At 72.7% G+C, this 225,840-nt stretch carries 216 protein-coding genes and 3 pseudogenes (1 of these 219 only partly in view); 121 read left to right on the forward strand and 98 right to left on the reverse strand.

Going from position 1 to position 225,840, the window contains the following annotated elements; all coding sequences use genetic code 11:
- Positions 1-134: 134 nt before the first annotated feature.
- The 11 genes and pseudogenes from ASC64_RS23055 to katG form a co-directional block, all read left to right on the forward strand.
- Positions 135-308 (forward strand): annotated as a pseudogene (locus ASC64_RS23055) (molybdopterin cofactor-binding domain-containing protein); the annotation flags it as partial.
- A 3-nt stretch (positions 309-311) separates the two neighbouring features.
- Entirely contained in the window at positions 312-1,286 is a 975-nt protein-coding gene (locus ASC64_RS23060; RefSeq protein ID WP_308195209.1) for a xanthine dehydrogenase family protein molybdopterin-binding subunit, read from the forward strand.
- Between the two features lie 106 nt (positions 1,287-1,392).
- A complete protein-coding gene (locus ASC64_RS00010; RefSeq protein WP_056905483.1) occupies positions 1,393-1,839 on the forward strand; it encodes a BLUF domain-containing protein in 447 nt (148 codons plus the stop codon).
- A 104-nt stretch (positions 1,840-1,943) separates the two neighbouring features.
- Positions 1,944-2,543, forward strand: a complete 600-nt coding sequence (locus ASC64_RS00015; protein ID WP_056905484.1) for a hypothetical protein — start codon at positions 1,944-1,946, stop codon at positions 2,541-2,543.
- A gap of 16 nt (positions 2,544-2,559) precedes the next feature.
- Positions 2,560-3,843 (forward strand): sensor histidine kinase, encoded by a 1,284-nt coding sequence (locus ASC64_RS00020; protein ID WP_056905485.1) that lies wholly within the window; start codon positions 2,560-2,562, stop codon positions 3,841-3,843.
- Entirely contained in the window at positions 3,840-4,475 is a 636-nt protein-coding gene (locus ASC64_RS00025; protein WP_056905486.1) for a response regulator, read from the forward strand. Before ASC64_RS00020 ends, ASC64_RS00025 begins: the two co-directional genes overlap by 4 nt.
- A 31-nt stretch (positions 4,476-4,506) precedes the next feature.
- On the forward strand, positions 4,507-5,376 hold the full coding sequence (locus tag ASC64_RS00030; protein ID WP_056905487.1) for an aldo/keto reductase: 870 nt from the start codon (positions 4,507-4,509) through the stop codon (positions 5,374-5,376).
- Positions 5,377-5,406: 30 nt separating this feature from the next.
- Positions 5,407-6,351, forward strand: coding sequence for an SDR family NAD(P)-dependent oxidoreductase (locus tag ASC64_RS00035; RefSeq protein WP_200937420.1), 945 nt, complete (start codon positions 5,407-5,409; stop codon positions 6,349-6,351).
- Between the two features lie 26 nt (positions 6,352-6,377).
- Positions 6,378-6,929 carry a GNAT family N-acetyltransferase gene (locus ASC64_RS00040; RefSeq protein ID WP_056905489.1) on the forward strand — a complete coding sequence of 184 codons (552 nt, stop codon included), beginning with the start codon at positions 6,378-6,380 and terminating at the stop codon, positions 6,927-6,929.
- Between the two features lie 133 nt (positions 6,930-7,062).
- Positions 7,063-7,506, forward strand: coding sequence for a Fur family transcriptional regulator (locus tag ASC64_RS00045; RefSeq protein WP_056905490.1), 444 nt, complete (start codon positions 7,063-7,065; stop codon positions 7,504-7,506).
- A 28-nt stretch (positions 7,507-7,534) separates the two neighbouring features.
- Entirely contained in the window at positions 7,535-9,817 is a 2,283-nt protein-coding gene (gene katG, locus ASC64_RS00050; RefSeq protein ID WP_056905491.1) for a catalase/peroxidase HPI, read from the forward strand.
- Positions 9,818-9,895: 78 nt separating this feature from the next.
- Here the strand turns inward: katG and ASC64_RS00055 are convergent, their stop codons facing one another.
- Positions 9,896-10,360, reverse strand: a complete 465-nt coding sequence (locus tag ASC64_RS00055; RefSeq protein ID WP_056905492.1) for an MOSC domain-containing protein — start codon at positions 10,358-10,360, stop codon at positions 9,896-9,898.
- Between the two features lie 38 nt (positions 10,361-10,398).
- Between ASC64_RS00055 and ASC64_RS00060 the strand changes: the two genes are divergently transcribed.
- A complete protein-coding gene (locus ASC64_RS00060) occupies positions 10,399-10,989 on the forward strand; it encodes a DinB family protein (RefSeq protein ID WP_056906211.1) in 591 nt (196 codons plus the stop codon).
- 15 nt (positions 10,990-11,004) lie between these two features.
- On the opposite strand, the gene ASC64_RS00065 is transcribed toward ASC64_RS00060, so the two are convergent.
- Entirely contained in the window at positions 11,005-11,607 is a 603-nt protein-coding gene (locus tag ASC64_RS00065; protein WP_056905493.1) for a TetR/AcrR family transcriptional regulator, read from the reverse strand.
- 101 nt (positions 11,608-11,708) lie between these two features.
- Here ASC64_RS00065 and ASC64_RS00070 point away from each other — a divergent pair, with 101 nt between their 5' ends.
- On the forward strand, positions 11,709-12,683 hold the full coding sequence (locus ASC64_RS00070; RefSeq protein ID WP_056905494.1) for a homocysteine S-methyltransferase family protein: 975 nt from the start codon (positions 11,709-11,711) through the stop codon (positions 12,681-12,683).
- Positions 12,684-12,717: 34 nt separating this feature from the next.
- Here the strand turns inward: ASC64_RS00070 and ASC64_RS00075 are convergent, their stop codons facing one another.
- Positions 12,718-13,812, reverse strand: a complete 1,095-nt coding sequence (locus ASC64_RS00075; protein ID WP_082550073.1) for a prolyl oligopeptidase family serine peptidase — start codon at positions 13,810-13,812, stop codon at positions 12,718-12,720.
- Positions 13,813-13,919: 107 nt separating this feature from the next.
- Between ASC64_RS00075 and ASC64_RS00080 the strand changes: the two genes are divergently transcribed.
- Complete coding sequence (locus ASC64_RS00080; protein WP_056905495.1) at positions 13,920-14,783, forward strand: sigma-70 family RNA polymerase sigma factor; 864 nt, start codon at positions 13,920-13,922, stop codon at positions 14,781-14,783.
- A gap of 65 nt (positions 14,784-14,848) precedes the next feature.
- Positions 14,849-15,085 (forward strand): DUF1059 domain-containing protein, encoded by a 237-nt coding sequence (locus tag ASC64_RS00085; RefSeq protein WP_056905496.1) that lies wholly within the window; start codon positions 14,849-14,851, stop codon positions 15,083-15,085.
- 12 nt (positions 15,086-15,097) lie between these two features.
- Here ASC64_RS00085 and ASC64_RS00090 read toward each other — a convergent pair whose 3' ends face one another.
- Together ASC64_RS00090 and ASC64_RS00095 are read right to left on the reverse strand one after the other, a co-directional pair.
- Positions 15,098-15,412 (reverse strand): hypothetical protein, encoded by a 315-nt coding sequence (locus ASC64_RS00090; protein WP_056905497.1) that lies wholly within the window; start codon positions 15,410-15,412, stop codon positions 15,098-15,100.
- A gap of 52 nt (positions 15,413-15,464) precedes the next feature.
- Entirely contained in the window at positions 15,465-16,562 is a 1,098-nt protein-coding gene (locus ASC64_RS00095) for a hypothetical protein (protein ID WP_082550178.1), read from the reverse strand.
- 97 nt (positions 16,563-16,659) lie between these two features.
- Between ASC64_RS00095 and ASC64_RS00100 the strand changes: the two genes are divergently transcribed.
- Complete coding sequence (locus tag ASC64_RS00100; RefSeq protein ID WP_056905498.1) at positions 16,660-17,253, forward strand: mycothiol transferase; 594 nt, start codon at positions 16,660-16,662, stop codon at positions 17,251-17,253.
- 7 nt (positions 17,254-17,260) lie between these two features.
- Here ASC64_RS00100 and ASC64_RS00105 read toward each other — a convergent pair whose 3' ends face one another.
- Positions 17,261-17,470, reverse strand: coding sequence for a hypothetical protein (locus ASC64_RS00105; protein ID WP_056905499.1), 210 nt, complete (start codon positions 17,468-17,470; stop codon positions 17,261-17,263).
- 106 nt (positions 17,471-17,576) lie between these two features.
- On the opposite strand from ASC64_RS00105, the gene ASC64_RS00110 reads away from it, so the two are divergent.
- Complete coding sequence (locus ASC64_RS00110; RefSeq protein ID WP_056905500.1) at positions 17,577-17,954, forward strand: DUF1304 domain-containing protein; 378 nt, start codon at positions 17,577-17,579, stop codon at positions 17,952-17,954.
- A gap of 14 nt (positions 17,955-17,968) precedes the next feature.
- Here the strand turns inward: ASC64_RS00110 and ASC64_RS00115 are convergent, their stop codons facing one another.
- The 4 genes from ASC64_RS00115 to ASC64_RS00130 all read right to left on the reverse strand — a co-directional run bounded on the left by ASC64_RS00115 (position 17,969) and on the right by ASC64_RS00130 (position 22,450).
- Positions 17,969-19,654, reverse strand: coding sequence for an FAD-dependent oxidoreductase (locus ASC64_RS00115; protein ID WP_056905501.1), 1,686 nt, complete (start codon positions 19,652-19,654; stop codon positions 17,969-17,971).
- 26 nt (positions 19,655-19,680) lie between these two features.
- Positions 19,681-21,519 (reverse strand): Na+/H+ antiporter, encoded by a 1,839-nt coding sequence (locus ASC64_RS00120; RefSeq protein WP_056905502.1) that lies wholly within the window; start codon positions 21,517-21,519, stop codon positions 19,681-19,683.
- A gap of 61 nt (positions 21,520-21,580) precedes the next feature.
- The gene (locus ASC64_RS00125) at positions 21,581-22,069 is read right to left on the reverse strand and encodes an SRPBCC family protein (protein WP_056905503.1); all 489 of its coding nucleotides are present in this window, start codon (positions 22,067-22,069) and stop codon (positions 21,581-21,583) included.
- A gap of 3 nt (positions 22,070-22,072) precedes the next feature.
- The gene (locus tag ASC64_RS00130; RefSeq protein ID WP_056905504.1) at positions 22,073-22,450 is read right to left on the reverse strand and encodes an ArsR/SmtB family transcription factor; all 378 of its coding nucleotides are present in this window, start codon (positions 22,448-22,450) and stop codon (positions 22,073-22,075) included.
- Between the two features lie 203 nt (positions 22,451-22,653).
- On the opposite strand from ASC64_RS00130, the gene ASC64_RS00135 reads away from it, so the two are divergent.
- Positions 22,654-23,592 carry a serine/threonine-protein kinase gene (locus ASC64_RS00135; RefSeq protein WP_200937421.1) on the forward strand — a complete coding sequence of 313 codons (939 nt, stop codon included), beginning with the start codon at positions 22,654-22,656 and terminating at the stop codon, positions 23,590-23,592.
- 8 nt (positions 23,593-23,600) lie between these two features.
- Here ASC64_RS00135 and ASC64_RS00140 read toward each other — a convergent pair whose 3' ends face one another.
- A complete protein-coding gene (locus ASC64_RS00140) occupies positions 23,601-24,284 on the reverse strand; it encodes an alpha/beta fold hydrolase (RefSeq protein ID WP_056905506.1) in 684 nt (227 codons plus the stop codon).
- Between the two features lie 93 nt (positions 24,285-24,377).
- Here ASC64_RS00140 and ASC64_RS00145 point away from each other — a divergent pair, with 93 nt between their 5' ends.
- Positions 24,378-25,331 carry a helix-turn-helix transcriptional regulator gene (locus ASC64_RS00145; RefSeq protein WP_056905507.1) on the forward strand — a complete coding sequence of 318 codons (954 nt, stop codon included), beginning with the start codon at positions 24,378-24,380 and terminating at the stop codon, positions 25,329-25,331.
- Between the two features lie 55 nt (positions 25,332-25,386).
- Here the strand turns inward: ASC64_RS00145 and ASC64_RS00150 are convergent, their stop codons facing one another.
- Positions 25,387-26,019 (reverse strand): hypothetical protein, encoded by a 633-nt coding sequence (locus ASC64_RS00150; RefSeq protein ID WP_056905508.1) that lies wholly within the window; start codon positions 26,017-26,019, stop codon positions 25,387-25,389.
- Between the two features lie 48 nt (positions 26,020-26,067).
- Between ASC64_RS00150 and ASC64_RS22425 the strand changes: the two genes are divergently transcribed.
- A complete protein-coding gene (locus tag ASC64_RS22425) occupies positions 26,068-26,244 on the forward strand; it encodes a hypothetical protein (RefSeq protein ID WP_200937422.1) in 177 nt (58 codons plus the stop codon).
- A 152-nt stretch (positions 26,245-26,396) separates the two neighbouring features.
- On the opposite strand, the gene ASC64_RS00155 is transcribed toward ASC64_RS22425, so the two are convergent.
- Positions 26,397-26,999 carry a LysE/ArgO family amino acid transporter gene (locus tag ASC64_RS00155; RefSeq protein WP_056905509.1) on the reverse strand — a complete coding sequence of 201 codons (603 nt, stop codon included), beginning with the start codon at positions 26,997-26,999 and terminating at the stop codon, positions 26,397-26,399.
- 112 nt (positions 27,000-27,111) lie between these two features.
- Between ASC64_RS00155 and ASC64_RS00160 the strand changes: the two genes are divergently transcribed.
- The 4 genes from ASC64_RS00160 to ASC64_RS00175 all read left to right on the forward strand — a co-directional run bounded on the left by ASC64_RS00160 (position 27,112) and on the right by ASC64_RS00175 (position 32,702).
- A complete protein-coding gene (locus ASC64_RS00160) occupies positions 27,112-27,891 on the forward strand; it encodes an ABC transporter ATP-binding protein (RefSeq protein ID WP_056905510.1) in 780 nt (259 codons plus the stop codon).
- Between the two features lies 1 nt (position 27,892).
- Positions 27,893-30,451: an ABC transporter permease gene (locus tag ASC64_RS00165; protein ID WP_056905511.1), complete on the forward strand. Its 2,559-nt coding sequence runs from the start codon at positions 27,893-27,895 to the stop codon at positions 30,449-30,451.
- Positions 30,452-30,526: 75 nt separating this feature from the next.
- Positions 30,527-31,993, forward strand: a complete 1,467-nt coding sequence (locus ASC64_RS00170) for a peptide MFS transporter (protein WP_056905512.1) — start codon at positions 30,527-30,529, stop codon at positions 31,991-31,993.
- A 1-nt stretch (position 31,994) separates the two neighbouring features.
- On the forward strand, positions 31,995-32,702 hold the full coding sequence (locus ASC64_RS00175) for a ZIP family metal transporter (RefSeq protein ID WP_056905513.1): 708 nt from the start codon (positions 31,995-31,997) through the stop codon (positions 32,700-32,702).
- Here the strand turns inward: ASC64_RS00175 and ASC64_RS00180 are convergent.
- Positions 32,699-33,742, reverse strand: a complete 1,044-nt coding sequence (locus ASC64_RS00180; RefSeq protein ID WP_235563453.1) for a DNA polymerase IV — start codon at positions 33,740-33,742, stop codon at positions 32,699-32,701. The genes ASC64_RS00175 and ASC64_RS00180 overlap by 4 nt on opposite strands.
- Before the next feature lie 45 nt (positions 33,743-33,787).
- Complete coding sequence (locus ASC64_RS00185; RefSeq protein WP_056905515.1) at positions 33,788-34,612, reverse strand: GNAT family N-acetyltransferase; 825 nt, start codon at positions 34,610-34,612, stop codon at positions 33,788-33,790.
- 120 nt (positions 34,613-34,732) lie between these two features.
- Here ASC64_RS00185 and ASC64_RS00190 point away from each other — a divergent pair, with 120 nt between their 5' ends.
- A complete protein-coding gene (locus tag ASC64_RS00190; protein WP_056905516.1) occupies positions 34,733-34,963 on the forward strand; it encodes a hypothetical protein in 231 nt (76 codons plus the stop codon).
- A 62-nt stretch (positions 34,964-35,025) separates the two neighbouring features.
- Positions 35,026-35,877, forward strand: coding sequence for a hypothetical protein (locus ASC64_RS00195; protein WP_056905517.1), 852 nt, complete (start codon positions 35,026-35,028; stop codon positions 35,875-35,877).
- Between the two features lie 9 nt (positions 35,878-35,886).
- Here the strand turns inward: ASC64_RS00195 and ASC64_RS00200 are convergent, their stop codons facing one another.
- From ASC64_RS00200 to ASC64_RS00215, 4 genes are read right to left on the reverse strand one after another with little or no spacing between them, the layout of a single operon-like run.
- Entirely contained in the window at positions 35,887-36,918 is a 1,032-nt protein-coding gene (locus ASC64_RS00200; RefSeq protein ID WP_056905518.1) for a hypothetical protein, read from the reverse strand.
- Positions 36,911-37,258: a PadR family transcriptional regulator gene (locus ASC64_RS00205; protein WP_056905519.1), complete on the reverse strand. Its 348-nt coding sequence runs from the start codon at positions 37,256-37,258 to the stop codon at positions 36,911-36,913. The genes ASC64_RS00200 and ASC64_RS00205 overlap by 8 nt, the downstream gene beginning before the upstream one ends.
- Before the next feature lie 37 nt (positions 37,259-37,295).
- A complete protein-coding gene (locus tag ASC64_RS00210; RefSeq protein ID WP_056905520.1) occupies positions 37,296-38,507 on the reverse strand; it encodes a cysteine desulfurase-like protein in 1,212 nt (403 codons plus the stop codon).
- A 33-nt stretch (positions 38,508-38,540) separates the two neighbouring features.
- On the reverse strand, positions 38,541-39,488 hold the full coding sequence (locus ASC64_RS00215; protein ID WP_056905521.1) for a succinylglutamate desuccinylase/aspartoacylase family protein: 948 nt from the start codon (positions 39,486-39,488) through the stop codon (positions 38,541-38,543).
- 233 nt (positions 39,489-39,721) lie between these two features.
- On the opposite strand from ASC64_RS00215, the gene ASC64_RS00220 reads away from it, so the two are divergent.
- Entirely contained in the window at positions 39,722-41,062 is a 1,341-nt protein-coding gene (locus ASC64_RS00220; protein ID WP_056905522.1) for a hypothetical protein, read from the forward strand.
- 1 nt (position 41,063) lies between these two features.
- On the opposite strand, the gene ASC64_RS00225 is transcribed toward ASC64_RS00220, so the two are convergent.
- Positions 41,064-41,570, reverse strand: coding sequence for an ATP-dependent zinc protease family protein (locus ASC64_RS00225; protein ID WP_056905523.1), 507 nt, complete (start codon positions 41,568-41,570; stop codon positions 41,064-41,066).
- A 49-nt stretch (positions 41,571-41,619) separates the two neighbouring features.
- On the opposite strand from ASC64_RS00225, the gene ASC64_RS00230 reads away from it, so the two are divergent.
- The 5 genes and pseudogenes from ASC64_RS00230 (at position 41,620) to ASC64_RS00245 (ending at position 45,788) form a co-directional block, all read left to right on the forward strand.
- Entirely contained in the window at positions 41,620-42,810 is a 1,191-nt protein-coding gene (locus ASC64_RS00230; RefSeq protein ID WP_056905524.1) for a RimK family alpha-L-glutamate ligase, read from the forward strand.
- A gap of 172 nt (positions 42,811-42,982) precedes the next feature.
- Positions 42,983-43,096, forward strand: a pseudogene (locus ASC64_RS23115) (rhodanese-like domain-containing protein); the annotation flags it as partial.
- Between the two features lie 232 nt (positions 43,097-43,328).
- Entirely contained in the window at positions 43,329-43,913 is a 585-nt protein-coding gene (locus ASC64_RS00235; protein ID WP_200937423.1) for an OsmC family protein, read from the forward strand.
- A gap of 619 nt (positions 43,914-44,532) precedes the next feature.
- A complete protein-coding gene (locus tag ASC64_RS22260; RefSeq protein ID WP_056905525.1) occupies positions 44,533-44,787 on the forward strand; it encodes a hypothetical protein in 255 nt (84 codons plus the stop codon).
- Positions 44,670-45,788, forward strand: a complete 1,119-nt coding sequence (locus ASC64_RS00245) for an HNH endonuclease signature motif containing protein (protein WP_162245751.1) — start codon at positions 44,670-44,672, stop codon at positions 45,786-45,788. Before ASC64_RS22260 ends, ASC64_RS00245 begins: the two co-directional genes overlap by 118 nt.
- Before the next feature lie 33 nt (positions 45,789-45,821).
- On the opposite strand, the gene ASC64_RS00250 is transcribed toward ASC64_RS00245, so the two are convergent.
- Genes ASC64_RS00250 through ASC64_RS00260 form a run of 3 tightly spaced genes read right to left on the reverse strand, consistent with a single transcriptional unit; the run spans position 45,822 to position 47,417 of the window.
- Complete coding sequence (locus ASC64_RS00250; RefSeq protein ID WP_056905527.1) at positions 45,822-46,208, reverse strand: cupin domain-containing protein; 387 nt, start codon at positions 46,206-46,208, stop codon at positions 45,822-45,824.
- Positions 46,209-46,212: 4 nt separating this feature from the next.
- Complete coding sequence (locus ASC64_RS00255) at positions 46,213-46,686, reverse strand: SRPBCC family protein (protein WP_056905528.1); 474 nt, start codon at positions 46,684-46,686, stop codon at positions 46,213-46,215.
- Positions 46,683-47,417 carry a DsbA family protein gene (locus ASC64_RS00260; protein ID WP_056905529.1) on the reverse strand — a complete coding sequence of 245 codons (735 nt, stop codon included), beginning with the start codon at positions 47,415-47,417 and terminating at the stop codon, positions 46,683-46,685. Before ASC64_RS00260 ends, ASC64_RS00255 begins: the two co-directional genes overlap by 4 nt.
- A 140-nt stretch (positions 47,418-47,557) precedes the next feature.
- Between ASC64_RS00260 and ASC64_RS00265 the strand changes: the two genes are divergently transcribed.
- From ASC64_RS00265 to ASC64_RS00270, 4 genes are all read left to right on the forward strand, one after another.
- Positions 47,558-48,478: a haloalkane dehalogenase gene (locus ASC64_RS00265; protein ID WP_056905530.1), complete on the forward strand. Its 921-nt coding sequence runs from the start codon at positions 47,558-47,560 to the stop codon at positions 48,476-48,478.
- A 102-nt stretch (positions 48,479-48,580) separates the two neighbouring features.
- Positions 48,581-48,754 carry a hypothetical protein gene (locus ASC64_RS22430; RefSeq protein WP_200937424.1) on the forward strand — a complete coding sequence of 58 codons (174 nt, stop codon included), beginning with the start codon at positions 48,581-48,583 and terminating at the stop codon, positions 48,752-48,754.
- Between the two features lie 179 nt (positions 48,755-48,933).
- On the forward strand, positions 48,934-49,197 hold the full coding sequence (locus ASC64_RS21850; protein ID WP_156384930.1) for a hypothetical protein: 264 nt from the start codon (positions 48,934-48,936) through the stop codon (positions 49,195-49,197).
- Positions 49,198-49,288: 91 nt separating this feature from the next.
- A complete protein-coding gene (locus ASC64_RS00270) occupies positions 49,289-49,777 on the forward strand; it encodes a hypothetical protein (protein ID WP_156384931.1) in 489 nt (162 codons plus the stop codon).
- Here ASC64_RS00270 and ASC64_RS00275 read toward each other — a convergent pair.
- The 7 genes from ASC64_RS00275 to ASC64_RS00305 are packed head-to-tail and all read right to left on the reverse strand — an operon-like array spanning position 49,767 to position 55,134.
- Complete coding sequence (locus ASC64_RS00275) at positions 49,767-50,162, reverse strand: hypothetical protein (RefSeq protein WP_235563454.1); 396 nt, start codon at positions 50,160-50,162, stop codon at positions 49,767-49,769. The two genes, ASC64_RS00270 and ASC64_RS00275, sit on opposite strands and share 11 nt — an antisense overlap.
- Positions 50,159-50,518, reverse strand: coding sequence for a hypothetical protein (locus ASC64_RS00280; RefSeq protein WP_056905533.1), 360 nt, complete (start codon positions 50,516-50,518; stop codon positions 50,159-50,161). Before ASC64_RS00280 ends, ASC64_RS00275 begins: the two co-directional genes overlap by 4 nt.
- A gap of 58 nt (positions 50,519-50,576) precedes the next feature.
- Positions 50,577-51,293, reverse strand: a complete 717-nt coding sequence (locus ASC64_RS00285) for an EcsC family protein (protein WP_082550075.1) — start codon at positions 51,291-51,293, stop codon at positions 50,577-50,579.
- Between the two features lie 50 nt (positions 51,294-51,343).
- Positions 51,344-53,611 carry a heavy metal translocating P-type ATPase gene (locus tag ASC64_RS00290; protein ID WP_056905534.1) on the reverse strand — a complete coding sequence of 756 codons (2,268 nt, stop codon included), beginning with the start codon at positions 53,609-53,611 and terminating at the stop codon, positions 51,344-51,346.
- Positions 53,601-54,572: a hypothetical protein gene (locus ASC64_RS00295; protein ID WP_082550076.1), complete on the reverse strand. Its 972-nt coding sequence runs from the start codon at positions 54,570-54,572 to the stop codon at positions 53,601-53,603. Before ASC64_RS00295 ends, ASC64_RS00290 begins: the two co-directional genes overlap by 11 nt.
- A 16-nt stretch (positions 54,573-54,588) precedes the next feature.
- Positions 54,589-54,795, reverse strand: coding sequence for a cation transporter (locus tag ASC64_RS00300; RefSeq protein ID WP_056905535.1), 207 nt, complete (start codon positions 54,793-54,795; stop codon positions 54,589-54,591).
- A gap of 36 nt (positions 54,796-54,831) precedes the next feature.
- Positions 54,832-55,134 (reverse strand): metal-sensitive transcriptional regulator, encoded by a 303-nt coding sequence (locus ASC64_RS00305; protein ID WP_082550077.1) that lies wholly within the window; start codon positions 55,132-55,134, stop codon positions 54,832-54,834.
- A 201-nt stretch (positions 55,135-55,335) separates the two neighbouring features.
- Between ASC64_RS00305 and ASC64_RS00310 the strand changes: the two genes are divergently transcribed.
- Positions 55,336-55,956 (forward strand): helix-turn-helix transcriptional regulator, encoded by a 621-nt coding sequence (locus tag ASC64_RS00310; protein ID WP_056905537.1) that lies wholly within the window; start codon positions 55,336-55,338, stop codon positions 55,954-55,956.
- Here the strand turns inward: ASC64_RS00310 and ASC64_RS00315 are convergent.
- Both ASC64_RS00315 and ASC64_RS00320 read right to left on the reverse strand, forming a co-directional pair.
- Positions 55,925-56,746: a glycerophosphodiester phosphodiesterase family protein gene (locus ASC64_RS00315; RefSeq protein WP_056905538.1), complete on the reverse strand. Its 822-nt coding sequence runs from the start codon at positions 56,744-56,746 to the stop codon at positions 55,925-55,927. The two genes, ASC64_RS00310 and ASC64_RS00315, sit on opposite strands and share 32 nt — an antisense overlap.
- 170 nt (positions 56,747-56,916) lie before the next feature.
- Positions 56,917-57,303 (reverse strand): tetratricopeptide repeat protein, encoded by a 387-nt coding sequence (locus tag ASC64_RS00320; protein WP_082550078.1) that lies wholly within the window; start codon positions 57,301-57,303, stop codon positions 56,917-56,919.
- A 169-nt stretch (positions 57,304-57,472) separates the two neighbouring features.
- Here ASC64_RS00320 and ASC64_RS00325 point away from each other — a divergent pair, with 169 nt between their 5' ends.
- The 9 genes from ASC64_RS00325 (at position 57,473) to ASC64_RS00365 (ending at position 67,840) form a co-directional block, all read left to right on the forward strand.
- Complete coding sequence (locus ASC64_RS00325) at positions 57,473-58,645, forward strand: CE1758 family FMN-dependent luciferase-like monooxygenase (RefSeq protein ID WP_056905539.1); 1,173 nt, start codon at positions 57,473-57,475, stop codon at positions 58,643-58,645.
- Positions 58,642-59,304, forward strand: a complete 663-nt coding sequence (locus ASC64_RS00330) for an FMN reductase (RefSeq protein WP_056905540.1) — start codon at positions 58,642-58,644, stop codon at positions 59,302-59,304. The genes ASC64_RS00325 and ASC64_RS00330 overlap by 4 nt, the downstream gene beginning before the upstream one ends.
- An 85-nt stretch (positions 59,305-59,389) precedes the next feature.
- Positions 59,390-59,746, forward strand: a complete 357-nt coding sequence (locus ASC64_RS00335; protein ID WP_056905541.1) for a hypothetical protein — start codon at positions 59,390-59,392, stop codon at positions 59,744-59,746.
- Between the two features lie 205 nt (positions 59,747-59,951).
- Positions 59,952-61,262: an SWIM zinc finger family protein gene (locus ASC64_RS00340; RefSeq protein ID WP_056905542.1), complete on the forward strand. Its 1,311-nt coding sequence runs from the start codon at positions 59,952-59,954 to the stop codon at positions 61,260-61,262.
- The gene (locus ASC64_RS00345; RefSeq protein WP_056905543.1) at positions 61,259-62,761 is read left to right on the forward strand and encodes a DUF5691 domain-containing protein; all 1,503 of its coding nucleotides are present in this window, start codon (positions 61,259-61,261) and stop codon (positions 62,759-62,761) included. Before ASC64_RS00340 ends, ASC64_RS00345 begins: the two co-directional genes overlap by 4 nt.
- Positions 62,758-63,855 carry an ATP-binding protein gene (locus ASC64_RS00350; protein ID WP_056905544.1) on the forward strand — a complete coding sequence of 366 codons (1,098 nt, stop codon included), beginning with the start codon at positions 62,758-62,760 and terminating at the stop codon, positions 63,853-63,855. The genes ASC64_RS00345 and ASC64_RS00350 overlap by 4 nt, the downstream gene beginning before the upstream one ends.
- A gap of 10 nt (positions 63,856-63,865) precedes the next feature.
- Entirely contained in the window at positions 63,866-66,235 is a 2,370-nt protein-coding gene (locus ASC64_RS00355; RefSeq protein ID WP_056905545.1) for a DUF5682 family protein, read from the forward strand.
- A complete protein-coding gene (locus ASC64_RS00360) occupies positions 66,219-67,424 on the forward strand; it encodes a VWA domain-containing protein (RefSeq protein ID WP_056905546.1) in 1,206 nt (401 codons plus the stop codon). The genes ASC64_RS00355 and ASC64_RS00360 overlap by 17 nt, the downstream gene beginning before the upstream one ends.
- A gap of 74 nt (positions 67,425-67,498) precedes the next feature.
- Positions 67,499-67,840, forward strand: coding sequence for a hypothetical protein (locus ASC64_RS00365; protein ID WP_056905547.1), 342 nt, complete (start codon positions 67,499-67,501; stop codon positions 67,838-67,840).
- A 33-nt stretch (positions 67,841-67,873) separates the two neighbouring features.
- Here the strand turns inward: ASC64_RS00365 and ASC64_RS00370 are convergent, their stop codons facing one another.
- On the reverse strand, positions 67,874-68,518 hold the full coding sequence (locus ASC64_RS00370) for a hypothetical protein (protein WP_082550079.1): 645 nt from the start codon (positions 68,516-68,518) through the stop codon (positions 67,874-67,876).
- A 106-nt stretch (positions 68,519-68,624) separates the two neighbouring features.
- Positions 68,625-70,775, reverse strand: coding sequence for an MMPL family transporter (locus tag ASC64_RS00375; protein ID WP_082550080.1), 2,151 nt, complete (start codon positions 70,773-70,775; stop codon positions 68,625-68,627).
- Between the two features lie 160 nt (positions 70,776-70,935).
- Here ASC64_RS00375 and ASC64_RS00380 point away from each other — a divergent pair, with 160 nt between their 5' ends.
- Both ASC64_RS00380 and ASC64_RS00385 read left to right on the forward strand, forming a co-directional pair.
- A complete protein-coding gene (locus tag ASC64_RS00380; RefSeq protein ID WP_056905548.1) occupies positions 70,936-72,084 on the forward strand; it encodes a sensor histidine kinase in 1,149 nt (382 codons plus the stop codon).
- Complete coding sequence (locus ASC64_RS00385; protein ID WP_056905549.1) at positions 72,036-72,677, forward strand: response regulator transcription factor; 642 nt, start codon at positions 72,036-72,038, stop codon at positions 72,675-72,677. The genes ASC64_RS00380 and ASC64_RS00385 overlap by 49 nt, the downstream gene beginning before the upstream one ends.
- 23 nt (positions 72,678-72,700) lie before the next feature.
- Here the strand turns inward: ASC64_RS00385 and ASC64_RS00390 are convergent, their stop codons facing one another.
- From ASC64_RS00390 to ASC64_RS00400, 3 genes are all read right to left on the reverse strand, one after another.
- Positions 72,701-74,230 (reverse strand): SDR family NAD(P)-dependent oxidoreductase, encoded by a 1,530-nt coding sequence (locus tag ASC64_RS00390; RefSeq protein WP_056905550.1) that lies wholly within the window; start codon positions 74,228-74,230, stop codon positions 72,701-72,703.
- A gap of 25 nt (positions 74,231-74,255) precedes the next feature.
- On the reverse strand, positions 74,256-76,547 hold the full coding sequence (locus ASC64_RS00395; RefSeq protein WP_056905551.1) for a DUF6351 family protein: 2,292 nt from the start codon (positions 76,545-76,547) through the stop codon (positions 74,256-74,258).
- 118 nt (positions 76,548-76,665) lie between these two features.
- Positions 76,666-77,316: a response regulator transcription factor gene (locus tag ASC64_RS00400; RefSeq protein WP_056905552.1), complete on the reverse strand. Its 651-nt coding sequence runs from the start codon at positions 77,314-77,316 to the stop codon at positions 76,666-76,668.
- Between the two features lie 61 nt (positions 77,317-77,377).
- Here ASC64_RS00400 and ASC64_RS00405 point away from each other — a divergent pair, with 61 nt between their 5' ends.
- The 4 genes from ASC64_RS00405 (at position 77,378) to ASC64_RS00420 (ending at position 84,405) form a co-directional block, all read left to right on the forward strand.
- Entirely contained in the window at positions 77,378-78,265 is an 888-nt protein-coding gene (locus ASC64_RS00405) for an ABC transporter ATP-binding protein (protein ID WP_056905553.1), read from the forward strand.
- Positions 78,262-78,945 carry an ABC transporter ATP-binding protein gene (locus ASC64_RS00410; RefSeq protein ID WP_200937425.1) on the forward strand — a complete coding sequence of 228 codons (684 nt, stop codon included), beginning with the start codon at positions 78,262-78,264 and terminating at the stop codon, positions 78,943-78,945. The genes ASC64_RS00405 and ASC64_RS00410 overlap by 4 nt, the downstream gene beginning before the upstream one ends.
- Before the next feature lie 97 nt (positions 78,946-79,042).
- Complete coding sequence (locus ASC64_RS00415) at positions 79,043-81,337, forward strand: ABC transporter permease (RefSeq protein WP_156384932.1); 2,295 nt, start codon at positions 79,043-79,045, stop codon at positions 81,335-81,337.
- Positions 81,334-84,405 (forward strand): FtsX-like permease family protein, encoded by a 3,072-nt coding sequence (locus tag ASC64_RS00420; protein WP_056905555.1) that lies wholly within the window; start codon positions 81,334-81,336, stop codon positions 84,403-84,405. Before ASC64_RS00415 ends, ASC64_RS00420 begins: the two co-directional genes overlap by 4 nt.
- A 9-nt stretch (positions 84,406-84,414) precedes the next feature.
- Here ASC64_RS00420 and ASC64_RS00425 read toward each other — a convergent pair whose 3' ends face one another.
- The 3 genes from ASC64_RS00425 to ASC64_RS00435 form a co-directional block, all read right to left on the reverse strand.
- Entirely contained in the window at positions 84,415-85,185 is a 771-nt protein-coding gene (locus ASC64_RS00425) for a response regulator transcription factor (RefSeq protein WP_056905556.1), read from the reverse strand.
- 167 nt (positions 85,186-85,352) lie between these two features.
- Entirely contained in the window at positions 85,353-86,186 is an 834-nt protein-coding gene (locus ASC64_RS00430; protein ID WP_082550083.1) for a response regulator transcription factor, read from the reverse strand.
- A 170-nt stretch (positions 86,187-86,356) separates the two neighbouring features.
- Positions 86,357-87,298 (reverse strand): GNAT family N-acetyltransferase, encoded by a 942-nt coding sequence (locus ASC64_RS00435; RefSeq protein WP_056905557.1) that lies wholly within the window; start codon positions 87,296-87,298, stop codon positions 86,357-86,359.
- A 95-nt stretch (positions 87,299-87,393) separates the two neighbouring features.
- Between ASC64_RS00435 and ASC64_RS00440 the strand changes: the two genes are divergently transcribed.
- The gene (locus tag ASC64_RS00440) at positions 87,394-89,124 is read left to right on the forward strand and encodes a DEAD/DEAH box helicase (protein WP_056905558.1); all 1,731 of its coding nucleotides are present in this window, start codon (positions 87,394-87,396) and stop codon (positions 89,122-89,124) included.
- Positions 89,125-89,258: 134 nt separating this feature from the next.
- Here the strand turns inward: ASC64_RS00440 and ASC64_RS00445 are convergent, their stop codons facing one another.
- Both ASC64_RS00445 and ASC64_RS22935 read right to left on the reverse strand, forming a co-directional pair.
- A complete protein-coding gene (locus ASC64_RS00445; protein WP_056905559.1) occupies positions 89,259-89,828 on the reverse strand; it encodes a YceI family protein in 570 nt (189 codons plus the stop codon).
- Between the two features lie 165 nt (positions 89,829-89,993).
- Positions 89,994-90,119, reverse strand: a complete 126-nt coding sequence (locus tag ASC64_RS22935; RefSeq protein ID WP_268788216.1) for a hypothetical protein — start codon at positions 90,117-90,119, stop codon at positions 89,994-89,996.
- A 247-nt stretch (positions 90,120-90,366) separates the two neighbouring features.
- Between ASC64_RS22935 and ASC64_RS00450 the strand changes: the two genes are divergently transcribed.
- Both ASC64_RS00450 and glmS read left to right on the forward strand, forming a co-directional pair.
- Positions 90,367-90,627: a hypothetical protein gene (locus ASC64_RS00450; protein ID WP_056905560.1), complete on the forward strand. Its 261-nt coding sequence runs from the start codon at positions 90,367-90,369 to the stop codon at positions 90,625-90,627.
- Positions 90,628-90,692: 65 nt separating this feature from the next.
- A complete protein-coding gene (gene glmS / locus ASC64_RS00455) occupies positions 90,693-92,516 on the forward strand; it encodes a glutamine--fructose-6-phosphate transaminase (isomerizing) (RefSeq protein WP_056905561.1) in 1,824 nt (607 codons plus the stop codon).
- Positions 92,517-93,091: 575 nt separating this feature from the next.
- On the opposite strand, the gene ASC64_RS00460 is transcribed toward glmS, so the two are convergent.
- A complete protein-coding gene (locus ASC64_RS00460) occupies positions 93,092-94,648 on the reverse strand; it encodes a glycerol-3-phosphate dehydrogenase/oxidase (protein WP_056905562.1) in 1,557 nt (518 codons plus the stop codon).
- On the reverse strand, positions 94,645-95,238 hold the full coding sequence (locus ASC64_RS22435) for a TetR/AcrR family transcriptional regulator (protein ID WP_056905563.1): 594 nt from the start codon (positions 95,236-95,238) through the stop codon (positions 94,645-94,647). Before ASC64_RS22435 ends, ASC64_RS00460 begins: the two co-directional genes overlap by 4 nt.
- A 17-nt stretch (positions 95,239-95,255) precedes the next feature.
- On the opposite strand from ASC64_RS22435, the gene ASC64_RS00470 reads away from it, so the two are divergent.
- Entirely contained in the window at positions 95,256-96,839 is a 1,584-nt protein-coding gene (locus ASC64_RS00470) for an FAD-binding oxidoreductase (protein ID WP_235563455.1), read from the forward strand.
- Between the two features lie 211 nt (positions 96,840-97,050).
- Here the strand turns inward: ASC64_RS00470 and ASC64_RS00475 are convergent, their stop codons facing one another.
- Entirely contained in the window at positions 97,051-97,734 is a 684-nt protein-coding gene (locus ASC64_RS00475) for a pirin family protein (RefSeq protein ID WP_056905564.1), read from the reverse strand.
- An 18-nt stretch (positions 97,735-97,752) separates the two neighbouring features.
- Between ASC64_RS00475 and ASC64_RS00480 the strand changes: the two genes are divergently transcribed.
- From ASC64_RS00480 to ASC64_RS00500, 5 genes are all read left to right on the forward strand, one after another.
- Complete coding sequence (locus ASC64_RS00480) at positions 97,753-99,102, forward strand: GH1 family beta-glucosidase (RefSeq protein ID WP_308195203.1); 1,350 nt, start codon at positions 97,753-97,755, stop codon at positions 99,100-99,102.
- Between the two features lie 82 nt (positions 99,103-99,184).
- On the forward strand, positions 99,185-100,249 hold the full coding sequence (locus ASC64_RS00485; protein ID WP_056905566.1) for a sulfotransferase family protein: 1,065 nt from the start codon (positions 99,185-99,187) through the stop codon (positions 100,247-100,249).
- Positions 100,249-101,214 carry a glycosyltransferase family 2 protein gene (locus ASC64_RS00490; protein ID WP_200937426.1) on the forward strand — a complete coding sequence of 322 codons (966 nt, stop codon included), beginning with the start codon at positions 100,249-100,251 and terminating at the stop codon, positions 101,212-101,214. Before ASC64_RS00485 ends, ASC64_RS00490 begins: the two co-directional genes overlap by 1 nt.
- Positions 101,211-102,980, forward strand: a complete 1,770-nt coding sequence (locus ASC64_RS00495) for a glycosyltransferase family A protein (protein WP_056905567.1) — start codon at positions 101,211-101,213, stop codon at positions 102,978-102,980. The genes ASC64_RS00490 and ASC64_RS00495 overlap by 4 nt, the downstream gene beginning before the upstream one ends.
- Positions 102,981-104,534, forward strand: coding sequence for a glycosyltransferase family 2 protein (locus ASC64_RS00500; RefSeq protein WP_056905568.1), 1,554 nt, complete (start codon positions 102,981-102,983; stop codon positions 104,532-104,534).
- Positions 104,535-104,740: 206 nt separating this feature from the next.
- On the opposite strand, the gene ASC64_RS00505 is transcribed toward ASC64_RS00500, so the two are convergent.
- The gene (locus ASC64_RS00505; protein WP_268788217.1) at positions 104,741-105,913 is read right to left on the reverse strand and encodes a nucleotide sugar dehydrogenase; all 1,173 of its coding nucleotides are present in this window, start codon (positions 105,911-105,913) and stop codon (positions 104,741-104,743) included.
- A gap of 87 nt (positions 105,914-106,000) precedes the next feature.
- On the opposite strand from ASC64_RS00505, the gene ASC64_RS21855 reads away from it, so the two are divergent.
- Positions 106,001-106,141: a hypothetical protein gene (locus ASC64_RS21855; RefSeq protein ID WP_156384933.1), complete on the forward strand. Its 141-nt coding sequence runs from the start codon at positions 106,001-106,003 to the stop codon at positions 106,139-106,141.
- A gap of 6 nt (positions 106,142-106,147) precedes the next feature.
- Here ASC64_RS21855 and ASC64_RS00510 read toward each other — a convergent pair whose 3' ends face one another.
- The 3 genes from ASC64_RS00510 to ASC64_RS00520 are packed head-to-tail and all read right to left on the reverse strand — an operon-like array spanning position 106,148 to position 108,895.
- Entirely contained in the window at positions 106,148-107,164 is a 1,017-nt protein-coding gene (locus ASC64_RS00510) for a hypothetical protein (protein ID WP_056905570.1), read from the reverse strand.
- Positions 107,137-108,627: a WXG100-like domain-containing protein gene (locus ASC64_RS00515; RefSeq protein WP_056905571.1), complete on the reverse strand. Its 1,491-nt coding sequence runs from the start codon at positions 108,625-108,627 to the stop codon at positions 107,137-107,139. The genes ASC64_RS00510 and ASC64_RS00515 overlap by 28 nt, the downstream gene beginning before the upstream one ends.
- A complete protein-coding gene (locus ASC64_RS00520; protein WP_056905572.1) occupies positions 108,611-108,895 on the reverse strand; it encodes a hypothetical protein in 285 nt (94 codons plus the stop codon). Before ASC64_RS00520 ends, ASC64_RS00515 begins: the two co-directional genes overlap by 17 nt.
- A 199-nt stretch (positions 108,896-109,094) precedes the next feature.
- On the opposite strand from ASC64_RS00520, the gene ASC64_RS22940 reads away from it, so the two are divergent.
- Together ASC64_RS22940 and ASC64_RS00525 are read left to right on the forward strand one after the other, a co-directional pair.
- Complete coding sequence (locus ASC64_RS22940; protein WP_268788218.1) at positions 109,095-109,226, forward strand: hypothetical protein; 132 nt, start codon at positions 109,095-109,097, stop codon at positions 109,224-109,226.
- 104 nt (positions 109,227-109,330) lie between these two features.
- A complete protein-coding gene (locus ASC64_RS00525) occupies positions 109,331-110,329 on the forward strand; it encodes a hypothetical protein (RefSeq protein ID WP_056905573.1) in 999 nt (332 codons plus the stop codon).
- Here ASC64_RS00525 and ASC64_RS00530 read toward each other — a convergent pair.
- Genes ASC64_RS00530 through ASC64_RS00560 form a run of 7 tightly spaced genes read right to left on the reverse strand, consistent with a single transcriptional unit; the run spans position 110,326 to position 118,929 of the window.
- Positions 110,326-112,467, reverse strand: coding sequence for a peptidoglycan recognition protein family protein (locus tag ASC64_RS00530; protein WP_056905574.1), 2,142 nt, complete (start codon positions 112,465-112,467; stop codon positions 110,326-110,328). The two genes, ASC64_RS00525 and ASC64_RS00530, sit on opposite strands and share 4 nt — an antisense overlap.
- Before the next feature lie 25 nt (positions 112,468-112,492).
- Positions 112,493-113,341 (reverse strand): trypsin-like serine peptidase, encoded by an 849-nt coding sequence (locus ASC64_RS00535; RefSeq protein ID WP_056905575.1) that lies wholly within the window; start codon positions 113,339-113,341, stop codon positions 112,493-112,495.
- A 9-nt stretch (positions 113,342-113,350) separates the two neighbouring features.
- Positions 113,351-114,664, reverse strand: coding sequence for a hypothetical protein (locus ASC64_RS00540; protein ID WP_056905576.1), 1,314 nt, complete (start codon positions 114,662-114,664; stop codon positions 113,351-113,353).
- Between the two features lie 22 nt (positions 114,665-114,686).
- Complete coding sequence (locus ASC64_RS00545; RefSeq protein ID WP_056905577.1) at positions 114,687-115,181, reverse strand: hypothetical protein; 495 nt, start codon at positions 115,179-115,181, stop codon at positions 114,687-114,689.
- A gap of 21 nt (positions 115,182-115,202) precedes the next feature.
- A complete protein-coding gene (locus ASC64_RS00550; RefSeq protein WP_056905578.1) occupies positions 115,203-116,450 on the reverse strand; it encodes a hypothetical protein in 1,248 nt (415 codons plus the stop codon).
- Positions 116,443-118,593, reverse strand: a complete 2,151-nt coding sequence (locus ASC64_RS00555; protein ID WP_056905579.1) for a hypothetical protein — start codon at positions 118,591-118,593, stop codon at positions 116,443-116,445. Before ASC64_RS00555 ends, ASC64_RS00550 begins: the two co-directional genes overlap by 8 nt.
- A gap of 48 nt (positions 118,594-118,641) precedes the next feature.
- Positions 118,642-118,929 (reverse strand): hypothetical protein, encoded by a 288-nt coding sequence (locus tag ASC64_RS00560; RefSeq protein WP_056905580.1) that lies wholly within the window; start codon positions 118,927-118,929, stop codon positions 118,642-118,644.
- A gap of 159 nt (positions 118,930-119,088) precedes the next feature.
- On the opposite strand from ASC64_RS00560, the gene ASC64_RS00565 reads away from it, so the two are divergent.
- The 6 genes and pseudogenes from ASC64_RS00565 to ASC64_RS22600 all read left to right on the forward strand — a co-directional run bounded on the left by ASC64_RS00565 (position 119,089) and on the right by ASC64_RS22600 (position 124,065).
- Positions 119,089-119,844: an AfsR/SARP family transcriptional regulator gene (locus ASC64_RS00565; RefSeq protein WP_082550085.1), complete on the forward strand. Its 756-nt coding sequence runs from the start codon at positions 119,089-119,091 to the stop codon at positions 119,842-119,844.
- Between the two features lie 20 nt (positions 119,845-119,864).
- A complete protein-coding gene (locus ASC64_RS00570) occupies positions 119,865-120,866 on the forward strand; it encodes a beta-ketoacyl-ACP synthase III (RefSeq protein ID WP_056905582.1) in 1,002 nt (333 codons plus the stop codon).
- Between the two features lie 5 nt (positions 120,867-120,871).
- On the forward strand, positions 120,872-121,387 hold the full coding sequence (locus ASC64_RS00575) for a GNAT family N-acetyltransferase (RefSeq protein WP_056905583.1): 516 nt from the start codon (positions 120,872-120,874) through the stop codon (positions 121,385-121,387).
- A 226-nt stretch (positions 121,388-121,613) separates the two neighbouring features.
- Positions 121,614-122,063, forward strand: a complete 450-nt coding sequence (locus tag ASC64_RS00580; RefSeq protein ID WP_056905584.1) for a TadE/TadG family type IV pilus assembly protein — start codon at positions 121,614-121,616, stop codon at positions 122,061-122,063.
- Entirely contained in the window at positions 122,060-123,295 is a 1,236-nt protein-coding gene (locus tag ASC64_RS00585; RefSeq protein WP_162245752.1) for a pilus assembly protein TadG-related protein, read from the forward strand. The genes ASC64_RS00580 and ASC64_RS00585 overlap by 4 nt, the downstream gene beginning before the upstream one ends.
- Positions 123,296-123,538: 243 nt before the next feature.
- Positions 123,539-124,065, forward strand: a pseudogene (locus ASC64_RS22600) (SOUL family heme-binding protein).
- A gap of 223 nt (positions 124,066-124,288) precedes the next feature.
- Here the strand turns inward: ASC64_RS22600 and ASC64_RS00595 are convergent.
- Entirely contained in the window at positions 124,289-125,095 is an 807-nt protein-coding gene (locus ASC64_RS00595; RefSeq protein WP_056905586.1) for an alpha/beta fold hydrolase, read from the reverse strand.
- Positions 125,096-125,135: 40 nt separating this feature from the next.
- Positions 125,136-126,821: a long-chain-fatty-acid--CoA ligase gene (locus tag ASC64_RS00600; protein WP_056905587.1), complete on the reverse strand. Its 1,686-nt coding sequence runs from the start codon at positions 126,819-126,821 to the stop codon at positions 125,136-125,138.
- Positions 126,822-126,971: 150 nt separating this feature from the next.
- Between ASC64_RS00600 and ASC64_RS00605 the strand changes: the two genes are divergently transcribed.
- Positions 126,972-127,454, forward strand: a complete 483-nt coding sequence (locus ASC64_RS00605; RefSeq protein ID WP_056905588.1) for a CBS domain-containing protein — start codon at positions 126,972-126,974, stop codon at positions 127,452-127,454.
- A 15-nt stretch (positions 127,455-127,469) separates the two neighbouring features.
- Here the strand turns inward: ASC64_RS00605 and ASC64_RS00610 are convergent, their stop codons facing one another.
- Genes ASC64_RS00610 through ASC64_RS00620 form a run of 3 tightly spaced genes read right to left on the reverse strand, consistent with a single transcriptional unit; the run spans position 127,470 to position 130,618 of the window.
- Complete coding sequence (locus tag ASC64_RS00610) at positions 127,470-129,482, reverse strand: NADPH-dependent 2,4-dienoyl-CoA reductase (protein ID WP_056906220.1); 2,013 nt, start codon at positions 129,480-129,482, stop codon at positions 127,470-127,472.
- On the reverse strand, positions 129,482-130,087 hold the full coding sequence (locus ASC64_RS00615; RefSeq protein ID WP_056905589.1) for a PadR family transcriptional regulator: 606 nt from the start codon (positions 130,085-130,087) through the stop codon (positions 129,482-129,484). The genes ASC64_RS00610 and ASC64_RS00615 overlap by 1 nt, the downstream gene beginning before the upstream one ends.
- Positions 130,088-130,135: 48 nt before the next feature.
- Positions 130,136-130,618: an Lrp/AsnC family transcriptional regulator gene (locus ASC64_RS00620; RefSeq protein WP_056905590.1), complete on the reverse strand. Its 483-nt coding sequence runs from the start codon at positions 130,616-130,618 to the stop codon at positions 130,136-130,138.
- A 95-nt stretch (positions 130,619-130,713) separates the two neighbouring features.
- On the opposite strand from ASC64_RS00620, the gene ASC64_RS00625 reads away from it, so the two are divergent.
- The 12 genes from ASC64_RS00625 (at position 130,714) to ASC64_RS00680 (ending at position 143,432) form a co-directional block, all read left to right on the forward strand.
- Positions 130,714-131,886: a trans-sulfuration enzyme family protein gene (locus ASC64_RS00625; protein WP_056905591.1), complete on the forward strand. Its 1,173-nt coding sequence runs from the start codon at positions 130,714-130,716 to the stop codon at positions 131,884-131,886.
- Positions 131,887-131,911: 25 nt separating this feature from the next.
- Positions 131,912-133,060 (forward strand): CaiB/BaiF CoA transferase family protein, encoded by a 1,149-nt coding sequence (locus ASC64_RS00630; protein WP_056905592.1) that lies wholly within the window; start codon positions 131,912-131,914, stop codon positions 133,058-133,060.
- A 4-nt stretch (positions 133,061-133,064) separates the two neighbouring features.
- The gene (locus ASC64_RS00635; RefSeq protein ID WP_056905593.1) at positions 133,065-133,799 is read left to right on the forward strand and encodes a glutamine amidotransferase; all 735 of its coding nucleotides are present in this window, start codon (positions 133,065-133,067) and stop codon (positions 133,797-133,799) included.
- Positions 133,800-133,852: 53 nt separating this feature from the next.
- Positions 133,853-134,290, forward strand: a complete 438-nt coding sequence (locus ASC64_RS00640) for a pyridoxamine 5'-phosphate oxidase family protein (protein ID WP_056905594.1) — start codon at positions 133,853-133,855, stop codon at positions 134,288-134,290.
- Positions 134,291-134,339: 49 nt separating this feature from the next.
- Complete coding sequence (locus ASC64_RS00645; RefSeq protein WP_056905595.1) at positions 134,340-135,782, forward strand: flavin-containing monooxygenase; 1,443 nt, start codon at positions 134,340-134,342, stop codon at positions 135,780-135,782.
- A gap of 58 nt (positions 135,783-135,840) precedes the next feature.
- A complete protein-coding gene (locus ASC64_RS00650) occupies positions 135,841-136,503 on the forward strand; it encodes an alpha/beta hydrolase (RefSeq protein WP_056905596.1) in 663 nt (220 codons plus the stop codon).
- Positions 136,504-136,517: 14 nt separating this feature from the next.
- Positions 136,518-137,585, forward strand: coding sequence for an LLM class flavin-dependent oxidoreductase (locus tag ASC64_RS00655; RefSeq protein ID WP_056905597.1), 1,068 nt, complete (start codon positions 136,518-136,520; stop codon positions 137,583-137,585).
- 198 nt (positions 137,586-137,783) lie between these two features.
- Entirely contained in the window at positions 137,784-139,061 is a 1,278-nt protein-coding gene (locus ASC64_RS00660; RefSeq protein WP_056906221.1) for an ABC transporter substrate-binding protein, read from the forward strand.
- Between the two features lie 34 nt (positions 139,062-139,095).
- Positions 139,096-140,100, forward strand: coding sequence for a carbohydrate ABC transporter permease (locus tag ASC64_RS00665; RefSeq protein ID WP_235563456.1), 1,005 nt, complete (start codon positions 139,096-139,098; stop codon positions 140,098-140,100).
- Positions 140,097-140,915, forward strand: a complete 819-nt coding sequence (locus ASC64_RS00670; RefSeq protein WP_056905599.1) for a carbohydrate ABC transporter permease — start codon at positions 140,097-140,099, stop codon at positions 140,913-140,915. Before ASC64_RS00665 ends, ASC64_RS00670 begins: the two co-directional genes overlap by 4 nt.
- A complete protein-coding gene (locus ASC64_RS00675; protein ID WP_056905600.1) occupies positions 140,912-142,387 on the forward strand; it encodes a GH1 family beta-glucosidase in 1,476 nt (491 codons plus the stop codon). The genes ASC64_RS00670 and ASC64_RS00675 overlap by 4 nt, the downstream gene beginning before the upstream one ends.
- A 10-nt stretch (positions 142,388-142,397) precedes the next feature.
- Positions 142,398-143,432 (forward strand): LacI family DNA-binding transcriptional regulator, encoded by a 1,035-nt coding sequence (locus tag ASC64_RS00680; protein WP_056906222.1) that lies wholly within the window; start codon positions 142,398-142,400, stop codon positions 143,430-143,432.
- Between the two features lie 30 nt (positions 143,433-143,462).
- Here the strand turns inward: ASC64_RS00680 and ASC64_RS00685 are convergent, their stop codons facing one another.
- The 3 genes from ASC64_RS00685 to ASC64_RS00695 are packed head-to-tail and all read right to left on the reverse strand — an operon-like array spanning position 143,463 to position 145,290.
- The gene (locus ASC64_RS00685) at positions 143,463-143,858 is read right to left on the reverse strand and encodes an arsenate reductase ArsC (RefSeq protein WP_056905601.1); all 396 of its coding nucleotides are present in this window, start codon (positions 143,856-143,858) and stop codon (positions 143,463-143,465) included.
- Positions 143,858-144,937 carry an ACR3 family arsenite efflux transporter gene (gene arsB, locus ASC64_RS00690; protein ID WP_056905602.1) on the reverse strand — a complete coding sequence of 360 codons (1,080 nt, stop codon included), beginning with the start codon at positions 144,935-144,937 and terminating at the stop codon, positions 143,858-143,860. The genes ASC64_RS00685 and arsB overlap by 1 nt, the downstream gene beginning before the upstream one ends.
- Positions 144,934-145,290, reverse strand: coding sequence for an ArsR/SmtB family transcription factor (locus ASC64_RS00695; RefSeq protein WP_056905603.1), 357 nt, complete (start codon positions 145,288-145,290; stop codon positions 144,934-144,936). The genes arsB and ASC64_RS00695 overlap by 4 nt, the downstream gene beginning before the upstream one ends.
- A gap of 76 nt (positions 145,291-145,366) precedes the next feature.
- Here ASC64_RS00695 and ASC64_RS00700 point away from each other — a divergent pair, with 76 nt between their 5' ends.
- The 3 genes from ASC64_RS00700 to ASC64_RS00710 all read left to right on the forward strand — a co-directional run bounded on the left by ASC64_RS00700 (position 145,367) and on the right by ASC64_RS00710 (position 148,396).
- A complete protein-coding gene (locus tag ASC64_RS00700; RefSeq protein WP_056905604.1) occupies positions 145,367-145,780 on the forward strand; it encodes an ArsI/CadI family heavy metal resistance metalloenzyme in 414 nt (137 codons plus the stop codon).
- A 322-nt stretch (positions 145,781-146,102) separates the two neighbouring features.
- Positions 146,103-147,584: a DEAD/DEAH box helicase gene (locus ASC64_RS00705; RefSeq protein ID WP_056905605.1), complete on the forward strand. Its 1,482-nt coding sequence runs from the start codon at positions 146,103-146,105 to the stop codon at positions 147,582-147,584.
- A 122-nt stretch (positions 147,585-147,706) separates the two neighbouring features.
- Complete coding sequence (locus ASC64_RS00710) at positions 147,707-148,396, forward strand: CPBP family intramembrane glutamic endopeptidase (protein ID WP_056906223.1); 690 nt, start codon at positions 147,707-147,709, stop codon at positions 148,394-148,396.
- Here ASC64_RS00710 and ASC64_RS00715 read toward each other — a convergent pair.
- The 3 genes from ASC64_RS00715 to ASC64_RS00725 all read right to left on the reverse strand — a co-directional run bounded on the left by ASC64_RS00715 (position 148,376) and on the right by ASC64_RS00725 (position 151,295).
- Entirely contained in the window at positions 148,376-149,284 is a 909-nt protein-coding gene (locus tag ASC64_RS00715) for an NAD(P)H-binding protein (protein ID WP_056905606.1), read from the reverse strand. The two genes, ASC64_RS00710 and ASC64_RS00715, sit on opposite strands and share 21 nt — an antisense overlap.
- 35 nt (positions 149,285-149,319) lie before the next feature.
- On the reverse strand, positions 149,320-150,642 hold the full coding sequence (locus ASC64_RS00720) for a cation:proton antiporter (RefSeq protein ID WP_056905607.1): 1,323 nt from the start codon (positions 150,640-150,642) through the stop codon (positions 149,320-149,322).
- Between the two features lie 77 nt (positions 150,643-150,719).
- Positions 150,720-151,295 carry a helix-turn-helix domain-containing protein gene (locus ASC64_RS00725; RefSeq protein ID WP_056905608.1) on the reverse strand — a complete coding sequence of 192 codons (576 nt, stop codon included), beginning with the start codon at positions 151,293-151,295 and terminating at the stop codon, positions 150,720-150,722.
- Positions 151,296-151,386: 91 nt separating this feature from the next.
- Here ASC64_RS00725 and ASC64_RS00730 point away from each other — a divergent pair, with 91 nt between their 5' ends.
- The 7 genes from ASC64_RS00730 to ASC64_RS00760 all read left to right on the forward strand — a co-directional run bounded on the left by ASC64_RS00730 (position 151,387) and on the right by ASC64_RS00760 (position 161,461).
- Positions 151,387-152,598 carry an acetyl-CoA C-acetyltransferase gene (locus ASC64_RS00730; RefSeq protein WP_056905609.1) on the forward strand — a complete coding sequence of 404 codons (1,212 nt, stop codon included), beginning with the start codon at positions 151,387-151,389 and terminating at the stop codon, positions 152,596-152,598.
- A 19-nt stretch (positions 152,599-152,617) separates the two neighbouring features.
- Positions 152,618-154,840, forward strand: a complete 2,223-nt coding sequence (locus tag ASC64_RS00735; RefSeq protein ID WP_056905610.1) for a 3-hydroxyacyl-CoA dehydrogenase NAD-binding domain-containing protein — start codon at positions 152,618-152,620, stop codon at positions 154,838-154,840.
- Positions 154,841-155,029: 189 nt separating this feature from the next.
- Positions 155,030-155,728 (forward strand): ABC transporter ATP-binding protein, encoded by a 699-nt coding sequence (locus tag ASC64_RS00740; protein WP_056905611.1) that lies wholly within the window; start codon positions 155,030-155,032, stop codon positions 155,726-155,728.
- Positions 155,712-157,247, forward strand: a complete 1,536-nt coding sequence (locus ASC64_RS00745; RefSeq protein WP_056905612.1) for a hypothetical protein — start codon at positions 155,712-155,714, stop codon at positions 157,245-157,247. The genes ASC64_RS00740 and ASC64_RS00745 overlap by 17 nt, the downstream gene beginning before the upstream one ends.
- A gap of 122 nt (positions 157,248-157,369) precedes the next feature.
- Positions 157,370-157,987 (forward strand): PadR family transcriptional regulator, encoded by a 618-nt coding sequence (locus ASC64_RS00750; protein ID WP_056905613.1) that lies wholly within the window; start codon positions 157,370-157,372, stop codon positions 157,985-157,987.
- A complete protein-coding gene (locus tag ASC64_RS00755; protein WP_056905614.1) occupies positions 157,984-158,706 on the forward strand; it encodes an ABC transporter ATP-binding protein in 723 nt (240 codons plus the stop codon). The genes ASC64_RS00750 and ASC64_RS00755 overlap by 4 nt, the downstream gene beginning before the upstream one ends.
- A 130-nt stretch (positions 158,707-158,836) precedes the next feature.
- Positions 158,837-161,461, forward strand: coding sequence for an ABC transporter permease (locus ASC64_RS00760; protein WP_056905615.1), 2,625 nt, complete (start codon positions 158,837-158,839; stop codon positions 161,459-161,461).
- 24 nt (positions 161,462-161,485) lie between these two features.
- On the opposite strand, the gene ASC64_RS00765 is transcribed toward ASC64_RS00760, so the two are convergent.
- The 4 genes from ASC64_RS00765 to ASC64_RS00780 all read right to left on the reverse strand — a co-directional run bounded on the left by ASC64_RS00765 (position 161,486) and on the right by ASC64_RS00780 (position 165,231).
- Complete coding sequence (locus ASC64_RS00765; RefSeq protein ID WP_056905616.1) at positions 161,486-162,331, reverse strand: hypothetical protein; 846 nt, start codon at positions 162,329-162,331, stop codon at positions 161,486-161,488.
- A complete protein-coding gene (locus ASC64_RS00770) occupies positions 162,328-164,649 on the reverse strand; it encodes a MinD/ParA family ATP-binding protein (protein WP_056905617.1) in 2,322 nt (773 codons plus the stop codon). The genes ASC64_RS00765 and ASC64_RS00770 overlap by 4 nt, the downstream gene beginning before the upstream one ends.
- Before the next feature lie 74 nt (positions 164,650-164,723).
- Positions 164,724-164,936, reverse strand: coding sequence for a hypothetical protein (locus ASC64_RS00775; protein WP_156384934.1), 213 nt, complete (start codon positions 164,934-164,936; stop codon positions 164,724-164,726).
- Positions 164,937-165,027: 91 nt separating this feature from the next.
- Complete coding sequence (locus ASC64_RS00780) at positions 165,028-165,231, reverse strand: hypothetical protein (protein ID WP_056905619.1); 204 nt, start codon at positions 165,229-165,231, stop codon at positions 165,028-165,030.
- A 271-nt stretch (positions 165,232-165,502) separates the two neighbouring features.
- Between ASC64_RS00780 and ASC64_RS00785 the strand changes: the two genes are divergently transcribed.
- From ASC64_RS00785 to ASC64_RS00830, 10 genes are all read left to right on the forward strand, one after another.
- Positions 165,503-167,113, forward strand: a complete 1,611-nt coding sequence (locus tag ASC64_RS00785) for an AfsR/SARP family transcriptional regulator (RefSeq protein ID WP_056905620.1) — start codon at positions 165,503-165,505, stop codon at positions 167,111-167,113.
- 10 nt (positions 167,114-167,123) lie between these two features.
- Positions 167,124-168,665, forward strand: coding sequence for a hypothetical protein (locus ASC64_RS00790; RefSeq protein WP_056905621.1), 1,542 nt, complete (start codon positions 167,124-167,126; stop codon positions 168,663-168,665).
- Between the two features lie 44 nt (positions 168,666-168,709).
- The gene (locus ASC64_RS00795; RefSeq protein ID WP_056905622.1) at positions 168,710-169,384 is read left to right on the forward strand and encodes a TetR/AcrR family transcriptional regulator; all 675 of its coding nucleotides are present in this window, start codon (positions 168,710-168,712) and stop codon (positions 169,382-169,384) included.
- Entirely contained in the window at positions 169,381-170,160 is a 780-nt protein-coding gene (locus ASC64_RS00800) for a TIGR03084 family metal-binding protein (protein WP_056905623.1), read from the forward strand. The genes ASC64_RS00795 and ASC64_RS00800 overlap by 4 nt, the downstream gene beginning before the upstream one ends.
- Positions 170,157-171,890: an acyclic terpene utilization AtuA family protein gene (locus tag ASC64_RS00805; RefSeq protein ID WP_056905624.1), complete on the forward strand. Its 1,734-nt coding sequence runs from the start codon at positions 170,157-170,159 to the stop codon at positions 171,888-171,890. Before ASC64_RS00800 ends, ASC64_RS00805 begins: the two co-directional genes overlap by 4 nt.
- A gap of 143 nt (positions 171,891-172,033) precedes the next feature.
- Positions 172,034-173,122, forward strand: coding sequence for an acyl-CoA dehydrogenase family protein (locus tag ASC64_RS00810; RefSeq protein ID WP_235563457.1), 1,089 nt, complete (start codon positions 172,034-172,036; stop codon positions 173,120-173,122).
- Between the two features lie 49 nt (positions 173,123-173,171).
- A complete protein-coding gene (locus ASC64_RS00815; protein WP_082550089.1) occupies positions 173,172-173,642 on the forward strand; it encodes an SRPBCC family protein in 471 nt (156 codons plus the stop codon).
- Positions 173,639-175,285, forward strand: coding sequence for an acyl-CoA carboxylase subunit beta (locus tag ASC64_RS00820; RefSeq protein WP_056905625.1), 1,647 nt, complete (start codon positions 173,639-173,641; stop codon positions 175,283-175,285). Before ASC64_RS00815 ends, ASC64_RS00820 begins: the two co-directional genes overlap by 4 nt.
- A 118-nt stretch (positions 175,286-175,403) precedes the next feature.
- A complete protein-coding gene (locus ASC64_RS00825) occupies positions 175,404-177,371 on the forward strand; it encodes an ATP-binding protein (RefSeq protein ID WP_056905626.1) in 1,968 nt (655 codons plus the stop codon).
- 44 nt (positions 177,372-177,415) lie between these two features.
- The gene (locus ASC64_RS00830; protein WP_056905627.1) at positions 177,416-178,576 is read left to right on the forward strand and encodes an acyl-CoA dehydrogenase family protein; all 1,161 of its coding nucleotides are present in this window, start codon (positions 177,416-177,418) and stop codon (positions 178,574-178,576) included.
- 172 nt (positions 178,577-178,748) lie between these two features.
- Here the strand turns inward: ASC64_RS00830 and ASC64_RS00835 are convergent, their stop codons facing one another.
- The 4 genes from ASC64_RS00835 to ASC64_RS00850 all read right to left on the reverse strand — a co-directional run bounded on the left by ASC64_RS00835 (position 178,749) and on the right by ASC64_RS00850 (position 180,594).
- Positions 178,749-179,087, reverse strand: coding sequence for a hypothetical protein (locus ASC64_RS00835; protein ID WP_156384936.1), 339 nt, complete (start codon positions 179,085-179,087; stop codon positions 178,749-178,751).
- A gap of 79 nt (positions 179,088-179,166) precedes the next feature.
- Entirely contained in the window at positions 179,167-179,628 is a 462-nt protein-coding gene (locus tag ASC64_RS00840) for a VOC family protein (protein WP_056905629.1), read from the reverse strand.
- Between the two features lie 10 nt (positions 179,629-179,638).
- Entirely contained in the window at positions 179,639-180,118 is a 480-nt protein-coding gene (locus ASC64_RS00845; RefSeq protein WP_235563458.1) for a helix-turn-helix domain-containing protein, read from the reverse strand.
- A complete protein-coding gene (locus ASC64_RS00850; protein ID WP_056905630.1) occupies positions 180,115-180,594 on the reverse strand; it encodes a cupin domain-containing protein in 480 nt (159 codons plus the stop codon). Before ASC64_RS00850 ends, ASC64_RS00845 begins: the two co-directional genes overlap by 4 nt.
- 47 nt (positions 180,595-180,641) lie before the next feature.
- Here ASC64_RS00850 and ASC64_RS00855 point away from each other — a divergent pair, with 47 nt between their 5' ends.
- The gene (locus tag ASC64_RS00855; protein ID WP_056905631.1) at positions 180,642-181,019 is read left to right on the forward strand and encodes an MmcQ/YjbR family DNA-binding protein; all 378 of its coding nucleotides are present in this window, start codon (positions 180,642-180,644) and stop codon (positions 181,017-181,019) included.
- Between the two features lie 3 nt (positions 181,020-181,022).
- On the opposite strand, the gene ASC64_RS00860 is transcribed toward ASC64_RS00855, so the two are convergent.
- The 11 genes from ASC64_RS00860 to ASC64_RS00910 form a co-directional block, all read right to left on the reverse strand.
- Positions 181,023-181,574 carry a protein-L-isoaspartate O-methyltransferase family protein gene (locus ASC64_RS00860; RefSeq protein ID WP_056905632.1) on the reverse strand — a complete coding sequence of 184 codons (552 nt, stop codon included), beginning with the start codon at positions 181,572-181,574 and terminating at the stop codon, positions 181,023-181,025.
- A 146-nt stretch (positions 181,575-181,720) separates the two neighbouring features.
- A complete protein-coding gene (locus ASC64_RS22605) occupies positions 181,721-182,668 on the reverse strand; it encodes a hypothetical protein (protein ID WP_056905633.1) in 948 nt (315 codons plus the stop codon).
- A gap of 33 nt (positions 182,669-182,701) precedes the next feature.
- Positions 182,702-183,253, reverse strand: a complete 552-nt coding sequence (locus ASC64_RS00870) for an RNA polymerase sigma factor (RefSeq protein WP_056905634.1) — start codon at positions 183,251-183,253, stop codon at positions 182,702-182,704.
- A gap of 46 nt (positions 183,254-183,299) precedes the next feature.
- On the reverse strand, positions 183,300-184,082 hold the full coding sequence (locus tag ASC64_RS00875) for a DUF1295 domain-containing protein (RefSeq protein WP_235563459.1): 783 nt from the start codon (positions 184,080-184,082) through the stop codon (positions 183,300-183,302).
- Positions 184,079-185,389, reverse strand: coding sequence for an SAM-dependent methyltransferase (locus ASC64_RS00880; protein ID WP_056905635.1), 1,311 nt, complete (start codon positions 185,387-185,389; stop codon positions 184,079-184,081). Before ASC64_RS00880 ends, ASC64_RS00875 begins: the two co-directional genes overlap by 4 nt.
- Complete coding sequence (locus ASC64_RS00885) at positions 185,386-186,735, reverse strand: SAM-dependent methyltransferase (RefSeq protein WP_082550092.1); 1,350 nt, start codon at positions 186,733-186,735, stop codon at positions 185,386-185,388. Before ASC64_RS00885 ends, ASC64_RS00880 begins: the two co-directional genes overlap by 4 nt.
- Entirely contained in the window at positions 186,732-188,894 is a 2,163-nt protein-coding gene (locus tag ASC64_RS00890) for an FAD-dependent oxidoreductase (protein ID WP_056905636.1), read from the reverse strand. Before ASC64_RS00890 ends, ASC64_RS00885 begins: the two co-directional genes overlap by 4 nt.
- Entirely contained in the window at positions 188,891-189,616 is a 726-nt protein-coding gene (locus ASC64_RS00895; RefSeq protein ID WP_056905637.1) for an anti-sigma factor, read from the reverse strand. Before ASC64_RS00895 ends, ASC64_RS00890 begins: the two co-directional genes overlap by 4 nt.
- Positions 189,613-190,227 carry an ECF RNA polymerase sigma factor SigK gene (gene sigK, locus ASC64_RS00900; RefSeq protein ID WP_056905638.1) on the reverse strand — a complete coding sequence of 205 codons (615 nt, stop codon included), beginning with the start codon at positions 190,225-190,227 and terminating at the stop codon, positions 189,613-189,615. Before sigK ends, ASC64_RS00895 begins: the two co-directional genes overlap by 4 nt.
- 28 nt (positions 190,228-190,255) lie before the next feature.
- Positions 190,256-190,924: a fasciclin domain-containing protein gene (locus ASC64_RS00905; protein WP_056905639.1), complete on the reverse strand. Its 669-nt coding sequence runs from the start codon at positions 190,922-190,924 to the stop codon at positions 190,256-190,258.
- A gap of 103 nt (positions 190,925-191,027) precedes the next feature.
- Positions 191,028-192,569 (reverse strand): molybdopterin-dependent oxidoreductase, encoded by a 1,542-nt coding sequence (locus tag ASC64_RS00910; RefSeq protein ID WP_056905640.1) that lies wholly within the window; start codon positions 192,567-192,569, stop codon positions 191,028-191,030.
- Positions 192,570-192,900: 331 nt separating this feature from the next.
- Between ASC64_RS00910 and ASC64_RS00915 the strand changes: the two genes are divergently transcribed.
- On the forward strand, positions 192,901-193,659 hold the full coding sequence (locus ASC64_RS00915; protein ID WP_056905641.1) for an enoyl-CoA hydratase-related protein: 759 nt from the start codon (positions 192,901-192,903) through the stop codon (positions 193,657-193,659).
- A 10-nt stretch (positions 193,660-193,669) separates the two neighbouring features.
- Here the strand turns inward: ASC64_RS00915 and ASC64_RS00920 are convergent, their stop codons facing one another.
- The gene (locus ASC64_RS00920; RefSeq protein WP_056905642.1) at positions 193,670-194,653 is read right to left on the reverse strand and encodes a hypothetical protein; all 984 of its coding nucleotides are present in this window, start codon (positions 194,651-194,653) and stop codon (positions 193,670-193,672) included.
- A gap of 143 nt (positions 194,654-194,796) precedes the next feature.
- On the opposite strand from ASC64_RS00920, the gene ASC64_RS00925 reads away from it, so the two are divergent.
- Together ASC64_RS00925 and ASC64_RS00930 are read left to right on the forward strand one after the other, a co-directional pair.
- Positions 194,797-196,974, forward strand: a complete 2,178-nt coding sequence (locus ASC64_RS00925) for a HelD family protein (protein ID WP_056905643.1) — start codon at positions 194,797-194,799, stop codon at positions 196,972-196,974.
- A gap of 85 nt (positions 196,975-197,059) precedes the next feature.
- On the forward strand, positions 197,060-197,893 hold the full coding sequence (locus ASC64_RS00930; protein WP_056905644.1) for a hypothetical protein: 834 nt from the start codon (positions 197,060-197,062) through the stop codon (positions 197,891-197,893).
- Positions 197,894-198,057: 164 nt separating this feature from the next.
- Here the strand turns inward: ASC64_RS00930 and ASC64_RS00935 are convergent, their stop codons facing one another.
- On the reverse strand, positions 198,058-198,543 hold the full coding sequence (locus ASC64_RS00935) for an NUDIX domain-containing protein (RefSeq protein ID WP_056905645.1): 486 nt from the start codon (positions 198,541-198,543) through the stop codon (positions 198,058-198,060).
- Positions 198,544-198,588: 45 nt separating this feature from the next.
- The gene (locus ASC64_RS00940; protein ID WP_056905646.1) at positions 198,589-199,542 is read right to left on the reverse strand and encodes a DMT family transporter; all 954 of its coding nucleotides are present in this window, start codon (positions 199,540-199,542) and stop codon (positions 198,589-198,591) included.
- A 273-nt stretch (positions 199,543-199,815) separates the two neighbouring features.
- Between ASC64_RS00940 and ASC64_RS00945 the strand changes: the two genes are divergently transcribed.
- The 6 genes from ASC64_RS00945 (at position 199,816) to ASC64_RS00970 (ending at position 207,906) form a co-directional block, all read left to right on the forward strand.
- Entirely contained in the window at positions 199,816-200,898 is a 1,083-nt protein-coding gene (locus ASC64_RS00945) for an NAD-dependent epimerase/dehydratase family protein (RefSeq protein ID WP_082550093.1), read from the forward strand.
- On the forward strand, positions 200,898-202,106 hold the full coding sequence (locus tag ASC64_RS00950) for an acyltransferase family protein (protein ID WP_056905648.1): 1,209 nt from the start codon (positions 200,898-200,900) through the stop codon (positions 202,104-202,106). The genes ASC64_RS00945 and ASC64_RS00950 overlap by 1 nt, the downstream gene beginning before the upstream one ends.
- A gap of 10 nt (positions 202,107-202,116) precedes the next feature.
- Positions 202,117-204,009 (forward strand): anthranilate synthase family protein, encoded by a 1,893-nt coding sequence (locus ASC64_RS00955; protein WP_056905649.1) that lies wholly within the window; start codon positions 202,117-202,119, stop codon positions 204,007-204,009.
- 320 nt (positions 204,010-204,329) lie between these two features.
- Positions 204,330-206,021 carry a sulfatase-like hydrolase/transferase gene (locus ASC64_RS00960; protein WP_156384937.1) on the forward strand — a complete coding sequence of 564 codons (1,692 nt, stop codon included), beginning with the start codon at positions 204,330-204,332 and terminating at the stop codon, positions 206,019-206,021.
- 39 nt (positions 206,022-206,060) lie between these two features.
- The gene (locus ASC64_RS00965; RefSeq protein ID WP_056905651.1) at positions 206,061-206,624 is read left to right on the forward strand and encodes an anthranilate synthase component II; all 564 of its coding nucleotides are present in this window, start codon (positions 206,061-206,063) and stop codon (positions 206,622-206,624) included.
- Positions 206,617-207,906 carry an anthranilate synthase component I family protein gene (locus tag ASC64_RS00970; RefSeq protein WP_056905652.1) on the forward strand — a complete coding sequence of 430 codons (1,290 nt, stop codon included), beginning with the start codon at positions 206,617-206,619 and terminating at the stop codon, positions 207,904-207,906. The genes ASC64_RS00965 and ASC64_RS00970 overlap by 8 nt, the downstream gene beginning before the upstream one ends.
- 24 nt (positions 207,907-207,930) lie before the next feature.
- Here ASC64_RS00970 and ASC64_RS00975 read toward each other — a convergent pair whose 3' ends face one another.
- Genes ASC64_RS00975 through ASC64_RS00995 form a run of 5 tightly spaced genes read right to left on the reverse strand, consistent with a single transcriptional unit; the run spans position 207,931 to position 211,859 of the window.
- Entirely contained in the window at positions 207,931-209,349 is a 1,419-nt protein-coding gene (locus ASC64_RS00975; RefSeq protein ID WP_235563461.1) for a sensor histidine kinase, read from the reverse strand.
- 19 nt (positions 209,350-209,368) lie between these two features.
- Entirely contained in the window at positions 209,369-210,064 is a 696-nt protein-coding gene (locus tag ASC64_RS00980; RefSeq protein ID WP_056905654.1) for a response regulator transcription factor, read from the reverse strand.
- 39 nt (positions 210,065-210,103) lie between these two features.
- Positions 210,104-210,967, reverse strand: a complete 864-nt coding sequence (locus ASC64_RS00985; protein WP_056905655.1) for a fructosamine kinase family protein — start codon at positions 210,965-210,967, stop codon at positions 210,104-210,106.
- Positions 210,967-211,464 (reverse strand): low molecular weight protein-tyrosine-phosphatase, encoded by a 498-nt coding sequence (locus tag ASC64_RS00990; protein ID WP_056905656.1) that lies wholly within the window; start codon positions 211,462-211,464, stop codon positions 210,967-210,969. Before ASC64_RS00990 ends, ASC64_RS00985 begins: the two co-directional genes overlap by 1 nt.
- Before the next feature lie 5 nt (positions 211,465-211,469).
- The gene (locus ASC64_RS00995; protein ID WP_056905657.1) at positions 211,470-211,859 is read right to left on the reverse strand and encodes a phage holin family protein; all 390 of its coding nucleotides are present in this window, start codon (positions 211,857-211,859) and stop codon (positions 211,470-211,472) included.
- A 103-nt stretch (positions 211,860-211,962) separates the two neighbouring features.
- Here ASC64_RS00995 and ASC64_RS01000 point away from each other — a divergent pair, with 103 nt between their 5' ends.
- Together ASC64_RS01000 and hisC are read left to right on the forward strand one after the other, a co-directional pair.
- Positions 211,963-212,523 carry a VanZ family protein gene (locus ASC64_RS01000; protein ID WP_056905658.1) on the forward strand — a complete coding sequence of 187 codons (561 nt, stop codon included), beginning with the start codon at positions 211,963-211,965 and terminating at the stop codon, positions 212,521-212,523.
- Between the two features lie 10 nt (positions 212,524-212,533).
- Entirely contained in the window at positions 212,534-213,610 is a 1,077-nt protein-coding gene (hisC, locus tag ASC64_RS01005; protein WP_056905659.1) for a histidinol-phosphate transaminase, read from the forward strand.
- 31 nt (positions 213,611-213,641) lie between these two features.
- Here the strand turns inward: hisC and ASC64_RS01010 are convergent, their stop codons facing one another.
- Positions 213,642-214,898 carry an MFS transporter gene (locus tag ASC64_RS01010; protein WP_056906229.1) on the reverse strand — a complete coding sequence of 419 codons (1,257 nt, stop codon included), beginning with the start codon at positions 214,896-214,898 and terminating at the stop codon, positions 213,642-213,644.
- On the reverse strand, positions 214,895-215,455 hold the full coding sequence (locus ASC64_RS01015) for an ArsR/SmtB family transcription factor (protein WP_056905660.1): 561 nt from the start codon (positions 215,453-215,455) through the stop codon (positions 214,895-214,897). Before ASC64_RS01015 ends, ASC64_RS01010 begins: the two co-directional genes overlap by 4 nt.
- Positions 215,456-215,606: 151 nt before the next feature.
- Between ASC64_RS01015 and ASC64_RS01020 the strand changes: the two genes are divergently transcribed.
- On the forward strand, positions 215,607-216,596 hold the full coding sequence (locus ASC64_RS01020) for a glutathione S-transferase family protein (RefSeq protein ID WP_056905661.1): 990 nt from the start codon (positions 215,607-215,609) through the stop codon (positions 216,594-216,596).
- Positions 216,597-216,610: 14 nt separating this feature from the next.
- Here the strand turns inward: ASC64_RS01020 and ASC64_RS01025 are convergent, their stop codons facing one another.
- Complete coding sequence (locus ASC64_RS01025; protein ID WP_056905662.1) at positions 216,611-217,819, reverse strand: family 43 glycosylhydrolase; 1,209 nt, start codon at positions 217,817-217,819, stop codon at positions 216,611-216,613.
- A 593-nt stretch (positions 217,820-218,412) separates the two neighbouring features.
- On the opposite strand from ASC64_RS01025, the gene pdhA reads away from it, so the two are divergent.
- The 5 genes from pdhA to ASC64_RS01050 all read left to right on the forward strand — a co-directional run bounded on the left by pdhA (position 218,413) and on the right by ASC64_RS01050 (position 224,867).
- Positions 218,413-219,567, forward strand: a complete 1,155-nt coding sequence (gene pdhA / locus ASC64_RS01030) for a pyruvate dehydrogenase (acetyl-transferring) E1 component subunit alpha (RefSeq protein WP_235563462.1) — start codon at positions 218,413-218,415, stop codon at positions 219,565-219,567.
- A gap of 1 nt (position 219,568) precedes the next feature.
- Complete coding sequence (locus ASC64_RS01035; protein WP_056905663.1) at positions 219,569-220,552, forward strand: alpha-ketoacid dehydrogenase subunit beta; 984 nt, start codon at positions 219,569-219,571, stop codon at positions 220,550-220,552.
- Between the two features lie 115 nt (positions 220,553-220,667).
- Entirely contained in the window at positions 220,668-222,209 is a 1,542-nt protein-coding gene (locus ASC64_RS01040) for a dihydrolipoamide acetyltransferase family protein (RefSeq protein WP_056905664.1), read from the forward strand.
- Positions 222,210-222,337: 128 nt separating this feature from the next.
- Positions 222,338-223,807, forward strand: coding sequence for a hypothetical protein (locus ASC64_RS01045; RefSeq protein ID WP_056905665.1), 1,470 nt, complete (start codon positions 222,338-222,340; stop codon positions 223,805-223,807).
- On the forward strand, positions 223,800-224,867 hold the full coding sequence (locus ASC64_RS01050) for a hypothetical protein (RefSeq protein WP_156384938.1): 1,068 nt from the start codon (positions 223,800-223,802) through the stop codon (positions 224,865-224,867). The genes ASC64_RS01045 and ASC64_RS01050 overlap by 8 nt, the downstream gene beginning before the upstream one ends.
- A gap of 31 nt (positions 224,868-224,898) precedes the next feature.
- Here ASC64_RS01050 and ASC64_RS01055 read toward each other — a convergent pair whose 3' ends face one another.
- On the reverse strand, positions 224,899-225,840 hold the 3' portion of the coding sequence (locus ASC64_RS01055) for a carboxyl transferase domain-containing protein (RefSeq protein WP_056905667.1). Its footprint extends 534 nt past the window's final position; only the last 942 of its 1,476 coding nucleotides appear in the window; its start codon lies beyond the right edge, outside the window — the gene reads right to left on this strand; the stop codon is at positions 224,899-224,901.

Below are 225,840 nucleotides of genomic sequence, written 5' to 3' on the forward strand. Positions count from 1 at the left end.
GCTCTTCCGATCGATGGCCCGCCAGAACCGACGTTCATGCTCACGCGGCAGATCGGGCTTGGTGAACTTCCTCATCACAACTCCTCAGACGAGGTGTTGCGTCACTACCTAGAACTCGCCACCAGACCGTCTCCGCGACCCGCATGCTCTACGACGTCCCGCACCTGCGCACGGTCCACCACGCGGTCCACCAGGACGCGGCGCCCGGCATGTTCATGCGCGCCCCCGGCGAGTTCACCGGCATGTTCGCCCTCGAGACCGCGCTCGACGAGCTCGCGGTGGCCGCCGGCATCGACCCGGTCGAGCTGCGCGTGCGCAACGAGCCGGAGTGGGACCCCGAGACCGGCAAGCCCTTCAGCACCCGCAACCTCGTCGCCTGCCTGCGCGAGGGTGCCGACCTCTTCGGGTGGGGCGACCGCACGCCTCCGGGCGAGCACCGCGACGGCGAGTGGTGCATCGGGCTCGGCGTCGCCAGCGCGACGTACCCCAACCAGCACTTCGTGCCGAACCGGGCCGGGATCCGCTACTCCGGCGGCCGCTGGACGGTGGAGCTGCAGGCCAGCGACATCGGCACGGGTGCGTGGACGATCCTGCCGCAGATCGCGGCCGACACCCTGGGCGTGCCCGTCGACCTCGTCGACGCCGAGATCGGCCGCACCGGGCTGCCCTGGGCGATCATGGCGGGCGGGTCCGTCGGCACCTACGACTGGGGCGACGCCATCGTCGCCGCCGCCACGAAGTTCCGACGCAAGCACGGCGACTCGCCGGAGGACGGGGTACACGAGACCGCCGCGGGCCGGCTGCCCCGGGGTGCGCGCGGCTACTCCCGGCACTCCTTCGGCGCGCACTTCGCCCAGGTGCGGGTCAGCACGGTCACCGGAGAGGTGCGGGTCGACCGGATGCTCGGCGTCTTCGCCGCCGGTCGGATCATCAATCCGCGCACGGCACGCAGCCAGCTGATCGGCGGCATGACGATGGGGCTCTCGGCGGCCCTGCACGAGGAGGGCCACCTCGACGAGCGGTTCGGCCACGTGGTCAACGGCGACCTCGCCGGCTACCACGTCGCCGCGCACGCCGACGTCGTCGGGCTGGAGGCCGTCACCCTCGAGGAGCACGACCCGTGGTTCGGCCGGACCGGCGCCAAGGGCATCGGTGAGCTCGGCATCGTCGGGGCGCCCGCGGCCATCGGCAACGCCGTCTTCAACGCCAGCGGCACGCGCCTGCGCGACCTCCCGTTCACCCCCGACCGGTTGTTCGCCGCCTGGGAGGGGCCCTCGTCCGGTTGAGGTGTCGCGGCTCCGACGCGCCTGTGCGGTTTCCTGACCGGTCGGTCAGGAAGCGGCCTTCGGGGTGAGGCGGAACCCGTGGCGCCTGACTACCGTCCGAAGGACGATGACCGCCACCACCGCCACGACGGCGCCCGTGCTGACGCTGACCTACACCAGCACCGCGCGCGAGCTCTTCACCATCGACCAGCTCGTCGAGCTGGTCGAGCACACGCGCCGCAACAACGAGCGGCTCGGGATCTCCGGGCTGCTGCTCTACAGCGGCGGCAACGTGATCCAGACGCTCGAGGGCGCGCCCGAGACCGTCGACTCGCTCTTCTGGACCATCGCCGACGACCCGCGGCACACCGGCGTACGCCTCCTGGAGCGGCGCGGTCGCACCGACCGGGCCTTCGCCAGCTGGTCGATGGGCTTCCGCCACCTGACCGTGCGCGAGGTCGCCGACACCGCGGGCTACACCGCCTTCGTGCGGCACTCCGTGGGCCGCGACCTCGACACCCACCCGGAGTCGGCCTTCGAGCTGCTCGAGAGGTTCCGCGCGACCGCTGTGTGAGGGTGCGAGCGGGCGGTCGCGCCGGTGGGTACTAGCACCATCGGACAGGTCGCGGGGCCACTCGGTCCCGGGTGAGGCTGGAGCCCTCATCCGAGGAGGACCCCATGAACACCACCCTGAACACCACCCCGCACACCACCCCGCACACCACCCTGAGCACCCACGCGCTCACCCGAGTCGTCGCCGTCGTCGCGGCCACCTCCGTCCTGGGCCTTGCGCCCCTCGCCGTCGCGGCAACCCCCGCCCACGCCGGAGGAGCCGCCCCCACGCTCCGCTCCGGCGGCGACGACGACCCGCCCGGTGACGACCACGGTGGCCGCGGCGGCGACGACAGCACCCACGACAGCACCGACGACAACGGCACCCACGACAACGGTGACGACAACGGCGGCCTCCGCGGCGGCGACGACCGCGTCATCACCACCGGCTCGTGCTCCGCGGGCGCGGACTGGAAGCTCAAGGTCAAGACCGACGACGGCCGCCTCGAGGTCGAGGTCGAGGTCGACAGCAACCGGGCCGGCCAGACCTGGGCCTGGACGCTGCGCCACAACGGGTCGGTCAGCGCCCGGGGCACCTCGACCACGACCGCCCGCAGCGGCTCCTTCGACGTCGAGCGCAAGATCGTGAACCTCGCCGGGACCGATCGCGTCGTGTTCCGCGCGACGTACGCCGGTCAGACCTGCCGAGGTGTGGTCAACTTCTGACATCGGAGGAGGTCCCATGCGCTGGCTGACGAATCCCGTGGTCCAGTTCCTGGCCGCGGGATTCGTCGCGCTGGTGATCGTGGTCCTGGCGACGAGCGCGCTGAGCCGCGACGCCGCCGACGAGGAGGCCATCCACGACGCCCGGACGCTGACCACGGTGCTCGGGCGCTCGGTCGCGCAGCCCGCCGTCCCGCGCGGGCTGGTCGACGGCGACGCGGCGGCGATCGACCGGATGGACTGGCACGTGCTCGACCGGCTCCTGGTCGGCGACGTGCGCCGGATCAAGATCTGGGCCGCCGACGGAACCGTGCTCTACAGCGACCGCACCGAGCTGATCGGGGCGACCTACCCGCTCGACGAGGAGGAGCTCGACGCGCTCGAGACCGGTGGCACCGACGCCGAGCTCTCCGACCTGGACAAGCCGGAGAACCGCTTCGAGCGCGAGATCGGCGGCGACCTGCTCGAGGTCTACACCCGGATCAGGTCACCCGAGGGTGAGCCACTGCTCTTCGAGGCCTACTTCACCAGCGACCAGATCGAGCGCCAGCGCGAGGAGGTCCTCGGCCGCTTCCTGCCCATCACGCTGGTGGCCCTCATCGGCCTGATGCTGCTGACCACGCCGCTCGTCCTGCTGCTCACCCGGCGGCTGGACCGCGCGGCCCGCGAGCGGGAAGGATTGCTCCAGGCCGCGGTCCGTGCCTCCGACGAGGAGCGGCTGCGCATCGCCCGCGACCTGCACGACGGCGTGGTGCAGGACCTCGCCGGGTCGTCGTACGCCCTCTCGACCGTCGCGTCCCGCCCCACCGTGGACGACGGCGTACGTCGCGAGCTCGACGGTGTCGGTCGCTCGCTCCGCACCAGCATGCGGTCGCTGCGCTCCCTGCTGGTCGAGATCTACCCACCAGACCTGCACACCGGCGGGCTGGCGGCCGCGCTCCACGACGTCGTCGCACCGCTGGCCGCGAGTGGCGCCGCGGTCGACGTCGACGTCAGCGGTGAGGAGTCCGCGAGCGACGCCGCGGTGGCCCTCGTGTGGCGGGTCGCCCAGGAGGGGATCCGCAACGTCGTGCACCACGCCGAGGCCTCGCGCGTCTCGCTGACCGTGCACCGCGAGGACGACCAGCTGGTGCTGGAGATCGTCGATGACGGCCGCGGCTTCGACCCGGCCACGGGTGCCGCGGAGGGTCACTTCGGCCTGCGCACCCTGGACGGACTGGTCCGGCAGTCGGGCGGGACACTGGAGGTCGAGTCAGCTCCCGGTGAGGGGACCACCCTGCGGATGGAGGTGCCGGCCGGATGATCCGGGTGGTGGTGGCCGACGACCACGCTGTCGTGCGCAGCGGGCTGACCGGCCTGATCGAGGGCACCGACGACCTCGAGGTCGTCGCCGTCGCGGCCGACGGCCGTGAGGCCGTCGAGCAGGTACGCTGGCACCGTCCGGACGTCGCGCTGATGGACCTCCAGATGCCCGGGATCGACGGCGTGGAGGCCACCCGCACGATCGTCGCCGAGGGCCTCGGCGCCGAGGTGCTGGTGCTCACCTCCTTCTCCGACCAGGCCCGCATCCACGCCGCCATCGACGCCGGCGCGGTCGGCTACCTCCTCAAGGACGCCGAGCCTGCCGTGCTGCTGGACGGGATCCGCGCCGTCGCGCGGGGGGAGTCGCCGATCGACCCACGCGCCGCGCGGCACCTGCTGGCCGCGCGTCCCTCTGACGGGAGCGAGGCGGTCGGTGAGCTCTCGCCCCGTGAGACAGAGGTGCTGCGCCTGGTGGTCGAGGGCCTGCTGAACAAGCAGATCGCCCAACGGCTCGGGGTCACCGAGCGCACGGTCAAGGCGCACCTCACCTCCGTCTACCAGCGCATCGGGGTCGCCGACCGCACGCAGGCCGCGCTCTGGGCGCAGCGGCACGGGTTGGTCGACCCCTCGTGACGGCTTCACCGGCCTGTCTAGTGTCGGTCGTATGAAGACACGCACTCTCGGAACCACCCAGGTCGGCGCGATCGGTCTCGGCCTGATGACCTTCGACCAGTCGGGCACCCAGCCCCGCCAGCAGCTCCTCGACACCGTCACGGCCGCGCTCGACGCGGGTGTCACGCTCTTCGACACCGCCGACGCCTATGGTCCGGGCGACGAGAAGGGCGCCGGCGCCCAGGGCGAGAACGAGCGCCTGATCGCCTCCATCCTCGACGAGCTCGGGGTCCGCGACCGGGTGTTCCTCGCGACCAAGGGCGGCCACGTCCGCACCGACGGCGGCCGGTGGGAGACCGACAGCTCGGCCGAGCACCTGCGCCGGTCCGTCGACGACAGCCTGCAGCGTCTCGGCGTCGAGCAGCTGTCCCTCTGGCAGCACCACCGCCCCGACCCGAACGTCCCCTACGACGAGGTGATCGGCACCGTCAAGGAGATCGCCGACAGCGGCAAGGTCGCCCACGTCGGGCTCTCCAACGCAGACCCCGAGCAGATCCGGGCGGCGCACGCCGTGCTCGGCGACCGGTTGATCAGCGTGCAGAACCAGTTCTCCCCGGCCTTCCGCAGCTCGCGCCCCGAGATCGACGTGTGCGAGGAGCTCGGCCTGGCGTTCCTGCCGTGGAGCCCGCTCGGCGGCCTGTCCGATGCCAAGGAGCTCGCCGACAAGCACCCGGCCTTCGCCCGGATCGCCCAGTCGCGGGGCGTCAGCGCTCAGCAGGTCGCGCTGGCCTGGGAGCTCGCGCAGTCCCCGGTCGTCATCCCGATCCCCGGAGCCAAGCGGCCATCGTCGATCAGCGACTCGGCCGCCGCGGCCGACCTGGAGCTGACCGCCGACGAGCTCGCCGCCCTCGACGCGGGCTGAGCGATGACGCGCCCCCTGCTCGTCCGCGCGGTGGACACCGTATTGGACCGATCGCTGGTGCTGGGCTACACCACGATCGGGCTGGCGGTCCGCCGGGCTCTGCCGGGTTGGCCGGCCGACCCGCCCGCCGGGGCGTTGGTCGGCCGGCACGTGCTGGTCACGGGCGCGAGCTCCGGGCTCGGCGCAGCCACGGCCGAGGGGCTCGCGGGCCTCGGCGCTGTCGTCCACATGGTCGTGCGCGACGAGGCCAAGGGGGCGGCGGTCGCCGACCGGATCCGGGCGACGCACCCCGGTGCCGAGCTCCGGCTCTGGCGGTGCGACGTCGCCGACCTCGACGACGTGCGACGCTTCGCGGAGGCCTTCGCAGCCGAGGTCGGGGAGCTGCACGCCGTCGTCCACAACGCCGGCGTCATGCCGCCGACGCGCACGGAGTCGCCGCAGGGGCACGAGCTGAGCATGGCCGTTCACCTGATCGGCCCGGTCGTGATGACCGAGGCGCTGCGCGGTCCCCTCGCCGCCGGCGGAGGTGGTCGCGTGGTCCTGGTGAGCAGCGGCGGGATGTACGGCCAGCCGCTCCGGGCCGACGACCCGGGCTTCCAGCGCGGTGACTACTCGCCCACCACGTCGTACGCCCGCTCCAAGCGCTGGCAGGTCGAGATGGCCCCGCTGCTCGCCGAGCGCTGGGCGGCGGACGGCATCATCGTGGCGACCATGCACCCGGGCTGGGCGGACACGCCCGGCGTGCAGGAGTCGCTGCCGCGCTTCCGGGCGATCACCCGGCCGGTGCTGCGCGACGACGCGCAGGGCGCCGACACCAGCGTCTGGCTGACCGCGGTCGAGCCGCCGCCGCCGACCGGGCGCTTCTGGCACGACCGGGTCGAGCGCCCGACCAGCCTGCTGCCCTCGACCCGACCCGACGGCCCGACCCGTGACCGGGCGTGGGCCTGGCTGCGGGACGCTGCTGCCCTCACCTGACGTCGTACGACGTCTAGGGTGGCGCGGTGCTGAGCCTGCAGATCGACAACGCCCGCATCGCCGACCTCGAGCCCTGGCACGCCGAGCAGCTCGCCGCGCTGATGCGCACGCACGGTGCCGACTTCTACGACTGGCTGCCGTGGGAGGGGTTCGAGCAGGTCGAGGCCGCGCGCGGCTTCCTCGAGGGCTTCGCGAAGTCGCGCGGCGAGACCGGCCGCCGCATCTACGGCATCTGGATCGATGACGACCTCGTCGGCGCGACCCTGTTCCCCAGCTTCAACGCCCGCTCGGGCACGGCCGAGGTCGGCGTCCTCATCGCCTCGGTCGCACGGGGTCGCGGCATCGTGACCCGGGTCGTCGCGGCGATGCTCGACTGGGCGTTCGCCGAGCGCGGCGTGCACCGGGTGGAGTGGAAGTGCGCGCCCGGCAACGAGCCGAGCCGCCGGATGGCGCGGCGCCTGGGGTTCACGCACGAGGGCACCCTGCGCGAGGCGTTCCCGGTGCGCGAGGAGCGCCAGGACCTCGAGGTCTGGGCCCTGCTGGCACGCGAGTGGCACGGCCTGCCGACGCGCACCTGACGTCGTACGCCTTGGGTAGTCCAGTGACCTCTGGCTGTGGATCGGCCGTCCAGGCGACCATTCGCCACTGGACTACCCGGACCGGCCGCCAAAAAACTTGACTCGTTCAAGAAAAGGGGGCAGGGTGGCGGTGATGGACGACACCACCGACGCTGACTACGAGCACCTGCTCCGCGGGGCCGACCTGCGGGTCACCCGGCCGCGCCTGGCCGTGCTCCGCGCCGTACGTCGTCAGCCGCACGCCGACACGGGCAGCGTCCTGACCGCTGTCCGGGCCGAGGAGCCGACGGTCTCCCACCAGGCGGTCTACGACGTGCTCGGCGCGCTCACCGACGCCGGGCTCGTGCGCCGGATCCAGCCGGCCGGGTCGGTGGCCCGCTACGAGCTCCGCGTCGGCGACAACCACCACCACGTCGTGTGCCGCTCCTGCGGTGCGGTCGCCGACGTCGACTGCGCCGTCGGCCACACGCCGTGCCTCACCGCCTCCGACTCCCACGGCTTCGTCGTCGACGAGGCCGAGGTGACCTACTGGGGCACCTGCTCCGACTGCACCACCCGTCCGTCCAGCCCCTCGTGACACCGATCGCCCGCCCGGAAGGAAAGCCATGACCGACAACCAGGACAGCAGCGCACCCGAGAGCCCCCAGGGGGTGGACCGCAAGGCCGAGTCCGGGTGCCCCGTGATGCACGACTCCGCGACCGCCCAGGGCAGCGAGAGCGAGAACCCGGCGATCGACTCGCCCGAGCCGAAGACCGGTGGCCGCCCGCACGGCCTCAAGGACTGGTGGCCCAACATGCTGGACCTGTCGGTCCTGCACGCCCACTCCCCGAAGGGCAACCCGCTCGGCGCCGACTTCGACTACGCGAAGGCCTTCGAGGGCCTCGACGTCGAGGCCCTCAAGCGCGACCTCGTCGAGGTCATGCACACCTCCCAGGACTGGTGGCCCGCCGACTTCGGCCACTACGGCGGCCTGTTCGTGCGGATGAGCTGGCACGCGGCCGGGACCTACCGGATCTACGACGGTCGCGGTGGCGCCGGTGACGGCGGACAGCGCTTCGCGCCGCTCAACAGCTGGCCCGACAACGCCAACCTCGACAAGGCGCGCCGCCTGCTGTGGCCGGTGAAGCAGAAGTACGGCCAGAAGATCTCGTGGGCCGACCTGCTCGTACTCGCCGGCACCGTGGCGATGGAGGACATGGGCTTCGAGAACTTCGGCTTCGCCTTCGGCCGCCAGGACGTGTGGGAGCCCGAGGAGATCTTCTGGGGTCCTGAGGACACCTGGCTCGGCGACGAGCGCTACACCGACGAGCGCACCCTCGAGGAGTCCCTCGGCGCGGTCCAGATGGGCCTGATCTACGTCAACCCCGAGGGCCCCAACGGCAACCCCGACCCGGTCGCCTCGGCCCGCGACATCCGCGACACGTTCGCCCGGATGGCGATGAACGACGAGGAGACGGTCGCGCTGATCGCCGGCGGCCACACCTTCGGCAAGACGCACGGCGCCGGCGACGCCGACCTCGTCGGCCCCGAGCCCGAGGGCGCGCCCCTCGAGAACCAGGGCCTGGGCTGGAAGAGCGAGTACGGCAGTGGCAAGGCCGGTGATACCATCACGTCCGGCCTCGAGGTGACGTGGACCTACCACCCGACCCGCTGGGACAACGAGTTCTTCCACATCCTCTACGCCTACGACTGGGAGCTCATGGAGTCCCCGGCCGGCGCGCACCAGTGGCGACCGAAGAACGGCGCCGGCTCCGACATGGTCCCGGGCGCCCACGAGGGCGACCCGCGTCGCGAGCCCCGCATGCTCACCTCCGACCTCGCGCTGCGCTTCGACCCGGAGTACGACAAGATCTCGCGGCGGTTCAAGGAGAACCCCGAAGAGTTCCGCCTCGCCTTCGCCAAGGCCTGGTACAAGCTCCTCCACCGCGACATGGGGCCGGTCTCGCGCTACCTCGGTCCGTGGGTCCCCGAGGCCCAGCTGTGGCAGGACCCGGTCCCGGCCGTCGAGGGCGAGCTCGTCTCCGACGCCGACGTCGCAACCCTCAAGGACGCGGTCCTCGGCTCCGGCCTCTCGGTCGCCGACCTCGTCTCGACCGCCTGGGCCTCCGCGGCGACGTTCCGCACCACCGACAAGCGCGGTGGCGCCAACGGCGCCCGGATCCGCCTGGAGCCGCAGCGCGGCTGGGCGGTCAACCAGCCCGAGCAGCTCGAGCGCGTCCTTGCGGCCCTCGAGTCCGTGCGTGACGACTTCAACGGTCGCGGCGGCGCCCAGGTGTCCCTGGCCGACCTCATCGTGCTGGGCGGTTCGGCAGCGATCGAGAAGGCCGCCCGCGACGCCGGCGTCGAGGTCACCGTGCCGTTCCACCCCGGACGCACGGACGCCACGCAGGAGCAGACCGACGTGGACTCCTTCCGCGTCCTCGAGCCCCGCGCCGACGGCTTCCGCAACTACGTGCGCCCCGGCGAGAAGCTCCAGCCCGAGAAGCTCCTGGTCGACCGCGCCTACATGCTCGGCCTCTCCGCGCCGCAGATGACGGCGCTCGTCGGCGGCCTGCGGGCGATCGGCACCAACCACGGCGGCACCGCCCACGGTGTGCTGACCGACCGGCCGGGCGTGCTGAGCAACGACTTCTTCGTCAACCTGCTCTCGCCCGGCACGCAGTGGAAGGTCTCCCAGCAGGAGGAGAACGTCTACGAGATCCAGGACCTCGACGGCACGGTGAAGTGGACCGCCACGCCGGTCGACCTCGTCTTCGGCTCCAACTCCCAGCTCCGCGCGCTGGCCGAGGTCTACGCCAGCGACGACGCCACCGAGAAGTTCGTCCACGACTTCGTGGCGGCGTGGACCCACGTCATGGACAACGACAGGTTCGACCTGCACGCCTGATGCACTGAGCGCGCAGCCCGGGTCTCGTGACGGGACCCGGGCTGCTGCGCTCCCGGACGTCGTACGACGCGGGGTCGGTCAGGTCCCGTGACCCCCGTCGGCGACGGCCTCGTCGCCGACCCGGATCGTGCCCGAGGAGAGCAGCCGGAAGACGGTGCCGCCGCGCGGTGACCTCAGCGCCTGCATGGCTCCCGGTCCGAGGTCGTCGTCGAGGAGCCGGCACGGGGCGGCGATGCGGACGACCTCGAGCTCGACGTCGCCGATCCGCAGGCGCTCGCCGGGACGGGTGGGGAGCGGGCCGTGGGTGAGGGTGAGGTTGCGCCTGGTCAGGCCCGGGTCGACCGGCCGGCCCAGTGCCTCGGCAGCCGCGGCCAGGTCGTCGAGCGCCTGCACGGTGACGTGGCGGTGCCGGGTCCCGTGGTAGCGGTCGCCGACCAGTCCCACGCCGGCCTCTGCCTGCACCGAGTCGACCGACCTCGTCGGCAGCCGCCGGCCGGGCGCGACGTGGATGGCGTGGACGAGGGGCGGAGCCGGGGAAACCACGCTGCGACCGTACGTCGTGGGCGGGCATGATCACGACCATGACGACGGACCCGAAGGCCGACCTCCAGCGCTACCTCCGCACCGCCCGGGAGGCGCTGCTGTGGAAGCTCGACGGCGTGGCGGAGCGCGACCTGCGCCTGCCCCGCACGCCGACCGGCACCAACCTCCTCGGCATCGTGCGCCACGTGGCCAACGTGGAGATCGGCTACTTCGGACCGACGTTCGGTCGCGCGTGGCCCGACCCCGACCACCCGCTCGTCGTGGACGACGCGGACTACGAGGCCGACCCGCAGGCGGACTGGTGGGTCCCGGCGGAGGTCTCGGCGGTCGAGGTCGTCGACTTCTACCGCCGGGTGATGGACTTCGCGGACGCCACCATCGAGGCGTTGCCGCTCGATGCGGCGGGCTCGGTGTCGTGGTGGGGCGACGAGGAGGTCTCCCTCCATCTCGTCGTCACGCACGTCATCGCCGACATCACCCGCCATGCCGGGCACGCCGACATCCTGCGCGAGGAGATCGACGGCTCCGCAGGCCTGCGCTCCGACGTCTCGAACCTGCCCGACGACGTGGACTGGGCGGCGTACGTCACCCGGCTGCGGCAGGTCGCGGAGCAGTTCCCGGCCTCGTGACCCCGGGCGCGCGACTCAGCCCGCGGTGTCGACCAGGGCTTCGACGAGCACCCGCAGCGCCGCGAGCTGGCGGCGCATGTGGGAGGGGTCGCCCGTGGAGCGGCACAGGATGAAGGCGCCCTCGAAGGTGACGAAGACGTGGTCGGCCAGGGCGGCGAGGTCGTGGCCGGTGTCGCCGAGGGCGTCGCGCAGGAGAGTGGCGATCGCCTCGCGCCAGGCGACGACAGCGCCGAGGATGGCGCCGGTCGACTCGGGGCCGGCGAGCTGGCGCTCCGTCAGCACCGAGACGTAGAGGCAGTTGGACTGCGCCGACATGATCTCGTCGCCGCGGCCCTCGAAGTGGCGCACGAACTCCACGATCCGCGCCCGGGGGTCGTCGAGGTGGGCGACGGCGTCGAGGCCGTCGTGCAGCGTCTGGACGTCGTGCGACGCGTAGCGCTCGACGAGCTGCTCGCCGAGGTCGGCCTTGGAGGTGAAGTGGTGGAAGAAGGCACCCTTCGACGACCCGGCCTCGGCGATGACCTGGTCGACCGACGTCGCGGCGAAGCCGTTGTCGGTGACCAGGCGCTCGGCGGCGTCGAGCAACCGGATGCGGGTGGCGGTTCCGTCGCGTGGCATGACACCACTTGTACCAGACCGGACGGTCTGCTAAAACAGACCAATCAGTCTGAAACCTTCGGGAGGGTCCGATGACCACAGGTTCGATGGGTGCAGGTTCGATGGGTGCAGGTTCGACGGCGGCGGCCTGGCGGCTGCCGGAGGTCGCCGTGGGGTGGGTGACCGACGCGGGCCTGGAGACCGACCTGATCTTCCACCGGGGGATCGACCTGCCGGACTTCGCCGCCTTCCCGCTGGTCGAGGACGAGCACGGCCGCCGGGAGCTGGACAACTACTACCGCGGCTTCGTCGACGTGGCGGCCCGGGCCCGCGCGGGACTGATGCTCGAGACACCGACATGGCGGGCCAGCCCCGACTGGGGCACCCGGCTCGGTTATGACGCCGAGGCGTTGCACAGGGTGAACCGACGTGCCGTGGAGGACCTGCGCGATCTCGCCGACGAGGTGCGCGACACCGTCGCCGCCGCCGTCGTGGGCGGCTCGGTCGGACCACGAGGCGACGCCTACCGCGCCGCCGAGATGGAGGCCGACGAGGCGGCCGACTACCACCGACCGCAGCTGGCCGCCTTCGCCGACGCGGGCGCGGACCTCGCGACGGCGTACACCCTGACGACCGTCGCCGAGGCGGTCGGGATCGTGCGCGCCGCCGCCGACGTCGCCCTGCCGGTCGCCATCGCGTTCACCGTCGAGACCGACGGCCGGCTGCCCGACGGCACGCTGCTCGGCGCCGCGGTCACCGAGCTGGACGAGGCCACCGGCTCCGCCGCCGCGCACCTGCTCGTCAACTGCGCCCACCCCGACCACGTCGCTGCCGGACTCGACGGGGACGCGTCCTGGACCGGTCGGGTCGCCGGGTTGCGGGTGAATTCCTCGCGCCTGAGCCACGCCGAGCTCGACGACGCGGAGGAGCTCGACGAGGGCGACCTCGCCGACCTGGCCGCCATCACGCGGGGCCTGGCCGCCCGGCTGCCGTCCATCCGGATCATCGGCGGGTGCTGCGGGACCGACGTACGCCACGTCGCGGCGATGTGGGCGGACGGGTCGCCCGTCGCCGCCGGTCGGACGGGCACGCAGTAGGCCGGCCGACACCGACCGGGCACTTGGTCCCCGGTCAGGCCGGCATGCGGGCGCGCAGGAACCGCACGGTGCGCTCCATGGCGGCGACGAAGGCCGGCCCGAACGCGTGCCCGTCGTCGTACCACTCGAGCGTCGAGTCGACGCCCGCCTCGGTCAGCGCCCGCTGGGTCGCGCGGGTCCACGCCGGCGGACAGGTGTCGTCGAACCGGCCGTGCGCCAGGAGCACCGGCTCGGTGATCCGGTCGAGCTCGGGCCGCGAGGAGATGCCTTGCCAGAACTCCGGATCGTCGTCGGGCAGGCCGTGGCGGCCGCGGAAGCCCGCCCGCAGCTCGGTGACGGGTGCGTCGGGACGCTGGAAGTGGTCGAAGTTCTGCCCCTCCAGGCTCGAGACCGACGCCCAGGCCACGCCGGCCGCGACCAGCCCGGGCTCGGCCTCCAGCGCCTTGAGCACCACGCCACTGCCCATCGACCGGCCGAACAGCGCGATCCGGGCCGGGTCGACCCGGACGTCGTGCGAGTCGCGCAACGCGTGGACGGCGGCGACGACGTCCGCGCTGTAGCCGAGCCGGACGGCGGTCTCGATGCGTGGGTCGTCGGTGGACTCGGCGTGGTTGCGGTAGTCGACGTGGAGCGCGACGTAGCCGCGATCGGCGAGGAAGCCGCGCTCGCGCGTCATGCCCTGGCCGCGGACGTAGAAGGCCGGGTCGATGTAGCCGTGGGCGAGCACCACGGCGGGGAAGGGTCCCCGCCCCCGCGGCACGTTGAGCACCCCGCTGATCCGCAGCGGTGGCGAGCCGGCGCCCGAGGTCGTCGAGGCGAACGTGACGTCGTACGACGTGTAGGTGGGGGTGCGCTCGCGGACCGCGCCCAGCCGCAGGTCGCCGCCGGTGAGGTCCGCGTCACCGAGCGCCGCCACCGAGATCGGGTGCGGTGGCACCGTCGGCTGGGAGGTCGGCCGGGAGGTCGGCCGGGAGGTCGGCGCCGTGCTCGGCGACCCGGTCGAGGGCCTTGTCGACGGCGAGGCCGGGGAGCCCGTGGGCTCCGGGTCCGCCGAGCAGGCGCCCAGCAGCGGCGCGGCCAGCACGGCCGCCGTGGCCAGCCGGGCGGCTCGCCGCCGGGGAGCGTCCATGCCACCAGTGTGCGGGACCCGACCCAGTCGGACTCGGACCGTCCGGTCACACCTCGCGCCGCCCGATCGTCAGGACGGGTGAGGACCGGACACGAGAGGGTGATCCCATGGACCAGACGGAGATCTTCGAGGCGGAGCGACCGCGCCTCGTCGGCATCGCGACCCGGGTGCTGGCCGACCACGCCGAGGCCGAGGACGTGGTGCAGCAGGCATGGCTCCGGCTCGACCGCGCGGTCAGCCGCGACGACACCGAGATCGACAGCCTGCCCGCCTGGCTGACCACCGTCACCACGCGGCTGTGCCTGGACCGGCTCCGCGCGCGTACGCCGGTCCCGGTCGAGGACGTCGAGCTCGGCGACCGCCCCGACCTCGCGGGCACCGCGCCCGACCCGGCGGAGGACGTCGCGCTCGCCGACACCGTCGGCATCGCGCTGCAGGCGGTCATCGACCGGCTGTCACCGCGCGAGCGGGTCGCCTTCGTGCTGCACGACAGCTTCGGCTTCGAGTTCACCACCATCGCCGCGGTCCTGGACACGACACCCGCGGCGGCCCGCAAGCTAGCCTCGCGGGCCCGTGCGAAGGTCGCCCAGCCGTCGTCCTCCGACGCGCTCGCCGACTGGGAGGTGGTGGACGCCTTCATGGACGCCGCCCGCGGCGGTGACGTCGAGCGGCTGCTCCAGCTGCTGGCGCCCGACGCCGTGGTCGGCGCGGACGAGGCCGCGATCCTCATCGGCACGCCGGCCAGCATCCAGGGCCGAGACGAGGTCGCCAGCTTCTTCAACGGCAGCGCCCAGACCGCGCTCGCGGTGTTCGTCGGCGACCGGCCCGCGTCGGCGTGGTACCTCAAGGGCGAGGCGAAGGTCGTCTTCGACTTCGACGTCGCCGACGGTCAGGTCCGCGGCATCACGTTCCGGGCCGCGCCCGACGTGCTCGCCGAGGTCGTCCGCCGCGACGGCGCCGACCCGCGCTGAGCCGACCGGTCACACCGCCGCCGCCCCGATCGTCAGAAGCGTAGACACCGACCGAGGAGATCCCCATGAAGACCATGACCTGCCGCCAGCTCGGTGGCCCGTGCGACCTCGCCCACCGCGGCAAGACCCACGACGACGTGATCAACGCGCAGGACCAGCACCTCAAGCAGGCCGAGAAGGACGGCGACGCCGCCCACCAGCCCGCCCGCGACGAGATGAAGGGCCGCTGGCGTCACCCGAAGAAGTCGCTGGGCTGGTACCGCGACATGAAGCAGGCCTTCGCCGCCCTCCCCGAGGACTGACGCGGCGGCGGGTCAGCGGGAGCGGCGGTCCGACAGCACCCAGGCGGCGCCGGCGGCTGCCGCGGTGACCCCGAGGACCGAGGGCCAGGTGCCGACCTTCTTGGCGAGCGGGTGCGAGACGCCCATCGCGGTCCAGTACGCCGCGGTGAGGCCGGCCGTGAGCGGCGCGCCGCCGACGGCGTACCACTGGCGCGCGGCCACGACGTTGGCGCCGAGCATCGCGACGCCGCCGAGAGGGCGTACGCCGGTCCGCTGGGCGAGCGCGAAGCCGCCGACGAGGCCGCCGGCGAGCAGGGGGGCGGTGGGGACACGGGTCAGGTCGAGCACTCCTCGAGCCTAGCCAGCGCCCCCACCGCCGTCCCGGCGGAGGTGGCTGCGATCAGTTGTGGCCGACGCGGCCCTTGCTGCCGGCGCCCCAGCAGACCTTCCCCACGCAGTCGATCGCGTGGTAGCCCAGGTCGCTGACCCGCTGCCAGGTGGCACCGCCGTCGCTGGTGATGCTGGACCCGACCGAGCCGTCGTAGTCGCCGGTCGCGACGGCGTGCCGCCAGCCGTGGAGCACGGTGACGTCCTCGCCGACGTGCGTCAGGTCGCCGCCGGTCGTCCAGGTGCGCCCGTTGCGGGTGTACGCCGTGGTGTCGGCGGTGTCCTTGGCATCGGCGAAGTCGCCGCCGACCGCGATGCCCCGGTGCGGGGACGCGAAGGCGCCTGCGAAGCCGCCGGCCGCGTCACCCGCGGGGATGCCGGACTCGACGGCGGTCCAGGTCAGGCCGCGGTCGACCGACTTCAGCACCCGGGACTTCGCACCGCCCGTGATGATGAAGGCCGCGCGCCCGGCCGTGACCAGGCAGTCGCCGCTGGCGGCGAAGCCGAACTCCGCGTCGGAGGCGGGCATGCCCTTCGAGGGCAGCACCTCCCACGTGCGGCCGCGGTCGTCCGTCGACAGGATCCGCAGCTTGCCGTCGACCGGGTCGCTGACGGCGAGGCCGCGACGGCCGCTGCCGTAGAAGGCCATGCAGTCGTAGAACGCCTTCTCGTCGGTGTTGCGGAACGACTCGGTCCACGAGGCGCCGCCGTCGGTCGAGCGGTAGATTCGCGAGGCCTCGCCCGGCCCGATGGCCAGCACGTGGGCGACCTTGCCGTGGACCTCGACGTCGCGGAACGACAGGCCCGCGGTGTCGGCGGGGCTGACGTCGGTCCACGTCTCGCCGCGGTCGGTGGTGCGGAAGACCCGCGCCGGACCGCCATCGGTGAGGCTCTCGCCGGTGACCCAGGCCTCCTTGCGGCTGACCGCCTCCAGGCCGCGGAAGTTCTGGTCGGCGTCGAGGACCGTCTCGGTCCAGCCGTCCTTGAACGGGTCGTGCTTCGCGGGCTTGGCGCCGGCGTGGCCGGGTGCGGCCGAGGTGCTGGCGGGGAGGGTGAGGGCCAGTGCGGTCAGCACTGCCACGGGGATGAGGGTCGCTCCGAGTCGTCGCATCCGGCCACCCTGCTCCGCGGCCTCCCCCTTGTCCAGACCCGACACGGCGGGGGCATGCGGTCCCCGATCGTCCGCAACCGGGCCTAGCGTCGGGGTCATGACGACGGACGAGACGACCGGGCCGGCCGCACCGACGTGGGTCCCACCGTGGTGGGAGCCCCCGCTGGCCGGCACCGAGGTGGAGCACCTCCTGGGTGCGCTGGGCCGCCTGCGCGCGACCTTCCGGTGGAAGACCGACGGCCTGGACGAGGACGCACTCCGGCGACGCCCGCTCCCGTCGGCCCTGTCCCTGGGTGGGCTGCTGCTCCACCTCGCCATCTGCGAGGACTTCATCCTCACCACCAAGCTGCGGGGCGAGGAGCTGGGTGAGCCGTGGCGCTCGATGGGCTGGGACGGCAGCGACGACGAGTGGGAGTTCGAGCGCCCCGGCTCGATGACGGCGAGCGAGCTCTACGCGACGTACGACGAGGCGGTGCTGCGCGCCGAGGACCGCATCGAGGCGGCCCTCGCCGAAGGCGGGCTCGACCTGGTGGCGCACGTCGACGACGGCAACGGCAACCACCCGCGGCTGCGCCGCCTGCTCTTCGACCTGCTGGAGGAGTACGGCCGGCACACCGGCCACGCCGACCTCCTCCGGGAGGCGGTCGACCGGCGGGTCGGCGAGGACCCGCCGGACGGCTGGAGGCCCTGAGAGCGCCCTACTCGGAGGGCTCCGGGGTGTCGACGTCCGCGCACTTCACCTTGGGGTTGATGCCGGTGTAGTTGAGCGGTCCCGCGACGATGTTGAGCGCGATGTCGCTGGCCTCGGAGCAGTTGGTCTTCGCGTCGTCGAAGTAGCCGCGCTGGAAGGCGGCGAAGGCGCCGATGACCAGCCAGATCACCACCAGGATGCTGATGAGTCGTCCCATGGTTCCTCCTCGTGTCGTGCGACCTGTGGGTCGCTCGACCGAGCATCGCGCCGCCGCAGGTGGCGTGCCACCCACCCAGGGGTAGGGCGGGCCCTAGGGTGCGTGCATGACGATCATCGCGGTGGTCCTGGCGGTCGCGGCCGCGCTGCTCCACGTCTACATCTTCGTCCTCGAGGCGTTCCGGTGGAACGAGCCGTCGACGCGCAAGACCTTCGGGGTCACGGAGGCCGACGCCCCGGTGCTGGCCCCGATGGCCTACAACCAGGGGTTCTACAACCTCTTCCTGGCGATCATCACCCTCGTCGGCGTGCTGATGATCGACGCCGAGCACACGACCGGCACCGCCCTCGCCCTGGCCGGCACCGGCTCGATGCTCGCCGCAGCCGTCGTCCTGGTGACCCACGACCGCTCGATGGTGCGGGCGGCGGCCACGCAGGGCACGATCCCGCTGCTGGCCGTGGTCTTCCTGCTGCTGCAGCTCTGAGGGCAGGCCACAGCTCAGGCGGTCGGGGCGACGGCCTTCTGTCGCTCCACCCACGAGTGCACCAGCGAGACCACGGACGCGCCCTCGCCCGTGGCCGACGCCACCCGCTTCATCGAGCCCGACCGGATGTCGCCGCCGGCGAAGATGCCCGGCACGGCCGTGGCGAGGTCCTCGGGCGGCACGTCCTCGTGCCACAGCTCACGGGGGATGTCGCGGCCGGTGACCACGAAACCGCGCTCGTCGCGGAGCACCTCCTCGGGCAGCCATGCACACTCCGGTGCGGCTCCGATGAGCAGGAACAGCCCGCGTGCCTCGACGCGCTCGCGCTGGCCGGTGTCGACGTCCTCGAGGTCGAGCCACGCCAGCTGGCGTACGTCGTCCGGCCCGCCGTCGACGACGCGGGTGGACCCGCGCACGGTGATCCGCGGGTTCCACTCGATCTCGTTGATGAGGTACGACGACATGGTGGCCGCCAGGTCCGGCCGGCGCACCACGATGGTGACCGCCTGTGCGAAGCGCGCCGCGTGGATCGCGGCCTGCCCGGCAGAGTTGCCGCCGCCCACGATGACGACGTGGTCGCCGGCGAGCTCGCGCGCGGCCGCCATGGCCGCGCCGTAGTAGACGCCGCGGCCGACGAGGTCCTCGAGCGACTCCACGCCGAGCCTGCGGTAGTTGACGCCGGTGGCCACGAGGACGGCCCGGGTGTGCACGTCACCGCCCTCGGTGTGGACGATGTGGTGCCCGCCGTCGGTGCACGGGGAGATCCCCGTGGCCGGCCAGCCGGTGAAGAACCGGGTGCCGAAGCGGAGCGCCTGGCCGCGAGCGCGCTGCGCCAGCCGCATGCCGGAGATCCCGCGCGGGAAGCCGAGGTAGTTGCGGATCATCGAGCTGGTGCCCGCCTGCCCGCCGATGGCCTCGGCCTCCAGGCACACCGTGGTGAGGCCCTCGCTCGAGGCATACACGCTCGCCGCCAGTCCTGCCGGTCCGGCACCCACGACGACGAGGTCCACCACCTCGTCGACGTCGATCTCGTCGGGTCGGCCGTAGAGCTGGTTGGCCAGGGCGCGGACGCTCGGGCAGTGGCCGCACCACCCGGTCATCGAGCTGACGACCGGCCAGCGGCCCTCGTCGTCAGGGCACTGGGCGAGGACCTCGCGGCCCACCTCGCTGTCGGGGTGGTGCACGCCGGCGGGCATGCCGACCCGGGCGAGGTAGTCGAGGAGGTCGCGGGTGAGGGTGTCCTTCTCGGGGGTGATGATCCGGACGTTCTCCACCACCGGCGTCCCCACGGTGGCGTTCCACTCGCTGAGCATCTCGCCGACGGCCGCGTGGAACTCCTCGTCACGCGGCCCCTGCGGCATCAGCAGCAGGGCGTCGACCTTGCCGGCCGCGACGGCGTGGCGGAACGTCTGGTTGTCGGCGCGGAAGCGGCTGACGTGGGCCACGAGGAGACGTCGTGCCGTCGGCACGACCTTCCGGGTGCCGCCGATGAGCGTGTGGAGCTTGTCCTGCTCCTTGTCGGTGTCGATCACGAACAGTGCGACCGGGTGGCCGGAGGTCACCAGCCCGGTGGCGGCGGCCTTCGCCGAGGCCTCGTCGCTGACCAGGCGTACGTCGTACTCCCGCTCGTAGCGGGCGAAGGCCTCGCCGAGCTCCGTGGCGTGGTTCGCAGAGGCGATGACGATCGCGGGCGCTCCCATACCCCGGAAGCGTAACCATCCGTGAGTCAGCCGGTGAGGTTGTGGACGTAGCACCAGCGCCAGGACTCGTCCGGCTCGGCGGACTCGATGACCGGGTGGAGGGTGTCGTGGAAGTGGGCGGTGGCGTGCTTGCCGATGGAGGAGTCGCAGCACCCGATGTGGCCGCACTCCAGGCACTGCCGCAGGGACACCCAGCGGATGCCGTCGGCCAGGCAGGCGGCGCAGCCCTCGCCGCGGTCGGTGTCGACCGCCGGATGGGAGTCGAGGTCCTCGCACTGGCGACCGGCGGTGAAGACCAGCGTGCTCGTCCGCGCGCTCTCGCGCGCGTCGGTGCCGGCGTCGAGCATCGACTCCTCGATGTCGAGCATGCCGAGCACCTGGCTCACGACCTCGGACGGGAGCTTGCCCTTGCTGCGCACCAGCAGCACCTTGGCGCGCTCGGCCTCGATCATCTCCCCGCGGATGCGGGCGTAGAGCTCGGACGGTGTCTCCTGGCCGGGCGCCGTCGCGAGCTGCTCCCAGGCCGCGAACGTGCGCTGCTCGAGCCGGGCACGGATCTGGTCGAGGACGCCGTGCTGGTCGTCGTAGTCGAGCTCCTCGAGCCGGGCCAGGCCCGCGTCGGACGCCTGCTGGAGCAGCGCCGCCCGGGCGAGCGCGTCCTCGGCCGGGTCCGGGGGAGGTACGTCGAGCAGCCGGGTGATGAGCGGCAGGGACAGGCCCTGGAGGAACAGCGTGCCGGCCACGACGGTGAAGGCGACCAGCAGCAGCACCTCGCGGTACGGCGCGTCCTCGGGGATGACGAACGCCGCGGCCAGGGTGACCACGCCGCGCATGCCGGCCCAGCCGAGGAGGAAGGTCCACGCTGGGGGGATGGGGTTGGTGCGGCGCAGGACCCAGGTGACGTACATGTAGACGAGGCGGACGGCGACCACCGTCGCGAGGGTCGCCAGGCAGACCAGCGCGATGCGGCCCTCGGGGAGGGTCGACCGGCGGACGTCCTCGAGGATCCAGTCGAGCTGGAGACCGATCAGGAGGAAGACGGTGTTCTCCAGGACGAAGGCGACGGTGCGCCACGTGATGCGCTCGGTGATGCGCGACTGGGCGGTCTGGATGATCGGCGCCTTGTGGCCGAGCAGCAGCCCGGCCACCACGACCGAGATGACCCCGGACGCGTGGATCTCCTCGGCCGCGACGAAGGCGGCGAACGGCGTCAGGAACGAGATGGCCGTGTCGAGCAGCGGGTCGGTGATCCGCTTGCGCAGCCAGGCGACCAGCAGGAAGGACGCGATGCCGATGAGCACGCCCCCACCGGCCGCGCGGACGAAGTCGATCCCGACCTCGGCCGTCGCCACCCCGCCGGAGAGGGCCGCGACGGCGGTGCGCAGCGTGACGAGGGCGGTGGCGTCGTTGAACAGCGACTCGCCCTCGAGGATCGTCACCACCCGTCGTGGCAGGCCGATCCGGCGGGCGACGGCTGTGGCGGCCACCGCGTCGGGAGGCGCGACCACCGCGCCGATCGCGATCGCGGCGGCCCAGCCGATGCCGGGCACCAGCCACTCCACGACCGCCGCGACCGCCAGCGCGGTGACCCCGACGAGCACCACGGAGAGCCGCAGGATGGTGCCGCGGTTGGCGTTGAAGTCGACCAGCGAGGTCTGGATGGCCGCGGCGTAGAGCAGGGGCGGCAGCAGCCCGAGCAGCACCACCTCGGACTCGAGGTGGATCGTCGGCACGCCGGGGACGTAGGACGCCGCGGCGCCGACGACGATCAGCAGGAGCGGCGCGGGGACGTGCAGGCGGTCGCTGACGGCGGTCGCGGCCAGGACGACGGCCGCCATCGAGACGAGCAGGAGGGCGAGTTCCACCCGGGGATTCTCGCGGGTCCGGCGACCGTCGGTCGAGGAGCCCGCTCAGCTGGTGGGTGGGTCAGGCGGCGAGCAGGTCGTCGATCTGGTTGATGGCCAGGCTGGAGCCCTCGACGACGCCCATGGCGAGCACCTGCTCCATCGCCTCCGCGGTGGCGTACGTCGACACGAAGGTGGCCCGGGTGCCCCCGTCGGTGGCGGCGAAGGAGTAGTGGCAGGCCGACACCGGCAGCGCCGTGTTGGCGCTGAAGGACTCGTCGAGGGCGAAGCCGTCGTCGAAGCGGAACTCCGTCGGTGCGGAGACGGCGGTGACGTCCCAGTAGGCGTAGTACTTCTCGCCCTCCGGGCTGGTCATGAAGTAGTTCATCCGGCCACCGGGGCGCAGGTCGTGGTCGACGAACGTGGCGGGGTACGTCGGCGGGCCCCACACGCGCTCGAGCTGGCGCGGGTCGTCGTAGATCGCCCAGACCCGCTCGACGGGTGCGGCGAAGTCGGCGGTGATGGTCAGGGTGCGGGAGTCGAGGTCCTGGGTGACGTCGGTGACAGGCATGGGTCAGTCCGTTCGGTGGGTGGTGGTGGGTTCGGTGGTGGGATCGGTGGCGCGTGCGTCGTGGGCGAGGAGCTCGTCCATCCGGGCGACCCGTCCGCGCCAGAGGTCCTCGAGCTCGGTGAGCATCGCGCCCACCGACCTCACGGCCTCCACGTCGCCGCTGGCCAGGGCCTCGCGACCGCGCCGACGCTTGGTCAGCAGGCCCGCGCGCTCCAGCACGGCGACGTGCTTCTGGACGGCCGCGAAGCTCATGTCGTAGGTCCGGGCGAGGGTCGAGACGGAGTGCTCGCCGGCCAGCACCCGACGCAGGATGTCGCGCCTGGTGCGATCGGAGAGTGCATGGAACCAGGCGTCTGCCCGGTCCTCGTCCGCGTCGCTCATGCACCTAACGTACAACCATGTGGTTGTACGTTGTCAAGGACTCACCTACAGGGGTGTGGGATGTCGTCGACAAGGCATGTTTACGGTGAAGTGCGGAGTAGCATCGCCCGGTCGGTGCCAGCTGCGCGCCGTACTCCCGACAGAAGTGGGGCAACCCCCAAGTGCACAGACTCGTCCCAGGACATCGCCTCGGGGACCGCTACGTGCTCGAGGAGCGGATCGCCTCCGGGGGCATGGCCGACGTGTGGCGCGCGCTCGACGACGTGCTGCAGCGCAACGTCGCGGTGAAGATCATGCGGGCCGACCCCGACAACGAGGAGATCTTCGCCGAGCGCTTCCGCGACGAGGCGCTCCACTCCGCGGCGCTGATGCACGTCAACATCACCACGGTCTTCGACTACGGCGAGGACGACCACCTCACCTACCTCGTGATGGAGCTCGTGCAGGGCCTGCCGCTCTCCGCCGTCATCCGCGACCAGGGCGCGATGCCGCCCGAGGCCGTGCGCTCCATCCTCGGCCAGGCCGCGCTCGCGCTCGGCACCGCCCACGAGGCCGGAGTGGTGCACCGCGACGTCAAGCCGGCCAACATCCTCGTGCGCGAGGACGGGCTGGTGAAGCTCACCGACTTCGGCATCGCGCGCGCGATCGACGCCATCGGCCACACCCGGGTCGGCGAGATGCTCGGCACCCCCAACTACATCAGCCCCGAGCAGGCCATCGGCCAGCAGGCCACGGGCGCCAGCGACCTCTACGCACTGGGGGTGGTCGCCCACGAGATGCTCACCGGCACGCGCCCCTTCGACCGCGGGACGCCGATCGCGACCGCGATGTCGCACGTCAACGAGCCGCCGCCGCCGCTGGGCGACGACGTGCCCGACGACATCCGCGCCGTCGTCGCGGCGCTCCTGCAGAAGGATCCCGACGACCGCCCCGAGAACGCCGCCTCGGTCGCGGTGATGCTGGGGGTTGCGCCGTTGGAGATCTCCGGGCTCGACCTGGGCGAGGCGAGCGAAGTCCCCAGCGGCTACCTCGCCATGCCCATCACCCCGATGACGCCGTCTCGCCCGCTGACCGCTCCCGCCGACCGGCAGCAGGCCGACGTCCCCACGATGGCCGCCGGTCCCGACCAGCTCCTGGACTGACCTCCGGCTCAGCGCCGGGTGGCGTCGTCCAGCAGGGCCGCGAGCGCGGCGGGCTGGGTGAACATCGGCCAGTGGCCCGAGTCGAGGTCGACGAGCTCGAGCGCCGTCGCGTCCGCGAGCTCGGGCACGTCGCCGGACTCGATCCACTCCTTCGCCTGCTGAGGGCTGAACTCCGGGCAGACGAGGGTCAGCGGCACCCCGTGCCGGCGCTCGTCGGTCCAGTGCACGACGCCCTTGGTCACCCCGACCGGCACCGGGTGCGAGCCGGCCTCGACCGACGCCTTGAGCTCGGCGGACATGTCGTCGGAGTCCGGGCCCTCGAACTTCTCCCAGCCCGGGAAGCGCACCCCGTCGCCGACCGGCTCGAAGAAGTCGGCGTAGGACTCCCCATCCGTCGACGGGAAGCCGCCGATGAGCACCACGCCGGTGACGCCGTCGGGGCGGCGGTCGGCGGCGACCCACGCCAGCGTGGAGGCGGCGGAGTGGCCGACGACGAGCGGTCGGCCCTCGGCCGCGTCGACCGCGGCGAGCACCGCGCCGGCCTGGTCGTCGTACGTCGCCGAGGTGGCGCCGTCGCCCTGGCCGGGCAGCGTCACCGGGATGCCGCGGTGGCCGAGCCGCTCGAGCTCGGGCAGCACGTCGTCCCAGGCCGATCCGTCGAGCCAGAGTCCTGCGATGAGCACGATGTCCATGGGTTCTCCTTCACTCGGTTCGTCGACCCTCGCGAACCACCGTAGGAGAGGTTCCGGACGCTCCACGACCGGATCCGGTGCCACCATTGCCGCATGAGCGAGATCAGTCCGACCGCGCGGGCGCTCCGGGCGCTCGACCTGCTGCAGGGTCGCCCGGGGATCACCGCGTCCGAGCTGGCCCAGCGACTCGGCGTCACCGAGCGGGCCGCCCGGCGCTACGTCGCGATCCTGCGCGAGGCCGACATCCCGGTGGAGTCCACCCGCGGTCCCTACGGTGGCTACACGCTCGGGCGCGGGCTGCGCCTGCCGCCTCTGGTGTTCTCGGCGACCGAGGCGCTCGGTCTGGTGATGGCCGCGCTCGACTCGCAGCACGCGGTCGCCGACCCCTCCGACCCGGTGGGCTCGGCGCTCGGCAAGATCCTGCGGGTCCTGCCGACCAACGTCGCGCGGCAGGCCGTCACCCTGCGCGAGACCGCCCGCACCGTGCCGGAGCGGTCGCCGGCGCGACCCGACCCGGCTGTCACCAGCGAGCTGGTCGCCGCAGTGGCGGCACAGCGCCAGGTCCGCATCGGCTACCGCACCGCCGCCGGCAACGCGCGGACCTTCGAGGTCGACCCGTGGTCGGTGGTGGTGCGCTACGGCCGGTGGTACCTGCTGTGCCACTCCCACCACGCCGAGGCACTGCGCACCTTCCGCATCGACCGGATCAGCGAGGTGAGCCAGCTCGAGGGCAGCTTCGAGGTGCCGGCCGACCTCGACCCCGCCGCCGAGCTCGAGGCCAACCTCGGCAAGGGCTGGGAGCACGAGACGCACGTCGTCTTCCACGCCCCGCTGCAGGAGGTGCGCCCGTGGGTCAGGCCGACGCTCGGCGACCTGAGCGAGCTGCCCGACGGCCGGTGCGAGCTGGTCGGCAGCACCAGCAACGCCCAGGCGTACGCCGGCGAGTGGCTCGCCGGCGTGCCGTTCGCGTTCACCGTGGTCGGCGGTGACGAGCTGCGGGCCGCGGTCCGCGTCGTCGCGGACCGGCTCACGCAGTCCCTGGAGTGAGCCGGGTGCGCACCCCTACGGCGACCAGCACCGCGAGCGCACTCGACCCCCGAGGTCAGCGGCTGACCGCGACCTCCTTGCCGAGGGTCCAGCCGTCGGAGATCGGCAGGTAGTCGCCGCTCCAGAACTTGCCCGGGTCGTACCAGGTGGCGCGGCGGTCGTCGCGCAGGATGCCCATCTCGATGTAGCAGGTGGCCACGATCTCGGCGCAGAACGCCGCCTCGGGCGTCGCGCGCTGACCGCGCTTGCGCCGGGGGACGTACGCGTCGCGACCACGCAGCCAGCGGGCACCGAGCTTGGTCAGGCTGGGGAACGAGACGCCGTCGAGGCGGGCGACCGCGCGGAGCATGCCGTCCTCCTCCGCACGGCCGATCTCCGGGTGGAGCTGGCGCAGCCACGCGTCCTGGCTGTACTCGCCCTGCCAGCGGGCCACCGCCTCGCGCAGGTCGTGCAGCTGCACGCCGCGGTGGTGGCCGCCGGTCCACATGTCCGTCTGCCGCTTGCCGAGCTCGGCGTGGAAGATCAGCGGCGGGAGGTCGTCGACGACCACCGCCATGCCCACGTGGTTCACGGGGGAGTTGGTGACCGCACGGATCGCCCGATCGGGCGCCCGGCGGCCGCGGAACAACCAGATGTCGCCACTGCGGGTGAGGTCGACCGCCTCGTCGAGGCTCAGCGCAGGGGCCATGCCCGCAGTCTGCCGCACCGCGGGCCGGTGCCGGGCTACTCTCGCCGCATGCGCGTATGGAAGCTGCTCGGCCTGGCCGGGCTCCTGGCCGGGGTCGCCACCGGTGCGGCCGTCGCCCGCGACGAGCGCGAGCGCCGCCACTACGACGCCGCCGAGATCCGTACCCGTCTCCACGCCCGCCACGACGAGGCGGTCGCCCGCGAGGCCGGGTCCGACGCCGACTGATTCCGGTCGTCGTGCCGCTGGTCGCGCTCGTCGCCCCTCCCCGTGCCGGGGTAGTCCAGTGGGCAACGGTCGTCCCGACCGTCGGACGACGGCCGTTCGCCACTGGACTACCCCGGCGGGCAGCCGGACGCCACTGGAGTACGCCGGCGGGCTCAGGCGCCGAGCGCGAGGCGGGTCGCGATCGCGAGCATGACGAGGCCGATCGCGACGTCGAGCAGCTGCCAGGCGCGGGGGTCGGCGAGCCGCGGGGCGGCCAGCCGGGCGCCGTACCCGAGGCCGGTGAACCACAGGATGCTCGCCGTGCAGGCGCCGACGGCGAACCACCAGCGGCCGGGGTGCCCGTGCGTGCCGGCGATGGAGCCGAGCAGCAGGACGGTGTCGAGGTAGACGTGGGGGTTGAGCCAGGTCAGCGCGACGGCCCTGGCCACCACGCCGCCGCGCGCCTCGGGCGGTTCGTCCCCGGCCGCCAGCGTGTCGGGTCGCCGCGCCCGCCGCAGCGACGCGATGCCGTACGCCGTCAGGAAGGCGACGCCGAGCCACCGCACCACCTCGACCGCCCACGGTGCCCGGTCGACCAGCACGCCGATGCCGGCGACACCGGCGACGATCAGGACGACGTCGGACAGCGAGCAGACCGCCACGACCGGTCCGACGTGGCTGCGGCGCAGCCCCTGGCGCAGCACGAAGGCGTTCTGCGCACCGATCGCCACGATGAGGGACAGCCCGGTCAGCAACCCGGCCGCGACGTCTCCCACGCGGGTCAATCTAGAGGGCCGGTGGACCCCGAGGTGCCCCTGACGAATGTCAGGGTCGGGTGCGGGAGATATCCCATGGCCGGTGCTTCACACCCTAAGGGAGGATGCTCGCATGACTGATCAACCCAACGGGGGAGCGGCGCACGGCGTCGCAGCGAGTGCGCACGACCTGGTGAAGACCTATGGCAAGGGAGAGGCCGAGGTGCGTGCCCTCGACGGGGTCACCATCGACCTCCTGGCGGGTGAGTTCACAGCCGTGATGGGCCCCTCCGGGTCCGGCAAGTCGACCCTCATGCACTGCCTCGCTGCCCTCGACACCCCGACCTCGGGCGAGGCCGTCGTGGACGGCACCGCGCTGGGCAGGCTGAAGGACAAGGACCTCACCACCCTGCGGCGCGAGCGGGTCGGCTTCGTCTTCCAGTCCTTCAACCTGGTCCCCACGCTGACCGCGGAGGAGAACATCCTGCTCCCGCTGAGCCTGGCCGGCCGCAAGCCCGATCGTGCGTGGTTCGACCAGGTCGTCGACTCGGTCGGCCTCCGCCCGCGCCTGGGCCATCGCCCGTCCGAGATGTCCGGAGGCCAGCAGCAGCGCGTGGCCTGCGCCCGCGCGCTGGTCAGCCAGCCGAAGATCGTCTTCGCCGACGAGCCCACCGGCAACCTCGACTCCACCAGCAGCGCCGAGGTGCTCGGCTTCCTGCGCCGCAGCGTCGACGAGTTCGGCCAGACCGTGGTGATGGTGACGCACGACCCCGTCGCGGCGTCGTACACCGACCGGATCGTCTTCCTCGCCGACGGCAAGATCGTCGACGAGCTGCGCGACCCGGACCGCGACCAGATCCTCGCCAAGATGGCGGCGCTCCAGGACGCGGCCGTCAAGAAGGCGGCGAGCTGACGTGCTCCGCCTGACCTGGCGCAACCTGCTGGCTCGCAAGGTGCGCCTGCTGATGAGCACGCTCGCCATCGTGCTCGGCATCGGATTCCTGGCCGGCGTGATGACCTTCAGCACCGGGCTCAACGCGACCTTCGACAACATCGTCCAGGGCTCGACGTCCGACGCCGTCGTACGACCAGCGGGAGAGCTGCAGGGCGGCAACGCCGGCGTCGCGACCAGCCAGGTCGTCACGCCCGACGACGTCGACAAGCTGGCCGCGCTGCCCGACGTCGAGGAGGCGGTCGGCTCCGTCGACGGCGTCGGGTCCTACCTCCTCGGCCAGGACGACAAGCTCGTGGGCGGGCAGGGCGCACCGACCCTGGCCTTCAACTACGCCCCCAGCGAGAACATGGCCGGGGAGCAGATCCTCGAGCTCAACGAGGGCCGGTGGCCCGAGAAGCCCGGCGAGATCACCCTCGACTCGTCGTCGGCCGAGCGCGGCGGCTACGACGTCGGCGACACCGTGAAGATGATCGTGCCGACCCAGGACCAGGACCCGCGGCGCACCTTCACCCTCGTCGGCACGGCCGACTTCAACGGCGGCGGGACCGCGGGCGCCACGCTCGTGCTGCTCGACACGCGGGAGGCCCAGGAGATCTTCCTCGACGGCCAGGAAGCCTTCACCAGCGTCTCCCTCACCGGCGCCGACGGCGTCTCCCAGACCGAGCTCGCCGAGGCCGCCGAGGCGGTCGTCCCGCAGGGCTTCACCGCGGTCACCGGGGACAAGGTCGTCAAGGAGACACAGGAGCAGATCGGCCAGTTCCTCGACGTCATCTCCATCTTCCTGACCACGTTCGCCGTCATCGCGATCGTCGTGGGCGCCTTCATCATCTTCAACACCTTCTCGATCCTGGTCTCCCAGCGGGTGCGTGAGTCCGCGCTCCTGCGGGCCCTCGGCGCGAGCAAGAAGCAGGTCACTCGCTCGGTGCTGGTCGAGGCCTTCCTGATGGCCCTCGTCGGTGCCACCCTCGGACTGCTCCTGGGGCTGGGTCTCTCCCGCCTGCTCGCCGGCCTCTTCCGCACCTTCGGCCTCGACATCGCTGGTGAGGTGCTCAACCTGACGCCCTTCACCGTCGTCGCGGGCTACGTCGTGGGCATCCTGGTCACGATGGTCGCGGCCTTCGTCCCGGCCCGTCGGGCCGCCAAGGTGCCGCCGGTCGCCGCCATGCGCGACGACCTGGTCGTCCAGGAGAAGGGGATGGGACGCCGGCTGGTGGTGGGCACCGTCGCGATGGTCGTCGGCGTCGCCCTCGCGACGCTCGGGCTGATGGGGGCGCCGGGCACGGACGCCATCTGGATCGGTGCCGGCGCGGTCATCTGGGTCGTCACGACCGCCGTTCTCGCGCCCGTCCTCGGGCAGCCCGTGCTCATCGCGTGCCGCACCGTCTTCGGCCGCCTGTTCGGCACGGCCGGCCGTCTCGCGGGCGAGAACGCCCTGCGCAACCCCCGGCGTACGGGAGCGACTGCGTCGGCGCTGATGATCGGCCTCGCCGTCGTCTCGGCGGTCGGTGTGCTCGCCTCCTCGCTCAGCGCGACCAACGACGCCACCGTCGACGACGCGTTCCGCAGCGACTTCCTCGTCCAGATGCCGACCTTCCAGGGTTTCCCGTCCCAGTACGGCGACCAGATGGAGGCCGTCGACGGGGTCGACCTGGTCTCGCGACAGCAGGGCACGCCGGTGTCGGTCGAGGTCGACGGCAAGCCCGACCAGACCTTCGCCGCCGGCGTCGACCCGGCGTACTTCGAGATCTACGACCTCGCGATGGTCGACGGCTCCGACGCGATCTCGGGGGACCAGGTGCTCCTGAGCGAGAGCCGCGCCGACGACCTCGATGCGCGCGTCGGTCAGAGCATCGACGTGGAGTTCCCGGGCGGGAAGACGATCCCGCTCGAGGTGAAGGGAGTCTTCGAGGACACCCCGACCACCGCGGGCGTCACCGTGCCGCTGTCGGTCCTCGCCGAGGCCGGCCTGAAGCGCAGCGACTCCAGCCTCAGCATCACCCTGGCGGACGGCGCGGACCGGGATGCGGTGAAGATCGACCTCGAGGACGTGGTGAAGGACCTCCCGATCCTGTCGGTCCAGGACAAGGTGGAGTTCAAGGAGCTGATCAGCGGCCAGGTCAACCAGCTGCTCTACGTCATCTACGGACTCCTCGCGCTGGCCGTCGTGATCGCGGTCATCGGCATCGTCAACACGCTCGGCCTCAGCGTCCTGGAGCGCACCCGCGAGATCGGGCTGCTCCGGGCGGTGGGCCTGTCCCGGCGCAAGCTACGGGTGATGATCACGCTCGAGTCCGTCGCGATCGCGCTGCTCGGCGCCGTGCTCGGCATGGTGCTGGGCCTCATCATCGGGGTGGTGCTGCGCGAGTCGTTGAAGGACGACCTGACCGAGCTCTCGTTGCCGGTCAACAGCCTGCTCGTCTTCCTGGTCGTGGCCGTGATCTTCGGGGTGCTCGCCGCGATCGTCCCGGCCGTCCGGGCCTCGCGGATGAAGGTGCTGGACGCCATCGCCACGGAGTGATCGGCGTGTGAGCCGTTCCACGCCCCGCGCCCCCGGGTGGAGACACCCGCGGGGCGCGGTGGCACTGTGGAGCGAGTGAGCGACGTACGACAGGACGCGCGGGACAGTCGGTCCGACACAGGGTTCTTCGGCCAGCCGGGTGTGCTGGCCAACCTGTTCGGCGTGGAGCTGTGGGAGCGGTTCAGCTTCTACGGCATGCAGGGCATCCTGCTGATCTACCTCTACTACTCCGCGGCCAAGGGCGGCCTCGGCATCGACGAGGGCGTGGCGACCGGCATCGTCGGCGCCTACGGCGGTGCCGTCTACCTCTCCACGATCCTCGGTGCGTGGCTGGCGGACCGGGTGATCGGCCCCGAGCGCACCCTGTTCTACGCCGCCGTCTGCGTGATGGGCGGTCACATCGCCCTGGCGCTGCTGCCGGGCCTGGTCGGGGTGGGGGTCGGCCTCGTGCTGATCGCGCTCGGCTCGGGCGGTGTCAAGGCCAACGCGACGTCGCTGGTGGGCTCGCTCTACGACGAGCACGACCCGCGACGCGACGCCGGCTTCTCGCTGTTCTACATGGGCATCAACATCGGCGCCTTCATCGGTCCGCTGCTGACCGGGCTGCTCCAGAAGGAGGTCGGCTTCCACTGGGGCTTCGGTGCAGCCGCCGTCGGCATGGCACTCGGCCTGACCCAGTACGCCCTCTTCCGCGGCCGGCTGCCGGAGGAGACCCACCACGTCGCGAACCCCCTCCCCGCGGGTCGGCTGGTCCGCTACGTCGCCGGTGCGGTCGTCGTGGTCGCGCTGGTCGTGGTGCTCGTGGGGGTCGACGTGATCACCGCGGACCGCCTGTCCGACATCGTGATCGGCATCAGCCTCGTCGCGGCCATCGGCTACTTCGCGCTGATCCTCACAGACAAGCAGGTGACGGGCGTCGAGCGCAGCCGGATCTTCGCCTTCATCCCGCTCTTCGTCTGCAACGTGGTCTTCTGGTCGCTCTACCAGCAGCAGTTCACCGTGGTCACGATCTACGCCGACAAGCGGCTCGACCGCGACCTGTTCGGCTGGCAGATGCCGGTCTCGTGGGTGAACAGCATCAACCCGGTCTTCATCATCGTGCTGGCCGGCGTCTTCGCCGCACTCTGGACCCGGCTCGGCGACCGGGCGCCGGTGACGCCGTTGAAGTTCGGCGCCGGCACCGCACTGATGGGGATCGCGTTCTTCGCATTCCTGCCGATGCCGGGCGGCGAGAACACCGCCCCGCTGCTGGGCATCGTCGGCATCCTGCTGCTCTTCACGCTGGCCGAGCTGCTGATCTCGCCGGTCGGGCTGAGCGCGACGACCAAGCTGGCGCCGAAGAAGTTCAGGACCCAGATGGTCGGGCTCTACTTCCTCTCGATCGCCCTGGGCACCGCGATGGCGGGCACCCTGGCCGGCTACTACGACGAGACGGCCGAGACGCCCTTCTTCCTCTGGGTCGGCCTCGCCTCCGTGGTCACCGGCGTCGTGGTGATGTTCGCCTCGAAGCCGATCCACAAGCTGATGGCTGGAGTGGACTGACGTGCTGGAGTCACTCGGCTGGGGAGCGGTCGCCGCCAGCTCCCTCGTGGTCGGTGCCGTCCTGGCCCTGGTGCGCCCGTGGCCCGGACGGCTGGTCGGGCTGGTGCTCGGCTTCGGTGCCGGGGCGCTGGTCGCGAGCGTGTCCTTCGAGCTCGCCGAGGAGGGCCTGCGCATCGGCAGCGCGTACGCCGTCGCGGCCGGGCTGGCCCTCGGCGGCCTCACCTACTTCCTGGCCGACCGGCTCGTCGAGCGGTGGGGCGGTCGGTCCGGCGGCTCCTCTGCCGGCGCCCCGCTCGCCGTGGGTGCCTTCCTCGACGGCATCCCCGAGCAGGCGGTCCTCGGCATCGGGCTCGCGTCGGGCCAGGGGGTCAGCGCCGCGCTCGTGGTCGCCATCTTCGCCTCCAACCTGCCCGAGGCGATCGGCTCGGCAGCCGACATGCGCAGCGCAGGCCGGTCCCGGACGTCGGTCCTCGCGCTCTGGGCCGGCGTCGCGGCCTGCTGTGCCGCCGCCACGGTGGCCGGCACGGCGCTCGCCGACGCCGTCTCGCGCGACGGGCAGGCGTTCGTCGACGGCTTCGCGGCCGGCGCCCTGCTCACCATGCTGATCGACTCGATGGTGCCGGAGGCCAAGGACAAGGCGAAGGACTGGGCGGGGCTCGCCACGGTCGCCGGTTTCGCGTTGGCCGCGGGGCTCTCCCTCCTGGGCTAGTAGCCCCCGTCCGGGGGCACCATCTCCCCGCGCACGCCGAGCAGCCGCACCGGGCGCGTGTCGTCGAGGGCGAGGTAGAGGTCGTACGCCGTCTGCGCGACGACGTCGACGTCGCAGGTGGGCTCGGGCAGCTTGCGGACCCGGGTGAAGGTGAAGAACGGGGCGAAGCGGATCTTGAGGTGCACCCGCTGCACGGCGCGCTCCTCCTTGCCGACGTCGTCGACCACGCGGGCGGCGAGCTCGGTGAGGGCGGCGCGCACCTCGTCGGGCGTGGTGAGGTCGGACTGGAAGGTCGTCTCGCGGCCGTGGGCCCGCGCGACCCACGCGGTGTCGTCGGGCCGGGCCCGGCCGCCGCCGCGGCCCAACCGGACGAGGTGCGGCCCGTTGGTCGGGCCGAAGGCGGCGACCAGCGCCTCCTCGTCAGCGGCGGCCAGGTCGGCCACGGTGTGCAGGCCGATCGACGCCAGCCGGGCGCCGATCCTGGTGCCGACGCCCCAGAGCGCCGTCGTCGGCCGCGCACCCATGACGTCCATCCAGTTGTCGCGGGTGAGCACGAACGTGCCCTGCGGCTTGCCGAAGTCGGTGGCGATCTTCGCCCGGACCAGGGTGTCGCCGATGCCGACGGAGCAGTGCAGGTCGGTCGCCGCGAGCACCGCGGCCTGGATCGAGCGCGCCGAGGCGACCGGGTCGTCGGTCTCCACCCCGACGAAGGCCTCGTCCCACCCGAGCACCTCGACGACGGCGCCGGGCACCGCGCGCAGCGTCTCCATCACCTGCGCGGAGGCTGCCTCGTAGACCGGGAAGTCGACCGGCAGGAACACCGCGTCCGGCGAGCGCCGGCGCGCGATCTTCAGCGCCAGCCCACTGCGGACGCCGTGGGCGCGGGCCTCGTAGGACGCCGTCGAGACGACCGCCCGCTCGGTCGGGTCGCCGCGTCCGCCCACGACCACCGGCTTGCCGACCAGCTCGGGTCGGCGCAACAGCTCCACGGCGACGAGGAACTGGTTCATGTCGACGTGGAGCACCCAGTGGTCGTGCACCTGGCCATTGTGGCGGAGCGCTCCGACAGCGCCGGGTCCGCAGCGTCAGCGCGACCGGTGCAGGCGCACGACGCTCATCGGGTTGCTGGTGTGGGGCGGGAAGGTCGCGAAGACGTCAGGGAGGTGCGGGTCGAAGGTGCGGCCCTCCATCTCGACGAGCCGGACCCCGCGGCTCGCGAGCAGGGTGAGCGTGCGCGCGATGGCCGCCGCGACGAGGTGCAGCCCGTCTGGCTCGTCCGGGCGTGGCGTCTCGGCGAGGATGCGCACGATCCCGTCCTCGCTGGGCTCCGCGAAGACGAGGCTGAGCGCGACCACCCGGCCGCCGCGCAGCACCACGCTGGAGACGCCGTGGTCGACGTAGGTCCCGAGTCCGGCCGACGCCGCGGCGACGTCGGCCCGGGGGCGCAGCAGCCCGACCGGCTCGTGGGCCCAGACGTAGTAGTCGACCCACGCCTCCTCGAGATCGGCCTCCGGCACACCGTCCGACCCGATGGCGACAGCGCCGTCCGGCACCGGCTGGGCGGCGCGCCACGCCGCCCACGCGACCGTGGCGGGGTCCGCCTGCGGCGCCGGGCAGTGCTCGACCAGGTCGTGCCCGATCCAGTCCGCGAAGCCCACTGCGTCGGCGTCGGCGTGCAGGATGCGGCAGACCAGCGTCTCGCCGGCCGGCACGCGCCGTTCCAGCTCGACCCACAACGCACTGCCGATGCCCTCGCGGCGGCGTCCGCTGTCCACCTGCACGTCGCAGAACCGCTCCTTCTCGAACAACGGCACCGGTCGCGCCACGGCGTGACCGACGAGCGCGTCCGCCTCCCACGCCTCGACCCGCACCACGTCACCCGTCGACGCGTCGCGGATCTCGGGGGGCATGGGCCGAGCATCCTCTCGTCGGGCGGATCCGTCACCACCCCGGGTCCACTTCTGCCCCCACCCCTCGGCCCACCCCTCGGGGCGGGTCGTCGCCGGCAGGGTCGGCGTACGGTCGCGAGCATGACGAGCGACGACCTGACCGAGCCCGACGCCTACGCCGAGCACCCCGAGGAGTCCGCCTTCCCCGGCGCCGGACGGCGGGTCAGCGACGAGGAGCGCCAGGCGGCACTCGACGCCGAGCCCGCCGGCAACGCGACCGTGGGTGACATGGTCGACACCGACGGCCTCGACTCGCGGGCTCACGAGGAAGGACCGGGCTCGGACGAGGTCGCCGAGCAGGTCGAGGACTGATCGACCGACCCTCACCGGAAAACCCGCGTGCCCTCGCGGGTGCGCGCTGCCAGAGTGCGGTCATGACACCGGAGCGCCTGGACATCGACGACGCCCTGACCCGGATGCAGGCCCTCGCCTCGGACCTCTGGTCGCACCGGTCTCGGCACCACCCCGGCCAGCTCGCCTGGTCCGCCGCCTACGGGGAGCCGGAGGTGCTCGACCTCGGACCGGCGTTCGTCGTCGAGGGCGCCTGGGCCTGGCTGGAGTCCCTCGACTGGCTGGAGGTGTGCGGCCGCGATCCCGAGGCGATCGAGCAGGTCGTCCAGGCCGCGCTCGCCGCTGCCGACGACGAGGTCACCACCAGCACCCTCGAGACCGAGTCGGAGGTCCTGACGGTGCTGGCCGCCGCCGGCTTCACCGAGATCGAGGCGCCGTGGTTCACCCACCACCACCTCGACCTGTCCGACCTGCCACCTGTGGAGCTGCCCGAGGGGTACGCCGTGCGCGCCGTGCGTCCGGACGAGCACGAGCAGCGCGCCGCGGTCCACCGGGCCGCCTGGTCGTCGACGTCCCGGGTGACCGGGGCGGCGTACCAGCGACTGATGCGGACCCCGCCCTACCGTCCCGAGACCGACCACGTCGTCGTCGCACCCGACGGTCAGTGGGTGGCCTCGTGCTGCGTCTGGCTCGATGCCGCGACCGGGGTCGCCCTCGTCGAGCCCGTGGGGTGCGTCGAGGAGCACGGTCGTCTGGGCCTCGCCACGGCGGCCTCGGTCTCCGCGCTGACTGCGGCGCGCGACCTCGGCGCCACCGAGGGCCTGGTCTGCCCCCGCGGGGACGACGACTACCCGGGCCCCGCGCGGCTCTACCGCCGGATCGGCTTCGAGCCCGGCGCCCGGACCCGCGCCTACCGCTGGCGGCGCGACACCTGACCGGCCGGGTCAGTGCTCGGTGCCGAGGAGGTCGCCGTAGCGGCGGTGCTCGCGCAGGGCGATGAGCAGCCAGCCGACCCCTGCCGCCAGCTTGAGCCAGGAGAATCCCCAGGTGAGAGGGACGAGCCAGAGCACCGCCATCGTGAGGTAGAAGGCAATCATCAGCCGACTGCGGCGCGGGAGGTCGGGAGCGAAGCGGGCGGCGTACTCCTCGGGCGTGCCGAACTCCTCCTGGACGGTGCGTCCGGCGTCGGCCGCATGCGCATGGGCGTCACCGACGATCGTCCGAACCCGGGCGTCGGACAGGGTGTGCCGCCCCCGCAGGATCGCGGCGAGCTGCCGCGACCAGTCATCGACGTCGACGATGCCCTGCGGTGCCGTCTCCGGCCGGGACTCGCGCCACCGGCCCAGTGCGGCGGCGAGCAGGGCGGACGCCGCCGCGACCCAGACGTACCACCAGGTGGTCGCGGTGCCGAGAGGGTGCGCCTTCGACCACTCGTTGACCAGGGCGATCGTCATGGCGAGACCGGCCGCGGTCCCGACGAAGCCGGCGAGGGCAGCGGCGACGCCCCGGCTCCGGAGCAGGGTGCTCCACGCGGCCCACGCGGCCGCCATGGCCAGTCCCATCCCGACGGGGACCACGATCATGCCGAGCGTCCACGTCCTGCTCGTCTCGCCGTGGGCGAGGAAGACCCCCAGGAAGGCGATGCTGAAGAAGGCGCCCAGGCCGAAGCCCCAGGCCGGCACCTCGGCCCAGGACATGCTCGAGGCGTCCCAGAGGTGCAGGCGACCCTCCTCCGCCCAGCGGTCGTAGAGGGCGTCGGCGTGCTCGTCCGGACTGCCGAAGAGCTCCTGGGGCGACTCCTGCGTCTGCCGCAGGAGAGCAAGGGCCTCCTCGAGGCCTTCCCGGACCTGGTCCGGCTGGACGTCACGGCGCAGCAGGCGCCATGACACGCCGTACGCCCAGACGCCGTCCATCTCCTCGCCGCGCGCGGAGGTGAAGGCGTCGATGGTCACCGACAGAGGTGTCTGCTCAGCCATGCCGGACCGCCCCCGTGCCCATCGTCGACAACGTCGCGGTCAGCTCGCCCCACGAGGCCAGGTCGCGGGCCAGGCGCTCACGTCCGGCGGAGGTGAGCTGGTACTCGCGGCGCCCTGGACCGCCCTGCCCCTCGGTCCAGGTGGCCTCCACCGAGCCGGCCTCCTCGAGTCGTCCGAGCACCGGGTAGAGGGAACCGCCCTTGAGCAGTCCGAAGCCGTGCGAGGCCAGGGCCTGCCCGATGGCGTAGCCGTGCAGCGGCCCACCCGTCAGGCTCGCCAGGACGGCGAGGTCGAGGGCCGCGCGGACCCAGGGGGTCGGCCAGGCAGCTGCGTCGCTCATGTATCTAAGTACATCACGTATCTAGATACGAGTGCAATCAGGCAAGCGCTTCCTCGAGGCCGGCGAGGAGGCGGTCGACGTCGGCGTCGTCGTTGTAGGCGGCGAGCCCGATGCGGAGGCCGGCGTCGACCGGCAGGTCGAGGGCGCGGAAGGTCTCGTAGGCGTAGAAGGTGCCGGCCGGGACGAGGACGTCCTGCTTCGCCAGCAGGTCGTGGACGTCGGCCGGCCGGTGGTCCCTGAGGGTGACGAACAGCGTCGAGGTGCGGTCGGCCGCGCGCGAGTGGAGGGTGAGCCGGTCGCCGAGGGCGGCGAGGCCCTCCTCGATGCGGACCCGCAACCGCAGCTCGTGCTCCGCGATCGAGGCCGCCGCCGAGACCAGCCGGTCGCGCCGCGTGTCTCCCGTGCCGTGGGAGGCGATGAAGTCGACCGCGGCGGTGACCCCGGGGAGCAGCTCATAGGGAAGGGTGCCCAGCTCGAAGCGCTCCGGCACGGCGTCCGTCGAGGGCAACAGCTTGTCGGGGCGGAGGGTCTCGAGCAGCGCCGGGTCGGCGACCAGCGCGCCGCAGTGCGGGCCGAAGAACTTGTAGGGCGAGCAGACGACCAGGTCAGCGGCCATCGCCGTGATGTCGGGAGCCGCGTGGGCGGTGTGGTGCACCGCGTCGACGTGGACCAGCGCGCCGACCTCGTGGGCGCGAGCCGCGACGGTCGCGACTGGCGGGCGGGTGCCGAGCAGGTTGGACGCCGCCGTCAGCGCGACCAGACGCGTGCGCTCGGTGATCGCGTCGAGCGAGTCGAGGTCGAGCTCGCCGGTCTCCGGCACGAGGCGCAGCCAGCGCACGGTGACGCCAGCCCGCTCGGCAGCCTGCACCCAGGGCCGCACGTTGGAGTCGTGGTCGAGCTCGCAGAGGACGACCTCGTCGCCGGGACCCCAGGTCTTCGCGAGCGCGCGGGAGAAGTCGTACGTCAGTGCGGTCGCGCTCCGGCCGTGCACCACACCGCCCGGGACCCCGCCGAGCAGGTCGGCGATCGCGGAGCGGAAGCCGGCGACCGCCTCCTCGGCGTTGCGCTGGCTGATCGTCCCGGCACCGCGCTGCGACAGCGGACCGGTCAGCGTGCGGGCGATCGCCTCGCCGACGACGGCCGGGGTCTGGGTGCCGCCGGGGTTGTCGAAGTGGGCGATGCCCGAGGAGAGGGAGGGGAAGCCGCTGCGGAACGCGGCCACGTCGAAGCTGCCAGGTGCGTGGGCCATGCCCGCACTCAACCAGACCCTCGCCCGGACGCCTCAGGTGGCGATGTGCACCACCGCGTCGCCGGAGTTCACGAGGGGTGCCTCGGTCCGGCCGATCACGATGCCGTCACGGTTGGCGTAGACCGCGCGGAGGGTCTTGCCGAAGGAGTCGAAGAGGGTGCCGAGCCGCTCGCCGTCGCTGACCTTCTGGCCGAGGTGGGCGTCGAGGTGCAGGATCCCCGTGCGCCGGGCGCGGACCCAGCCGCTGGCACGGCACTCCAGGCTCGGCTCCACCGGCGGCTCGTCGACCGGCTCGGTCATGCCCAGCGCTGCCAGCACGCGACGTACGCCGACGACACCGGCCTCGACGGCGTAGTCGTCGAAGCGCAGCGGCTCACCCGCCTCGTAGAGGAGCACCTTCGCGCCCTGCTCGCGGGCCGCGTGGCGCAGCGACCCGTCACGGATCTTGGCGTGCAGCATGACCGGCGCCCCGAAGGCTGCGGCCAGCTGACGGGTGCCCTCGTCGTCGAGGTCGGCGCGCACCTGCGGCAGGTTGCTGCGCCGGTCGGAGCCGGTGTGGAGGTCGATGCCGACCTCGCAGCCGGCGACGATCTCGCGCATGAAGAGGTGGGCGATGCGGCTGGCCAGCGACCCGCGCGCCGACCCCGGGAACGAGCGGTTGAGGTCACGGCGGTCGGGGAGGTAGCGGTCGCCGGTCATGAACCCGAGGACGTTGACGACCGGCACCGCGACGAGCGTGCCGCGGAAGGTCTTGGGGTCGAGCCCGGCCATCACCTGGCGGATCACCTCGACGCCGACGACCTCGTCACCGTGGATGGCGGCGTCGATCCACACGCGCGGTCCGTCCTCGCGGCCGTGGACGACCCGCACCGGCAAGGTCACGTCGGCGCCGGTGACGAGCCGGGTGATCGGCAGCTCGAGGGCGCGCACCGAACCCGCCCGGATCCGCACGGTGCCGATGGCGAAGGACTCGCGTGCCACTACGCGACCCGGCGGGCAGTGGCGGAGGTGGTCACCTGCTCAAGGGTAGTCGGGGCAAGCCCGGGGCCCTTCGCCACACGTGTCCGAGCTCTCGCCCCTGCCCGTCGCGACGGAGGGCGACTTCCCGGACACGTGTGGCACTCGGTCGGGCAGAGGTCAGCGGTCCGGGCCGCCGACAACTTTCGGCGCGCCGCGCCCGTCTCCTTGGGACCACCCGCGACCGAAGGATCTCCATGCGCACGCTGCCACTCGTGGCCACCAGCCTGCTAGCCGCCAGCCTGCTCGCCGCCCCCACCGCCAGCGCCGCGGGGGAGACCTGCCAGGGACAGCCGGCCACGATCGTCGGCACACCCGGCCAGGCCGGGCTCACGGGCACCGAGGGCGCGGACGTCATCGTGACCAACGGCGCCACGAGCACTGGTGCGCTGGGCGGCGCCGACCTCGTCTGCATCACCGGGGGCCAGGTCTTCGGTGACGTTCGGGTCGATGCCGGCCCCGGGGACGACGTCGTCGACGCCTCGACGGTCGTGGGCGCCGTGGACGCGCAGCTGGGCGCCGGCAGCGACACCTACACCGGCTCGGCCCACGACGAGGACGTCGCGGCCGGCACCCTGAGCGTGAGCTACGACGCGGTCGACACCGAGCGCGACGTGGTCACCACGGGTGCGGGCGGCGACGACACCGTCCGATCAGGCTCCGACCCGACGGTGCCCAACGGCGACGCGGTCGCGCTGGGTGCCGACGACGGAGCGGGCTTCGGCAGCACCGTCGTGTGGGACGGCCCGATGGCCGCCGACGGCAGGCTCGACGGCGGAGGTGGAGGACAGCTGGCCTTCGACACCGGTCCGGGCACGGTCGTCGTGGACGCGGTGACGGGGACGCTGACCGAGGACGGGGTGGTGACGCTCCGGTGGACCGGCTTCGACCGCTTCCGCACCGGCAGCAAGGCCACCTCGGCGCCGGCACGCTTCGAGTTCGTCGGCAGCGACAGCGACGAGGAGCTCGAGATCGTCTTCGCCAAGGCCCACCGGGGCCACCAGCGCCTCGACATGGGCGGCGGCGCGGACACGTTGCTGCTCGGGGACGAGAACGTGGGTGCCCGCGGCAGCCGCTACCTGGGCGGGCCCGGCAAGGACCACGTCGCGCTGTGGGCGGGCAGGAAGCTCGACCTCGACCTCGAGCGCGAGCGCATCAAGACCGAGCCCGCCGGCAGCACGTTCCGCAGCACGTTCACCGGGTTCGAGACCCAGCTCGTCGGCGCCAGGAAGCTCGTCCTGAAGGGCACCGACAAGGCCGACGACCTCCGGTTCTACGCCTGCAAGGCGACGGTGCGCGGCCGCGGCGGGAAGGACGACATCCGCCAGAGCCGCGGCGACGACTACTTCGAGGGGGGACTGCGCTGCGGCAAGCGCGGGTTCCGGCTGTACGGCGACCGCGGCCACGACACGTTGCAGGGCGGGCGCCGCAACGACGTGCTCGTCGGTGGCCCGGGCCGGGACAAGGCGTTCGGCAACGCTGGCCGCGACCGCTGCAGCGCGGAGAAGACGCGGTCCTGCGAGACCAAGCGGCGCTGAGCTACTTGCCCCAGTTCTTCCGGCGCACGGCACGCCGCGGCCTGCCGCCGGCGTAGGACCGCGCGGAGTCGACGAGGAACCCGCGCTCGAGGGCCTCGCGACCGATGAGCATGCGGAAGCCCATCTCATCGCGGTTGCTCAGCGTCATGACCGTGGTGATCGTGCGACCGGCGAGGACGACGTCGAGCGCGACGGCGTACCTCGTCTCGGTCTGACCGTTGCTCGAGCGGACCTCGCGCCGGTCGAGCACGGGCAGGGTCAGCTCGTGGGCCTCGTCGTCCGAGCGCTGCCAGGGGTGGATGGAGAAGCGCACCCACTCGCGGTCGTCCTGCTCGAACACCTCGAGGTCGAAGGCGTGGATCGCGGACGACCGCGCGCCGGTGTCGATCTTGGCCTTCACCCACGGCACGTCGGCCTGGGGGAGGGCGACCCACTCGCGCCACCCGACCACGACAGGCTCGGGGGCGGACTCGTCCGGGGCGTCGGGCCGGCTGGGGGTGGAGGACACCGAGCCATCCTGTCAGGGCGCGATCGGCGGAATGGTTGTATGGCTCCCCATGAAGCTCGCCATCCTCTCTCGGGCACCCCGGTCGTACAGCACGCAGCGCTTGCGCACCGCGGCGGTGGAGCGCGGGCACGACGTCAAGGTGCTCAACACGCTGCGGTTCGGCATCGACCTCACGGGCGAGGAGCCGGACCTGCTCTTCCGCGGCAAGCAGCTCTCGACGTACGACGCGGTGCTGCCACGCATCGGCAACTCCATCACCTACTTCGGCACCGCCGTCGTGCGCCAGTTCGAGCAGATGGACGTCTACACGCCCAACACCAGCTACGGCATCGCCAACAGCCGCGACAAGCTGCGCGCCACGCAGATCCTCTCGCGCCACAAGATCCCGATGCCGGCGACGACCTTCGTGCAGGACCGCGCCGACGTGATCCCCGCGATCGAGCGCGTCGGTGGCGCCCCCGTCGTCATCAAGCTGCTCGAGGGCACCCAGGGCATCGGCGTCATCCTCGCGCCCACCATCAAGGTCGCCGAGGCGATCATCGAGACCCTGCAGAGCACCCGGCAGAACGTGCTGATCCAGCGCTTCGTCAAGGAGAGCAAGGGCCGTGACATCCGCGCCCTCGTCGTCGGCGACCGCGTGGTCGCCGCGATGCGCCGCGTCGCGCAGGGCGACGAGTTCCGCTCCAACGTGCACCGTGGCGGCAGCGTCGAGCCGGTCGAGCTCGACGAGGAGTTCGAGCGCGTGGCCGTGCGGTCGGCGCAGATCATGGGCCTGCGCGTCGCCGGCGTCGACATGCTCGAGGGCCGCCGCGGCCCCCAGGTGATGGAGGTGAACTCCTCACCCGGCCTCGAGGGCATCGAGCGCGCGACCAAGCTCGACGTGGCGGGCGCGATCGTCGACTACATGGCCAACCAGGTCGCCTTCCCCGACATCGACGTACGCCAGCGCCTCACCGTCTCGACCGGCTACGGCGTCGCCGAGATCGTCGTGCACGCCGGCTCCGACATGGTCGGCAAGAAGCTCGGCGACTCCGGCCTCGACGAGCGCGACATCACCGTGCTGACGCTCCACCGCGGGCCGCAGGTGATCCCCAACCCGCGCAACAAGACCGTCCTCGAGGGCGAGGACCGCCTCCTCTGCTTCGGCAAGCTCGAGGAGATGCGCTCGATGATCCCGGACCGCAAGCAGAAGCGCGTGCGCAGGCTGATGAAGAAGCACCTGCCGCCGGAGAGCAGCTGAGCCGGGCGAGGTCACGCCCACCCCGCCCAGATTGACAGCGGCCCGGCCGGCCGGCCGCGCGGTCAGTCTGCTCACCGCGCCACGCTCCTGCGGGAATGCCGCGTCAGCGGTTCTACGTTGACGGGATCGTATACCCTAGGGGGTATCCATCCTGACTGAGGGAGTGTGGTCCATGTTCGAGGTTGAGACCCAGGTCCTCGCGTCGGCGCAGGCAGCGGGCGCGATCGTTGTCGACGTCCGCGAGCCCAGCGAATACGCGACCGGACACGTGCCAGGCGCCCGCCTGATACCTGCCCGAGACATGCGTGCGCGGTTGTACGAGCTGCGGCCACCCCGATCACACGGCAGCAAGCAAGGTCGCGCTCGACGCTGCGGCTCAGAGGGACCTGCCCGTGCTGGGCTGGACACTGCCCCTGCCGACGGCCGAGCAGCTGAACGACGAGTTCGGTACAGCCTTCGTCGGACACGGGTACGACGACATCGACCTCGCCCTCCGTGTCGACCGCGAGCGCCAACGGATGGCCAGCCTTGCCCACGCCAGCCAGGCCGCGCCCACCAGCGTGCTCTGGCGACGACTCGAGCTCCTGGGCGATCTCGAGTACCTGCGTTGGCTGCGCCGCGCCACGTCGCCCGCCTCGACCCCCGCCGCTCTGCCCACGACGGCCGCCCAGTCACCCGGGCCGATGCCTTCGGATGTCCAGACCATGCGCGTGCAGTGGCAGGCCGACGACCGGTTCGACATTCGGGTCCGCAGCCATGCGATCACTGTCGACCAGCCAGCCGAGGTCGGTGGCGACGACCTCGGCCCCACCCCGACCGAGCTCTTCGTGGCGAGCCTCGCTTCGTGCGTGGGCTTCTACGCGCGTCGATACCTCCGCCGACATCACATCGACCCAGCGGGTCTCGAAGTGACCACTCGCTTCCAGATGGGCGTGAAGCCCGCGCGGGTCGCTGTGGTCGAGATGGAGATCAGCCTCACGGCCGAGCTCCCACCGGACAGGCGCGCGGGCCTCCTGGCTCAGGCAGCACACTGCACTGTGCACAACTCGATCACCCACACACCCGACATCGCGATCAGGTTGGCGTCGGCGAGCTCGGGGTGATGCCCGGGCACGTCGGTCGAGAACGTGCGACGACACGCTCCGAGCTCGTGAAGAGTGAAGAACTCCCGGTCTGACGTGGACCTGTCCAGGAACCGCTCCACGACCAGGAGGTCTCCATGGCTCGCGCTACCCATTCCAACGCTGCCTTGACCCGCGCGCTCGGCTCACCGCCGCGAGCGGGGTGACCAAGTCCTCGCAGTCACAGCCCCCTCGAGCATCCGCAGCACCCCACCGAGCTGCCCCTGGGCACGCTTGATCCGGTTGACTTGGGCGGCTCCACGGTGCGTCACCCCGCCGCCTATGCAGCGGGCTTCCGACGACCACAAGGGAGTCACGTCGACCTGAGCGCACGCGAGAGGTCTCAGGACTCTGACGTTCACGCGACCCTCGTTGTCGGTGGCGACGCGTAAGATCGAAGCATTCGAGCGAGCGAGCTCGGGCCCTACCTGAAGCCGATCATCCGGCTGCACACACCTCACTGAGACCGGCCCACGACCGTAGTTGTCGACGCGCCCATGAGGGGTGCGGAAGGGGCAGTGACGTGAGCGCAGTGCCTGCAGAATCGCTCCACGACGGCGGGTGGCGTGCCCCGGGCACGCAACCGGAGGAGTCACCGGCCGTGCGCCAGGTGCTGGCACGTGTGGACGCGACGCTCACCGACCTGGCTGGGCTGGGAGAGATGTCGCTCGGTGACAGCGACGTCGTGCGTGTGCTCGACGCGCTGACCAGCGCATCGAGCCGCCTGGCCCGCGAGCTGTGCCGGGTGGCGGCCGAGGCGACCGCCGAAGGCTCGGAGACGCCACAGGCGCGCGGGACACCCACCAGTGGTGGGCCGSRCGCAGCCGGCACACCCACGCCGACGCGGCGCGGTTGACGAAGCTCGGGCGCGCTCTCGAGGACGACCTGCACGCTCCGACCGCACGCGCGCTGGCCGACGGCCGGCTGCGGGTGGAGCAGGCACGCGTGATCGTCCAGGCCGTCGACGCGATCCCTGCCCTCGTCCGTCTCGGTGACGGCACGACCCGGATCATCGACCCCTCGGCTCGCACGCAGGCACGCGACCACCTCCTCGCCGCCGCGGCCGAACACGACTCGAAGGCGTTGCGCCGCCTCGGCCGGCGGATCCTCGACGTGGTCGCACCCGAGCTCGGCGAGGCACAAGAAGCCGCCACCCTGGCGAAGGAGGAGCCCCGCGCCGACGCGGCCGCCGACCTCGAGGTCAACGACGACGGCAACGGCCGCTGCCACGGACGGTTCACCCTGCCCTCCCACATCGGCGCGATGCTCAAACGCCACCTCCTCGCACTCGCCAACCCCGCACGGCACACCGAATCCGAACTGCGCGACGAGACCGGAGGCTGGAAGCCCCTGCGCCGACGCCTCGGCGAGGCGTTCATCGAGTACGTCGAGCGCTACCCCGTCGACGCCACCCCGCAGACCTCCGGCGTCAACGCCACCATCGTCATCACGATGACCCTCGAGCAGCTCCTCGGCGAGCACGCCACCGCGCTGCTCGACGACGGCACCCGCATGAGCGCAGGACAGGCACGGCGGCTGGCCTGCGAGGCCGGCATCATCCCCGTCGTCCTCGGCACCGCGTCGCAGCCCCTCGACCTCGGCCGCACGGCTCGGCTCTTCACCAGGGCCCAGCGCATCGCGCTCGGCCTGCGCGACGGCGGCTGCACCGCACGCGGCTGCGAGACCACCGCCTCCGGTTGTCACGCGCACCACGACGATCCCTGGTCCCGCGGCGGCGCCACCGACCTCACCAACGGACGCCTCCTGTCCCCCCGCCACCACCGGCTCGCCCACGACTCCCGCTACGCGATGACCGTCCACGCCGACAACAAGGTCACCTTCGCCCGGCGGACGTAGACCCGGCCACGACCAGGCCGTGCCCCATGCGTGTCACCGCCCAGCCGGCCCGTCCACGTTGACCGTCGGCACACCCCCACCCACCCGCGCGATGACCGCGAGCGACGGCTCGCGCCCGGGGTTCGACTCCCGGTGCACGGTCCAGGCGGGGACGTGGACGAAGTCGCCGGGGCCGGCGTCGAGGTAGCCCTCGTGGCCCTCGAACTCGAGGCGGAGCACGCCGCGGACGACGTAGAGGCTCGACTCATTGCGTTCGTGGTGGTGCCAGCCCGAGACCGCGCCGGGCTCGGTCTCGACCTGCCCGGACCAGAGCAGCGGCAGCTCGAAGGCCAGCTCGCGGTGCATGCCCGGGGTCGGGTCGCCAGGCGTCAGGTCCGCGGGCGTGAAGACGCGTACGGGTCGGGGCAGCTCGCGTCCCATCGGCTCAGCCGCCCTCGGCGATCCGCTTGATCGCGGCGAGGGTCTGCGGGATCCCGGCGTGGGCGTGGCGGGTGCGGTTCTCGATCTCGGCCTCGGCCCGGTCGCCGTACTTGTCCGCGAACATCGACTGTCCCGCCGGCAGGAACTCCCAGGTCTCGATGAGCCGCGTGCCGTCGTCCTCTGGTGCCAGGACGAAGGCCCAGCGGACGTAGCCCTGGCCGACCACCCAGGCGAACTCGCGCCCGCGCTCGGCGGCGACCACCTGGGACCGGGTCTCCCAGGTGCGCTCCGGGAGCTGGTTGCGACCGGTGAACCAGGCGCCGACGCGGCCGGCCTCGGCTACGTCGTCCCACCAGCACGAGGCGCAGACCGGGCTCCACTCGCCGGTGCGGGTGACGTCGCTGACGAGGTCGTAGACTGCCTCGGGCGTAGCCGCGACGACCACGGAGTCCTGGTGGGTGAGTGCTTGCAGGCTCATCCGCGCTCGCTCCTCTGTCGACGGCTGCCGCCGTGCCAGTCCTCCTGGACGCCGACGTCGCCGGGCTCGACGCCGAACGCGGCCAGCTGGGGTCGCTCGCGCAGGCTGCGCTTCAGCTCGGCGAAGCCGGGGAAGCCGGCCAGTCCGACGACGTGGTCCCACAGCTCCCCGGCCCGGCCGGGCTCGGGCAGACGGCTGATGACGGGGCCGAAGAACGCCACCCCGTCCGGTGGCTCGAAGTGGATGATCGGCGTGCCGACATCCTTGCCCGTCGCCGCCAGGGCCTCGTCACCGTCCGCGCGGATCGCGTCGTCCCACGCGGTGTCGTCGAGGGCGTCGGCGAGGTCGGTGGGCAGGTCGACCTCGCGCAGGACGGGCTCGAGGAACTGCCGGGTGCCGTGCCACCCGGGTTCGGCGCCCGAGCCGCTCTGCGGCGAGTCGAAGATGTGGGCGCCCAGCGCGTCCTGCAGCGCGTCCACCGCCTCGGGCCCGTGCTCCTCACGCGCCCGCGCGACGACACGCAACAGGCGCAGGCCGGCGGTGTGGCCCGCCTCGTACTCCGGCGGGAAGTGGGCGTCGTAGTCGATGTGCTCGTTGATCTGGCGCAGCGAGATGAAGCGCCAGTCCACCGTCAGGCCGCGCTCCGCCTGCACCATCCGGACCCACTTGCTCGTCAGCCAGCAGAAGGGGCACACCGGGTCGAAGTAGAAGCGGATGTCAGCAGTCGCCATGGATCGACACTAGATCGGGCGGCCACACGTGTCGCGGCGCTGGGCGCCCCCACCCCTCCCACCGCCGGATCCTCGTGGAGACGTGCTCGCCCACAGGCTCGCCACCGGCCCTCGCGACAGCCGCCTGCGAGACTGCAGGCATGGAGGTCTACAGAACCCCGGACCACGCCTTCGACGACGTCCCCGAATTCCCGTGGGAGCCGAGCTACGCCGAGGTCACCGACCCCGACGGCGGGACGCTGCGGATGGCGTACGTCGATGCCGGCCCGGCGGACGGCCCGGTGGCACTCCTGCTCCACGGCGAGCCGTCGTGGTCGTTCCTCTACCGGCACGTGATCGAGGCGCTCGTCGATCGCGGGATCCGGTGCGTGGTGCCGGACATGATCGGCTTCGGGCGCTCCGACAAGCCGGTCGAGACGGGGGACTACTCGTTCGCCCGGCTGGTTGAGTGGACGCGTGAGCTGGCGTTCGACCACCTCGACCTGCGCGACGTGACCCTGGTCGGCCAGGACTGGGGCGGGCTGGTCGGGTTGCGCCTGGTCGCCGAGCACCACGACCGGTTCAGCCGCGTCGTCGCCGCCAACACCGGGCTCCCGACCGGCGACTTCGACATGCCCGAGATCTGGTGGCAGTTCCGCCGGGCCGTCGAGAGCGCCCCGACCCTCGACGTGGGCCGGCTCGTCGCCGCGGGCTGCGCCCGGCCGATGGGCGACGACGTCCGAGCCGCCTACGACGCACCGTTTCCCGAAGAACGGGCCAAGGCCGGGGTGCGCGCCCTGCCCACGCTCGTACCCACCCGTCCTGACGACCCCGCGGCCGAGGCCAACCGCGCGGCGTGGGAGGTCCTGTCGAGGAGCGAGGTGCCGTTCCTCGTCGCCTTCGGCGACAGCGACCCGATCACTGGCGCGATGGCGCCGATCCTCCGCAAGCTCATCCCCGGCACACGCGGGCTCGACCACCCGACCATCCGCGGCGCCGGCCACTTCCTCCAGGAGGACGCCGGCGCGGAGCTGGGTCAGGTCGTCGCCGACTTCGTGCTCGGCTCGCATCAGGGCCGGTAGGACGTCGCGAGCTCGGCGCGTCCGTCGCGGTCGACGGTGGGTCGCGGCTGCTCCGGACCTACTCTCTGTCGACGACGTACACATCGACGAAGGGGGATCGTGATGGAGCAGCAGCTGGCGTGCCCGTTGTGCCACGGAACGGAGTTCGAGCGGCAGCAGTCGCGGCAGGACTCGAGGTGGGGCTTCACCTCCCACAAGATGACGCTGATGATCTGCCTGACGTGCCGGTACGTCCTGCACTTCTCCGAGGGCCGGTCCGTCTTCGACTTCGACTGAAGCGGGTCCGCCGCCTGATGAAGAAGCACCTGCCGCCGACGACCCCGTAGGCGGCGTCCCGCCGCGACGCGAGTACCAGCCCGAGCGTGTCAGGTGACATGGCCCGTTCGGGGGATGTCCGAACACGCAGGCGCGATGGCACTTTGATGCGCACATCGCCATCTCGGGGGAGACATCGCATGAAGCGTCTTGTCGTTCGTGATCTGATCGTTCTGGCCGCGGCGGCCTCTGCAGCCCTCGCGGGGGCAGCGGTGGTCCCGGCATCGTCGGTGCCCGATCCCGGTGCTCTGTTCAAGTGGTCACTGAGTGGCCCGGACGCCGAGACGGCCGTGCTCTCCGCGCAGTTCACCGTCGACGGAGCCACCTATGCGATCACGCGGTCCGGGGTGGTCTGGCACGTCAACGCCAAGACTCCCAAGGCCTGGGCGGGTGAGCGTCCCTGACGCGACGGGGCTCCTGCGCCACCGCGACCGCGCAGACCTTCCGGGTGACGTTGGTCGATGGGACGGTGCACGACGTGGAGGTCGCGTTCACGTGAGATCCGGCGCAGCGGTGCTGGGCGTGGGGGTGGCGGTTCTGGCCAGCCTCGCCTCGGCCTGCGCCGGGGACCCGACTCCGGGTGGGCCTGACGTCGGTGCGACCAGCGGCGGCCCCGCCGGCTCGGCCAGACTCGTCGACGACACCGGCCGCGACGACGTACCCGACGGTGGCGGGTGGGTAGCACTCATCCCCGCGGACCGGGTCGCCGAGGTGTGGCAGGCAGCCGGCAGCGACCCCGGTGCCGACCTCACCTACGCGGCCGTGACGGTGACCTCGGCGCAGGTGGAGGCCGTCGGCGGACTCACACGGCCGGTGTCCGAGGACGGCAGCTTCGAGCTCGGGCTGACCGGCCCAGTGGTGGTGTGCCGCGTTCCGGGGGAGCTGGACTCGGGCTCCACCCGCGGATGTGCGCGCGTCCAGCTCGACGAGGACTCGCGCATCGAGATCTCGTGGGGCGAGGCTGGGTTCCGCGTCAGCGGGTGACGGGCCGGGTGTGCCAGAGCCACCAGAGTCCGGCGAAGGGCAGCACGAGGGGCAGCCAGCCGTAGCCGGCGCCGTACGACGACCAGACGGTCTGGTCGGGGAACAGCTCGGGGTCGAGCACGGTGAGGGTGCCGACGGTCAGCACGCCGACGAGCTCGAAGCCGACCGCGGCCCAGGCCAGGCGTCGGGGCGCGGGACCCACCTCGGCGAGGCCGAGGGTCGCGGCGATGTAGACCAGGCCGGCGACGGCGGAGAGGGCGTACGCCAAGGGTGCCTCGTCGGCCTTGGTGACCAGCTGGACGACGGAGCGGGCGGTCGCGGCGAGGGCGAACACGCCGTAGACGGCGACGAGGACGCGGCCGGCGCCGGTGCGGGTGGAGCTCACGACGTCCACACCTGCAGCGTGCGGACGACGACGAAGGCCTGCGCGAGACCGGCGACGAGCAGCACGGCCGTCGCGCCGCGGCTCCGCTCGGCCAGCGACCAGAGGAAGCCGATCGGCAGCAGCACCAGCCCGGCCAGCAGGTAGCCGAAGAGCGTGATCGCGCCGGCGCCGGGGATGTCGGCGTCGCCCACCTCGAGGGCGGCCATGACGAGGAGCACGAGGGTGCCGAGCTCGATCAGACCCGCGAAGCCCAGCAGGCCCCAGTCGGGCGTGCGGTCCAGGGCGACGTAGACGAGCACGACCAGGGTGAAGGCCAGCGACGCGGCGATCAGGGCGAGGGGCAGGGGTCCGTCCACGAGGGCCGATTCTCGCAGAGCGGGCCTCACGGACCCGGCAGCGGGCGGACGCCGCCTCTCAGGCGGTGGGCCCGACCGGCGGGAACTCCTTCATGGCGTGGTCGGCGATCTTCTTCATCATGAAGCCGTCGATGCCGCCGCCGACGAGACCACCGGCGACCGGGACGCCGCGACCGAGGCGGGCCAGCAGCTTCTCGCTGACGCCGCGCATCAGGCGGAAGCCGACGGCCTTGTTGACCACCATCAGCGCGGCGGGCGGCAGCCCCTTGAGGGCGTACGACGTCGCCCGGCCGCTGACGCTGGTCATCCCCGCCTTCTGCAGCACCTCCTCGGCGTCGGAGCCGACGAGCGTCAGCAGGACCGCGGTGCGCACGCGCGGATCGCTGACGTCGTAGCCGCGCAGGGTGGCGATGCCACCGACCATCCGGACGGCCTGGAGGTAGAACTCGGCGACGTTGACCGGCAGCGACACCGGCATCGTGACGAAGCCTCCGATGCCGGTGACGAACCCGCCCACACCACCGGTGAGGGTGCTGCGGCGGGCGAGGGCGGCGATCGCCTTCTCGCGGTCGCCGCCGGTCCTGGCCAGCGCCCGCTCGGCCACCTCGCTCACCGGGTCCAGGGGGCCGCGTCCCTCGAGCCCGACGTCGACGAGCGTGCCCACGAGCCTGTCGACGGTGCCCGGGTCGGGCTGGGGGTCGTCGGCGACGTCGAGCGCCGACCGCGGCGCGTCCTCGTCGGAGTGGCGGCCGGGGAGGAGGTCCTTGAGTCCCATGGCCCCACCCTAGGAACATCCGCCCAGCGACTCCTCCCCCGTGGGGCGGGTCAGGACGCCGACGACACCGACGAGCGGAAGCCGCGCAGCCGCAGGCTGTTGGTCACCACGAAGACGCTGGAGAACGCCATCGCCGCACCGGCGAGCATCGGGTTGAGCAGGCCGGCGGCGGCCAGTGGGAGGGCGGCGACGTTGTAGGCGAAGGCCCAGAACAGGTTGCCCTTGATCGTCGAGAGCGTGCGGCGCGCGAGCCGGATCGCGTCGACGGCCACCAGCAGGTCACCGCGCACCAGCGTCAGGTCGCTGGCCTCGATCGCCACGTCGGTCCCGGTGCCCATCGCGAGCCCGAGGTCGGCCTGGGCGAGCGCGGCAGCGTCGTTCACGCCGTCGCCGACCATGGCCACGACCTTGCCCGCGGCCTGCAGCCGCTGCACCTCGGCGACCTTGTCGGCCGGCAGCACGTCCGCGACGACCTCGTCGATGCCGACCTGCGCCGCCACGTGACGCGCAGCCGCCTCGTTGTCGCCGGTCAGCAGCACGGGCGCCAGCCCGAGGTCGCGCAGGGCGGCGACTGCCTCGGCGGACGTGGCCTTGACGGTGTCACCCACGACGATGACGCCGCGGACCTGACCGTCCCAGCCGACCGCGACGGGGGTGAGCCCGTCGGCCTGGGCCCGCTCGACGGCCTCGGCGAGCCGCGGCGTGAGGTGCTGGCTCCACTCGGCCAGCAGGCTGGGCCGACCGACGACGACGGCATGGCCCTCGACGATGCCCTGGACGCCCAGGCCCGCCCGGTTGGCGAAGTCCTCGACCGGCGGCAGCGCTCCGTGGACGGCGGGGTCGACCGCGGCGATAGCCCGACCGATCGGGTGCTCGGACGCCGACTCGAGTGCGGCCGCGAGGCGTCGTACGCCGTCGGGGTCCTCGCCGTCGGCGGCCACCACCTCGTGCACGGTCATCTCGCCCGTGGTGACGGTGCCGGTCTTGTCCAGCACGATCGTGTCGACGCGACGGGTCGACTCGAGGACCTCAGGCCCCTTGATCAGGATGCCGAGCTGGGCCCCGCGGCCCGTGCCGACCATGAGGGCGGTCGGCGTGGCCAGGCCCAGCGCGCACGGGCAGGCGATGATCAGCACCGCCACGGCGGCGGTGAAGGCGGCGGTCGCACCCGCGCCGGCACCGAGCCAGAAGCCCAGCGTCGCCATGGCCAGCCCGATGACGATGGGCACGAAGATGCCGGAGATCCGGTCGGCGAGGCGCTGCACCTCGGCCTTGCCGTTCTGCGCGTCCTCGACCAGCCGGGCCATCTGCGCGAGCTGGGTGTCGGCGCCGACCCGGGTGGCGCGGACGGTCAGCCGGCCGCCGGCGTTGACGGTCGCGCCGACGACGGGGTCGCCCGCGCGCACCTCGACCGGGACGGACTCACCGGTGAGCATCGAGGCGTCGACCGCGGACGTGCCGTCGACGACCTCGCCGTCGGTGGCGATCTTCTCGCCCGGGCGGACGACGAACACGTCGCCCACGGCGAGCTGGTCGATCGGGACGCGCACCTCGGCGCCGTCCCTCAGCACGGCCACGTCACGGGCGCCGAGCTCGAGCAGCGCGCGGAGCGCGGCTCCCGCCTGTCGCTTCGAGCGGTGCTCGAGCCAGCGACCGGCGAGGATGAAGGTGGTGACGCCGGCCGCGGCCTCGAGGTAGATGTTGCCCGCCCCGTCGGTGCGGTCGACTGAGATCCGGAAGGCGTGGGTCATGCCGGGCTCGCCGGCAGTGCCCAGGAACAACGCCCACAGCGACCAGCCGAAGGCGGCGAGCACGCCCACCGACACGAGGGTGTCCATCGTGGTTGCGCCGTGGCGCAGGTTGGTCCACGCTGCCCGGTGGAAGGGCCAGGCGCCCCACACCACGACGGGCGCGGCGAGCGCGAGCGAGGCCCACTGCCAGTAGGTGAACTGCCACGCCGGCACCATCGCCAGCGCCACCACCGGGATGCTCAGCGCGGCGCTGACGAGCAGCCGCTGCAGCAGCGGGTCACGCCCGGGTTCGGCAGCCTCGGCCGGGACGTCGGTGTCGGGCGCGACGGGCAGCGCGGCGGCGTAGCCCGCGGCCTCGACGGTCCGCAGCAGGTCGTCGGTCGAGACCGAGCCGGGGTAGGACACCTTGGCCTTCTCGGTGGCGTAGTTGACCGTCGCGGTCACGCCCTCGAGCTTGTTGAGCTTGCGCTCGATCCGGTTGGCGCACGAGGCGCACGTCATGCCGGTGATGGCCAGCTCGACGTCGGCGAGCGGACCCGCGGCCTGGTGGGTGGTGTCAGTGGGCATGGTCGCCTCCCTCGCCCTCGTCGGAGTGGCCGTCGTCGGACTGGTCGCCGGCGGGCGCCCCGCCGGACTCGACCGTGAACACGGCGGTGCGGACCGTGCCGCGGTGCTGGAAGTCGAGGAAGAGGCGGTACGTCGCCGGCTCCGGGAACGCCGTCGCGAAATCGATGCCGGGTCCGGGCTCGCCCTCCTCGGGGTGCACGTGGAGGTAGCCGAGGTCACCGGCGCGCATCGCGACCAGGTGCCCGAAGGCGCCGAGGTAGGGCTCGAGGTCGGTCACCGGCTCGCCGTCGAGCTCGATGCGCGTGGTGAGGACGGTGCTGGCACCCGGGGCGGTGTCGCCCTCGAGCGTCACGGTGTAGGTGCCCTCGTCGGTCCTCAGCGTCGCGGTGCGGTCGTCGGTGGGCAGCGGCCGCGGGACGAAGTCGCCGGACACGGCCAGGTCGTCGGCCAGCGTGATGCCGTCCCAGCCCTCGGGGACGAGGTCGGCCACGACCCGCCACACGCCCGGCGTCAGCCGGACGTCCACCGACCAGGTGCCCGTCACGGGGTCGAGGGTCGGGTGCACGTGCTGGAAGCCGGTCAGGTCGCGTCGTACGACGATGAGGTGCAGGTCCTTCTCGTGCTCGCGCGTGTAGTCGAGCAGCGGCCGGCCGCTCGAGGTCAGGACCTGGAAGTCGAGGCGGGTGCGGCCGGGCGCCACCTCCCGGTCGGCGAGCGCGAGGGTGAACCCGTCGGCGCGGGCGGTGAGCCCGGTGGCCTCGGCGACGGCGGAGGAGTGGCCCCCGTGGGCGTCCACCACCTCAGCGTCGGCGTCGTGCGCGTCGTCGGTGCGGTGGCCGGCCATCTCGCCGGCCGCGGGCTCGGTGTCGATCGGGCCGACGAGCCGGCCGCCGCCCCAGGCGACCGCGAAGGCCGCCACCAGGGCGGTGACGAACGCGGCGACTCGCAGTGGGGTGCTCATGACACTTCCGGGGTGCTCATGCGAGGGCGTAGCCGGCCTCCTCGACGGCGGCGCGGACGGCCGACTCGTCGAGCGGGGCAGCGCTGGTCACGGTGACGGCGCCGGTCTCGACGACGACGTCGACGCCCTCGACGCCGGCGAGCTCCGAGATCTCCTCGGTGACCGAGGCGGCGCAGTGCTCGCAGGTCATGCCGGTCACGGTGTAGGTGGTGGTCTCGCTCATCGGGTGTCTCCTGGTCGCGGGGGTGGGTTGGGGTGGTCAGGACCTCACGAGGCGGGCGATCGCCTCGGAGGCCTCCTTGAGCTTCTGCTCCTGCTCGGCGCCCCCCTTGCGGGCGGCGTCGACGAGGCAGTGCGCGATGTGGTCGTCGAGCAGCGACAGTGCGAGGGCCTGCAGCGCCTTGGTGGCGGCGGAGACCTGCGTCAGGATGTCGATGCAGTACTTCTCCTCCTCGACCATCCGCTGGATGCCGCGGACCTGCCCCTCGATGCGGCGCAGCCGCTTGAGGTGCGCCTGGACCGCCGCGTCGTTGCCCTCGAGGTGACCGTGCTGCTCGCTCATGCTGCCAAGCATACCCCTAGGGGGTATAAATTGGCCAGAGTGGCCACCCATCAGGGTGGGTTCTGGGTCAAACTTCAGGCGTGTGGCGGCTCCAGCGACTAGTGGTCTGGTCCAGCGCCAATACAGTGGTCCCAGGCGGTCCGGGGGGACGTCGAGGGACGCAGCGACCTGCGCTCCTCCCGCTCGGACGAAGGACCGCACATGATGATCCGCATTGCCATGCTCGGGGGCGACGAGCTCGTGAGGCGCGGCCTCGACGGGATGCTGCGCACCCTGGGGGGCTTCGAGCTCGCCAGCGTCAAGGACCGCGAACGGTCACCGATCGACATCGCGCTGGTCGAGACCTACGGCACCGCGGCGGACGACACCACGCTCGCGCGCGCGGTGGCGGACCCGTTCATCAGGCGCGTCGCGGTCTTCACCTGGAACCACCACCCGGGCCTGGTCCACGAGATCGTGCGCAACGGTGTGTGCGGCTACCTCGGCAAGAGCCTCACCTCGGCGCAGCTGGGGCGCGCGCTCCGTGCGATCCACGCCGGGGACACCGTCGTCGCACCGGCCGTGTCCGCCGCGGCGAACCCCGACGTACGCATCCACGGCGAGCTGGAGCAGCTCACCACCCGCGAGCGCGAGACGCTCGCCCACATCGCCACCGGGCTGAGCAACGTGGAGATCGCCGCCTCGATGCAGATCTCGCTCAACTCGGTGAAGTCCTACATCCGCAGCGCCTACCGCAAGACCGGCGTGCAGAGCCGCAGCCAGGCCGTGCTCTGGGCGGTCTCGCACGGCCTCAGCGCGGAGGTGCTGGAGCGGGTCGTGTGACCTCACGTCCCTGAGCCAGCGGCGAGGGTCGGGTCCACTGGTCCCGGCTGATCAGCACGTCGCGCAGCACGTCGGGGCGATCGGTGATGATCCCGTCCACGCCCGCGTCGAGGAGCGTGCGCATGGTCGCCGGGTCGTCGACGGTCCACACCACCACGCGGATGCCGAGCTCGTGGGCGCGGTCGATCACCCGCTCCGAGTGGATCGACAGCCGGCCGAGCCGCATCGGGACGTGCGCGAACGCGCCGCCCGAGGTGCCGACCCCCACCGGGCGCACGCCGCCACGCGAGCAGGCGATGAGGCTGGTGAGTGAGCGCCAGCCGAGGGCCGTCGTCACCCCCGGTGCCTCGTCCTGCAGGCGGCGCAGCCAGCGGCTCCACGCGCCGGCGACGCAGATCCGCTTCGCCCAGCTCGGGTGGGCGGCGAGCAGCCGGGCCATGGCTCCGATCGACGCCTCGTCCTTGAGGTCGATGGCGAACCTGGCCTGCGGGAAGGCGGCCATCGCCTCGCCCAGCGTCGGGACCCGGTCGGTGCCGTGCACGCGGAGGCGGCGTACGTCGGCGAGGTCGAGGTCCGAGATCCGGCCGGGGTGGCCGGTGACCCGCCGCAGCGTCGTGTCGTGGAAGCACACCACGTGTCTGTCGCGGGTCGTCTGCACGTCGGTCTCGAGGTGCGTGAGGCCCAGCGAGGTCGCCCGGCCGAAGGCGGCGAGGGTGTTCTCGGGGGCGAGTGCCATGCCACCGCGGTGGGCGATGGCGAGCGGACCGGTGGTGTCGCCGTAGCTGGTCACGCACCCAGCATCAGCGCCCGGGCAGCCCGCTGTCGCGCGGGAACGGCCCCCGCGGACGAGTGTTCACCCAGCCTTCGCACTGGGGCACACCCGTGGTCGCCCAACGCCCGGCATGCCGGGCGTCGAGCGGACCGTGGTCCGCTCGACGCCGCCGCGGACGGCGCCGCGCCTCAGCTCCGGTAGCCGCCGAGCAGCTCGGCGAGCCGCAGGTGCGGCTGCGCCTCGTCGGTGCGGCCCTTGCGCTGCAGGGACCGGCCGAGCAGCAGGTGGGCGTAGGGCTCGTTGGGGTCGTGCTCCAGCAGCTCGGTGGCGATGCGGATGGCGCCGTCGAGCTGGGCGGAGTGGAAGAGCGCGCGCGCCAGCAGCAGCCGTACGTCGGTGAGCTCGTGCACCACCTCGCCCGGGTCGTCGAGCAGCTCGGTGAGCATCACGGCGGCCTCGCGGTAGGCGCGCTCGTCGAAGAGCGCCTGGGCGCGCAGCCAACGGTCGTGCGTCGAGTCCCCGAGCAGGCCGGCGTGGCCGCGCAGGAGGTCCTCGAAGGGCGTGAAGTCGGTCATCGTCGCTCCTCTCGAGCAGACGTACCCGGGACGTGGGTACTCCGAGCGTGCGCCCGGACAGGGGTCCAACGTCGGAGGCCGCCCGGCGATTCCGAGCCGGACGCACGGAATACTGGTGGTCCCACCCCGGTTGGAGGTGATACAAACTTCAACCAGTCCGGAGGAAATCATGCAGTTCGGCATCTTCAGCGTCGGCGACGTCACCACGGAACCGACCACCGGGCGCACCGTGTCCGAGGCCGAGCGCATCGCGTCGATCACGCAGCTCGCCCTCAAGGCGGAGGAGGTCGGTCTCGACGTCTTCGCGACGGGCGAGCACCACAACCCGCCGTTCGTGGTGTCGTCCCCCACGACCCACCTCGGGTTCATCGCCGCGCAGACCGAGAAGCTCATCCTCTCGACCAGCACGACCCTGATCACCACCAACGACCCGGTGAAGATCGCCGAGGACTACGCCTTCCTGCAGCACCTCTCCGGTGGTCGCGTCGACCTGATGATGGGCCGCGGAAACACCGGCCCTGTCTACCCGTGGTTCGGCAAGGACATCCGCGACGGCATCAAGCTCGCGGTCGAGAACTACCACCTGCTCCGCAAGCTCTGGCGCGAGCCGGTCGTCAACTGGCAGGGCCAGTTCCGCACCCCGCTGCAGGGCTACACCTCGACCCCGGCACCCCTCGACGGCACGCCGCCGTTCGTGTGGCACGGCTCGATCCGCAGCACCGAGATCCCGGAGCAGGCGGCCTACTACGGCGACGGCTTCTTCCACAACCACATCTTCTGGAACAAGGAGCACACCGAGCAGATGGTGCGGCTCTACCGCCGTCGCTTCGAGTTCTACGGCCACGGTGCGGCCGACCAGGCCTACGTCGGCCTGGGTGGCCAGGTCTTCATGGGCTCGACCGAGGCCGAGGCCAAGCGCGTCTTCCGTCCCTACTTCGACAACGCCCCGGTCTACGGCCACGGCCCGTCGCTGGAGGACTTCACCAAGATGACGCCCCTGACCGTCGGCACCCCCGAGCAGGTCATCGAGCGCACCCTGGGCTTCGCCGACTACGTCGGCGACTACCAGCGCCAGCTCTTCCTCATCGACCACGCCGGCCTGCCGACGTCGCTGGTGATGGAGCAGATGGAGATGCTCGGCACCGAGGTCGTGCCCGTGCTGCGTGCGGAGTTCGAGCGTCGCCGCCCGAGCCACGTGCCCAGCGACCCGCCCACCCACCCATCCCTCGTGGCCGCCGGCCCCGACGCCCCGCACCACCTCGTCGAGCCCGCCCGGGCCCGCGTCGAGGAGATGCAGGCCGGGGCCGCGCAGGACGCCGAGCCCGCCCAGGTGCAGGCATGACGCGTCGCATCGTCGTGGTCACGGCGGGACTCACCATCCCGTCGTCCACCCGGCTGCTCGCCGACCAGATCGCCGAGGCGACCTCCGCGCAGGTGTCGGCGCGGGGGGAGTCGGTCGAGATCGACTACGTCGAGCTCCGGGAGGTGGCCGGTGAGCTGGCCTCCTTCATGGTGACCGGCGGCGTGCCCACGCCTCGCCTGACCGCGCTGCGCGAGCAGGTCGCGACCGCCGACGGCCTGATCGCCGTCACTCCGGTCTTCAACGGCAGCTACAGCGGGCTGTTCAAGATGTTCTTCGACGCGGTCGACAAGGACTCGCTGACCGGCACCCCGGTGCTGATCGCCGCGACGGCCGGCACCGCCCGGCACTCGCTGGTGCTCGACTTCGCGATGCGCCCGCTCTTCACCTACCTGCGCTCGGTCGTCGTGCCGACGGGCGTCTTCGCGGCCACCGAGGACTTCGGCAGCCACGGCCTGGCCGATCGCATCACGCGGGGCGCGTCCGAGCTCGCGGCGGCGGTGCTGAGCCAGGGCTCCTACGCCGTCGGCGGCTTCGCACCCGACCTGGCCGCCCGCCCGCGGCGTACGTCCGGCACGCAGGTCGAGGCCGACGTCACCCCGTTCGGCGATCTCCTGCGCGGGCACTCCGGCACGGACTGACCCGGCCCGCCCCGGCGGGTGTGCTGGCGCGCGAGCCGTCGTGGTTGCGTCGGGACGTCACGTCCCGCTGGATGAGGAGGCAACCGTGAACGACACCGTGTGGAGCTATCGCGACAGCACGTGGAGCGAGGACCGCGACCTCGTCGGCTACGAGGTGGAGGCCGACGGCGGCAGCATCGGCACGGTCGACTCGGCCAGCACCGAGACCGCCGCGCAATGGCTGGTGGTCGACACCGGCTTCTGGATCTTCGGCAAGAAGCGGGTCATCCCTGCGGGCGTGGTGGTCGGGATGGACCACGACGCGAAGCGGGTCATCATCAGCATGAGCAAGGACCAGGTGAAGGCCGCCCCCGACTACGAGGACAGCGAGTGGGCGCACGAGGACGCGCGGCTCAGGCACGCCGCCTACTACGAGCCCTACGCCGGGCAGGACCGCGCCTGACGTGTCGCCGATCCGCGTACGACCGCTTGGTGGCGGCCTCGGCTGCCTCATCATGATCGCCGTCTCGGTGGTGCTGTCGGTGCTGCTCACCGTGCTGCTCAACCTCGGGCGCTGACCCTCCCGCCGTGCGGGTGCCCGGCTGACCGGGTTCCGCCGTGTCGTTTGCCCGTCCCGTGTCGGTCGCCCGTGGTGTGATGGCCGCGCCATGACCCGATGGACCGCCAGCCAGGTGAGCGAGGTCGCGCCTGACGCGTCCTCGTTGGCGGCCGCGCGCAAGCTCGCAGTGCCCGGCCCCTGGCGCGAGACCGGCTGCAGCGACGTGCTGGTGTGGGGCCAGTGCCAGGGCAGCGGCAAGACGCCCTACCAGGTGAGCGTCGACCTGGTCGGCCCCGCCTACCGGTGCTCCTGCCCGAGCCGGAAGTTCCCCTGCAAGCACGCCCTCGCCCTGCTGATGCTGTGGTCCGAGGGCGTGATCGACGAGTCGGGGCAGATCGCGGCCTTCGCCGACGAGTGGGCAACCCAGCGCGCCGAGCGCGCCACCAGGCCCGACCGCCCGGCCGGGGACAGCGCTCCCGACCCGGCGGCCCAGGCCAAGCGCCTCGAGCAGCGGCTGGCGCGGATGGATGCCGGCGTCGAGGACTTCCGGCTCTGGCTCGCCGACCTCGTCCGCGGCGGCCTGGCGGCCGCCCGCACCCAGCCCTACTCCTACTGGGACACCGCGGCCGCGCGCCTCGTCGACGCCCAGCTGCCCGCCCTGGCCGAGAGGGTCCGCGAAGCGGCGTCGCAGGTGCACGCCCACCGCGAGTGGGCGGCGTACCTCCTGGCGGAGCTGGGCCGTTGGTGGACCGTCACCTGCGCCTGGCAGGCGCGCGAGAGCCTCGACGCGGTGGAGCTGGCCGAGGTCCGCATCGCCGTCGGGTGGGCCCAGTCGAGCGAGGAGGTGCGCGACGCCGACGCGCGCCCCGGGCCGTGGACCGTCCTCGGCGCCGTGCGCACCGACGACGGACGGATCCAGCAGCAGCGCACCTGGCTCGCGCACGACGACGGCGAGGTGGTCGCCGTGCTCGACTTCGCCGGCTACGGCCAGGCCCTGGCGGTGCCCCAGCTCAGCGGTGCCCGCCTCGACGTGGTGGTGTCCCGCTATCCCGGTACGACGCCGCGCCGCGCGCTGTTCCGCGACCCGCCGGTGGGTGCCGTGCCGGTGACCGGGCTGCCCGGGCGCACCAGCCTGGCCGAGGTGCACGCCGCCGCCGCGGAGGGGCTCGGTCGGACGCCGTGGCGCGAGCTCCACCCGGCCCCGCTCGCCGGCGTACGCATCGCGCGCGAGGGCAGCGGTGAGAGTGAGGGGTGGCGGGTCAGCGACGACACCGGCTCGTTGCCGATGACGGACGGGGCGGCCGTGTGGACCCTGCTCGCGGTGAGCGGGGGCGACCCCGTCGACGTCTTCGGCGAGGTCGAGTCGGGACGGTTCCGTCCGCTCGCGGTGTGGCTCGACGACCAGGTGCTGGCGCTGTGAGCGGCGTCGACCAGTGGCTGGCCGACGTCGCCACGGCTGCTCTCGTGGGCAGCGCGCGGCGCGAGCCGCCGCCGCTGCCGGACGAGCTCGACCTCGGCCCCACCGAGCAGTCCACCGAGCTGTCCGCCGAGCACCGGCTCCTCGCCAGTGCTGCCGTCGCCGACGCCCTGACCCGGGGTGGCGCACCCCTGGCGCCGGCGAGCGACGCGGTGCCGACGGCCGCCGCCGAGGTCCGCCCGCCGGCTCCCGACCGCGCTACCCAGCTGCTCACCCTGCTGCTCACCCAGTCACCGGTGTCCAAGGCAGCCCGCGACGAGCTGGTCGTCGAGTGGCTCACGCTGGCCGACGCCGCGGGCCGGCGGGTGCCGTGGCCCCTGCTGCCGGTGCTCCTCGACTTCGCCGCGGGTCGCCGCCGGGTCGTCTCGGCGCTCGGGAGCGTGCTCGGTGAGCGCGGACGCTGGCTGGCCGGTCTCAACGACGCGTGGGCGAGCATCCTCAGCGGCGACGAGGACGCACCGGTCGAGGTCGCGGCCGACTGGGTGGAGGCGTGGCCGACGATGTCGAGCGCGGAGGCGGTCACGGCCTTCGCGCTGGGGCGCCGGGCCGACGCCGCGGCCGCCCGCGACCTGCTCGACGCGCAGTGGACGACCGTGTCCGCGAAGGTGCGCGCCGACGCGCTGCGCGCCCTCGGCCCCGGCCTCTCGGCCGCCGACGAGCCGCTGCTCGAGCGCGCCCTCGACGACCGGGCGAAGTCGGTGCGCGACGCGGCGGCGGCGATGCTCGACAGGCTGCCCGCCAGCGCGCGCGCCGCCCGGATGGCCGACCGGCTGCGCCGACTCGTGCAGGTCCGCGGCACCCTCGTGCGCCACCTCGAGGTCGACGTCCCCGACGCCCCCGACGACGCGGCGGTGCGCGACGGGCTGACCCCTCCGGCCAAGGGCGTGGCCCCGCCCCCGACGGTGTGGCTCTCGCAGGTCGTGCGCGGCGCGCCGCTCTCCGCCTGGACCGACATCACCGGGCGCAGCCCCGCCGCGACGCTGAAGATGGTGCGCGACGCCGACGTGCTGGCCTGGCTCACCGAGGCGGTCGTCGAGCGCCGCGACACCGACTGGGCGGTGGCCTGCGTCGACCGCGGCATCCCCGATCCGCGCCTGCTCTGGCTGCTGCCGGACGACCGCCGCGCGCAGCTGCTCACCGACTGGGTCGCCCGCCCCTCCGGCGGGCGCGACCTGCGCGGGCTCCTGGGCGACGCACCCCGACCGTGGCCCGACGACCTCGGCCGCGCGGTCCTGAAGCGGATCCAGGGGGACAAGGCCGACCTCGCGCTGGGCTACGCCGCCGCGCCGCTCCTGCCGGTCGCCCTGAGCCCGTCGCTCGCGCCCGAGATCAATGCCGCCCTGTCGCGGCTGCCCGAGGACGCCAGCCACCTGCGCCGCGCCCTGACCGAGACCCTGCAGCTCCACGCGTTCCGCACATCCCTGACGGAGGCCTTCAGATGACCACCACCCAGCCCACGCCCGACGTGCTGCGCCAGCACGCCGAGGACGCGTACGCCGACGAGCTGGCCGCGCTGGCCGCCGTCGACGACCGGCCGCGGCCGCCCTCGTGGCACCTCTCGCCCTGGGCCGTGGCGACCTACGTCCTGGGCGGTGAGCTGCCCGACGGCACCCGCATCACCCCCAAGTACCTCGGCCAGCGCCGGCTCGTCGAGGTGGCGATCTCGTCGCTGGCCACCGACCGGGCGCTGCTCCTGCTCGGCGTGCCGGGCACGGCCAAGTCGTGGCTCGGTGAGCACCTCGCCGCGGCGATCAGCGGGCGCTCCACCCTGGTCGTGCAGGGCACGGCCGGCACCCAGGAGGAGGCGCTGCGCTACGGCTGGAACTACGCCAAGCTGCTCGCCGAGGGGCCCTCCCGCGAGGCCCTCGTCCCAGGTCCGGTGATGCGCGCGATGGAGACCGGCGCGATCGCGCGCGTCGAGGAGCTCACCCGGATCCCGTCCGACGTGCAGGACTCGCTCATCAGCATCCTGTCGGAGAAGACGCTGCCGGTGCCCGAGCTCGACGAGGAGGTCCAGGCGCGGCCCGGCTTCAACGTCATCGCCACCGCCAACAACCGCGACAAGGGCGTCAACGACCTGTCGTCGGCGCTGCGGCGCCGCTTCAACACCGTCGTGCTGCCCCTGCCCGACTCGCTCGAGCAGGAGGTGGAGATCGTCCGGACCCGCGTCACCGCCCTGGGTGCGTCGCTCGAGCTCCCGGCCGACCTGGCCTCGCTCTCGGAGATCCACCGCGTCGTCACGGTCATGCGCGAGCTCCGCAGCGGCGTGACGACCGACCAGCGCACCACCATCAAGTCGCCGAGCGCGACCCTGTCGACCGCCGAGGCGATCTCGGTGATGACCAACGGGCTCGCGCTCGCCGCCCACTTCGGCGACGGCACCGTGCGGGCCGACGACGTCGCGGGCGGCCTCGTCGGTGCGGTCGTCAAGGACCCCGTGCAGGACCGGCTCGTGTGGCAGGAGTACCTCGAGACGGTCATGCGCAACCGCAAGGAGTGGAGCGACCTCTACCGCGCCTGCCGGGACCTGGGCTGAGTCGCGCGCCATGCCCGTCGACGTCTACGGCGTACGCCACCACGGCCCCGGCTCCGCCCGGGCCGTGCGTGCCGCGCTCGAGGAGCAGCCTCCCGACCTCGTCCTGATCGAGGGCTGCCCGGAGCTCGACGCGATCGTCGACCTGCTCGGCGAGGCCGACATGGTGCCCCCCGTCGCCGGACTCGTGTACGCCGTCGAGGAGCCCCGGCAGGCGACCTTCTACCCGCTCGCGCACTTCTCGCCGGAGTGGGTCGCCGCCCGCTGGGCGCTCGCCCACGGCGTGCCCGTCCGCTTCCTCGACCTACCCGCCACCCACGCGTTCGCACTCGCGAAGGAGGAGGCTGCGGCATCCGCGCCTCGTGCCGAGGTCGAGGGCGTGGACGGATCAGAGCCCCAGGAGGGAGTGGAGGGCGCAGACGGGGTGGACGAGGCCGGCCGCGAGCCGGACGGGTCCCCGCCCGTCCCGGCCGCCCGCCTCGACCCGATCGGGACCCTGGCCGCGACCGCGGGCTACGACGACGCCGAGCGCTGGTGGGAGGACGCCGTCGAGCAGCGGCACGACTCGCCCGCCGAGCGCTTCGCGGCGATCCGCGAGGCGATGGCCGCGGTCCGGTCGGCCGACACGCGACCCGACGACGACCCCGACGTGCGCAGCAACGCGCGGCGCGAGCAGTGGATGCGCAAGGTGCTGCGGGCCGAGATGAAGGCGGCGCCCGAGACGCGGATCGCGGTGGTCTGCGGCGCGTGGCACGCGCCGGCCCTCGTCCCTGCCGACTTCCCGCCGGCCACCCGTGACACGGGCCTGATCACCAGGCTGCCCAAGGTCAAGGTGGCCGCGGCCTGGACGCCGTGGACGGCCGCGCGGCTCAGCTACTCCTCCGGCTACGGCGCCGGTGTCAGCGCGCCGGGGTGGTACCAGCACCTCTTCGACCACCTGGACCGGGACGACCCCGACCCGCGCGACCTCGCCACGTCGTGGCTGGTGCGGGTCGCCCGCACCCTCCGCGAGGAGCGTCTCGACGCCTCGACCGCGTCGGTGGTGGAGGCCGCGCGCCTCGCCGAGACCCTGGCGACCGTCCGCGGCCGGCCGTCGGTGGGGCTGAGCGAGCTCGACGACGCCGCCGAGACCGTGCTGTGCGAGGGCTCCCGGCTGCCGCTCGACCTGGTGCACCGACGCCTGGTGGTCGGTGAGGAGCTGGGGTCGGTGCCGGAGTCGGCACCCGTCGTCCCGCTCGCGGCCGACCTCGCCCGCCAGCAGCGTTCGCTGCGGCTCAAGCCGTCCGCGTCGGCGCAGCAGGTCGACCTCGACCTGCGGCGCGAGAGCCAGCTGGCCCGGTCGGTGCTGCTGCACCGCCTCCAGCTCCTCGGCGTGCCGTGGGGCGAGACCACCGACGCCGGCCGGACCACCGGCACGTTCAAGGAGAGCTGGACCCTGGAGTGGCGCCCGGAGCTGGCGGTCGACCTCGTCGAGGCGGGCGTCTGGGGCACCACCATCGCCGTCGCTGCAGCCGCTCGCGCCGCCGACCGTGCCGCCCGGTCGGCGGACCTGACCGAGCTGGCCGCCCTGGTGAGCGCCTGCCTCACCGCCGACCTGCCCGACGGCGTGGAGGCAGTGCTCGACGCGCTCGACGCCCGCGCTGCGGTCCAGCACGACGTACCCGCCCTGCTCGCCACGGTCGAGCCACTGGCCCGCACCTGCCGCTACGGCGACGTGCGCGGCGTCGACACCGCCCGCGTGCGCACCGTGCTCGGCGCCACGGTCGTCCGTGCCTGCGTCGGCCTGCCGATGGCGTGCGTGAGCCTCGACGAGGACGCCGCCGCAGAGATGGTGACCGCGATCGCCGGCGCCCAGCGGGGCCTCGCCCTGCTCGCGGACCCCGAGCTCGACAGTGCCTGGACCGACGCCCTCGAGGCCGTGTCCGCACCCGACCACGTGGCCGGCGGCGTGGCGGGCCGGGCGACCCGGATCCTGCTCGACGCGGGGCGGATCGACTCCGACACGACCGCGCACCGGATGGGGCGCCGGCTCTCGCTGGCCGCCTCCGCGCCGCAGGCCGCCGCCTGGCTCGACGGGTTCCTGGCCGGTGACGCGGTGCTGCTCGTCCACGACACCACGCTGCTCGGCCTCGTCGACGCGTGGGTGAATGAGCTCGCCGAGGAGGAGTTCGAGGACCTGCTGCCGCTCGTACGCCGAACGTTCGCGGGCTTCAGCGCTCCCGAGCGCCGCACGATCGGCGAGCAGCTCTCGCGCCTCGGGCAGCCGGGCGGCGGCGCGGCGGTCGCGGTGAGCGGGCTGGACCTCGAGCAGGCACGTCCGGCGCTGCATGCCGTGGCCCGGCTCGTCGGCTGGAAGGTGGTGGCCCATGACGGAGCAGCCTGAGCAGGTCGGTGACGTACGCCGCGACCGGCTGACGCGGTGGCGGCTGATCCTCGGCGGCCAGGAGGCCGACGGCCTCAGCGGCCCGGACGGTGGGACGGTCGAGCTGTCGGAGGCCGACGGCCGTCGCGACGACGCCCTGTCCGCGCTCTACGACGGCGAGCGCAAGGCGGGTCTCGGCGGCTCCTCGCCGCGCGTCGCGCGGTGGCTCGGCGACATCCGCACCTACTTCCCGTCCTCGGTCGTGCAGGTCATGCAGGGCGACGCGATGGAGCGGCTCGGGCTGCGGCAGATGCTGCTCGAGCCGGAGATGATGCGCGCCGTGCAGCCCGACGTCGGCCTGGTCAGCACGTTGATCGGGCTCGGCCGCGTGATCCCGGAGCACTCGCGCGAGACCGCCCGGGCGGTCGTGCGCCAGGTGACCGACGAGCTCGAGGAGCGGCTGCGTCAGCGCACCGTCCAGGCGGTCACCGGGGCGCTGGACCGCTCGGCACGGACCCGGCGGCCGAGGATGCGCGACGTCGACTGGCGCCGCACGGTGGCCGCCAACCTCAAGCACTACCTCCCCGAGCACCGCACGGTCGTGCCCGAGCGGCTGGTCGGCTACGCCCGCCGATCCACGCAGGTCGAGCGCGAGATCATCCTCTGCATCGACCAGTCCGGGTCGATGGCCGAGTCGATCGTGTACAGCTCGGTGTTCGGCGCGGTGCTCGCCTCGATCAGATCGGTGAGCACCCGGATGGTCGTCTTCGACACCGAGGTGGTCGACCTGACCGACGAGCTCGACGACCCGGTCGACGTGCTCTTCGGCGTCCAGCTCGGTGGCGGCACCGACATCAACCGGGCGCTGGCGTACTGCCAGGGCCGGATCACCCAGCCCGAGGACACCGTGCTGGTCCTGATCAGCGACCTCTACGAGGGCGGCATCGCCGAGGAGATGATCAGCCGGGCGAGCGCGGTCGTCGGCTCCGGCGCGACGATGATCGCCCTGCTGGCCCTCAGCGACTCCGGCCAGCCGTCCTTCGACGCCGACCACGCTGCGGCGCTCGCCGAGATCGGCGTGCCGTCCTTCGCCTGCACTCCCGACCTCTTCCCCGACCTCATGGCCGCGGCGATCGAGAAGCGCGACATCGGGGAGTGGGCGGCGGCCAACGACGTGGTCACCACCCACGAGACGACCAGGCCGGTCTGAGTCTTCCTCCGGGGCTGCCGAGCGCCGTGCGCCGAGGGCTGGTGGTCGCGGCGGCGCGGGAGCACACTGGCCGCATGCGCACCCTGACGCGTCGCCTCGCCCCCCACGCCCGCACGTCGTGGCTCACCTTCGGCGCGGTGTCGGCGGTGACGGTGACACTCGCGGTGGCTCTGGTGCTGCTCAACGGCGGTGGCCGGACGGCCGTCGTGGCGACCGCGGCCACCTGGTTCGTGCTGGTCGTCGTCCTGGGTGCCTGCCTCGACGCGATCCTGGTGCCGGGCAACCCCGACGTACGCCGTCAGACCGGGCAGGCAGCCGGGTGGAGCGGCGGCCTCGTGGGCGGTGGCTACAGCGGGTACGTCGGTGGGCACGGCGGCCACGGCGGCCACGGCGACGGCGGGGGCTCCTGCGGCTGAGCCGACCGCAGGTCGACGCTCCCCGAGCGGGCCTCAGACGGGCTGCGACTCCCAGGCGGGGCCGCTGCCACCGAACCGCGCGATGAGCTGGTGGCCGACGTGCGCGGCGTTGGCACGGCGTACGTCCTCGGGAACAGGCGGGAGGTTCTCCTCCCAGTCGAGGAGGCACGACCCGCGCAGCTGCGGCATCCGCGCGGGGCGACCGAAGAAGAACGGGTGGGCGTGGGCGCCGCCGTCGCCGTAGCGCCCGATGTGGCAGCGCCCGACGCTCGGCAGCTCCTCGACGGCCGCGGTCACCCGCGCCATCAGCACGCCCATCTCGGCGGCCAGGTCGTCGGTGAGGTCGGCGATGTCGACGTGCTCGACCGGGCGCAGGATGAACGAGACCGGCAGCTTCATGTCGAGCGCGACGAGGAGCCAGCGCTCGTTGCTCCATGCGACCTTCGCCGCGCGCTCGGGCGGCATCGGCGTACGGCAGAAGCAGTCGGCCGGGTCCTCTCCCTCGCGGGGCGGCTCCGCGTCCTGCAGCGGCTCGAGCGGCTTGATCCGCAGGCCCTCGAGCTCGAACGGGAAGATGTCCCACCCCGGCATTGCCTCGATCGCGACCGGCAGCCGGCCCTCCTCGTCGGTCGCAGCGGCGACCCGGGCGTGGAACTCTTCGGCGGTCTCCAGGCTCATGGCGCCAGTCAACCAGCGATCGGACGCAGGCGCGCGGACAGACGTCGGCCCGCGCCCCGCTGGTGAGCGGGGTGCGGACCGACGGGGCCGGGTCGTGTCCGCGTGCCTACGCGACGGGGGTGAGCTCGGGCTCGTGCTCCACCACCGTGCCGACCACCGCGCCGCCCGGACGCACCGGGCGGCTGGGCCACCAGACACGGGCACCGAGCAGCACCAGCGCAGCCGGGAGCATGACCAGCCGGATGATCGTCGCGTCGATGAGGATCGCCACCGAGAGGGCGACACCCATCATCTTCATCTCCAGCATGCTCAGCGTCGCGAAGATCGCGAACACCGACACCATGACCGCCGCGGCGCTGGTGACGACCGAGGCGCTGTCGCGGATGCCGCGCTCCACGGCCAGCCGGGTCGGCAGCCCGCGGCCCACCAGCTCGCGGATCCGCCCGGTCACGAAGACGTGGTAGTCCATCGACAGCCCGACGAGGACCACCAGCACGAAGAGCGGGATCCAGTCGATCACGAAGCCGGGGCTGGTGAAGCCGAGCAGGCCCTCCAGCCAGCCGTGCTGGAAGACGAGGGTCAGCACCCCGAACGCCACCCCGACCGAGACCAGGTTGAGCGCCGTCGAGACCAGCGCGAGCGGGACGCTGCGGAACGCGACGCCCATCGTCACCAAGGTCAGCAGCAGGACGAACCCGATCACCACCGGCATCCAGGCCGAGAGGTGCTCGTCGAAGTCGAGGTTGGAGGCGGCGTCACCGCCCACGGCCCACTCGAGGCCCACGGCGTCGAGACCTGCCGGCGCGAGACGCTCGCGCAGGTCGGTGATGGCGTGGTTCGTGCGCTTGTCGGAGTCCGGCCACGGGAGGGCCAGGGTGAGGGACGAGGTGCTGCCGTCCTCGGCCGTGGCCAGCCCGTCGGGCACCTCGGTGAAGTCGCCCTCGTCGGACGCGCGCGACGCCAGCGCGTCCAGGGCCTTCGCCGACCCCGCGCCGCGCGCCAGCACTGTCACGGTCGTGCCCTCGCCGGGGAACTCCGCCGCGACGTCGCGCATCGTCTGCACCGCCGGGATCTCGGCGGGCAGCGTCTCGAGGGTGGCGGCGTGCATGGTCATGCCCAGCGCCGGCACCGCCAGCGCGACCGCGGCCGCGACCGAGCCGGCGAGCGCGATCCCGGGTCGGCGTACGACGGGGGCGAGGATGCGACGGCTGATCCCGCCCGCACCGATGCGCCGGTTGAGGCGCCAGAGCAGGGGCACGCGCGGGCGGTCCACCCAGCGACCGAGCTTGACCAGCAGCGCCGGCAGCACGGTGATCGAGCCGACCACCGCGACGGCGACGACGATGATCGCGCCGAGGGCGAGGGAGGTGAAGGTGACGAAGTCGACGAGGAACAGGCCCGCCATCGAGGCGGCCACGGCGAAGCCGGAGACCAGGATGGAGTGGCCGGAGGTCTGGGCGGCGATCTCGACGGCGTCGAGCGTGCTCCGGCCGCGCGCCCGTTCCTCGCGCTCGCGCTTGAGGTAGAAAAGCGAGTAGTCGACGCCCACGGCCATGCCGATGAGCACGATCATGGAGCCGACCGTCGGCTCGGCAGGCACGAGGTGGGACACGACCGCGGAGATGCCCATCGTGGCCGCGACGCTGCCCAGCGCCAGCAGCACCGGGATGCCGGCGGCGATCAGCGCGCCGAACGCCAGCAGCATCAGCACCAGCGTGACCGGGAGGCTGATCCCCTCGGCCGAGGCCAGGTCGTCGGCGACCTGGTCGTTGATCGCCTCGTCGAGGCTCAGGCCGCCCGTCTGGCGGATCGTCAGGTCGGGGTGCTCGGCGGCGACCGCCCCGGTCACATCGGCCAGCGGGCCGACGTCGTCCGCCCCGTCGGCCAGGGAGACCGACACGAGCATCGCGGTGCGGTCGTCGTTCCAGGCGGGGGGCGCCACGTCGGTGACTCCCTCGGCACGCGACATCTGGCGGGCGAGCTGACGGGCGGCGTCGGGCACGGTGGCAGCGTCGCCGCTCAGCAGCACGAGCTCCGTGTCCGGTCCGGTCAGTCCGGCCTGCTCCGCCATGGCGTCCGCGTGCCCGGAGTCGCCGATGCGGTAGTCGGCGGGCTCGGCCTCGTGCGTCGGCACCAGCACGGCCAGGCTGGTGGCGGCCGCCACCAGGACGAACCAGGTGAGGATCGCGCGCCACGGGTGCTCGGCGCTCCAGCGCGCGGCCCGCTGGGGGATCCGGGTGATCAGGTCGGCTGCCATCGCCGTGCTCCATTCCTGCGTGGGTCGGGGGTCCGCGTCCTCGTGGACCGTCGACCTCCACGGTTGCCGTGATCGGGGCCGGGGGCAGGGGTGGCACCTCCCGGTCTGAGGTGGGGGAAACCCCACCGACGGGGTCGTCGCGATCGGTGAGGATGGAGCCATGGCGCAACGACCGAGCCCCCTCAGGCTGACCGGGTACGCCCTCGCCCAGGTGGCACTGGCCGTGCCGACGATGCTGGCGGCGACGCTCGTCGCCGCGGGCGGCGCCACCGCGCTGCTGGTCGTCGGGATCCCGATCCTGCTGCTCGGGCTGCCGCTCCTGCGCTGGATCGCCGACCGCCACCGGGCGATGGCGGCGGAGATCCTGGCTCACCCGGTGCCGGCCGACCGGCTCCCGGACGACGACCTGCCGCTGCTGCGCCGTCTCGGCACGTGGGGTCGTGACCCGATGACCTGGCGCGAGCTGGCGTGGGCCTTCCTGTCGGCGAGCGTCGGGCTCGCGGTCGCCCTCGTCGTGGTCGCGCTGATGGTCTGCGTCGTGACCCTCGTGCTGTGGTGGTTCGCCACGCCGCAGCTGATGCGCCTGCGGGCCGTCGTCGACGCCCGCCTGCTCAGCCGCGGCAGCCACGAGCTCCTCGAGGAGCGGGTGCAGGTGCTCACCGAGACGCGGGCCGAGACGGTCGAGGACTCCGCGGCGGAGCTGCGCCGCATCGAGCGCGACCTCCACGACGGCGCGCAGGCGCGTCTCGTCGCCCTGCAGATGAACCTCGGCCTGGCGCGTGACCTGATGGACACCGACCCGGTGGCGGCGCGCGACCTGCTCGCGGAGGCGTCGACGACGACCGGCGCGGCGCTCGGCGACATCCGCGACGTGGTCCGCGGCATCCACCCGCCGGTGCTCGCCGACCGCGGCCTCGTCGGCGCGGTGCAGGCGCTCGCCCTCGACCTCGCCGTGCCCGTGACGGTGACGGGCGACCTGTCCGACCGTCCGTCGGCGCCCGTCGAGACCGCGGCCTACTTCGCCGTGCTGGAGTGCCTGGCCAACGTCACCAAGCACGCCGACGCCGAGCACGCCTGGGTCGAGCTCGCGCGCCGCGACGACCTGCTGGTCGTCGTCGTGGGCGACGATGGACGCGGCGGCGCCGACCCGGCCGGCGGCACCGGGCTCCGCGGGGTGGCGCGGCGGCTGGCGGCCCTCGACGGCAGCGTGAGAGTCTCGAGCCCCACGGGTGGTCCCACCCTGGTCACGCTGGAGGTGCCGTGCGAGTCGTCCTCGCCGAGGACAACGCCCTCCTCCGGGACGGGCTGACCCGGATCCTGCTGGCGCACGACTTCACGATCCTCCACTCCGTCGACAACGCACCCGACCTCGCCGTGGCGCTGGCCGACCCGGACGCCGAGGCGGCGGTCCTCGACGTACGCCTGCCTCCGACGCTGACCGACGAGGGCCTGCGCGCCGCGATCGCCTGCCGGTCGGCCCGGCCCGGCTTCCCCGTCGTCGTCCTCTCCCAGTGGGTCGAGCACCTCTACGCCCGCGAGCTCCTCGCCGACGGCGGGGGAGGGATCGGCTACCTGCTCAAGGACCGGGTGGGCGACATCCGTGAGTTCGTCGACGCCGTACGACGCGTGGCGGGCGGCGGCACCGTGCTGGACGCCGAGGTGGTCTCCGCGATCATGGCGCGGCCCCGGGCGCGCGCGGTCGACCGGCTCTCCGAGCGCGAGCGCGAGGTGCTCGGGCTGATGGCCGAGGGACGGTCCAACGCCGCCATCGCCGCGCAGCTCTTCATCACGCCCAAAGCCGTCGACAAGCACGCCAACAGCATCTTCACCAAGCTCGACCTGCCCGTCGCCCCCGACGACAACCGCCGGGTGCTCGCGGTGCTGGCCTGGCTGGAGGTCTGAGCCCCGCCAGCCTCACCCACCCCTCACCAGGGGGCGGGCTGGTAGTCCTTCAGGAAGCAGCCGTGGACGTCCTCGCCCTGCTCGCCGCGCACGATCGGGTCGTAGACGCGCGCGGCCCCGTCGACCAGGTCGAGCGGTGCGTGCCAGCCCTCGGCGGCGATCCGGAGCTTTTCGTGGTGCGGCCGCTCGTCGGTGATCCAGCCGGTGTCGACGGCGGTCATCAGGATCTTGTCGGCCTCGAACAGCTCGCCGGACGAGGTCCTGGTCATCATGTTGAGCGCGGCCTTGGCCATGTTGGTGTGCGGGTGCCCGGCGCCCTTGTAGCGCCTGCCACCGAACTGCCCCTCCATCGCCGAGACGTTGACGATGTAGGCGCGGCGCGCCCCCGCCTCCACGGCCGCCCGCAGGGAGGGCCGCAACCGGGAGTTGATCAGGAAGGGCGCGATCGAGTTGCAGAACTGCACCTCGAGGAGCTCCAGCGGGTCGACCTCGTCGAGCACCTGCGTCCACGAGTTGTTGTCCTGGATGTCCGGGATCAGGCCGCCCGCGTCGACCGCCGTGCCGGCCAGGTGTGCCTCCAGGGAAGCGCCGCCCGCCTTGAGGGCGAGGGCGGTCAGGGACGCGGCGTTGTGCGTGGCGAGCGCGTGCTCGGCCGACTCGCCGTCGTGGTGCGCGACCGCGGTCGAGGACAGTGCGCCGGCGATCGCGGCGGGGTGCGCCTCGGAGATGCGGTCGAAGGTGACCATCTCCGGCAGCGCGGCGACCCCCAGCGACTCGGCGGTCGGCAGCGGTGCGGCCTCGCCGTCGATCAGGTGGGAGTACGCGCCCGGCAGCCGTCGTACGGTCTGGCAGGCGTTGTTGATGATGATGTCGAGCGGCCCGTCGGCCGCGACGTCGTCGGTCAGGGAGACGACCTGGGTGGGGTCGCGCAGGTCGATCCCGACGACCTTGAGCCGGTGCAGCCAGTCGGCCGAGTCGTCCATCGCGGCGAACCGGCGCACGGCGTCCTTGGGGAAGCGCGTGGTGATGGTGGTGTGGGCGCCGTCGCGCAGCAGCCGCAGCGCGATGTACATCCCGATCTTGGCCCGACCGCCGGTGAGCAGCGCCCGCTTGCCGGTGAGGTCGGTGCGCTGGTCGCGCTTGGCGTGGCTCATGGCCGCACAGCTCGGGCAGAGCCAGTGGTAGAACGCGTCGACGAGGGTGAAGTCCTGCTTGCAGATGTAGCAGCCGCGCGGGGTGATCAGCTCGCCGGCGAAGGCGCCGACCGTGCTCGACACCAGCGGGATGCCGGCGGTCTCGTCGTCGATGCGCATCGGCGACCCGGTGGCGGTGCGCTCGATGACCTCGCGGTCGTGGGCGAGGTCGGCGGCCCGCTTGCGCAGCTTCCGCTCGGCCTTGATCGACTTGTACATGTGGGAGGCCGCCCGCTTCACCGTCACGTGGTCGGGATGGTCGCCCGGCAGGTGGTGCAGCGAGGCCAGCACCCGCAGCGTCGTCGCGAGGTCGTCGGGATCGATGCCGTCGTCGACGGGTGGGGGGTGCTGCTCGTTCACCGGAGAAGCGTACGAGCGGGACCGCCTAGCGCCACATCGGACGGAAGGAGCGCGCGAACCAGCCGAGGCCGGAGCCCCGGGGTGCGGCGCCGAGCTCCCGGCCGCCGTACGTCGCCCGGGCGGCGGTGCCGTAGCCGAGCCAGGTCGTCGCCGGGCCCTGGCCGATGCCGGGCAGCGCCCACTCGCAGACCCCCGTCGGGAAGACGGCCTGCAGCCGCGCCCACTGGGCGTCGGTGAACAGGACCGGAAGCCCGCCGGTGAGGCGGTACGACGACCGGTCGAGCGGCTTCACCTGGCAGGCCAGCACGTCGTTGGCCGCCGGGCCGCCGGCCTCCTGGCGGGGGGTGGAGAGGTTGGTGCGGGCGATGTCGGACGCACACACCATCCCCGGTACGCCGTCTGCGAGGCAGCGGTCGGTCAGCGAGGCGGGCTTGTCCTCGACGATCTTCGTCGCCAGCGGCACCCGGCGCTCGTCCCGCTCGACCTGCGCGAGCCAGCCGTCCATCGCGACGAACGCCTCGACCGGCCAGCGCACGTCGCCGAGCAGCGGTGTCGGGCCGAACCACTCGACGCGGTTGTCGGTGTGGCCCTGCGAGCGCTGCAGCCGGAGGTGGCTCCACACCGCGTGCGCGTAGTCGTGCGCCAGGCCGGGGTCGGGGCCACCGTGGTTGATCATCGCGACCTCGCTGGTGTTGCTGAACTCGTTGAGGAGCCCGGTCCGGTAGGCGTTGGCGATGGACGTCGGGTCGCCGGCGGTGCGGGCGGCGATCGGGTCGGCGTTGACGTCGAGGCCGCCGATCTTCTCGTTGAGGTCGACGAACTGCTCGGGGGTGATCCGCCCGCCCTGCAGCGCCTCGAGGCCGTACTGCACGCCCGTGTTGCCGAACGGCAGGCCGGAGAAGCCGTGGCCGACCGCCTTCTCCTGCGCGCTCCACACCGACTCCGGCCGCGGCCCGAGCTGGTTGTGCATCAGCGTGAGGATGTCGCAGCGCACGCCGCCGGGGTTGGTGTCGGAGTCGAACCGGGTCGCGGTGTCACCGGCGACCGGCTCGGGCACACCGGGGCAGGCGTGCTCGGGGTCGATCGCGCTCTTGAACAGGCCCTCGTCCGCGGTGACCGCGTTGACCGGGGTGAGGTGCCCCTCGACGTCGGCCATCTGGGTCGGCGCCCAGGCCACGCCCGGACCCCACGACGACGGGTCCTCGAAGTAGGCGCGCATCAGGTGGTAGTCGGCGAACTGCGAGCCGGGGCTCATCACGTCGGGGTAGGAGCAGGTGGTCACCAGCCCCTGGTAGATGCCGGGGTAGGCGTTCGCGACCGTGTGCTGGGCGACCGAGCCGCCGCTGCAGCCGGTGCCGATCGTGTAGCGGATCGTGCCGTAGCGCTCGACGATCCGCTCCTTGGCCATCATCAGCGACTCAGCGTTGTGGGCGACGTTGCAGTTGTGGCCGGTGTTGGCCAGCGCGGTGGACATCACCGCGAAGCCGCGGCGCAGCGCCTCGACGTACGAGCTGTCGACCAGTGGCACCGGGATCGCGTCGAGCGTGCCGGAGGCGTCCTCGAGCGGGGGCTCGGCCGGCGCGTAGCTGGCTCCGCACCCGCCGCCGTGGGTGATGAGCACCTTGTGGTTCCACTGCGGCTGCGGCTTCCACGCCTTCCACCGCTCGCCGGGGGTGAAGAGGGTGAGGATCGCGTAGCGGTCGCGGTCCTGGTGGCCGTCCTCCCGGCGGACGACGAAGGGGACCTTCTTCCCCTGGTCCGTCGTCGCGGTGTCGACGTCGCTCGCCGGCTTCGCCGGGTCGTAGGGCTTCAGCGCCTTCTGGCCGACGGGCTTGTAGAGCCAGGAGTACGACGCCGGCTCGTTGCACAGCGCGTCCTTCGCCGTGTCCTGGCAGTCGTACGCCGCCGCGACGGGGCCGCTGAACACGGGTCCGCCGTTGCGGTGGTCGGTGATCACCACGCGGGCGCGCCGGGCCCCGGTCGCCCGCGCGACCAGCACGTTGCGCCCCTCACGGAGGCCGGTGAGCAGCACCGTCGCTCGCGAGCGGAACTTCCGCGAGACGTCCTTGCCGCCCAACGTCACCCGGAGGTCGCCGGCCTTGCGCGGTGCGGTGACGCGCACCAGCACGTCCCCACCGGAGACCAGGTCCGCCCGGTTGGAGAGCACCTGGATGCGGACCTTGCCCGCGCGGTGCGGTGCCGCCGTGCCGGGAGCGGAGCCGGCCACGAGCAGCGCGGCCAGCAGGGCGAGGGCGGTGCCGACGACGGCGACGGCGATCGCGGTCGGGCGGATGGAGCGGGCGGGCGTGGGCTGCACGGCGTACCTCCTGAAGGGCTCAGGACGTCAACGACGCAGCGGCGATGGTGGTTACTCGCGGGTCACCGGCGGGCGTGATCCCCGGTCAGCGGGGATCCCGAAAGAGGTCGGACCGCGGTCAGCCCTCGCGCGCGGGGGAGCCGTTGATCCGGACCCGGTCGGCGCGCATGCCGTGCTCGACGCCCCAGAGCACCGCCTTAGAGCGGGAGGCGACGTCGATCTTGCGGTAGGCCGAGCGGATGTAGGACTTGATGGAGTTGAGCGAGAGCAGGGTGCGGTCGGCGATCTCCTGGTTGCTCAGGCCCATGGTGATGAGGGACAGCACCTCGGCCTCCCGGGCGGTGAGCCCCTCCTCCCGGCCCGGCCAGTCCCCGCCGACGAGGGCGGAGCGCCCGCGCGAGGGCGACACCACGACCTGACCGGCGGCGATCGCGCCGAGCGCGTCGACGAGCCGGGCGGCCGGCAGGCTCTTGGAGAGGTAGCCACGGACGCCCTGGTTGAGGGTGTCGCGGGTCAGCCAGGGCTGGAAGTTCCAGGTGTAGACGGCGACGGTGCGGACCTGCGGGCTCTCGACGAGCCGCTTCACCGCCTCGCCGTTGCCCTGGCCCATCCCGAAGGTGTCGTAGAGCGCCACGTCGACCGGCTGTGCCACCGGCTTCCCGGCCACCAGCTCGACCACCTCGACCCGGTGGTTGTAGCTGCGCAGCATCGCGTCGAGGCCCCGCACGACGACCTCGTCGTCGTTGACGAGCGCGACTCGGATCACCATGGCCTCAAGGTACGGCAGTTTGTGTATGTTGAGCCGGTTGTTCGATAGATACGGGGGAGACGTGCGGGAGAGCGCGGCCACGGTCGAGGAGACCCGCACGGGTGGTCTCGGCATCCGGTGCGAGGGTGTCGTCCACCTCTACAAGACCTTCGGCGGCCACGACGTGGTCGCCCTGCGTGGCGTCGACCTGACGATCCGGCCCGGCGAGCGGGTCGCGTTCCTGGGGCCCAGCGGCTCCGGCAAGTCGACGCTGCTCGCCCTGCTCGGCGGCATCCAGCGCCCCAGCGCCGGCAAGATCTTCCTCGGCGACGAGGAGATCTCCCGGATGGGCGAGCGCTACCTCGCCCGCATCCGCTCGCGCCAGGTCTCCACGATGCTGCAGGGCTCCACGCGCAACCTCCTCCCCTACGCCACCGCCCGCCAGAACATCGCCTTCGCCCGGCTCTCGCTGTCCGGCGCCGAGCGCGAGGCCGCGCTGGCCGACACCGAGCTCCTCGACCGCGTCGGGCTGCTCGACCAGGCCGACCAGGTCGTCTCGACGATGTCCGGCGGCCAGCGCCAGCGGCTGGCCCTCGCGTGCGCCGTGTCGACCTCGCCGCGCCTGCTGCTCGCCGACGAGCCGACCAGCCAGCTCAGCCACGCCGACCGTGACCACGTGCTTCACCTGGTCCACTCCCTCGGCGACGACTTCGGCACCACGATCGTGGTGGTCACCCACCAGCCCGAGGTGGCCGCGACCTTCCCGCGCACGGTGACCATGAAGGGCGGTCGCGTCGGCGCGGAGGGCCACGGCGGCTCCGAGTACGCCGTCGTCGGCGAGGACGGTGTCCTCCACCTGCCCGGCCACATCGCGGCCGAGTGGCCGCCCGGCACCCTCGTCCGGTTCGAGGACGACGAGCAGGGGCGGATCATCGTCACGCGCGCCAGCGCCGAGGGGAACCCATCGTGAGCGACCTCGACCAGGGATTCAGCCCCGCACCCGTGGCGACCCGGACCGAGCTGCGGCTCGACTCCATCACGTACGTCGCCGGGCGGACGCTGCTCGACGACGTGAGCGTCGTCTTCCCCGCGGGCAAGGTGACCGCGCTGTCCGGCCCGAGCGGATCGGGCAAGACCACCCTGCTGTCGATCGCCGGCGGGCTGCTCCAGCCGACGTCGGGCACCGCCGCGCTCGACGGCCAGGAGATGTGGACCGGCAGCGGCGACCCGTTGCCCGAGGTCGCGTTCGTGCTCCAGGTCTACGGCCTGGTGCCGATCCTGTCCGCGCGCGAGAACGTCTCCATCGCGCTCCGGGCCCGGGGCACCGCACCCGCCGACGCCGACGAGGCGGCCGAGGCCGCACTCGCGCGCTTCGGCATCGCCGACCTCGGCGAGCGGCAGGTCGAGGAGCTGTCCGGCGGCCAGATGCAGCGCGTCGCGTGTGCCCGTGGCTTCGTCGTCGGCGCCCAGGTCCTCCTCGCCGACGAGCCGACGTCCGAGCTCGACGAGGGCAACCGCGGCGTGGTCCTCCAGGAGCTGCGCGAGGAGGCCGCGCGAGGTGCGGTCGTCGTCGTCGCGACCCACGACCCCGCGGTCGTCGAGGCGTGCGACCTCCACATCGCCCTCGACGAGGGCCGGGTGGTCCGGTGACCCGCGACGCGACCCTCCGTGCGGAGAGGTCCCGTCCTTGAGCCGTGTGCTTCGAGGCGCCTGGAGCCGTCGGGGAGCCCTGACGACGCTGGTGCTGATGACGGTCGTCGTCGTCACGGGTGCGGTGACGGTGCTGCAGTTCGCCCACGCCGCGGACCTGTCCCCGTGGCTGACCGCGCCGCTGCTCCTCATCGGCGCGGTCGCCGTGCCCAGCATCGGTGCCGAGCTCGCCGTCGCACGTCGCGAGGAGATCGGGCTGGCCAGGCTGCGGGGCATCCACGGCCTGCGGCTGTGGCGCTTCCTCCTCCTCGAGCCGCTCCTCGCGATCGTCACCGGTGCCCTGGTCGGACTGGCCCTCGGAGCCGTCGGCACCGTGCTCGCCACGACGAGGTGGCTCGACGAGGCGGCCGCCCCGGTCGGACAGCCTGCTCTGCTCACCACCGCCGCCGTCGCAGGTGTCGGCCTGGTGATCGTCGGCCTGTCGGCCGCCGCCGCGCTGCGTGAGCCCCTCGCCGTACAGGTCTCCACGCGCCGCCGCCCCCGGCGGGCCACCACGCTGGCGATCTTCCTCAGCGTCCTCGTCTTCGTCGGCGCCGGCGTGGCGGCCTACCGCAGCCGGGCCGCCTCCGGGGAGCCCGACCTGGTCGTGCTCGTGGGGCCGGCGCTCGTCGGCCTCGCGCTGGGGCAGCTGGCGATCTGGGTGATCCGCATCGCCGCCCGCGGGCTCACCCCGACGACCGAGAGGCGGGGGATGGGCGCGTTCCTGGCCGCCCGCCGACTCGCCCGTGCCGACGACCTCGTCACCCCGATCCGCCTCGTCGTCGCGGCTGCGGTGGTCGGCTCGCTGGCGCTCAGCGGTGCGGTGAGCGTCAGCGGCTGGACCGAGGAGCAGGCTCGCGTCGAGGTGCCCGGCGCGCGCGCGATCTCGACCGACACGGGTGCGATGGGCGCGGTCGAGCTCACCGAGCGCATCGACCCCGACGCCACCCACCTCATCGCCACCGCGCTCGTGCGCAACGAGGACCGCCTCCCCGAGCGCCGGGCCTACGTCGACGCCGACCGCTGGGACGCCGTCGTGGGCGGCTTCTACGACGACACCCCGGCGCGCGCCGCGTCCGACGCGGTCGACGAGCTGCGCGGCGCCGTCGACCCGTTCCAGGTGACCGGCGACCGCCTCACGCTGAAGGCAACGGGCATCGAGGTCCCTGCCGTCCGCTACTTCATCGGACCCGATCGCGAGCGCGTGCCCTTCGGCGGCGGCAGCGCGCAGGTGACCCTGCGCTACGTCACCTCGGGCAACGCCACGGGCTCCGTCGAGCTGCCCTTCCTCGTCCCGCAGGACGGCACGCCCGTCACGAGGTCGGTGCGGGTCCGCGACTGCGCCGAGGGATGCACGATCACGAGCATCGACGTCGGCCGCGGCACCGACACCGTGTTCGACAACAAGGGCTTCACCTTCCTGCTGGACAGCCTCCGGCTCGGCGACACCGAGCTCACCGACCAGACGTGGGTGCCGGACCCCTCGGCCGTCGAGGCGGTGCTCAACAGCACCTTCCTCCCCAACTACGAGCCGCCGCGCAACCTCGTGGTCAACCGGCCCGACGGCCTCCAGGTCTCGATCCTGCCGAGCGTGACCATGGAGCTCGACCTCGACCTCGGCGCGGCGGTCCCGGCCGTGGTCGCCGGCGAGGCCGAGCCGCAGGCCCTCGACCTTGGCGGCGACGACCGCGACACCGATGTCGTCGGCGTCGCCGGCACCCTGCCGCTGCTCGGCAGCATCGGACTCCTCTCCGACATCCGCACCGCCGCGGTGGGCTCGGCTCCCACCGTCCCCGCCGCCGAGGTGCAGGTCGTCGCCGCCGCGGGCACCCCGCAGGCGATGCTCGACGAGGTCGCCGAGGCGACGGGTTCGTCGTGGCGCACCCTCGGGTCGGTCCGCGACGCGCTCGGCGAGCGCTACGGCGGTGCGCAGTCCGTGGCGTACGCCCTCACGGCGCTCGCCTGTGCGCTCGTCGCGCTCCTGGCGCTCGGCGCCGGCGTGGCGCGCCACCTGCGCGACTACCGCCGTGATGTCGCCTCGCTGCGCGTCCTCGGCATCTCCGTGGCGACCGCCCGTCGTGCCGGCCGCGCCGAGCTGGTCAGCCTGACCCTGCTGGTCCTGGCCATCGTCGTGGCCGGTGGCTGGCTGGCCGTCGCGCTGCTGCTCGACGGCATCCCCCTGCTCGCCAACCCGGCCGCAGGCACGCCGATCGACACGGCGCCGCACGCCTGGCCGCTCGTCGTGCCGGCCGTGGTCGCCGCGGCCGCCGTCGTCCTGGTCGGCGGGCGCGCCCGCGCCGTGCGCTCGGCCACCACCCAGCCCAGCCTGCTGCGCGAGGAGGAGGGACGATGATCCAGCTCCTCGGCGCCATCCTCCGCGGCCTCCGGGCCCGGGCACTGCTCTCGGCCGGTTCGGTCCTGCTGACCGCGCTCGCCATCGGGTCCGCGGTGCTCGGCCCTGTCTTCTCCGAGGCAGTCACCAACTCCTACGTCGTCACGCGTCTCCAGGAGACCCCGCCTGGCCTCACCGGCCTGAGCCGGGTCTTCACCCCCGACAGCGCGATTCCCCTCGAGCAGGCCGAGCGCGACGCCGTCGCCGCGTCCGAGTCGCTGACGAGCGGTCCGTGGCGCGAGCCGGTCGTCATCGTCCAGTCCGAGCGCTTCAGCGCGCTGCGCGGCGTGGTGACCTTCTGGGCGCGCGCGGACGCCTGCGACCACCTCGAGATCGAGGGTCGCTGCCCGGAGAAGAGGGGCGAGGTCCTCATGCTCGCCGCCGATGCGGAGTCCGCCGGCGCCGAGCTCGGCAAGCCGCTCCCGCTGGCGACCTTCGAGCCGGGCGGTGTGACCGCCCTGGACCTGCCGCGTCCCGGGCTGTCCGAGGTCGTGGTGGTCGGCACCTACGACACCCCCGGCCCCGGCCAGGGATGGCTGATCCCCAGTCGGCTGACCCGCACCAACGAGCAGACGACCATCAACGGTGGCTACACGCCCTACCAGCCGGCGCCGCTGATCACCACCGACGAGACGCTGACGGCGATGGGCGGGTGGTCCGTCCGCGTCGACACGGCGCTCGACGTCCCGGCCGACCTGGACCCCGACCAGCTCGACGAGGCCGCCGACGCGGCGAAGGCGATCCCGAGCGACACCGAGATCGAGGTCGAGGGCGGCACGATCCGCAAGGACGACACCAACTCGCTCACCGACGTCGTCGAGGAGGTCCGCTTCCAGCAGTCCACGGCCCGCAGCTCCATCGCCCCGGCCGTGCTCTCCCTGGTGCTCGTCGCCCTCGCCCTCCTGATGCGCCTGCTCAACGCCGCCAGCGAGCTGCGGGTGCCCGAGCTGGCGCTCGCGTCGCTGCGCGGCGTGACGGCCCGCCGACTGTGGGGGCTCGGCCTCGCCGAGCCGCTCGCGCTGCTGCTCATCGCCATCCCGCTCGGCGTCGGTTTCGGGCTCGGCCTCTCGGTCCTGCTGGTCCGCGGCTGGCTGGTGCCGGGCCTCCCGCTGCCGCTCCCGGCCACGAGCTGGATCTCCGGTGGCCTGGTGCTGGCGGCGGCCTTCGCCGTGGCGTGCGTGGCCGTCGGGCTGGTGGTGCGCGAGTCGCTGGCCTCCCAGCTCTCCGGCGTACGCCGACCGGTCGCCGCGCGACGCTGGTCGGTCATCGCGCAGCTGGTCCTCGTCGCCCTCGCCGTGGCCACCCTCGCCAGCAAGCTGTCGGCCAGCGGTCCCGGGGAGCCCGACGCGACCGACCTGGTGCTGCCGGTGCTGCTCGCCGTGGTCGCCGGCCTCGCCGCGACCAAGCTGACTGCGGTGCTGGCGACGTGGTGGACCGGCCGCTCGCGCGGCCGGTCGCTCAGCGGTTTCGTCTCCTCGCGCGCCATCTCGCGCCGCCAGGAGGGCACCCTGGTCATCCTGCCGATCACCGCCGCCATCGCCGTCGCCGTGTTCGGCGCCGGTGTCTACGACTCCGCCGCCACCTGGCGCACGAGCGTCGCGGCGACCGTCTCGCCCGCCGACACCACCTGGTCGACGACCCTGACCTACGCCGAGGCCCTCGCCCTCACCCGCCGCGTGGACCCCGAGGGCGAGTGGATCATGGCGGCCGCCAGCGCCACCAACCCCGGCGCCAACTTCTCGATCGTCGACAGCAGCAGGCTCGCGCGCGTCGCGACCTGGCCGACCACGTGGAGCCCGGACCTCGACGTCGACGAGGTGGTCGACGAGATCGCGCCCGGTGGCGTCGTCCCGACGGTGCGCGGCAAGCGGCTCTCGATCACGATCGACAACCGGGCCGACATGGACCGCGCCCTCGCCGTCGAGGTGCGCTTCGGCAGCCGGGCCGGCGCTCCGCTCAAGGCCTACCTCGGCCCCTTCCCGGAGGGCGAGCACACCCGCACCACGAAGGTCCCGTTCTGCCGCGAGGGGTGCCCCCTCGAGGGCATGACGCTCGGTGGCGGCGCCGGCACCAACACGCGCATGTCCGGGACGCTCCGCGTCCTCGGCATCGAGGTCGACGGTGCGCCCGTCCCCGGGGGCATCGACGGGGCCGGCTGGACGCCGACGCCCGACCCGGCGGTCCGCACGTCCATCACCGGGATCGAGGAGTCCGGCGGCGCTCTCGACCTGACGGTCGACACCGGCGACTCGGTGGGCATGGCCCGCCTCACCGCCGGCGGCATCACCCGCGACCGTCGCGCGCTCTCCGGTCCCGGTGTCCAGGACCGTGCGATCGCCAAGCTCGACGAGGGCTACGGCCTGATCCCGGTGGACCGCGTCGGTGAGATCGAGGGCATGCCCTTCACCGGTCCCTCCGGACTGCTCGTCGACTACTCGTCCTTCATCACCGACCGCCCGGTCTACGACAACCTGATGACCGTCCGGGTGCTCGCCCGCGCGGGCACTCCGGCCTCGGTCACGGAGGCGCTGTCGGAGGCTGGGCTCAGCGTCAGCACCACCCTGGCGCAGGAGCGGCACGTCCTCGACCAGAGCGCGTACGCCCTCGCCCTCCGGCTCTACGGCGTGGTGGCTGCACTGGTGCTGCTCATGGCGCTGGCCGGTCTCTTCGTCAGCGCCGCCGTCCAGCTCCCCGCCCGCCGTCGCGACGCCGCCGCCCTGCGCGTGGTCGGTGTGCCCCGTGGCGCGGTGATGGTGGCCGTGGTCCGCGAGCTCGCCGTGGTCCTCGGCAGCGCCGCGGTGGCCGGCATCCTGGCCGGGTCGCTGGCCCAGTGGGTCGTGCTGCGCACGATCACCCTCGGCTACGCCGACGACCCGACGACCCCGGCGCTGGTGGCCGCGATCTCACCGGTGCGCCTGGTCGTGCTGGCGCTGCTGGCCGCCGCGGTCTTCGGCGCCGTCGCGCTCATCAGCGCATCGATGACCGTCCGCGGTGCCCGGGGCGCGACCCTGCGCGAGTCGGCGCGCTGACCCGCCCCCTCAGGGGCAGCAGGAGTCGAACCGGAAGCCGACGCCGCGGATGGTGCGGATCCACTCGTGGCCGAGGGCCTTGGCGGCGTCGGTGCGCAGCTTGCGCCGGAGGTTGGCGAGGTGGACGTCGACGACGTGGGTGCTCTCCGGCACGAAGTCGGTGGCCCACACCGCGCGGAGCAGGTCCTCGCGGGGGACGACCACGCCGGGGTGAGCGACCAGGTGTGCGAGGAGGTCGAACTCGGTGCGGGTGAGCTCGATCTCCTTGCCGACCACGCGGACCTCGCGGGCCCCGGTGTTGAGGCTCAGGTGCTCGCAGCCGAGCCGGGCGGTCTCGGCGGTGACGCGACCAGCGGCGGTCGGCGTGGCCAGGGCGGCGGGGGCGCGCCGCGGCTCCGGGGCGGCGTCCGTCCGGGGTCGGCGGAAGAGCGCGGCCACCCGGGCCTGCAGCTCGCGCATCGAGAACGGCTTGACGAGGTAGTCGTCGGCGCCCACCTCGAGGCCGACGAGGCGGTCGATCTCGGAGGTCCGGCCGCTGATCACGATGACGTAGCAGTCGCTGACGAGCCGGACCTGCCGGCACACCTCGACGCCGTCGATGTCGGGCAGCGACATGTCGAGCGTGACCAGGTCGGGCAGCTGTTCGCGGATGACGGCCAGCGCCTCGGCGCCGGTCTGCACGACCGTCACCGTGAATCCTGCCTGGTCCAGCAGCCCCGAGATGAGGTCACCCACGTCGCTGTCGTCCTCGACGACAACGGCCGTGCGTTGGTTGATCATGTGGTGTTTTCCCGCCTGTCCCGCGGTGGATGAGTCTAGTGACCGTGCCCGCGCGCCGACCAGTTGATGTGCGGCGTCGTGCACCAGCCGTGACCGACCGCCGCGCCGGGGTGCGGCGGCAGTCCGGGCAGGCCGGTCCCGAGCGGGTCGTGCTCGGAGGTGCTCGCTCAGAAGTCCAGGCCGCGCGCCCAGTCCTCGGAGTCGAACCGCGCCACCAGGTAGGGCCCCCCGCCTGCGCGGCGGTTCTGCTGCTGGCCCTCCTTGTCCATCCGGTAGCCGATGCCGCGGATGGTGTGGATCCAGGTCGCGTCGGAGTGGCGCCGCAGCTTGCCGCGGAGGTTGGCCACGTGCACGTCGACCAGGTGGTGGTCGTGCACGAGGGCGCTGCTCCAGATCGCCAGCACCATCTCCTCGCGGGTGCAGACCCGCGAGAGGTTCGTGGCGAGGTACTCGAGGACGTCGTACTCGATGCGGGTCAGGTCGACGATGGCGGTGTCGATCTGGACCTCGCGACGGGCGGAGTTGATGACCAGTCCGGCGCCGCACGAGATGACGCTCGGCTCGTCGGCCGGCTGCGACGGGCTCGGCACGTGCGGCGCGGTGGCCGCGGGTGCGTCGTCGACGAGGGCGGCCGAGCGCGGACGACGGAACAGCGCCGCCACCCGGGCCCGCAGCTCGCGCGGTGAGAACGGCTTGAGCACGAAGTCGTCGGCGCCCACCTCGAGGCCGATGAGCTTGTCCACCTCGTCGGACCGGGCGGACACGATCACGATGTAGCAGTCACTGGTCTCGCGGATGCGGCGGCACACCTCGATGCCGTCCATGTGCGGCAACGTCAGGTCGAGCGTCACCAGGTCGGGCGGGTCGGTCGCCGCGACGTCCACCGCAGCCCGCCCGTCGCGCGCCGACGTCACCCGGAAACCCGCCCCCTCGAGGGTCTCCACCAACGCCGACGAGATGTCTGGATCGTCCTCGACGACCAGCGCATGAAGATCTTGCACGTCCTACCCCCCACAGTTTCCAGACCGGAGCCCCACGCCCCCGCCGTGGCACCGCCCGAACGGCGTCGATCGATGGTAAGTGGCCTACCCCGTTTGTGGGAGGCTCAATCCAGTGGTCGGGTAGGGGGTCTAGACCACCCCCTGATACCTCAGGATCCGTCGCATTCGAACTAGCGTGCGACGCTTTCCGTGGTAGGGCCGAGATCGATGCCGCGGTTGACCCACGTGCTGGACGCCACCATGCCGACCCGTTCGTAGAGCGCGAGCGCCCCCGTGCGCGAGTCGGTGCTCAGCTCGGACGTCGTGGTGCCGTGCTCGCGGGTCCGGGCGAAGGCGTCGACGAGCAGCGCCTGGGCCAGTCCGCGGTTGCGCTGGTCGCGCCTGACGGCCAGCCGGTCGACGTAGCCGGTGGTGCCGTTGTCGGACACCAGGACCAGCGCGACGCCGACGACGTCGCCGGCGGGGTCGACCGCGACGCGGAGGTTCCACGGCTCGAAGCCGGGCCGCCCGGAGGTGGCTGCCGCGAAGTCCTCGAAGGGCTCGCGGTCGCGCTCCGACCACTCGAGGAAGGCGTCCTCGAGGACGTCGTGCACGGCCCGCAGCTCGTCCGCCTCCGCCGTGCGTACGACGTAGCCCTCGGGCAGGTCGCGCTCGGGGATGCTGGCCCCCTCGGGCAGCTTCAGCACCCAGCTGGTCCAGCGGACCCGGAAGCCGAGCTCCTCGAGGAGCCGGTCGCCGGGCGATCCCTGGGGGACCGGCATGCCGATGACGGTCGATCCCACCCGCCGGCCGACGTCCTGCAGCCAGTGGGCGAGCCAGGTGCCGATGCCGCGGCCGCGGTGGCTGGGCAGCACGGAGGTGTCGGCGCGGTCGGCGCCCATCAGCTCGGCGTACGCCACCAGGGTGTCGCCGTCGAAGACGCCGACGGACCGGGCGCCGAGGTCGTGGCTGGGCTTGGCCCAGTCGCTGACGATGTCGGCCTCCTCGATCGCGACCTCGCCGATGTCCTCCTGCTCCTGGGCGGCCATCAGCACGAAGACGGCGTGCGCGTCGGTCTTCTCGAGCGGTCGGGTGGTGAGGCCTGCGGGGAGGCCGGGGACGCGTGCTGGCATGGGCAGGAGTGTGCTGCCTCACGTGCCACGCTGTCGCGGGGTTATCCGCCGCCCGCGGAATGCCAGTTTGCCCCCGGAGGCCCTACCGTTGTCGCGTGAGTGACGAGCAGCCCGTAGCACCCGAGCAGAACTTCGCCGACCTCGGTCTCGCGCCCGAGGTCCTCAAGGCCCTGGCCGACGTCGGGTACGAGACCCCGTCGCAGATCCAGGCCCTGACGATCCCGCCCCTGCTCGAGGGACGCCACGTCGTCGGCCTGGCGCAGACCGGCACCGGCAAGACGGCCGCCTTCGCGCTTCCGATCCTCTCGCAGCTCGACATGTCGCAGAAGACGCCGCAGGCCCTCGTGCTCGCGCCGACCCGTGAGCTCGCGCTCCAGGTCTCCGAGGCCTTCGAGAAGTACGCCGCCCACATGAAGGGCGTGCGCGTCCTGCCGATCTACGGCGGTCAGGGCTACGGCGTCCAGCTGTCCGCCCTGCGACGCGGCGTGCACGTCGTCGTCGGCACCCCGGGTCGCATCATGGACCACCTCGAGAAGGGCACGCTCGACCTGAGCGAGCTCCGCTTCCTCGTCCTCGACGAGGCCGACGAGATGCTCAAGATGGGCTTCGCGGAGGACGTCGAGACGATCCTCGCCGACACTCCCGACAGCAAGCACGTCGCGCTCTTCTCGGCGACCATGCCGGCGCAGATCCGCCGCATCTCCAAGAAGTACCTCGCGGACCCGGTCGAGATCACGGTCAAGAGCAAGACGTCGACGGTCTCCTCGATCACGCAGCGCTACCTGATCGTGTCCTACCCGCAGAAGGTCGACGCCCTCACCCGCATCCTCGAGGTCGAGAACTTCGAGGGCATGATCGTCTTCGTCCGCACCAAGAACGAGACCGAGACGCTCGCCGAGAAGCTGCGCGCCCGCGGCTACTCCGCGATGGCGATCAACGGCGACGTCGCCCAGGTGCAGCGCGAGCGCACGATCAACCAGCTCAAGGCCGGCAAGCTCGACATCCTCGTCGCCACCGACGTCGCCGCCCGCGGCCTCGACGTCGAGCGGATCAGCCACGTCGTCAACTACGACATCCCCACCGACACCGAGTCCTACGTCCACCGCATCGGCCGCACCGGCCGCGCCGGACGCAGCGGCGACTCGATCGCCTTCGTCACCCCGCGCGAGCGCCACCTGCTCCGCGCCATCGAGAAGGCCACCCGCCAGCCGCTGACCCAGATGCAGCTGCCGACGGTCGACGACGTCAACGCCACCCGCCTGAGCCGCTTCGACGACCAGATCACCCAGGCCCTCACCGAGCCCGAGCGCATCGACTTCTTCCGCGACGTGGTCGCCCACTACGTCAGCGAGCACGACGTCTCCGAGGTCGACGTGGCCGCCGCTCTGGCGGCCGTCATGCACGGCGAGCAGCCGCTGCTGCTCGAGCCCGAGCCCGAGCCGCGCCAGCGGTCCTTCGAGGAGCGCGCGAGCCACGCCGGCAAGGCCGACCGCGGCCCCCGCGAGTCGCGCAGCGGCCAGCCGATGGCGGCGTACCGCATCGAGGTCGGCAAGCGGCACAAGGTCGAGCCGCGCCAGATCGTCGGCGCGCTCGCCAACGAGGGTGGGCTCTCGCGCGGCGACTTCGGCTACATCTCGATCAAGCCGGACTTCTCCGTCGTCGAGCTGCCGGCGGACCTGCCCCCCGGCACCCTCGACCGGCTCGCCGACACCCGCATCTCCGGCAAGCTCATCGAGATCAAGCCCGACAACGGCCCGTTCCGCGGCCGTCCCGGTGGCGGCCACCGCAAGAGCTCCGGCGGCTACAAGGGCAAGAACCCGCGCTGACCGGGCACTTCGTCCCCGTCCGGGCGGGTGAGCGGGCACTTCGTCCCGGTCCGGGAGAAGCAACGACGCCCCGTCCCCCTCGAGTGGGGGACGGGGCGTCGGCGTGTGACGGGGACGAAGTGCCCGGTCGGTGATCAGGCGTTCTTGATGGCCGAGACGTCGAACTCGAGCTTGATCTTCTCGGACACGAGGACGCCGCCGGTCTCGAGCGCGGCGTTCCAGGTCAGGCCCCAGTCCTTGCGGTTGATGGTGGTCTCGCCCTCGAAGCCGACGCGGGTGTTGCCGAACGGGTCGACCGCGGAGCCGGTCTGCTCGAACTCGATGGTGACCGGCTTCGTGACGTCCTTGATGGTCAGGTCGCCGGTGACGGCCCAGTCGTCGCCGTCGCGCTTCACGTCGGTGGAGGTGAAGGTGATCGTGGGGTAGGTCTCGACGTCGAAGAAGTCGGCGGACTTGAGGTGGCCGTCGCGGTCGGCGCTGCCGGTCTCGATGGAGGCCACGTCGATGCTGAGGTCGACCTTCGAGCTGCTCGGGGTGGCGGCGTCGATGGTCGCGGTGCCGGTGAACGCGCCGAACTGGCCGCGGACCTTGGTCACCATGGCGTGGCGGGCGACGAAGCCGAGACGGCTGTGGCTCACGTCGAGGGTGTAGTCACCCGAGATGTCGTCGATGGCGGTGGTGGGGGCGTCGAATCCGGTGGTCATGAGAGCTCCTGGCAGAGGCAGAGGGTGGTTGGTAGAACTTTCAACCAGTCTAACGAGCAGCCAGGACCGTTCATTCCCGACGGACGGAAGTTTCTGCCGACCGGGGGACAGGCGACGAGCCACGCCCCCGTGCGGGGACGTGGCTCGTTGGCCTGCGGCCAACTGTCAGGCGGCCTGCGTCTGGGCTGCGGTCGCAACGGACCAGCGTGCCTCCATGCGGGTGCGACCCGTCGCATCCGTGACGGCCACCCACGTGCAGACCGGTGCACTCGTCATCGTGTGCTTGCTCATGTGACACCTCCCGTTCACCTTCTGTTCACCCAAGGTATCACGTCCCCACCTGCGCTCCACCGTTTCGCTCAGGATCGCGCTGGATCCTCCACCTGGGAGGCCGTCAGCGTCCCTTCACCGACGCGGGGCTCCACCTGGGACGCAAGGGACGCGGCCCTGGTGCGCATATCGGGCTCGAAGGACGCTGATCTGCCCGATTTCGGGCAGGAACTTGTCATTCGCGGGTGTCGGGCCGCAGGATCGTGCGGTGCCCGACCCCGCTCTTGTCTCCCACGTCGTCGCGACCACGTCGTTGACGCCCGGGGAGGCGGCGCGGGTGATCGAGGACGTGATCGCCTTCCACGCCCAGCCGGTGGAGGAGTACGTCCGGGCACGCCACGCCAGCCTCAAGACGTACGGCGCGAAGAACCCCGAGATCTTCGCGCAGATCGCCGAGGAGCTCCGCGAGCGCGTCGTCGCGCCACCGGAGCTCTCCGAGCGACAGCTGCGCCGCATCGTCTACGGGTAGGACCCGTGGTCTCGAGGCTCGCTCCGCTCGCACCTCGACCACCGAGAGAACAGGAACCCAGCACGATGTGTGGAATCGTCGGCTACATCGGCCGCCAGGACGCCGCCCCGGTCGTCCTCGAAGGACTGACCAGGCTCGAGCACCGCGGCTACGACTCCGCCGGCGTCGCCGTCATCGGCTCGCGGGGGATCCGGGTCGCCAAGCAGTCCGGCCGGGTCCGTGACCTCGAGGACGCCCTGCCCAAGCGCTTCACCGGCTCGACCGGCATCGGCCACACCCGCTGGGCGACCCACGGTCCCGCGACCGACGTCAACGCCCACCCGCACACCGACGAGCTCGGCCGGGTGGCCGTGGTGCACAACGGGATCATCGACAACTCGGCCGCGCTGCGCGCCGAGCTCACCGACGCCGGGGTCGCCCTGGCCAGCGACACCGACACCGAGGTGATCGCCCACCTGGTCGCGCGGAGCGACGCCGACACCCTCGAGGGCAAGGTCCGCGACGCCCTCCGCGCCGTCGTCGGGACCTACGGTCTCGCCGTCCTGCACGCGGACTTCCCCGACCGGATCGTGGCAGCCCGCAACGGCAGCCCGCTCGTCGTCGGTGTGGGCGACAAGGAGATGTACGTCGCCTCGGACCTGGCCGCGATCGTGCGGCACACCACGACCGTCGCGATGCTCGACGACGGCGAGATGGCCACCGTCACCGCCGCAGGCTTCAGCACGATGCGGCACACCGACCTGGCCGCGACCGGCAAGACCGCCTCGGAGGTCGACATCGACGCCGCGGCCTACGAGGCGGGGGACCACGCGTCGTACATGCGCAAGGAGATCCTCGAGCAGCCGACCACCGCGCAGGCGGTGCTGCGCGGCCGGCTCGACGAGCGCTTCGGCACGGCCCACCTGGGCGGCCTCGACATGGACGCGCGCGACCTCCGCGCCGTGCGCCGGGTGAAGATCCTCGGCTGCGGCTCGGCCTACTACGTCGGACAGATGGGCGCCGGCCTGATCGAGGAGCTGGCTCGCATCCCTGCCGACGCCGAGGCGGCCAGCGAGTTCCGCTACCGCGACCCGGTGATCGAGCCCGACACGCTCTACGTCGCGGTGAGCCAGTCGGGGGAGACCATCGACACGCTGCTGGCCGTCCAGGAGGTACGCCGCAAGGGCGGGCGCTGCGTCGGCCTGGTCAACGTCGTCGGGTCCGCCATCGCGCGCGAGTGCGACGGCGGCATCTACCTCCACGCCGGGCCCGAGGTCGCGGTCGCGAGCACCAAGGCGCTGACCAACATGTTCCTCGGCTTCGCGTTGCTCGCCCTGCAGCTCGGCCGGGTCCGCGACCTGTCCATCGCCGACGGCAAGCGGCTGGTCGCCGGGCTGGAGCGGTTGCCGGGCCAGATCGAGGAGATCCTCGCCGGCGAGGAGGCCATGATCGAGGTCGCGCAGTCGCTGGCCGAGGCGCGCAGCCTCTTCTTCATCGGTCGGGTCCGCGGCTTCCCGGTCGCGCGCGAGGGCGCGCAGAAGTTCAAGGAGATCAGCTACCGCCACGCCGAGGCCTACCAGACCTCCGAGCTGAAGCACGGTCCCCTCGCGCTGATCGACCCCGAGGTGCCGACCGTCGCGCTGGTGCCCCACGACGAGCTCACCGACCGCAACGTCGGCGCGCTCCACGAGATCGACGCGCGCCAGGGCCCGCTCGTGGTCATCACGCACGCCGACGTCGACCTCGGCGAGGTCGCGGCGCGCACCATCGTCGTGCCCCGCAACGAGCCGGAGCTCGACCCCATCCTCCTGACCATCCCGCTCCAGCTGCTCGCCTACCACGCCGCGCTCCACCTCGGCCACGACATCGACAAGCCCCGCAACCTCGCGAAGTCGGTCACCGTCGAGTAGGGGGCTGTGTTGGATGGCGCTCGCTCCGCGCGCGGTGGCTGAGGAGCCAGGTCGATCCGGGACCGAATCGAGATCAATCCCCACCCGCGGCGTGGGTTCACGGCCGGTGTGCTGTCCGCGGCGCGACCTCCTCGACCAGCGGGTGGGGCGGGACCCGGCCGCTGATAGTGGTGAGGTCCGCGGCGCGACGGCGCCTGCAGGAGGAGGGCTGCAGCCGGGGGAGCGCAGCGGAGGAGGGTGCCGCCGCGACGACGAACGAGCGGGTTACGAGCGCCGCGACACGCGAGCGGAGGGGCCAGGTCGCCGACCCTCGGCGGGTGCTTCGTCGCGGCGCGCCCGGGAGTGCAGGAGGAGCGGCAAAGCCGGAGGAGCGCAGCGGGGGAGGGTGCCGCCGCGACGACGAACGAGCGGGTTACGAGCGCCGCGACACGCGAGCGCAGCGAGCCATGAAATGGACCGGGCGCCCCTTGCTGCATGGGGTCAGCAAGGGGCGCGCCGTGGAGTACCTTCCCACCTGTCCTGCGTCCTGTCCGAGGTTCGCCAGAAGTCCGCGGCGGAATTTGCTGTTGCCTGTGTCACTGGCCCGGAGGGTGCCCCGCGAGGGGCCTGCGGGCGAGCTCGAGCGCCCGTCTCGCGAGTGGTTCCGCGACCTCCCGGTCGGCGGCGACGAGCCCGACCCGCGTCCGCCGGTCGAGCAGGTCGTCGACGTCGTGGGCGCCCTCGTGGGTGATCGCGAAGACCAGCTCGGCGAGGGTCACCGGGACCGTCGCGGACGCCGGTGCGAGCAGCTCGTCGTGGGCCAGCCCGGTGACCTCGCGGGCAGTGGCCAGGACCAGGTCGGCGTCGGTGCCGAAGCGTCGTACGAGCCGGGTGGGGGCGGTGCTGCGGCGCAGCTCCTCGGCGGTCGCGGCGCCCAGCAGCGGCAGGGCGGCGGTCCGGCACGGCCCGGCCGGGAGACCGGTCGCGGCGACGACGGCGTCGAGGGCGTCCTCGGCCATCCGGCGGTAGGTCGTCAGCTTGCCGCCGACCACCGTCGTCACGCCCGTGCGCGAGGTGAGGATGGCGTGACGGCGGGAGAGGTCGGACGTCTCGTCGGCACCGGCGACCTCCAGCAACGGCCGCAGCCCGGCGAACGCGCCGACCACGTCGTCGCGGGTCGGCGGGGAGGTGAACGCGGTGGCGACCACGCCGAGCAGGAAGTCGACCTCCGCCTCGGTCGGCGTCGGCACGTCAGGGACCGGGCCGGTCACCGGCTCGTCGGTGAGGCCGACGTAGATCGTGCCGTCGGGCTGTGGCAGCACCATCGCGAAGCGGGCCCGTGATCCGGGGATCGGCACCATCACCGCGACCCGGGTCTCCGGCAGCACGGACGCGCGCAGGACGAGATGCGTGCCGCGGCTGGGCCGCAGCCGGACCTGGTCGTCGAGGTCGCCGGCCCACACGCCCGTCGCGTTGACCACGGCCCTGGCGCGCACCGAGCGCCGCTCGCCGGTGAGCTCGTCGCGGAGCTCGACGCCGGTGCCGGTCGCGGAGGTGGCGCGGGCGCGGGTGCGGACGTCGGCGCCGTACGACGCCGCGGTGCGCGCCACGGTGGTCACCAGCCGCGCGTCGTCCTCGAGCTGACCGTCCCAGGCGAGGAAGCCGCCGCGGAGGGTCTCGGCGCGGAGGGCCGGGGCGAGGTTGAGCGCCTCGGTGGCGTTGAGCCGACGGGGCCGGGGAAGCGTGCGGGCGGAGGTGCGGGCGGTGCGGCGCAGCACGTCGCCGCCGTGCAGCCCGGCCCAGGTGAGCGCCGTACGGCTGCGGGGCATGGCGTCGTTGACGGGGGTGAGCATGGGCAGCGGGTGGACGAGGTGCGGGGCCGTGACCTGCATCAGGATGCCGCGCTCGACGGCGCTCTCGTGGGCGATGGCGAACTGGCCCTGGGCGAGGTAGCGCAGGCCGCCGTGGACCAGCTTGGAGGACCAGCGGGAGGTGCCGAAGGCGAGGTCGTGGGCGTCGACGGCGAGCACCGACAACCCGCGGGTCACTGCGTCGAGGGCGACGCCGGCGCCGGTGATGCCGAGCCCGACGACCACCACGTCGACCTCGCCGGGGAGGCCGGCCAGTCCCGGGGTGATGCGACGCGCGGTCACTGCGGCTCCAGCGTCCGCGTGACGAGGCGGACGTACTCCGCGTCGAGGTCCTCGAGCGGGACGTCGGCGTCCACCATCGTCAGCGCGGAGAACACGAAGCCGTGCCCGGCGAGGGTGAGCGTGCGGGCCATCAGTGTCGGGTTGCCGGGACGGATGGCGCCCGTGGCCTGGCCGCTCTCGATCTCGGCGGCCAGGATCTCGATCAGCGCCTGCTGCGAGCGGCCGCGTCGCGACAGCAGGTAGGGCAGCATCAGGTCGGGGTCGAGCTCGACGATGCGGACGAACAGCTCGTTGTCGCGCAGCGCGCGCACGGTGCTGAGCGCGGCCGCTGCGATGCCGGCCGGCGTCGTGGTGTCCGCCGCCGCGACGCGGGTGGCGGCCGCGATGCCGACCCACTCGCGGGTCATCAGGTCGCCGAGCAGGGAGCCCATGTCGGACCACGCGCGATAGATCGTCATGCGCGAGACGGACGCCCGCTTGGCCACCTCGGTGAGCGTCGTACGCCGCCACCCCACGTCGAGGATGCAGTCGCGCGCCGCGTCGAGGTAGAGGTTGAGCCGCGCGTCCGGGATGTGACGAAGTGACGACATGTGTCACACTGTAACGCATGACCTCCGTGGAGCCCACTGCCGAGATGCACCCCCAGCGCTGGGGCGACCCGGCCCTCGCCGCCGAGCTGCCCGAGTCCGCGCGCGGTCTCGTCGAGCTGGCCTTCGGGCTGCAGGACCGCCCCGCCGTCGCCGGCGCGGTCCCACCCGCGTCCGCACTGCCGGAGCCGCTGCTCGACGAGCTGCGCGACCTGCTCGGCGCCGAGCACGTGCTCACCGACGACGCGACGCGCGCCCTGCGCACCCGTGGCAAGTCCACGCCCGACCTCCTGCGGGCGCGCGCGGGCGACCTGGCCGACGCCCCCGACGCCGTGGTCCGCCCGATGGGGCACGCCGACGTCGTCGCCGTGCTGGCCTGGGCCGACGCGAACCGGGTGGCCGTGGTGCCGTTCGGCGGCGGGACGTGCGTGACCGGGGGCCTGGCCGCGCGGCGCGACGGCTTCGCCGGGCTCGTCAGCCTCGACCTCGTGCGGATGAAGTGCCTGCTCGCCGTCGACGACGTCTCGATGACGGCGACCCTCGAACCAGGCCTCCGCGGGCCGGAGGCCGAGGCCCTCCTCGCCGAGCACGGCATGGTGCTCGGCCACTACCCGCAGTCGTTCGAGCACGCCTCGATCGGCGGCTTCGCGGCAACCCGGTCCAGCGGGCAGTCGAGCGCCGGCTACGGCCGCTTCGACGCCATGGTCGTCGGGCTCACCGCCGCCACGCCCACCGGGTCGCTCGACCTCGGCTCCGCGCCCGCCAACGCCGCCGGCCCCGACCTGCGCCAGCTGCTCCTCGGGTCGGAGGGTGCCTTCGGCGTGATCACCTCGGTGACGGTGCGCGTACGCCGCGCGCCGGCCGTGACGACCTACGAGGGCTGGCGGTGGCCGTCCTTCGACGCCGGCGCCGACGCCATGCGCACCCTCGCGCAGGACGGCCTGCTGCCGACGGTCATCCGGCTCTCCGACGAGTCGGAGACCGCGATCAACCTCGCTGACCCCTCATCGATCGGTGGCGCGGAGGACCCCGGCTGCCTGATGGTCACCGGCTACGAGGGCACCGCCTCGCAGGTCGACTCCCGACGGGCTGCCGTCACCGCTGTGCTCACCGACCTCGGGGGAACGCCGCTCGGCACCGAGCCGGGGAAGAAGTGGGTGCAGGGCCGTTTCCACGCGCCGTACCTCCGCGACTCGCTGCTCGACCACGGCGTCCTCGTCGAGACGCTCGAGACCGCGACCTTCTGGTCGAACCGGCCGCGCCTCTACGCCGACGTGAAGGCCGCGCTCCAGTCGTCCCTCGGCGAGGGCTCGCTCGTGCTCTGCCACGTGTCCCACGTCTACGAGACCGGCTGCTCCCTCTACTTCACCGTCGCCGCCCGCCAGGTCGAGGACCCGATCGCGCAGTGGCAGGTCGCCAAGGCCGCGGCCAGCGACGCGATGATCGCCGCCGGCGCGACCATCACCCACCACCACGCCGTCGGCACGGACCACAAGCCGTGGTTCGCGCAGGAGATCGGCGAGGTCGGGGTGCGCATCCTCCGCGCGGTCAAGGCCGAGCTCGACCCCTCGGGCATCCTCAACCCGGGCGTCCTCCTCCCCTGACATTGGCGCCTCCGCTTCGCTACGGCGCGTGTCGCGGCGCTAGTAACCCGCTCGTTCGTCGTCGTTGTCGCGACCTCCCCCGCAACGCTTCACCCCACGGGCTTCTGACTCCCCCGCTTCGCTCCTCCGCCAGAACCCCGCGGGGACCCCAAGCGTCGCTCCTCCGGCCGCGACCCTCCTCCTGCACTCCCGGGCGCGCCGCGACGAGCCATCAAACACCGAACGACCAGACCAGGAACTCGGCCGGCTCGGTTGCCGTCACCGTACGTCCGGGCTCGTCGGTGACGCGGAGGGCGTCGCCCGCGCCGAGCGCGACGTCGCCGAGCGAGACCGCGCCGGTGGCCGCGAAGACGTGCTGGCGGGGGTCGTCGGGCAGCGTGACCGACGAGCCGGGGGCCAGGCGCGCGACGAGCAGGCGGGCGCCGGTGGTGCCGATGGGCAGCCCCGACCCACCTGCGAGCTCGACGAGGCCGGAAGCAAGCGGCGGCCCCTCGCCCAGGACGTACGACGGCTCGGCACCGGGAGCCGACGGCACCAGCCACGACTGGATGAAGCGGCACCGGCCGGACACCGGGTCGGCGACCTCGCTGTGCCGGATGCCGGTGCCCGCGGAGAGCACCTGCGCCCGGCCGGCCTCCACCACGTGGGAGGCGCCGGTGGAGTCGGTGTGCACCAGCGCGCCCTCGAGCACCCAGGTGACGATCTCCAGCTCGGTGTGCGGGTGCTCGGGATAGCCCGAGGCGGGCTCGAGCAGGTCGTCGTTGTGGCACACCAGCGGCCCGAAGCCGAGGTTCGCCGGGTCGTAGTGCGGGCCGAACGAGAAGGAATGCCTGGTCAAGCGCCCCTTGACGGCGTCGGACGACCTCGCGGATCCGGCGTACACGGCCACTGACATGCCGATATCTTCGCGGATGTGGCCCCCCCGCATCAGTTCCCCATGCTCCCGCCCGGCTTCCGGTTCGGCACGAGCACGGCCAGCTACCAGATCGAGGGTGCGGCCCACGAGGACGGCAAGGGCCCGAGCATCTGGGACACCTTCACCGCCGAGCCCGGCCGCGTCGCCGACGGCAGCACGGGCGACGTCGCCTGCGACCACTACCACCGCTACGCCGAGGACGTCGCGCTGATGAAGGAGCTGGGGACCGGTGGCTACCGGTTCTCACTCAGCTGGCCCCGGATCCAGCCGACCGGCAGCGGACCGGCCAACGAGAAGGGCCTGGCGTTCTACGACCGGCTGATCGACACGCTGCTCGAGAACGGCCAGCAGCCGATGGTCACCCTCTACCACTGGGACCTGCCGCAGGCCCTCGAGGACGACGGCGGCTGGCTCAACCGCGCGACCGTCGACCGCTTCGCGGAGTACGCCGCCCTCGTGGGCGAGCGGTTCGCCGACCGTGTCGAGCACTGGATCCCCGTCAACGAGCCCAACGTCGCCTCGATCCTGGGCTACGGCATGGGCACCCACGCGCCCGGCAAGGCGATGCTGTTCGACTGCCTGCCGGCCGCCCACCACCTGCTCCTGGCGCACGGCCGCGCGGCGATCGAGCTGCGCCGGGCCGGCGCGACGTCGATCGGCTGCGCCAACAACCACGCCCCGATCTGGCCGGCGAGCGACGACGACGCCGACGTCGGGATGAGCAAGATCTTCGACGCGCTGTGGAACGGCATGTTCCTCGAGCCGATGCTCCTCGGCCGCTACCCGGTCGACCTGATGCCCCTGTTCGAGGACGTGATGGCCGAGGGCGACCTCGCCACCATCCGGCAGCCGCTCGACTTCTACGGCGTCAACTACTACAACCCGATGAAGATCGCAGCCGCCGACGAGGACTCCGACATCCCCTTCGACTTCCGTGAGGTCGTCGGCTACCCCACCACCGACTTCGGCTGGCCGATCGTGCCCGACGCGCTGCGCGAGTGGCTCGTGATGTTCCGCGCCCGCTTCCGCGCCGCGCTGCCGCCGATCATGATCACCGAGTCCGGGTGCAGCTACAACGTCGGGCCGGACGAGGACGGCGTCGTGGACGACCAGGCTCGCATCGACTACCTCCGCTCCCATCTCAACGCCGTATCCGAGGCGATCACCCGCGGCGTGGACGTGCGCGGCTACTACACGTGGTCGCTGATGGACAACTTCGAGTGGGCCGAGGGCTACACCCAGCGCTTCGGCCTCGTGCACGTCGACTTCGAGACGTTGGAGCGCACCCGCAAGAAGTCGTTCCACTGGTACGCCGAGATGATCAGGGCCCAGCCCCAGCACCTGTGAGAGCGGCCGGGTCTCGTGACAGGACGTCGTCCTTCCTCGACCAACGGGCAGGTCGCCGTCCGGGATCGATAGGCTCGGTGCCATGAGTCTTCGCCGTGTCGTCTTCGTCGTGGGCTCGGGCCGCAGCGGCACGAGCACCATGGCCGGCACACTGCGCACCCTGGGCCTGCACGTGCCCCAGCCCGAGGTGGTCGCCGACGCGACCAACCCGAAGGGGTTCGGCGAGCCGCGGTGGGTCGTCGACCTCCACCACGAGCTCCTCCAGCGCAGCAACGTGCAGGTCTCCGACGCGCGTCCGCGGGCGTGGCTCGACACCGGCACCACGAGCGGCGACCACGCCCTGCGCGAGCGGGTCACGACGTGGCTCGAGGAGCAGCTCGGCGTCGCCGACGAGCTGGTCATCAAGGACCCGCGGGCCGCGTGGTTCCTCGGCCTGTGGCGGGCTGCGGCGGACCGCTGCGACGCCACGTCGTCCTACGTCACGATGCTGCGGCCGGTGACCGAGGTGGTCGGCTCCAAGCAGACCTACTACGGCCGGATGGGTGCGGGCTCCGACCAGGGCGCCATCACCCGCACCGCGGCCTGGGTCAACATGATGCTGCACACCGAGCGCGCGACTCGCGGCCAGCAGCGGGCGTTCGTGCGCTACGGCGACCTCCTCGACGACTGGACCAAGCCGGTCTTCGAGCTCGGCGAGGCCTTCGACCTGGCCGGGGTGAAGACCGCGATGGCCGTCGACATCGCCGAGGTGCACCGCTTCATCGACCCGTCGCTGCGCCGGGTGACGATGACCTGGGACGACATCGGGGTGCCGACGAGGCTGCGCGAGCTGGCCGACGAGACCTGGCAGGCGCTCGACGCCCTCGCGACCGACGACTCGCCGGCCCTCCAGGAGACCTGCGACCAGCTGCGCACCGCCTATGCCGAGCAGTACGCCGAGGCCGAGGCGTTCGCCCACTCGACCGTCGTCGCCCAGCGGCGTACGGCAGCCGCGGAGGCGCGTCGCGAGGCGTCCGAGCAGGCACCCCACCGCACGGCCGCCGACCGCGTGCCCCACGCCGTGCGCGCGATGGTCCCGCCGGCCGCCCGGCAGAAGCTGCGCAAGGCGATGGGCCGGGAGCGACCGTCCCAGCAGGATCGGGCCTGATGCCCGACATCGCCTCCCTCGAGCAGGACCCGGCGTACGACGTCACCTGGCCGTGGACGTCGGGCGAGGCGCTCGCGCCGGGGCTGACGTGCGTCTTCCGGGTGCGCAACGAGGCGCGCAACCTGCCGTGGGTGCTGCCGCCGATCTTCTCGGCCGTGCAGCACGTCCTGCTCGTCGACAACGGCTCCGACGACGGCACCGCCGACGTCGCGCGCCGGGTGGCGGAGGAGTGCGGCGCGACCGACCGGCTGACCGTCCTCGACTACCCCCACCAGGTGGCCCGCGCCGGCGGCGAGCACCTCGCGACGCCGGCGACGAGCGTCCACTCGCTGACGCACTTCTACAACTGGTGCTTCTCCCACGTGCGCACCACGTACTCGATGAAGTGGGACGGCGACATGGTGCTGACGCCCGAGGGGGCCGGCATCGTGCGCGACCTGTCGTGGCAGCTGCAGTCGACCCGCGCGATCGTCGCGATGCCGCGGCACCCGCTGACCGTCGTCGACGAGTCGACGGGTTGGCTCGACCTGTCGCTGCGCTTCCTCGAGCCGTGGATCTACCCGATGGGCCCGGAGTTCACCTTCGTGAAGGCCTTCGACTGGGAGCTGCGCGAGTTCCCTCCCGGCGTCGAGCGGATCGTGCTCCAGCAGGGGCTCGTGCTCGAGGTGAAGTGGCTCGACGCCGACGAGTACGCCCACTGGCGCCGCGACGGCGTGGACTTCACCAACACCCGGCTCTACCGCAAGCTCCGCGAGTTCGAGGTCGACGAGGCGATCCGCAACGGCGACCCGGAGGCGCTCGGCGGCCTGGTGAAGGTGACCGCTCCTCCCGGCGTCCACATCATCGACCACGTGAGCCGCGACTGGCTCTGGCGCCAGCCCCGACCGCTGGTGAAGCACTCCCTGCCTGCCTCACTCAAGCATCGAGCCCTCAGCCAAGACCTGAAGGAGCGCGTCCGACCGTGAGCTCCCCCGTCCAGCACCCTCTCCACGACCTCCGCCTGCCCGGGCCCACGCTGGTCCTGGTCGACGACTCCGACGGAGTGGCCCTCGACGCCCTCCACGGCATCGAGGACGTCGCCGGCCTGGAGCCGCGGGTCGTCACGCTGTCCTCGCTCGACGGGCCGATGAAGGGCTGGGGCTCGGTCCTCGTCGTGGCCGCCGACCGCGCCCGGCTCCGGCGGATGGCCAGCGCCGTGCCGCTGCTCGGACAGGCCAAGGCCATCGCCTGCTGGCTCACCGACGCCCCCACGCCGTGGGTCCTCGTGCCGCGGCCCGAGTGGCCGCCACTGGTCCACCTCGCCGCCCGCGAGGCCGGCGACCGCGGCGTCCTCACCGTCGCGCGCTTCGGCTCCGGCGCCCGCGCCCAGCTCGTCGTGATGGAGATGGCCCGGCAGGCCGCCGGTCCCGGCGACACCACCCACGGCGGCCTCGTCGTGTCGTACGCCGGTCGCCCGGCCGCGCCGGGACTCGATGCCCGGGCCGTGCTGCTGCCCGACGTGGCCGGCGCCGGCGACCCCGAGCGCGACGTGCCACCCGACGTCGTGGTCGCGCGCCGTGGCGGCGAGGTGGCTGAGCACCACGTGATCGACCGCGCGCCCACCGTCGTCACCGACCACGGGCCCGAGCCCGTCGACGAGCGCGTCTTCCGCCCGACCGGCTTCCGCAAGGACTGGGACCACGGCGTCGTCGAGCTCTCCCGGATCACGACCGGCCCGGTGACCGAGGACGTCGTCGCCGCCGCCCGCGCCTTCCAGGGCGTGCGCCTCCCGGCCGACACCCCCACCGCCGACCTCCTGGCGCTGGCGATCTCGGGCGTGCCGCTCGTGACCGAGGGCGTGCTCGACGTCGCGCCGCCGCTGGCCGCCGCGCTCGACACCGCCGCCGACCTCGACGACGCCCTGCGACGCGAGGAGCACAGCCTGGCCGTCCGCCGGGCCGCCTTCGACCACCACTCCACGCTGGCCTGGCGGTCCGCGCTCGCCGACCGCGCCGGCACCCGCCACGTCGGGCTGCCGCCGGTCAGCGCGCTGCTGTCGACCAAGCGCCCGGAGATGCTCGACTTCGCGCTGCGCCAGTTCGCCCGCCAGCGCGGTGCCGACGTCGAGCTGGTGCTGGCCGCGCACGGCTGGGAGCCCGACCGCGACGCCGTACGCCGTGCGCTCGGCGACCGCCCGCACCAGGTCCTCTCCTTCGACGAGTCGACGTTCTTCGGCGACGTGCTGACCGCGGCCGCGCACGCCGCGTCGAGCGAGGTGCTGCTCAAGGTCGACGACGACGACTGGTACTCACCCGACGCCGTCCACGACCTGCTGATGGCGCGTCGCTACTCCGGCGCCGACGTCGTGGGCATGCCGTCGGAGTTCGTCTACCTCCAGCGCGACGACGTGACCGTGCGGCGCATCCACCCCTCGGAGATGTTCGCCCGCTTCGTCGCGGGCGGCACGCTGCTGATGGACCGCGGCCTGCTCCGCTCGCTCGGCGACTTCCGTCGGGTCCGCAAGTTCGTCGACGCGCAGCTGCTCGCCGGCGTCGAGGCCGCGGGCGGCCGGATCTACCGCACCCACGGGCTCGGCTACGTCCTGCGGCGCACCGGCGAGGGGCACACCTGGGTCCGCGACGACGAGGAGTTCCGCCGACCTGACATCGTGGCCGCGGAGTGGAGCGGCTTCCAGCCGAGCCTGGCGCTGGAGGTCGACGACGTCGACCGACCCGACGGGGGTGTGCACTAGATGGCACGTCAGCCGGTGGTGCGCCACAACGACTGGGGGGTCCTCACCCCGCCGACGCTCGGCGCGTGGGAGCCGACGCTGTCGGTCACCGTGGTGGTCCCGACGTTCAACTACCAGCGCACGCTGCCCTACGTCCTCGCGGGCCTCGCCGGCCAGTCCTACCCCGCGCACCTGCTCGAGGTGCTCGTCGTCGACGACCAGAGCTCACCGGCGCAGGAGCTGCCGGAGGTCCGGCCCGACAACACCCGCCTGATCCGCGTCGAGGAGGGGTGGGGTCGCGCGAACGCCTGCCACCTCGGTGCGCTCGCCGCCGACGGCGACGTCCTGCACTGGTACGACGCCGACATGCTGGCCCACCGCGAGGAGGTCGAGGCGCACGCGCGCTGGCACCACCTCGTCGACTACGCCGTGCCCGGCGGCGACAAGCTCTTCGTCGACCCCACCTCGCTGTTCGACCTCGACCCCGCCGACGTCCGCGACCGGGTGGCCGCGGGTGGCGCCGCCGACCTGTTCCCCGGTGAGGCGCACGAGCCGCACCAGTGGGTCGTGGACTACTGGGACAAGACCGACGACCTGCGCACCGCCGGCCCCCGCGCGCAGCGCTTCCACATCGGCATGACCGGCTCGGTCACCAAGGCGCTCTACCTCGACTCCGACGGCTTCGACCGGACCCTGCGCCTCGGCGAGGACATGCACCTCGGCCACTCGCTCGCGCAGGCCGGCGGCGTCTTCGTCGTCGACCGCGAGGCCCGCAGCTGGCACCTCGGCCGCTCGCAGGTCCTGCGCCGCGCCGAGCAGGTCAACCGCTTCAACGACCCCTACCTCGCCGACCTGGTCCCGACGATGCGGCCCAAGCGCAACAAGCGCGGCCGCGCCTACCAGGTGCCCTACCTCGAGGTCGTCGTGCCGGCCGGTCCCGCCGACGAGACCATCCGCGTCGTCGACTCGCTCCTCGACGGCGACGTCCCCGACCTCCGGGTCACCGTCGTCGGCCCGTGGAGCACGGTGCACGACGACCGCGTCCAGCCCGTCGAGGACCCGGTCCTCGAGACCCGGCTGGTGCACCGCTCCTACCTCCACGAGCCGCGCGTCCGTCTGGTCGAGACCGCTCCTGCCACGTCCGACGCCGAGTTCGTGCTGACGCTGCCCGACGTGTCCCTGGCCCCGCTGCCGATCGCGCTGTCGGCGATGCTCGGCGACCTCGAGCGCACGCACCACGGTGCCCGTCTGCTGTCGTACGCCACCGGTGGTGCCGCGCGCGTCGAGCGCACCGCCGCCCTCGCCCGCGTCGCCCGCCTCGCCGGGCCCGACGACGACCGCGAGGCGCTGATGGACGAGGCCTTCGGGGTCAAGACCTACGACGCCACCGCGGTCGGCTGGGTGCCCACCGCCGAGCGCGAGGTCGAGCGCTTCGTCCTCGGCGCCCGCCCCGCGGTCGACCCGGCCAGGTCGGAAGAGCGCCTGATGAAGGTGCTCCACCAGGACGACGCCCCGTCCGGCGGCTCGGCCCCCGAGCCGGAGGAGAAGCGGGGGCTCTTCGGCCGCCGGAAGTAGCCGTGTCTGTGGCGCTCGCTCCGCTCGCGCGTGCTCGGCGCCCTGGGAGACGTCGTCTTCCCTCCTCGACCAAGGGGGGTGAGGTCGCGGCGCGCCCGGGAGTGCAGGAGGAGGGTTGCGGTCGGAGGAGCGCAGCGGGGGAGGCCGCGACAACGACGACGAACGAGCGGGTTACGAGCGCCGCGACACGCGAGCGGAGCGAGCCATCAATCAGCTCCGAAGAGGTCGCGGGTGTAGACCTTGTCCGCCACGTCGCGGAGCTCGTCGACCATGCGGTTGGCGACGATGAGGTCGGCGCGCTCCTTGAAGGAGGCGAGGTCGCGGGTGACCTCGGAGCCGAACCAGTGGTCCTCCTCGAGCTCGGGCTCGTAGACGACGACCTCGATGCCCTTGGCCTTGAGCCGCTTCATGATCCCCTGCACGGAGGACTCGCGGAAGTTGTCCGAGCCGGCCTTCATGATCAGGCGGTGGATGCCCACGACCTCGGGCCCGCGGTCGATGATGTCGAAGGAGATGAAGTCCTTGCGGGTCGTGTTGGCCTCGACGATCGCGGAGATCAGCGTCTGGGGGACGTCGGAGTAGTTGGCCAGCAGCTGCTTGGTGTCCTTGGGCAGGCAGTAGCCGCCGTAGCCGAACGACGGGTTGTTGTAGTGCGTGCCGATCCGAGGATCGAGCCCGACGCCGTCGATGATCGAGCGCGGGTCGAGGCCGCGGGAGATGGCGAAGGAGTCGAGCTCGTTGAAGTAGGCGACCCGCATCGCGAGGTAGGTGTTGGCGAACAGCTTGATCGCCTCGGCCTCGGTGGGCGCGGTGAAGAGAAGGGGTACGTCGTCGGCGTCCGCGCCCTTGACCAGCAGCTCGGCGAAGGCGCGGGCCCGCTCGGAGTCCTCGCCGACGACGATGCGGGCGGGGAAGAGGTTGTCGTGCAACGCCCGACCCTCGCGGAGGAACTCGGGCGAGAAGATGACGTCGGTGGTGCCCAGCCGGGCGCGTACGTCCTCGATGTAGCCCACCGGGACGGTCGACTTCACGACCATCGTGGCGCGCGGGTTGATCCGCTGCACGTCACGCATCACCGCCTCGATGGAGCCGGTGTCGAAGTAGTTGGTCACCGGGTCGTAGTTCGTCGGCGTCGCGATGATGACGAAGTCGGCACCGGCGTGGGCTTCCTCGGCGTCGGTCGTGAAGGTGAGGTCCAGCTCCTCCTCGGCCAGGAACCGGGAGATGTCGTCGTCGTGGATGGGGCTGATGCCGCGCTTGAGCCCCTCGATCCGGTCGACGTCGAGGTCCAGGCCGACGACCGTGTTGTGCCGCGCGAGCAGCACTGCCATCGAGAGGCCGACGTAGCCGAGGCCCGTTACAGAGATCCGAGTAGTCACGCGGTGATTGTGCCGTACGCCGGTGTCGTGGCGCCGTCGCCCGGCGGGCAGGGACCACCCTTGGGGTGCGCTGGCAGGGTGAGGGGCATGGGTATCGCCAAGAAGATCGCAGCCGTCGGCATCGGCAAGTTGGTCTACGACGAGGCGCGCAAGCCGCACAACCAGGCCAAGATCAAGAGCGCCGTCCGCAAGGTGCAGCAGCGCCGCTCCGGGGGCGCCCGTCCCTGAGGCGGCTCAGTCGGCGATCGGCGTGAGGTCGCTCGGCAGCACGGCCGGCGTGCCGTAGGCCGCCAGCCGGCGCGACGAGCTCGGAGTCATGCAGGCCGCCGGATCGATGACCTGGATCCCGTCGAGCCACTCACCGGTGGGTCCCTCCGTCATCGGGACCGTGACCCGCACCCGGGCCCCCTCGGGGCCGACGTCGGCGGACAGCACGGCGTGGCCGTCGGCGACGTCCTGCACGAAGGTCGCTCGGACCGGACCCCCACCGCCGCACGCGGCGAAGGTCAGCCGCCACCCGGACAGCTGCTCGGCGAGCTCCTGGAGCGAGCTCGCGTCGACCTCAGCCTCGGCCGCAGGTGCCTGTCGCCGGTTGGTCCCCTCGTCGAGGCGCGGCACCGCGACCGACACGCCGATCGCCCGCAGCGCCGGGTCGTCGTTGGCCGCGTCGATGAAGTCCTCGGCGGGGGTGCTGTGCTGCCACTCGGCGTCGCGGTCCTCGCGGACGCTGCCGAGGGCCTCGCCGACGAGCGGAGGCGGCACGAAGGACGGGTCGGAGCCGCCGTCGAGGCAGGTGCCGTCGACGACGTCGGGGGCCTGCCACGAGGAGTCGAGGTGGTGCCGGGCAGCGACCTGGACCGCGACCTGCGCTCCCTCACCGTCCGGCTCGACCACGAGCTGGGCCAGCGCATCCTCGTCCGGACTGACGAGCGCGACCTGCACCGTGTCGGCGCACGTGCTGGACGTGGTGGCCCACCCCTGCTCGAGCGCCACCCGCAGCTCGGAGCGGGCAGCCGCGCGCACCCCGACGGCGTACGACGTCTCGCGGCGCGCGACGGTCCGGTCGAGCAGCCCGTCGCTGCCGAACGACGGCCCGGCCACCGTCGCCGACGTGGGTGCGACCCACGGGTCCGACCAGACGGCGACCGCCGCGTCGAGGTCGTCGGCGTCGGACACGGGCTCGGCGTCGCCGCTGCAGGCGGCGAGCACCGGGACCAGCAGGGTCAGGACGAGGGCGTGACCGCGAACCACGGCTCGTCCCATCCCGAGACACCGAGGTGCCCGCTGGTGAAGTCGTCGCGGGAGATGGTCTGCTCCTGTCCGGAGGCGGGGTCGTAGATCGTCAGGGAGCCGGCATCGCTCCCGGTCACGAGGACGACGTGGCCCGGGCGCGTGGTGTCGCCAACGTACAGCGGCACGTTGTGGCCGTTCTCGACCGACGCCGCGATGGTGTCGTAGGTGTCGCCGCGGTCGCCCGGCGCGACGGTCTGCACCTCGTAGTCCTGGCCGGGGGTGCCGCTGCCGCCCTCGCTCGACATCTCCGCCGCGACCGCCCAGGGCTGGGTGCCGGCAGCCTCGGGCCAGGGGAGCTGGAGGTCGCCGTCGCGGTCGTGCAGCGCGTTGGTGCGGTCGTGCATCGCCAGCGACTCGTCGGCGAAACGCTGCTCCGGGGTGCGCGGGTCGGTCTGACCGGTCGCGGGGTCGTAGCCGGTCTCCATCCACAACGCGTAGGCCGGGTCGTTGAGCATCCGCGACATCACCAGGCTCGACGATCCGCAGGTCGTCTGGTCGGGCTGGGAGTAGCTGCCGTCGGTCGGGGGGTCGAGGTCGTCGAGCTGGGCGGGGCTCAGGCTGTGCAGCTTGGCGACGTAGTTGGCGAGGGCGGCGCCGGTCAGTCCGGAGGCCACGCCGGCCATGATCCAGGCGCGCTCGTCGTCGTTCCTCGCGGCGGCCAGCGCGTCGCGCACGGCCTGCTGCTCGGCCGGGCTGAGGGCGTCGAAGGCTGCGTCGTAGTGCTCGAGCTGGTAGCCGGAGAGGGGTCCGTCCTCGTCCTGCCAGCCGTTGACGGCCGAGACGGGGCTGACGCCCTGCGGCAGCTCGTCGGGCAGGTCGATCTCGTCCATCGCCGCGACGATCGCGGCCTGGGCGACCGCGACCGCGTCGGCGGCGTCCTGGTAGGCGGCGATCGCCTCGGTGATCGCGTGGACGACTCCCTGCACGACGCCGCGGAGGAAGTCGACGAGCTCCCACGGCCACAGGTCGCCCCACGACAGCTCGAGGTTGTCGCGGAGCATGTCGTCGGCCTGCTGGTGACGGGTGCGCGCCTCCGTCATCTCGGTCGCGAGCCGGTCGAGGACCGTCGCCACCTCACGTGCGGCGGGCGGCACCGTCGCGGTGCGGGTGCGGAGCCGGCCCATCGAGGAGCGGAAGGCATCGCCCGAGGTGCCGTCCCACGCGGTCGGGTCGATCTTGCTGCGCGTCGTGGCGAGGTCGTCGCAGCCGGCGTCGACGGAGGTGGCGATGCGACGCCAGGCCGAGGCGGCCTCGCGGACGTCCTCCGGGTCGGGGGCGGGCGGCTGCGTCGCGATCTCGACGGCCCGGGCGACGGCGTCGACGATCGTCTGCGCGGCGTCCCAGGGTGGCCAGAGATCGATGTCCTCGACGACCGAGAGGACGTCCCTCAGCCGGGCGACGGTGTCATCGAGCAAGCCCATGGAACTCACCTGCCGAGCTGCCGTCGGTGGCCAGGAAGTCGCTGATGCAGTCCTCGACGTTGCCGTGGTGCTCGTCGAGCACGCCGAGCACGACACGGAGGACGCCGCGCATGTCCTCGGCGGCGTCGGTGAGCGTGGTCGCGAGGTCGGCCATGTCGTGCCCCGCGGCGTCGCTCACCTGCCCCTGCGCCGAGCGCAGCTCGGCAGCCGCGTTGTCGGCGTTCGCCCAGCCGCCGCGCACGGCGTCGGGCCTCATCACGATGCTCATCGGTCCTCCTCGTCCTCGGAGATCGTCTTCCCGTCGCGCCTCGCGCCGAAACTCCTGACCGGACGCCTGTGCACGGCGGATGCGTCATCCAGATCCGGCGCGATCGGTGCGGGTCCGGATGACGGATCGGCGCCGGAGCCCCCACCGGAGGGGGTGGGCGGGCGTTGCGACCCCGACGGGGTCGGCGTACGAAGGACGGATGACCACGACACCGATGGAGCCCGAGTCCGACCCGCAGATCGTCCCGTCCGGCGAGCCCGGACTGGACCCGATCGACCCCGGCGAGGTCCCGGACGCGCCGATCCCCGAGGCGGACCCCGAGCGGCAGTAGCCCACCCCTGCGGGTAGGCAGAGAGGCACGTGAGGACTTAGGTCCCCCTCAGTCCGGACCTTTCGCCGCTCATGAGGGGCGGGTCCGTCGCCGAAGGTGAGGACATGACTCTCCCGCTCGCCGTGCTCGGCCCTGCTCTTCCCGCCCACGAACGCTGGTTCGTCGAGTCGCAGCAGGCGGGTGACTGGTCCTTCTTCCTCTCGCCGCTTCCCCTGGTGCTGACCGCCGCGGTCGTCGCCGTGACGGTCGTGTGGCGTCTCGTCGCGCTGCGGGTCCACAAGCCGGAGCTGCCGTTCCTGGCGCCGCTGGGCCGCCTCGTGCCGTGGATCCCCCGACTGCTGGGCATCCACCTCGGCGTCGCGCTGCTCGCGCTCGCGGCGACGGGTGCCTTCATCACGCCCTCCAACGACCACCTCCACGGCATCGGCGGCGGCTCGCTCCTCCTCGTCGAGGCGGGCCTGGGCATCTGGCTGGTGACCGGCATCAACCTGCGTCCCGCCGCCGCGCTCGTCCTCAGTCTCGGGCCGGCGCTCGCCCTGGTCGCCGGTCCCACGGCGCTCGGTGAGTGCGCGAACCTCGCGGCCGTCGCTGCCTTCCTCGTCGTCGTACCTCCCGGGGCGGACGCCAACGGTGCCGCGCACCCGTCCCGTGCGCAGCTGCGCTGGGCGCTGCTGTGGCTGCGGCTCGGCGTCGGCGTGGCGCTGATCGTGCTGGCGTTCTCCGAGAAGCTGACGAACCCCGCGATGGCCATCGACACCCTCGAGCACTTCCCGGCCCTCGACGTGTTCTCCCTCGTCGGCATCCACGTGTCGCCGGAGACGTTCGTGGCGATCGCCGGCGCCACCGAGCTGCTCTTCGGCCTGCTGGTGATCTCCGGCGCGTTCCCGCAGGTCGCGGTGCTCGTCGCGATGGTGCCGTTCAACGCCACCCTGCTGCTCTTCGGCCAGACCGAGATGGTCGGCCACCTCCCGGTGTACGGCGTCTTCCTCGCGCTGCTGGCCTACGGCTCGTCGGCGACCACGGCGGGCGACGTGCGCTGGCTGCCGAGCCTCCGCCGTCGCGAGGTGGCCGTGCCTGCGGCGGCCCCGGTGCACGCCGCCTAGGCAGTCACCGTGACGGCGTCGGCCGGCAGGCTCGCGTCGACGAGGTAGCGGAAGAAGGCGTTCTTGCGCTGGTCGATGGACGGGACGTCGCCGATCCAGGCGTAGGGCTTCCCCACGCGGGCCGGGAAGGTCTCGGTGAAGCTGCGCCACTCCTGCTCGGTCGGCTCCCGCTTGGTCGCGTTCGCCTGCATCCACAGGATGCGGGTCGAGACGAACTCGCTGGCCAGGCCGATGCCGGGGTTGGGCAGGCTGCCCCGCACCGCCTGGAGCGTCAGGGTCCTCGCGCCGGCGGGCAGCTGGTCCCAGGCCTGCGCCTGGAACGCGAGGTGCCGCCGGAGCTGTCCCTTCGGGATGCCGGGGGGCGCGCCCTTGGTGGTGTAGGTCCCTCCTGACGGGACGAACTCGGGACTGTCCAGGTGGCGCTGGGCGGCGCGCCAGTTGAGCAGCACCGGCTGGAGCGTCGTGGAGTACGCCCGGATGAAGGAGTGGAACGTCGGGTAGAGGGTGTGCCTGACGAGGGCGTACCTGTTGAACATCGCCCAGACCACCGCGGCGCTGTCCGCGTCGGGTCGACCGCCCGCCTCGAGGATGACCAGCTTCGCCGTCCACGCCGCGTCCTCCGCGGTGAAGGGGTAGGAGAAGGGCGTCCGGCCCGGCGCCCTGAGCACGAGAGTCCCGAACGGGCCGGCGGGCAGCGCGCCGCCGGACCCACCCCCGGTCGCGGTCGGCTGCGATGCGCGAGCCAGCAGCGGGCGGACCAGCGTGTCGCGGATCGCGATCCACTCGGACGCCAGGCTGCGCTCGCCGGGAGCGATGGGTCGACCGCCGAGCTCGGGGTGCCGGGCGAAGAAGACGCCGTTGGTCAGGGTCTTCTCGTCGCGCTGCCCGCGCGCGATCGCCATGGCCAGGCGGAACGGCTCCAGGAAGGACGCCTCGTCCTCGAGCTCGTCCTGCAGCTCGTTGCCGTACGCCTCCTCGAGCTCGTCCGCACCGTCCTGCCCGGCCTCCCCCGCGGTCGGCCACTCGGCCTGGTCCGACTCGACCTCCGTCTCGAGCTCGTCCTCCGAGCCCCACTCGTGCTCATCGTCCCCACCGTCCAGGACCTCGCCCGGCTGCTCGAGCTCGTCCTCCCCGGCCTCAGAGAAGGGCCACCACGACGGGCGGGGCACCGCGGGTGCGGCCCGGCACTCGCGCTCGATCATCGAGTAGACGAAGTCCCAGTCGAAGTACGGCGTCGCGCGCATCCCTCCGGGGTCCCAGCCGCCTGCCCTGTCGTGGCGGTTGAACGGCGTGAGGTCCTCGTGGCCGACGAGCCGGGCCGAGCGCCACCACGTCTCCTGGAGCGGCCAGCCGTTGCGCCGCGCGATGTCGCAGGCGAGCAGCGCGACCGCCTCGTGCTGCGCCTGGGTGAAGCGCAGCCCCGGCCGCAGCGGGGTCGCGTCGGTGACGAGCCGGTTGCCGTGGTGGAAGACGCACGGGACGCACTCGACGTGGATGTAGCAGGAGTTGGCGGTGCGCGTGCCGGGCAGCAGCTTCAGGGGGTGCTCGACGCCCGGCCAGCGGGCGCGCCACTGGGTGACGACGGCGGCCGGGAGGTCCTTCTCGAAGCGACCCTGGTCGATCGAGCGGCGCTGGTCGCCGACGCCCACCCCGTTGGCCTGCTCGCGCTCGTTGGCCACCTGCAGCAGGTCACCGCCGCTGACGCCGCGCCAGCCGTTGACGTAGTGGCAGCCGTGCGACTGCGAGTAGTAGCTGACCGCGAAGGCGGTGTGGTAGATCCCCTTCGACTTCGCCTTGGAGGGCAGGCCGCCACCGGTGGTGTGCACCACCAGCCCGTAGACCTTGCCGATCCACCCGACCGGGCGATCGGTCGAGTCCCACTGCCGCGCGGCCTGCACCGCGATTGCCGACTGGCCCTGGACGGCGGTCTGCGACGGTTGCTCGTGCTCTGCCTCCACCTCCTCGACGGGATCGGCGTACGCCTCGTCGAGGAGCGCCTCGTCCTGCAGTGCAAGGTCGTCGCCGGGCGGGGAGTACTCGGGCTCCTCGGGACCGGCGAAGCCCTCGGCCTCGGCCACCAGCTCCTCCCGGAACGGCGACGGTGCGCCATTCCTCCCGATCGCGAACGTCTCGGTCATCACTCCTCCATCGGCGTTCGAGGGCTCACTGCCCCAGCCAGCTGCGCACCAGCGCCATCACGTCCGTGTCGAGGTGGACGGCCTTGTTGCCCCGCAGCACCATCCGGCGCGCGGTGGCGTCGTACTCGAGGTGGCGGTCGACGTGCACGCCGACCAGGGAGCGGGTGCCGTCGCTGAACCTGATCCAGACGGGCGACCCGCTCTGGCCCTTCGCGGTGTCGGCGGAGTAGACGACCGCGCCGGGGGCGCCGGCGCGGAACCGGGCCGGACCGAAGTGCGACCACATCGAGTTCGACTGCTCGCCCTTCCTCCAGCCGACCGCCGGGTCGCAACGATGGCCGTTGCACATGTCGCCCGGGTAGCCGCACACGACGACGTCCTTCCCGGTCAGGAAGGCCGCCGTCATGGGGCGCAGGTTCGTGCCCTGGCCGAGCGTCGCGTGGCCCCAGTGGCCGAGCGCGGCACCACCGATCGCGCGCGACCTCACGGTGGAGGCGTCGGCACCGAGCGTCACGAGGGCGAGGTCGAAGCGGGTGCCCGCCGTCGGGTGGGTGATGTAGCGGCTCGACGCGGTGAAGGCCACCGCCTCGAACCGCCCGAACGGTTGCTCGTCCACGTTGCGGGCCGGCACCACGACCAGGGAGTCCGGCCGGTTCCCCTCGGCGTCGTAGACGTTGTGCGCGGCGGTGAGGACCTGGCGCGGCCCGACCAGGAGGCCCGAGCCGCGGTACGACGTGCTCCCGCGCGTGACGTCCAGCGAGCACACCCACCGGTAGGGCACCTGCGTGGTCGGGGTGACCCGGACGCGTTCGTCGGGCCGCAGCACCTCGTGCTCCAGCAGCTGCGTCGGAGCCTCCGCGAACGGCGATCGCATGACGGCGGCCTAGCCGTGACCGTTCTGCCCCGCGAGCAGGCCCATCGGCGCCGGTGACCCGGTGGGTGCGGGAGCCCGTACGCCGTTGGGCGGCGGCGCCGCGTTGCCACCCGACGGCGTCGGCAGCCGCAGCGGCTGGGCCGAGCCCGAGGGCCGGTCCTTGACCCGGTCGCCGGTGGCGGACTGCCACAGGTCGATGATCTTGTTCATGTCGGTGAGCAGGGTCGCGTTGGTCCCCAGGTCGAGGTAGAGCAGCTCGACGGAGGGGCCGGACGAGAAGACGCTCAGCTCGATGGCCCGGAGCAGGGCCGACATCAGGTCGGCGAGCTCGAACAGCTCACGCGCACGGGGCGCCGGCGTCATGCCGACGCGGGCGGCGAGCTTCTGGAGCCGCTCCGCGGGACCCGGGCCCTGCGCGCTGAGGTCGACGACGATCGGCACGTTGTCCTCGAGCGTCAGGTGGAACCACGACAAGGTGCTGACGTAGGCGAACTCCTCGCGGGCGAGCAGCCCGCCGCGGCGGCGCAGCGCCATCATGTCGCGCAGGGCGTCGCACAGGGAGGCGATGTACTCGCGGTCGGTGGCGTTGGGGCCGATGCCGTTCTTCGCGTTCTCCCTGCCCAGCCAGACCTGGCGGAGCAGCTCGGTCCACTTCTCGCGGAAGCTGGTGTTCACGCCGTCGCCGACGTCCTGCTTCCACGCCCCGTCCGCGATCCCCGGGCGGAGCCACCGCGCCGGCACCGGGTGCGGCGGCTCGAGCCCGAACATGCGCCAGTAGGCATTGCGCCGGTTGACCCGTTGGTCGGGACGGACCTCGCTGAGCACGCCCTGGATGCTGTAGAGCGGGGGCTCCCGGAAGAACAGCTCCTCCGTGGTCCGCACCCACCGGTGGGCCGCGGTGCTGATCGGGTTCAGGGTCTCGCCGACGCTGAGCCGACGGACCACCTCGGCCAGCACCTCGAACGCTCCGGTCGACTCGATCAGGAAGGCGTAGACGAGGTGGTCGGCGACGAGCCCGGGGTCGATGAGGGGCGGCGTCGGCGGTCCGATGGGTGCACCGGTGAAGGAGTCCGGCGCCGCCGGGTTGATCCCCGACGGAGCGGGGAAGGGCACTCCGGTCGCGGACGGCAGCGGGAGGTCGATCGCACCGATGATCGCCGGTTCGCCGAGGAACGGCGTGCCGGCGGGCGTCGTCGAGTTGCCGACGTCCGGGACGAGGGCGCCGCCCGTCCAGGCCTCGTCGAGCCAGCGGCTCAGCTGGAGCGGGTGGATGTCGAACACCTGGGCCGGCGGGGTCATCCGGCGGGCGAGGCTGCGGAACATGGGCTTCTCCGATCCTTGTCTCTCACACGACCGGGAGCCGCGGTCCGAGGGCGAGCGGGTAGTGGTCCTCACCGCGGCGGAACTCGAGGCGCGTGATGACCTGGTCGTTGGTGACGGTGGTGAGCTGGAAGTCGGTGGTGGCGATCGCGCCCGACCTGCTGACCTGGGGGTTGTAGGTCCCCAGCGGGACGACCTCCGCAGGCTCTCCGCGCTGGGTGAAGACGGCGACCTCCTCGACGTCCTCGGGCACCGGTCCGAGGACGAGGACCGCCTTCGGCGCGGATCCACCGGTGCCTCTCTTGCGCCCGGCCGGGACGACCTTCACGTCCTCACCGTCGCGAGGCACGCGCCCCATCAGCTGGCGAAGCACGAGGTAGTCGAGGTTGCTGCCCGCGGCGGCGGCCGGCGGCTCGGTGCTGAGCGCGACCGGGCGGGGGTTGTTGAGCGCGTCCGCGATCCTCTTCAGCTCGGCCAGCAGGTCGGTCCAGTCCGGCTGGTGGTTCTGCTGTTGCGCCATCGGTGTTCTCCTTCGGTGTGCTCAGGCGGCTCGGGGGAGCGGCATGGGTGCGAGCCGGGCCAGCCAGTCGTGCAGGCGGGCGGTCCGCGCGGCGGTCGCAGCGGGGTCGAGCGGCTGGTCGTTGGTGAGCAGCGCGAGGACGCGCAGCGAGTCGCTCCGGGCGAGGAAGGCCGAGGTGAGCAGCGTGTCTCCGGCCTGGCGCGAGAGCTCCGCGAGCCGCGCCGGAGAGACCCGCTCGGGGTCGGCGAGCGCGTGGAGCGGCCGTCCGCCGAACGCCTGGAACGGACGGCGCGTGCAGGCGGACGCCAGCGCCGGCAGCAGCCGCTCGCCGGCGCGCGCGACCGCGGCGTCGTGCGTGGTCAACCCGGCCGGGTCGTGCCGCGAGCGCCATGCCGCGGCGAGGTCGTCCCACGGGCCCGCGCCGAACCAGCTCCGGCACAGCTCGACGTTGAAGAGCACGCGCAGCCACGACGGGGGGTGCGGGTCGCCGAGGCGTACGCGGTGCACGGACGCCGTCGGACCGTCGACCACGTTGGCCAGCGCCGGCACGGGCGACCAGCCCGCCATCGCGAAGGCACCGACGTCGGCAGCCACCTCCCCGGCCCAGGACCTGAGGAGCTCGCCCAGGCCCGGTACGTCGCCGGCGACCTCGGCGAGCACCTCCCCGAGCTCGGTGTTCCAGCCGACGAGGTGGCTCCACTGGTGGGTGGTCTCGTGCAGGATCGCCGTCGGGTGGATGAGGTTGTGCCGCGTGACCTTGATCGCCGCGACGGGCGAGAGCCCGCCCTGGTCCCACAGCCGGATCCCCGCCCGGAGCACCGCGGCGCCGAGTCCCTTCTCCGGGTAGACCAGCGCGGGTGGCACCTCCTTGCCCAGCGGGCGCAGCACGACCTCCATCGAGTCGACGGCGATCGTGTCCAGCCCGCGCAGCACCGCCCCGAGCCGCGGTGTGGTCCGCTGCTGGACGGCGTCGCCGTAGAACTCGACGGTCGACTCGACGGCGAGGTAGCGCGCCCGCAGCCGGAGCAGGGAGGCGCGGCACTCACCGAGCGGTCGCCCGCTCGCGAGCGCGGTCGCGAGGGTCGTGCCCTCGGCGGACAGCGCCGCGATCGACGAGGTCAGCCGGTCGCGGAGCCGCAGCCGGAGGTAGTCCTCGAGCTGGGCCCAGGCCTCCGTAGGTGCCACGGCGTCGAGCTCCGCCAGCTGGACGATGGCGCCCTGCCAGTGCGCGAGCTCGGCGTGCAGCTGCCGGCGTTCGGCGTCAGTCACTGTGTCTCCCGGCGCGGATGGTGAGGGTCGGGGCACCGGGCATCCCGGAGGCGAGGGCGGTCGCATCGGCGAACGCGAAGGCGAACGTCAGCGTCAGTCCGGGGGCGGGGTCCTTGGCCGCGGTGGCCATCGCGGCCGCCTGGGCGGGCAGCTCCCTGGCCAGGGTGGACTTCATCGCCTCGACCACGTGGGCGGCGAGCGCCTGTCCACGAGCCGGTGCGACGGTGGACCGGGTCGCCCGGCCGAGCATGCGCGGCAGCCGGAGAGCCGCGGCCTCCTGCACCTGGCGGCCCAGCAGCCGGCCGACCGTGGCGACGACCTCGGTCTGCTCCTGTCGCTCGAGCAGTCCGGCCAGCCGGTGCGCGGTGCGCTCCCCGACGCGCAGGTGCACCCGCAGCTCCGGTCGCGCCAGCTGGGGACGGAGCCGGAACGCGATCCGGCTGCGATGGCGTACGACACGCCTGCCGGGCACGACGACACGGAAGTATCGCCGCCCTGCCGGTCCGAGCACGCCCGGACGCGTGCCGAGCGCGGCCCTGCCGAGCAGCAGACCTGCGGTCGCCGGGCTCAGCTCCTCGAACTCGGCCGGGAGGACCCCCTCGCCCTCGCCGGCAGCGAGGTGGCCCAGGTGGCCGCCGGTCATCGTCTCGAAGACCTGCACCTCGGCGTTCACCGGCCAGGTCGCCACCCCGGCGTCGAGCAGCCGCTCCTCCAGCGTCTCCGCGCCGGGCAGCTCGACCTCCCCGGCCCGGGCGCGGGTCAGCGTCACGTCGAAGCGGCGCGCGCTGCGGCGGTAGCGGCGGGCCCTCCCGGCACGGGGCATGGCGACCCACCCGGGCCTGTCCGGGTCGTGGTCGGGCAGGTCGTCGCGCAGCACCGCCGGAGGCAGGTTGCGCACGGCCGCCGCGCCGAGGGCGTCGCCGACCTCGGCCTCGAGGCGCAGCGGGTCGTCGAGGGCCTCGGCCGGCAGGCTCATCACGTCGACCACGGCCTCCTGGAGGGTGTCGACGAGCGCCTCCGCTCCGAGCTGTTCTGGTGCTGCCGACTCCAGGGACAGCAGCCTGAGGCCGGCGTCCGCCACGTGCGGCGCGAGCGCGCGTGCCGCCTGCGGGCCGACGTACCCCTGGATGAGGGTGGCGAGCTGGCCGGCCACGAAGTTCTTGATGCGGTCGCGGCCGATGATCCTCACGCCGGTCCGGATCAACGGCATGGCCGCCATCACGACAGGGATGAACTGCTCGAGCTGCTCGGTGGGCGGCCGACCGGGCTCGGCCTCCGACAGCTGGCGAGCCAACGTGGCGCGGGCACGGTCGAGGTCGGACAGCGGGTCCTCGGACTGCATCGCCCCGTCGTCGTACGCCGCCTCGCTGAGCACCTGCTCCTGCGCCGCGTCCGACGGGGCGAGGAGGGCCTCGGCGAGCTGGGCGTCGAAGGCCTCGGTGAGGGACGGCTCCGCCTCCGCCTCTGACAGGCCGAGGCGGTGGGCGAGCTGGGTGGCCGGACCGCGCAGGGGCGCGGGGAGCCGGTTGATCGCCTTGCTGAGCACCCGCCGGAGCAACGGGCGCACGAGCTTGCGGAGGGCCGCGAAGACCGGACCCAGGGGGACCAGCCTGCTGAGGCCCTTCACCGCGCCGGCGGCCACCGCCTTCGCGGCGCTGAACGCCTTCTTCACCAGGCCGCCGAGGAACTGCTCGCTGCTGGACTCGGGGTCGCGGGCGTACTCGCCCAGCACCCCGGCGACCTCGCCCTCGCCGAAGGAGTCGAGCCGCCGGTCGGCGAAGCGCTGCTCGAGCTCGGCCAGCCCCCGGTCGACGGACTCGCCGAGCTGCTCCAGCCACTGCTCGGCCTCCTGGTCGGCCACCTGCTCCTGGTCGCCGTACCGGGTCAGCGCCCGGAGGTGGTGCCCTGCGACCTCGTCGACGAGCCCTTCGACCGTCTCGTCGAACTCCTCGTCCTCGAGCTCGGCGACGAGCGCCTCGAGCGAGTCGGCGGACTGGACCGACTCGTCCTCCGAGGTCAGTCCTGCGGCGAACGGGGAGACGAGGGCGCCCCCCTCGTAGGAGGGGACCTCCTGGTCGGTGACCTCGAAGCCGGTGAGTCCGCCGCCGGAGAAGATGGGTGCCTCCGTGTCGAGCGTCGTCATGAGCGCCTCCCTCTCACGTCAGCACGTCGCGCTTGTGGTCCGCTGACGCTAGGAGTCGGCTGTCTGCGGCTTCGTCGCGCCAGCGTCGTCGTCCCGTGTGTCGTCGCGTGGTGCTCGTGCCGCCGGCGCTGGCCGGCTGGTCGGGACCGGAGGCGCATCGTCCTGCTCGATCGATCGCAGCCACGCCTCGAACTGGTGGACCGCGGACTCCACGCTCGTCGCGAGCGTCAGCGTCGCGGGGCGGCGACCGTCGCGGCCGGCCAGGAATCGGACCTTCAGGCCGTCGCCGTCACGCCAGAGACGTACGACCAGGTTGTGCCAGACTGGGGGTTCCATCACTGAACAGCGTGCGCGTGTGGAGTCCTCGGCACCGTCGTCGCCGCGTCTGCGACGAGGTCACACCCGCGTCAACGTTCACCCTCCGACGTCCCTGACGACAGGACCGTGACGCTGCGTAGGCGCGCGTGTGCTGTCGTTCCGGGTGGGGAGGGACGAATGACGACTGCTGCGTTGTCGCGAGCGGCCGGGCCCAGCATCAGCCTGCTGGGTGGGTTCTCGGTGCACGTCGGCCACCAGGTGGTGCCGATGCCACGCAATGCCCAGCGGGTGCTGGGCTTCCTGGCCGTGACAGGCGTCGAGCAGCTCCGCGACACCGTGGCCGGCAACCTGTGGCCGAGCGCCGCACCGGACCGCGCGATGTCCAACCTGCGTACGGCGTTGTGGCGCGTGCGTCAGGCCGATACGCGCATCGTGATGGCGCGGCGCGACGCCATCGGTCTGGACCAGGAGGTCCGGATCGACTACGAGCTGATCACCTCCCAGGCCCGGCGGATCATCGCCGAGTACCCGGTCGAGGACCAGGCGATCAGCGGCGCCGCGCTGCTCCTCGAGGCCGACCTGCTCCCGGGCTGGGACGAGGAGTGGCTGCTGCTCGACCGCGAGCGCCACCGTCAGCTCCGCATCCACGCCCTGGAGAAGCTCAGCGAACTGCTCACCTCGCGGGGCCAGTACGGCCGCGCCATCGACGTCGCCTGCGCCGCCATCCGGGTCGAGCCGCTGCACGAGTCCGCCCATGCCGTCCTGATCGCCGCCCACATGGCCGAGGGCAACCACACCGAGGCGATCCGCCACGGCCGCGACTACGCCCTGCTCCTCGACAAGGAGGCCGGGCTCGTGCCCTCCCCCCGCATCGCCGCGCTCCTGCTGCCGGCCCAGCGCTCGGCGGCCCCGGCCGCACACCCCCTCTCCTGACGCGTGCCTATGCTCGGCACATGACGATCCAGCAGTCCACCGACACCGCCCACGCCGCCATGCTGGGCCTCGGCGTCCACCGGCCCGAGCGGCTGGTGACCAACGACGAGATCTGCGAGGTCCTCGACTCCTCCGACGAGTGGATCCAGACCCGGTCGGGCATCCGGACCCGACGCTTCGCGGGCGAGGACGAGACGCTGATCGGGATGTCGGTGTCGGCCGCCGAGCGCGCCCTCGCCGCCTCGGGCGTCGCGGCCGGCCAGATCGGCTGCGTCATCGTCGCGACCTCGACCTACCCCGAGCACACGCCCGCATCGGCGCCGCAGGTCGCGGCCGCGCTGGGCATCACGTCGGCCGCCTTCGACATCTCGGCCGGGTGCGCGGGCTTCTGCCACGCGCTCAACCTGGCGTCGTCGATGGTGCGCTCCGGCGCCGAGTCGCACGTCCTCGTGATCGGGGTGGAGCAGCTCAGCCGCTTCATGGACCCGACCGACCGCGGCACCGCGTTCATCTTCGCCGACGGGGCCGGTGCGGTCGTGGTCGGACCGTCCGACGCCCCGGGCATCGGCCCGACGGCGTGGGGCTCGGACGGCACGCAGGCCCACGTCATCACGCAGAGCCCGAGCTGCCTCGGCGGCCACTCCGACCGTGACCACCCCGTGGTGCAGATGGAAGGCACGGCGGTCTTCCGGTGGGCGCCGTTCGCGATGGCGAAGGTGGCTCACGAGGCGCTCGACCTGGCCGGCGTCGGCGTCGACGAGCTCGACGCCTTCATCCCGCACCAGGCCAACCTCCGCATCACCCAGACCCTCGCCAAGAACATCCAGATCCCCGACTCGGTCGCCATCGCCACCGACGTCGTCGACTCCGGAAACACCTCGGCCGCGTCGGTCCCGCTCGCGATCGAGGCGATGCTCCGCAAGGGCGAGGCGACCGTCGGTGACACCGCCCTCCTCATCGCCTTCGGCGCCGGCCTCAGCTATGCGGGTCAGGTCGTGACGCTTCCGCCGCTGGGTCAGTAGCCGCGGTGGACGGGGCCGAGGTCCGCCTCAGCACCGGCGACACGGTGCGGATCCGGCCGATCCACAGCACGGACGCCGTCGAGCTGCAGCGCGCCTTCGGCCTGATGAGCGAGGAGTCGCAGTACCAGCGCTTCCTGACCGGGATGCCGCGCCTGACCGACAGCCAGGCGACGTACTTCACGGCGGTCGACCACGTCGACCACGTCGCGTACGTCGCCCACTCCACGCACGACGCGAGCTACATCATCGGCGTCGCGCGCTTCATCCGCTACGCCTCCGCCCGCGACGAAGCCGAGCTGGCGATCACGATCGCCGACTCCTGGCACGGCCTCGGGCTGGGCACGGTGATGCTGCGACAGCTGTGCGAGCGCGCCCGCGAGGTCGGGGTACGACGCCTGCGCGCGGAGATGATGCCCGACAACGAGGGGATGCTGCGGCTCCTGCGCTCCGCCGGGATGGTGGACGAGACGCAGGAGGACGGCCGGGTGGTCGGGCACCTCGAGCTCGCGCGGGGGGACTGAATCCCGGGGCGGATCGACGACGCAGAGACGCGCACATTGCGTCAGATGCGGACGACCCAGACGCAGGCCACCACTGGCTCCGGCGGCTTCGGCTCGGGTCCCACGTGGTGACGCGGACTAGACCGGGCCGACGTTCGCCCAACCGCGTGTAACACACCGGCTCGCCGTGGCGCTGATGAGTAGACGAGGTGCGGCGCAGGGCCTGCCGAGATCCAGGAGGACGTGCATGTCCGTCTCCACCCGCAGGGACGAGCGCGGCGCTGCCGCACTCGAGTTCGCCCTCGTCATGCCCATCCTCTTGCTGCTGGTCGTCGGCATCGCGAACTTCGGCTTCGTCTTCGCCCAGCAGATCTCGTTGAACAACGCCGCGCGTCAGGCGGCGCGCTATGCGGTGGTCGACGGCAGGACCTGCGCGGACATCAAGACCGAGGGCCGGACAGCGGCCGAGACCATCGGCATGAGAGTGAGCGACGGGACGGTGCCGACACCCGTCGTCACGAACTGTGGAGCCGACACCGTGAGGCCGTGCGCCGGTAGCGCCCCCAACACCAACATCACGGTGACGATGACCCGTTCAGGACCAGCCAATCGATGGGTGGTCACGTTGCCGCCGTTCAACTTCCTCGCAGTGCCCACTCTGAAGGGCACCGGCGTGATGCGGTGCGAGTTCTCATGAGCGGCGGAAGGGACGAAAGCGGCGCGACCGTTGTCCTCGTCGGACTCGTCGCGGTCGTCCTCATGGGCATGTGCGGCCTCGTCGCCGACTTCGGACTTGCCTACGCGAACAAGCGTGCGACCCAGACGGCAGCGGACGCCGCCGCCTTGGGCGCAGCGGGGGTCTTCGCGCAGCAGCCCTACCGCACCTGCGCCGACATGCTGAGCCACGGCAACACGGCCGCCCAGGCAGAGGCCAGGTCCAAGGTCGATGCCAACGACACCACCTCTGCAGCCGGGGCGTTGAGCGGAGGAGGCGTCACCGCCACCTGCTCGGGTGGCGACCTGGTCGTGACGGCATCGGTCACCGCCTCGAGCCCGAACTTCTTCGGCAAGGCTCTCGGACGCACGGCGGACTACGACCTCGAGCGATCCGCGACCGCTGCGGTCGAGGCCGCCACCACCGGGCCCCGGATGCGTCCGATGGCACTGTGCTCGTCCGACATCCCGGCCGGGACGGTGCCCGGCACGCCCTTCAAGCTCTACGCCCCGGGCGACGGCCCCGGGTGGTCCTCCTCGTCGTGCCCGTTGCCGGACAACACCGGTGCCGGGAACTGGTGGACGCTGGACTGCCCCAACGAGAACTCGACAGACGGCAGCGGCACGTCGGCGCTGGCCGACCAGATCCGCTCCGGCTGCTCCTTGCCCATCTCGATCGTGTCCGGCCAAGGGACGTTGACCGGGACGGCCCTCAACGACCACCTCGCCGCCGCGTGCCCGAATCCGTCCACCTCGGAACCCTTCTCGTGCCTCGGCGGCGACCCGGGACAGCCGGACCCCGGCAACGTCCCCCAAGCCTGGAAGGACCTGATCAACAGCGCTTCCACTGTGCCCATCCCGGTCTACTGCACCAACCCCGGGCTCTGCGCGTACTCGTCGATCGCCGGCACCGGTACCAACGCGATCTTCCCCGTCCACAAGATCATGGGCGTGCAGGTGTGCGCGTTCCACTTCGGCAAGCAGAACAAGTCGAAGTACCCCACGCCCTCGCAGCCGCTCCCCAGCAGCGTGGCGTCGAGCTGCGCTCCGGCGGCGAGCATGGTGACCGCCGTCAAGTCGGACAACAGCGACAAGACGTACCTCGTCCTCATCGCCCGGGTCGTGCAGGTCTCGATCGTGACGGCCGACTCGGGTTGTGCCCTCGGGGACGACAGGTGCGACGGCGGCCTGAGGCAGGTGCGCCTCACCCAGTAGAGCGGCGCTTCCACACCGAGGCGCAGCGGATCGCGATGGGTCTCCGTGACGGCTGCTCTGCCCGGCCCACCACCGACGCATCCACGACCCGGCGTTCCAGCACTCGCTCGACAAGCACGGCAAGGTGCGCTTCACCAGGCGCACGCAAGGAGAGCGGGCTCAGCGCGCCGGCCTGGCCGGCGTCGACGGAGGCGGGACCTCCGCCCCTGTGCCGAGCCGCCGGCGCGGAGGGAGGGTGGGGTCATGACGGAGCAGCAGCCCTACGAGGTGGTGGGCGATCACCGTGACTTCGAGCTGCGGCGCTACCCGGACCACGTGGTCGCGGAGACGCTGGCGACGGGGTCCTTCGAGGGCGCGGGGAACGCGGCCTTCCGCCGCCTCGTCGGCTACATCGGTGGGCGCAACGCCCGGAGCCGCAAGGTCGCGATGACTGCGCCGGTCGTGCAGGAGGCCGAGGACGAGGCGGCGGGTCGCTTCGTCGTCGCCTTCGTCCTGCCCGCCACGTACGACCTCGACAGCGCCCCGCCCCCGACGACCCCGACGTGCGCCTGCGCGCTGTCCCCGCGCAGACGGCGGCTGCACTGAGGTTCTCCGGGCGCTGGACGCGCGAGCGGTACGACGAGCACGCGCGTCGCCTCCTCTCCGCACTGGACGCGGCCGGTCTCGAGGTGGTGGGCCCGCCGCGGTTCGCGCGCTTCGACCCACCGTGGACGCCGTGGTTCCTGCGCCGCAACGAGGTCGTCGTACCCGTCGCCGCCCCGGCGAAGTGAGCCGGAGCGAGCCGGAGCCGCCGGGCGATGGCCCGGTGGAATCCCGGTCGCGCCGGGACTCCGGCGTCGCCTACGGTCGTGGTCTCGCCTCACCCCTGGGGCGGCCGGGCTCCGCAGGCACGACCTGCGCGGCGACCGGGATCCGTGAACAGTGGTCCGACCACATCGGCAGGGGTTGCCCGGCGGGCCGGACCTGAGGTCCGGCTCGCCGAGGTCCTGCCCGTCAGGCCGAGGGGGCGTCGTCCACGGCGCGGGGCCCGCGGGCGAGGCGGTCGGCGACGACCGTCCAGACGTCCGGGTCGATGCCCATGCCGATGTGGGTCGACGACACCTCGACGTGCTCGGCGTCCGGGGATGTGTGGTCCAGGCAGGCCTGCCACGCCACGATCCCGTCGCGGCGGGAGAACATGATCGTCAGCGGCACCGGGATCGGCGCCGTCGGGTCGAGCCGCTCGGCGACCCTGCGGGCGCCGGGGCGGGCTACGCGGTTGTAGGCCCGGGCGACCGTCGTGTGCCGCGGCCCGCCGGTGACCGGTGTGCCGTAGGTGATCACGCGCCGCACTGCCTCGGGGTGGCGACGGGCGACCTCGCGGGCGATCACGCCGCCGAGGCTCCAGCCGACCAGGGAGGCCGGCCGGCCCGCGGCCTCGACCAGCTCGAGCACGCGGTCGGACAGCCGGTCGACGTCGCGCCGCGGGTCGCCGGTGTTGGTTCCGAAGCCCCAGCCGCGGGCGTCGTACCCCAGCCGCCGCAGGTAGCCCCGCAGCGGTGCCCCGGACGCCTCGGGCGCCCGCCACCCCGGGACGTCCACGACCAGGTGGCCGTCGCCACGCGGTGCCGACGACAGGCGGGGCAGGGCGCCGACCAGGCGGACCCCGCCGAGCAGGGAGCCGAGCTCGCCGAGTGCCGTGGCGTTGTCCGGCGGGCCGCTGGGGAGGCCCAGTCGTCCCACGTCCGAGCGTGACCGCGCGCGTGACCGGACGCCGGTGGCGGCCAGGAGGGGGTGCCCGCGGAACGGAGGAGTCGGCATGCGGCGACTGTACGACCCCCGGGGGAGGGGGTGGCGGGGGTCAGTCGCGCGTGCGGTGCAGCTGCGAGGCGACCTCGCGTCGCAGGACCTTGCCCATCGGGTTGGTCGGCAGCTCGTCCACGAGGACGACCCGGCGCGGCACCTTGTACGGCGTCAGCGACTGGCGCGTGTGCGCCCGCAGCTCGTCGGGATGCACCGGCACGCCCTCGACGAGCACCACGGCGGCGACCACCTCCTCGCCGCCCTCCTCGTGGGGCAGCCCGACCACGGCCACGTCGACCACCCCGGCGTGCGTGCGGAGCACGGCCTCGACCTCGGACGGGTAGACGTTGAACCCGCCGGTGATGATGATCTCCTTGATCCGGTCCACGATCGTCAGGAACCCGTCGGGGGACATCGTGACGACGTCACCGGTGCGGAACCACCCGTCGTGGAAGGCGGCTGCCGTCTCCTCGGGCAGGTTGCGGTAGCCGGAGAAGACCTGCGGTCCGCGCACCAGCAGCTCGCCGCGCTCGCCGAGGGGGACCTCGCGGTCGAGGTCGTCGGGGTCGGCGATGCGGATCTCGACGTCGGGGAAGGGCACGCCGATCGCGCCCGGGCGGCGCGCCCCGGTCATCGGGTTGCCGACGATCACCGGCGAGGTCTCGGTGAGCCCGTAGCCCTCCACGAGCAGGCCGCCTGTGGCGGCCTCCCAGCGCTCGACCAGCGGCGCGGGCAGCGGCATGGCGCCGGACAAGGCGTAGCGGATGCCGCGGATCGAGACGTCGCGGCGCTCCGCCTCGTCGACGATCCGCTGGTAGAGGGGAGGCACCGCCGGCACGAAGCTGGGGACCTCCCGCGCGACGGCGTCCATGATCAGGCCGATCTCGGGCTTGGGCAGCAGCACCAGCTTGGCGGCCAGGGCGACACCGAGCAGCACGCTCACCGTCACGCCGTAGGCGTGGAACAGCGGCAGCGCCACCAGGAAGGACTCCTCACCCTCCTTCAGGCCCGGCACCCACGCCCGGCCCTGAAGCACGTTCGCGACGAGGTTGCGGTGGCGCAGCGGCACGCCCTTCGGCACGCCGGTCGTGCCGGACGTGTAGAGCAGCAGCGCCACGTCGTCGCGGTCGGGGCGGGGGTGCGACTCCTCGATCGGCGCGGCCGAGGCCAGCTCGTCCCACTGCATGACCTGGGGAGCAGGGGAGGTGAGCTGGTCGCGCGTCGCGCGCGCCTTGGCGATCGGGAGGCGCAGGGCGAGGCGCTTGAGCCACGGGAGCCGGGTGGTCATGTCGACGGCGACCACGTGCTCGAGGTCCGAGCCGGCGACGAGCTCCTCGATGACCGGCACCACCTTGTCCCACACGATCGCGACCCGGGCGCCGTGGTCGACGAACGGGTGCCGCAGCTCGGCCGCGGTGTAGAGCGGGTTGTGCTCCACGACGGTGGCGCCGAGGCGCAGCACCGCGAAGAAGGCGATCACGTTCTGCGGGCAGTTGGGCATGACCAGGGCGACGTTGTCGCCGGGACGTACGCCGAGGGCGTGCAAACCGCCGGCCACGCGGCGTACCTCCTCGTCGACCTCGGCGTAGGTCGAGACCCGCCCCAGGAAGTCCAGCGCCGGTCGGGCAGGGTGCCGCTGCACCGAGCCCTCCCACAGGTCGAGCACGGTGGTGTCGCCGTAGTCGAGGTGGAGGGGCACGCCCGGGGCGTAGGAGCCGGCCCACGGGGGCTGCTGGTCGGGCATCGCACTCCTTGCTCTCGGCGGGTCCGGTGCTCAACGTATCGGCCCCGGCCCCGCCCGGGAGGAGCAGTTCGGTCCTCCGGCGGGGGACCTAGGCCCCTGACGGGGGAGACCGCGACGGTCGAGGCTGAGGGCAGCAGCAGGACGACGACCATGGAGGCCACGATGTACACGACGAGCAGGCGCAGCATCCACCCCACCGACGTGATCGCCCGGGTCATGGTGTGGCCCGTGGCCATCGTCCCCGGCGAGGCCACGCTGCTCGAGGTCGCCGAGGCGCTGGCAGCCGACGGCATCGGCGCGGTCGGTGTCGTCGAGAACGGCCACCTCGCCGGCGTGATGTCCGAGCGCGACATCGTGCACCACCTCGCGCAGGGGTCGAACCCCGAGCACGTGACGGCCGCGGACGTGATGGCGACCGACCTGGTCACCGCCCGTCCCGACGACCGGATCCTCGACACCGCGCGCCGGATGATCGAGGCGCAGGTCCGGCACGTGCCGGTGGTCGAGGGCGACACGATCGCCGGCTTCGTCTCGATGCGCGACCTCTTCGAGGTGCTCGTCGAGGTGGCCTCGCACGAGGAGGACGTCGTCGTGGTCCCGAGCGGGACCCGGGTCGTGGTGCGGCAGGACTGAGGCGACCGGTGCCGGTCAGAGCGCCGCGACGACCTCCGTGCCCTGCTTGATCGCCCGCTTGGCATCGAGCTCGGCGGCCACGTCGGCACCGCCGATCAGGTACGCCTCCCGGCCGAGGCCGTCGTAGAGGTCGCGCACCGAGTCCTGGCCGGCGCACACCACGACCGTGTCGGCCTCGATCACGCGGGCCACCCCGTCGACGGTGACGTGCAGGCCCTCGTCGTCGATGCGGTCGTAGGTCGCACCGCTGACGAGGGTGACCTTCGACTGCTTGAGCACCGCACGGTGCGCCCAGCCCGACGTCTTGCCGAGCCCGATGCCGATCGGCGTGGTCTTGCGCTGGACGAGGGTAACCTCGCGCGCCGGCGTGCGCGGCTTGGCCTCGGTCAGGCCTCCCGGGGAGAGGGCCGGGTCGCCGACCCCCCAGTGCGCCATCCACTCGTCGAGGTCCTCGTCGGTGTGCGTGAGGAAGACGCTGACGTCGACGCCGATGCCGCCCGCGCCGATCACCGCCACCCTCTGGCCCGGGACGACCGCGCCGCTCAGCACGTCGGCGTACGACGCCACGCTGGGGTGGTCGATGCCCGGGATCTCGGGGATGCGCGGCTCCACGCCGGTCGCGACGACGACCTGGTCGAAGCCGGCGAGGTCGTCGGCGGACGCGGCGGTCGACAGGCGTACGTCGACACCGAGGACCTCGAGCCGCCGGGTGAAGTAGCGCAGCGTCTCGGCGAAGTCCTCCTTGCCGGGCACCTGCATCGCGAGCCGGAACTGGCCGCCCAGGTCGGGCGCCTTCTCGAAGAGCGTCACCGCGAAGCCGCGCTCGGCGGCGGACGTCGCGGCGGCGAGCCCGGCCGGTCCCGCGCCGACGACGGCCACGGTCTGCTTGCGGAGCGTGGGCATCAGCACCAGCTCGGTCTCGTGGCAGGCGCGCGGGTTGACCAGGCAGGAGGCGCGCTCGTTGGAGAACACGTGGTCCAGGCACGCCTGGTTGCAGGCGATGCAGGTGTTGATCTCGTCGGCGCGCTCGTCCATCGCCTTGGCGACGAAGGCCGGGTCGGCGAGCAGGGGCCGTGCCATCGAGACGAGGTCGGCCTCGCCGGCGGCCAGGATGTCCTCGGCCAGCTCGGGGCTGTTGATCCGGTTGGACGCGCAGACCGGCACGTCGACGACCTGCTTGAGGCGGGCGGTGTACGAGCGCCAGGCGCCGCGGGGGACCTGCGTGATGATCGTGGGCACCCGCGCCTCGTGCCAGCCGATGCCGGTGTTGAAGACCGTCACGCCGGCGGCCTGGAGGTGCAGCGCCAGCTCGGCGGTCTCCTCCCAGGTCTGCCCGCCCTCGACCAGGTCGAGCAGGGAGATGCGGTAGATGATCGGGAAGTCGGCGCCCACGAGCTCGCGCGAGCGGCGTACGACCTCGACGGCGAAGTGCATGCGTCGCGCGGCCGAACCGCCCCACTGGTCGTCGCGGTCGTTGGTGCGCGAGGCCAGGAACTGGTTGATGAGATAGCCCTCGGAGCCCATGATCTCGACGGCGTCGTAGCCGGCCTTGCGGGCCAGCGCGACGCTCTTGGCGAAGGCGGTCGCGGTGTGGTCGACCTCCTTGCTCGACATCGCGCTCGGCCTGAAGGGCGTGATGGGCGACTTCTTGTCCGACGCGCTCTGGGAGAGCGGGTGGTAGCCGTAGCGGCCCGCGTGCAGCACCTGCAGGGCGATCGCGCCCCCCGCGTCGTGCACCTCGCCGGTGATCCGCTCGTGGCGCATCGCGTGGAGGCGGTTGGTCATCTCGGAGGCGAAGGGCTTGAGCCAGCCGCGCTTGGTCGGCGCGTAGCCGCCGGTGATGATCAGGCCCACGCCGCCGCGGGCGCGCTCGGCGAAGAAGGCGCCGAGCTTGTCGATGTCCCACGGGTGGTCCTCGAGCCCGGTGTGCATCGACCCCATCACGACGCGGTTGCGCAGGGTGATCGCGTCGGGGCCCGCGCCGAGCGTGATCGGCTCGAGGAGGTGGGGGTAGGTGGGGTGCGTCATCATCGGTCTCTCTCGGTGGTGGAGGTTCGAGCAGCGCCCTCGGTGGTTGAGGTGCGAGCGGAGCGAGCCTCGAAACCCTCGTGGGCGGTCAGGTACTCGGTGAGCCAGTCGATCCAGAACTGCTCGAGCCGGATGCCGCCGCGCAGCACCAGCCAGCGGTCCCGGACGCCCGGCTCGAGAGCGGCGGGATCGGGGAACTGCTCGCGCTCCATCCGCTCGTACGACGCCAGCCGGAGCGCGTGGTCGGCGCGAGCGTCGGCCAGGTGGTCGAGCAGCGTCTCCCGGTCGCCGTACGACGCCCCGCGGAGCTTGACGGCGACCTCGCTGCGGAACGCCTCGACGGGCATCGGCGTGGCCAGCCACTCGGCCAGCACCTCGCGCCCCGCGGCCGACGGCGTGTGGACGCGCTTGTCCGGCCGCCCCTCCTGCTCGACCACCTCGACCGTGACCCACCCGTCTGCCTCCATCCGGGCGAGGACGCGGTAGATCTGCTGGTGGGTGGCCTGCCAGAAGAAGCCGAGCGAGCGCTCGAAGCGCCGCGTCAGCTCCAGCCCGCTCGCCGGGCGCTCGCTGAGCGCGACGAGGAGGGCGTGCTCGAGGGCCATGGGCGGCAGTCTGGCGCACCTATGCAACGAGTTGCAAGGTGGGCCTGCTCACAGCACGCCGGCGCCCGCGATCTCCTCGAAGACCAGCTGGGTCTCGGTGTGGCGGACGACCGGGTGCACGTTGAGGTGCTCGAGCACGAGGTCGCGCAGCTGGGTGGTCGAGGAGACCGCGACGTGGAGCAGGTAGTCGTCCTCGCCGCCGACGTGCAGGATGCGGAGCACCCCCGGCACGTGCGCGAGGACCTCGAGGAAGCTCGCGACGTGGTCCCGGTTGTGGCTGCCGAGGCGCACCTTGATCACTGCCTGGATCGGGAAGCCGAGGGCGGCGAGATCGACGTCGGCGTGGATGCCGCGCACGACGCCTCGGTCCCGCAGCGACCGGACCCGTTGCAGGCAGGTCGACTCGGCGATGCCGAGCCGCTTGGCGAGCGCCGCGTTGGTGATCCGTCCGTCCGCGGCGAGCTCGGTGAGCAGCCGACGGTCGAGCGCGTCGAGGGGCGCAGGATCCGCCGACGGGGGACTAGGAGACATGGCACGATCCTCGTGATCTTCGGCATGAACGCGAAACCAGCAGCAGATGTTCGGAGTGTATTGCCGACCGTCGAGGATTCCGCGACGGTGGCGCCGTGACCAACCTCGACACGCTCGCCGTCCACGCCGGCCGCGCCGGCCTGGGCGCGCTCGGCGTCCACGCGCTCCCGCTCGACCTCTCCACGACCAACCCGCTGCCCAGCATCGACGCGGGCGGGGAGTCCTACGAGTCGATGGCCACCGGCGGCCACCCGGCCGACGGCGGCATGGTCTACCAGCGGCTGTGGAACCCGACCGTCGCGCGCTTCGAGGAGGCTCTCGCCCGGCTCGAGCACACCGACGAGGCGGTCGCGTTCTCGACGGGGATGGCCGCGGTGACGGGCGCGGTGCTGGCCGCTGTCGCGGAGGGAGCGGGACGCCACGTCGTCGCCGTGCGCCCGCTCTACGGGGGCACCGACCACCTGCTCGCCTCCGGGATGCTGGGGGTGGAGACCACCTACTGCGCGCCGCACGAGGTGGCGGCCGTCGTACGCCCCGACACCTGCCTGGTCGTCCTGGAGACCCCCGCGAACCCGACCCTCGAGCTCGTCGACCTCGACGCCGTCGTGGCGGCCGCCGGCGCGGTGCCGGTGCTGGTCGACAACACCTTCGCCACCCCGGTCCTGCAGAACCCCGCCGACCACGGCGCGGCGCTGGTCCTGCACAGCGCCACGAAGTACCTCGGCGGCCACGGCGACGCGATGGGCGGCGTCGTCGCCTGCTCGCAGGACTGGGCCGCCGCGCTGCGCCGCGTCCGCGCCGTCACCGGCGCGCTCCTGCACCCGATGGGCGCCTACCTCCTCCACCGCGGCCTGGCCACGCTGCCGCTGCGGGTGCGTGCCCAGCAGGAGGGCGCCGGCAAGGTCGCCGCCTGGCTGGCCTCGCACCCCGCCGTGCGCGAGGTCTTCTGGCCGGGCCTCGCCGAGTGCGACCCGCTCGGGCTCGTGGGTCGCCAGATGCGCGGTCCGGGCGCGATGCTCGCGTTCCGCGTCGAGGGCGGCTACGACGCCGCGTCGCGGGTGACCGAGGCGGTCGGCCTCTTCACCCATGCGGTCTCGCTGGGGGGTGTGGACTCGCTGGTCCAGCACCCGGCCGCGCTGACCCACCGGCCGGTGGCCCCCGAGGCGAGGCCCGGCGCCGACGTCCTGCGCCTCTCGATCGGCCTCGAGGACCCCGAGGACCTGTGCGCCGACCTCGGCCGGGCGCTGGACGGGGCCTCGCGACCCTGACAGCGGCGGTGTCATGATCCCTCGCATGACGTACGAGCTGGGGCAGGGGACCGGGCCGCTGCGGGGCGTGAAGGTGGTGGAGATCGCCGGGATCGGGCCCGGGCCGCACGCGTGCATGGTGCTGGCCGACCTCGGTGCCGACGTGATCCGCGTGGACCGGCCGGGCGGCAACCCGCTGTCCGCCGGCGGCAAGGACCTGCTCAACCGCGGTCGCCCGAGCGTCGCGCTCGACCTCAAGCGCCCCGAGGCCGTCGCCGCCGTGCTCGACCTGGTCGAGCGGGCCGACGTGCTGGTCGAGGGGATGCGGCCCGGCGCGGTCGAGCGGCTGGGGCTCGGTCCGGAGGACTGCTGGGCGCGCAACCCGCGACTCGTCTTCGGGCGGATGACCGGGTGGGGCCAGGACGGGCCGTGGAGCCAGGTCGCCGGGCACGACATGAACTACATCGCGATCAGCGGCGCCCTCCACGGCCTCGGCCAGGACCGCGAGCGCCCGCACTTCCCGAGCAACCTCCTCGGCGACTTCGGGGGCGGGTCGACGTACCTCGTGATCGGCGTGCTCGCCGCGCTTCTCGAGGCGCGCACCAGCGGCCGCGGTCAGGTCGTCGACGCGGCGATCGTCGACGGCACCGCCCACCTCAACGCGATGACGTCCACCTTCGCCGCGCTCGGGCTCGACTCCGGCCGGCGCCGCTCGGGGCTCCTCGACGGGGGCACTCCCTGGTACGACCTCTACGAGACCTCGGACGGTCGGCACGTGAGCGTCGGTGCGCTCGAGCCGCAGTTCTGGGCCGAGCTGGTCGCCCGGATCGGGATCGAGCTGCCCGACCGCGACGACCCCGCCAACCTCCGCGCCATCCGCGAGGCCTTGACCGCCCGGTTCAAGGAGAGGACGCAGGCCGAGTGGGCCGAGGTCTTCGACGGCACCGATGCCTGCGTCGCGCCCGTGGTGCCGCTGGCCGATGCCCCGGACCACCCGCACCTCGCCGCGCGGGGCACCTTCGTCGCAGCCGACGGTGTCACCCAGCCGGCGCCCGCCCCGCGGTTCTCGCGGACCGCCCCGACCCTCGGCCGCCCGCCCGCGCAGCCCGGCGAGCACACCCGCGAGGCGCTCGCCGCCTGGGGCGTCGACGACGTGGACGCGCTGCTCCACTCCGGCGCCGCCGTGCAAGCCTGACCCCGTGCGCCCCTTCCTCTTCCTCGGCACCCGCGCCGAGGACGACGTCGCGCAGCAGGAGTACGACGCCGTGCTGGCGGGATGCGGCCTGCACGCCGACGAGCTGGTCCGGGTCCGCCTCGAGCAGCGCTCCCTCGGCGAGGTCGACCTCGCCGACTGGTCGGGCATCGTCCTGGGCGGTGGCCCCTTCAACGCATCGGACCCCGAGGACGCGAAGTCCCCGGCCCAGCGCCGGGCCGAGGCCGACCTGCGCGTGCTCGCCGAGCGGGTCATCGCCGCGGACTTCCCGTTCCTCGGCGCCTGCTACGGCATCGGCGTGCTCGGCGGTCTGGGTGGCGGGGTCGTCGACCGCACCTTCGGCGAGCCCATCGGCGCGCTGCCGGTCACCCTCACCGCGGACGGGCGGGTCGACCCGCTGTTCGGGGTGCTGCCGGCCGAGTTCGCGGCCTACCTCGGCCACAAGGAGGCCGTGTCCCGGCTGCCCGAGGGGGCGGTCCTGCTCGCCTCCACGGAGACGTGCCCGGTCCACGCCTTCCGGCTCGGGCGCAACGTCTACGCCACGCAGTTCCACCCCGAGCTCGACGCGGTCGCCATCTGCGACCGCATCGACGCCTACGGCGCGCACGGCTACTACGAGCCGCACGAGCGCGAGTCCCTCAAGGCGGCTGCGCGCGAGGCGATGGTGACCGAGCCGGTCCGGCTGCTCGCGAGGTTCGTCGAGCTGTACGCCCGGGGCTGAGGTCGGGACGTTCGGCCCTACGGCGGCCGAGCCCGCCCGCCTAGCGTCGTGTCATGGACGAGCCGATCACCGCGATGAGCACCGAGGAGTGCTGGGCCTTCCTCGGCCACCAGGAGCTCGGGCGGCTGGCCTACCACCTCCTCGAGGAGGTGCACATCGTGCCGGTCAACTACGCGGTCGAGCACGACCCGGACGCCGACCGTCGTACGCTGCTGTTCCGCACTGCCGAGGGATCCAAGCTCATCGGCATGATCATGAACGCCGACGTGGCCTTCGAGGCCGACGAGCTCGATGAGGACACCGCCACCAGCGTCATCCTCCGTGGCCGCGCGCGGGTGCTGGACGAGCACGAGGAGCACCGCGCCGAGGACCTCCCGCTCCGGCCCTGGGTCCCCACCCTGAAGTACAACGTCGTGGAGCTCGAGGTCGCCGAGATCAGCGGTCGCCGCTTCGAGCTCTCGCGCCCGTGGCGGCACATGATCCCGGAGTGACGTGCAACTGCGAGTTACACCGCGCCCGGGGATCGCCTAGTCTCAGAACGTGACCGACCACGTCGACGTGCTGATCATCGGCGCCGGGCTCTCCGGCATCGGCGCCGCCGCGCACCTGGCCAAGGACCTGCCCGCGACGTCGTACGCCGTCCTCGAGCGGCGCGGGGCCAGTGGCGGCACGTGGGACCTGTTCCGCTACCCCGGCGTCCGCTCGGACTCGGACATGTTCACCCTCGGCTACCGCTTCCGCCCGTGGCGCGGCACCACCTCGCTCGCCGACGGCGCCTCGATCCTGCGCTACGTCCGCGAGACCGCGCAGGCCTACGGCGTCGACCGCCACATCCGCTACGGCCACCACGTGACCTCGGCCGCCTGGGACAGCGCCACCGCGCGCTGGACGGTGACCGCCGAGGTCGACGGCGAGACCAGGCGGCTCACCGCCGACTTCCTCTGGGCGTGCAGCGGCTACTACGACTACGACCAGGGCTACGCCCCGCGCTTCGAGGGCCAGGAGCGGTTCGGCGGCCCCGTCGTCCACCCGCAGCACTGGCCCGAGGACCTCGACCACACCGGCAAGCGGGTCGTGGTCATCGGCTCCGGGGCGACCGCGGTGACGCTGGTCCCGGCGCTGGCCGCCGGCGGCGCCGCCCACGTGACGATGCTCCAGCGCTCGCCGACCTACGTCCTCCCGCTCCCCGCGGAGGACGGGTTCGCGCGTCGGGCCCGCCGGGTGCTGGGCGACCGGCTGTCCTACCCCCTCGTGCGCGCCAAGAACATCGGCGTCGCGACCGCGCTCTTCCAGCTGAGCCGGCGTCGTCCGGGGCTCGTGCGCCGCCTGGTCCGCGCCGCCAACGTGAAGCTGCTGCCCGAGGGCTACGCGGTCGACACGCACTTCAGGCCGACCTACGACCCGTGGGACCAGCGGCTGTGCCTGGTGCCCGACGGCGACCTGTTCCACGCGATCCGCCGCGGGGAGGCCGACGTGGTCACGGACCGGATCCGCACCTTCACCGAGACCGGCATCGAGCTGGAGTCGGGCGAGCACCTCGAGGCGGACGTCATCGTCACCGCGACGGGGCTCAACCTGCGGGTCTTCGGCGGTGCCGAGCTCGTCGTGGACGGTGCGGTGGTCAAGCCCCACGAGACGATGGCCTACCGCGCGATGATGCTGAGCGGCGTGCCCAACTTCGCCTTCACCATCGGCTACACCAACGCGTCCTGGACGCTGAAGGCCGACCTCGTCGCGGAGTACGTCGTCCGCCTGCTGACGCACCTGCGCACGACCGGCGCGCGCAGCGTGGTGCCCGTGCGCGACCCGTCCGTGGGCGAGGTGCCGCTGATGGACTTCGACGCCGGCTACGTCCAGCGGGTGATCCACACCCTGCCGCGCCAGGGCGACGTCGCGCCGTGGCTGCTGCGGCAGAACTACCTCCACGACTCCCGCACGCTGCGGCACGGGAAGATCGAGGACGGCGTCCTGTCCTTCCGGTGAGGGAATCACGACGGCTCCGATCTGGTTGACTGTTCAACCACATCGTCCGGAGGTCCCCATGCCCAGCTCGTCCGCCCACCCGTTCCCCGATCCCGTCGTCGCCTGGGCCGGTGGCGCCGACCGCCCGGACCTCCCGCTCGTGGTGCTGCTCCACGGCCGCGGTGCCGACGAGCGATCGATCCTCGGGCTCGCCGACCACCTGCCCGGCCCCTCCGCAGCGTCGTACGCCGCCGTGCGGGCGCCGATCGGGGAGGGCGGCGGCTACGCCTGGTTCGCCAACCGGGGGATCGGCCGGCCGCTGCCCGAGTCGCTGGCCGCGACGACCGCGTGGTTCCGCTCCTGGCTCGACGAGGTCGCACCGCAGGGCCGTCCCGTCGTGCTCGTCGGCTTCAGCGGCGGCGCGGCCTTCGCCGGGGGCGTCCTGCTCGACGACCCCGCACGCCTGGCCGGCACCGCGGTCCTGCACGGCACGCTGCCATTCGAGGACGCCGGCGTCGACGTCTCCGCCGGCCGGCTCGCCGGCTCGTCGGTCTTCCTCACCCACGGTGATGCCGACGCCGTCATCCCGCTCGAGCTGCAGGCCCGCACCTGGTCCTGGCTGCACGACGAGTCCGGCGCGACGCTGACGTCGCGGCGCGACCCCGGCGGGCACGCGCTGTCCGCGGAGACCGTCGCCGAGCTGTCCGAGTGGCTCGCCGCGCGCGTGCGCACCGAGGCCTGAGGGAGGATCACGAGATGACCCGCGACGAGTCCTTCGACGTCCTCGGCACGCGCGAGCACCCCTCGTTCGGCCTCGACACCTTCGGTGACGCGCCCGTCGGCGCAGCCCCGGGCAACCACCCCGCGACGATCCGTGAGGTCGTCGCCGAGGCGGCGCTCGCCGACCGGGTCGGCGTCGACTACATCGGGATCGGTGAGCACCACCGCCCCGACTACGCCATCTCCGCACCCGACGTGGTGCTGGCCGCGATCGCCGGGCAGACCGAGCGGATCCGTCTCGGCACGGGGGTGACGGTGCTCTCGAGCGACGACCCGATCCGGGTCTACCAGCGCTTCGCCACCCTCGACGCCGTCTCCGGCGGGCGTGCGGAGGTGCAGCTGGGGCGCGGCTCCTTCATCGAGTCGTTCGCGCTCTTCGGCCTCGATCTCCAGGACTACGACCGGCTGTTCGCCGAGAAGCTTGACCTCTTCGCCGCGCTCCAGTCCGAGGGCCCGGTGAGCTGGGAGGGCACGATCCGGCCCCCGCTCGAGGGCACGCGGGTCTACCCGACGACCGCCGCCGGCCGGCTGCCGGCGTGGATCGCCGTCGGGGGCACCCCCGAGTCGGTGGTGCGGGCCGCGAAGTACGCGATGCCGCTGGTGCTCGCGGTGATCGGGGGTTCCCCCGAGGGGTTCGTGCAGTTCGCCGACCTCTACCGCCGGGCGCTGGCGCAGTACGGCCACGGCGAGCTGCCGGTCGGCATGCACTCGCCCGGTCACGTCGCCGCCACCGACGAGGAGGCCAAGGAGCAGCTCTACCCCCACCAGGCCGAGCTCTTCACCCGCCTGGGCCGCGAGCGCGGCTGGGGCCCCTACAGCCGCACCGCCTTCGAGCAGGGCGCCTCGCCCAAGGGCGCGCTCTTCGTCGGCTCGCCCGACACCGTCGCCGCCAAGATCGCCTGGGCGGTCCGCGCGCTCGGGCTCTCGCGCTTCCAGCTGAAGTACTCGGTCGGCCAGCTGCCGCACGAGCAGCGGATGGAGTCGGTCCGGCTCTACGGCGAAGAGGTGATCCCGCGCGTCCGCGCGCTCCTCGCCCAGGACTGACGGTCCAGACATCTGCCCCATTTGTGGAAGCGCTCCCAAGCACTTGAACGTGACAATCCTGCTGGTCATTGACACGTGATGTGACCCCGGTCATAGTGATGCACGGACGGAAGTGGAAGCGCTCTCACACCACGCTCACCGTCCATCTCCAGGCCGGACACCCCGTCCGGCGCTTCGCAGGACGGCAGGAGTGCAGTGGTGCAGACACGGAAGACCCGGCGGGTGCGACTCGCCACGAGCGCGCTCTTGGCGCTCACCCTCGCCTCGACCGCGGCCGCGTGCGGCGGCGGCGACGACGACGCCAGCTCGGACGGCACGACCACGATCAGCGTGGCGACGTTCAACGAGTTCGGCTACGAAGGCCTCATCGACGAGTGGAACGCCTCCCACGACGACATCAAGATCAAGCAGGTGAAGGTCGGCACCTGGGACGACGCCAAGGCCAACCTCTTCACCAAGCTGGCGGCGGGCTCCGGCCTGTCCGACGTGGAGGCCATCGAGGGCGACGCGATGCCGGCGATCATGGCCGAGAGCGACGCCTTCGTCGACCTCACCGATCCCGAGCTCGACGGGCGGTGGCTGGACTGGAAGGCCGCGGCCGGCACCAACTCCGACGGCCAGATGATCGGCTACGGCACGGACGTCGGCCCCGAGGGCATCTGCTACCGGGCCGACCTGTTCAAGAGGGCCGGTCTCCCCACCGACCGCGACGAGGTCGCCAAGCTGATGGGCACCTGGGACGACTACTTCGCCACCGGTGACACGTTCGTCAAGGCGATGCCCGACACCGCCTGGTACGACTCGTCCGGCGGTCTCGCCCAGGCGATGCTCAACCAGGTCGCGAACCCCTTCGAGACCGACGACGCGACGGTCGACGTGGAGAACCCCGAGCTCGAGGCCGTCTACAAGACGGTGACCGGCAACGTGGACCGCGGCCTGTCCTCCAGGATCGCCCAGTGGGGCGACGACTGGACGGCCCAGTTCCAGAACGACGGCTTCGCCACGATGGCGTGCCCGGGCTGGATGATGGGCATCATCGAGGGCAACTCCGAGGGCGTCGACGGCTGGGACATCGCCAACGTGTTCCCGGGTGGCGGCGGCAACTGGGGCGGCTCGTTCCTCACCGTCCCCGCCCAGGGCAAGCACCCCGACGAGGCCAAGGAGGTCGCCGCGTGGCTGACCGCTCCCGAGCAGCAGGCCAAGGCCTTCAAGGCGGTGGGCGCGTTCCCCAGCCAGGTCGAGGCCCAGGACTCCCCGGAGGTCGCCGAGGCCGTCAACCCGTTCTTCAACGATGCGCCGATCGGCACGATCACCGCTGACCGCGCCGCAGCCATCACGGTGCAGCCCTTCAAGGGTCCGAAGTACTCGGACATCCTGACGGCCTTCCAGGCGGCGGTCACGCGTGTCGACGACGGCTCGAAGGACCCCGACGCGTCGTGGGAGCAGTTCCTGGCAGACGTCGAGGCGCTCGGCTGAACGTCCTGTCCACTCCACGAGCGAACGGCGCGACGTGAGCACACAACTCCCCATCCGGGGTGGCGACATCGAGGAGATGTCGCCGCCCCGGCGGGGCGACCGACCCGGCCGCCCCGCCACCCCGCCCTGGCGGCAGCGGCTGCACCGGATCGACTACCGGCTCTCGCCCTACCTCTACATCGCGCCGTTCTTCCTGCTCTTCCTCGTCATCGGCATGTTCCCGCTCGGCTACACCGCGTGGGTCTCGGTCCACGACTGGAGCCTGCTGGGGGGCAAGGGCGACTTCGTCGGCCTGGCCAACTACCGCGAGGTGCTCGACAACCCCTACTTCACCAAGCAGCTGGTCAACACGATCAGCATCTTCCTCATCTCCTCGATCCCCCAGATCCTGATCGCCCTGGCGCTCGCCGGCCTGCTCGACAACCAGCTGCGTGGGCGCACCGTGTGGCGGATGAGCGTCCTGCTGCCCTTCGTGGTCTCCCCCGTCGCGGTGGCGATCATCTTCGGGAGCCTGTTCGGCGACCGCTACGGCCTGGTCAACCAGGTCCTGGGCGCGGTGGGGATCGACAACATCGCCTGGCACACCAACCGCCTCGCCAGCCACGTGGCCATCGCCAGCATGGTCAACTGGCGATGGACGGGCTACAACGCGCTGATCTTCCTGGCGGCGATGCAGGCCGTGCCGCGCGACCTCTACGAGTCGGCGTCGATCGACGGCGCGGGGCGGGTGCGCCAGTTCGTCTCGATCACCGTCCCGATGATCCGCCCGACGATGATCTTCGTCATCATCACCTCCACCATCGGCGGACTCCAGATCTTCGCCGAGCCCCGGCTCTTCGACGAGACCACCACCCGCAACGGCGGCAGCGACCGGCAGTTCGGCACGATCACGATGCTGGTCTACGACTTCGGCTGGCAGCTGCGCGACCTCGGACGAGCCTCCGCGACGGCCTGGCTGCTCTTCCTGGTCATCTGCCTCTTCGCGGTGGTCAACCTGATCCTGATCCGCCGCATCGGCTCCCTCGGCGGTGACCGATGAGTCGCCGGCCCGGGTTCCTCGTCTACGGCCTGCTGGCCGCGTTCGCGCTCGGCTCCGCGGCCCCGCTCTACTGGTCCTTCCTGCTCGGTTCGCAGACCAAGGAGGTCGCGGCCCAGGGCACCCCTCCGCCCCTGCCCGGAGGCCACTTCCTGGCCAACGCGCAGCGGGCGATGGACTCGATCCCGTTCTGGAAGGCGCTGGGCAACAGCCTGCTCGTCTCGTCGGTGGCCGCGTGCTCCGTCGTCTTCTTCTGCACGCTCGCCGGCTACGCCTTCGCCAAGCTCCGCTTCCGCGGCAACGGGCCGCTCCTGGTCTTCGTCATCGCGACGATGGCCGTCCCGACCCAGCTCGGCGTGGTCCCGCTGTTCATCCTGATGTCCAAGCTCGGCTGGGCGGGCAGCACCTTCTCGGTGATCCTGCCCTGGCTGGTCACGGCGTTCGGCGTGTTCTTCATGCGGCAGTACCTCGTCGACGCCGTGCCCGACGAGCTGATCGAGGCCGCCCGCATGGACGGGTGCTCGCAGATCCGCACCTTCGTGGCGGTCGCCGTCCCGGCGGCGCGACCGGCCGCGGCCATCCTGTGGCTGTTCACCTTCATGCAGGTGTGGACCGACTTCTTCTGGCCCCTGATCGCGCTTCCGCCCGACAACCCCACGATCCAGGTGGCCCTCAACCAACTCCAGAGCGGGTACTTCAAGGACTTCAGCATGGTCCTGGCCGGGACGCTCCTGGCCACCGTCCCGCTCCTCGTCTTGTTCGTCGTCGCCGGCCGCCAGCTCGTGTCCGGCATCATGCAAGGAGCAGTCAAGGGATGAGTGTGCAGAGCAAGCCGGAGACGGCCGACGTGACCCACGGCGAGGCGCGGTTCCCGCGCGACTTCGTGTGGGGCATGGCGACCGCGTCCTACCAGATCGAGGGTGCGGTCGCCGAGGACGGGCGGACCCCCTCCATCTGGGACACGTTCTCCCGGGTCCCCGGAGCCATCCTCGGCGGGGACACCGGCGAGGTCGCCTGCGACCACTACCACCGGATGCCGGCCGACGTGGGCCTCCTCGCCGACCTCGGCGCCACGTCGTACCGCTTCTCGGTGGCGTGGCCGCGGGTGCGGCCCGACGCGGGGCCGGTCAACCCGGCCGGCCTCGCGTTCTACGACCGGCTGGTCGACGAGCTCCTCTCCCACGGCATCGCGCCGTGGCTCACGCTCTACCACTGGGACCTGCCGCAGGTGCTCGAGGACGCGGGCGGCTGGACCAGCCGGGACACCGCGCACCGCTTCGTCGACTACGCCACCGCGGTCTACGACGTGCTGGGCGACCGGGTGCCGACGTGGACGACGCTCAACGAGCCGTTCTGCTCCTCGCTCCTGGGCTACACCGCGGGCCACCACGCGCCCGGACGCCAGGAGGGTGCGGCCGGCCTGGTCGCCGCGCACCACCTGCTGCTCGCCCACGGGCTGGCGACCGAGGAGCTCCGCAGCCGCGGCGACGACGTCCGGTTCGGGCTGAGCCTCAACCTCACGGTGCCCGACCCGAGCGACCCGAACGACCCGGTCGACGTCGACGCCGCGCGGCGCATCGACGCCCTGCACAACCGGCTCTTCCTCGACCCGGTCTTCCGGGGCTCCTACCCGGCCGACCTGCTCGAGGACACCGCACACCTCGAGTGGCAGGGCCGCCCCTGGTACGACGTCGTGCGCGACGGCGACCTGGCCGCGACCTCGACGCCGATCGACGTCCTGGGCGTGAACTACTACCACGGCAACGAGGTCTCGGGGCACCCGCGCACCGACGTCGTCGGCATCGGCGCCGACCACCCCGACCGGGTCGCGCTGTCGCCGTTCGTCGGCTCGGAGCACGTCACCTTCCCGAGCCGCGGGCTGCCGGTGACCGACATGGGCTGGGAGATCCAGCCCGAGGGGCTCCACCGCCTGCTGCGCCGCCTGCACGACGACTACCCGCACCTGCCGATCTACCTCACCGAGACCGGTGCGGCCTTCGCCGACCGGCCCGGCGCCGACGGCGAGGTGCACGACCCCGACCGCATCGCGTTCCTCGACGCCTACCTCCGCGCCGTCCACCGCGCGGTCGAGGAGGGCGTCGACGTGCGCGGCTTCTTCCAGTGGTCGTTCTGCGACAACTTCGAGTGGGCCTTCGGCTACGCCAAGCGGTTCGGCCTGGTCTACGTCGACTACGAGACCCAGCAGCGGATCCCCAAGTCGAGCGCCCGGTGGTACGCCGAGGTGTCGCGCACCGGCACGCTGCCGACGACCGAGGGCTCGGCCCACTAACGTGGCGCGCGTGACCCCCCAGCGGACCCCCCTCGGCTCCGGGACCCCCACCCTGGACGAGGTGGCCCGCGTCGCCGGGGTCTCGCGCGCCACCGCCTCGCGTGCCATCAACGGAGGCCAGCGGGTCAGCGCCCGCGCCCAGTCCGCCGTCGACCTGGCGGTGCGCGAGCTCGGCTACGTCCCGAACCCGGCGGCCCGGAGCCTGGTCACCCGGCGTACGGACTCGATCGCGGTGGTCGTGCCGGAGCCCGACGACCGGGTCTTCTCCGACCCGTTCTTCGCCGGCACGCTGCGCGGCGTCAACCGCGTGCTCGCCGAGCGCGACATCCAGCTCGTGCTGCTGCTCGCGCGCCCGGGCGCGTCGACGGCGCGGACCCTGCGCTACCTCACCAACCGGCACGTCGACGGCGCGCTGGTCACCTCCCACCACCGCGACGACCGGCTCGCCGAGCACCTCGCCGACATCGGGCTGCCCTGCGTCTTCGGCGGCCGGCCGTGGACCGGTGGCGACCGGGTGGCCTACGTCGACACCGACAACACCGGCGGGGAGCGGGAGGCCACCGAGCTGCTGATCGCCCGGGGTTGCGCGCGCATCGGCACGATCGCCGGACCGACCGACATGACCGCGGCGGAGGACCGGCTCGCCGGCTGGCGCCAGGCGATGGCCGCGGCCGGGCTGTCGGCCGACGCGGTCGAGCACGGCGACTTCACCGAGCGCAGCGGCGAGGCCGCCGCCCGTGCGCTGATGGAGCGCCACCCCGACCTCGACGGCCTGGTCGTCGCCTCCGACCTGATGGCCGTCGGCGCGCTGCGGGTGCTGGCCGAGATGGGGCGACGCATCCCCGACGACATCGCGGTCGTGGGCTACGACGACCTCGGGGTCGCCGAGCGCACCGCGCCGCCGTTGACCACCGTGCGCCAGCCGGTCGACGAGATGGCCGAGCGCGCGACGCGCCTGCTCCTCGAGCGGGTCGACGGCGTCGACGGCAGCCACCCCGTCCGCCTGATCATCCCGCCGACGCTCGTGCGGCGCGTCAGCGCCTGAGCCCGACCCCTCGGCCCAGGTCGGCACGGCTCAGGCCAGCGACGACACCAGCTCCTCGACCCGCCGCCGGATCTCGTCCCGGATCGGCCGGACGGCCTCGATCCCCTGGCCGGCCGGGTCGTCGAGCGCCCAGTCCTCGTAGCGGGTGCCGGGGTAGAACGGGCAGGCGTCGCCGCAGCCCATCGTGATGACGACGTCGGAGGACTCCACGGCCGCGTCGCTGAGCAGCTTGGGCTGCCGGCCGGCGATGTCGATGCCGACCTCGGCCATCGCCTCGACCGCGACCGGGTTGATGCTGTCCGCAGGCGCGGACCCCGCGGACAGCACCTGCACGCGGTCGCCGGCGAGGTGCTGCAGCCAGCCGGCGGCCATCTGCGAGCGCCCGGCGTTGTGGATGCAGACGAACAGGACGGTGGGGGTGCTCATCACGGGATCTCCTGCGTGGTCGGGACGTGGGGGAAGTGCTTGCGCAGGGCGAGGCTGACGTAGACGAGGCCCACCAGCACGGGCACCTCGATGAGCGGTCCGACGACTCCCGCCAGCGCCTGGCCGGAGGTGACGCCGAAGGTTGCGATCGCGACGGCGATGGCGAGCTCGAAGTTGTTGCCGGCTGCGGTGAAGGCGAGCGTCGTGGTGCGCTCGTACGTCATGCCGAGCGCGCGCCCGAGGGCGAAGCCGCCACCCCACATCAGGGCGAAGTAGGCGAGCAGGGGGAGCGCGATCCGCGCCACGTCCAGTGGCTTGCTGGTGACCTGGTCGCCCTGCAGCGCGAAGAGCACCACGATCGTGAAGAGCAGGCCGATCAGCGCCCACGGCCCGACACGCGGCAGGAACGCCGACTCGTACCACTCACGGCCGCGCAGCCGTTCGCCGTAGGTCCGCGACAGCCAGCCCAGGACGAGCGGAACGCCGAGGAAGATCAGCACGGACTTGGCGATCTGCCAGGACGAGACGTCGAGCGCGGCGCCGCCGAGCCCCAGCCACGAGGGCAGGACCTCGAGGTAGAACCAGCCGAGACCGGCGAAGGCGATGACCTGGAAGACCGAGTTCAGCGCGACCAGCACGGCAGCGGCCTCGCGGTCGCCGCACGCCAGGTCGTTCCAGATGATCACCATGGCGATGCAGCGGGCCAGGCCCACGATGATCAGCCCGGTGCGGTAGGCCGGCAGGTCGGGGAGCAGCAGCCAGGCCAGGGTGAACATCAGCGCCGGCCCGACGAGCCAGTTGAGCACCAGCGACGCCACGAGCATCCGGCGATCGGCGGTCACGGTGTCGAGCCGGTCGTAGCGCACCTTGGCCAGCACCGGGTACATCATCACGAGCAGGCCGATCGCGATGGGCAGCGAGATCCCGTCGACCTCGACCGCGGACAGGGTGTCGCCCAGCCCGGGCACGGACCGTCCGAGCAGGAGGCCGGACGCCATCGCCAGCCCGATCCACAGCGGCAGGAAGCGGTCGAGCGTCGAGAGCCGCTCCACGACGTGGGTGTCGGCCGGGGCGCTCATGCGCTCCCGCCGATGAGTGCCGCGACGTCGGCCAGCACCTCACGGCGTACGGCGTAGTAGACCCACACGCCCCGCTTGGAGCGGTCGAGGAGCCCGGCGTCGTGCAGCACCTTGAGGTGGTGGCTGATGGTCGGCTGCGAGAGGTCGAAGGCGTCGTTGAGGTCGCAGACGCACGCCTCACCTCCCTCGCTCGCAGCGACGATCGAGACCAGCCGGAGCCGGACCGGGTCGGCGAGCGCCTTGAGCAACGGCGTCAGGCGCTCGGCGTGCTCCAGGGAGATCGGCTCCCGGAGCAGCGGTGAGCAGCAGGCAGCGGTCTCGACGGGCGTCAGGGTGAGGTGGGACTTCGACACAGATCAATATTGACATACGTCTATGTCTGGTGCAATCTCAGACATAGACATTCATCTATGTGAAGGAAGGCCCGCCATGTCCCGCCTGCAGCTCGCCCTCAACGTCGACGACCTCGCCACGTCGATCGACTTCTACTCCACGCTCTTCGGCACCGAGCCCCACAAGGTGCGCCCGGGCTACGCCAACTTCGCCGTGGCCCAGCCGCCGCTCAAGCTCGTCCTCATCGAGAACCCCGGTCAGGGCGGCAGCGTCAACCACCTCGGTGTCGAGGTCGAGGACGTCGACACCGTCGACGCGGAGCTCACCCGCCTGGGCGCCGCCGGCTTCGCCACCACCGAGGAGCGCGACACGACGTGCTGCTACGCCAAGCAGGACAAGTTCTGGGTGCAGGGCACGCCGGACGGCGAGCGCTGGGAGGTCTACACGATCACCGACGACCTCACCCAGGTCGAGGCCGCGGCTCCTGCCGAGGCGACCTGCTGCGCCTGACCGGCCCGCACCACGAAGGCAGTTCGGGCGGGCGGTGTGCCTCGTGAGCGTGGCTGCCCGGTCGTCGCGCGCGAACTGCCTGCATGGTGTCGACGGGTCGATGCCGGGCGCCTGAGTCGGCTCACATCATGCCGGATTCTCCGGAACACCACGCGTCACGCTAGTGTTGGCAACTCAGACGCCCGGCCGGTCTTGCCCCGGGCGCAGGTCCGCTCGAACGCTCAGCGGGACCTTTCCTCACTCTGAGGCACGTTTGCCGCTGCCCGTCGATCCAGACGCCGAGCGGCCCACGGTGGCGAGACGCCAACCGAAAGCAACTCACATGAACTTCGCCGAACTCGGCGTGCCCTCCTCGCTCGCGCAGATCCTGACGCAGCAGGACATCACCACCCCCACGCCCATCCAGGCCGCGACGCTGCCCGACAGCATCTCCGGCCGCGACATCCTGGGCCGCGGTCGCACCGGCTCGGGCAAGACCTACGCCTTCCTCCTGCCGCTGGTCGCCCGGCTCGACGCGAGCAAGCTGCCCGCGATGCCGCGCAAGCCCCGTGCGCTGATCCTGGCCCCGACCCGCGAGCTGGTCGGGCAGATCCACGCGTCCCTCGCACCGCTCGCGAAGGCCGCCGGCCTCTCGACCGTCGTCATCTACGGCGGCGTGGGCCAGGGCCCGCAGACCACCGCGCTCAAGAAGGGCGTCGACGTCGTCATCGCCTGCCCCGGCCGCCTCGAGGACCTCATGGGCCAGGGCTACGCCGACCTCTCCGCGGTCGAGATCACCATCCTCGACGAGGCCGACCACATGGCCGACCTCGGCTTCCTGCCCGGCGTGCGCCGGATCATGGACAAGACGCCCCGCACCGGGCAGCGGATGCTGTTCTCCGCCACGCTCGACAAGGCGATCGACGTCCTGGTGAAGCGGTTCCTCACCAACCCCGCCGTGCACGAGGCCGATTCGGCCCAGTCGCCGGTCGGCACGATGCACCACCACGTGCTGCACCTGAGCCGTGACCAGCGCGTGCCCGTGCTGGTCGACCTCACGAGCGCGCCGGGCCGCACGGTCGTCTTCACCCGCACCAAGCACGGCGCCAAGGCCCTGACCCGCCAGCTCAACAAGTCGGGCGTCCCGACGGTCGAGCTGCACGGCAACCTGTCGCAGAACGCGCGCACCCGCAACATGGCGGCGTTCCACGCCGGCGAGGCCAGCACGCTCGTCGCCACCGACATCGCGGCGCGCGGCATCCACGTCGACGACGTGGCACTCGTGGTGCACGCCGACCCCCCGGTCGAGCACAAGGCCTACCTGCACCGCTCCGGTCGTACGGCGCGTGCCGGCGCCGAGGGCACCGTCATCACGCTGATGACAGACGAGCAGCAGCGCGACGTGCGCGACCTGACCCGCCTGGCCGGCATCAAGCCGACCACCACGAAGATCAGCGGCCCGGGTCACCCGATGCTCGTCGAGCTGGCCCCGGGCGAGCGCACGCTCGTCCCCGGCGGCCTCGTCGTCGACGTGCCCGTCTCCACCGGTGGCGGTGGCCGCTCGACGGGCGCCAACGCCCAGCGCAAGCGGGCCCGCAGCTCGGGCCAGACCAACGGCACGTCGCGTCGTGGCAACCCGACGACCTACACCACGGAGAGCGGCGGCAGCGCCTCCGCCGGCGGCGGCCAGCGCCGGCGCTCCGGCGGCGGCTCGTCGGCCGGCGGTCAGGGTGGCGGCAATCGTCGTCGCTCCGGCGGCGGTGGCCAGTCCGGCCAGCGCAGCAGCGGTGGCCACAGCGCCTCGTCGTTCAGTCGCGGTCGCTGACCCGCAGTCCCACACGCGCCTCACTGGCCCCTGAGTCTCTCGGAGACTCGGGGGCCAGCGTCGTTCCGCGTCGTGCCCATCCGGATCACGGCCGGTGAGGAGGCCTTCCTAGAGTGGACGCCATGCGCACCTTCATCCGCCGATCGCTGTGGGACGTCGTCCCGCGCGACCAGCGCGACACCGACACGGCCTTCCGGCGGCGGCAGCTCGTCGCTGCCGTCGTGGTGCTGGTCGGTGCCGGTGTGCTCGGCTGGTCGCTCCGGCTCGAGCCCGGCGGCACCACGTTCTACGTCGCTGCCGTCGTGCTCGCCGGAGTCTGGGCAGCCGGCGCGTTCCTGTCCGGCCGCCTGCACCTGGGCCGGATCGCCGGCGAGGGGGAGCTCTTCGTCCGCCCGATCCTCGCGCCGATCCTGCTCGGCCTCGTGCTCGTCGGGATCTTCGTCCTCGGCTCGCTCGTCGTGCGGGAGATCCCACCGCTGGCCGACTACGTCAGCTCGGTGCTGGAGTACGCCGACGAGGGCTCGCTGACGCTCCTGGCGGTCATCACCTTCTTCAACGGCATCGCCGAGGAGCTGTTCTTCCGGGGCGCGATGTATGCCGCGATCCCGCGACACCCGGTCCTGTGGACCACCCTCGCCTACGTCGTGGCGACCCTCGCCACCGGCAACGTGATGCTCGCCTTCGCCGCCATCCTGCTCGGTGCGGTGTGCGGACTCGAGCGGCGCGCGAGCGGTGGCGTGCTGGCACCGATCCTGACCCACATCACGTGGTCGCTCTCGATGCTCTTCCTGCTACCCCTTCTGTTCGCCTGACGCGGCGCGCTCGGCCAGGGCACGGCGCACCGACTCCTCGTAGGTGAGGAGCTCGCCCGGCACCACGTCCTGGATCGAGGTGTCGCGGACGACGACCTCGGTGGACATCGAGTCGATGAGGTTGCGGCCGGTCGTGACGTCGACGTCGGTGACCAGTGCGAGCCACCGCGAGGACAGCCCGGGGGTCAGCAGCGGGACGACCACGATCGGGATCGAGCGACCGTTCATCTGCTGCGCCGCGCCCTGGAGCATCTCGCGGTAGGTGAGCTGCTCGGGACCGCCGATCTCGAACACCCGGCCGAGCGCCTCCTCCTCGCCGACCACCCCGGCGAGGTAGCGCACCACGTCGTCGATGGCGATCGGCTGGGTGCGGGTGCCGACCCACTTCGGGACCACCATCGCCGGGAGGTTCTTGACCAGCTGGCGGGTCAGCTCCCACGAGATGCCTCCGTGACCGACGACGATCGCGGCGCGCAGCACCGTGACCGGCACGCCGTCGGTGCCGAGCAGGCCCTCGACCTCGCGGCGCGAGCGCAGGTGCGCCGACAGCCCCTGGTCGTCGTCGTCGCCGAGACCGCCCATGTAGACGATCTGCTGCAGGCCGGCCGCAGCGGCGGCAGCGCTGAAGTTCCGCGCCGCCTGGGCGTCCTTGCGCTCGAAGTCCGGGTCGTCGAGCGAGTGGACGAGGTAGATCGCCACGTCGACGCCGTCGAGGGCGGGACCGAGCGAGTCGGCGTCCATCACGTCGGCGCCGACGGGTTCGCCCGGCCCGTCGTAGTCGTCCGGGCGGCGGGTCATCGCCCGCACGTCGTGGCCGGCGTCGATCAGGACGGGGACGAGGCGGCGGCCGATGAAGCCGGTCGCGCCGGTCACGAGGACAGTGCTCATGCACCCATGCTGTCAGGCCGGGCGAGCAGGCCGCTTCATCCGTGCGTGCCCTCGCGCTCCCGGCGGGCGTCGAGACGGGCCATCGCAGGCGTCGCGGTCACACCGTGCAGCATCACCGAGGCGATCACGGTGAACGCGACCGTCGACCACAGCCACGGCTCGTCGGGCAGGTGCTCGTGCGAGGCGGCGTACGCCAGGTAGAACAGCGAGCCGACGCCGCGCACGCCGAAGAACGCCACGGCGGCGGTCTCGCCGCGATCCAGCCCGCCGTTCTCCTGGTCGTCGCGTGCCAGCACCGCCAGGGAGAGGTAGCCGGCCAGCGGACGGACCACGAGCAGCAGCGCCAGTGCGACGGCGACACCCCGCCAGTCCAGGTGCTCGAGCAGCCCGCGCGTCATCGCCATGCCCAGCACGAGCAGCACCAGCAGCGTCATCAGGCGCTCCAGCCGCTCGACCACGCCGTGCATCGCGCGCTGGTAGGAGTGGCCGCGCTTCGAGGCGCGCAGCCGCATCGCGCAGGCGAAGACGGCCAGGAACCCGTAGCCGCCGACCAGCTCCGCGGCGCCGTACGACGCCAGCAGCGCTGCGAGCGCGAGCAGGGGCTCGCCGACGTCGGCCAGACGCAGCTCCTCGGTGCGGGCGTGGAAGGCCTGTCGCCCGAGCAGCCAACCGAGCACGAAGCCCACCAGGACGCCGAGCGCGATCTTCCCGACGACGTACCAGCCCAGCCAGGCCCCGACGTCGGGCAGCGCGAAGCCGCCCGCAAGGAGCAGGAGCGCCAGGTGCACGAAGGGGAACGCGAGCCCGTCGTTGAGGCCGGCCTCGGCGGTGAGGGAGAACCGGATGTCGTCGTCCTCCTCGATCTCCTCCTGCTCCTCCGCCTCGGCCACGTCCTCGGTCAGCGGCTCGCCGACCTGGACGTCAGAGGCCAGCACCGGGTCGGTCGGGGCGAGGACGGCGCCCAGCAGCAGCGCGACGGCGGGGGCCAGACCGGCCACCCACCACCCCAGGAACGCGGTGCCGAGGATGGTGAGCGGCATCGCCACCAGCAGCAGCCGCCAGACCGGGGACCAGGTGCGCCACGACCGCCACGACCGCAGGTCGAGCATGCGGTCGATCGCCAGCCCGACGCCCATGAGGGAGACGAGCACGGTGAACTCGGTGACGTGGGTGATCAGCGCGTGGTTGTCCTGCGGCTCCAGGCTGACGTCGTCGGCGAGGGGCAGCAGGCCGAAGCCCATGCCGAGGACGACGAGCACCATCGGCGGTGACAGCGCGATGCGACTCGTCACCTGGGGCAGGACCGTCGCGAGGAGCAGGGACAGGCCGAGCAGGAAGTAGACCGCGGCCGCGGTCATCGGGTCCGCTGGTCTTCGTCAGTCACCGCGCCACCCTCGCAAGTCACGGGCTGGCGTGCGAACACCCCGATGGGCGGTCATCTCACCCGCCTGCCGTCGTGGGCCGCCTGGCTCTGGTCGATGGCCTGCTCGTAGGCGGTGACCAGTCCGGCGATCGTCAGCGGCTTGAGGCGGTGGATGAACTCGCGCAGCTGCTCGGCGGTGTAGCCGTGCTCACGGAACTGCGGCCACACCATGGTCCGGACGATCTCGGAGAGCTCCTCGGCGACCTGGCGCCCGTGCTCGGCGTAGACCTCCGCGACGGCCGCGGCCGCCTCGGGCGAGATGCCCATGCCCGACAGCCCGCCGGGGACGTCGACGTCACGGTCGCCGGTCACCGGCGCGAGCAACGAGAGGTGGCGCGCGATGTCGGAGGGGGTGGCGCTCTCGGGGATCTGGTCGACGTACTTCTCGATGGCGGCGAGCGTGAAGCCGTGGCCCTGGAGCTCGCGGACGAGCTCGAGCCGCGCGACGTGGTCGGGGCCGTAGTAGCCGGAGCGACCGCGGCGGATCGGCGAGGGGACCAGGCCGCGCGAGGCGTAGAAGCGCACGTTGCGCGCGCTCACCCCCGTGCGCTCGGTCAGCTCGTCCAGCGTCAGCAGCTCGGTCTCCACGCACCCATCCTCTCGTCGTCGATCCGCGGGTCCGACGTGACGCCGCCCACACCTGTTGGACTGTGACAGTAATGGTGTCACAATCGCCCACATGGCAGAAGCATTCGTCTACGACCACATCCGCACACCTCGCGGCCGCGGCAAGGCCGTCGGTTCGCTGCACGAGGTGAAGCCGGTCGACCTGGTCGTCGGACTCCTCGACGAGCTCAAGACCCGCAACCCCACGCTCGACCCGGCCCGCGTCGACGACGTCGTGCTCGGTGTCGTGACCCCCATCGGCGACCAGGGCGGCGACATCGCCAAGACCGCCGCCCTCAAGGCCGGCTATCCCGAGACCGTGGCCGGCGTGCAGCTCAACCGGTTCTGCGCCTCCGGTCTCGAGGCTGTCAACCAGGCCGCGCAGCGCGTGCGCTCGGGCTTCGAGGACCTGATCCTCGCCGGTGGCGTCGAGTCGATGAGCCGCGTGCCGATGGGCAGCGACGGCGGCGCGTGGGCCATGGACCCCGCCACCGCGCTGCAGACCGGCTTCGTGCCGCAGGGCATCGGTGCCGACCTGATCGCCACGATCGAGGGCTGGACGCGCGCCGACGTCGACGCCTACGCCGCCGAGTCGCACCACCGCGCCGCGAAGGCGTGGGCCAACGGCTACTTCGACAACGCGGTCATCCCGGTGCGCGACATCAGCGGGGTCACGGTCCTCGACCGCGACGAGACCGTCCGTCCCGACACCTCCGTCGAGGGCCTCGCCGGGCTCAAGCCGTCGTTCGCCCAGATGGGGCGCGACGCCGGCTTCGACGACGTGGCGCTGGAGAAGTACCACTGGGTCCCGGCGATCGACCACGTCCACCACGCGGGGAACTCGTCCGGCATCGTCGACGGCGCCGCGCTGATGGCGATCGGCACCGAGGAGGTCGGTACGTCGCTCGGGCTGACCCCGCGCGCCCGCATCGTCGCCACCGCCGTGTCGGGCGCCGACCCGACGATCATGCTGACCGGCCCGGCGCCCGCAGCCCGCAAGGCACTGGCCCGCGCCGGCCTCGAGGTCGACGACATCGACCTGTGGGAGATCAACGAGGCCTTCGCCGCCGTCGCGATGCGCTTCATGCGCGACATGGGCATCAGCCACGACGTCACCAACGTCAACGGCGGCGCCATCGCCATGGGTCACCCCCTCGGCGCCACCGGCGCGATGATCCTCGGCACCCTCGTCGACGAGCTCGCTCGGCGCGACCAGAAGCGCGGCCTCGCCACGCTCTGCGTCGGCGGCGGCATGGGCATCGCCACGATCGTCGAGCTCGTCTGAGAAGGAGAACACCCACAGCATGAGCACCACTGACACGAAGACCGCGGTCCGCTACGACCGCGACGCCGACGGCATCGTCACCCTGACCCTCGACGACCCGACGGCCAGCGCGAACACCATGAACGAGCTCTACCTCGCGTCGATGGAGGCCGCCGTCCAGCGGCTGCACGACGAGCAGGACGAGGTGACCGGCGTGGTCCTGGCCAGCGCGAAGAAGACCTTCTTCGCCGGCGGCAACCTCAAGAGCATGGTCACCGCCACCCCGGACGACGCCGAGGCGATCTTCTCGATGGGCGAGGCCATCAAGTCCAGCCTCCGCAGGCTGGAGACCTTCCCGCGGCCGGTGGTCGCAGCGATCAACGGCGCCGCGCTCGGCGGGGGCCTCGAGATCGCCCTCGCCGCCAACCACCGCATCGCGGTCGACGACCGCTCGGTCAAGATCGGCCTGCCGGAGGCGACGCTAGGCCTGCTGCCCGGCGGCGGCGGGGTCACCCGCGTCGTACGCATGCTGGGGCTGCAGTCGGCGCTGATGGACGTGCTGATGCCGGGCACGCAGTTCGACCCGCAGGGCGCGCTGGCCAAGGGCCTCATCGACGAGGTCGTGCCCACCCGCGACGAGCTCCTCCCGGCCGCGAAGGCGTGGGTGCTCGCGCACCGCGACGACGAGGACGCGGCGAAGAACCCGTGGGACCGCGCGGGTTACAAGATGCCCGGCGGCACGCCGAGGACCCCGGCGCTCGCGCAGTTCCTGCCGGCGTTCCCGGCGCTGCTGCGCAAGCAGACCAAGGGCGCCGTCTACCCGGCGCCGCGCGCGATCATGAGCGCAGCGGTCGAGGGTGCGCAGGTCGACTTCGACACCGCGTCGCGCATCGAGAGCCGCTACTTCACCAACCTGGTGGTCAACCAGCAGGCCAAGAACATGATCCAGGCCTTCTTCTTCGACCTCCAGGCGATCAACTCCGGCTCGCTGCGCCCGCAGGGCATCGAGCGCTGGCAAGCCACCAAGGTCGCCGTCCTCGGCGCCGGGATGATGGGCGCCGGCATCGCCTACTCGTGTGCCCGGGCCGGCATGCAGGTCGTGCTCAAGGACGTCTCGCTCGAGGCGGCCGAGAAGGGCAAGGCCTACACCGCGAAGCTCAACGCCAAGGGCGTCGAGCGCGGCAAGATCTCGCAGGAGAAGGCTGACGAGCTGCTCGGCCGGATCACCGCGACCGCGTCCGCCGAGGACCTGGCGGGCTGCGACCTCGTCATCGAGGCCGTCTTCGAGGATCCCTCGCTCAAGGCGAAGGTGTTCGCCGAGGTGGCGCCCTACGTCGACGACGACGCGCTGCTGTGCTCCAACACCTCGACCCTGCCGATCACCGAGCTCGCCACCGGCGTCGACCGCCCGGCCGACTTCATCGGGCTGCACTTCTTCAGCCCCGTCGACAAGATGCCGCTGGTCGAGATCATCCGCGGCGCCGAGACCTCCGACGTCGCGCTGGCCAAGGCCTACGACGTGGTGCAGCAGATCCGCAAGACGCCGATCGTGGTCAACGACTCCCGTGGCTTCTACACCTCGCGCGTCATCGGCACCCAGATCAACGAGGGCCTGACGATGCTCAGCGAGGGCGTCCACCCGGTCTCGCTGGAGCGGGCCGCGACGTCGGCCGGCTTCCCGGTCGGGCCGCTGCAGATCAGCGACGAGCTCAACATGGAGCTGATGGCCAAGATCCGCAAGGCCACCGAGGACGCGGCCGCGCGTGACGGCGTCGACCTGGGTGACTACCCGGCCGGCGAGGTCATCTCGACGATGATCGGCCTCGGGCGCCCGTCGCGCCTCAAGGGCGCGGGCTTCTACGACTACGACGAGAACGGCCGGCGTACGACGCTGTGGCCGGGCCTCGCCGAGACGTTCCCCGTCGCCGAGCAGCAGCTCCCGATCCGCGACGTCCGCGACCGGATGCTGTTCATCGAGGCCATCGAGACCGCGAAGTGCTTCGAGGAGGGTGTCATCACCTCGGCCGCCGCGGCCAACATCGGCTCGATCATGGGCATCGGCTTCCCGGCGCTCACCGGCGGTGCGGCCCAGTTCATGACCGGCTGGCAGGCCCTCGACGAGACCGGTCACGGCGTCGGCCCGATCGGGCTCGATGCGTTCCTGGCCCGGGCCGACGAGCTGGCCGACGCCTACGGCGAGCGCTTCCGCCCGACGCCGTACCTCCGCGAGCTCGCGGCGAAGGGCGAGACCTTCCCCGCCTGAACCGCTGACCGGGCGCTTCCTCCCCGTCTCGCGCACTGACCGGGCACTTCCTCGCGCTGCGCACCACCGACCGGGCACTTCCTCGCGCTCCACCGTGAGGAAGTGCCCGGTCGTCGCGTTCCAGCGCGACGAAGTGCCCGGTCAGTCCGTTTCACCGCGAGGAAGTGCCTGGTCGGCGAGAATCGGGAGGTGAGCCAGATCCCCGCCGTCGTCGTCCGCGACCTGCACGTGCGTTTCGGCGACGTCGAGGCCGTGTCGGGCGTCGACCTGACCGCGACCGGCGGGCAGGCGACTGCGCTGCTCGGGCGCAACGGCGCCGGCAAGTCGACGACGATGAAGGTGCTCGCCGGCGTCGTCCCTCCGACCGCCGGTGAGGTCACCGTCGCGGGCCACGACGCCGCGACCGACGCCCTCGGCGTCAAGCGCGTGGTGGGCTACTGCCCGGACGTGGGCGGGCTGGTCCCGCGCGCCACCCCGTGGGAGCACCTCCAGCTCAGCGCCCGGCTGCGGCGGATGGGCGACTGGGAGGAGCGCGGCCGCGACCTGCTCGAGCGGTTCGAGCTCGGCGACGTGGCGCACCGCGTGGTCGGCGGGTTCAGCCACGGCATGAGCCGCCGGCTGAGCGTCGTGCTGGCCGCGCTGCACGAGCCGTCGGTGCTGCTGCTCGACGAGCCCTTCGACGGCGTGGACCCGATCGGGGTGGAGGCCACCCTCGAGGTGGTCGCCGACGCCCGCGCCCGCGGCGCCTGCGTGCTGCTCTCCACCCACCTGCGCGACCTGGCCCTCGAGGCCTGCGGCACCGCAGTCGTGCTGCGCGGGGGCAACCGTGTCGCGGCGATGCAGACCGCCGAGCTCACCGGCGAGGCCTACCGTGACCTCCTCGACTGACTGGCTCGAGGCCGCGCGCGACACCCGCCACCTGGTGGCGTTCCGCGCGGGGACCGTACGCCGTCCCGCAGCCGCAGTGACCGGCGCGGCGGTGGTCGTGCTGCTGACCATCGGCTTCGCAGTGGGGCCCGCCTTCTTCGACCTCGGGGCCGTCCGCAACGAGACCGTGCAGATCGCGGTCACCTCCCTGCAGGGCAACCTCGGCGCGGCGTTCGTGGGCTTCCTCCTGCTCAGCATCAGCTCGGCGATGAGCAGCGGCGGTGGTCGCGAGCTCCTCTCGCGGAGCGAGGCGGCGATCCACCCGGTCAGCCCGGTCGCCGAGCACCTCGGCGCGCTGCTGCTGGCGCCGGTCAACCTCGCCTGGCTCGTCCAGATGTGGGCCCTCCTCGCCGTCAGTGCACTCGTGGCCGTGCCTGCCCACCTGCTCGGTGCGCAGCTGGTGGCGCTCGCCTGGGTGGTGGCGGCGTCGGCCGTCGGGCAGGCGATCGGCTGGACGATCGAGGGCGTACGCCGGACCGCGCACGGTGTCGTGGCGGTGCGGGTGGTGAGTGGCCTGGTCGTGCTCGCGCTGGCCGGGCTGCACCTCGCCGGGGCGCTCGGACCGATCGTCCGGGCGCTGCCCACCACGTGGCTGGCCGAGACCGCCCCGACCTCACGCTGGCCGCTCGCGGTCGTCGTGCTCCTCGCCGTTGCCGTGGTCGCCGTCCTCGTCGGCGCACGGCCCGCGACGTGGGCCCTGGGGCTGCCGCCGCGCGAGGAGCTGCGGGTGCAGTCCGGCGTGCACGAGGCCCGCCACGTGCCCGAGCCGCGCTGGGGCTCCCCGGAGCGCGCGCTGCTGCGCCGGCTCGACCGGGGCTCGGTGTGGCGCTCGGTCGGGATGCGCCGTGGCCTGCTCGTCCTGGGCTTCGGCCCTGGCCTCATCGCGCTGGTGGCCGGGCTGCAGTGGAGCTCGGTCATGCTGCTGCCCGGGCTCACCGCGAGCGGCGCCGCGCTGCTCTTCGGCGTCAACGCCTGGTGCCTCGACGGCAAGGGGATGGTCTGGCGCGAGACCCTCCCGGTCACCGCGCGCGACGTGTTCGACGTACGCGCCCTCGTCGTCGCGGAGTGCATGGCGATGGTCTCGGGGGTGACCGTCCTCCTCGCGCTGCTGCGCAACGGGCTGCCGCCGCTGGTGACCGGGCTCTCCGTCGCCGCCTGCTGGCTCGTCGTGCTGGTCCAGGTGCTGGCGATCGTGATGACCTGGTCGGTGCGCTCGCCCTACTCCGTCGACCTCGCCTCGCCGCGGGCGACGCCCGCCCCGCACGGCGCCATGGCCGGGTACGCCGGCCGGCTCTCGCTCGTCACGACGCTGACCGCCATGCTCTTCACCGTCCTCGCGGCGCTGCCGTGGGCCTGGGTCCCGGTCGCGTTCGCCGTTCCCTTCCTCGCCTGGTCGACCCGCCGCCTCCTCCGGGCCCGCCGCCGCTGGCTCGACCCCGCCGACCGGGCGCGCGTCGTTCTCACCGTCGCCGCCGTCTGACCTCGTCCAGTGATCCCCGTCTGACCGGGGATCACGAAGGTGCGGAGCCACATGCATACGTGGTATACATACCCGGTATCCATCGACCACGGGGGGCGGTGGAACGAACCACGGAGGCGCGGATGTCGATCCGACAGGCGATGCTGGCGATCCTGGAGCGGGGGCCGATGTACGGCTACCAGCTCCGGGCGGAGTTCGAGCAGCGCACCGGCGAGACGTGGCCGCTCAACATCGGGCAGGTGTACACCACCCTCACGCGACTCGAGCGTGACGGACTGGTCGAGGTGGTCGAGCTCGGGGGAGCCGACACCCACCAGTCCGCGACCGAGCGGCACGTCAGCTATCGCGCCACCGAGGCGGGACGGAGCGAGGTGTCGGAGTGGTTCGCCACTCCGGTGCCTCGCTCCCAACCGCCCCGCGACGAGCTGGCCATCAAGCTCGCCATCGCCGTGACCCTGCCCGGCGTCGACGTCGGCACGATCATCCAGCGCCAGCGCAGCGCGACCATGGCGGCGCTGCAGGACTACACCCGGCTCAAGCGCACCGGCCGCGCTGCCGCGCCCGACGCCCCCGAAGACCTCGCCTGGAGCCTGGTCCTCGACTCCCTGGTCTTCGACGCCGAGGCGGAGGTCCGCTGGCTCGACCACTGCGAGGCCCGCCTGCGACGCGCGGCGCTCGAGCGCGACGACGTACGTCGTGACGCGCCCGCCGTGTCGACCACCGAGGAGGCGAAGCGATGAACGCCGTCGTCCACCTCGCCGCCGTCAGCCGGATCCACGGCGAGGGTGCCACCGAGGTGCACGCCCTGCGCGGCGTGACCTTCCGCGCCCACCCCGGCGAGCTGGTCGCCGTCATGGGCCCGTCGGGCTCCGGCAAGTCGACCCTGCTCACCCTGGCCGGTGGTCTCGACGCCCCCACGTCCGGCTCGGTGTGGATCGAAGGCACGGACCTCGCCTCGCTCGACAACGCCGGTCGCGCCCGGATGCGGCGTACGTCGGTCGGCTACGTCTTCCAGGACTTCAACCTCATCCCCGCCCTCACCGCCGCCGAGAACGTCGCCCTCCCGCGCGAGCTCGACGGCGAGAAGGGCCGGATCGCCCGCCGGCTCGCGCTGACCGCGCTGGAGGAGGTCGGCATCGCCGACCTCGCGGACCGGTTCCCCGACGAGATGTCCGGGGGCCAGCAGCAGCGCGTGGCGATCGCGCGCGCCATCGTCGGCGACCGCCGGCTGATCCTGGCCGACGAGCCGACCGGCGCGCTCGACACCGACACCGGCGAGGAGATCCTGCGGCTGCTGCGGGCCCGCTGCGACGCCGGCGCGGCCGGCGTGATGGTGACGCACGAGGCGCGCCACGCCGCCTGGGCCGACCGGGTCGTCTTCCTCCGCGACGGCGTCGTCGTCGACGAGACCGGCGCCGACGAGCCCGAGGGGCTCCTGGTCGAAGAGGCCGGTCGATGAGCACCCCACGACGTTCTTCTCCTCCGCTCCGCTTCACCCCACGACCTTCTGACTCCTCCGCTCCCCTCCCCCGTCACAAGCTCGCGGGGACCCCGAAGCGCTCCCCCGAACAACGCCTCGGGGACCCCGCATGAACGGTTGGCGCCCGGCGCTGCTGATCGCCTGGCGTGATGCGCTGCGGCACAGGGGCCGCAGCATCCTCGTCCTCGTGATGATCAGCCTCCCGGTGCTGGCCGTCAGTGCCGCCGCGGTGATCATCAAGACCTCCGAGGTCAGCGGGATCGAGAGCGCAGACCGCACGCTCGGTGCGGCGGACGCCCGGGTGCGGACCGAGGGTCGCGGCCGGGTGGTCCAGTCGGCCGACCCGATGCGCGGCCAGTGGGTGCAGCTCGGCGACTTCGACTACGACGACCCGCTCGACGAGTCCGACGTCCTCGAAGTCCTGGGCGACGACGCCCGGCTGGTGCCGATCGCCACCGGCTGGCAGCGCGCGCGCCTGGGGAGCAAGGTCATCAGCTTCTCCACGACCGGTGTCGACCTGTCCGACCCGATCGCCGAGGGACTCTTCGAGGTCGGGTCCGGTCGCCTCCCTGCGGCCGCCGGCGAGGTGGTGGTCAACGACGCCATGCTGGAGAAGGGGTTCGCCGTCGGCGACGAGCTGGACGTCGACGGCTCGACGCTGACGATCGTCGGCGCCGGTCGCGACGCGACGGCGCGCGACCGCCCCGTCATGCTCGGCTCGACGGCCGACCTGCCCAGCGACTCCACCAACGTTCGCGAGTGGCTCGTCGACGCCGGACCCGTGTCGTGGTCGACGGTCCAGCGGCTCAACGAGATCGGCGGTCTCGTCACCTCGCGCGCCGTCCTGGCGGACCCGCCCGACCTGGCCTCGATGGCCGAGCAGATGGGCTACGACACCGGCACCAACGAGATGGTCGCCGTCGTCGTGCTCATCATCGTGATGGCCCTGATCGAGGTCGTGCTCCTCGCCGGACCGGCGTTCGCGGTCGGTGCCCGACGGCACGCCCGCACGCTCGCGCTCATCGCCGCCTCCGGAGGCACGCCGCGGCAGTCGCGGCGGGTCATCCTGGGCAGCGGGCTCGTCCTCGGGTTCGTCGCCTCCGCCGTGGGCCTGGTGCTCGGCATCGTCGTCGGCTGGGCGCTGCTGCCGCTGGTCCAGCGCTTCAATGGCGACTGGTTCGGTCCGTTCGAGCTGCCGTGGCTCTACCTCGCGGCCATCTCCTCCTTCGGCCTGGTCTCCGCCGTGCTCGCCTCCGTCGTGCCTGCCTGGCTGGCGAGCCGCCAGGACGTCGTCGCCGTGCTCGCCGGCCGCCGCGGCGACCGGCGCCCGCGTGCCTCCACCCCGGTCGTCGGCCTCGTGCTGCTCGGCGCCGGGATCGCCGCATCGACCTACGGCGCGCTGACCTCCGACCGCGGCAACGGTGCCTACTGGATCGCCGCCGCGGCCATCGTGTCCGTGCTCGGGATGATCCTCGTCGTGCCCGTGGTCGTCTCCGCCGTCGCGAGGGCCTCCGGCCGCCTGCCGCTCACCGCGAGGTACGCCGCCCGCGACGCCGCGCGGCACCGCACCCGCACCGTCCCCGCCGTGGCAGCCGTCGCGGCGACCGTCGCCGGGGTGGTGGCCCTCGGCATCGCGACCACGAGCCAGGAGCTGGCCGACCAGAAGGGCTACGAGCCCCAGGCGCAGATCGGGAGCGGCTACGTCACCTGGGCTCCCGAGGTGCTCACGGGAGAGGCGGCTCCTGACGCGGCCGCGACCTGGAGCCGCATCGAGGACGCCGTGCGCCGCGCCGCACCCGACGTCGAGGTCGCGGAGACCCGTGGACCGGACGACACCTACGACCCCAATGGCTACACCAACACCTGGGTCGACGGGCCCGCGCTGGAGCCGGACGAGTGCTGCCTCGCCTCCTACGGTCCGGGCATCGCCGTCGCCGACCACGCCGCCGAGCTGGGGCTCAGCGGCGAGGCGGCCAGACGCATCGACGAGGGACTGGCAGCGGGCAGGGTCGTGGTGTTCACCTTGCGGACCGATGCCGTCGACGAGACGACGATCAGGTCCGAGACGTGGCGCGAGCGCTCGGACGAGGCGGAGTCGACGTCGGCGGACAGGGTGCCCGCCCAGCTCGTCGCCTGGGACTCTGCGAGCTGGGGACCGGTGCCGGCTCTGTCGGTGATGCCCACCGTGGTCGCCGACGACATCGGCGTGGAGGTCGTGACGAGGAGCCTGCGGCTCACCGGCGACATCGACCGGCAGGCCGAGACCCGGATCAGCGAGACGGTCGGCGGCGTCGCCGACGACACCACGCTCTACGTCGAGCGCGGCTACCAGCGCCCCCCGCAGGTCGTGATCGTCCTCCTCGTGCTGGGCGCCCTCGGTGGGGTGCTGATGCTCGGCGGCACCCTGACCGCGACCTTCCTCGCACTCTCCGACGCCCGCCCCGACCTGGCCACGCTGTCCGCGGTCGGCGCGGCGCCGCGCACCCGGCGGCGGGTGGCGGCGGCGTACGCCCTCGTCCTGGGCTCCGTCGGTGCGGTGCTCGGAGCGGCGGTGGGCTTCATCCCCGGCGTCGCCATCTCCCGGCCTCTCACGTCGTTCAGCGAGACCGGCCCCTACCTCGACGTCCCGTGGCTGCTGATCGCGGCCATCGTGGTCGCCCTCCCGCTGCTCACCTCGGCGGTCGTCGGCCTCACCGCCCGCTCGCGGCTCCCGCTGGTGGCCCGGCTGGAGTGACCGGGACCCGACGGCCGGCCGCCGTCAGCGGCTCAGGTCCACGTCGGCAGCCACCGCCTCCGCGTCGAGGGCGCCGGTGAGCAGCCGCTCGAGGTCGGCCAGCGCGGACACGGCGTCACGCCGTGCCCGGCGGCTGCTGGTGCCCGGCGCGGCGGGGTCCGCCGGCGAGGGCGTCGCGGGTGACGCAGTCGGTGTCGGCTGCTGGGTCGGCGACGGGTCGGTGGGCGGCGTCGGTTCCGTCGTCTGCGTCGGTTCCGGCGTGGGACTCGGCGGCTGCGGCTCCGCAGGGCCGACCCACGCGCGGAGGACCGCCGCCTGCTCGTCGAACCAGGACCGCAGGCCGGCCAGCTCGCCCGCGCCCATCGGCTCGGCGTCGTCGGCGACGAGCACGACCTGGAACGCGAGCGCCGACGTACGACACCCCTCGCACGCCGCCGTCACCGACAGCGCCCGGTTGTCGGGGACGGTCGTCGGCCGCCCGCGCAGCACCACGACCTGCACCGACAGCGCGGTGCCGGTGCAGCGGACGCACCCCTGCGCCCAGGCGGTCGCGACGTTGTCGAGGCGTGCCAGACGGGCCCGGCCGGCGTAGACGACCTGCAGCGTGGTGCTCTCGCCGGCGCAGCCGTCGCAGGTGGCCGAGGTGATCGCCGCGGCGTCGGCGGAGACGTCGGTGCCGCGCAACCAGCCGCGCCCCTCGTAGGCGCGGTCCACGACGGTCGGCACCGCGACCGACGGGTGGGCGCTCGACAGGAGGTCGACGGCGCCGATCCGGCCGTCCGGGTGGGCCGCGGGCGACGACCCGCCGATCGTCGCCACGAGGACGACGGCGGTCGTGACGGCCGCGAGCACCACGCTCCGCGGGTTCACGGTCGCGCTCCCATCCGGACGAAGTTGTCGGCGACCGCGGCGGCGATGTCGACGAGGCTGTCCCGCGTCGTGCGGTGCAGGGAGGACATGTCGGTCAGGGCTCCTTGCTCGAGGGCGCCGTCCCACGGGACGGTGACCACGCGTTGGCAGCGCTTCTCGAAGTGGCGCCGCATCTTCTCGGGGGGCGCAGCGCCGTGGCGTTGCGCGTTGACGACGACGACGGCCCTCGAGACCAGGTCGCCGAAGCCGTGCTCGTCCATCCAGTCCAGGGTCAGTGCGCCGGCACGTCCACCGTCCAGCCCGGCGCGTACGACGAGCACCACCTGGTCGGCCTCGCTGAGCAACCCCTGGTTGGCGCTGTCGAGGATCCCGGTGCCCGTGTCGAGCAGGATCAGGTTGTAGAAGTGGTCGAGCAGCCCGACGAGGCGGTGGTAGTCGTCGCGGGCCAGGGCCATCTGGATCCGTGGGTCGTCGTCGGACGCCAGCACCTCGAGTCGGGACTCGATCGCCTGGGAGGTGTAGCCGCGCAGCGCGGCGTAGCTGGTGATGTCGTCGAGGTCGCGGAGGACGTGGGTGATGTTCATGTCGTGCGGCGGCGCGACCCGGTGGGCGAGGTTGCCCGCGTCCGGGTTGGCGTCGACGGCGATGACGCGGTCACCGCGCAGCATCGCGAACGTGCTGCCCAGGGCGAGGGTGATGGTGGTCTTGCCGACGCCGCCCTTGCGGCTCAGCACCACCACCCGCCGGGACCCCTCGATGGGCGTGCGCAGCCGCCGCTCGAGCTCCTGGCGCCGCTGCTCGGTGGGGCTCGGGCCGGGGTTCACCGCGTGTCCGCTGCCCTCGTACACCGCCCGGCGCCAGCCGTGCCGCGGCGGCGGGACGCGCGGGGCGTACATCACCGCGTCGGTGAAGTCGGCGGCCGAGAGCACGGGCGGCTCGGCGACGGGCGGCTGGTCGAAGGTGTCCATGCGTCGCTCCTCGGTGCGCAGGCGCGCGGCGGCCTGGATCTGGAGGTGGCGCCGGACGAGGGTGGCCAGTGTCGTGGCCAGGCGCCACACCATGACGGCGACGCCGACCAGCGGCACGAGCAGGAGGGTGATCGAGACGACCGCCAGCGCCATCGCCGGCCAGTCGCGTCGTTGCCAGGCGAGGTCGAAGACCAGCTGCTGCAGCCGGATCCCCTCCCGGCCGTGGCCGACGAACTGGGGCAGGGCCCACACGAACCACACCACCGCGACGGCCAGCAGCGGCACGACCATCAGCACCCAGGCGGTCACGAAGCGCCGCGCCCCCGGCCGCAGCTCGCTGACCCGGGGGTCGACCGGTCGACCGGGCCGCAGGCTGCGCAGCACGGGACCGACGCGGGAGAACAGGTCCGGCACACCGGCGAGGTCGGAGAGGATGAAGTAGCCGTCGAATCGCACGACCGGGATCAGCTGCTGCAGCATCTGCAGCTGCAGAGCGAAGGCGGTCAGCAGCAGCAGCCCACTGCCGGTCGCCAGGTAGCCCGCGACCAGCGCGAGCACCGTCAGCACGTTGAAGTGGAGGCCGCCGAGATCGGTGCGGACGCGTCCGGCGCGACCGAGCCGGTAGGAGTCGGTCACGTCGGTGTAGAAGGCCGGGAAGACCAGGTACACGCCCACGCCGATCTCGCCCGGGTCGGCGCCGCCGTAGCAGCAGGCAGCGGCGTGCCCCGTCTCGTGCACGACGGCCGCGCAGATGAGCAGGGCGTAGATCAGCAGTGCGGTGGTCGGGGTGGCGAACACCTCGGAGACCGCCTGCCAGAACCCGCCGCCGGTCACGAGCAGGACGTCCGCGGCGACGAGGGTGACAAGCGCGGCCACCACGACCGGCGGCCAGAAGAGGGGCGCGAGCAGGCCGGCCAGCACGCGCACACGACGAGCCGGCACCAGCGTGGCCTTGAGGGTCAACGACAGCAGGGGCCGCGCCTTCATCGGGCGCTCCGGCTCCTCGGCCTCGTCGGCGACGACCAGGCCCAGCGGCTCGAGCCGGGTGGTGATGAGGTGCTCGACCCCCTCGACGGTCAGCGTCCGGCCGTACGCCGTGCTCACCGCGTCGGCGAGCTCGGCGGAGCCGCGTGGCGGCTCGGAGTGGACGACGACCAGGTGGAGGAGCTCGGAGAGCTGGACCACCTGGTCGTCGATCCTCCGGACCAGGTAGGCCGGGTCGCGCAGACCCGACCCCTGGACCGGCCCCAGGAACTGCAGGCCCAGGGCCCGTCGCCATCGCGGCCCTGTGGCTCCCGATGGGACGTCCGTGTCGGTGGCGTGCTGAGGTGCAGTCCGGGTGTGGTTCATCGCTCTGGTGTGCTCTGGAGGTCGAGGTGAGGACGGCGGCTGCGCCAGAGCAACACAGCCGCCGCCTGATCGGGTCACGGCATCTGGATCGAGCCGAGGTACTGCATGGCCAGGGCGTTCGCCTGGGAGTTGATCGTGGCGGCGTTCACCGAGATGGCGAGGTTGACGCCGATGACGTTGGCGACGTTGATGCATGCGAACTGGCAGCTCATCGTCTCCCGCAGTGGCAGTGCGGTGGCCACCTCGGCATCGAGGTCGGCCACGGTGAGCACTGGTCGTCGGATCATTCCGGTTCACCCCCTTCCTGGTGTCGGAACCGGCCCGCGAGGACCGGAGCGGCGCGCGTGGCCCCCCGCGGTGGGGCCACGGCGTGGAGCATCAGCCCTGCGTGACGACGACCGTCTGCACGGCGGCGCTGCTGGCCATCGAGGCCAGCGACGCGGCGTTGAGGGCCAGCGACGAGTTGCTCGCGTAGATGGCCGCCCAGTTCTGGTTGCCGAAGCCGAAGGTGAGCGTCTCCCGGACCGGGAGCAGCTCGGTGTGCTCGGACTCGAGCTCGGCGATGGAAAGTACGTTGCGCATGGTGATTCACCTCCCCCCTTGTGCGCTCTGCGTGCCGAGAGTGGACGCGCACCGCCGTGACTTCTGCGTGACCCGGACGTGACGAGGCCTCTGCGTGGTCCTCGCGGTCTAGACAGAGCCACGAATTTTGGGGATGTTGCGTCGGCCCCTTCTCACCCGTGAGGGTGAGGAGCACCCTGCGAAGGGTAAAGAGATCAGACCCCCGCCCCGACTGACCTCGCGCGTTCCATGCCAATCCTTCATGGCAATCCTTCGGGGGAGGTGTCGTCCCGTGTCCGAGCACAGCGCCGTCGCTGTCGCCTCCGCGCGCCTGCGGCTCCTGGGCGGTTGGCAGCTCGTCGTCGACGGTGTCGGGATCGACCTCGGTCACCGGGAGCAGCGCCTGGTGACCCTGCTCGGCCTCGACGACCCGGGCTCCCGTGCGCAGGTGGCGAGCATCCTGTGGCCGGACAGCACCGACGAGCACGCCCTCGGCAGCCTGCGCCGGGCGGTCTGGCAGTGCCAGCGGAAGTGCCCCGGGGTGCTGAGCCCCAGCAGGTCCTCCCTCGTGCTGGCCGATGAGATCCGCGTGGACGTCGACGACCTGCGCCGCACGGCCGGGCTCACGGAGCTGCCGATGGACCGCGACGTGGCGCGCGAGCTGCTCGACGCGCTCTGCGGTCCCGAGCTGCTTCCGGGGTGGTACGACGACTGGGTGACGGAGGAGCGGTCGCGTCTCGCACAGCTCCGGGTCGAGGCGCTCGAGCGGATCGCCCGGCACGGCCTCGCCAGTGGCGACCACGCCCTCGCGGTCGAAGCCGCCTCCGCCGCCAGCGGGATCGAGCCGTTGCGCGAGTCGGCGCGGGAGCTGTCGATCCGTGGCCACCTCGGCCTCGGTGACGCTGCCGGCGCGCGGCGCGAGCTCCACCGCTACCGCGACGTGCTCGAGGAGGAGCTCGGCGTCGCCCCGTCGGCGAGGGTGCAGTCCTTGGTGGAGGACCCGGCGAGGGACCCCGTGAAGGACCCCGTGAAGGACCCCGTGAAGGACCCGGTGGAGGAACCGGTGGAGGACCCGGTGGAGGAGCCGGTGGCGGTGCCTCACCAGCGGGTCGCGCCGGTCGACGACCGAGGTCCTCGTCCGCGACCGGAGCCGCCGGTGGTGCCGCCGGTGCAGGACCTTGTCGACTTCTTGGGCGAGGACCACCACGGCTCGGGGCTGCGGCGTGCCGGCGTCGCGCTCGTCGGCGCCGCGGGGCTGGCGCTGGCCGTCTCGCTGGCCGTGGCAGTCACCGGGCCGGACCGGTCGCCGGAGGCCACGCGTGACCCCGGCGCCGAGCGGGTGGTCGCGACCCGCACGCCCACCCCGGCCGCCACCCCTGGCGTGAGCCGCACCGTGCGGGTACGGACCGTCCGCACCGCGGCCGGGTCGGCGGTCTTCGCGGTGCGCGCGACGCGGCGTCCCGCGGCGGTACGACTCGTGGTGCGCGGCCCCGCCGGCCTGCGCGTCGTACGCCATCTCGTGATCCGTGCCGCCGACGGCCGCCAGGTGGTGGTCGCCGGCCTCGACGCGGGGACCTATCAGTGGTCGGCGACCTCGGAGTCGGCGAGCGGCGTGCAGGGACAGGTCTCCGTGACCCCGCCGCCTCCCGTGACCACCACCACCGACGCGGTCACGGTGGCCCAGTCGCCGTCCCAGGAGTCGGCCCAGGAGTCGCCGCCCACACCGAGCCCTACGCCGACCCCCACGCCGACCCCCACCCCGAGCCCCACGCCGACCCCCACGCCGAGCCCCACGCCGAGCCCGACCCCGAGCCCCACGCCGAGCCCCAGCCGGCCCCCGACGGCCAGGCCGACCGGGACGCCCACGGACCCGGGGACCGTGGCGCCGACACCGGTGGGCTGAGGAGGTCGCCATGTCCCGCACCGCGCACGGTGGCAACGGTCACGTCGTTCACCGCAGCCGCCACTGGCGGCGCCGCCTCGCTGCGCTGCTCCTCGTCGGCGGTGGCCTCGCCGGCGCGACCGGCGCAGCGGTCGCCGCGGGGGACGACGCGCCCCAGCGCTGGTCCGGCTACGTCATCCCGAGCACCGGCGACGCCGCGGGCGGTTGGATCGGGGGCTACCGGGTGGGCCACGCGGAGCTCTACCTGACGACGCCGACGCGGCGCCCGAACCGCGCCGGCTTCGAGTCACCGCAGCCGGTCACCGACCTCGCGGGCCGAGGTGCCTCGCCGGGCGAGACGGCGCGGGCGGCGTGGATCCTGTCCAAGTACGGCGCCTACCGCGATGCCACGCAGTCGGCGGCCGTCGACGCGACGGCCTACCACCTGCTGGTCGGGGGCGCCTGGCGCATCGACGGGCGGCAGGGCGTGCGGCGCATCCGGCAGTCCGGCAACGGGCCGGCGGTGAGGAGGTTCGCGCGGATCATGCTGCGCCAGTCACGGCTCAGCGCCGGCGCCTACGCCGCCCACCTCTCCGTCGCGGGCGCGGACGTGGGCGGGAGCGTGGCGGTCACGCTGAGCGTGCGGGACGGTCACGGAAGGCCGGCGGCCGGGCTGCCGGTCACGCTGCGGATGGCGGGCGGCGACCCCCGCGAGGCGGTCACGGGGGACGACGGCCAGGCGGTGGCACGGTTCCCCGCCGACGCCCGCGGCTGGCAGGACGTGACGGCCACGGTCGGGCACGTGCCCGAGCACCGGCTGGTGGTCTGGCGCCCGCAGCGTCGACACCAGGCGGCCGCCGTGGAGGGTGGCGTGACCCGCACGCTGGTCGAGTCGACGTACGCCGCGGTCCGCGGTCAGCAGACCGTCTCGCTCGCCGCCGACCCGGCGCAGCTGGTGGTCGGCTCGCCCGCGCGCGTGGTGGCGACCGTCGCGGGCGACCCGGTGCGGCGGACGGCCACGGCGGCACTGCACGGGCCGTTCGCGGCCGCGGGGGCGGCGAGCTGCGCCGGCCCGACGGCGGGCCAGGTCACGGCCCCGGTCGCCGGCAGCGGGACGTACGCCCTCCCCGCCCTGAGCCCGGCGGCGGGCTACTTCGTCTGGCAGGTCACGGTCGACGGCACCGAGACCAACGCGCCGGTGGCGGCCTGCGGAGCGCCCGTGAAGGTGCGCGGTCGGGCCACCACCAGCATCGCCACCGACGCCGACGTGCTGCCGGTCGGCGAGCTCGGCGCGACGGCCGACGTCGCCGGTCTGCCCTTCGCCGACCAGGTCACGCTGACTGCGACGCTGGCCGGGCCGTACGCGCGCCCGATCGACGCGATCCACGACGGCTGCGCGACCGTCGTCGGCGAGGCGACCCGCACGCGCGTCGGCAACGGCACGGCCCACGTGACCGTCGCCGTGACCCAGCCGGGGTGGTACGCCTGGCAGGTCCAGGCCGCGCCCGGCGACCTCTGGCTCGGCGCGCGCTCCGGGTGCGGAGCGTCGAGCAGCCTGGTCGGAGTGCAGTAAAAGTCAGGCTTGACTGTTTGTTTGTGGCACGGCAGGCTGTGCGCATGTCCTCGTCCTCGCCTGCGCAGCCCCGCGTGCCGCAGGCCGACCGCAGCCGGGCGATGCGCGCCCGACTGCTCGAGGCCACCGTCGAGCTGCTGGTCGAGCGCGGCTTCGCCGGGACGTCGACGACGCTCGTCTCCGAGCGGGCAGGGGTGAGCAGGGGAGCGCAGCTGCACCACTTCCCGACGAAGAACGACCTCGTCGTGGCGGCGGTCGAGCACCTCACCGAGCGCCGCGGCGCCGAGCTCGCTGAAGCCTTCGACCGGCTGAGTGCAGAGCCGGTGGCAACCGCCACGGGGCGCCGCACTCGACTCCGCCAGGTGCTGGAGATGCTCGGCGACCACTTTGCCTCCCCGGTCTTCGCGGCGGCGCTGGAGCTGTGGGTCGCGGCACGCACCGACGAGGCGCTGCTCGCCGCGGTCGCGCCGCTCGAGCAGCGGGTCGGCCGCGAGGCGCACCGGTTGACCGTCGCCGCGCTGGGCGCCGACGAGTCGCGCCCGGGCGTCCGCGAGCTGGTGCAGGCCACCCTCGACCTGGTCCGCGGGCTGGGCCTGGCCTCGACGTTCTCCGACGACTCGGCACGCCGGCGCCGGATCCTGCGCGAGTGGGCCGACGTGCTGGACCGCGAGATGAGCCGCGGAGCAGGCCCAGAGACCATCGAGAAGGAGACGACGTGACCGACGTGCTCACCCAGGTGCTCGCCGACCTCGCCGCGGAGGGTGACCGGCTCGATGCCGTCGTCGCCGGCCTCGACGACGCCGGTTGGCACACGCCCACCCCGGCTGCCGGGTGGGACGTGGCCGACCAGGTCGCGCACCTCGCCTGGACCGACGGCGTGGCCCTGCGGGCCGCGACGGACAAGGCGGCCTGGGACGAGGTCGTGCTCGAGGCGATCGCCGACCCCGAGGGCTTCGTCGACGCCCAGGCGCACGCCCTCGCGGCCGAGCCCGACCTGCTGGCCCGCTGGCGGTCCGCGCGCAGCGACCTCCACGCCGCGCTGGCGACCTACCCGAGCGGCGAGAAGATGCCGTGGTTCGGTCCGCCGATGTCGGCCACGTCGATGGCGACCGCGCGGTTGATGGAGACCTGGGCGCACAGCCTCGACGTGCACGAGGCGCTCGGCGCCCCCGTCGAGGACACCGACCGGATCCGCCACATCGCGCACCTCGGCGTGCGCACCCGCAACTTCGCTCATCAGCTGCACGGCCTCGACGTGCCGACCGAGGAGTTCCGCATCGACCTCGTCTCGCCCTCGGGCGACGTGTGGGCCTGGGGGCCCGAGGACGCCACCCAGACGCTGACGGGCAGTGCGGGCGACTTCTGCCGCCTCGTCACCCAGCGGGTCAACCGAGCCGACACCGACCTCGTCGCGACCGGCGCCGACGTCGACCGCTGGCTCGACGTCGCCCAGGCCTTCGCCGGCCAGCCGGGCGAGGGAAGGGCACCCCGATGATCGAGGCGAGCCGGCCGGCGCTGCGGATCGGCAGCTGCTCGGGCTTCTACGGCGACCGCCTCGGTGCGATGCGCGAGATGCTCGAGGGCGCCGTCGACGGGCAGGGCCTCGACGTCCTCACCGGCGACTACCTCGCCGAGCTCACCATGCTCATCCTCGGCAAGGACCAGCTCAAGGACGCTTCCCTCGGCTACGCCCGTACCTTCGTCCGTCAGGTCGAGGACTGCCTCGGCCTCGCCCTCGAGCGGGGCGTGAAGATCGTCGCCAACGCCGGCGGCCTCAACCCGGCCGGCCTCGCCGACAAGCTGCGCGAGGTCGCGACCGGCCTCGGGCTCGACGTCCGGGTGGCGCACGTCGAGGGCGACGACGTGCGGGAGCTGGGCTTCGCCAACGCCCTCACCGCCAACGCCTACCTCGGCGGCTTCGGCATCGCCGCCGCGCTGACCGGCGGCGCCGACATCGTCGTCACCGGGCGCGTCACCGACGCCTCCCTCGTCGTCGGACCGGCGATCGCACACCACGGCTGGACCGCGACGTCGTACGACGCGCTGGCGGGCGCGGTGGTCGCCGGCCACGTGATCGAGTGCGGGGCGCAGGCGACGGGCGGCAACTTCAGCGGCTTCCTCTCCCTGCCCCACCGTGACCGACCGCTCGGGTTCCCCGTCGCCGAGGTCGCGGCCGACGGCTCGAGCGTCATCACGAAGCACGCCGGCACGGGCGGCGCGGTCACTGTCGACACGGTCACCGCCCAGCTGGTCTACGAGATCCAGTCCACGCGCTACCTCGGCCCCGACGTCACCGTCCACCTCGACTCGGTCCGCCTCGAGCAGGCGGCCGAGGACCGCGTCGCGATCAGCGGCGTGGTCGGCGAGGCACCGCCGGAGCGGCTCAAGGTGTGCGTCAACGAGCTCGGTGGCTGGCGCAACAGCGTCGAGCTCGTGCTGACCGGTCTCGACGTCGAGGCGAAGGCCGCGTGGGTGCGCGACCAGCTCGGCTCGCGGCTGACGGCCGCCGAGGTGGCCTGGTCCGAGGTCACGCCGCCGCCCGCGGACGCGCCCACCGAGGAGGCGGCGTCGACGCTGCTCCGCTGCACGGTCAAGGACCCCTCGCCCGACCCGGTCGGCCGTGCCTTCACCTCGGCCGCCGTCGAGCTGGCACTGGCGTCCTACCCCGGCTTCACGATGACCGCGCCGCCCGGCCCCGCCACGCCCTACGGCGTCTACCGCGCCGAGTACGTCGACCGGTCCCAGGTCACCCACACGGTCGTCCACGCCGACGGCCGCCGCGACGTGGTCGAGGACCCGACGTCGTTCACCCCTGCCGAGGAGGCGCCCGGCGCCCGCCCCTCGCCGTACCCGGGGCGTCCCGACGTGCTCACCCGCCGGCTGCCGCTGGGCACCTTCGTCCACGCGCGCTCCGGCGACAAGGGCGGCGACGCCAACGTCGGGCTGTGGGTCGCGCACGACGGCGTCGACCGCGACGTCTACGACGCCCGGGTGCAGTGGCTGTTCAAGATGATGTCGCCCAAGGGCATCGGTGCCCTCGTGCCCGAGGCGGCCGACCTCGACGTCGAGGTCTGGCTGCTGCCCCACCTCGGTGCGGTCAACCTGGTCGTCCACGGCCTGCTCGGGCAGGGCGTCGCCGCCTCCACGCGCTTCGACCCGCAGGCCAAGGGCCTCGGGGAGTGGCTGCGCTCCCGCACCGTCTCGATCGAGGAGAGCCTGCTGTGACCACCGAACAGGGAACGACGAGGAACGAGCAGGACGCGTCGCGAGGCGAGATTGAGCAAGCCCCGCGGCCGAGGGACGAGGCCGCGACGGGCGCGTCGAAATCAACAGAGCGCGACGCCGTCCGCGCCACCGCTGCTGAGTTCGTGCGCCGCGAGGTCTTCCCGCACCTCCAGGAGTGGGAGGACGCCGGGGAGATCCCGCGCTCGCTCCACCGGAAGGCCGGCGAGCTCGGCCTGATCGGAGTCGCGTTCCCCGAGGAGGTCGGCGGCGGGGGCGGCGACATCGTCGACTCGATCGTCGTGCAGGAGGCGATGTTCGAGGCCGGGGCGTCCAGCGGCCTGATGGCGGGGCTCTTCACAGCCGGCATCGCGCTGCCGCACATCGCGGCCAACGGCAGCCCCGACCTGGTCGACCGCCTGGTCCGGCCCACGCTGGCCGGCGAGACGATCGGGTCCCTCGCCATCACCGAGCCGGGCGGGGGCTCCGACGTCGCGCGGATCACCACCCGCGCCGAGCGCGAGGGCGACCACTACGTCGTCAACGGCGCCAAGACCTTCATCACCTCCGGCGTGCGCGCCGACTTCGTCACCGTCGCGGTCCGCACCGGTGGGCCGGGCCACAGCGGCATCTCGCTGCTGGTCGTCGAGAAGGGCACGCCCGGCTTCACCGTCGACCGGTCCCTGAAGAAGATGGGCTGGCACTGCTCCGACACCGCCGAGCTGTCCTTCGTCGACGCTCGGGTGCCGGTCACGAACCTGGTCGGCGCGGAGAACTCGGGCTTCGGGCAGATCGCCGACCAGTTCGTCGTCGAGCGCATCGCGCTCGCCGTGCACGGCTACGGCATCGCGGCCCGCTCGCTCGAGCTGGCCGCTGCCCACTGCCGCGAGCGGATGACCTTCGGGCGTCCGCTGATGGGCAACCAGACCGTCCAGCACACGCTCGTCGAGATGCGCCGCCAGGTCGAGGTCGCGCGCACCTACACGCGCTCCGTCGCCGCCCGGCACGCCGCGGGCGAGTTCGTCGTCGCCGAGGCCTGCCTGGCCAAGCAGACGGCGGTCGACTGCGCGGCGTACGTCTGCGACCGGGCCGTCCAGCTCTTCGGTGGCTCCGGCTACATGCACGGCACCGAGGTGGAGCGGCACTACCGCGACGCCCGGCTGCTGCCGATCGGGGGCGGTGCCGACGAGGTGCTGCGCGACCTGACGGCGAAGCTGATGGGTTATGCGTCATGAATTTCGAGGCTCGCTCCGCTCGCACCTCAATCACCGAGAGAGAGACAACATGATCAAGCTCCCGTCCCTGGGGGACCAGGTCTCGGTGTGGATGGACGCACCGCCCGCCGAGGTCTGGGACCTCGTCAGCGACGTGACCCGGATCGGCGAGTTCAGCCCCGAGACCTTCGAGGCGAAGTGGACCCGCGGCTCGACCAGGCCGGAGGTCGGCGCCTACTTCGCCGGCCACGTGAAGCGCAACGGCGTGGGACCGACGTACTGGTCGCCGTGCCGGGTCACGGAGTGCGAGCCCGAGCGGGTCTTCGAGTTCTCCGTGGGCACTGACGCGATGACGGTCAACAACTGGGGCTACCGCCTCGAGGCCAAGGACGGCGGCACGCTCGTCACGGAGTACTTCCGGCTCGACCCCAACCTCCCGACCCGCCTCTACTGGCTGGTCCTCGGCCCGCTGCGTCGGCGGACCAACCAGCGCGGCATGCGCACGACGCTCGAGCGGATGAAGGCGGTCGTCGAAGGATGAGCACCAACCGCGAGGCGATGCTGGAGAAGCTCGCCGACCTCGACGCCCAGCACGCAGCTGCAGTGGCCGGCGGCGGCGAGAAGTACGTCGACCGCCACCACGCGCGCGGGAAGCTGACCGCGCGCGAGCGCATCGAGCTGCTCCTCGACCCCGGCTCGGCCTTCCTCGAGCTGTCGCCGCTGGCCGGCTGGGGGTCCGACTTCACGGTCGGCGCCTCGGTCGTCACCGGCATCGGCGTGGTCGAGGGCGTCGAGTGCCTGATCAGCGCGAACGACCCCACCGTGAAGGGCGGCGCGAGCAATCCCTGGACGGTGAAGAAGATCTTCCGCGCCTCGCAGATCGCCGAGGAGAACAACCTCCCGACCATCTCGCTGGTGGAGTCGGGGGGCGCGGACCTGCCGACGCAGAAGGAGATCTTCATCCCCGGCGGCAAGCTGTTCCGCGACCTCACCCGCGCCTCGGCGCGACGCCAGCCCACGATCGCGCTGGTCTTCGGCAACTCGACGGCCGGAGGGGCCTACGTCCCGGGCATGAGCGACTACACCGTCTTCGTGCGCGGCGGCGCCAAGGTCTTCCTCGGCGGCCCACCGCTGGTGAAGATGGCCACCGGCGAGGAGTCCGACGACGAGTCGCTCGGCGGCGCCGAGATGCACGCCCGCGTCTCCGGTCTCGCCGACTACCTCGCCGAGGACGAGCACGACGCGATCCGGATCGGGCGGCGGATCGTGGCGCGCCTGAATCGACGCAAGGGCCGTGGTTTCGAGGCTCGCTCCGCTCGCACCTCAACCACCGATTCGCTGGTTGAGGTGCGAGGAGCGCCAGCGACGAGCCTCGAAACCAGACCCTTCGCCGAGCCCGACGCCGACCCCGAGGGTCTGCTGGACCTCATCCCGGCCGACCTCAAGGAGCCGTTCGACCCGCGCGAGGTGATCGTGCGGATCGTCGACGGCACGAGCGAGCGCAACGGGCGGCCGTTCGACGAGTTCAAGCCGCTCTACGGCACGTCGCTCGTCACCGGCTGGGCCGAGCTCCACGGGCGCCCGATCGGCATCCTCGCCAACGCGCAGGGCGTGCTGTTCTCCGAGGAGGCGCAGAAGGCGACGCAGTTCATCCAGCTCGCCAACCAGTCGGACACGCCGCTGCTGTTCCTGCACAACACCACCGGCTACATGGTCGGCAAGGAGTACGAGCAGGGCGGCATCATCAAGCACGGCGCGCAGATGATCAACGCGGTCTCCAACAGCACCGTGCCGCACCTGAGCGTGATCATGGGTGCCTCCTACGGCGCCGGCAACTACGGCATGAACGGTCGCGCCTTCGACCCGCGCTTCCTCTTCACCTGGCCGAGCGCGAAGTCCGCGGTGATGGGTCCCGCCCAGCTCGCGGGCGTGCTCGAGATCGTCGCGCAGCAGTCGGCGGAGTCGAAGGGCGAGACGTTCGACGCCGAGGGCTTCAAGGGCGTCAAGGACTACGTCGAGGCCTCGGTCGAGGAGCAGTCACTGCCCTACTTCCTGTCCGGGATGCTCTACGACGACGGCGTCATCGACCCCCGCGACACCCGCACCGTGCTGGGCATCTGCCTCAGCGTCATCGAGAACGCGCCCATCCGCGGCGCTGAAGGATTCGGGGTGTTCCGACCGTGATCAAGCGAGCAGCGGCGTGCGAGGAACGAGCGCGCAGCGTCAGCGAGACGAGGTTGAGCAAGCCCCGCGACCGAGGCACGAGGTCGCGACGGGCGCGTCGAAACCCGGGAGGCCAGCAATGATCAGAAGGTTGCTCGTGGCCAACCGCGGCGAGATCGCCCGCCGGGTCTTCGCCACCTGCCGCCGCCTCGGCATCGAGACGGTGGCGGTCCACTCGGACGCGGACGCGGGCCTGCCGTTCGTGACCGAGGCCGACCAGGCCGTACGCCTGCCGGGCAACGCGCCGGCCGACACCTATCTCCGCGCCGACGTCGTCATCGAGGCGGCGCAGCGCGCGGGTGCCGACGCGATCCACCCGGGCTACGGCTTCCTGTCGGAGAACGCCGACTTCGCCCGCGCCGTCGAGGCCGCCGGGCTCACCTGGGTCGGCCCGAGCCCCGAATCGATCGAGGCCATGGGCTCCAAGGTCGAGGCCAAGCGGCTGATGCGCGAGGCCGGCGTCCCGACCTTGGAAGCCCCCGAGGAGCCGACCGAGGCCGACCTCCCTCTCCTGGTCAAGGCATCGGCCGGCGGCGGCGGACGTGGCATGCGCGTCGTACGCCGCCTCGAGGACCTCGCCGGCGAGATCGCCGCCGCGGAGGCGGAGGCCGCATCGGCGTTCGGTGACGGCACCGTGTTCGTCGAGCCCTACGTCGAGCACGGCCGGCACGTCGAGGTGCAGGTCGTCGGCAACGGGCGCGGCCAGGTGCTCGTCCTCGGCGAGCGTGACTGCTCGGTCCAGCGGCGCCACCAGAAGGTGGTCGAGGAGGCGCCGGCGCCGGAGCTGGACGGCGCGGTCGCCGACGCATTGCACGACGCGGCACGACGCGCGGCCGAGGCCATCTCCTACCGCGGCGCCGGCACGGTCGAGTTCCTCTACGACCCGGACACGTCGCGCTTCTTCTTCCTCGAGATGAACACCCGCCTCCAGGTCGAGCACCCGGTCACCGAGCTGGTCTTTGACACCGACCTCGTCGAGCTGCAGCTCCACGTGGCGGAGGCCGCGCAGTCGTCGGGGACGCTCGGCTTCTCGACCGGCGGCGGCGAGCCGCAGCGGCACGCGATCGAGGTCCGCCTCTACGCCGAGGACGGGGCGTACGTCCCGCAGAGCGGCCGCCTGGTGACCTTCGAGGTCGACCACGACGTCGAGTTCGGCCTCGGCGGCGAGCGCGGGATCCGGGTGGACTCGGGGTTTGCCTCTGGCGACGAGGTGTCCACCTTCTACGACGCGATGCTCGCCAAGGTCGTCTCGTGGGCGCCCAACCGCGAGCAGGCGATCCGCCAGCTCGTGCGGGCGCTGCGGACCGCCCGGATCCACGGGGTCACCACCAACCGCGACCAGCTGGTGTCGATCCTCACCGACCCGGTCTTCGTGGCCGGCGAGATGACGACGACGTGGCTGGAGTCGCGTCCGATTCCCGCTGAGTCTCCCAGCGACTCACCCGCCAGCGGTCGCACGGAGGTCGTCGCGGGGGCGCTGATGCTGGCCGCGGCCGACGCGGAGCGGCGTACGGTCCAGCAGGGGGTGCCCGCCGCCTGGCGCAACGTGGTCAGCCAGCCGCAGCGGATCACGTTCGAGGGCCACGATCCGGTCGAGTGGTGGGGCACCCGCGACGGGTTCGCGGTCGACGGGGTGACGGTCGTGGAGGTCTCGCCCACGCGCGTCCGGCTCGAGGTCGACGGGGTGACCTCGGAGACGCGCGGACACATCTCCGCCGAGCGCCCGGGCGCCCCGCGTGAGGTGTGGGTCGACGGGCCACTTCGGTCCGCGCGTCTGCGCGAGGTCCCGCGGTTCACCGACCCGGCCGACGCGGTCGCCAGCGGCTCGCTGCTCGCCCCGATGCCCGGCACGGTCGTGGCCGTGAAGGTCGAGCGCGGTGCCACGGTCGTCGCGGGCGACCCGGTGCTGGTGCTGGAAGCCATGAAGATGCAGCACACCGTGACCGCGCCGCACGACGGCACGGTCACCGAGATCAACGTCGAGCCCGGGGCGCAGGTCGCGTCCGGGGAGGTCCTGGCCGTCGTCGATCAATCACTCGGTGGTTGAGGTGCGAGCGCAGCGAGCCTCGAAACCACGTCGAAAGGAATGAGATGACCAACTTCACCGAGTCCGAGGAGCGTCAGGAGCTGCGCCGCCAGGTCGCCAAGCTGGCGAGCCGCTACGGCCGCGACTGGTTCGCCGAGAAGGCGCGCTCCGGCGAGAAGACCACCGAGCTGTGGCTCGAGATCGCCAAGGCCGGCTACCTCGGCATCAACGTCCCCGAGGAGTACGGCGGCGGTGGCGGCGGCATCGGCGACGTGGCCGCGGTCTGCGAGGAGCTCGCCGCGCAGGGCTGTCCGCTGCTCATGATGGTCGTCAGCCCGGCCATCTGCGGCACGGTGATCGCGCGCTACGGCACCGAGGAGCAGAAGCAGAAGTGGCTGCCCGGCATCTGCGACGGCACCGCGACCATGGCGTTCGCGATCACCGAGCCCGACGCGGGCACCAACTCGCACAACATCACCACGACCGCCCGCCGCGACGGTGACGAGTGGGTCCTCAAGGGCCAGAAGATCTACATCTCCGGTGTCGACGAGGCGGCCAACATCCTGGTCGTGGCGCGCGCCGAGGACGCCCGCACCGGCAAGCTCAAGCCGTGCCTCTTCGTGGTGCCGACCGACGCCGCGGGGCTCGAGGCGCAGGCCATCGCGATGGAGATCGTCAGCCCGGAGAAGCAGTTCCAGGTCTTCATCGACGACGTCCGGCTCCCCGCCGACGCGCTCGTCGGCGACGAGGACGGTGGACTGGTGCAGCTCTTCGCCGGACTCAACCCCGAGCGGATCATGGCGGCCTCGTTCGCCACCGGCCTCGGCCGCCACGCACTCGAGCGGGCGACGGCGTACGCCAAGGAACGCACCGTGTGGAAGGCACCGATCGGCTCCCACCAGGCGATTGCCCACCCGCTGGCCCAGGCGCACATCGAGGTCGAGCTCGCCCGGCTGATGACCCAGAAGGCCGCGGCGCTGTGCGACGCAGGCGACGACATGGGCGCGGGCGAGGCCGCCAACATGGCGAAGTACGCCGCCGGCGAGGCGTGCGTCAACGCCGTCGACGCGGCCGTGCAGACCCACGGCGGCAACGGGATCACCCAGGAGTACGGCGTCGCCGGGCTCATCGTGGCGTCCCGCACGACCCGCATCGCGCCCGTCAGCCGGGAGATGATCCTCAACTTCGTGGCCATGCACAGCCTGGGGCTGCCGAAGTCCTACTGACCCCAGCCCCGGTCACGGGGGTCGGTCCCTGGCAGGCAGTTCGCGCGGGAAGGCTCCGCGTCCAGCGTGACCGGAGGCATCGGGTCGCCGAACTGCCTTCGGTGGTGCGCGCACAGCAACCGTCGGCCCGCGGACCGACGCTGGACGTCAGCCAGCCGACGTCCAGCAAGGGCTATCGGGCGCAGGTGTCGACGCGGGCGACTCGCCAGCCCCCGTCGCCGATGCCCTCGACGACGACGCGCGACGTCAGCTCGCCATCGGCGTCGTACCCCCGGAACGTGACGGTGTGGAAGCCCTTGTCGCCGTTCGGCTCCTCCGTCACCGTGTCGGCGTCCGAGAGCCGGTCGCCCAGGGCCTCCTCGGCCGTCGCGACGGTGTCGCTGCCGTCGCTGTCGAGGAATGCCGAGTAGGTCTGGTCCTGGCACGCGGTGTCGGGTGCGGACGCGCTCCAGGCGACGCTGCCGACCACGGCCGCCGCGACGATCACGGCGAGCACCAACCACCACCTCATGCCAGGACGGTAGACCGCAGACGCGTCATACGTCCCCGAACGCATCGGCGCGGGAACGCATGACGGATCGGGGAGGGAGTCAGGCGTCGGCGGAGTCGTACTGCTCCTGGACCTCCTGGGGGGAGGCACCGTTGGGCTGGGCGATGCGGATGTGGTTGCCGAACGGGTCGCGGATGCCGAAGTCGGTGCCGTAGGGCTGCTGCACCGGCTCCTGAGTGACCTCGACGCCGGCGTCGACGAGGGCGGCGTACGTCGCGTGCACGTCGCTGCTCTGCAGGAACAGCCCGCCGAGGGCGCCCTTGGTGACGAGCTCGCGGACCTGGGCCGCGGTCGCCTCGTCGTGCTGGGGGCCGCCGACGAGCTCGAGGAGCAGGGAGGTGTCCTGGCCCGGCACGCCGACGGTGAGCCAGCGCATGAAGCCGAGGTCGATGTCGTCGCGGACCTCGAAGCCGAGGTGGGAGGTGTAGAAGTCGAGCGCCTCGTCCTGGTCGAGGACGGGCACGCTGCGGATGTGGAGGCTGGTGATGTGGTTGCTGGTCATGCCGAGAACGCTATTCAGCCGCGGCACCTCCGCGCTTCTCCGAAACCGCTGTCTCCGGGGCGGCTGTCTGCGTCGGGAAGGGTGGCGCACCTTCGCGCGGCCTGGTCCAGGCGGCGACGAAGCAGCTCGGCACGTGCACCGGCGCGTGCTGCGCGCGGAACTCCGTCGGCGAGCAGCCGACGACGGTGCTGAAGGTCCGGCTGAAGGTGCCGAGGCTGGCGAAGCCGACGTCCCACGCGATGTCGGTGACCGGACGGTCGGTCTGGCGCAGGAGGGTCATCGCCCGCTCGATGCGGCGCCGCTGGAGGTAGCGGTGCGGGGTCTCGCCGTAGACCGACCTGAAGACCCGGCCGAACTGGGAGGCGGACAGGTGGGCGATCGCCGCGAGGTGCGGCACGTCGAGGGGCTCGGCGTAGCGCCGGTCCATCTCGTCGCGCGCCCGCAGCATCCGGCGGTTGGTGTCCTCCTGAGCCGACAGCTCCACGCTCACACCCAGATGTTGTCGTGCTCGCGCATGAACGCGTCGTACTCCTCCGTCGACATGCCGGCCGTGCCCTCCGCGAGCTGCTCGAAGTAGCGCTCGCGGGGGGCACCCGGCGCGAAGTGGAGGAGCATCTTGGCGGCGCCGTCCTCGTTGCGGAAGCCGTGCAGCCCGCCGGCCGGCACGTGGACGAAGTCGCCCGCGCGGCACTTCGCCCACGCCGTGCCGTCGTAGATGGTGACCGTCCCCTCGAGCACGTAGAAGGACTCCGTGATCGTGCGGTGGAAGTGCGCGCCCGGTCCGCTCGGCGGCCCGCCGAACTCCCAGCGGTAGAGGCCGTACGTCCCCCCGGTCCCGGACCCGAGGGCGAGGTGGAAGACCTTGTTGCCGTTGGGGTAGACCAGCGCGGGCTCCTCGTCGCCGCGCACCAGCCGTGCCGAGACCTCGCCCGACTCCCCGTGGTAGATCGGAGGTGGGTAGCTCATGCAGTCGAACCTAACCGTTGTCGGCGGCGAGTGGCAGGCTGTGCGCCGTGGCTCTCGCCGACCGTCCGCTCGTGCCCGAGGAGTGGGTGCTGCGCATCGACGCGGTGCTCGGGACGCTGCCGCGCTGCCGGCAGGAGCCCGCGTGGACCGGCACCCGCTGGCGGGTCGGCGGCGCGACGGTGGCCCACGTGTTCGGGGGTGAGGACCAGCGCTTCCGCATCACGTTCCGTGGCGAGCCCGACGAGGTCGCCGCCTTCGAGCACATGGGCGAGCCCTACTTCCGCTCCGGCTGGGGCGGCAACGCGATCGGCCTGCTGCTCGACGACGACACCGACTGGGACGAGCTCACCGAGCTGCTCACCGACTCCTACTGCGTCCAGGCCCCCGCTGCGCTCGCCGAGCAGGTCGTCCGACCGGTCCGCTGAGGCTCACCGCAGCGGCACGAAGCGGTAGCGCCCGTGCTCGCTGACGCGTGCTCCGGGCTGGGTGACGAGCAGCATCGTCCCCGCCACCGGGATCACCATCCGCCCGTCGTCACCGAGCTGGTCCACGAGCTGGTGCGGCAGCTCGTCGGGCTCGGCCGAGACGAGGATCCGGTCGTACGGCACGCCGCCGGGGTCGCCGAGCACGCCGGGCGTGGCAGCGGCGATGCTCGCCCACGGCTGGTGCGTCGCAGCGAGGTTCGCGCCGCCGAACCGCACCAGGTCAGGCTCCAGCTCGACTCCCCGCACCTCGCCCGTCGGCCCGACGAGGTGGGCCAGGAGTGCCGTGGTCCATCCCGACCCGGCCCCGACGTCGAGCACGCGCTGTCCGGTGCGCACGTCGAGGAGCCGGAGCATGTCGGCGACGGTGCGCGGCTGGGAGTTCGTCTGCCCGGCCGCGATGGGCAGCGGGCCGTCGTACGACGCGCGGCGCCGGACCGCTCGCGGCAGGAAGCCCTCCCGCGGGTGGGCCGTGAAGGCGCGGTCGACGGCGTCCACCCTTCCGAGGCTACGCGCAAACAGCGGCACGGCCCTGGGTGGGTGGGACGGGCCGTGCCGCTGCTGTGTGCGTTGTGGAGCTGGTCCCGCCGTACACGGGGGGTTGTCCGGCGGGGGCTCCGCGGAACGCATTCCGCCTCCGGGTGTTAACCGGGAGTCATCGGTCCTCCCTCTCGGGAGTGGTTCTTCTGGGGGCCGTGGCCGGGGTTGCCGGTGTGGTCCGGCTTGCTCGGCTTCTCGGGCTTGCTCGGCTTGGCGGGCTTGCTCGGCTTGGTGGGCGTCGCCGGCTTGCTCGGCTTCTCCGGCTTCGCGGGCTTGGCCGGCTTCGCGGGCTTGGCGGGTGTGGACGGCTTCTCGGGCTTGCTCGGCTTGGCGGGCTTCGCCGGCTTCTCGGGCTTGGCAGGCTTGGCGGGCTTGTCCGGCTTCGCGCCCAGCAGGTCGACGCAGAACGCCTCGACCTGGCCCGCGCCGCCGGCCCGCTCGATGAGCGAGGCGAGGTTGTCGTCGTGCCCGCGCTCGAGGCCCGGGTGGAGCACGTCGCGGCACGCCCGCTCGAGCATGCGGGTGGCCTGCGGGTCGGGCTGGGCCGAGCCGCCGGGCGAGGTCGGCTTCTCGGGCTGGGCGCTCGACGTGCCGTGCTCGGGGCCGCCCGACTGGCCGTCGTCCTGGCCGTCGTCCGGAGCGGGGGACGAGGAGGGGGACGGCAGGGTGGACGTCGGGCCGTCGGACGGGCCGGCGACCGACCGCAACCGGTCGGGCACGAGGCCGGGAAGGTCGTCGAGCTGCACGCCGGTGGCGACCGCCAGGCCGCCGGTCCCCAGTGCCAGCACCGCGCCGGCGGCGACCACCAGCCGGGTCGTGGCCCGACCGGCCAGTCGCGTCGGGGACACGTAGTGGTCGCGCGTGGCCGGCGGTGCGGCGAGCCGGGAGGCGAGGAAGGCGGCGGCCGCAGCGTCCTCGCCGCGGAGCTCCGTCGGCCGCGTCGGACCGGCCGCGGAGGTGAGGGCCGTGCCGAGGGCGCTGCCGGACCCGGCCGGGTCCGTGAGCGTGCGCTCGGCGTCCCGGCGGGTGAGTCGTCCCGTCCGTTTCCTCATCTCACATCCTCAGCGTCGTGCGGGCCCGAGGTGTTACACATCGCCCGACAATTTCTTCTCCAGGTTGCGCAGCCCGCGGTGTGCGGCGACCCGGACGGCGCCGGGACGCTTGCCCAGGATCCGTCCGGCGGTGGGAGCGTCGAAGCCCAGGACGGCGCGGAGCATGACGGCCTCGGCCTGGTCGCGGGGGAGCGTGGCGATCAGTGCGATCGCCGCCTCGGACTGCACCCGGCCCAGGGTGTCGGCCTCGACGTCCACCTCGTCGCGCAGGTCCACCATCTCGTCGACCGGCTCGCCGGAGGTCGGACGGCGGCTCGCGTGCCGCAGGTGGTCGAGCGCCCGGTTGCGCGCGATCGTGGTGAGCCAGCCGCGGAACCCGTCGGCGTCGCCCTCGAACCGGTCGAGGTCACGGAACGCCTGGCCCCAGGCCTCGCTGGCGACGTCCTCGGCGTCGGTCACGCCGACGACCACGGTCAGGTAGCGCAGCAGCGGAGGCTGGACCTCGCGGTAGACGCGCCGGAGCGCCGCCTCGTCCCCGGCCTGCATGGCCGCGACGGCGTGATCGAGCGCATCCTCCCTCCCCACGGGAGGAGTGTGCCTTTGCCGGGTCCGGCGGTGACACTGCGGGGGATCATCGGCGTGGCGGACGCGGGACGAACAAGGGCACGCAGGCGGCGTACTCGTCCCATCCCGGTCGCTGCGACATCGTCCTCTCGAGCAGCTTGGCCCCGGTCACGTCGCGCACGAAGTACGTCATGGCGGCGGGGGCCCACACTGTCAGCAGGCCGGGCAGCCAGCCGAGCGCCAGGCCGCCGGCGATCCACAGTCCCCACCACACGCACGCGTCGCCGAAGTAGTTCGGGTGGCGGCTCCACCCCCACAGGCCGGTGTCGAGGATGCGGGGGCGCGACTCGCGTGGCCGCGCCTTGTAGGCCTCCAGCTGGGCGTCGCCGACGACCTCGAAGAACACCCCGACCGCCCACACCACGACGCCGACCCAGACCACGGGCCACCAGCGGACGTCGGCGATCGCCGCGGCCTGGACGGGAGCAGCGATGACCCACGAGACGATCGCCTGCGTGAGGAACACCTTGCCCAGCACGCGGCCGGCCCCCGAGGACCAGCCGGGACCGCCGAGCATCTCCTCGTAGCGCGGGTCCTCGCCGTGACCACGCGAGCGGCGCGCGATGTGCCACGCCAGTCGCCCGCCCCACACGGTGACCAGTGCGGCGAGCAGCCAGGAGTGGGCGTCCGGCCACACGACCGCGAGGACGACGGCCATCGCGACGAAGGAGATGCCCCACGCGACGTCGACGACGGCCACCCGGTCGAGCCTGCGGCTCACCGCCGCCGTCGCCCCCATGACGGCAGCGGCGGCGAGCAGCGCGACCAGCACCTGCAGCACCGCGCTCACCAGCTCCGGACGGCAGGCAGCGTGTGCGCGGCACCGGGACGGACGGCGAGGACCTGGTCGACGCCCATCCGGCCGTCGCGGAACGCGAGCGCACCGCCGACCAGGTAGAGCCGCCACACCCGGACGACCTCCTCGCCGACGAGCTCGCGCAGCCGGGGCAGGTGGGCCTCGAAGTTGGCGATCCAGCCGGCGACGGTCAGCACGTAGTGCTCGCGCAGGCCGTGCACGTCGCGCACCTCCAGCCCGCCCGCCTCGATCAGCGCGACGGTCTCCCCGACGGGGCGCATCGTCATGTCGGGCGCGATGAACGACTCGATGAACGGGCCGCCACCGGGGTGCTTCCCACCCCCGGCGCCCTGCCGCGACATCTGCTGCACGAGGACCCGGCCGCCCGGGCGCACCGCGCGCCGCAGCACCTCGACGTAGGTCGCGTAGTTGGCGGCGCCGACGTGCTCGCCCATCTCCAGCGAGCCGACAGCGTCGAAGTGGTCGCGCTCGGGGACCTCGCGGTAGTCCTGGAGCCGGATCTCGACACGGGCGGCGAGCCCGCGCTCGGCGATGCGCGCGTCGATGAACGCCTTCTGCTCGGCCGAGATCGTGACGCCGGTCACCCGGGCACCGAAGTGCTGCGCAGCGTGCAGCGACAGCGAGCCCCAGCCGCACCCGACGTCGAGCATGCGCATGCCCGGCTCGAGCCCGAGCTTGGTGCAGACCAGGTCGAGCTTGGCGCGCTGCGCCTCCTCGAGCGGGGTGTCGGGCGTGGCGTGGTAGCCGCAGCTGTAGGCCATCTGGGGCTCGAGGATCAACGAGTAGAACTCGTTGGAGAGGTCGTAGTGGTGGCTGATCGAGGACCGGTCGCGGGCCAGGCTGTGCAGCCGGCCCCTGATCCGCGCCTGGGAACGGGGCGGGGCCGGCGGGCGGCCCAGTGCGCCGAGTCCGGCGGCGGTGCGGACCGCGTCGACGAGCGCGCGCGGCGAGAGGCGTACGCCGGACAGGCCGCGCTCGGCGCCCACGGCGAAGGCGTGCGTCAGTGCCGACTCCAGGTCCCAGCCGTCCTGCTCGGGCACGTCGAGCTCGCCGGTGACGTAGGCCTGCGCCGCGCCCAGCTCGCCGGGGTGCCAGAGCAGGCGGCGCAGGGCGTCCGGGGAGCGGAGCACCACGAGCGGGGCACCGTCCGGCCCGGCGACCGAGCCGTCCCAGGCCTGCAGCCGCACGGGCAGGTCGCCCGCGATGAAGGGTCGCACCGCCTCGGCGAGGCGGCCCGCGATCCCTGCGTCGGTCGTGGGCCGCTGGGCGGTGCTGGTCACTGGTCCTCCCGGGTGAAGGTGAGCTGCGAGACGTTGATGTAGCCGCTCGCGAACCCGGCCCGGGAGTAGGCCAGGTAGAAGTGCCACATGCGCATGAACACCTCGTCGAACCCGAGGGCGAGGACCGCCTGGCGCTGGGCGAGGAAGCGTCGGTCCCAGCGGCGCAGCGTCTCGGCGTAGTGGCTGCCCATCTCGAGCTGGTCGACCAGCCGCAGCGAGGTCTCCTCGCGGGTGACCTGGTCGATGACCTCGACGCTGGGCAGGAAGCCGCCGGGAAAGACGTACTTGTTGATCCAGGTGTGGCCGCCCCGGGTGGCGAGCATCCGGTCGTGCGGCATCGTGATCGCCTGGATCGCGACGCGGCCGCCGGGTGCGAGGACCTGGTCGATCGTCGCGAAGTAGGTGCCCCAGAACTCGTGGCCGACGGCCTCGATCATCTCCACCGACAGCACCGCGTCGTACGTCGCCCCGCGTGAGGCCAGCGAGCGGTAGTCCATCAGCTCGACCGTCACCCGCCCGGTCAGCCCGGCGGCCGCGATCCGGCGCTCGGCGAGCTCGAGCTGCTCCACCGACAGCGTGATCGTGTGGACGCTCGCACCGCGGCGGGCGGCCCGGATCGCGAGCTCTCCCCAGCCGGTGCCGATCTCCAGCACCCGCGAGCCGTCGGCGACCCCCGCCTCGTCGAGCAGCCGCTCGATCTTGCGGGCCTGCGCCTCGGCGAGGTCCGCGCCGTGGACCCGGGCATCGGGGTCGTCGGTGGGCTCGGGCGGGGTGGCGACCAGGTGGTCGCCGACGGACCCGGGGCCCTGACCGGTGCGGGTGGTCGAGGTGTCGAACAAGGCGGACGAATAGCTGAGCGTCTCGTCGAGGAAGAGCGCGAAGAGGTCGTTGGAGAGGTCGTAGTGGTGCGCGACGTTGGCCCGGCTGTTGGTCTCCGTGCTGCGGTGGTGGCCCGGCATGCGGTGGGTGACGACGGCGCGCAGGCGTTGCAGCGACTCCGGGACGAGCGTCGCCATCCGTGCCGCCGGCACGGTGAGGAAGCCGGCCAGGTCGTCGGCGTCCCAGGCACCGGTCAGGTAGGCCTCGCCGAAGCCGATCAGCCCGTCGCGGCCGAGGCGTGCGTAGAACTCGTCGGGACGGTGCAGCCGCATGGTGGGACCGCCCTGGCCGAGCCGGCGGCCGGTCGGCTCCTCGACCACGGTCACCGACAGCCGGGACACGGCCGCCTGGAACAGGCGTCGAGCCACGGCGGCGGAGACGACCGTTCGCGGGCTCCGGGTCAGTGGCTCCAGCGCGGGGAGGCCGGGGGTGGCGGACTGGCTGCGGGGGTTCTTCTCGAGCGTCATCGCACGCCTTCCTGGTGGTGGTGGGGGCGAGGCCGGACCGGCAGCCGACGGGCCCACAGCCAGGTGCCGTGGGCACGGATCAGCGCGCTTCCGCGCAGCGTGGCGCCGAGCGTGCGGCGCACAGGGACATCGGTACGGGCGCCGGTCAGGCTGGCGCTGAACGGTGCGGCCGCGCCCTCCGCGCCGGGCTGGGAGTGGCCGCGGAGGGTCACCGCGACGTGGAGGCGGTCGGTCGGGACCGGCACCGCGACGTCGTAGGTCCCGTCGACGCCGTGGAAGGGCGAGACGTACATCGCCTTCGCGGTCCGTGCGCGACCCTGCTCGTCGGGGTGGACGAGGTAGGCGTGGCGGTCGCCGTAGGTGTTGTGCACCTCGACCACGACGCCCGCCTGGGCGCCGGTGTCGTCGAAGCACCAGAACACGCTGATCGGGTTGAAGCAGTGGCCCAGCGAGCGCGGGTGCGCGGCCATCAGGATCCGGCCGCCGCCCTCCCCCAGGGAGACGCCGTTGTCGGCGAGGAACGCCTCGACGTTGCCCCGCAGCGAGCGGTCGGGGGAGCCGAGGTGGTCACGGGCCTCGAAGCGGGCCAGCGCGCCGTGGTCGGGGAGGTCGTCGAGGTCCACCAGCCAGAAGGTCGAGGTGTGCTCGAAGGTCCGCGTGAACGGCGTGCGCCGGGTGTGGCGGATCGTCGTCTCGAAGCGTCCCGGCCGGGGCACGACGTGCGTGGGGTGGGGCCACGGCAGGCCGAGGTGCGTGGCAGCGGCCAGGCCGGAGCGCGCCCCGTCCTCGTGGAACCCCCAGCCGTGGTAGGCCCCGGCGAACGCGACCCGCGGGGTGTTGATCTCCGGGAGCCGGCGCGCCGCGGCGACGGACTCGGGGGTGTAGAGCGGGTGCTCGTACTCCATCCGGTCGATCACGGTCGCCGGGTCGACCAGCCCCTCGCCGCCGAGCGTGACGAGGTAGTGGGTGTCGGTCGGCAGCCTCTGCAACCGGGTCAGGTCGTAGGTGACGGTGACGCCCTGTGTCGCACCGGGTCTCGTGACGCGTCGATCGTCCCCTCGCGAGCTCGGGTCCGATCCGACGCTCCTCAACCTCCCCGCCTGGGTCTCGGACTTCGCAGGCTCAGTCCGAGGGCGGTGAAAGTTCCAGGAGGCGCGGGCGGCTGTCGCCTCGGGGAGCAGCGAGGTGTCGGTGTGGAGGAGCGCCGGGTTGGTGCTGTAGGGCAGCGCCCCGAGGACCTCGCGCTGGAGGGCGGTCGGCGACTCGAGCATCGCGAGCGCCTGGGCGGGGTGGGTGGCCACGACGACGGCGTCGAAGGTCGTCGTCGCACCACTGCCGTCGGTCACCTCGACGCCGTCCGTGAGCTCGCGGATCGACGTCACCTTCGCCTCGAGGCGTACGTCGTGGAGGCCGGCCGCCACCGCGGCGACGTAGGTCGCCGAGCCGCCGGTCACCGTCCGCCACTGCGGGGAGCCGAAGACGCCGAGCATCCCGTGGTGCTCGAGGAAGGTGAAGAGGTAGCGCGCGGGGTAGTCGAGGGAGCTGGCCGGGTCGCAGGACCACACGGCGGCGACGAGGGGCTCCATGAAGTGACGGACGAAGCCGGCGGAGAAGCCGCCGTCGGCCAGGAACTCGCGCAGCGTCTGGTCGTCGTCTCCCGGGGTAGTGAGGGACGAAACGGGTGGTTTCGCCCCGGATCTCCTACCAGTACGTCCTGAACTACCGGGGTCGGCGGCGAGGAGAGCGCGCGCCCGGCGGTGGAAGCGCGGGATCTCCAGCAGCATCCGCCAGTGGTCGCGCGAGGCCAGCGACGACGGCCGCGCGAAGAGGCCCCGCGCGCCCAGCGCGCCGGCGTACTCCACCCCGGTGCCGGCGTCGCTGACCGACAGGGACATCTCCGAGGGCTGCGTCGCGACCCCGAGCTCGGCGAAGAGCCGCAGCAGCGTGGGGTAGGTGCGCCGGTTGTGCACGATGAAGCCGGTGTCGATCGCCAGCTCGCCGTCGGGCGTCGTCACCCGGTGGGTGTCGGCGTGACCGCCGAGGCGGGCGTCGGCCTCGTAGAGCGTGACGTGCGCGGTGCGCGAGGCGATCCAGGCGGCAGTCAGGCCGGCCACCCCGGAGCCGACGACGGCGACCCGGCGCTGGCCGGACGGGTTCACGTCGCCTCGGTGAGGTCGAAGAGCGCGATCGGCTCGGTGGTCGGCTCGGGGGATCCGCCCTCGGGCTCCACGGTGATGCCGACGGCGATCGCGTCGGCGGCCGAGCCCTCGAGCAGCATCGTCTGGTCGGCGCCCTCGGGCATCATGCCGGCCGGCACCATGTCCTCGGCGGGGGTCTGGAACCACAGCTCGTAGGCCTTGCCCGACGGGGCGGCGACCATGTCCTCGGTGACGATGACGGCGCGGTCGACGGACTTCGAGCGCACGACGGTCGCCCGTCCTGCCTCGCCGAGGTCCACGAAGACCTCCTGGGCGTCGTCGGCGCGCATCACCTGCTCGGTAGCGGTCAGGGTGCCGCGGCCGGAGTCGTCGTCGGCCCACGGCTGGACGATCATCGCCCCGACGCCCACGAAGAGGACCAGCGCGGCGGCGACGAGGAGCGGGATCCAGGCGCCACGCCGGGAGGTCTCGGCAGGCCGGGGGAGCTCGGGCGGGAGCGGACGGACCTGGGAGATGCCGGCCAGCACGGACTCACGCAGCGAGGCCGGCGGCGGGGTGGCGGTGGTCTCGGCGAGGAGGGCGGCGGTCTCGAGCAGCTCGGCGACCTCGGCGCGGCAGTCCTCGCACCCCGACAGGTGCTGCTCGAAGCGGGCGCGCTCGAGCTCGTCGAGGGCGTCCACGGCATAGGCGCCCGTGAGCTTGTGAACATCCTGCTCGCTCATGAGCCAACTCCCATCAGGTCTCGCAGTCGGATGAGTCCGTCGCGTATTCGGGTCTTCGCCGTGCCGAGTGGCACGTCGAGAAGGGTGGCGACCTCCGTGTGCGTGTAGCCGCCGAAGTAGGTGAGCTCGACGGCCTGTCGCTGGACGTCGGTCAGGGTGGCGACCGCCCCGCGCACTCGCGCCGCCTCGAGCGAGGCGTGGGCCGCCTCGACGGTCTGGTCGTGGTCCACGGGCGCGGTCTCGCGGTTCCAGCCCTCGTCGCGGGCGGTGGCCGCCTCGACCGAGCGGACCCGGTCGACCGCCTTGCGGTGCACGATCGTCAGGAACCAGCCGGCCGCGCTGCCGCGGGCGGCGTCGTACCTGGCACTGGAGCGCCAGGCGTCGAGGTAGGCCTCCTGGGCGACCTCCTCGGCGTGCGCCGGGTTGCGTACGACGCGCAGGGCGAGGCCGTAGGCCCGCGCCGAGGTCGCGTCGTAGAACTCGGCGAATGCTGCCTCGTCCCCCAGCCCGGACCGGTGGAGCAGGTCGGCGAGCCGGGTTCCCTCGCCCGCGGACGGGGCGCCCTGGGGCGCCCCGTCCGGTACGGGCCTCACGTGGTCCACGTCAGTCATCCTTGCGTAGTGGTCGTCGGTCGACGACTCACATCCGCGGCATCATCACCGAGTCGATGAGGTAGACGTTGGCGTTGGCAACCTGGACGTTGCCGCACACCACGTTGGCACCCTCGGCAGTGAACTCCTCACCGGAACCCTCGACGGTGATCATGTCCTTGTTGAGGGTCTCGTGCTCGCCGGCCACGTCCTCGGGGGTGAGCCGGCCGCCCACCACGTGGTGGGTGAGGACCGCGGTGAGGGCCTCCTTGTCCTTGAGGAGGGCGTTGAGGTCCTTCTTCGGGATCTTGGCGAACGCCTCGTCGGTCGGCGCGAAGACGGTGATGTCCTGCGCGGAGTTGAGGGTGTCGACCAGGCCGGCCTCGGTGACGGCCGCGACGAGCGTCTTGAGGAGCGGGTTGTTCGACGCCGCGGTGGCGACCGGGTCGTCAGCCATGCCCTCGACCGAGCCCGGACCGGAGGTCGGGACGTCGGCGCAGGCGGGACCGAACGGGCCGTCGGCCATGGCCGTGTCGGACTCCATGGGCGACTCCGACTCCATCGGCGACTCCGACTCCATGGGAGTCGAGGAGGACGTGGTCTCGTCGGAGGCGGTGCTGCCGCCGTCGTCCTCGCTGCCACAGGCGGCCAGGCTCATCGAGGCGGTCAGGGCGAGGGCGGCGAGGCCCAGGGTGCGGGTGCGGAGCAAGGTGTTCATGGCATGTGCCTTTCGGTGGGGGCCAAGCACGGGCCGGAAGGCCCGCTGTCATGGAGTGTTCGGAGCGGGTGGGCCACCGGATGGGTGGTCGTTGAGAAAAAAATCAGGTGACGGTCACGGAGATCTCCTGCAGGCCGGTCGAGCCCTCGGGGAACGGCCGCATCCGCGCAGGCGTCTGGACGTCGCCGTCCTTGTTGGTCGCGCGGCACGAGATGAAGTGCTGGCCGGGCTCGGCGTCCCACTCGAGGAACCACTGCCGCCAGTAGTCGTCGGTCACCTGCGGCCCGAGCTGCGCCGGCTGCCAGGCCTGGCCGTCGATGCGGACCTCGACCTTCTCGATGCCGACGTGCTGCGCCCAGGCGATGCCACCGATGACGACCTTCCCGGCGGGGCTCTCGGAGAGCGGCTTGGGCGTGTCGATCCGGCTGGAGATCTTGATCGGGGCGTCGACCACCCAGTCCCGCTCGGTCCAGTAGGCCTGCTGGGCGTCGTACGTCGTCAGCGTCATCCGGCTGATCCACTTGCACGCGCTGACGAAGCCGTAGAGGCCGGGCACCACCATCCGCACGGGGAACCCGTGCTCGCGAGGCAGCGGTCCGCCGTTCATGCCGATGGCGAGCATCGCGTCGCGCCCGTCGAGGGCGACGTCCAGCGGCGTCGAGATCGTCATGCCGTCCACGTCGGTGGACAGGATCTGGTCGGCCGACGTCCCCTCGATCCCGGCCTTGGCGAGCACGTCGGCCAGGGGTACGCCGAGCCAGCGCGCGCCACCGACGTAGGGGCCGCCGACCTCGTTGGAGACACAGGTGAGGGTGATGTCGCGCTCGATGGTCCGCATCGAGGCGAGGTCGTCGAAGGTCAGCGTGACCTCCTGCTCGACGTCGCCGTCGATGGTGAGGGTCCACGAGTCGGCGTCGACGGTGGGCAGCGTGAGCCGGGTGTCCACCCGGTAGAAGTCGCTGGCGGGCGTGCGCAGCGGCGTGATGCCGTCGTACATCTCCTCGAGGCCTCGGGGGAAGGCCGGCGCGGGGTCACCGGCGGCCGGCAGGGTGACGTCGGTGCCGCCGAGGCGGTACGACGTCACCCAGCGGCCGAGGGCCCCCATGGTCACCGCGGCCGCGGCAAGGCTGCCGCTGGCCACCAGGACCCCGCGCCGGGTCGGGCCACCGTCTGCCGGCGGCGGCCCCTGGGTGCTCCGGTCGTCCGCGCGGTGCAGCCACGTCAGGGAGGCAGACGCGACCACTGCGGCGACCAGGGCAGGAACGAGGTCGAGGGGGCCGGCGCTCGGCCGCAGGACGGCCAGCGCCCCGGCGACGACCGCCAGGCCGACGACCACCAGCAGGCCGGCCGTGGGTCGCCGCGCGGCGACGATCCCGGCGACGGCGGCCAGCACGAGCACCACGACGGTCACCGAGCCGACCAGCACCAGCTTGTCGGCGGTGCCGAACTGCCGGATCGCCCACTCCTTGAGCGGTGTGGGCGTGAGGTCGATGACCGTCGAGCCGACCGCCAGCACCGGTGAGGCGGCGGGCACCGTGAGTGCCGCGACCAGGTGCGCCGCCGCCAGGCCGACGAGCGTCGCCAGCACGCCGTACGCACCATGGCGCGCGAGGTACCAGCGGGACCGGGGGTCGGAAGTCTCCATGGGTGGTGTTCGGAGCCGCGGCGCCAACGGATCGGTCTCCCCGGGGTAGTCCACCGGGAAGTGGCTGCCGGGAGGGGGTTTCGGCAGCCGTTGGGCGGTGGACTACCCCGACCCTCGGGTGTGTGGGGGTAGTCCACCGGGATGTGGCTGCCGGGAGGGGGTGGTGGCAGCCGTTGGGCGGTGGACTACCCCGACCGCGGGTGTGTGGGGGTAGTCCACCGGGAAGTGGCTGCCGGGAGGGGGTTTCGGCAGCCGTTGGGCGGTGGACTACCCCGACCGCGTGGATGGCCGATCGCCACGGGACCGCAGCGGCGTGCGGCAGGATGCGCCCATGACCGATGCCCCCGCCGAACTGGTCCACTACTCCGTCGCCGACGGTGTCGCGACCATCACCCTCGACAGCCCCGCCAACCGCAACGCGCTCAGCCGCCAGCTGGTGACCGAGCTGTTCGCCCACCTCGAGCGCGCCGGGGCAGACGGCGACGTACGCGCGGTGCTGGTCCAGAGCTCGGGCAAGGTGTTCTGCTCGGGGGCCGACCTCGCCGAGGCGACGACCGAAGGGATGGAGGCCGGCGCCCGCCGGATCGTCGACCTGCAGCGGCTCATCGTCACGCTGGACAAGCCGGTCGTGACAAAGAACCTCGGCGCCGTGCGGGCTGGCGGCATCGGCATCGTCGCGGCCGCCGACATCGCGGTCAGCGCCGAGGACGCCACCTTCGCCCTGACCGAGGTCAAGCTCGGCCTGGCGGCCGCCATCATCAGCCTGACGGTCCACCACCGGATGAACCCGCGCGCGGCGTCGCTGACGACGCTCGGCGGCGAGGTGTTCACCGGCACCGAGGCAGCGGCCTACGGACTGGTCACCAAGGCGGTTCCCGCCGATCGCCTCGACGACGAGGTCGCCGCGATCTGCGCCAGCCTCGCCACCGGTGCGCCCCAGGGCCTGCGGGAGTCCAAGCGGATCCTCAACGGCGACCTCGTCGCCCGGATCGACGTCCTCGGTGAGGAGATGGCCACCACCAGCGCGCGGCTGTTCGCCAGCGACGAGGCGCGCGAGGCGATGACCGCCTTCCTGTCCCGCAAGAAGTAGCCGGCGGTGCTCAGGGCCGGCTGCGCGCGACCATCTGCACGAGGCCGCGTGTGGCGAGCCCGAGGTACGTGTCGACGGCCGGCGTGCCGAGCGCGGCCTGCAACGTCGCGCAGCGCGTGGGGTCGAGGGCGAGAGCGCGGGCGGTCCCGGTTGCGTCTGTGAGCACCACGACGTACGACGTCGCGCGGGCGTCGAGGGCGCAGTCCGTCTGGCCGTCGGCGTAGCCGAGCGTCGCGGCGGCGCGGATCGCCTCGGACGTCGGTGAGCCGACCTGCCACTGGTCGACGAGCCGGCGGCGCGGCCGGTCGCCGCGGTAGGCGCACACGTCGGCGGCCGTCGCGGGTGCCGGCAGGAGGGGCACGGTGGACTGCCACGGGCTCTGCGCGGTGTCGACGAGCTGGTCGGCCGTGGCGCCGTCGGCGGTGGCGGTGGTCGTGGTGAACCGCTCCGGACAGCTCACCGGTCGGGGCAGCGTGCCGTCCGGCCCGCTCTCGGGTACCGCGGCCATCAGGAGCGTGGTCTCGAGCTGGCTGAAGAGGGTCACGTCACGCGTGCTGCACCCCGTGTCGCCCGTCAGCTCGGCGACGCGCCCGTCGGCGAGGCCGACCTCGATCCGGAACAGCCGGCTCGGGCGCGCCGTCGGTGGGTCGTCGCCGCGGCACGTCGGGCGTCCGTCCTGCGTCTGCCACAGGCTGTCGGCGACGGAGGCGGCCAGGTCGCCGGTCACCACCCCCTGCGGGTGCCGCGCACGGTGGGGGCTGCCCTCGTCGGCGAGCGTGCAGAAGCGCACCCACCTCGCGTCCGCCGCGCCCGTCGTGGCGAACGAGGTGTCGGTGTCGGCGACGCAGTCCGTGGTCGGCTCGCCGGACCGGGCCCGGTCCTCGGACGACGGGCGCGACGCCACGAAGACAGCGACCAGGACCGCGAGCACCGCCGTGACGGCCGCCGCAGCAGCCCACCGCGACCGGCGTACGCCGCCCTGCTGCTCGTCCACGCACCCATCCAACCCGACATCCCGGTCACAGGACCGGTTCCACGGATTGCCGGTAAGTCGGCGGTCCTCGGGGTGCGCCGGTACGCTTGACGGTCTGCCTGTCGGGAGCGGGCAGCAGTGGTGCCGGGGGATGAGGAGCAGGTGTGAGCGAGGAGCTCGAGGCGCGGGAGATCGCGGCGGAGCAGCAGTACGTCGACGAGGTCTACGTCCAGCTCGAGGCGTCCACGCGCAGCGCGCGGGCGCTGGCGGCGGAGGGGCACCAGCGCGGCAAGCTGGAGCACGAGGGCGGTCTCGTCGAGCGCGACGCGATGGTCTTCCAGGCCGCCAAGCGGATCGCCCAGCTCGACGCCGCGCACGAGGGGCTCGTCTTCGGCCGGCTCGACCTCGACCCGTCGATCGACCGCGAGCCGCGCTACATCGGTCGCATCGGTGTCCGCAACGCCGACCGCGACGTGCTGCTGATCGACTGGCGCGCACCGGCTGCCGGGGTGTTCTACCAGGCCACCGCCGCGACCCCGCAGGGCGTCGTACGCCGCCGGGTGCTGCGGTCGCTGCACCGCACCGTCGTCGGTGTCGAGGACGAGCTGCTCGACGACCAGATCGAGACCGACCTGCCCATCGTCGGCGAGGGCGCGCTGATGGCGCAGCTCTCCCGCGCCCGCGATCGCTCCATGCACTCGATCGTCGCCACCATCCAGGCCGAGCAGGACAAGGCGATCCGCGCGCCCGGCAAGGGCGTCGTGTCGATCTCCGGCGGCCCCGGCACCGGCAAGACCGTCGTCGCGCTGCACCGCGCCGCGTTCCTGCTCTACTCCGACCGTCGTCGCTACGAGGGTGGCGGCGTGCTCGTCGTCGGTCCCAGCGGCGTCTTCATGCGCTACATCGAGCGGGTGCTGCCCAGCCTCGGCGAGACCGCCGTGGCGCTGCGCTCCCTCGGCGAGGTCGTCGGCGGCGTGCGCGCGACGCGGCACGACGAGCCGGCCGTCGCCGACGTCAAGGGCGCGACCAAGATGGCCGAGCTGCTGCGTCGCACGGCGCGCCAGCACGCGCCCGGCGCCCCGACGAGCTTCCGGATCTACTGGCGCGACGAGACGATCGTGCTCGACCCCGGTCTGCTCGGCCGGCTCCGGCGCCAGCTGATGTCGCAGGGCCGGCGCAACCGCCAGCTGCCGCGCGTGGCCAAGACCCTCCTCGACGCCATGTGGCGCCAGGTCACCGGCGAGCGCGGCAAGGAACGCGGTCGTGAGGCCTTCGACGACGACATGCTCGGGCACGAGGGCTTCGTCGAGTTCGCCTCCGCCTGGTGGCCGCCGCTCGACGCCCAGACCGTCTTCCGCTGGCTGCGCGAGCCCGACTTCCTGGCGCGCGTCGGTGAGGGCGTGGTGACCCGCGAGGAGCAGCTGCTGCTCCTGAAGTCGTGGTCGTCGGGCGACCTCTCCATCGAGGACGTCCCGCTGCTCGACGAGCTGCGCTACGCCCTCGGCGACGTGCCGCAGCGCACCGACGACGAGCGCGACCTCGACGAGACGGGCCTGCTCGAGGGCGGCGTCGACCTCCAGGAGCTGACCACCATCTCCGAGCGCGACTACGCCCCCGGCGGTCGTCAGTGGGCGCCGCCGACGCACCGCATCGAGGACGACGGCTACGCCCACGTCCTCATCGACGAGGCGCAGGACCTGACGCCCATGCAGTGGCGGATGGTGGGTCGTCGTGGCCGCACCGCGAGCTGGACGATCGTCGGCGACCCGGCCCAGTCGTCGTGGCCCGACGCACCCGAGGCCGCCGCGGCGCGCGCCGAGGCCCTCGAGGGCAAGGAGCTCCACGAGTTCCACCTCTCGACCAACTACCGCAACTCGGCCGAGATCTACGCCTTCGCCGCCGACTACGCCCGCCGCGTCGGGCTCGACGCCGACCTCCCCGACGCCGTACGCCGCACGGGCGAGGAGCCGCAGGTCGTCGGTCCGGTCGACGACCTCGAGGCCGCCGTCCGCGAGGCCGTGACCGCGGTCTCCGACCGGGTCGCCGGCACCGTCGGCATCGTCGTACCCGTGGCGCGTCGCTCCGAGGTCAACGCCTGGCTGGCGTCGTGGCCCGAGCACGCCGACGACGCCCCGGGCGCGCGCGCCGCGGTCGACTCGAGCGTCACGCCGAGCGGCGAGGACCGCATCGTCGTGCTGACCGGCCTCGACACCAAGGGCCTCGAGTTCGACGGCATCGTCGTCGTCTCGCCGCAGGAGATCGAGGACGAGTCGGCGACCGGCCGCGCCACGCTCTACGTCGTGCTGACGCGTGCGACCCAGCTGCTGACGACCGTCGGCTGACCCGGAACCCCCACGGTTGTCGACGCTGCGTAGCATCGCCGGACGCATGGTCCGGTCAGGTCCACGAACACCATTCGGGAGGGTGATGTCCTCGCTCAGTCGCGCCGTCGCGCTCGTCGCATCGACGGTCCTGGCGATGGTCCTGGGAGCGGTCGTCCACGCCGCTCCGGCTGGTGCCACGATCCCGGGGGGCGACACGGTCGACTCCGACCCCGACCCGTCCTGGGGCTGGGAGCGGGTGTTCGTCGACGGCTTCGACGGGGCAGCCGGCACCGGCCCCGACCAGTGGCACGCCATGCCCAGCTCCAACTGGCCGGCGCAGAACGGCCAGGGGCTGCTCGAGGTCGGCCAGCTTGCCCAGATCCGCACCAACCAGGGGTGGGTCCTGCCGGCGGGCACGCAGGTGCGCGTCACCGCGCGGCTGATGATGCCCAACACCGGCAGCAACTACGCCGCCTTCTGGGTCCAGCACCCCAACGGCACCGATCCGCGCGAGCTCGACGTGATCGAGAGCTACGGCCCGCTGAAGACCACGGGCGCCCAGCTCGGCTCACACATCTGCTACGACGAGATGGTCGGCACCGACTCCACGGCGTGCGAGGTGTCGGGGTTCCCGGCCGAGCTCTGGTCGGTCGGGCAGTACTTCCCCGCAGGCGCGAAGCCGTGGGACACCTTCTGGCAGTACCACGCCACCTTCACCGTCGGTGGCGACACCGTGCAGTTCTCCGCCAACGACGACTTCGGCAACCCGGCGTACGCCATGAACCTCAACCCCGACCTGCGCCGCGTGCCGGCGGGCACGGTCCCCTTCCAGCTCCGGTTGTCCAACAAGGACGTGGAGGCCGAGCACGCCGTCCCCGGCGGCGACCGGATGAGCATGCTGGTCGACTGGGTCGCGATGGACGTCAAGTACCCCTGACGCTCGTCCCGCCGGTGGTCGCGCCGCCCCCCACACGTGTCCGAGTTCCCGCCCTCGGTGCGACGGATTGAGGGCGACTTCTCGGACACGTGTACGACATTCGGCTCCTCGACGGCGGAGAGACGCATGCGGCGAGGCAGCCGGACGTCACCGTCGGCACTCCCTCACGGGGAGAGCGTGTCGACGGGCTGGGCCCAGCCAAGGGCCGTGAACGTGCTCCTGGCGAAGTCGCCGAGGGCGGGGTCGTCGAGCTCGTCGCGTGCGAACCAGCGCACCTGGTCGACCTCCTGCCCGTCCGGCGTCAGGTCCTGGCCGGGGACCAACCGCGCGCCGTAGACGATGCTGACGTAGGCGCACTGGTCGCCGTTGGGGTAGGTCAGGCGGAACTGAGGGCCTCCGATGGCGCCGACCAGCCCCGTGATCTCGACATCGGCGCCGATCTCCTCGCGTGCCTCGCGGCGCGCTGCGTCCTCGGGCGCCTCGTCCTCGTCCACCGCTCCACCGATGGTGCCGTAGGACCCGAAGTCGGTCTGGCGGACCAGCAGGACGCGGCCGTCGTCGTCGATGGGCAGGACGGCCACGGAGGGCAGCAGGAGCAGGTCGTTCCCGACCTTGGCGCGAAGACGCGCGATGTGGGGAGCAGCAGGCATGACCGGAAACCTAGTGGCAGCAGCGCACGGCGTCGAAGGGTGCCCTCAGCCCAGCTCGGGATCCGGGACCACCGGCCCGGCGGCCGTGGCGGGTCGCCCGAGCCCGGCGACGGCGCCGAGCACCAGGAGGATCCCGAGCACCGCGGCCGGCCCGAGCGGCTCCTCGAGCACGAGCGCGGCCACGACCGCCGCCGTCACCGGCTCGACGAGGCTGGCGGTCACCGCGGTGCTGGGCTCGGTGACCCGGAGCCCGGAGTAGAGCAGGACGTAGGCCAGCGCCATGGTGAGGACGCCGAGGTGGACCAGCCAGGCCAGTGCCACCGGGTCGGCGGTGACGTGCGGACCGTCGGCCAGGGCCGCAGCAGGCACCAGGACCAGCGCCCCGACCAGCGTCATGCCGGCCGTGAGCACCACCGGGTGCGCCTCGCGGCTGACCGAACCGCCGGCGACGGTCGTGAGGGCGTACGTCGTCCCGGACGAGACCGCGAGCAGCACGCCCGCCACCGGGGCGGGTCCGGTCGAGGCCTCGCTGCCGGCGAGGCTGACCAGGACGAGCCCGGCCAGCGCCGCGCCCAGCACGACGAGGCGGGACGGGGCGGGGGAGCGCCGACGGCGTACGGCCTCCGCCACGGTGAGCAGCACGGGGGCCAGGCCCAGGCTGACCACGGTCGCGACCGCGACGCCGACCTGGGTCACGGAGACGAAGTAGAAGCCTTGGTAGGCGGCGGTCCCGATGCCGACGGCGAGGAGCTGCCGGGGGCGGGCGCGCGCCAGGGTGACGAGGTCGCCGAGCCGGCGCAGCACGGCGAGCGCGACGAGCAGGGCGAGCGCGGCGAGGACCATCCGCCAGGCGCTGATGGTGACGGCGGACAGCGGCGCCTGCTCGCGGATCAGCTGGACGGCGAGACCGCCGGTGCCCCAGAGCACGCTGGCCGCGGCGACCTCGGTGAGGCCGCGCAGGTGGGACGGGTGGACGGAGGTGTGGGCGGACGTGGGCATGCAGGAACGCTCCGGTGGCGCGAGTCGGGACAGGGCGCGGTGCGGAGCGGCGGACCGCTCCGGCTCAGGCGACCGGAGGCGGGAGCAGGCGTGGCGTCGGGCGCATGGCGGTGATTGTGCCAAACCCGCCCCGCCCGCCCTGCACGCTTTTCGGCGGGGCGGCGCGCGTGGCCTAGCATCGGGTGTCCGTCGGAGGCGGACGCGCCGTGCCACGCACCACCCAGAGTCGACCCAGACTCGACTGAGACCCAACCGAGGGGAACCTTCGACCGCATGACTTCCGCGACTGACGTCCACCCGGGCCGTGTGCTCGTCACCGGTGGTGCCGGCTTCATCGGCACCACGCTCGCCACCCAGCTCGCCGACCAGGCCGAGGCGTGGGTCGTGCTGGACAACCTGCACCCGCAGGTCCACCCCGACTCCCAGCCGCCCGCCGACCTCCCCGCCTCGGTGGACCTGCGCGTCGGTGACGTCACCAGCGCCGAGGACCTCGACGCCGTGGTCGCCGACCTGCGCCCCGACACCGTCGTGCACCTCGCCGCCGAGACCGGCACCGCGCAGTCGCTGTCCGAGAGCACCCGCCACGGCATGGTCAACGTCGTCGGCACGACGCAGCTCCTCGACTCCCTCACCCGCGCGGGCCACGTGCCCGCGCACTTCGTGCTGACCAGCTCGCGCGCGGTCTACGGCGAGGGCGTGTGGCGCAACCACGACGGCTCCACCTTCCAGCCGGGCCTGCGCACGCACGCCCAGCTCGAGGCCGGCAAGTGGGACCACGGCGAGGGCGCCGCCCACGTGCCCAACTCGGTGGCCGGCACCCACCCCAACCCGATCAACGTCTACGGCGCCACCAAGCTCGCGCAGGAGCAGATCCTCGCCGCTTGGACCGGCTCGCACGACACCCGCCTGTCGGTGCTGCGCCTGCAGAACGTCTACGGTCCGCGCCAGTCGCTGTCCAACCCCTACACCGGCATCGTCTCCCTCTTCTCGCGGCTGGCCCGCGAGGGGAAGTCGATCCCGCTCTACGAGGACGGCGACATCACCCGCGACTTCGTCTACATCGACGACGTCGTGAGCGCCCTCGTTGCTGCGATCGCGCACATGCCCGCCGACCACATGCGCACCGTCGACATCGGCAGCGGCGTGCGGACCACGATCGGCGACCTGGCGCGCGAGATCGCCCGCTACCACTCCGCCCCGGAGCCGCACGTCACGGGTCAGTACCGCGACGGCGACGTCCGGCACGCCTCGTGCACGGTCGAGGACACGGTGCGGCGCCTGGACTGGGAGCCGCGCTGGAGCCTGCGCGACGGCGTCGCCGGCCTCCAGGAATGGATCGCGACCCAGCTCGACTGATGGCCGCCTCCACGCCCCCGCCCGCGTCCACCGGCGTACCCGCCGCCGGGGTCCCGGCGACCGCGCCGGTCACCGCGACCGCACACCGGTCCAACAACCTCGACGCCCTGCGCCTCATCGGCGCGCTCGCGGTGATCTTCGGCCACGCCTACCACATCGTCGGGCGGCCGTTCGAGAACCCGGTCGTGGCCGGCTACCCCGTGCAGACGCTCGGCGTGGTGATCTTCTTCAGCATCTCCGGCTACCTCATCACCGCCAGCTGGAGCCGTACGCGCAACCCGGTCAGCTACTTCGCAGCACGCAGCCTGCGCATCTTCCCGGCGCTCATCCTGGTCGTGCTGGTGTGCATGTTCGTGATCGGCCCGCTGGTGACCGTGCTGCCGATGGGGCAGTACTTCGGTGGCTTCCCGAGCACGCTGGGCCAGGTCAGGGAGCTCCCCGACGCATCGAACGTGTGGACCTACCTCAGCAACATCATCCTGCGCCCGCAGTACGAGCTGCCGGGCGTGTGGGGCGACCATCCCTACCCCAACGCGGTCAACGGCTCGCTGTGGACGCTGCCGGCCGAGTTCTTCTGCTACCTGCTGGTGCCGCTGGTCTTCCTCTTCCCGAAGGTCGCGCGGATCCCGGTGATCGCCCTGCTGCTCGCCGCGTCGGTCTGGTACTCGATGACCCCGCCGCTGGACTCGGCCGTCATCTGGCACTCGCGGATCTCCGACAACGCGCTGATGTGGGTCTTCTTCGCCGCCGGCGCGATCCTCCGTCTCCTCGCCGAGCGCGGCATGAAGTTCCGCACCGACGTCGCCGTCGGCCTGCTCGCGGTCTACCTCGTCATCGCCGGCACACTGCCGCAGCACACGACGAAGATCGCCTGGCTCTTCCTCCCCTACATCGTCCTGACGATCGGCCTGGCGTCGACGCCGTACGTCCGGCGCGCCTCGCGCTACGGCGACCTGTCCTACGGCCTCTACCTCTGGGCCTTCCCGGTGCAGCAGCTGGTCATCGACCTGTGGGGCGTCCAGCGGATGTCGGTGAACCTCGTGGTCGTCACGCTCATCACTGCCGCGCTCGCGCTCGCCTCGTGGCACGCCGTCGAGCACCCCTCGCTCAAGCTGAAGGACCGGATCGTGCGCCGCTTCGCTCCGTCCCGCCCGCAGCCGGCGCCAGCCGCTGGGACGCCCGTCGGGGAGCCTGCCTCCCGGTCGTAGGGTCTCTGCCATGACCGAGACCCCGACCGTCGCCGACCTCCTGGAGCAGATCCAGGAGCACGGCGCGTGGGCGGTCATCCGGCGCAAGGCGGCTCCCACCGCGGGCCTGGTCGGCGGCACTCCTCACGAGGTTGCCAGCCTGCTCGACATCCCCCTCGAGACCGGTGTGCCGGAGCCCGGCCGCAGTGCCGACCGGCTGGTCGCCGTGCCGTTCCGGCAGGTGCGCGAGCGCGGGTTCGCGGCGATCGACGACGGCACGCCGCTCGCGGTCGTCGACATCGAGGCCGAGCACGAGGTGTCGGTCGAGGACCTGCTGGCCGCGCTGCCCGACGTGCCCGTCGAGTTCGCCGACCGCGGCGGCTTCGCCACGAGCGACGACGACTACGCCACCGTCGTCGAGTCGATCATCCGCGACGAGATCGGCCAGGGCGAGGGCGCCAACCTCGTCATCGGCCGCCACTACCGCGCCGTCGTCGCCGACTGGGACGCCACCCGCGCGCTGACCGTCCTGCGCCGGCTGCTCGAGCGCGAGCGCGGCGCCTACTGGACCTTCTGCTTCTTCACCGGCGAGCGGTTCCTCATCGGCGCCAGCCCGGAGCGGCACGTGTCGGTGCGGCAGGGCGACGTACGCATGAACCCGATCTCCGGGACCTTCCGCGTCGCCGCGCACGGCGACGACCTCAAGGACCGGCTGCTCGACTTCCTGGCCGACGAGAAGGAGATCTTCGAGCTCTTCATGGTCGTCGACGAGGAGCTGAAGATGATGTGCGACATCTGCCACGAGGGTGGCCAGGTGCTCGGGCCCTTCCTGAAGCCGATGACGCACCTGATCCACACCGAGTACCTCCTCGCCGGGCGCTCGGACCGCGACCACCGCGAGATCCTGCGCGACACGATGTTCGCCGCGACGGTGACCGGTGCCCCGGTCGAGAACGCGTGCCGGTTGATCGCCGACTACGAGCCCGAGGGACGCGGCTACTACGGCGCCGCACTCGCCCTGTTCGGCCGCGCGCCCGACGGCACGCCCACGATGGACAGCCCGATCCTGATCCGCACCGCCGACGTCTCGCCGGCCGGCGAGCTGAAGGTCACCGCCGGCGCCACGCTGGTCCGCGACTCCGACGCCGCCTACGAGGTCGCCGAGACGCGGGCCAAGGCCGGCGGCATCCTCAGCGCCTTCGGGCTCGCGCCGGCGGCGACGTCCGACGGCGCCGACATCGCCGACCTCGCCCGCGACGAGGACGTCGTACTGGCTCTGGGGACGCGCAACCAGCGGCTCTCGCGCTTCTGGCTGACCGACCAGGCCGGCGAGCCTGCCGACCCGGGTCTGGCCGGCAAGCACGTGGTGATCCTGCACGGCGAGGACGACTTCGTGAACATGCTCGTCCACGTGCTCGGCGTCTTCGGGATGACGTCCCGCGTGGTGCGCCACGAGGACTACGAGACGGGCGCCTTCGACGGCGCCGACCTCGTGATCGTCGGCCCCGGCCCGGGTGACCCCCGCGAGGGCGACCACCCCAAGATCGCTTCCTTCCGGCGCGCGGTCGACGACCTGCTCGCGTCCGGGCAGCCCTTCCTCGCCGTCTGCCTCGGCCACCAGACGCTGTGCCAGCGCCTCGGGCTCGACCTCGGCTACAAGGACGTCGTCTTCCAGGGCACCCAGTCGCCGGTGCGGCTCGACGGTCGCACCGAGCGGGTCGGCTTCTACAACACCTTCGTGGGCCGGGTGCCGGCCGACGGCGCGGTGCCCGACGGGGTGCTCGTCGAGGCCGACGAGGCCACCGGCGACATCCACGCGATCACCGGCCTGCACTACCGCGGCATCCAGTTCCACGCCGAGTCCATCCTCACCGAGAACGGCTACGACCTCCTCCACCGGTCCGTGCGCGACCTCCTCGCCTGACCGACGGCGCGCGCCCTCGGTGGTCGAGGTGTGAGGAGCGCCAGCGAAATCTCGGTGGTTGAGGTGCGAGGAGCGCCAGCGATTTCTCGGTGGTTGAGGTGCGAGGAGCGCCAGCGACGAGCCTCGAAACCCCGATCTCCACGAGCGGTGCGGTTTCGAGGCTCGCTCCGCTCGCACCTCAACCACCGGTGACAGGTCGCGGGCCGCCCATGGGTTAAAGTCAAGTCGAACGGTCGACATTGATTCGGCGTGGCACGCAACCGATCGGGCGTCCACGGCGTCACTCTGTACGAGCCGGCTCGGGACATGACGGGGGAGACGTGCGACATCTGAAGCGAGCGCTGGCAGGCGTGTGCCTGCTCGGGCTGGTGGCCTGCGGCGGCACCGGCCCCACGACGACGGGCGACGACGTACGCCCGCCGCGCGAGACGGGCCGTGCCGCGCCCCTCGCGGACCAGCAGCCGGCGGCCAGTCGTGCCGCCCGGCCCAATATCGTCGTGGTGATGCTCGACGACTTCTCGATGGACCTCGTCCAGACGATGCGGTCGGCGCAACGGATGCGGAAGGCGGGCGCGACCTACCCGCACTCCTTCGTCACCGACTCGCTGTGCTGCGTGTCGCGGTCGAGCTTCTTCACCGGGCAGTACCCCCACCAGACCGGCGTACGGACCAACACGTCGAACAACGGCACCTCGATGCTGGGCGGCTGGCCGGCCTACGACACCCACGGCAACCCCGAACGGGCGTTCAACGTGCGCCTGCAGGAGGCCGGCTACACGACCGGCTTCGTCGGCAAGTTCCTCAACGAGTACGAGTGGGTGCCCGGCCGCGCGCTGCCGCCCGTGGTGCCGGGCTGGTCGACCTTCAACACCGTCTTCGGCTCGGCCTACGACGGCTGGGACTTCGCGAGCACGTCGGTCACCGACGGGCGGCTCGCCGTCCAGCAGCACCCCGCCCCGCCGGCCTCGGCGAGCAACGCCGAGAAGGACCGCGCCTATGCCGGCGCCGTCATCGGTGACCAGGCGATGGACTTCCTGGCCAGGGGCGAGGCAGGCGACGCGCCGTACTTCCTCGAGGTCGCGGTCTACGCACCGCACAACCGGACGCAGCCCCAGGGCCACTACCCCGGCGACCCGCTCTTCCCGCCGATGTTCCGCGACCGCACCGGCGAGCGCAGCTGCGGCCGGGTGGCGTGCAGCAAGCTGACCGTCGCCGACCTGCCAGGCTACGGCGACGCACGGGCTGACAACCTGCCGCGCTCGGCGAAGGGGAAGAAGCTGCGGGCCTGGAACACCACGGCCACGCTGCCCGCGTCGATCGCCGAGCGTGACCTGCGCGACCGCGCGCGGATGGCGCAGTCCGCCGACCGGCTGGTCTCGCGGATCCTGCGCAGCGTCGGGCCCGACACCTACGTCGTCCTGACCTCCGACAACGGCTTCCACCTCGGGCAGAACGGGATGGGCCGCGGCAAGGGGACGCCGTACGACACCGACGTCCGCGTGCCGCTGCTGGTCACCGGACCGGGCGTGGTGCCCGGCAAGCGCCGTGAGGTGACCAGCAACATCGACCTCGCGCCGACCTTCGAGGAGCTCGCCGGCCTGCCCCCCGTGCCCTACCGCAGCGGCGCCTCGATCGTGCCGACCTTCGGCCAGCCGAAGCTGGTGCGGCGGTCCTACGCCTTCCTCGAGCACACGCAGCAGACGCTCACCGGGGGCGACCCCGACGCCGCCTTCACCGGCTCGGAGCTCGACCGGATCCCCTCGTTCACCGCCGTGCGCAGCCGCACCGCGCTGCTGGCGCGCTTCGACCTCGACCCCCGGCCGGGCAAGCGGAAATGGGGCTACGAGTACTACAGCTACGCGCGCCACCGGTTCGAGAAGCGCAACGAGGTGGCCAACCCGAAGCGTCGCCAGGAGGTGAAGCTGCTGAAGGCCAGGCTCACCGCCTTCGACGGGTGCCGCGAGAAGGGTGGCCAGCCGGTCTCCGAGGCGTGCCGGCTCCTGACCCAGTGAGCACGACCCAGCGAGCACGGGGGTGAGTAGCCTCGGCGCGTGACGCCGGACGTGATCGTGGTCGACCACCACGACTCCTACACGTGGAACCTGGTGCACCTCGTTGCCGCGGTGACGGGGGTCCTGCCGCGGGTCGTCCAGCACGACGAGGTCGCACCCGACGACGTCCTGCGCCACTCGCACGTCGTCCTCTCGCCCGGCCCCGGCCACCCGGCGTCGCCCGCCGACTTCGCCGTCGGCACCGAGGTGCTGCGCGCCGGGACCCGCCCGGTGCTCGGCGTCTGCCTGGGCATGCAGGGGCTCGTGACGGCGTATGGCGGCACGGTCGCGCGCGTCGCGCCCGCGCACGGCGACGTGGCCGCGATCCGGCACGACGGTGCCGGCGTCTTCGCCGGGCTGGCGCAGGGCTTCGCCGCCGTCCGCTACCACTCCCTCGCCGCCGTCGACCTGCCCGCGAGCCTGGTCGCGAGCGCGTGGAGCGAGGACGGCGTCGTGATGGGGGTGCGCCACCGCGACCGGCCGCTGGAGGGCGTGCAGTTCCACCCCGAGTCGATCCTCTCCGAGCACGGCGAGGCGTTGGTCAGGAACTTCCTGCGTGAGTGACCCCGCCTCCTTCTTCATCAGCGTCGCCGCGGAGCACCGGCGGTGCTTCTGGCTCGACGGCGGCGGCGCGCGCGAGTGGTCGGGCCGCCGCTCCATCATCGGCTGGCTCGCCGACGACGACGTCTCGCTCACCTGGTCCGCCGCGCGACGCGAGGTCCGCGCCCACTCCGGCGGCTCGACGGAGGTCGTCGGGGACGACGTCTTCGCCGTCCTCGAGGAGTGGCTCCGCCCCGGCGAGCAGTGGTTCGGCTACCTCGGCTACGCCAGCCGCACGGACCTCCCCGCTACCCCCGACCCCACGCTCCCCGACGCGGTCTGGATGCGGCCCTCCGCGGTGCGGGTCTTCGAGCACCCGCCTCATCCGGTGGTTGAGGTGCGAGCGGAGCGAGCCTCGAAACCACATCGACCCTCGGGGGTCTCGAGGCTCGTCGCTGGCGCTCCTCGCACCTCGACCACCGAGGGCGGTCCGGTCCCCGCCGCGTACGCCGCCGGCTTCGCGCGGGTCCAGGAGCACCTGCACGCGGGCAACTCCTACGAGGTCAACCTCACCCACCGCCTGGTCCGCGAGTCCGACCTCGACCCGGTGACGGCGTACCTCCGGCTCCGCGACCTCAACCCCGCGCCGTACAGCGGGTTCCTCCAGCACGACGTCGACGACGCCCGGGCGTGGGTGCTTTCGAGCTCGCCGGAGAGGTACGCCCGCATCACGCCCGACCGGCGCCTGGAGACCAAGCCGATCAAGGGCACGACCCCGCGCGGTGCGACGCCGGAGGAGGACGAGGCGCAGCGCGTGCGCCTGGCGACCGATCCCAAGACCCGCGCTGAGAACCTGATGATCGTCGACCTGCTCCGCAACGACCTCTCGCTGGTGTGCGAGGTCGGGTCGGTCGAGGTGCCGGGGCTGATGGAGGTGGAGTCCTACGAGTCGGTGCACCAGCTGGTGTCCACGGTGCGCGGGCGGCTGCGCGACGACGTCACCACCATCGGCGCGCTGCGTGCGCTCTTCCCGGCGGGCTCCATGACCGGCGCGCCGAAGCTGCGCACCATGCAGGTCATCGAGGAGGTCGAGCAGACCCCGCGGGGCGTGTACGCCGGTGCCTTCGGCTGGATCAGCGGCGACGGACCCGCCGACCTCGGCGTCGTGATCCGCTCGCTGATGACCGACGGCAGCGGGAGGTGGACCCTCGGCACGGGCGGCGGCATCACGGTGAAGTCCGACGTCGCGGAGGAGTGGGCTGAGTCGGAGTGGAAGGCCGAGCGGCTGCTGCGGGTCTTCGACTGACGTCGCACCCGAGCCGCAGGGCGGTCACCGGATGTCCGGTGACTCCACCGGCGCCGCCACCCCCGGCAACCACAGCGAGAAGCGCGCCCCGCCGCCGGGTGAGCTGGACACCTCGATGCGCCCGCCGTGCCGGTCGACCACCTGGCGCACGATCGCGAGCCCGAGCCCCGAGCCGGGCATCGCGCGCGACTCCTCGGACCGGTAGAACCGCTCGAAGACGTGCGGCCGGTCGGCCTCGTCGATGCCGGAGCCCTCGTCGTCGACGGTGAGCACGCCGTCGGCCAGCCGCACCCACACGGTGCCCTCCGGCGGGCTCCACTTGCCGGCGTTGTCGAGCAGGTTGGTCACCGCCCGCTCGAGGCTGCTGGAGTCGCCGACCACCGGCCAGTGGTCGAGCTGGAGGTCGAAGGAGATGCCCTGGGCGCGGCGTCGCACGCGCGTCACCGCCCGCTCGACGACCTCGGCCAGGTCGACCTGGGTGACCACGCGTGTCATCGGCTCGTCGCGGGCAAGCTCGACCAGGTCGCCGACCAGGGCGCTGAGCTCCTCGATCTGCCCGCGTACGTCGTCGAGCAGCTCGAGCCGCGCCTCCGGCGGCAGCGCTCCCTCCCCGTGACCGTTGCCCTCGGCCTGGCGGAGCAGGTCGAGGTTGGTGCGCAGCGAGGTCAGCGGCGTGCGCAGCTCGTGGCTGGCGTCGGCGACGAGGCGGCGCTGGCGGTCACGCGAGGCACCGAGGGCCAGCAGCATCTGGTTGAAGGCGGTCGCCAGGCGGGCGACCTCGTCGTCGCCCTCGACCCGCAGCGGGGTCAGGTCCTCGGTCACGGCGATCCGCTCGACCACGGAGGTGAGGCGGCGCACGGGTCTGAGGCCGTTGCGGGCCACGAGCCAGCCGGCGATCAGAGCGGCGAGCACCCCCAGCGCGCCGAAGACGAAGAGTACCCCGCCGAGCTTGCCCAGCGTCCGGTCGTTGGGCGCCAGGGGCTGCGCGAGGACCAGGGCCTGCCCGCTGCCTGCCTGCACCGTGGCGACGCGGTAGCGCTCGCCCTCCCGGGTGACGAGGGTCCGCACGACGGACTCGCGCTGCCCGGTGACGACGTCGTACTCGGGCTGGCCCAGCGTGAAGTCCGGGATGTCCGTGCCGGACATGCCCTTGCCCTCGGCATTGACCAGGATGATGCGGATGTCCGCCGCTCCCAGCAGCCACGGGGGGATCTGGCCGGTGGTGACCCCGGACAGGGTGGTGTCGGCCGTCGCCCGGTGCGCGCGGTTGAGCAGCGACTGGTCGAGCGAGCTCATCAGCTGCTGGCGCATCACCACGAACGCGGTGAACGCCAGCACCGTGATCGACAGGCCGAGCGCGACCGTGGTCAGCACCGCGACCCGCGACGCCAGCGACCGGCGGTAGTGCCAGCGACCGTCGGGCCACATGGCGGCCGACCTCATCCGCGGTCCCGATGGCTGGTCATGATTCCTTCAGGACGTAGCCGACGCCGCGCACGGTCTGGATCAGGCGCGGCTCGCCCTCCGCCTCGGTCTTGCGGCGCAGGTAGCCGACGTAGACCTCGAGCGAGTTCGCGCTGGTCGGGAAGTCGTAGCCCCAGACCTCCTCGAGGATGAACGAGCGCTCCAGCACGCGCCGTGGCCGCCGCAGGAACATCTCGAGCAGCGTGAACTCCGTGCGGGTCAGCTCGATCGGCCGACCGCCCCGGGCGACGTCACGGCTCGCGACGTCCATGGTCAGGTCGGCGAAGGTCAGCACCTCGCCCTCCGCCTCCGGGTCGGGCACGACGCGGCGCAGCAGCGCGCGCAGCCGGGCCAGCAGCTCCTCGAGCGCGAAGGGCTTGGTGAGGTAGTCGTCGGCGCCGGCGTCGAGCCCCTCGACCCGGTCGCCCACCGCGTCGCGCGCGGTGAGCACCAGCACGGGTACGTCGTTGCCCGCCGCCCGCAGCGCGCGGGTGGTCTCGATCCCGTCGAGCCGCGGCATCATCACGTCGATCACGACCACGTCGGGGTGCTGCACGCCGAGCGTCACCAGCGCCTCCGCGCCGTCCGCGGCGAGGACGACCTCGTAGCCGTTGAACTCCAGCGAGCGCCGCAGCGAGTCACGCACGGCGCGGTCGTCGTCGACGACGAGGACGCGGGGCCGGGAGTCGCTCACAGCGCAAGGATGCCAGCCGCGCCTGAGGTGAGCCTGAGATCAGGCGAAGCGCGCGGCGACCGCGCCCGCCCGGGCGCCGTAGCCGCCGCCGAACATGCAGGCGTGCACGAGCAGCGGGAAGAGCTGGTGGATGCCGAGCCGGTCCTCCCAACCCTCCGCGAGCGGGGTGGCCTCGTCGTACGCCGCCATCACGCGCGGCAGGTGCGTGAGCCCGAACAGGTGCAGCATCGCCAGGTCGACCTCGCGGTGGCCGCCGTGGGCCGCCGGGTCGATGACGTGGATGGCGAGGTCCTGGCCCCAGAGGCAGTTGCCGTTCCAGAGGTCGCCGTGCAGGCGGGCCGGTGGCTCCTCGGGCACCAGCTCGGTGAGCCGGCCGATGACCGCCTCGACCGACGCGGCGTCCTCGTCGGTGATCGCCCCGCGGTCGCGGGCGAGCTTGAGATAGGGCAGGACCCGTCGCACGGCGTAGAACTCCGGCCACGAGCCCGCGGTCTTGTTGGGCAGCGGGAGGCGGCCGATGAACCCGTCGTGATCGAGGCCCCAGCCGTCGGCGCCGGCCGCGTGGGTGGTGGCGAGCTGCTGGCCGAAGGTGGCCGCCGCCTCGACGGGGGTCTTGGAGCTCTGCTCGACCCACTCCAGGATCACGCAGTCGCTGGCGGCGGCGAGCAGCTGCGGCACCGGCACGCCGCCGTCGACCTCGGAGAGCCAGCGCAGGCCCGCGGCCTCGGCCTCGAAGAATCCCTCCGGCGGGTGCGGCAGCGTCTTCATCAGCGCGGTCTGCCCGGTGGACAGGCGCAGCCGCGTCGCGGTCGCGATGTCGCCGCCCGCCACGGGCGAGGTCGCCACCACGGACGAGCCGAGGAGCTCCTCGGCGCGCTTGGCGACCAGCGGCTGGCGAGCCATCAGGCGTGGCGCCCCAGTGCTCGCTCCAGTGCGGTCACGATCGCATCGCTCGTGCGCTCGACCATCGCCAGCACCTCCTCGAACCCGTCGGCCCCACCGTAGTACGGGTCCGGTACCTCACCACCCGGATCCTCCGGATCGTGGTCGCGGAACAGCCCGATCCGGTCGGTGCGGCCGCCCACGTCGGCCAGGTTCGACTCGTCCATGACGAGGACCAGGTCGTACGCCTCGGGCCAGGTGGCGTCGTACTGCTGGGCGCGGTGCCGGCTCGGGTCGTAGCCGGCGGAGCTGAGCGTGGCCGCCGCCCGGCGGTCCATCGGGTTGCCGACGTGCCAGCCGCCGGTGCCGGAGGAGCTGACCTCGACCCGGTCGTCGAGCCCGGCCTCGGCCAGCCGGCTCTCCAGCACGACGTGGGCCATCGGGGAGCGGCAGATGTTGCCCAGGCAGACGAGCGCGACGCGGTAGCTGCCGGGCGTCCGGGGCTCGGGGAGCCGCACGCGCCTCAGTCCCGGGCGGGCAGGGCCGTCCGGACGCCCCAGCCGACGACGGTCACGATCAGGGCGCCCACCAGCGCGTTCCAGAAGCCGTCGACGTGGAAGCCGAGGTCGAAGGCGTCGGCGAGCCGGGCGGTCAGCATCAGCATGAGCGCGTTGATGACCAGCAGCAGGAAGCCCAGCGTCAGGATGATGAACGGCAGCGACAGCAGCTTGATCACCGGCTCGATGAACGTCGACACGAGACCGAGGATCAGCGCCACCACCAGCAGCGGCACGATCTTCTCCTGCAGCTCGGCCTGCCCGTTCCTCGGGCCGTCGAACCAGATGCCGTCCAGCAGCTGGGCCGCCACGGCCAGCCCGGCGGCGTACGTCAGCAACCACGTCACGAAGCGCATGGCCCCGACCCTAGCGGCGTAGTCCCCTACGTTCTGGACGGCCGCGGTGCCAGAACGTAGGGGACTACCGGGGATGGCCGGTTCGCCCGGTTAGTGTCCCGGGGTGGTGACGATCGGTGGCGCGGGCGTGATGGTGCTCGGCGCGCTGCTCGCCGGCGTGGTCGCGGTCCTGCTCGCGCTCGTCCTGCGCCGCTGGCTCGGCACCACCTCCGCGGTCGCCGTCGCCGGGCTGGTGTGGTCCCTGGTCGGGATCGCGCTGGTCACCCTGGTGCCGACGCGCCCCGATGTCGGTTTCGTGCCGGCCGAGAGCCGCAGCGAGTCCTGCTCGTGGGACTACGGCGGTCCGTCCGGGGCCGCCTTCGAGGTCTTCGGCCTCGACCAGCGGACCCTCAACGTGCTGCTCTTCGTGCCGGCAGGGCTGTTCCTCGTGCTGGCGGTCGCCCGCGGCTGGTACGGCGTCGTGCTCGCGCCGCTCGGCCTGCTCGCGCTGGCGGCGTACAGCCTCGGCATCGAGCTCGTGCAGCTCCAGCTGGCTCGCCTCGACCGCGCGTGCGACGTGACCGACGTCGTCGACAACGTCCTCGGCGCGGGGATCGGCTTCCTGCTCGGCGTGCTGCTGCTGCCGCTCACCCGGCCGTGGCGGGGCCGGCGCACCGCTCACTAGGGTCAGCCCCATGGCAACCTCCACCCCGCAGCCCCGGCCCAACGTGCTCGCCATCCCTGCGTACGTCGCCGGCAAGCCCCCCGTCGCCCGACCCGGCCTGACGTCCTACAAGCTCTCCTCCAACGAGAACCCCTACCCGCCCCTGCCCGGCGTGCTCGAGGCGGCCACCGAGGCGGCAGCGCAGATGAACCGCTACCCCGACATGGGCAGCACCGCGCTCTACGCCGCCCTCGGCGAGGCGATGGGGGTGCCGGTCGAGGACCTCGCCGCGGCCACCGGCTCGGTCGGCCTGATCTACCAGCTCGTCAACGCCTTCTGCGCGCCCGACGACGAGGTCGTCTACGCGTGGCGCTCCTTCGAGGCCTACCCGATCGCCGTCACGGCCGGCGGCGCGAGGAGCGTGCAGGTCCCCCTGGCCGCCGACGGTCACCACGATCTCGACGCGATGGCCGCGGCGATCACCGACCGCACCAAGGTCGTCATCGTCTGCACGCCCAACAACCCGACCGGACCCGCGGTGACGCAGGCCGAGCTCGACGCCTTCATCGCCAAGGTGCCGACTGACGTCGTCGTGGTCGTCGACGAGGCCTACCTCGAGTTCGTCCGGATGGACGACGCCGTCGACGGCATCGCGACCTACCGGCGCCACGACAACGTCGTGCTGACCCGCACCTTCTCCAAGGCCTACGGCCTCGCCGGCTTCCGGGTCGGCTACGCCGTCGCCCCCGCCCCGCTCGCCGCCGCGCTGCGTGCGGTGTCCCTGCCCTTCGGTGTCAGCCACGTCGCCCAGGCCGCGGCCATCGCCTCGCTGGAGGCACAGGACGAGCTCTTCGCGCGCGTCGACGACCTCGTCGCTCGTCGCGCCGACCTCGTCGACCGGCTGCGCGAGGTGGGCTGGGAGCTGCCCGACGCGCAGGGCAACTTCGTCTGGTTCCCGCTGGGCGACCGCGCGCTCGACTTCGCGGCCGCGTGCGGCGAGGTCGGCATCTCCGTGCGGCCCTTCGCCGGCGACGGCGTGCGCGTCAGCATCGGTGAGTCGGAGGCCTTCGACCGCGTGGTCGAGGTCGCGGCCCGCTTCGCGCCCTGAGGGTTCAGCGAGAGCCTGACAAGTCGGCTCGTCAGGCCCGGGTCGGCGTCTCCGCGACGGAGGCGGTGGCGGGCGGGCGGTCCATCTGACGGAAGGACGGCAGCCGCGTCGGCGCCATCGTCGTCACGAGGTACGCCGCTCCCGCCACCAGGAGCGCGGGCGAGAGGCCGAGCCCCGTGACGGCGAGGCCGCCCAGCACGCCGCCGAGCGGCATCAGCGACCAGCAGATCGCGGTGTTGAGGGAGGAGACCCGGCCCATCAGCGGGGCCGGGATCCGTTCCAGGATCACCGCGCCGAGGATCGGGTTGAGGAAGCCCGACGCCGCGCCGGCGACCGCGGTCACCGCGAACACCGCCCAGACCGGCGACTCGAGCGCCATCGCCACGTAGCGCGGTGCGCCCGCGACGAGGAACGCGATGACGTAGGTGCGGAAGCGCGGCAGCGTCTCGCCCCACCGGGCGGCGGTGAGCGCGCCGAGCACCGACGCCCCGCTCATCACGGCGAACAGGGTGCCGAGCACTGCCACGCCCGCGCCGGACTCCTTGGCCCACACCGGTGCGAGCACGGTGGCATAGGCCTGGTCCACGAGGTTGGTCACCGCGACCATCGCGCAGATCGCGATGAGCACCGGCTCGGTGCGCAGGAAGCGCCAGCCCTCCCGCAGCTCCTGGACGTACGACGTCGCGTCGGCGTCCACCGCGGGCGGGACCGGCCGGCCCAGGCCGGAGGTCGCGACGCCGAAGACCGCGAACGAGACGAGGAACGACGCGGCGTCGACGTAGAGGGCGTTGGTGGCACCGACCGAGGCGACGAGCACGCCGGCGAGCGCCGCGCCCCCCATCGACGAGGTGCGTTCGACGGCCGCGGTCAGGCCGCTGACCCGCTCGAGGGACCAGCCCGCCGTGCGCGCGATCTCCGGGGACATCGCCGCCTTGCCCGCGTCGCCCGGACCGCGCAGCGCGCCGGCCACCGCGACGAGCACCAGCAGCGTCGGGAACCCGAGCATCCCGAGCCCGTGCAGCACCGGGATCGCGGCGACCACGAAGGCAGACAGGAGGTCGCAGGCCAGCGTCACCCGGCGCGGCCCGACCCGGTCGAGGAGCGGGCCACCGAGGGCCTTGAAGAGGACGAGCGGCGTGATCTCGGCCGCGGCCACGAGCCCGGTCTGGGTGGCCGAGCCGGTCGTGGACAGGACGAACCACGGGATCGCGATCATCGAGACCCGCGTGCCGACGAACGAGATGCCCTCCGCGACCAGTCCGCCGACGAGCGGCCGGCGGGTGGTCACGACGCACCCCACTGCTGGCCCGGCCGGACGAAGGCGTTGAGGTTGACGACGAACGGGGCGGCGTCGTCGGCGTCGGAGTCCTCGGTCGCCTCGATCGTGGTGACGAGGGAGCGCAGCAGGGCCTCGGCCTGGGCGGGCGTCAGCCGGACCTCCCAGTCGCTCAACGTGCCGGAGCTGCGCCACTCCTGGGGGAGGAAGGCCATCTCGGCGACGGCGGCGCGCATGCGGTCGGCGTACATCAGCGCGACGGTGGTCAGGTAGGCCTCGACGTCGCTGTCGACGGTGCCGCTCTCGCGGAAGTCGGTGCGGGTGCTCTCGTGCGCCGCCCGCCACCAGCGGTCACGGGCGTTGCCGCGCTCGGTGTCCTCCTCGATGAAGCCGTGCTGCGCGAGCTGGCGCAGGTGGTAGGACGTCGCGCCGGTGTTGAGGTCGAGGCGTTGTGCGAGCGTGGTGGCGGTGGCGGGCCCCTCGCCGCGGAGGAGCGCCAGCATCCGCAGGCGGACCGGGTGGCTCAGGGCGCGCAGACCCGCGATGTCGGGGGTGATGGAGGACGGCATGGCACGAGGCTAAGACTGCAAAGAGTCATTTGCAAACAAATCTTTGCAGTCGGCGCGGGGTAGTCCAGTGGGAATTGGCTGCGACACCGGAGTCCTGCCAGCCATTCGCCACTGGACTACCCCGGCGGGCGGCGGTCAGTAAGGTTGAAGCGTGAACGACAGTGCGAGCTACACGAAGCAGGGCCAGCCCTTCGAGCGCGACATGACCTACCTCCCCGACCGCATCCTGGCGGGGGAGCGGTCGGCCGACCCGCTCGACGAGGAGTTCCCCAGCGGGTCGAAGGACAGCCCCCGCGACGTGCCCGTGTGGGAGGCGACCCCGGGCCGCTACCGCCTCGTCGCCGCGCGCGCCTGCCCGTGGGCGCACCGCTCGATCATCGTGCGCCGCCTGCTCGGCCTCGAGGACGTCATCTCGTGGGGTGCGCCGGGCCCGACGCACGACCAGCGCAGCTGGACCTTCGACCTCGACCCGGACGGCCGCGACCCGGTGCTCGGCATCGAACGGCTCCAGGAGGCCTACTTCGCCCGCGAGCCCGACTATCCGCGCGGCATCACCGTGCCGGCGATCGTCGAGGTCGAGTCGGGCCAGGTCGTCACCAACGACTTCCCGCAGATCACCCACGACCTCTTCTTCGAGTGGCGCGAGCACCAGCGCCCCGACGCGCCGGACCTGTGGCCCGCGGACCTCCGCGCGGAGATGGAACCGGTGATGAAGCGGATCTTCACCGAGATCAACAACGGCGTCTACCGCTGCGGGTTCGCCGGGTCGCAGGAGGCCTACGAGGACGCCTACGACCGGCTCTGGACCGCGATGGACTGGGTCGAGGAGCGCCTCGCCGACCGGCGCTACCTGATGGGTGACCAGATCACCGAGGCCGACGTCCGGCTGTTCACCACGCTGGTCCGCTTCGACGCCGTCTACCACGGGCACTTCAAGTGCAACCGCAACAAGCTCACCGAGATGCCGAACCTCTGGGGCTATGCGCGCGACCTCTTCCAGACCCCGGGCTTCGCCGACGACGTCGACTTCGACCAGATCAAGAGGCACTACTACGTCGTCCACGAGGACATCAACCCGACCGGCATCGTGCCCGTCGGTCCTGACGAGTCGGGCTGGCTCACGCCGCACGGTCGAGGCTGACCGGGGCCCCGTCCTCAGCCGGTCGGTGTCGGCGGGCTGGTGGTCGGCGGGCTGGGTGTGGGTGACGGGGTCGGCGTCGGAGTGGGCGTCGGGCTCGGCGTCGGGGTGGGCGTCGCAGTCGGAGTGGGGGTCGGCGTCGGGGTCGGCGACGGGCTGGGTGGCGACGTCCAGGCGGGGCCTTGCCCGAAGCGGGCGAGCCGCGGCCCGTCGGCGGTCCAGCGGAGCCGCGCGAGGTAGAGCACCCGGTGCCCGCGCCGGAGCACGTCGGAGTGCGAGGAGTACGTCGACTCGCAGGGGCCGTTGACCCCGTCGCATACCCACCCGTGGACGAACAGCCGGTTGGGCGTCGTCGCGACGTAGTCGGCGCCGCCCGGCCCGCAGATCCCGGTGCTCTCGCGGTCGAGCAGCACCCGCTCGGGCGCGGACTGCCAGCCGCGCCTGATCGAGGTGGACTCGCGCCACACGGTGCGGTAGCCGCAGCGCCCGAAGTCGCCCCGGCTGAGCAGCAGGTGGTGCCGACCACGCGCGTCGACGAGCTCGGGGTTCTCCACGACGCCCGGGTCGCGCAGGATCTCCCGGCTGGGTCCCGCGGCGCGGAGCCCGCTCCGGGTGAGGCGCACCATGCGGATCGAGGACGGCATGCCCTGGGTGCGGTAGAGCAGGAACCGCCGGCCGTCGGGTGCGACGTACGACGACGGGTCGATCACCCCGCGTCGTGGCAGCCCCGCCTCGGTCGGTACGACGTCGCTGGCCGGCGAGGTCGAGGCACCGGACGGGCAGGCGAGGGGCTGCGAGTGCAGGGGCGTGAACGGCGTCGCGAGGTCGGGCGAGGTGGCCACGCCGATGCAGCGGTCGTTGATGTCGGGCAGCCCGATGACCGGGACCGAGTAGTAGGCGAGCCACGTGCCGTCGGACGCTCGCTCGACCTCCGGCGCCCACACGTCGCCGTTGCGCGCCCAGAGCGGCCGCGCGTCGAGCAACGGCGCGCCGGGCGCCCAGCCGGCGTACTCCTGGGGGCTGCTGCTGGTGCCGCCGCGCCACCCGGTGCCGGCGGCGAACCACCGCGACCCGTCGTGGACCACGGAGGGGTCCGCCAGCGGTTGCTCCCAGAAGAGCGGTCGCGGCGGGAAGGTGGTCACGTCGGCCTGCGAGACCGGCGAGGACGCACCGAGCGCCAGGACCGCGACGACCGTCGCGAGCAGCCCACGGCTCAGGTGTCGCACGCGCTCGCACCCCCCGGGTTCGACGTTCGGCCAGGGCGTCAGGCTACGTCCGGTCTGGTCCGCAGCGCCGCTGATCGGCACGCGGCGTACAGAAACCGTCAAGCGTCCCCGCACGCTTGCCCGATCTTCGGGCAGGGGTCTGGCCGTGTGCTCCGCGGATCCCGATGCTGTGCGTAGAGCTTCGCGGAAGGCACGGGGGTGTGCAGGGGGCCGCGGATACGGGAGGGCCGACGACACCGTCGGACAGGGGGGCGACACCAGTCTCGCCGGTCCTCCCGGACTCTGACCTCGGGGGAGGACACACCTCCGGGACCGAGCTTCGGGCGCATGCAGACAGGCGCCCGAGCCTCCACCCCCCATGGAGGGAGCCGGCGTCGACGGATCACCCACGAGTCCGTCGGCGCTGGCTCGTCTGCGCGCCCGGGTGCGCGCCGGGGGTCCCCGCGGACGCCCTCCAGATTGGTGCTGGCAGGCTGCGGCCGATACGTTGAGCCCATCATTGTGGTCGGGGTCACACACGCCGACGACCACGCTGCAAGCCGTCGGCGTCCGGCGATCCCGGGACCGCCGCTAGCTGTTGTGAGGAGATTGCGTTGTCCGATCCTTCTGGTTTCGGCCCCGACCTTGCGGAGGTCTTCGGGCCTTCGCAGTCCGACGGTGGCCCCGACCTCGTCCAGCTGCTCACGCCCGAGGGCGAGCGCATCCACCACCCCGAGTTCGACCACGACTTCTCCGCCGAGGAGCTGCGCGGCCTCTACCGCGACATGGTGCTGACCCGGCGCATCGACGTCGAGGCGACCGCGCTCCAGCGCCACGGCGAGCTCGGCATCTGGGCCCAGCTGCTCGGCCAGGAGGCCGCCCAGATCGGCGCCGGCCGCGCCCTGCGCCCGCAGGACTACGTCTTCCCGACCTACCGCGAGCACGGTGTCGCCTACTGCAAGGGCGTCGACCCGCTCCGCCTGCTCGGCCTGTTCCGCGGCGTCGACCAGGGCGGCTGGGACCCCAACGAGAACAACTTCGGGCTCTACACGATCGTCATCGGCGCCCAGACCCTCCACGCCACCGGCTACGCCATGGGCATGCAGCGCGACGGCGTCGTCGGCACGGGTGACCCCGAGCGCGACGCGGCCGTGATCGCCCACTTCGGCGACGGCGCGTCCTCGCAGGGTGACGTCAACGAGGCGTTCATCTTCGCCGCCTCCTACAACGCCCCCGTGGTGTTCTTCTGCCAGAACAACCAGTGGGCGATCTCCGAGCCGATCGAGCGCCAGACCCGCATCCCGCTCTACCAGCGTGCGCTGGGCTTCGGCTTCCCGGGCATCCGCGTCGACGGCAACGACGTGCTCGCGACCTACGCCGTCACGAAGGCCGCGCTGCAGCGCGCCCGCGAGGGCAACGGTCCGTCGTTCGTCGAGGCCTACACCTACCGGATGGGTGCGCACACCACCACCGACGACCCGACGCGCTACCGCCTCAACGACGAGCTCGAGCACTGGAAGCTCAAGGACCCGATCGAGCGCCTCAAGGTCTACCTGCGCCGCAACGGCCTGGTCGACCAGCAGTTCTTCGACGACCTCGACGCCGAGGCCAAGGAGCTGGGCCACCACCTGCGCGAGGGCTGCAAGGCACTGCCCGACCCCAAGCCGCTCGACCAGTTCGGCTACGTCTTCAGCGAGATGACCGACGAGATCGCCGCCCAGCGCGACGGCTTCGCCGCCTACCTCGAGTCGTTCGAAGGAGCCCACTGAGATGAGCACCAGCAAGATCACCCTGGCCAAGGGTCTCAACATGGGCCTGCGCAAGGCCATGGAGGACGACGACAAGGTCCTCCTCATGGGCGAGGACGTCGGCAAGCTCGGTGGCGTCTTCCGCATCACCGACGGCCTGCAGAAGGACTTCGGCGAGGACCGCGTCATCGACAGCCCGCTCGCGGAGTCCGGCATCGTCGGCACCGCGGTCGGCATGGCGCTGCGCGGCTACCGCCCCGTCGTGGAGATCCAGTTCGACGGCTTCGTCTACCCCGCCTACGACCAGATCGTGTGCCAGGTCGCGAAGTACACCTACCGCTCGCAGGGCAAGGTGAAGATGCCGATCGTCATCCGCATCCCCTTCGGCGGCGGCATCGGCGCGGTCGAGCACCACTCCGAGAGCCCCGAGGCGCAGTTCGCGCACACCCCCGGCCTCAAGGTCGTGGCGTGCTCCAACCCGGTCGACGGCTACTGGATGATCCAGCAGGCCATCGCCCACGACGACCCGGTCATCTTCCTCGAGCCCAAGCGGCAGTACCACGCCGACAAGGCCGAGCTCGACGAGTCGGCGACGCCCGAGCCGCTGTTCACCTCGCGCGTGGTGCGCGCCGGCAGCGACGCGACCCTGCTGGCCTACGGCCCGACGGTCAAGACGGCGCTCAAGGCCGCGGAGGCCGCCGAGTCCGAGGGTCGCAACCTCGAGGTCATCGACCTGCGCACCCTGTCGCCGCTCGACATGGCGCCGGTCTACGAGTCCGTACGCCGCACCGGCCGCTGCGTCGTCACCCACGAGGCGCACGTCAACCTCGGCATGGGTGCCGAGCTGTCCGCCCGGGTCACCGAGGAGTGCTTCTACTCCCTCGAGGCCCCCGTCCTCCGCGTCGGCGCCTTCGACACCCCCTACCCGCCCTCGCGGATCGAGGAGGAGTACCTCCCCGACCTCGACCGGGTCCTCGACGCCGTCGACCGCACCTTCTCGTACTGATGGGCTCGCTCCGCTTCGCCGTGTCCGCGTCGCTGCAGGACGACGACGCAACCCACCGTTGGTCGAGGAGGTCGCGCAGCGACCGTCACGAGACCCGGCTCCGAAAGGTTTTCTGATGTCTGAGTTCCTCCTTCCCGACGTCGGCGAGGGCCTCACCGAGGCCGAGATCGTGGCCTGGAAGGTCAAGGTCGGCGACACCATCGAGATCAACGACGTGGTCGTCGAGATCGAGACGGCCAAGTCGCTCGTCGAGCTGCCTTCGCCGTACGAGGGCACGGTCCTCGCGCTGCTCGTCCCCGAGGGCGAGACCATCCCCGTCGGCACCCCGATCATCTCGATCGGCGCTCCCGGTGAGGAGCCGGCGACGCCCGCGGCCCCGACCGAGCAGACCGAGTCCGACCCCTATCTCGGCATGGCCGAGAAGGCAGGCCAGCAGGCGGCCGAGGCGCAGGTCGACCCGGCCGACATCGACCTGTCCAACCCCGCCGCCTCCGGCTCGATGGAGGGCGCGTCCCTCGTCGGCCGGATCAAGGCCGAGCGCGGGCCGATGCGTCGCGCCCGTCGCGGGTCCGCCTCGCCGAGCACGGTGGCCGGCAGCCAGACCCAGATGCAGGTCCAGGGTGCGTTCTCACCCGGCGGCGCCCAGTCCGACGACGTCATGCCGGCCGACGAGTCCCCGGTGCCGGCCGTCGACCAGCGTCCCGCCGCCCCGGCGGCGCCCGCCGAGGCGCTCGTCCCGGCAGCCGCCCAGGTCGGGACCGGCGACGTACGCGCCCTGGCGAAGCCGCCGGTGCGCAAGCTCGCCAAGGACCTCGGCGTCGACCTGACCACCCTGACCGGGTCCGGCCCCTCGGGGTCGATCACCCGCGACGACGTGCAGGGTGCGGCCAACGGATCCGCCCCGGCTGCAGCGCCCGCTGCGGCTCCGGCCAGCCGTGCCGCGGCGCCCGGCGAGCGCGAGACCCGCGAGCCGATCAAGGGCGTGCGCAAGATGATGGCCTCGGCGATGAGCCAGTCGGCCTTCACCAGCCCGCACGTCACCGAGTGGGTCACCGTCGACGTCACCGCCACGATGCAGCTCGTCGAGCGGCTCAAGGCGCGGCGCGAGCTCCGCGACGTACGGATCAGCCCGCTGCTGGTGCTCTCCCGCGCCGTGATCCTCGCGATGAAGCGCACCCCGGAGATCAACTCCTTCTGGGACGAGGCCGCGCAGGAGGTCGTCTACAAGCACTACGTCAACCTCGGCATCGCGGCCGCCACGCCGCGCGGCCTTGTGGTGCCCAACGTCAAGGACGCCGACTCCCTGTCGATGACCGAGCTCGCTGCTGCCCTGGGCGAGCTCACCGCCACCGCGCGTGAGGGCAGGACGCAGCCGGCCGAGATGGCGGGCGGCACGTTCACCATCACCAACGTCGGCGTCTTCGGCGTCGACGCCGGCACCCCGATCATCAACCCGGGGGAGTCCGCGATCCTGTGCTTCGGCGCGATCAGCAAGCGGCCCTGGGTCGACGAGCAGACGGGCGAGATCGTCGTGCGCGACGTCACCACGCTGGCGCTGTCCTTCGACCACCGCCACATCGACGGCGAGAAGGGCTCGCGCTTCCTCGCCGACGTCGCGGGGATGCTCCAGGACCCGGGCACCGCGCTCCTCTTCTGAGCGGACTGCACACCGGCGCGCCGCGGACACGGCGAGCGAAGCGAGCCCTTCAACACAGCTCTTTGTCACCCCCAGGGGTGACCTGAGAGGATGGGTGCCTCGGACTCGGCCGGAGGGAGCAGGTGGCAATGAACGTGGAAGCCCCGACCGCCACGTCCGGGGAGTCCTCGACCTCCGCCCTGCTCGCCCGGGCCCAGCAGGTGGCCGACCAGCTCGTCAGCGAGGCCCGTCTCGAGGCGGAGCGGCTCACCGCCGATCTCGCCGACCTCCGCGAGGAGGCCCGCGTCCTCAAGGTCGAGGCCGAGCGGGACCGGGCCGAGGCCGGGCGGGCGCGCAAGCAGGCGGAGCAGGTGCTGGCCGGTGCCTCCGAGGAGGCCGCGACGATCGTCCTCGACGCCAACGAGCAGGCGGCCCTGCTGATGAGCTCCGCGTCGGGTGCACGCGACGAGCAGGTCGAGGCGGCCAGGATCGAGGGCGAGAAGCTCCGTGCACAGGCCCACGACGACGCCGTCGCACTCCGCGTCGAGGCCCAGGAGCTGCGCGACACCGCCGCCCTGGAGCGGACCGAGCTCCTCGAGGGTGCCCGGGGCGAGGCCGACGCGACCGTCGCCACCGCCCAGGAGTCTGCCGCGCGGCTGGTCGAGGAGGCCCGCACCGCCGGCCAGCAGCACCTCGACTCGGCCACCGCCGAGGCCGAGTCGCTCCGGTCCACCGCCTCGATCGATGCCGCCCGGATGCGCGACGAGGCCGGGCTCCACGTCGAGGAGCTGCGACGTACGACCGGCGCCGAGGTCGACCGGATGCGCCAGGCAGCCGAGGAGCTGCTCGCCGCGGCCCGCGCGGAGAGCGAGGAGAAGCTGCGCCACGCGGCGGAGCAGACCGAATGGGCCACGCGCACGGTCGAGTCGGTCCTCGCCGGAGCGGCCACCGAGGCCGACTCGATCCGCAAGGGCGCCCACGCGGAGGCCGGCGAGCACGCCCGGCTCGTGCGCGAGCGCGCGCAGGGAGTCATCGCCGCCGTCAACGCCCGTGTCGCCCTGGAGGTGGCCGAGGCCAAGCAGCGCGCCGAGGAGGTCGCCCAGGACGCGTTCCACGCGGCTGATGAGCGCCGGGCCGAGGCGCGAGCCGCGCTCGAGCAGGCACAGGCCGAGGCAGTTCGGATCATCGCTGACGCCACCGACGAGTCGGAGCGCGCCGTGGAGCGGCTCGAGCGCCGCCGTGCCGAAGCCGAGAGCGGTGCGGCCAGCCTGCGAGCACTGGTCGCCGAGGAGGTCACCCGCTCGCGCGCGGAGGCTGCCGAGGAGCGGCGCCGCGCCCGCGAGGAGTCGGTCGCGCACGTCGCCGAGGCCCGTGCCGAGGCCGACAGGCTCCGCGAGAGCGCCCGCCTCGCCCTGGACCGCGCCCGCACCGAGATCGCCCAGCTCCAGGCCCGCCGCGACAAGATCGTGACCGAGCTCGGCCAGTGGTCAGGCGTGATCGAGGCGCTGTCCGTCCCGGAGACCGACGCATCCGACGGCCCGCGCGCCGGGCAGATCGCCCCCGAGCCCCACCCCTTCGCCCCCGAGTTCCAGCCCGACCAGGAGACCCCCGATGCCTGAAGAGTTGTTCACCACCGTGCGCCGCGGCTACGACCCGGCCGAGGTCGAACGAGCGTTCAGCGCCGCCCAGACCGAGCTGGCCGAGCTGCGCCGGCGGGTCGAGGCCGCCGAGCGGGTGGCCGAGGAGGCACGCACCGAGGCGTCCGCGTCCCGGGAGGCTCTGGTGTCGCGGGAGTCGCAGCAGCCGGAGCCGCCGACGTACGCCCACCTGGGCGAGCGGGTCGGGCAGATCCTGTCCCTCGCCGAGACCGAGGCCGCGGAGCTGCGTGACCGGGTGGTGGGCGAGATCGAGGCGATGCGCAAGGACGCCGACGTCGAGGTGTCGGCGCTGCGCCAGGACGCCGACCGCTACGCCGAGGAGACGCGGCGCGACGCCGAGGCCGAGAGCGCCCGGGTGCTCGCCGACGCGCGCACCGCCGCCGACTCCGAGCGCGACGCCGCCGAGCGCGATGCCTCCGCCCGCCGTGCCGAGGCCGAGGCGCTCCACGAGGACCAGCGCGCCAAGGCCGCGCAGGCCGCGGCGGACTTCGAGACCACGCTCGCCGAGCGTCGGCAGAAGGCCACCTCCGAGTTCCAGGCGCAGCAGGCCGCCACCCAGGCCGAGCTCGACGCGATGACCGCCCGCAACCGCGACGCCGAGGCGGCGATGGAACGCAGCCGTGCCGAGGCCGAGGGCCGCATCGCTCGCATGCTCGCCGAGGCCGAGGAGCGCTCCACCGCGATGGTCGCGGAGGCCCGCGCCACGGCCGATCGGGTGCGCGCCGAGTCCGAGCGCGAGCTCGCCGCCGCCTCCCAGCGCCGCGACAGCATCAACGCCCAGCTCTCCAACGTGCGCCAGATGCTCGCCACCCTGACCGGCACGGTGCCCGCGATCGTGCCGCCCGAGCCGGCACCCCAGGACGCGGCGGCTCCCGCCGCAGAGGCCGAGCAGTCCGAGCCCGACCAGTCCGAGGACAGGCCCGAGGCGGTCACCGAGGCCGAGGTCGTACGCGCCCAGGACGAGGCGGCCGCCGACCTGGCCGAGCGCGCCGACGGATCGGACGATCCCGAGCAGCACTGACCGAGCAGCACTGACCGAGCAGCCGGAGCGCTCAGACGTAGCGCCGCGCGCGCTTCTCCGGTGACCCCGGCCCGGCGGCGAGCAACGCGCTGAGCTCGTGCTCGAGCACGGCGCCGACCCGGCGGCAGAACTCCTCCGGCTCATCGGCGGCGTCCGGCTTCTCCGCGACGATCCGGTCGACGATCCCGCGCCGGTAGAGGTCGATCGCGCGCACCTGCTGGGCCCGCGCCATGTCGGCGGCGTGGTCGAGGTCGCGGTGCACGATCGCCGACGCGCCCTCCGGCGGGAGCGGCGAGAGCCACGCGTGCTGCGCAGCGACCACCCGGTCGGCGGGCAGCAGCGCGAGGGCGCCGCCACCGTTGCCCTCGCCCAGCATCAGGCACAACGTCGGGGCGTCGAGCGTCACCAGGTCGGCCAACGACCGCGCGATCTCCCCGGCCAGCCCGCCGTTCTCGGCGTCGGGCGAGAGAGCGGCGCCCTGCGTGTCGATCACCGTCACCAGCGGCAGCCCGAGCTCGGACGCCAGCCGCATCCCGCGCCTGGCCTCGCGCAGCGCCTCGGGGCCGAGCGGGTGGTCGGTCGTCTGCCCGCGCCGGTCCTGCCCGAGGAAGACGCACGGCGCCTCCCCGAAGCGTGCCAGCGCGATCAGCAGACCCGGGTCCGCCTCGCCCTGCCCGGTCCCGTTGAGGGGTACGACGTCGCTGGCGGCGTAGCGCAGCAGCCGGCGCACGCCCGGCCGGTCCGGGCGCCGCGACCGGGTCACGCAGTCCCAGGTGTCGACGTCGGGCACGTCCTCCTGGCCCGGGTCGGCCACCGGGGCCACGCCCTCCCGGGCCGCCATCAGGATCGTCAGCGCGCGGTCGAGGATGTCGGCGATCTGGTCGGGCGGCAGGACCGCGTCGATGATGCCGTGGGCGTAGAGGTTCTCCGAGGTCTGCACGTCGCTGGGGAAGGGCTTGCCGTAGAGGGCCTC

The organism is Nocardioides sp. Root122, assembly GCF_001425025.1.
Lineage (GTDB): Bacteria > Actinomycetota > Actinomycetes > Propionibacteriales > Nocardioidaceae > Nocardioides.

Excerpts from the sequence above, each read along its gene's own strand:
- ASC64_RS00010 (WP_056905483.1), top strand. The coding sequence starts at position 1,393 with ATGACCGCCACCACCGCCACGACGGCGCCCGTGCTGACGCTGACCTAC.
- ASC64_RS00015 (WP_056905484.1), top strand. The coding sequence starts at position 1,944 with ATGAACACCACCCTGAACACCACCCCGCACACCACCCCGCACACCACC.
- ASC64_RS00020 (WP_056905485.1), top strand. The coding sequence starts at position 2,560 with ATGCGCTGGCTGACGAATCCCGTGGTCCAGTTCCTGGCCGCGGGATTC.
- ASC64_RS00025 (WP_056905486.1), top strand. The coding sequence starts at position 3,840 with ATGATCCGGGTGGTGGTGGCCGACGACCACGCTGTCGTGCGCAGCGGG.
- ASC64_RS00030 (WP_056905487.1), top strand. The coding sequence starts at position 4,507 with ATGAAGACACGCACTCTCGGAACCACCCAGGTCGGCGCGATCGGTCTC.
- ASC64_RS00045 (WP_056905490.1), top strand. The coding sequence starts at position 7,063 with ATGGACGACACCACCGACGCTGACTACGAGCACCTGCTCCGCGGGGCC.
- katG (WP_056905491.1), top strand. The coding sequence starts at position 7,535 with ATGACCGACAACCAGGACAGCAGCGCACCCGAGAGCCCCCAGGGGGTG.
- ASC64_RS00060 (WP_056906211.1), top strand. The coding sequence starts at position 10,399 with ATGACGACGGACCCGAAGGCCGACCTCCAGCGCTACCTCCGCACCGCC.
- ASC64_RS00065 (WP_056905493.1), bottom strand. The coding sequence starts at position 11,607 with ATGCCACGCGACGGAACCGCCACCCGCATCCGGTTGCTCGACGCCGCC.
- ASC64_RS00070 (WP_056905494.1), top strand. The coding sequence starts at position 11,709 with ATGGGTGCAGGTTCGACGGCGGCGGCCTGGCGGCTGCCGGAGGTCGCC.
- ASC64_RS00075 (WP_082550073.1), bottom strand. The coding sequence starts at position 13,812 with ATGGACGCTCCCCGGCGGCGAGCCGCCCGGCTGGCCACGGCGGCCGTG.
- ASC64_RS00080 (WP_056905495.1), top strand. The coding sequence starts at position 13,920 with ATGGACCAGACGGAGATCTTCGAGGCGGAGCGACCGCGCCTCGTCGGC.
- ASC64_RS00085 (WP_056905496.1), top strand. The coding sequence starts at position 14,849 with ATGAAGACCATGACCTGCCGCCAGCTCGGTGGCCCGTGCGACCTCGCC.
- ASC64_RS00095 (WP_082550178.1), bottom strand. The coding sequence starts at position 16,562 with ATGCGACGACTCGGAGCGACCCTCATCCCCGTGGCAGTGCTGACCGCA.
- ASC64_RS00100 (WP_056905498.1), top strand. The coding sequence starts at position 16,660 with ATGACGACGGACGAGACGACCGGGCCGGCCGCACCGACGTGGGTCCCA.
- ASC64_RS00105 (WP_056905499.1), bottom strand. The coding sequence starts at position 17,470 with ATGGGACGACTCATCAGCATCCTGGTGGTGATCTGGCTGGTCATCGGC.
- ASC64_RS00110 (WP_056905500.1), top strand. The coding sequence starts at position 17,577 with ATGACGATCATCGCGGTGGTCCTGGCGGTCGCGGCCGCGCTGCTCCAC.
- ASC64_RS00115 (WP_056905501.1), bottom strand. The coding sequence starts at position 19,654 with ATGGGAGCGCCCGCGATCGTCATCGCCTCTGCGAACCACGCCACGGAG.
- ASC64_RS00125 (WP_056905503.1), bottom strand. The coding sequence starts at position 22,069 with ATGCCTGTCACCGACGTCACCCAGGACCTCGACTCCCGCACCCTGACC.
- ASC64_RS00130 (WP_056905504.1), bottom strand. The coding sequence starts at position 22,450 with ATGAGCGACGCGGACGAGGACCGGGCAGACGCCTGGTTCCATGCACTC.
- ASC64_RS00140 (WP_056905506.1), bottom strand. The coding sequence starts at position 24,284 with ATGGACATCGTGCTCATCGCAGGACTCTGGCTCGACGGATCGGCCTGG.
- ASC64_RS00145 (WP_056905507.1), top strand. The coding sequence starts at position 24,378 with ATGAGCGAGATCAGTCCGACCGCGCGGGCGCTCCGGGCGCTCGACCTG.
- ASC64_RS00150 (WP_056905508.1), bottom strand. The coding sequence starts at position 26,019 with ATGGCCCCTGCGCTGAGCCTCGACGAGGCGGTCGACCTCACCCGCAGT.
- ASC64_RS22425 (WP_200937422.1), top strand. The coding sequence starts at position 26,068 with ATGCGCGTATGGAAGCTGCTCGGCCTGGCCGGGCTCCTGGCCGGGGTC.
- ASC64_RS00160 (WP_056905510.1), top strand. The coding sequence starts at position 27,112 with ATGACTGATCAACCCAACGGGGGAGCGGCGCACGGCGTCGCAGCGAGT.
- ASC64_RS00185 (WP_056905515.1), bottom strand. The coding sequence starts at position 34,612 with ATGCCCCCCGAGATCCGCGACGCGTCGACGGGTGACGTGGTGCGGGTC.
- ASC64_RS00190 (WP_056905516.1), top strand. The coding sequence starts at position 34,733 with ATGACGAGCGACGACCTGACCGAGCCCGACGCCTACGCCGAGCACCCC.
- ASC64_RS00195 (WP_056905517.1), top strand. The coding sequence starts at position 35,026 with ATGACACCGGAGCGCCTGGACATCGACGACGCCCTGACCCGGATGCAG.
- ASC64_RS00200 (WP_056905518.1), bottom strand. The coding sequence starts at position 36,918 with ATGGCTGAGCAGACACCTCTGTCGGTGACCATCGACGCCTTCACCTCC.
- ASC64_RS00205 (WP_056905519.1), bottom strand. The coding sequence starts at position 37,258 with ATGAGCGACGCAGCTGCCTGGCCGACCCCCTGGGTCCGCGCGGCCCTC.
- ASC64_RS00210 (WP_056905520.1), bottom strand. The coding sequence starts at position 38,507 with ATGGCCCACGCACCTGGCAGCTTCGACGTGGCCGCGTTCCGCAGCGGC.
- ASC64_RS00220 (WP_056905522.1), top strand. The coding sequence starts at position 39,722 with ATGCGCACGCTGCCACTCGTGGCCACCAGCCTGCTAGCCGCCAGCCTG.
- ASC64_RS00230 (WP_056905524.1), top strand. The coding sequence starts at position 41,620 with ATGAAGCTCGCCATCCTCTCTCGGGCACCCCGGTCGTACAGCACGCAG.
- ASC64_RS00235 (WP_200937423.1), top strand. The coding sequence starts at position 43,329 with ATGGCCAGCCTTGCCCACGCCAGCCAGGCCGCGCCCACCAGCGTGCTC.
- ASC64_RS00250 (WP_056905527.1), bottom strand. The coding sequence starts at position 46,208 with ATGGGACGCGAGCTGCCCCGACCCGTACGCGTCTTCACGCCCGCGGAC.
- ASC64_RS00255 (WP_056905528.1), bottom strand. The coding sequence starts at position 46,686 with ATGAGCCTGCAAGCACTCACCCACCAGGACTCCGTGGTCGTCGCGGCT.
- ASC64_RS00260 (WP_056905529.1), bottom strand. The coding sequence starts at position 47,417 with ATGGCGACTGCTGACATCCGCTTCTACTTCGACCCGGTGTGCCCCTTC.
- ASC64_RS00265 (WP_056905530.1), top strand. The coding sequence starts at position 47,558 with ATGGAGGTCTACAGAACCCCGGACCACGCCTTCGACGACGTCCCCGAA.
- ASC64_RS22430 (WP_200937424.1), top strand. The coding sequence starts at position 48,581 with ATGGAGCAGCAGCTGGCGTGCCCGTTGTGCCACGGAACGGAGTTCGAG.
- ASC64_RS21850 (WP_156384930.1), top strand. The coding sequence starts at position 48,934 with ATGAAGCGTCTTGTCGTTCGTGATCTGATCGTTCTGGCCGCGGCGGCC.
- ASC64_RS00285 (WP_082550075.1), bottom strand. The coding sequence starts at position 51,293 with ATGGGACTCAAGGACCTCCTCCCCGGCCGCCACTCCGACGAGGACGCG.
- ASC64_RS00290 (WP_056905534.1), bottom strand. The coding sequence starts at position 53,611 with ATGCCCACTGACACCACCCACCAGGCCGCGGGTCCGCTCGCCGACGTC.
- ASC64_RS00295 (WP_082550076.1), bottom strand. The coding sequence starts at position 54,572 with ATGAGCACCCCACTGCGAGTCGCCGCGTTCGTCACCGCCCTGGTGGCG.
- ASC64_RS00300 (WP_056905535.1), bottom strand. The coding sequence starts at position 54,795 with ATGAGCGAGACCACCACCTACACCGTGACCGGCATGACCTGCGAGCAC.
- ASC64_RS00305 (WP_082550077.1), bottom strand. The coding sequence starts at position 55,134 with ATGAGCGAGCAGCACGGTCACCTCGAGGGCAACGACGCGGCGGTCCAG.
- ASC64_RS00310 (WP_056905537.1), top strand. The coding sequence starts at position 55,336 with ATGATGATCCGCATTGCCATGCTCGGGGGCGACGAGCTCGTGAGGCGC.
- ASC64_RS00320 (WP_082550078.1), bottom strand. The coding sequence starts at position 57,303 with ATGACCGACTTCACGCCCTTCGAGGACCTCCTGCGCGGCCACGCCGGC.
- ASC64_RS00325 (WP_056905539.1), top strand. The coding sequence starts at position 57,473 with ATGCAGTTCGGCATCTTCAGCGTCGGCGACGTCACCACGGAACCGACC.
- ASC64_RS00330 (WP_056905540.1), top strand. The coding sequence starts at position 58,642 with ATGACGCGTCGCATCGTCGTGGTCACGGCGGGACTCACCATCCCGTCG.
- ASC64_RS00340 (WP_056905542.1), top strand. The coding sequence starts at position 59,952 with ATGACCCGATGGACCGCCAGCCAGGTGAGCGAGGTCGCGCCTGACGCG.
- ASC64_RS00350 (WP_056905544.1), top strand. The coding sequence starts at position 62,758 with ATGACCACCACCCAGCCCACGCCCGACGTGCTGCGCCAGCACGCCGAG.
- ASC64_RS00355 (WP_056905545.1), top strand. The coding sequence starts at position 63,866 with ATGCCCGTCGACGTCTACGGCGTACGCCACCACGGCCCCGGCTCCGCC.
- ASC64_RS00360 (WP_056905546.1), top strand. The coding sequence starts at position 66,219 with ATGACGGAGCAGCCTGAGCAGGTCGGTGACGTACGCCGCGACCGGCTG.
- ASC64_RS00365 (WP_056905547.1), top strand. The coding sequence starts at position 67,499 with ATGCGCACCCTGACGCGTCGCCTCGCCCCCCACGCCCGCACGTCGTGG.
- ASC64_RS00370 (WP_082550079.1), bottom strand. The coding sequence starts at position 68,518 with ATGAGCCTGGAGACCGCCGAAGAGTTCCACGCCCGGGTCGCCGCTGCG.
- ASC64_RS00375 (WP_082550080.1), bottom strand. The coding sequence starts at position 70,775 with ATGGCAGCCGACCTGATCACCCGGATCCCCCAGCGGGCCGCGCGCTGG.
- ASC64_RS00380 (WP_056905548.1), top strand. The coding sequence starts at position 70,936 with ATGGCGCAACGACCGAGCCCCCTCAGGCTGACCGGGTACGCCCTCGCC.
- ASC64_RS00400 (WP_056905552.1), bottom strand. The coding sequence starts at position 77,316 with ATGGTGATCCGAGTCGCGCTCGTCAACGACGACGAGGTCGTCGTGCGG.
- ASC64_RS00415 (WP_156384932.1), top strand. The coding sequence starts at position 79,043 with ATGACGGTCGTCGTCGTCACGGGTGCGGTGACGGTGCTGCAGTTCGCC.
- ASC64_RS00420 (WP_056905555.1), top strand. The coding sequence starts at position 81,334 with ATGATCCAGCTCCTCGGCGCCATCCTCCGCGGCCTCCGGGCCCGGGCA.
- ASC64_RS00425 (WP_056905556.1), bottom strand. The coding sequence starts at position 85,185 with ATGATCAACCAACGCACGGCCGTTGTCGTCGAGGACGACAGCGACGTG.
- ASC64_RS00435 (WP_056905557.1), bottom strand. The coding sequence starts at position 87,298 with ATGCCAGCACGCGTCCCCGGCCTCCCCGCAGGCCTCACCACCCGACCG.
- ASC64_RS00445 (WP_056905559.1), bottom strand. The coding sequence starts at position 89,828 with ATGACCACCGGATTCGACGCCCCCACCACCGCCATCGACGACATCTCG.
- ASC64_RS22935 (WP_268788216.1), bottom strand. The coding sequence starts at position 90,119 with ATGAGCAAGCACACGATGACGAGTGCACCGGTCTGCACGTGGGTGGCC.
- glmS (WP_056905561.1), top strand. The coding sequence starts at position 90,693 with ATGTGTGGAATCGTCGGCTACATCGGCCGCCAGGACGCCGCCCCGGTC.
- ASC64_RS22435 (WP_056905563.1), bottom strand. The coding sequence starts at position 95,238 with ATGTCGTCACTTCGTCACATCCCGGACGCGCGGCTCAACCTCTACCTC.
- ASC64_RS00470 (WP_235563455.1), top strand. The coding sequence starts at position 95,256 with ATGACCTCCGTGGAGCCCACTGCCGAGATGCACCCCCAGCGCTGGGGC.
- ASC64_RS00475 (WP_056905564.1), bottom strand. The coding sequence starts at position 97,734 with ATGTCAGTGGCCGTGTACGCCGGATCCGCGAGGTCGTCCGACGCCGTC.
- ASC64_RS00485 (WP_056905566.1), top strand. The coding sequence starts at position 99,185 with ATGAGTCTTCGCCGTGTCGTCTTCGTCGTGGGCTCGGGCCGCAGCGGC.
- ASC64_RS00490 (WP_200937426.1), top strand. The coding sequence starts at position 100,249 with ATGCCCGACATCGCCTCCCTCGAGCAGGACCCGGCGTACGACGTCACC.
- ASC64_RS00500 (WP_056905568.1), top strand. The coding sequence starts at position 102,981 with ATGGCACGTCAGCCGGTGGTGCGCCACAACGACTGGGGGGTCCTCACC.
- ASC64_RS21855 (WP_156384933.1), top strand. The coding sequence starts at position 106,001 with ATGGGTATCGCCAAGAAGATCGCAGCCGTCGGCATCGGCAAGTTGGTC.
- ASC64_RS00515 (WP_056905571.1), bottom strand. The coding sequence starts at position 108,627 with ATGGGCTTGCTCGATGACACCGTCGCCCGGCTGAGGGACGTCCTCTCG.
- ASC64_RS00520 (WP_056905572.1), bottom strand. The coding sequence starts at position 108,895 with ATGAGCATCGTGATGAGGCCCGACGCCGTGCGCGGCGGCTGGGCGAAC.
- ASC64_RS22940 (WP_268788218.1), top strand. The coding sequence starts at position 109,095 with ATGACCACGACACCGATGGAGCCCGAGTCCGACCCGCAGATCGTCCCG.
- ASC64_RS00525 (WP_056905573.1), top strand. The coding sequence starts at position 109,331 with ATGACTCTCCCGCTCGCCGTGCTCGGCCCTGCTCTTCCCGCCCACGAA.
- ASC64_RS00530 (WP_056905574.1), bottom strand. The coding sequence starts at position 112,467 with ATGACCGAGACGTTCGCGATCGGGAGGAATGGCGCACCGTCGCCGTTC.
- ASC64_RS00535 (WP_056905575.1), bottom strand. The coding sequence starts at position 113,341 with ATGCGATCGCCGTTCGCGGAGGCTCCGACGCAGCTGCTGGAGCACGAG.
- ASC64_RS00540 (WP_056905576.1), bottom strand. The coding sequence starts at position 114,664 with ATGTTCCGCAGCCTCGCCCGCCGGATGACCCCGCCGGCCCAGGTGTTC.
- ASC64_RS00545 (WP_056905577.1), bottom strand. The coding sequence starts at position 115,181 with ATGGCGCAACAGCAGAACCACCAGCCGGACTGGACCGACCTGCTGGCC.
- ASC64_RS00555 (WP_056905579.1), bottom strand. The coding sequence starts at position 118,593 with ATGACGACGCTCGACACGGAGGCACCCATCTTCTCCGGCGGCGGACTC.
- ASC64_RS00560 (WP_056905580.1), bottom strand. The coding sequence starts at position 118,929 with ATGGAACCCCCAGTCTGGCACAACCTGGTCGTACGTCTCTGGCGTGAC.
- ASC64_RS00565 (WP_082550085.1), top strand. The coding sequence starts at position 119,089 with ATGACGACTGCTGCGTTGTCGCGAGCGGCCGGGCCCAGCATCAGCCTG.
- ASC64_RS00570 (WP_056905582.1), top strand. The coding sequence starts at position 119,865 with ATGACGATCCAGCAGTCCACCGACACCGCCCACGCCGCCATGCTGGGC.
- ASC64_RS00580 (WP_056905584.1), top strand. The coding sequence starts at position 121,614 with ATGTCCGTCTCCACCCGCAGGGACGAGCGCGGCGCTGCCGCACTCGAG.
- ASC64_RS00585 (WP_162245752.1), top strand. The coding sequence starts at position 122,060 with ATGAGCGGCGGAAGGGACGAAAGCGGCGCGACCGTTGTCCTCGTCGGA.
- ASC64_RS00595 (WP_056905586.1), bottom strand. The coding sequence starts at position 125,095 with ATGCCGACTCCTCCGTTCCGCGGGCACCCCCTCCTGGCCGCCACCGGC.
- ASC64_RS00600 (WP_056905587.1), bottom strand. The coding sequence starts at position 126,821 with ATGCCCGACCAGCAGCCCCCGTGGGCCGGCTCCTACGCCCCGGGCGTG.
- ASC64_RS00605 (WP_056905588.1), top strand. The coding sequence starts at position 126,972 with ATGGAGGCCACGATGTACACGACGAGCAGGCGCAGCATCCACCCCACC.
- ASC64_RS00610 (WP_056906220.1), bottom strand. The coding sequence starts at position 129,482 with ATGACGCACCCCACCTACCCCCACCTCCTCGAGCCGATCACGCTCGGC.
- ASC64_RS00615 (WP_056905589.1), bottom strand. The coding sequence starts at position 130,087 with ATGGCCCTCGAGCACGCCCTCCTCGTCGCGCTCAGCGAGCGCCCGGCG.
- ASC64_RS00620 (WP_056905590.1), bottom strand. The coding sequence starts at position 130,618 with ATGTCTCCTAGTCCCCCGTCGGCGGATCCTGCGCCCCTCGACGCGCTC.
- ASC64_RS00630 (WP_056905592.1), top strand. The coding sequence starts at position 131,912 with ATGACGTACGAGCTGGGGCAGGGGACCGGGCCGCTGCGGGGCGTGAAG.
- ASC64_RS00640 (WP_056905594.1), top strand. The coding sequence starts at position 133,853 with ATGGACGAGCCGATCACCGCGATGAGCACCGAGGAGTGCTGGGCCTTC.
- ASC64_RS00650 (WP_056905596.1), top strand. The coding sequence starts at position 135,841 with ATGCCCAGCTCGTCCGCCCACCCGTTCCCCGATCCCGTCGTCGCCTGG.
- ASC64_RS00655 (WP_056905597.1), top strand. The coding sequence starts at position 136,518 with ATGACCCGCGACGAGTCCTTCGACGTCCTCGGCACGCGCGAGCACCCC.
- ASC64_RS00670 (WP_056905599.1), top strand. The coding sequence starts at position 140,097 with ATGAGTCGCCGGCCCGGGTTCCTCGTCTACGGCCTGCTGGCCGCGTTC.
- ASC64_RS00675 (WP_056905600.1), top strand. The coding sequence starts at position 140,912 with ATGAGTGTGCAGAGCAAGCCGGAGACGGCCGACGTGACCCACGGCGAG.
- ASC64_RS00685 (WP_056905601.1), bottom strand. The coding sequence starts at position 143,858 with ATGAGCACCCCCACCGTCCTGTTCGTCTGCATCCACAACGCCGGGCGC.
- arsB (WP_056905602.1), bottom strand. The coding sequence starts at position 144,937 with ATGAGCGCCCCGGCCGACACCCACGTCGTGGAGCGGCTCTCGACGCTC.
- ASC64_RS00700 (WP_056905604.1), top strand. The coding sequence starts at position 145,367 with ATGTCCCGCCTGCAGCTCGCCCTCAACGTCGACGACCTCGCCACGTCG.
- ASC64_RS00705 (WP_056905605.1), top strand. The coding sequence starts at position 146,103 with ATGAACTTCGCCGAACTCGGCGTGCCCTCCTCGCTCGCGCAGATCCTG.
- ASC64_RS00710 (WP_056906223.1), top strand. The coding sequence starts at position 147,707 with ATGCGCACCTTCATCCGCCGATCGCTGTGGGACGTCGTCCCGCGCGAC.
- ASC64_RS00715 (WP_056905606.1), bottom strand. The coding sequence starts at position 149,284 with ATGAGCACTGTCCTCGTGACCGGCGCGACCGGCTTCATCGGCCGCCGC.
- ASC64_RS00720 (WP_056905607.1), bottom strand. The coding sequence starts at position 150,642 with ATGACCGCGGCCGCGGTCTACTTCCTGCTCGGCCTGTCCCTGCTCCTC.
- ASC64_RS00730 (WP_056905609.1), top strand. The coding sequence starts at position 151,387 with ATGGCAGAAGCATTCGTCTACGACCACATCCGCACACCTCGCGGCCGC.
- ASC64_RS00735 (WP_056905610.1), top strand. The coding sequence starts at position 152,618 with ATGAGCACCACTGACACGAAGACCGCGGTCCGCTACGACCGCGACGCC.
- ASC64_RS00750 (WP_056905613.1), top strand. The coding sequence starts at position 157,370 with ATGTCGATCCGACAGGCGATGCTGGCGATCCTGGAGCGGGGGCCGATG.
- ASC64_RS00755 (WP_056905614.1), top strand. The coding sequence starts at position 157,984 with ATGAACGCCGTCGTCCACCTCGCCGCCGTCAGCCGGATCCACGGCGAG.
- ASC64_RS00760 (WP_056905615.1), top strand. The coding sequence starts at position 158,837 with ATGAACGGTTGGCGCCCGGCGCTGCTGATCGCCTGGCGTGATGCGCTG.
- ASC64_RS00770 (WP_056905617.1), bottom strand. The coding sequence starts at position 164,649 with ATGAACCACACCCGGACTGCACCTCAGCACGCCACCGACACGGACGTC.
- ASC64_RS00775 (WP_156384934.1), bottom strand. The coding sequence starts at position 164,936 with ATGATCCGACGACCAGTGCTCACCGTGGCCGACCTCGATGCCGAGGTG.
- ASC64_RS00780 (WP_056905619.1), bottom strand. The coding sequence starts at position 165,231 with ATGCGCAACGTACTTTCCATCGCCGAGCTCGAGTCCGAGCACACCGAG.
- ASC64_RS00790 (WP_056905621.1), top strand. The coding sequence starts at position 167,124 with ATGTCCCGCACCGCGCACGGTGGCAACGGTCACGTCGTTCACCGCAGC.
- ASC64_RS00795 (WP_056905622.1), top strand. The coding sequence starts at position 168,710 with ATGTCCTCGTCCTCGCCTGCGCAGCCCCGCGTGCCGCAGGCCGACCGC.
- ASC64_RS00805 (WP_056905624.1), top strand. The coding sequence starts at position 170,157 with ATGATCGAGGCGAGCCGGCCGGCGCTGCGGATCGGCAGCTGCTCGGGC.
- ASC64_RS00815 (WP_082550089.1), top strand. The coding sequence starts at position 173,172 with ATGATCAAGCTCCCGTCCCTGGGGGACCAGGTCTCGGTGTGGATGGAC.
- ASC64_RS00820 (WP_056905625.1), top strand. The coding sequence starts at position 173,639 with ATGAGCACCAACCGCGAGGCGATGCTGGAGAAGCTCGCCGACCTCGAC.
- ASC64_RS00825 (WP_056905626.1), top strand. The coding sequence starts at position 175,404 with ATGATCAGAAGGTTGCTCGTGGCCAACCGCGGCGAGATCGCCCGCCGG.
- ASC64_RS00830 (WP_056905627.1), top strand. The coding sequence starts at position 177,416 with ATGACCAACTTCACCGAGTCCGAGGAGCGTCAGGAGCTGCGCCGCCAG.
- ASC64_RS00835 (WP_156384936.1), bottom strand. The coding sequence starts at position 179,087 with ATGAGGTGGTGGTTGGTGCTCGCCGTGATCGTCGCGGCGGCCGTGGTC.
- ASC64_RS00840 (WP_056905629.1), bottom strand. The coding sequence starts at position 179,628 with ATGACCAGCAACCACATCACCAGCCTCCACATCCGCAGCGTGCCCGTC.
- ASC64_RS00850 (WP_056905630.1), bottom strand. The coding sequence starts at position 180,594 with ATGAGCTACCCACCTCCGATCTACCACGGGGAGTCGGGCGAGGTCTCG.
- ASC64_RS22605 (WP_056905633.1), bottom strand. The coding sequence starts at position 182,668 with ATGAGGAAACGGACGGGACGACTCACCCGCCGGGACGCCGAGCGCACG.
- ASC64_RS00885 (WP_082550092.1), bottom strand. The coding sequence starts at position 186,735 with ATGACGCTCGAGAAGAACCCCCGCAGCCAGTCCGCCACCCCCGGCCTC.
- ASC64_RS00895 (WP_056905637.1), bottom strand. The coding sequence starts at position 189,616 with ATGAGCGAGCAGGATGTTCACAAGCTCACGGGCGCCTATGCCGTGGAC.
- sigK (WP_056905638.1), bottom strand. The coding sequence starts at position 190,227 with ATGACTGACGTGGACCACGTGAGGCCCGTACCGGACGGGGCGCCCCAG.
- ASC64_RS00905 (WP_056905639.1), bottom strand. The coding sequence starts at position 190,924 with ATGAACACCTTGCTCCGCACCCGCACCCTGGGCCTCGCCGCCCTCGCC.
- ASC64_RS00910 (WP_056905640.1), bottom strand. The coding sequence starts at position 192,569 with ATGGAGACTTCCGACCCCCGGTCCCGCTGGTACCTCGCGCGCCATGGT.
- ASC64_RS00915 (WP_056905641.1), top strand. The coding sequence starts at position 192,901 with ATGACCGATGCCCCCGCCGAACTGGTCCACTACTCCGTCGCCGACGGT.
- ASC64_RS00930 (WP_056905644.1), top strand. The coding sequence starts at position 197,060 with ATGTCCTCGCTCAGTCGCGCCGTCGCGCTCGTCGCATCGACGGTCCTG.
- ASC64_RS00935 (WP_056905645.1), bottom strand. The coding sequence starts at position 198,543 with ATGCCTGCTGCTCCCCACATCGCGCGTCTTCGCGCCAAGGTCGGGAAC.
- ASC64_RS00940 (WP_056905646.1), bottom strand. The coding sequence starts at position 199,542 with ATGCCCACGTCCGCCCACACCTCCGTCCACCCGTCCCACCTGCGCGGC.
- ASC64_RS00945 (WP_082550093.1), top strand. The coding sequence starts at position 199,816 with ATGACTTCCGCGACTGACGTCCACCCGGGCCGTGTGCTCGTCACCGGT.
- ASC64_RS00950 (WP_056905648.1), top strand. The coding sequence starts at position 200,898 with ATGGCCGCCTCCACGCCCCCGCCCGCGTCCACCGGCGTACCCGCCGCC.
- ASC64_RS00955 (WP_056905649.1), top strand. The coding sequence starts at position 202,117 with ATGACCGAGACCCCGACCGTCGCCGACCTCCTGGAGCAGATCCAGGAG.
- ASC64_RS00975 (WP_235563461.1), bottom strand. The coding sequence starts at position 209,349 with ATGAGGTCGGCCGCCATGTGGCCCGACGGTCGCTGGCACTACCGCCGG.
- ASC64_RS00985 (WP_056905655.1), bottom strand. The coding sequence starts at position 210,967 with ATGGCTCGCCAGCCGCTGGTCGCCAAGCGCGCCGAGGAGCTCCTCGGC.
- ASC64_RS00995 (WP_056905657.1), bottom strand. The coding sequence starts at position 211,859 with ATGCGCTTCGTGACGTGGTTGCTGACGTACGCCGCCGGGCTGGCCGTG.
- hisC (WP_056905659.1), top strand. The coding sequence starts at position 212,534 with ATGGCAACCTCCACCCCGCAGCCCCGGCCCAACGTGCTCGCCATCCCT.
- ASC64_RS01015 (WP_056905660.1), bottom strand. The coding sequence starts at position 215,455 with ATGCCGTCCTCCATCACCCCCGACATCGCGGGTCTGCGCGCCCTGAGC.
- ASC64_RS01035 (WP_056905663.1), top strand. The coding sequence starts at position 219,569 with ATGAGCACCAGCAAGATCACCCTGGCCAAGGGTCTCAACATGGGCCTG.
- ASC64_RS01040 (WP_056905664.1), top strand. The coding sequence starts at position 220,668 with ATGTCTGAGTTCCTCCTTCCCGACGTCGGCGAGGGCCTCACCGAGGCC.
- ASC64_RS01045 (WP_056905665.1), top strand. The coding sequence starts at position 222,338 with ATGAACGTGGAAGCCCCGACCGCCACGTCCGGGGAGTCCTCGACCTCC.
- ASC64_RS01050 (WP_156384938.1), top strand. The coding sequence starts at position 223,800 with ATGCCTGAAGAGTTGTTCACCACCGTGCGCCGCGGCTACGACCCGGCC.